The sequence below is a fragment of the Brevundimonas sp. EYE_349 genome (assembly GCF_023147505.1).
Classification (GTDB): domain Bacteria; phylum Pseudomonadota; class Alphaproteobacteria; order Caulobacterales; family Caulobacteraceae; genus Brevundimonas.
Window position 1 is genome coordinate 226,669 of record NZ_JAHXPB010000002.1, and the last position, 225,278, is coordinate 451,946.

The following is a 225,278-nucleotide window of genomic DNA, read 5'->3' on the forward strand; positions in this document are numbered from 1 at the left end:
GAACAACCATAAAGCGCACCCGTCACCATGACGGATACCGCCGCAATCTTCAGCCCGCGCATCTGCGCAATCTCCCTGTCGGAGGTAAATTCCTGTCGAGCGGACAGAGGCCAATGGGGAGTCGGCCTTGTCAACGCATGGTGACTTGATGGTCGGAGCCGTGGCGCTTGTCAACACGCGTTGACAAAGCCATATGGGAGCTACGGTTATTGTTCTGTGGAGTGTCACACCCTTGTTATGTCCCGGCCCACGCCCGAGAAACGCCGCCGCCACGCGCACGGCCATTCTCGATGCAGCGCGCGAAAGGTTCGCGGCCGAGAGCTATGACGACGTCGGCATGCGTGACATCGCCCGCGACGTCGGGGTCGACGCCGCCCTGATCAGCCGATATTTCGGCTCCAAGGACGATCTGTTTCTGGCCGCGCTGGACAGCTGCGGCGACGGCAGCAGCCTGATGTCGGGCGACAAGTCCGAGTTCGGCGCGCGCGCGGCCAACGAGATCGTGTTCGAGCCCAAGACCGCCGAAAAGCTCAAGGGCATGTCGATCATGCTGCGCTCCATCGGCTCGAACAAGGCGGCGGAGATGGTGCAGACGACCTGCACCGCGCGCTTCTTCGGCCCCCTGGAGGAGTGGCTGAGCGGACCGAACGCCACGGTGCGCGCGCGGCTGCTGGCCGGCTTCATCATGGGCATGTCCGTCAGTCGCGAGCTGGGCGGGGGCAGTTTCAACATCGAACCGGCCCAGTGCGAAGAGATGCGCGACCGGCTGGCCCCCATTCTTCAGGCGTTGATCGACGGCTGATCGTCGCGGCGGAATGACAGAAGGGCGCGGAGGTCTCCCTTCCGCGCCCTTTGTCTTGTCCGGCGTCTCGCTCCTTAGTGCGAAGCGGTCGTCGTCACCTCTGTCCTCGCCTTGGTGCGGATACAGGCGATGGCGAAGATGGTCAGGCCGACGTAGCCCAGCATCGGCACGATGAACGCCGGCTGCAAATTGCCCGCCGCGTCGGCGATGCGCGCCGCCACCTGCGGCAGCAGGGCGCCGCCGATGATGCCGAACACCAGCAGGCCCGACGTCGCCGAGGTCGGGGCGGTGGACCGCTCCAGCGTCAGGGTGAAGATGGTGGGGAACATGATGGAGTTGAACAGACCGATGGACAGGACGGCATAGGCCGCCGTCGGTCCGCCCAGCTGGCTTACGGTCAGGCACAGGATGGCGGCCGCGACCGTGCAGAAGGCCAGGACGATACCAGGGCGCACCTTGGTCAGGACGGCCGAGCCGATGAAGCGGCCGACCATGGCGCCGCCCCAGTACAGGGCGACCATCTTGCCCGCCGTCTCGATGGGGGCGTTCAGGATTTCAGGGCTTTCCAAGAAGTTGGTCAGCATCCCGCCGATGGCCACCTCTGACCCGACATAGAGGAAGATGGCCAGGGCGCCGAAGATCGCCCAGGGCGAAGACAGGGCCTTCAGCGGCGACACGGCCTCGGTCGTCGCCGGGGCGGCGGCGTTGATCTTCTTGCGCGCCGTGAAGATGAAGACGGCGACCAGGGCGAAGAAGGAACCCATGCCCAGGAAGGCCATGTCGATGCTGCGCAGCGACTGGGTGCGGGTTGCGGCGGTCACGACCGCGCCGGCGGCGAAGACCCCGCCGGTCAAGAGGACGTGCGACCCCAGCCAAGGCCCGATCGTCGTGCCCAGCGAGTTGAAGGCCTGCGACAGGTTCAGACGGCTGGAGGCGCCCTTGGGGCTGCCCAGCTCGGCGACCAGCGGATTGGCGGCGACCTGCAGCAGGGTGACGCCCGAGGCGATCACGAACAGGGCGATCAGCACGCCCGGATACCAGTCGGCGGCGGTCGCGGCCGGCACGATCAAGCAGCCCGCCACCATCACGATCAGGGCGCCGATGATCGAGCGGCTATAGCCCAGCTTGCTCAGCACCGAGGCGGCCGGCAGCGACATCAGCCCATAGGCGATGAACCAGGCGAAGGTGGTCAGGAAGGCTTCGGCGTTGTTCAGGTCGAACACCCGCTTCACGGCCGCGATCAGCGGATCGATCAGCGAGGTGGCGAAGCCCCAGGCGAAGAACAGGGTGGTGACATAGGCGAAGGCCAGGCCTGCGCCCTGGCGTTTTCCAGCGTCCGTCGTGGTCATGAAAGTCAGATCCCCCAGAGGCGTCATAGGCCGCGCTGCGCCGCGCGGTTCTTCAGATCGACGTGGTTCCGACATCGCAGGCCGTGCGTCCAGCCGAAAAGCGCGCCCTGTAACCAAACTTTTGCCGCCGCACGAAAAACGGGCCGCCCCGCGAACGGGACGGCCCTCAGTCTGCTCGGAGAGAAAAGGATCAGAACTTGTAGTTCAGACCGACCGCGAAGGTGCGGCCATAGTGCTGGTAGTCGATGGTCTGACGCTCATCACCGTTCTGGAAGGTCTTGAACGGTTCGTCGGTCAGGTTGTTGACCTGGGCCAGAACGGACAGACCCTCCAGCGCGCCAGACTGGAACTCGTAGCCGATCTGGGCGTCGACCACGGTTTCCGCCGCCACAGAACGCAGGGTGCGGCCGTTGCCGAAGCCGGCGACCTCGCCCAGGTAGTCCGAGCGATAGCGGGCCGAAATCCGCGACTGGAAGCCGTACCGCTCATAATACAGCGAGCCGTTGATGACATTCTCCGAAAGACCCGGCAGGGCGGTCGGCGCCTGGGTCGGATCGGGCTGGACCTCGCTGTCCGTCGTCGAGGCGCTGAACTGGGCGCCGAAACCTTCCAGCGCGGGATGGAAGATGTCGAACGGCGCCGAGATCGACAGCTCCAGACCCTTGATCCAACCGCCTTCGCCGTTGTCGGGGGCCGAGGACTTGCCGAAGTTGATGACGGGCGTCACGCCGCCGGTCGGATAGCCGGTGAAGTCGAAGATCTGATCGTGGTTATAAACGTAGCTTTCCAGATGCTTGTAGAAGGCCGCCAGCGAGATGTAGCCCTTGCGATTGGCGAAATACTTCTCGAACGAAATATCCGCCACGTCAGCGATATAGGGGGTCAGCGTCGGATTGCCTCCAGAGGCGCTCCAGGGAGAGTTCTGGTCGGCCGACGCATTGCCATTATTCTTACCGTTGTCGAACGAATAGTTCCGCGAGGCGCGCATGTCGTCCATGCGGGCGCGAGCCAGGGTGCGGGCGGCCGCAAAGCGCACGAAGGCATCGTCCGCAACCTGCAGGATGAAGTTCGAGCTGGGCAGGATCTCCAGATAATCCTTCCCGCCCGACACCGCGACCGTTTCCGATACCCCGAGTCCAGCCTGACGGGCCGAGAAGCCGGTGGAACTCTGGTCCGTATAGACGAACTGCATGCCCACATTGCCGGTCAACGGCAGGCCGAACAGGTTGTGGTCGATGTTGGCGCGGACATAGGCGGTGGAGACCTTCTCGGTCACCTCCCAGTTGCCCGAGATGACATCGGCGTTCGGGTTGCGAATGCGGTTCAGCGCGCCGCTGTTGAGCAGTCCCAGAGCGTCATAGCTCAGCACCTGCGAGATGCCGAGATAGCCCAGGTCGGTCGGGTCCAGCAGGAAGGCGGTCGGCACGGTCAGATCGCCGCCGCCGGGGACGCCCAGATAATACTGATCGTTGACGAAGGTCTTCTGACGTTCGGTGTAGTTGAAGCCGAAGTCGATCGACTTGAACGGGCTCTGGTGCAGTTGGCGCGTGACCGAGAAGCGGGCGGCCTTCAGCTCGTCCTCGATGGACGGGGTGTTCAGATAACCGGCCTGACCCTCGGGGATCACGTCGCCGCCCCAGCCCTGCGGGCTGGTGATCTTGATCAGCGTCGGATCGGCGTAGTTCAGACGACTGGTGAAGCGGGTCACGCCGTCGCCGGTCAGCTGGAAGCCCAGGGTGTCCAGGGCGCCGTTGATGTTGCGGCCGGTGCCGGCGTTGGTTTCCAGGATGATGTCGTTACGCTCGACCTTCGAATAGCTGAGGTCGAGGTTCGCCGACCAGTCGTCGCTGAGCGTGAACTCGGTGTTCCAGCCCAGGGCCGTGATGTTGCTGTCGCGCTTGTTCAGGTCGTTGCGGACCACACCCTTGATGTTGTCCCAGGTTCCCGCGACGATCAGGCCATCCTCGACCGTGTAACCGGGACGCAGCGACGGCGCCGGACGGCAGACGTTGGGGGTCGCGACGTTGTTGGTGATCTGACAACCGCCCAGAACGACAGGATTGGTGCTGCGGTTAGGATTTTCAGCCAGGCCGCCCCAGGCCAGCGGGAATTCGATGCCGCGCAGAACCTGGGTGTTCTTGAACTCGGAATAGAAGGCGTCGATCGTCGAGTGGATACGGTCATTCGGGCGCCATTCCAGCACGCCCATATAGCCGTCGCGCTCCAGCTCCGACGACATGACGTAGGGCTTGACCCCGCCCGTCAGCAGATTTCCGTCGCTGTAGTTGGGATAGCCCCAGGCGTTGAACCGCTCGGACTGATAGGGCGAGCTCATGTGGGCGTAGCCCAGGGCCACGCCCAGGGTGCCGTCCAGGAATTGATCGACGTAGGAGACGGTGTAGCGGTCGCCCTTGTCGGTGGTGCCCGAGTTCAGGGCGCCGATGTCGTTCCACTCGTGGCGATAGTTCAGGGCGATGGCCTGGCGGCCATAGGCCAGCGGGCGCACGGTGCGCAGGTCGACTGTGCCGCCCAGGCCCTGGCCGATCAGGGCCGAATCCGGGGTCTTGTAGACGACGACGCTGGACAGCAGTTCGGCGGGGAACTGGTCGAACTCGACGCCGCGGTTGTCGCCGGTGGTGACCAGCTCACGGCCGTTCAGCAGGGCGGTGGTGAAGTCGGGGCCCAGACCCCGGATCGAGATCGCCTGGCTGCGGCCGTCCAGCCGCTGCATCGTCACGCCCGGCAGACGCGCCAGGGATTCCGCGATGGACACGTCCGGCAGCTTGCCGATGTCCTCGGAGGAAATGACCTCGACGATCGAGGTGTTGTTGGCCTTGGCCGAGATCGAGGCTTCGATCGAGCGGCGAATGCCGGTGACGACGATTTCGCCGACTTCGGTCGGCTGGTCGCCCGCCTGAGCGGTGGTCGTCGCGGTGGTCTGGGCGTGGGCCGAGCCGACCGTCATGACGGCGGCGGCGCCGAAGGCGACACCGGACAGCAGACGCGCGCGTCGGTTGAGACGTTGGAACATGATCATCCTCCCTGGGGCTGATCGCATTTCTGAACGTCGCGACCCTAAGCCGTCGCAAAAATATGCAAATCTTCGCGGACCTTGCAAGCAGTTAATGTTGCCGCCGCCTTACGGCCTTCACAAGGGCGGGATTTTTGCAGCTGCAACACCTGATAGCGGCTTTAAGGCACGCATAGTGTTTGCATCGCAGCAAAAACAACCCGCGTTGACAGCCGGGGCCATTGCTGCAAAATCTTGCAAACTGATCTGGAAGGCTTTGCATCGGCCAGACGTGTGGGAGCGACGACCATGAACACCGCCAAGACACGAAACAGATGGCGCGCGGCTGCGGCCGCTGCCGCCCTGATGTCCGCCGGCTCGGCCCTGGCCCAGACCGCCCCGACGCCCGCCGGGCTGAAGGCGCTGCGCCAGCGCCCGCCCCAGGACGAGGTGATCTATTTCCTGCTGCCCGACCGGTTCGCCAACGGCGATCCGGCCAACGACCACGGCGGCTATGCCCCTCAGCGGCTGGTCAGCGGCTTCGATCCGACCGACACCGACTTCTATCACGGCGGCGATCTGGCGGGCGTGATCCAGCGGCTGGACTATATTCAGGGTCTAGGCGCGACGGCCGTGTGGCTGGCGCCCATCTTCAAGAACAAGCCGGTCCAGACGCATGGCGACTACACCGGCGCGGCGCACCACGGATACTGGATCACCGACTTCACCACGGTCGATCCCCATTTCGGCGACGAGGCGACGATGCGCGCCCTGGTCGATGCGGCCCATGCGCGCGGCATGAAGGTGTATCTGGACATTGTGGCCAACCACACCGCCGACGTCATCCGCTACCGCGAATGCCCGCAGAACGACTGCGCCTATCGCAGCCGCGCCGACTATCCCTATACGCGCAAGGGCGGGGTGGACGGCGCGCCGATCAACGACAGCTTCGACGGACGTGACTTTTCGCGCCTGATCCGGCCCGACTATGCTTACAGCCCTTACGTCCCGGCGGGCGAGGAGAACGCCAAGGTTCCGGCCTGGCTGAACGATCCGATCCGCTATCATAACCGCGGCGAGAGCACCTTTTCGGGCGAAAGCAGCCTGGACGGCGACTTCGCCGGTCTGGACGACCTGCTGACCGAGGATCCGGTGGTCGTGCAGGGCATGATCGACATCTTCGGCGGCTGGATCGATCGATACGGCATCGACGGCTATCGCATCGACACCGCCCGCCATGTGAACCCCGAGTTCTGGCAGGCCTTCATCCCCGCCATGACGGCCCGCGCCGCCGCCAAGGGCATTCCCAACTTCCACATCTTCGGTGAGGTCTATGACCCCGATCCGGCGGTGACGGCGCGGTTTACGCGGGTCGATGGGTATCCGGCGGTGCTGGATTTCCCGTTCCAGAAACAGGCGACCGACGTGGCGGCGGGCAAGGTCGGGACCGACGCCCTGGCCAAGCTTTTCGACGCCGATGCGATCTATGCGAACGGCGCCGAGACGGCCGCCATCCTGCCGACCTTCCTGGGCAATCACGATATGGGCCGGATCGGCTTCTTCGTGAAACAGGCGAACCCGAACGCAGACGACGCCGAACTGCTGGCCCGTATCAAACTGGCCCATGCGCTTATGATGTTCAGCCGAGGCGTGCCCACCCTCTATTACGGCGACGAGCAGGGCTTCGCCGGCGCGGGCGGATACGGAAACTCACGCCAGGACATGTGGCCCAGCCGCACGCCGATCTATGCGAACGAGACGCCCGTCGGCGGCCGCCGAGCGGCCTATTCGACCGAGGCGCCGCTGTATAAGGCCATAGCGGAAATGGCGCGTCTGCGCGCCGCCGAACCGGCGCTGCGTCGCGGTCGTCAGGTCGTTCGGGCCTATGGCGACAAGCCGGGTCTGTTCGCCCTGTCTCGCCTGACCGACGACGACGGCGAGGTGCTGGTTCTGTTCAACAGTTCGACCGCCCCCGTCAGCGCCCAGGTCGAGGTGGAGCCCGGCTCGCTTCGGTGGCAGGCTTTGCGCGGCGACTGCGCGGCCCGTTCGTCGGCGCCCGCCAGCGTCGCCGTTCGCGTTCCCCCTCTCGATTACCTTGTCTGCAAGAGCGTGCCGTGACCGCCCAGCCCATCGACTTTTCCCCGGCGGCCGTCGCCCCTGCACTCGGCCACGACTGGTGGCGGGGCGCGGTCCTGTACCAGATTTATCCGCGCAGCTTCGCCGATGCGAACGACGACGGCGTGGGCGACCTGCGGGGCATCACGGCGCATCTGGACCACGTCGCCAGCCTGGGCGTGGACGGAGTGTGGCTGTCGCCCTTCTTCAAGTCGCCGATGAAGGACTTCGGCTATGATGTGTCGGACTATTGCGACGTCGATCCGATCTTCGGGAGCCTGGCCGATTTCGACGCCCTGATGGCGCGCGCCCAGGCGCTGGGGCTGAAGGTCGTCATCGACCAGGTCTTCTCCCATACCTCGGACGAACACCCCTGGTTCACCGCCAGCCGCACCAGCCGCAATGGCGAATACGCCGACTGGTATGTCTGGGCGGACGCCAAGCCGGACGGCTCGCCCCCGTCGAACTGGCAGTCGGTGTTCGGCGGCCCGGCCTGGACCTGGGATGCGCGGCGCGGCCAGTATTACATGCACAACTTCCTGGCCTCTCAGCCTCAGCTGAACGTCAGGAACCCGGCGGTGCAGGACGCCCTTATCGCGGCGGCGCGGTTCTGGCTGGATCGGGGGGTGGACGGTTTCCGGCTGGACGCCATCAACTTCGCCATCCACGACCCGTCGCTGAAGGACAATCCGCCGATCCAGGACGGTAAGAAGCGGACACGGCCGTTCGACTTTCAGGACAAGATCTACAACCAGTCCCATCCCGACATCATCGGCTTCCTGAACCGCATCCGGGCCCTGACCGACAGCTATGACGCCCGGTTCACCGTGGCGGAGGTCGGCGGCGACCACGCCGACCGCGAGATGAAGGAATTCACCGCCGGGAACGACAGGCTGCACTCGGCCTACGGCTTTCTCTACCTCTACGCCGACACGCTGAAGGGCGAACTGATCGGCCAGGGCGACCAGATGTGGCCGGACCAGCAGGGCGAGGGCTGGCCGTCCTGGACCTTCTCGAACCACGACGCGCCACGCGCGGTGTCGCGCTGGGCCAAAGGGCGCGACGAGAAGGCGTTTTCGGAGATGGCGCTGCTGCTGCTGATGAGCCTGCGCGGCAATGTCTTCGTCTATCAGGGCGAGGAGTTGGGCCTGCCGCAGGCCGAGGTGCCGTTCGAACGGCTCGTCGACCCCGAGGCCATCGCCAACTGGCCCCAGACCTTGGGACGCGACGGCGCCCGCACCCCGATGCCCTGGGTCGAGACCGCACCCAACGCCGGATTTTCGACGGTGGAGCCGTGGCTGCCGGTCGATCCACGCCACCTGTCCCTGTCGGTCGATACGCAGGAGGCGGACCCGAACTCTGTCCTGCACGCTGCGCGCCGCATCATCGCTCTGCGTCATGCCCACCCGGCGCTGCGCACCGGCGGGCTGGAGATCGAAAGCGCCGGCGACCTCGTGGTCTTCCGCCGGTTCGAACGGACTGCGGGCGGCGAGCGCCTGCTGTGTGTGTTCAACCTGGGCTTCGAGGCCTTGGACTGGTCCCCGCCCGTCGGCGCGCGCCCGATCGCGGCGGTCAACTGGACGGAAGCGGACGGCGCGGCGCTGAAGCCGCTGGCCGGCCTGATCTTCGCCGAAGCCGGATGAGGGGTTCAGCCGCCGCAGGTCTCGCGAACGATCAGTTCGGTCGGAACGCGCTCGGACCGGCCCGCGCCCATGCCCGTCGACGCGCCGCCGTGATCCAGCAGTTTGGACACCATCAGCCGACCGGCCTTCATCGTGTCCTGGGCGATGGTGCTGAGCGCAGGGCGCGAATAGCGGCTGAAGGGCACATTGTCGAAGCCGATGACCGAGACCTGACCCGGCACATCGACGCCGGCGTGCAGCAGGGCGCGCACGGCCCCCAGCGCGATCTGGTCGGACGCCGCCACCACCCCGTCGAAGGCGACGCCGCGTCGAATCAGGGCGTCCACGGTCGCCTCTGCCGATTCGACCTCGAAATGGGCGGGCACGATCCGTTCGGCGTTCGCCTCCAGCCCGGCCTGGGTCAGGGCGTCCAGATAGCCGCGATGCCGCTGCATGGCCTCGGGCGGATCCAGGTCGCCCAGGAAGACGATGCGCTTTCGCCCCAGCCGCGCCAGATGCAGGGTCGCGCGGCGTCCGCCCGAGATATTGTCCGAGCCGATGGAGCAGTAATCCTGATCCGGCAGTTCGGCGCCCCAGACGACAAATCGGTGGTCGGCGTCCACCAGCCGGTTGAAGGCGGAATGCAGGCTGGACTGGCCCAGGAAGATCACCCCGTCCGCCCGGCTGGTGTTCAACGCCGCCGACAGTTCGTCATAGTTGGCGGGCGAGATATGGCTCATCAGCAGGTCGCAGCCGCGTTCGCGCGCCGCCTCGCCCACCCCGGCCAGCAGTTCCAGGAAGAAGGGGTCGCTGAGGCGCCCTTCCCGCCCCTGCGGGCGCGGCACGACCAGGGCGATGGTGCCCTGGGCGCCGATGGGGCCGGCCGGCATGTGACGGCGGAACGGATAGTCATGCTCCTTGGCCAGCTTCCAGATCGTCTGTTTGGTGCGGTCGTTGACGGCGGGGCTGTCGTTCAGGGCGCGCGAGGCGGTGGCGATAGACACCCCGGCCAGGCGGGCGATGTCTTCCAGACGGGTGGTCTTGCGGCTCAAGGTCGCGGGTCCTTACGGCAGCATGGTGAAGCTGCAAATTTTTCTGCAAATATTTCAGCCACCGTTCGCGGCGGTTGGCAAGAGGCGGCGTAACGGAGTTCCCATGATGCAGCGCAGATCCTTTCTGGCCCTTGGCGGCGTGTCGATCCTGGCGTTCGGGGCGACGGGTGTTCGGGCCCAGACAACGCCCGCCCATGCCCGCGCCTCGTCGCCGGGCGGGGTGCTGACGGTCGAGGCCTTCACCGACAATGACGGGCGGCCGATGTATTCGGTCCTGCGCCAGGGCCGGGTCGTGGTGGCGCCGTCCAAGCTGGGCTTCCTCTTGACCGACGCCCCCGCCATTGAGCGCGGTCTGGCGATCACCGCCGGTCAGCCGGTCACGGTGGATGACACCTGGGAGCAGCCGTGGGGCGAGCGCCGCTTCATCCGCAACCACTACAACGAATGGCGTGTCGTCTATGCCGAGACCGGGGGCCTGCAACGCCGTGTGGACGTGGTGTTCCGCCTGTATGACGACGGCCTGGGCTTCCGTTACGAATTCCCGGATCAGCCCGCGTTGAAGACCGTCCGCATCGGCTCGGAACTGACCGAGTTCAATCTGGCGGAAAATGGCGAGGCCCTGTGGTGCCCGGCCTGGGAATGGAATCGCGAGGAATACCTCTACGACCGCACCCCCATCGACGCGGTCGGCAGCGCCCAGACGCCGATGACGGTCAAGGGGCGGTCCGGCCTGCACGTCTCGATCCACGAGGCGGCCTGCATCGACTACGCCGGCATGAATCTGCGTCGCTCAGAGGCAACGAACTTCCGGGCCCAGTTGACGCCCGGCCTGACCAATGCGGCGGTGGTGCGCCAGGCGCCGTTCAACACCCCGTGGCGCACGCTGCAGATCGCCGACAATGGGGCGGGACTGATCGAATCCAGCCTGATCCTGAACCTGAACGAGCCGAACAAGCTGGGCGACGTGTCGTGGTTCAAGCCGATGAAATATTTCGGCGTATGGTGGGAGATGCACCTGGAGCTGAAGACCTGGAACGCTGGCCCCAAGCACGGCGCCACCACAGAAAATACGATCAAACACATCGACTTCGCCGCCAAACACGGCCTGGGCGGGGTGCTGGTCGAAGGCTGGAACAAGGGCTGGGACGGCCAGTGGTTCGCCAACGGCGCGGACTTCAGCTTCACCGAGGCCTATCCCGATTTCGACATCGAGGCGGTCTGCGCCCATGCGCGCTCCAAGGGCGTGCAGTTGATCGGCCACCACGAGACCGGCGGCAACGCCTTCCACTACGAGCAGCAGCTGGAGCCGGCGATGGCGCTGTACGAGCGGCTGGGCGTCCATTCGGTCAAGACCGGCTATGTCGCTGATGCGGGCGGGGCGCGCGTGGCGGGGCCGGACGGCCGGATGGTCATGGCCTGGCACGAAAGCCAGCCGATGGCCCAGCACCATATGCGCGTGATCGAGGCCGGCGCCCGGCACAAGGTCGCCGTCAACGCCCACGAGCCGTTCAAGGATACCGGCCTGCGCCGCACCTATCCCAATATGATCAGCCGCGAGGGCCAGCGCGGCATGGAATATTCGGCCTGGGGCAACCCCGGCAATCCGCCCGAGCATGAACCGAACCTGGTCTTCACCCGCCTGCTGGCCGGGCCGATGGACTATACGCCCGGCATCTTCGGCATGGAGACGCGCAGCCCAGGCGGTGTGCAGACGACCTGGGCGAAACAGCTGGCCCTGTATGTCGTCATCTACAGCCCGATCCAGATGGCGGCGGACCTCTTGGTCAACTACGAGGCCAATCCCGGCCCGTTCCAGTTCATCAAGGACGTGCCGTGCGACTGGGCCGAGACCCGCGTGCTGGCCGCCGAGATGGGCGACTATGTCGTGATCGCCAGAAAGGACCGCGCCTCCGACGTCTGGGCCCTGGGCGCCGTCACCGACGAGCATCCGCGCGTCCTGAACGCGCCGCTGGACTTCCTGGACGCGGGCCGCCGCTATCGCGCCGAAATCTACCGCGACGGCCCGGACGCCGACTATAGGGTCAAGCGCGAGGACATCGTGATCGAGCAGCGCGAGGTGACATCCGGCGACGTCCTGACACTGGCCCTGGCCCCCGGCGGCGGCCAGGCGATCCGGTTCGTGCCGATGGGCCGGGGGCGTCGGAGATGACCCTCCTCTCCCACCGCCCGCGCCTGTCCGGCCTGGCGATCTGGAACATGTGCGTCGGCTTCTTCGGCATCCAGATCGGCTTCGGCCTGCAGAACGCCAACACCAGCCGCATCTTCCAGACCCTGGGGGCCGAGGTCGATACGCTGGCCATCCTGTGGATCGCCGCGCCGCTGACGGGTCTGCTGGTCCAGCCGATCATCGGCCATTTCAGCGACAAGACCTGGACCCGGTTCGGGCGGCGGCGGCCCTATTTCCTGATCGGGGCCATCGCCACGACCCTGGCGCTGATCGCCATGCCCAACAGCCCCAGCCTGTGGTTCGCCGCCGCCATGCTGTGGATCATGGACGCCTCGATCAACATCACAATGGAGCCGTTCCGCGCCTTCGTCGGCGACAACCTGCCCGAGGAGCAGCGCACCGCCGGCTATGCGATGCAGAGCTTCTTCATCGGCGCGGGCGCGGTCTTCGCCTCGACCCTGCCGTGGTTGCTGTCCAACGTCTTCCACGTCGCCTCGACGGCCGAGGCGGGCGTCGTGCCCCTGTCGGTCAGGATCGCCTTCTATGTGGGCGCCGTGGGCCTGTTCGCAGCCGTTCTGTGGACTGTGCTGTCGACCAGGGAATACAGTCCCGAACAGATCGCCGCCTTCGAACGGGCCGGCACGCCGGTCGCCGATGACGCGCCTGAAGCGCCGGCCCGGTCGGTGCGCGGCTGGCTGGGATCGGGCCTGATCTGCCTGGTGCTGGGGGTTCTGGCGCTTGGCCTGATCGCGGCGCTGGGGCTTGAGAAGGAGTTGCTGATCCTGGGCGGTTTTGTCGCTGGATTTGGCCTTCTGATGATCGCCGTCGGCATGATGCAGCGGCGGGGCGTGGTCAACGCCGCGACCGAGATTCTGAACGACATCTTCCGTATGCCGCAGACGATGCGCGGCCTGGCGGTGGTTCAGTTCTTCAGCTGGTTCGCCCTGTTCGCCATGTGGATCTACACCACCGCCGCCGTGACCCGCGTCCATTACGGCGCGACCGACACGACATCCGCCGCCTATGCGGCCGGCGCGGACTGGGTGGGGGTGCTGTTCGGCGTCTATAACGGCGTGGCGGCCCTGGCGGCCTTCACCCTGCCGGTCATCGCCAAGCGGATCGGGCGCAGGGCGACCCATGCGCTGATGCTGCTGCTGGGCGCGGCCGGCCTGTTTGGCGTCTTCGCCATTCGTGAGCCGGGCCTGCTGTGGCTGCCGATGATCGGCGTCGGCTTCGCCTGGGCGTCGATCGTCTCCATGCCCTACGCCATCCTGTCGGCGGCGGTCCCGGACCGAAAGATGGGCGTCTATATGGGGGTGTTCAACATCTTCATCGTGGTGCCGCAGTTGCTGGCCGCCACGGTCCTGGGCCTGATCCTGAAGACCCTGTTCGACGGCCAGGCCATATGGGCCCTGGTGCTGGGCGCGGGCTCCTTCGTGCTTGCGGCAGCCAGCGCCCTGCTGGTCAAGGAGCATCGGGCATGAACCGGCGAAGCCTGCTGGCCCTGCTGGCCGCCCTGCCCTTCGCCGGCGCGGCCCGCGCCGAGGGCCCCATCGCGGGCGGGCGCCTGATCGTCCACCCAGACATGGCTTCAGCCCATGCGAAGGCGCGCAAGGTCTCCATCTGGCTGCCGCCGGGATACGAGGGGGCGGACGCCCGCCACCCGGTCCTCTATATGCATGACGGCCAGAACCTGTTCGATGCGGCCACGGCCAACTTCGGCGAATGGGGCGTGGACGAGCATCTGACACGCCTGATCGCGGGCGGTCAGGTGCGCGCGCCCATCGTCGTCGGCGTGTGGAACACCGATCTGCGCCTCAGGGAATATGTGCCGGCCGACCTGATCGCGGCCCTGCCCGTTGATATGCGCGAAGAGGTTCAGGCCATCTATGGCGGCCCGTCGCTGTCCGACGGCTATCTGCGGTTCCTGGCCGAGGAACTGAAGCCCTTCGTCGACCGGACCTATCGCACCCTGACCGGGCCTCAGGATACGATGATCGCCGGGTCCAGCATGGGTGGTCTGATCTCGATGGCTGCGGTGATGAAGCGGCCCGACGTCTTTTCCGCCGCCGCCTGTCTGTCCACCCACTGGCCGCTGAAGGTCGAGGGGCTGGAGGCGGGCGCGGCGCTGGACGCCTGGCGCGAGCGACTGGTCGCCGCCTGGACCGGCGTGATCGAACGCGGCCTGCCGGCGCCGGGCGCGCACCGCTTCTATTTCGACCGGGGCGACGAGACGCTGGATCAGTTCTACGCCGACTTCCAGACCCAGGTGGACCAGTCGTTCCGTCGTCGCGGCTATGCCCCCGGCGATTTCCAGAGCCTGGTCTTCCCCGGCGCCCAGCACACCGAGGCGTCGTGGAACCAGCGTCTGGACGCGCCTCTGACCTTCCTTCTTTCCCCCGCCCCCACGCGCAACCCGTGAGGACCACAATGCGTCACTTCCGTACCTTCTGCCTCGCTGGCGCCGCCGGCCTGGCCCTCGCTTCCGCAGCGACCGCCCAGTCGGGCGTCGCCCCCGGCGCCCCCGGCGCGCCGCCCGTCTGGTCCAGCGCGGCCAAGACCGGCGCCGGATCGTCCTACGAAGCCTATGTCGATGGCCAGTATCGCGACGGCGGCCCGACCGGCGCGGTGTCCAAGGTCTGGTATTCCATCGCTGACGGCGTCCTGACCGAGACGATGTACGGCCTGATCCATGAGGCCCAGATCAAGGCCCTGCGCTTCGCCGGCGTCACCCAAGACGGCCTGGTCGTCGAAGGCCCGGACACCACCAGCCGCACTGAATATCTGCACGTGGACGCGCAAGGCCGGCCGCTGTCGCCCGCCTATCGCATCACCACCCGCGACAAGAACGGCCGCTTCCAGATCGAGAAGCAGATCTTCAGCGACCCGGACCGCAACGCCCTGGTTCTGCGCGTCACGATCACGGCGCTGAAGGGCGAGGTGACGCCCTATCTGATGCTGGAGCCGCACATCGCAAACACCGGCGTCGATGACCGTGGCCAGGTCACGCGCGACGGCTTCCACGCCTGGGAAGGCGACACCCATCTGTTCCTGAAGCCCAGCCAGGCGTTCGAAAAGGCCAGCGTCGGCTTCGTCGGAACCTCAGACGGTCTGACCGATCTGAAGGACGGCAAGCTGGACTGGACATACGCCTCGACCGGCGACCAGGCGGGCAACACCATGATGACCGGCGCCCTGCCCCGGATGCGCGAAAGCACCCAGATCACGCGGGACTTCGTCATCGGCTTCGGTCAGAGCGAGGCCGAGGCGCGCGCGGCGGCGGACGGATCGTTCGCCACGGGACTGGACGAGGTGCTGGCGCGCTTCAACGGCGAGGGCGAGCGCGTGGGCTGGGAGGACTATGTCGCTTCCCTAACCGAACTGCCGCGCATCGCCGAACAGGCGACGGACGGCGGCAAGCTGGCCTACGCCTCGGCCCTGATGCTGAAGGTTCAGGAAGATCGCACCCATGCCGGCGCCCTGATCGCCAGCCTGTCCAACCCGTGGGGCGACACGGTGGACGCCTCGAAATCCTCGACCGGCTACAAGGCCGTCTGGCCGCGCGACTTCTATCAGGTGGCGATGGCTCTGGCGGCGCTGGGCGACAGGGAGACGCCGCTGGCGGCCTTCAACTATCTGCCCCAGGTCCAGGTGGGCGCAAATACGCCCGGCAACACCGGCGTCGGCGGCTGGTTCCTGCAGAAGACCCATGTGGACGGCGAACTGGAATGGGTCGCGGTCCAGCTGGACCAGACGGCCATGCCGATCATGCTGGGCTATCGTCTGTGGAAAATGGGCTGGCTGTCGGACGCCCAGATGACCGAACACTATCGATCCATGCTGAAGCCGGCGGCCGACTTCCTGGTCGATGGCGGCAAGGTCGGCCTGCTGTGGAACGATGCCGAGATCAAGCCGCCCTTCACCCAGCAGGAACGCTGGGAGGAGCAGCAGGGCTATTCGCCGTCATCGACCGCCGCCGTGGTCGCGGGCCTGACGGTCGCCGCAGAAATGGCCCGCGCCTCGGGCGACGCCGCCGGGGCGGCCCGCTATCAGGCGGCGGCCGACAACTACGCCTCCAAGATCGAAGAGCGGATGTTCACCACCAACGGCGACTTCGGCGACGGCCGCTACTTCATCCGCATCACCCAGAACGAGAACCCCAACGACAAGGCCCCGATCGGCGCCGCCAACGGCCAGGTCGCCCCGGCGGAGGACAAGGTGGTGGACGGCGGCTTCCTGGAGCTGGTCCGCTACGGCGTGCGCAAGGCCGACGATCCGCACATCGTCGCCACCCTGCCCGTCTATGACGACCAGGGGCTGGATGACCTGTATCGCGTCCGCTTCGATTTCGGCCCCGAGGGCGACAAGACGCCGGGCTGGCGCCGTTACGGCGTGGACGGCTATGGCGAGGATCATGTCACCGGCGCCAACTATGGCGTCGGCGGCGAGATGAGCCCCGGTCAGCGCGGCCGCGTCTGGCCCTTCTTCACCGGCGAACGCGGTCACTACGAACTGGCGCGCGCCAGCGTGAAGGGCGCGCCCTCGGCCGCCGACATCGCCGCCATCCGCCAGACCTATGTGCGCGGGATGGAGCGGTTCGCCAACGACGGCCTGATGCTGGCCGAACAGGTCTGGGACGGGGTCGGCAACCCCACGGCCCGCGACTACGCCTTGGGCCAGAACACCGACTCGGCCACCCCCCTGGCCTGGACCCACGCGGAATATCTGAAGCTGCTGCGGTCGCTGGCCGACGGCAAGGTCTGGGACAGCTACGATCCCGTCCACGACCGCTACGCCCGCTGAACGAAAAAGGCCCCGGAGAGCGATCTCCGGGGCCTTTCACCTCTGGGCTTTGGTGGATCAGAAGGTCAGCTTCAGGCCGCCCACGATCCGGTCGTCGGCGGCCGGAACGCCTTTGACGTTGGTGTCGTAGTAGCGCACGTCCAGCCCCAGATTGTCGGTCAGGGCGTAGCCGACGGCAAGGTTCCATGTGGTGTAGTCGCTGCTGACATTCAGCCACTGATGGCCGACGGCGCCGGAGACGGTCCATTTGGGCGCCGGGGCGAAGGCGCCGTTGATCTCGGCATAGGTCGCCTCCTTATCCACGCCGTAGAAGTCCGGCGAGTAATAGACGGCGGCGCCGACAGTGGCGGGACCCACGGCGCGCGACGCGGCGGCCTTGAACTCGGCGTAGTTATAGTCCGCGCCCTTGGGCTCGCCCGCATAGAGGTAGCCGATCACGCCGAAGTCCCAAGCGAAGCCCGCCGCCTCGGTGCGATAACCGCCATAGACGTCGATCTCCGCATCGGTGTCGTCGCCGAAATCGACGTTGGAGGCCCAGGCGCCGGCGTAGAAGCTGCCTGAGGTCAGATCGACACCGCCCTGGATGGCCGGGTCCTCGCCCGTCTGGCTGAAGCCCCGGAAGATGTAGTCGCTGACGACGCCCACGTTCCAGGCCACCTTGACGTCGCTCTGGGCCGAGGCCGGGCTGGACACGCCGATCAGGGCCGTGGCGAGGGCGCCGGCGGCGGCCGCACGAAACAGGTTCTTGATCATAGTTTTATCCCCTTGTTTTGATTGATGAACCGGCGGCGATGGCCGGGCGCGGGAATGGAGCCGCGCCCGGTCGCCGGATCAGTGTTCCAGCGCTTCGCCGTGCAGCGAGGTGTCCAGGCCGGCCGCCTCTTCCGCCTCGCTGACCCGCAGGCCCGTGGTGAACTTGCAGATCATCAGGATGATCAGCGTGCCCACGGCGCTGTAGACGATGGTCCACAGAAGACCCAGGGCCTGGGCGCCGACGTTGGCGCCTTCCGAAAGGCTGTTGATCGCGGTGGTGGCGAAGACGCCTGTGAGCAGGGCGCCGATCAGACCGCCGGCGCCGTGGATGCCGAAGGCGTCCAAGCTGTCGTCGTAACGCAGCAGTTTCTTGACCCACACCGAGGAGGCGTAGCAGGCCGGACCGGCGATCAGACCGATGATCACCGCGCCCTTGGGATCGACGAAGCCGGCCGCCGGGGTGATGGCGACCAAGCCCGCGACCACGCCCGACAACATGCCGATCAGCGAGACCTTCTTCTTCTCGATATATTCGACGATCTTCCAGGTCAGGGCGGCGGCGGCGGCGGCCAGCAGGGTATTCAGCAGCGCCACGCCCATCAGGTCGTTGGCCGCGCCCGCCGAGCCGGCGTTGAAGCCGATCCAGCCGACCAGCAGCAGGCTGGCGCCGATCATGGTCAGGACCGGATTGTGCGCCAGGATCGGCTCGATCCCATAACCCTTGCGACGGCCCAGGACGATGGCGCAGACCAGACCCGCGACGCCCGAGTTGACGTGAACCACCGCGCCGCCGGCGAAGTCCAGCACGCCGGCCGAACCCAGGAAGCCGCCGCCCCAGACCCAGTGGCAGATCGGCGCATAGACCAGCAGCGACCACAGGGCGGTGAACAGCAGAAGCGCCGAATATTTCATCCGCTCGGCGAAGGCGCCGGTGACCAGCGCCGGGGTGATGATGGCGAAGGTCATCTGGAAGGAGATGAACAGGAACTCGGGAATGCCCGGCAACAGGGCGTTGGCGGTTTGGAGCGACACGCCGTTCAGGAACAGCATGTCCAGGCTGCCGATGAAGGGTTGAAGGCCAGCGCTTCCGTTCTTGCCGAACGCCAGGCTGTAGCCGGCGATGAACCACACCAGCGACACCACCGCGAAAACGCCGACGGACTGGGTGATGGTGGCGATCACGTTCTTTTTGCGCACCATGCCGCCATAGAACAGCGCCAGACCGGGGAGGGTCATCAGCAGAACCAGGGCGGTGGAGGTGCCGAGCCAGGAGGCCCCGGCGCTGTCCAGCACCAGCGGAGCCTGGTGGCCTAGAAGCGTGGGCGCCGCCGCCTGCGCCTGGGCCGCGCCGGCGCCGATAAGACAGAGTGTGGGAAGGACGAGGCCCGCGGCCCCGATAAGTCGGTTTCCAAGCTGCGACATGAAATAGTACCCCCTATGCAATCTCGCAGTTGCGAAGGTTTTACCGCAATTGCGAAACGCGCAAGAGGCAAGCGCGCGAACAGCGCAACATTCTTGCAACGGTCTGGTCACAAAAAGTTAAAGACGAAAGATCATTCGATCTTTCGTCAGAAACATGGATTCATACCGCCGAAAAGGCCAAGCTTAACGCAAAGATTTTCAGCCCCTGCCGGCCGACTTCAGGCCCAGTGCATCTGCACCCGGTGCGCGGCCGCCCAGTGGATGGCGCGAATGGCGTCGATGACGGCTTCGGTCGCGGCGCGCGTGCCCAGTTCGCCGCCCAGATCGGCGGTTACGGCGCCGGCGGCCAGGACGGCGGCGACGGCGGCCTCGATGGAATCCGCCTCGTCCTCCATCTTCAGACTGTGGCGCAGCAGCAGGGCCGCCGACAGGATGGCCCCTACCGGATTGGCCAGGTCCTGACCGGCGATGTCGGGCGCCGAACCGTGGATCGGCTCGAACAGACCGGGCCCCTGGGTTCCCAATGAGGCGGAGGGCAGCAGGCCGATTGAGCCGCCCAGCACCGAAATCTCGTCCGACAGAATGTCGCCGAACATGTTCTCGGTCAGGATGACGTCATAGTCGCGCGGTTTGCGGATCAGGTGCATGGCCATGGAATCGACCAGGGCGTGCTCCAGTTGGATGTCCGGGAATTCCTCGGCATGGATGCGGCTCACCACCTCGCGCCACAGGCGGCTGGTCTCCATGACATTGGCCTTGTCGACCGACGTCACCTTGCCGCGACGCTGGCGCGCGGTCTGGAAGGCGGCGCGGGCGACGCGCTCGATCTCCACCACCGTATATTCGCACAGGTCGGTGGCGCCCTTCTCGTCGCGGGTCTTCTTGCCGAAATAGACGCCGCCGGTCAGTTCGCGGAAGACGATCAGATCGACGCCCTCGACGATCTCCTTCTTCAACGGCGAACGGTGCGCCATCACCGGCGAAACCTGCAGCGGGCGCAGATTGGCGAAAAGCCCCATGGCCTTGCGAATGGCCAGCAGCCCCTGTTCGGGTCTCACCTTGGCGCCGTCCCACTTGGGCCCGCCGACCGCGCCCAGCAGAACCGCGTCGGCCTCGATACAGGCGGCGCTGGTGACGTCGGGCAGAGCCTCGCCCGTGGCATCGATGGCCGCACCCCCGATCAGATGTTCGGTGAAGGCGAAGTGGTGGCCGTAGAAGTCGGCGATGACCGACAATACCTGGCGGGCGGCGCCCGCCACCTCGGGTCCGACGCCGTCGCCGGGCAGGACGACGATATTGTAGGTCTTGGGGGCGGCGGTGGTCATCAGGTGGTCTCTCTCGATCGCTCGTAGGCTTCGATCTCGGTCATGTTTGATTGCAGCCAGCCCAGGGTGTCCACCCCGTCCAGCAGGCATTGGCGGGCGAAGGATTCGACCCTGAACGGCACCGGTTCGGCATTGCCGCGCTGGATCTGATTGGCCTGAAGGTCGATCGTGACCGGCTGGTCCGGCTGGGACGCCAGATCGTCCCAAACGGCCTGGCTGACGACGATGGGCAAAAGGCCGTTTTTCAACGCATTCGATGTAAAAATGTCAGCGATTTCGGTCGAGATCACCGCCCGAAACCCATAGTCCAGCAAGGCCCAGGGCGCGTGTTCGCGCGACGACCCGCAGGCGAAATTCTTGCCCGCCAACAGGATGCGGTGCTCCGCCGGATCGATGCGGTTCAGAATGGCCTCGGGCTTTTCCGATCCGTCGTCTTCGTAACGCCAGTCATAGAAGGCGGCCTTGCCCAGCCCTTCGCGCGTGGTTGTGGTCAGGAAGCGCGCGGGGATGATCTGATCCGTGTCGATATTGGCCTGGCTGAGCGTGACCGTCTTCGACGTCAGGACCTTGAAGGGCTCAGACATAATCATCTCCGCTCATCCCCGCGAAAGCGGGGACCCAGTTCTGTGGGCGACGGGCGCCACCCGTCCAGCCCTGGCGTCTATCCAGCGCGCGGCGCTTGGCGAAAGCACTGGGTCCCCGCTTTCGCGGGGATGAGCGGAAGGATGCAGCGTTAGACATGCTCCGCCTCGTTCAGATAGACGCGCGGGTCGGTCAGAACGCCCGCCACCGCCGTCGCCGCCGCCGTGGCCGGGCTGGCCAGGATGGTGCGGGCGTCCTTGCCCTGACGGCCTTCGAAGTTGCGATTCGACGTGGATACGGCCAGTTGCCCCGGCGCGACGAAATCGCCGTTCATGGCGATGCACATCGAACAGCCGGGAATGCGCCATTCGGCCCCGGCGGCGATGAAGACTTCGTGCAGACCTTCCGCCTCGGCGTCGCGACGCACGGCCTCGGACCCCGGCACCACCAACATCCGCAGCCCCGGCTTCACCTTGCGGCCTCGCAACACATCGGCGGCGGCCCGCAGATCGGGCAGACGGCCGTTGGTGCAGGAGCCGATGAAGACCACATCCACCGGCTGGCTGGTCGTCGCCTCGCCTGCGGTGAAGCCCATGTAGGCGATGGCCTTGCGGTCGCTGTCCGACTGAGGCTGCGGCACCGGTGAACCGATAGGGGCGCCTGCGTCCGGCGTCGTGCCCCAGGTCGCCATAGGGCGGATTGCCGCGCCGTCCAGCACCACTTCGGCATCGAACACCGCGTCAGGATCAGACGCCAGCTTCAGCCAATCAGCCGCCGCCGCCTCATAGTCCGCTGGAACATTCTTGCGGCCGCGCAGCCAGTCGATGGTCGTCTGGTCGGGCGCGATCATGCCGGCGCGCGCACCGGCCTCGATGGACATATTGCACAGGGTCATGCGCCCTTCCATGTCCAGCGACCGCACCGCCTCGCCCGCATATTCGATGACATAGCCAGTGCCGCCGCCGAAGCCGATGGCGGCGATGACGGCCAGGGCGACATCCTTGCCCGACACGCCGGGCTGGAGTTGACCGTTCACGGTGACACGCATCGACCTGGCCTTGCGCTGCAACAGGCACTGGGTCGCCAACACATGGCCGACTTCCGAGGTGCCTATGCCGAAGGCCAGGGCGCCGAAGGCGCCATGCGTCGCCGTGTGGCTGTCGCCGCAAACCACCGTCATGCCCGGCTGGGTCAGGCCCAGCTCCGGCCCCATGACGTGAACCACGCCGCGATCATCCGAATCCCATCCCGCCAGCGGCACGCCGTGGGCGGCGCAGTTGCGCTCCAGCGTGTGCACCTGGGCCTCCGCTTGGGCCGTGACATAGGGTTTCAAGCCGTTCAGCCCCGCAGGCAGGGTCGGGGTCGAATGGTCCAGGGTCGCATAGGTGCGGTCGGGACGGCGAACCTTCAGTCCGCGCGCCTCGATCTCGCTGAAGGCCTGGGGGCTGGTGACTTCGTGCACCAGATGCAGGTCAATATACAGAACCCCCGGCGTCTCGGCCGTTTCCGACCGCACGACGTGAGCGTCCCAGACCTTGTCGAACAGGGTCTTAGGCATATTCAGGCGTCCGTTTCTCTGCGGGCGCGTCAATCGGCTCCAGCCAGCCGAACGTGTCCGGCGTCTCGCCCGTGAACAGGCCGCGGAAGGCGTGGTTGATCGCCTTGGTCACCGGGCCAGGTCCAGCGGCGCGGGTGGTTATGCCATCGACCGAACGCACCGGCGTGATCTCTGCGGCGGTGCCGGTCATGAAAATCTCGTCGGCCAGATACAAGGCCTCGCGCGGCATGGCCTGTTCGATGACCTCATACCCCTGCGCCCTGGCCAGCTTGATGACGCTGTCGCGGGTGATGCCCATAAGGATGGAGTTGGCGGCGGGCGGGGTCATGACCTTGCCGTCCTTGACCACGAACAGATTCTCCCCTGCCCCTTCGGACAGACGGCCATCGACACCCAGGGCGATGCCCTCGCCGAAACCCCCGACGCGCGCTTCGCGGCCGATCAGATAGGAAGACAGATAATTGCCGCCGGCCTTGGCCGCCGACGGGGTGGTGTTCGGCGCGATGCGGTTCCAGCTGGAGACACAGGCGTCCACGCCCTTTTCCAGCGCCTCTTCGCCCAGATAGGCGCCCCAGGTGAAGGCGGCGATGGCGATGTCGACCGTCATGTTTTGCGGCTGAGGCGTCACGCCCATGCCGCACTGACCCAGGAAGGCGATCGGGCGGATATAGGCCGAGCGCAGCCCCTCGGTCCGCACCACCAGATTGCAGGCCTCGACCAGCTCATCCTCGGTATAGGGCAACTGGATATGATAGATGCGCGCGCTGTCGAACAGGCGACGGACGTGCTCACGCAGACGGAAGCCGCGCGGGCCGTTGGGCGTGTCATAGACGCGAATGCCTTCGAACACCGAGGTGCCATAGTGGAGCGCATGGCTCATCACATGGATCTTGGCGTCGGCCCATGGCGTCAGTTGGCCATTGACCCAGATGTTCTCAGCCAGCGGCTGCATGCACGTCTTCCTTCTTACGTCTTGGCTTGGCGCTCGACCACTGAGCGCCGCGAGACCGCGATCAGGCGGCCTCGGACTGGATCATGTCGTTTGATATGCGACGCGCGCCGAACAGACGATCAATCTGGCGGCCCAGATTGTCCATGCAACGGGCGGCGTCCCGGCTGCGCAGCGTCAGGGCGATGCGGCGGAATGCGCCCTCATCGGCCATGCTGATGCCGTCAATGTGGAAGCCCCGGCGCTCCACCAGACCAATCAGACGCTGAAGCGAGCCATCGGCCCGGTCGATCTGGATGTGGATGGTGTCGGTCATCACAGTTCTCCTTCAGTAGTGGCAGCGTGCATCATCTGCGCGTTGTTCTTGCCCGGCGGCACCAGCGGCCAGACGTTTTCGGCCGGGTCGATGATGACGTGGGCCAGGATCGGCCCTTCGGTCTTCAGCAGGCGCTCCAGCCCGGCCGTGACCTGATCGCGGCGTTCGATGCGGAAGGCTTCGATGCCGAAGGCTTCGGCGACCTTCACGAAGTCGGGGTTGTCGGACAGGTCGACCTCGGAGAAGTTCCGCTCGAAGAAGAACTCCTGCCATTGGCGCACCATGCCCAGACGCGAGTTGTCGAGCAGCAGGATTTTCAACGGAATGCCGAAGCGGTTGACCGTCGCCAGTTCCTGAATGTTCATCATGATGCCGCCGTCGCCGCTGATGGTGACGACCACAGCATCCGGCTCGGCCAGCTTGGCGCCAATGCCTGCAGGCAGGCCAAAGCCCATCGAGCCCAGACCGCCCGAGGTGATGTGCGCCTCAGGGCGCGAAAACTCACAGTGTTGCGCGACCCACATCTGATGCTGGCCGACATCGCAGGCGGCGATGAAGCCGGGCCCAGCCAGACGCGACAGCTCGTTCAGCAGGGCGGGCGCATAGACCTTGTCGCCCGGCGCATCATAACGAACTTCTGTTTCGGCCGAACGCGCGCGCCATCGGTCGGCCCAGGCCGAAACATCGATAGCGGGACCATCGGCCAGACGCCGGTTCAGCGCCTCCAGATTGGGTTTCAGGTCGCCGACGACGCCCACGGCGACTGGACGTAGCTTGCCGATTTCGGACGGGTCGATGTCGAAATGGATGACGCCGGCCTTGGGCGCGAACTCGACCAGCTTTCCCGTGGCGCGGTCATCAAAACGGGCGCCGACGACAATCAGCAGGTCCGATTCCTGAACCGCCTCATTGGCGGCAGGCGTTCCGTGCATGCCCAGCATGCCCAGATAGTTGTCCTGACCCGTCGGGATCGTGCCCAAGGCATTCAGGGTCGAGACCTGCGGAATCCCGGTGGCCGCCGCGAAATCGCGAACAGCGTCCACGGCGCCCGAAATCTTGGCCCCTCCGCCGACGTACAGCACCGGACGGCGCGCAGCCCGGATCGCCGCCTCGGCCTCGGCGATGACCGAAGGCTCCGCGACAGCGATTTCGTTCGGCAGATGCAGGCCGCGCGGCTCGCTGGTCAGTTCGAACTGAACATCCTTGGGCAGGTCGATCAGGACCGGCCCCGGACGACCTGATCGCGCGATGTGGAAGGCCTCCTGGATGATGGCCGGAATGTCAGCAGCCTGACGAACCAGATAGGAGTGTTTCACCAAGGGCAGGGTGACCCCCAGGATGTCGACTTCCTGGAATGAGTCCGTGCCCATGACGCCCTGGGCGACATTGCCGGTGATGCAGACCATCGGCACGGAATCCAGCATGGCGTTGGCGATGCCCGTGACCAGATTGGTCGCACCGGGCCCCGAGGTCGCCATACAGACCCCGACCTTGCCGCTGACCCTTGCATAGGAATCAGCGGCGAAGGCGGCGCCCTGTTCATGGCGGCACAGATAGTGCCGCAGTTTCGAACCGGCCAAGGCGTCATAGATGGGCATGATCGCCCCGCCCGGATAACCGAACACCACCTCCACCCCCAGCCGCTCCAGAGTGGAGACCAGCAGGCGGGCGCCCGACTGGGCGACCTCGGCGGAGGGTTTCAAGGCGGCGGCGGTCATCAGGGTCATCCGGTCTTTTTTGGATCAGGCCGCTTCGGACTTGGGCGTATTCAGCCAGGCCATGCGCTCGCGCAGACGCGCGCCGACCTGCTCGATCTGGCTTTCGCGGTCGGCCTTCAGCCAGGCTTCGTACTGCGGCTTGCCGGCTTCGTTTTCGGCGATCCAGTTGCGCGCGAAGGCTCCGCTCTGGATCTCGTCCAGAATGGTCTTCATGCGGGCCTTTGTCTCTTCGGTGACGACGCGCGGGCCGCTGGCGACAGCGCCGTACTTGGCCGTTTCCGAGATGAAATGGTGCATCTTGGAGATGCCGCCTTCGTAGAACAGGTCCACGATCAGCTTCAACTCGTGCAGGCATTCGAAATAGGCGATCTCGGGCTGGTAACCGGCCTCGACCAGGGTGTTGAAGCCCTGCATGACCAGTTCCTTGGCGCCGCCGCACAGAACGGCCTGTTCGCCGAACAGATCGGTCTCGGTTTCTTCACGGAAGGTCGTTTCCAGCAGACCGCCGGTCGCGCCGCCATTGCCCTTGGCGTAACCCATGGCCCGGTCGCGCGCCTTGCCGGTCACGTCCTTCTCGATGGCGAACAGCGAAGGCACGCCGCGGCCGCGCTGGAACTCGCGACGGACCAGATCGCCCGGCCCCTTGGGCGCAACCAGGATGACATCCATATCAGGGCGCGGCGTGATGCGTTCATAGATGATCGAGAAGCCGTGGGCGAACAGCAGGGCCGAGCCTTCCTTGGCGTTGGGCTCGATGACCTCGCGATAGACGTCGCCCTGAACCATGTCCGGCGTCAGGATGGCGATGATGTCGGCGCCCTTGACGGCCTCGGCCGGCTCGGCGGTCGGGATGCCGTCCTCGGTGGCGTGTTTCCAGCCCGTGCCGCCGTGGCGGACGCCGGCGACCACGTCATGGCCGCTGTCGCGCAGATTCTGGGCGTGTGCGCGGCCTTGCGATCCATAGCCGATGATGGCGATGCGCTGACCGGCGATGGCGCCCGGCTTGATGTCTTCGTTGGTGTAGATGGTGATGGCCATGGGATCAGGCGTCCTGAGCAGCGTTGGTCTTATGGGATGCCGGAACTTGAGCCGGCGGCGGGTTGGGGATGGTGACGGCGCCCTGAGCGGCCGAGGCCACCGAAGCGCGGTATTTGGCGAAGACGCCTCGCGCCGGGCGGACTACGTGGGGCGTAAAGCCCGCCCGGCGCGTCGCCAGGTCGACGTTGACGTCGATCCGGCGGTTGGTGACGTCGATGGTGATGCGGTCACCATCGCGAATGAGAGCGATCGGTCCGCCGACGGCGGCTTCCGGCGAGACGTGTCCGGCGACGAAGCCGTAGCTGGCGCCCGAGAAACGGCCGTCGGTCAGCAGAGCGACGTTGTCGATCTTGCGGCCCTTCAGGGCGGCGGTGACCTGCAGCATCTCGCGCATGCCGGGACCGCCCTTGGGCCCTTCATAGCGGATGATGATGACGTCTCCTTCGCCCACCGTTCCGTCCTGAACGGCGTGGAAGGCGTCTTCCTCTGAGTCGAAGACGCAGGCCGGGCCTTCGAACGTATCGACCTTGTGACCCGTCAACTTGATGACCGCACCTTCGGGAGCGACATCGCCGTAGATGACGGCGAAGCTGCCGCGTTCCATCACCGGAGCCTCGAAGGACGTGACCACCACCTGGCCCGGCGTCTCCTCGGCCTCGGCCGCCTCGGCGAACAGGCTGCGGCCGCTGACGGTCGGGGTGTTCACGATCTTGCCGGCCTCGGCCATCCGCTGGGTGACCAGTCGCGTGCCGCCCGCGGCGAACAGGTGCGAGGCCAGGAAACGACCGCCCGGCTTAAGGTCGCAGATGACCGGCGCCTCGACGCAGGCCTGGTGGCAATCCTCGACGCCGAAATCGACGCCGGCTTCCGCCGCGATGGCCGTCAGATGCATGACCGCATTGGTGGAGCCGCCCGAGGCCGAGACCGCCACGGCGGCGTTCTTCAGGCTGGCGCGGGTGATGTATTTGCGGGCTGTATCGCCGGCGAAGACGCGCTCGACGATCAGGCGTCCACAGCGTTCGCCCTCGGCCCCCTTGTTCGGATCGACGGCCGGCACGTCGTTGGCGCCCATGGGGCTGATGCCCATGACCGACAGGGCCATGGCCATGGTGTTGGCCGTGAACTGCCCGCCGCAGGCGCCGGCTCCGGGGCAGACCGCGCTCTCGACCGCCTTCAGGCCCGCATCGTCCAGCGCGCCGGCCGAGTGGGCGCCGATGGCCTCGAACACCTCCTGGACCGAGACCTCCTTGGTCCCGATCACGCCCGGCATGATGGTGCCGCCGTAATAGACCAGACCGGGGATATCCATCCGCGCCAGGGCCATGGCGGCCGCCGGGATCGTCTTGTCGCAGCCGACGATGCAGACCACGCCGTCCAGTTGGTGGCCCTCGATGGCCAGTTCGATCGAGTCGGCGACAACCTCCCGGCTGATCAGCGAGGCCTTCATGCCCGCCGTGCCCATCGAGATGCCGTCGGTCACGACGATCGTGTTGAAATCGACCGGATAGCCGCCCGCCGCCACGATGCCCGCGCGCACGTCCTTGGCCAGGCGGTCCAGGTGCATGTTGCAGGGCGTGACCGTCGACCAGGTGTTGACGATGCCGATCATCGGCTTGTCGAAATCGGCGTCCTGCATGCCGGCGGCCCGCAGATACGAGCGGGCGGCGGCCCGGTTCGGGCCGGCCGTCACCGCCGCGCTGCGCGCATTGGGCTTCTTGGGCTGAGAGGTAGAATCTTGCGTCATCGGTCCGGTTCATTTCGAACCGCCGCGCACTAAAAACCCCGCTTCCTTTCGGAGGCGGGGTGGTGCGAGGCGATCCTGAGTGCGTTTAGGTCAGGTCACGTGCATCCACGCCGCTTGCGTAAGCAGGCCGAGAAGTACGAGGGTAATGAGGAATACGGGGCTTTGCAGGCCGACAGGCGCGCGAATGGCCGCGACCGCCTTGGCGGTGCTTCCCTTCATCATGTCGCGCATCATCGTGGCCACGGGCGGCTCCTTGTCTGACGCCAAGAAACCATACCGCCCGGACGGGCACAAGCCCTGTCGCAAAAATTTTGCTCAATGGGAGCCGCAAAGACCTTGAAGAGGTGTTTCTTGCCGCAACACGAGACAGAGAGCCGACAAAGCGTAACCGTTCATCACATCATGTTACAGGCTCAGGGTTGCAAGCCGCGCCCGAGCGCTCCATTGAGACGCCCACCTATATAAGCGTCACACCTATCCGTTCAGAGGAGCCTTCCATCATGACCGTCCGCGTCGCCATCAACGGCTTCGGCCGCATCGGCCGTCTCGTCCTTCGCTCGATCGTCGAGCATGGCCGCAAGGACATCGAAGTGGTGGCGATCAACGATCTGGGGCCGGTCGAGACCAACGCCCACCTGTTCCGCTACGATTCGGTCCACGGTCGCTTCCCCGGCACGGTGACGTCGGGCGAGGACTGGATCGACGTCGGCACGGGCAAGATCAAGGTGACGGCCGAGCGCGATCCCGCCAACCTGCCGCACGCCGAGCTGAAGGTGGACATCGCCTTCGAATGCACCGGCATCTTCACGTCCAAGGACAAGGCCAGCGCCCACCTGAAGGCCGGCGCCAAGCGCGTTCTGGTCTCGGCCCCCGCCGACGGCGCCGACAAGACCATCGTCTTCAAGGTCAACCACGAAACCCTGACCACCGACGACATCGTCGTGTCGAACGGGTCGTGCACCACCAACGCCCTGGCTCCGGTGGCCAAGGTGCTGAACGACCTGTTCGGCATCGAGCGCGGCTATATGACCACCATCCACTCCTACACCGGTGATCAGCCGACGCTGGATACGATGCACAAGGACCTGTATCGCGCCCGCGCCGCCGCCCTGTCGATGATCCCGACCTCGACCGGCGCCGCCAAGGCCTTGGGCCTGGTCCTGCCGGAACTGAAGGGCAAGCTGGACGGTTCTTCGATCCGCGTCCCGACCCCGAACGTCTCGGTCGTGGACCTGAAGGTCGTCGCCGCCCGCGACGTGACCGTCGAGGAAATCAACGCCGCGCTTCAGGCTGCCGCCGACGGCCCCATGAACGGCGTCCTGTTCACCACGACCGACCCGCTGGTGTCGCACGACTTGAACCACATCGCCGCCTCCTCCACCGCCGCCCTGCCCCAGACCCAGGTCGTCGACGGCAAACTGGCCCGCGTGCTGAGCTGGTACGATAACGAATGGGGCTTCGCGACGCGGATGAGCGACACCGCCCTGGTGATGGCGAAGTTCCTCTAAGACCAGGGTGCCCGCAGACGTTTTGAAACCAACGTTGCAAGACCTGGGCGATGACCGGATCGCGCTCGTAACGATCGCGATCCGACATTGCTTGATGCCTCACCCCGATGTGGTGTCAGCGTTCCCACACGCCGTTTTTCCTTCAGTCAGAGACGCTCGCAGACGTGGGCAGGTCGAAGATCGCGGTGGTCAAGCCGTGATGTTCGACGACAACACTACGCCGCGTTGGGCTCTACTGTGGTCACACGGGATCAAGAGCTTGCCCCGCGCGCACGGGTGGACTTTTGCCCACGTCTGGGATCGTTCAACCGCAGCTCTGCATCCCCACCACGCCTACACCCATTTGGCTAATCTCTGCATGATGCCGGAATTCTTCGGCAGCCTTTCAGACAAGAAGGGTCCGCTTGTAGGCTATCTGCAGTATCATGCGTGGAGTCGGTATGGATGGAGCCCCGACATGGCGCCGCCAGCCAAGCCTACCGATTTCGACAAGCTAGAGTGGCGATACCTGGATCCAGCGCTCGATCCGCAATCAGCTTTCCGTTCTATTTTTCTGGCCAGCAGAGATAAGCGGGCTATCGAACTTCGACGGCTAATGTCCGTAAGCTAGGATACTACAATGACCTTCCGCACTCTCGATGATGCAAAGAACCTCGCCGGAAAGACGGCCCTGGTCCGCGTGGACTTTAACGTCCCGATGGAGGGCGGCAAGGTCACGGACGACACCCGGCTGCGGGTCGCCCTGCCGACCATCCAACGCCTGCGCGACGCGGGCGCCAAGGTCGTGCTGCTGGCCCACTTCGACCGCCCCAAGGGCCAGCGCGTTCCGTCCATGAGCCTGAAGCCCGTCGTCGAGCCGCTGGAGACCGTGCTGGGCGCGCCTGTCCGCTTCGCCGACGACTGCATCGGCGGCCCCGCCGTGGCGGCCATTCGCGATCTGGATGCGGGCGGCGTCGTCCTGCTGGAAAACGTGCGTTTCCATGCGGCGGAAGAGGCCAATGATCCGGTCTTCGCCCAAAAGCTGGCCGACCTCGGCGACCTTTATGTCAACGACGCCTTCTCGGCGGCCCACCGCGCCCACGCCTCGACCGAAGGAATCGCGCACCACATTCCCGCCTATGCGGGCGAATCCATGCGTCGCGAACTGGACGCACTCGACGCCGCGCTCGGCAATCCGCAAAAGCCGGTCGTCGGCATCGTCGGCGGCTCCAAGGTCTCGACCAAGCTGGACCTGCTGAAGAACCTGGTCGGCAAGCTAGATACGCTGGCCATCGGCGGCGGCATGGCCAACACCTTCCTCTATGCACAAGGGATCGATATCGGCGGCTCTCTGGCCGAGAAGGATATGGCCGACACCGCGCGCGAGATCCTGGCGGAAGCCCAGGCCAAGGGCTGCGACATCCTGTTGCCCGTCGACGTCGTCGTGGCGACCGAGGTCAAGCCCGGCGCCGAGGCCCGCACGGTCAAGACCGGCGCAGCCCTGTCCGGCGAAGACAAGATCCTGGACGCCGGCCCTGACACCGTCGCCCGCCTGAACGCCGCCATCGACGCCTCCAAGACCCTGATCTGGAACGGTCCGCTGGGCGTGTTCGAGGTTCCGCCCTTCGACGCCGCCACCGTCGCCGCCGCCAAGCACGTCGCCGAACGCACCAAGGCCGGCGCCCTGATCGCGGTGGCGGGCGGCGGCGACACCGTCGCGGCTGTCGGTCATGCGGGCGTTGCGGCGGACCTGACCTTCGTCTCGACGGCCGGCGGCGCCTTCCTGGAATGGATGGAGGGCAAGCCCCTGCCGGGCGTCGAGGCTTTGCGCGCCTGATCGGCGGCGATGCAGGCGGATCACGCCTGCATCGTTCCCTGCGAAATGCCCGTGCGGCCGCTGTAACACGGCGTGACTTCGGCGCGTCTCACGGCTAGTCTCGCGCCCAATTAAAAAAGACTATTCGGCTCAGGAGACTATTATCATGGCGCGCATCACGCTGCGACAGCTGCTCGACCACGCGGCAGAGAACGACTACGGCCTGCCGGCCTATAATATCAACAACATGGAGCAGGGCCTGGCGATCATGGAGGCGGCCCATGATGTCAACGCCCCCGTCATCATTCAGGCCTCGCGCGGCGCCCGCAACTACGCCAACGACATCGTCCTGGCCAAGCTGATCGACGCCTTGGCCGAGCTTTATCCGCACATCCCGGTCTGCATGCACCAGGACCACGGCAACGGCCCGGCGACCTGCGCCACCGCCATCCAGTACGGCTTCACCAGCGTCATGATGGACGGTTCGCTGGAAGAGGACGCCAAGACCCCCGCCTCCTACGAATACAATGTCGACGTCACCCGTCGCGTCACCGAAATGGCCCACGCCTGCGGCGTCTCGGTCGAGGGTGAACTGGGCGTCCTGGGCTCGCTGGAGACCGGCATGGGCGAGGCCGAAGACGGCCACGGCTTCGAAGGCAAGCTGGATCACTCGCAACTGCTGACCGACCCGGATCAGGCCGTCGACTTCGTCGCCGCCACCAAGGTCGACGCCCTGGCCATCGCCATGGGCACCAGCCACGGCGCCTACAAGTTCACGCGCCAGCCGGACGGCGACGTCCTGGCCATGAATGTGATCGAGGAAATCCATCGCCGCCTGCCCAACACCCACCTGGTGATGCACGGCTCATCGTCCGTGCCGCAGGATCTGCAGGACATCATCAACGCCTATGGCGGCGAGATGCCCCAGACCTGGGGCGTGCCGGTCGAGGAGATCCAGCGCGGCATCAAGCACGGCGTGCGCAAGGTCAACATCGACACCGACAACCGCATGGCCATCACCGGCGCCATCCGTAAGGCGCTGATCGAGAAGCCGGGCGAGTTCGATCCCCGCTACTATCTGAAGCCTGCCAAGGAGGCGATGAAGAAGCTCTGCATGGAGCGTTATCAGCAGTTCGGCTGCGAGGGTCAGGCCGCCAAGATCCGCCCGCTCTCCACCGCTCAGATGGCCAAGCGCTACGCCGCGGGCGACCTTGATCCATCGTTCCGCGGCGCCGCCGTCAAGGCTGCCTGATAAGTCTCAGACCGGGTAGCGGCGCGACAGTTCGTACCGCACCCGGTCTTCTTCCCGCCGCGCCATGTCCAGGGCGTCGCTGGCGTCACGCGCATTGCGGCGTGCATCGCGGATTTCCCCGCGCACTTCCTGAATACGATTTCGGATTTTCTGGCGCTCCTCGTCGGATAAGCCGTTCTGGCGCAGTTCCGCCTGTTTGGCCTCCAGCTTGTCCTCGCGGTTCTCGATCCGCGAAATGGCGCTGTTCAGCGCGCTCTGGGCGGATTCAACCGCCGTCACCACCTCATACAGGCGTCGTCCGTCACGATAGGCGGGCAAGAACTCCGCTTCTTCTTCCGGGCGACAGACGCCGTAGTAGGTATTTCCCGCCCTGCCCTCGCTCCAGCCGCGCTGGAAGGTGCAATAGCTCCGCAATCCATCCTCGCGCGCGGACTGATAAGCGCCGGGATTGGGCGCAACCTGATATTTGGCGCAGGCCTTGGCGTGGTCTTCCAGCCGCGTCACGGGATAGCCTGACGCCCCATCGGCATAGCCCTTTTCACCCCAGGCGCCAGCCAGGCACTCGTCCTTGCTCATGGTCGTGCAGCTTGTCAGCAGGGCCGCCGCAGCCGCCCCGACGCTGACGATCAAAAAACGTCTCATCGGAAATCCCCTACGCCCCGGCCTACTATCAGACGACGCCGCACCGTCGCGCAAGCGCTTCGACGTGCTACATCCGCAGCTGGAGACCGCCTTGCCCGAACACCTGCCCGAACCCGATCTGCCCGACGACGAAGACGCCGCAGCCGCTGAAGTGCTGGAGGCGCGGATCGAGGTATCCGGCGTCCGTCTGGACAAGGCGCTGACCACGGCCTTTCCCACCCTGTCGCGCGCACGGCTTCAAGCGCTGCTGGCCGAAGGCGCCGTCAGCCGTGACGGCGTGGCCCTGACCACCGGGTCGGCCAAGGCCCAACCCGGCCTCTACGCCGTCGCCCTGCCGCCCGTCGCGCCCGCCACGCCCCAGCCGGAAGCCATTCCCCTGACCGTCCTCTACGAAGACGCCGACCTGATCGTCATCGACAAGCCTGCGGGCATGGCCGCCCATCCGGCGCCCGGCTGCGAGACCGGCACGCTGGTCAACGCCCTTCTGGCCCATTGCGGCGACAGCCTTTCGGGCATCGGCGGGGTCGCCCGCCCCGGCATTGTTCACCGTCTGGACAAGGACACCTCTGGCGTCATGGTCGCCGCCAAGACCGATCGCGCTCACCAGGGCCTGTCCGCCCTGTTCGCCGCCCATGACATCGAGCGCACCTACATCGCCCTGACGCGCGGCGCTCCCTCGCCCGTAAAAGGCCGGATCGAAACCCGCATCGGCCGTTCCAATGGCGATCGCAAGAAGATGGCCGTGCTGAAATCCGGGGGGCGTGAGGCGATCACCGACTATGTCGTCCAAGCCGTCTTCGGAGAACCGGCCAAGGCTGGCGGCGCGCCAATGGCCGCCCGCTTGGCCTGCACCCTGCACACCGGACGCACCCATCAGATCCGCGTTCACATGGCGTCCAAGGGTTCGCCCTTGCTCGGCGATCCGGTCTATGGCTCCGGCAGCCCCGCCGCCCCCGTCCGCGCAGCCATCGCCGAAGCTGGGCTGGCTCGTCAGGCTCTGCACGCCGCCGTGCTCGGCTTCGTCCACCCCGTCACCGGCCAACCGCTCCGCTTCGAAACCCCGCCCCCGGCTGATATGCAGATGCTCGAAACCCTTCTGACCACGCTCTGAAAGGCGCCGACCGATGGCCGACACAGAAATCCGCGACAACGCCGACCGTCATCAGTACGAACTGCCCGTCGAGGGCGAGATCGCCGTCGTCACCTACAATCTGTCGCCGCCCAATCTGATGATCACCGAGTCATTGGTGCCTCAGCCGCTCGAAGGTCGCGGCATCGCCAGCCGCCTTGCCAAGCACGTCATCGAGGACGCCCGCGCGCGCGAACTGCTGATCCTGCCCGTCTGCCCCTTCTTCGCCGCCTATTTCCAGAAACACCCTGAACTCGCGGAGGTGGTTCACCCCACCTATCGCACCATTCTGGGCCTCTGACCCGCCTATCCACATCGTGACTTGTCGCCAAGTAGGTCTTGAATAGAAACTTACCAACCCTATATGAGCCCGTTGATGGTCCCGGTGCGGCGCGGCGTGGCGGCGACTGTCACGCTTTCGTGTGACCATTCGCCTCTAAAAATAGGGGCAACTCATCACCATCTGGTTGGTTGAGGGGAGAGGCTTCGGCGCACATGCGGTGGTCGAGGACGAAGAGCCCGCTCGTTCAAGACGGTCGGAGGGACCATTATATGGCTGCCAATAGTACGCTCGCGGTGATGTCGCCTGAACAGGGCCTGTCGCGTTATCTGACGGAAATCCGCAAGTTTCCGATGCTGACCAAGGACGAGGAGTTCATGCTCGCCAAACGTTGGTCCGAGCATCAGGACCCCGAGGCCGCCCACCGCCTTGTAACCTCGCACCTTCGTCTCGTGGCCAAGATCGCCATGGGCTATCGCGGCTACGGCCTGCCGATCGGCGAAGTGATTTCCGAGGGCAACGTCGGTCTGATGCAGGCCGTCAAGAAGTTCGACCCCGACAAGGGTTTCCGCCTGGCCACCTACGCCATGTGGTGGATTCGCGCCTCGATCCAGGAATACATCCTACGCAGCTGGTCGCTCGTGAAGATGGGCACGACCGCCGCGCAGAAGAAGCTGTTCTTCAATCTGCGCAAGGCCAAGAGCCAGATTTCGGCCTTCGAGGAAGGCGACCTGCACCCCGAACACCTCTCCGCCATCGCCACCAAGCTAGGTGTGACCGAGGAAGAGGTGACCAACATGAACCGCCGTCTCGGCGGCGACGCCTCGCTCAATGCGCCGCTTCGCGCCGATGGCGAAAGCGAATGGCAGGATTGGCTGGCGGACGACACGGCCGTCTCTCAGGAGACCCAACTCGCCGACGACGAGGAGAAGGGCATCCGCATGAGCCTGCTTCAGGAGGCCATGGAAGAGCTGACTGACCGCGAGAAGCACATCCTGACCGAACGCCGCCTGAAGGACGATCCGGTCACTCTGGAAGAACTCGCCGGTCAGTATGGCGTGTCGCGTGAACGCGTGCGTCAGATCGAGGTCCGCGCCTTCGAGAAACTGCAAAAGGCCATGCGCGCCGCCGCCGAAGAGCGGAACCTGGTCGACGCCTGACCTTAAGCCTGTCGCCTGCGCCTCAGGACGCCTTGGCCATCGGCTGGGCGTCTGCGGCGCGGGCGGCGTTCACCACCGCATTCACCGGCTGCAGCAATCCGGCCTTGGTCACTTGCCCGGTCGCCAGATAGGCCTGCAGCGTGGCCACCACCATCACAAGCTTGGCGTCCGACGCCTTGATCGCCAGACTGTTCAACGTCTCGGCCTGCTGGCGAATGGCGCGCGTGGCCTGGGACGGATCCTGCTCGAACTGCGACAGGGCGGAGACGAGGATACGTGTCGCCTGATCGCGCATTTCCGCCGCCCCGCCAGCCGCGCCATCGCTACGGCGCTTTTTGGCCCCGGTGTATTCGCCCGAGTTGAAGCGTCTGCGATCCGGCCCGACATAGCCGACCGCCTCGATCCACGGGCGGGGCTTCAGGGCGACATTCTCGACCCGTTTGAACAGGTCGCCGGTCGTGAAGGGCTTTCTCAGAAACTCATGGACGCCGGCGTCGCGCGCGCCCTTGATGGCGGCGGCCGTCGCCTCGCCCGTCACCATGATGATGGGCGACATCCGGCACGACATGCTGGAGCGCCGCACGCGCCGCGTCAGGGTCTCGCCGTTCAGCGTCTCGCCCGACCTTTCGGTGAAGATCACGCCCGGCTCGACGTCGCGCAGCAGCTCCAGCGCCCGTTCCTCGTCGCTCTCGCTATAGACCTCGCGCGCGCCCATGCCCTTGATGATGTCGGTCAGCAACCGGACGGCCGACGCATTGGGATCGACGATCACCACCCGCCTTATCGCGGGCTCTATGCGGCTCAGGGTTCTGGCGTTGGTTGAGAACACGTCCGGCTCCGGGTTGGAGCCTTATGCTTACCGCCCCTGGGTTAAAGCCTGTTGAATCCGCCGTTACGCCCGATCAGCCCTGAAACGGATCGCGCATCAGTATGGTGTCGTCCCGCTCAGGGCTGGTCGACAACAACGCCACCGGCGCGCCGATCAGCTCTTCGATCCGACGCACATATTTGATGGCGTTGGCGTTGATGTCCTTGAAGCTGCGTACACCGGCCGTGCTTTCGCTCCAGCCTTCCAGTTCCTCGAACACCGGCTCGGCGGCGCCCTGGGCCTTCAGGCTGGAGGGCAGATAGTCCAGCACCTCGCCATCGACCTTGTAGCCGACGCAGATCTTCAGCGTCTTCAGCCCGTCCAGCACGTCCAGCTTGGTCAGGGCGATCCCGTCGATGCCATTGATCGCCACTGACTGACGCACCAGCACGGCGTCGAACCAGCCGCAGCGGCGCGCGCGCCCGGTGTTCACCCCGACCTCGCGGCCCACGGTCGCCAGATGCTCGCCGACCTCATCGTCCAGTTCGCAGGCGAACGGCCCCTCGCCCACCCGCGTCGTATAGGCCTTCACGATGCCCAGAACATAGCCGACGCCGCGTGGACCGACGCCCGACCCCGCCGCCGCCTGTCCCGCCACGGTGTTGGAGCTCGTGACATAGGGATAGGTGCCGTGATCCACGTCCAGAAATGCGCCCTGCGCCCCCTCGAACAGCACGCGCTTGCCGTCCTTCTGCGCCTGATCCAGCACGCGCCAGGCCGGCTTCACATAGGGCAGAATCTTGGGCGCGATCTCCAGCAGCTGGCCCAGCAGCGCCTCGGGATCGATGGGTTCCAGCCCCAGGCCCGCGCGCAGCGGATCGTGGTGTGAGCGCAAGCGGTCGATCTTGACCTTCAGATCGTCTTCGTTGGCCAGGTCGCAGACGCGGATGGCGCGACGGCCCACCTTGTCTTCATAGGCCGGGCCGATGCCGCGTCCGGTCGTGCCGATCTTGGCGCCCGGCGCGCTCGCCGCCGCCTCGCGCGCCACGTCCAATGCGGGGTGAACCGGCAGGATCAGACAGGCGTTGTCGGCGATGGTCAGGATGTCGGGCGTGATCGCCACCCCTTGCGCCTGAATCTTCTCGATTTCGCCGACCAGATGCCAGGGGTCCACCACCACGCCATTGCCGATGATCGATGGCTTTCCCTGCACCACGCCCGAAGGCAGCAGCGCCAGCTTATAGACCTTGCCGTCCACGACCAGCGTATGGCCCGCGTTATGCCCGCCCTGGAACCGCACCACCATGTCGGCGCGGTTGGACAGCCAGTCCACGATCTTGCCCTTGCCCTCGTCGCCCCACTGAGCGCCGACCACCGCCACGTTCGCCAAAGCACTTCTCCGCCCAAGCACTCTCCTTAAGAGAATGCGTCAAAATCATCGGGAACGCGGCAACGGCGCGGCGACCCGAACGCGGGCGCAGCCTATAGCCGGGGAATCGCCGAATGTCCCCTCAGGGTGCTGACTTTTTGGGCCGGTAGTCGCGCTTGTCGATACAGGCGTCGTATGTGGCCCGGTCGATCTTGATCCAGTCCGTCTTGTTGATACCCCGCCATCCCTTGGTCGCTGGACTGAACGGATAGGCGGACGCCATCTTGATCCAGCGATCCTGCTCGTCGGCGATTAACCTTATTTCCGACGCGACCTCAGCCAGGTCCTGATCGCGACAGAACAGCAGAGCCACATCATAGGCATTCCGATGCGCCATCTGGATCACGTCCAATGCAATCCGGACGTCTATACCCTTCTCGTCGCCGTCCAGAAACGTATGAATCGTGCCGTCAGGCAGCTTCACCTGCTTGTTTCGGTATCGTAGCGGTCTGGTGCAGATATAGGCGCCTTCACGTCCCATCTGCGCGCCTTTGGCCGTCCAGAAATGATGCCAAAAAGGGTTGTCTGCCGCATCCGGAACCCCGGTGTAAAACCTCATACCCTCCACCTGCCAACCTTGACCCGCACATACCGCTTTCGTTAGGGCGACGGGGTCGTAGTTTAGAAACGGATAGCCGAAGGCGGCTTTTGCGCTGTGAAACAGATTCTGACCGTCGAAAAATGCGACGGCGCGTTTTGTCTGTGGAAGCTGGGCCATATCGCAAGAGTTGCGAAACTTGCACCCAAAAATCAATAACCCCGCCAGAGGCCTCTTGCGAGGCGTGTCCGGCGGGGAAAAAGTGATAGCCGCTATATGGCAATCCAACGTCTGATAATCAACTTCAATTTAAACACCTATCGCCGTCTCGAACGCCCATTCCAGCCAGGGCGTCGCCGCGATCACATCGGCCGTCTCGACCGTGCATCCGCACCACAACCTCAGGCCCGGCGGCGCATTGCGGTGCGGCTCCATGTCGAACACGGCCGCCTCGTTTTCCAGCAGGGCCTTGAAGCGCGAGACGAAGGCTTTCTGCGCCTTGTCATCCAGGCGGGTCACGCGCGGATCGACGAACTTCAGGCACACCGAGGTCGTCGAGCGGATGTCGGGCCGTTCGGGCAGGAAGTCGATCCAGTCGGTCCTATCCACCCACGCCGCCAGCGCCGCATAGTTGGCGTCCGTCCGCCGGATCAGTTCGCTCAAGCCCCCGATGTCGCGCGCCCAGCCCAGGGCGTCGATCCAGTCTTCCAGCGTCAGAACCGAGAAGGTGTTGATCGCCACCCCATCCGCCAGCGCCCGGTCGAACCGGCCCTGACCATCGGTCAGACGCAGCAGCTTGGGAATCGGCCGATCCGGTCGATAGGTGTCCAGCCGCTCCACCGCGCGCGGCGACAGCGCCATCACCCCGATGCCCGCCTCGCCGCCCAACGCCTTCTGGAAGCTGAACGTCACCACATCCAGCTTGTCGTACGGCAGCGGCATGGCGAAGGCGGCCGAGGTGGCGTCGCAGATGGCCAGCCCCTCGCGGTCGTCCGCGATCCAGTCCGCGTCGGGCACCCGCACGCCCGACGTCGTGCCGTTCCAGGGGAAGATCACGTCCTTGGACCAGTCCGCCCGCGACAGGTCGGGCAGTTCGCCCCACGGCGCGGTCAGGGCCTCGGGCTCCAGCCCCAGATGATCCTTCACGTCCGCCAGCCAGGTCAGGCCGAAGTTCTCATAGGCCACCACCTGCACCGGCCGTGCGCCCAGCATCCCCCACAGCGCCGCCTCGACCGCGCCCGTGTCGGACCCCGGCGTATAGAGCATCACATGGCTGTCGGGGACCTCCAGCACCTCGCGCGTCAGGCGCAGACCATGGGCGAACCACTCGACCACCTCCGGCGCGCGGATGCCGCGCCCCAGCAGGTCGGAGGGCAGGCCGCCCAGCGCATAGCCCGCGCGTTTGGCCGTCGGTCCGGCCGAGAACCACGGCCGCGCCGGCTTCACATCGGGCTTCACAGTCATGATCGTCTCCTCGCCCGGCGCGCTCAACGCCCCGGCGTATAGGGCCGCTTGGCGCGCCAGTCCTCGGCGAATTGGGTCAGCGCGGCGTCAGGCTCGTCCGGCAGCGTGACCACCAGCTTGGCCAACAGATCCCCGCGCCGCCCCTGGGCGAAGGCGCCGCGCCCCTTCAGCCGCAGCACCTTGCCCGAGTTCGAGCCGGCCGGGACCGTCATCTGCACCGCCCCTTCCGGCGTCGGCACGCGCACCTTGGCGCCCAGCACCGCATCGGGCACCGAGATCGGCAGATCCATCGTCAGGTCCGCGCCTTCGCGGCGATAGATCGGGTGCGCCTCGATCTTGAGCTCGATCAGGGCGTCGCCGTTCTCGGCCCCGCGCCCCGGCGCTCCCTGCCCGCGCAGACGGATGGTCTGGCCGTCCGACGCCCCCTTGGGTATGGTCACGTCCAGCGTGCGCCCGTCCGAGAACTGAATCCGGCGCGTCGCCCCGGCGATGGCGTCTTCCAGGCTGATGTCCAGCGTCGCCTTGACGTCCTGGCCGCGCGCGGTGAAATCCCGCGCCCCGCGCTGACGCCCCCCGCCGCCGAACATGCCAAACAGATCGTCCAGATCGACGCCTTCGAAGTTGGCGCGCCCGCCCGGCCCGCCGCCCTGACCAAAGGGACCGCCCCCCTGACCGAACGGATTGCCTCCCGCGCGTCCCCCGCCGCTTCCGCCAAAGCCGCGATACTGTTCGTTGCCGTCGCCGTCGATCTGGCCCGCGTCGTATTTGGCGCGCTTGTCCTTGTCGCCCAGGATGTCGAAGGCGGCGGTCACGCGCTTGAACTTGTCCTCGGTGATCTTGTCGCCGGGGTTCTTGTCGGGGTGCAGTTCCTTGGCGAGCTTGCGGTACGCCTTCTTGACCTCGTCCGCGCTCGCGCCCTTCGAAACGCCCAGTTCCTTATAGGGGTCGCCTGCCACGTCCGTTGTCGCTCCAACTGAAAACCGATGGGCCGTCAGTTAAGCCATGCCCCCGCCTCCGCAAAGGGCCGGGTCCGTCATATTTCGTCAGAGGGGCCCGATTTCCAGCGCGACCGACGCCTCCACGCCCCAGCCAAAGCCACCGCCCCATTGCGCGACGGCGATCCGGGCCTCGCTCCCGGCCCCCTGCGGAAAGTCCGCCGCGAACGCCGCCGCCGGATACAGCAGGCTGCTCCCCTCCACCTCGAACCTCCTCACCACAACGTCGCCGTCCAGCACCCTGACCCGGAACCGCAGCGGATCGACCTCGGCCGGCTCCCCGTCCCAGCCGTCGCCATAAAGGCGCACGCGCGGCGTCCAGCGCACGATCCGCCCAGCCTCGGTCGCCTCGACCGCCGGAGCGCGCGGCGACCACGGCCGCGCATGGACGCCCCCCGGGGCGAAGTCGATCTCCCGAAACCCGCCGCCGCCCGGCGCCGCGCCCGCCGGTCCTGCGCGACAGACCAACGGCAGCCCCCGCTCGTTTCGCCCGATCTCGGCCCGCGCAAGCCGACCATCCAGAAAAACCGCCGTCGCCCCTTGCGGCGCTCCGGCTCGCATCTCGACCTCGGTTCCCTGCTGCGCCCGCAGCAGGTTCGTCAGCCTCCACGTTCCCGGCCCGACCAGGGCGGCGGATAGATACTGGATCACCTCCCACCCCGCCGCCGTCTCGACCGCCAGGGCGTTGGCCCCACCCAGCACCGCCGTCTCCACCGCGCTTTCCGGCTCCCCGCCTTCGATCCGCACGACCACCGCATTGGCCGCGTCCCAACGATGACGCACGCCAGGCGCCAGCGCCTGAGCCAGCGTCCCCACCATGGCCGACGCCTCCATGTCGGCGCGCGGCGTCAGGACATCGGCGTTTGCGCCGGCGTGCAGCCGCATCGCCCGCCAGGGGTCCGCCGCCGCCGCGACCAGGGGCCGCCCGTCGTCCTCCATCCCCATCAGCGGCGGCAGGTCCAGCAGTTTCAGGAAAGGCGCCCCGACCACCGTCGGCGCCTCGCCGCCGCGCCAGCCGCCATCGTCCTCCTGTTGGGCCCGGTCCGTCACCGGCTCCAACTCGGCAGAGGGCGTCTCGTCCGCCGTCGTCCGCACCACCCGCCAGTCGCCGGCCCGCCCCTCCAGCCGCAGCACGTCCCCCGGCTCCAATTGCATCGCCTCCAGCGGCCCCAGCGCCACGGTCACGGCCTCCAAGCCGCCCCCCGCCAGCACGTCCTGCGCCGCCGCCATGGCCAGGCCGCCGCCGCACGCCACCGGCAAATCCAGGTCCACCCCGCCCCCGGTTGCTTCCGCGTCGTCGGACCGCACCACCACCGCCCCGGTCTGATAGTCCGCCGTCTCGTCGATGTAGCGCACCCGCGCTGTCGAAGGCCGCGCCTCAAGCGTCCTGGTCGCGCTGACCGATGCGCCGCGCTCGGGCAGGGCCAGCGCATCGGCCGTCAGTTCGCCCTCTACCGGCCCCCGCCCCCTGACCGCGACCCGCCCGGCCCGTTCCGCCGCCACCGCATCGAAGGCGGCGAGCAGCGGCTCCAGCGCGTCGCGCGTCCGCATCGGCCGGTCGATGACATAGCCGGCCGCCGCCCCTTGGACGCCCTCGACCGACATTTCGTCCGGCCCCAGGCCGCCCCGCGCCAGCACCGCCGCGATCAGGTCGCAGCCATCGCCCGCCAGCCGTCCATTCAGCCAGTGTCCGGCCCGCCACGCCCCTGCGTCGGCCCAGACGTCGGCCCGCGCCGGAAACGCCGGATAGGGCCTGGCGTCCCAGCACCAGGCGTCCGCCGCCTCCAGCATCCGCCCGCCATAGACCGCCGATGTCGGATTGTTCAACGCCCGCCACATCCGGCGCCGTCTCCCCGCCCCCGCGCAACACCGCCGCCAAGACCACCATCAGATCGCGCGCCGACAGCGTCTTCATCCGCTCGGCGACGGCCCCAGCCGCAACCCGAACCTCAGGTTCGACAGCACCAGATCCGGCCGCCGCCAGGCGCAGAATTCATCGGCCCAGGCCGCGTGGAACTGCGGCCCTCTCAGACTGTCGGGGTCTTCGGCCGAAAACGCATAGGCGGCCGATTGATTGTCCCACACCAGCCGACGCCGCCCCGCCTCCCAGCGCGGCCGGTCACCCGGCTCCGCCAGCGCCTTGATCCCCGACGCCCCCTCCACCATCACCTCGCGCACATCGTGCAGGGCGGGGCCGACCAGCCCCAGCGTGATGCCGGGCAGTTCGCGCGCCATGATGTCGATCCAGACCGACCCGGCGAAGGTCTTGCCCGACCCTCGCCCGCCCAGCAGCAGCCAGGTCCGCAGGTCATCGTCCGTCGGCGGACACTGATGCTTGGCGATCCGACAGTGGCTGCGATGCAGCCTTAGCCCGTGCTCTTTCAGCAGCCTCGGCGTTCTTTTCTTCCAGAATCCGATCAAGCCGCGCGTGCTCGACCAGCAGTTCCTGTCGGATTCGCTCGTCGTCTGCGGGATCGTAGGTCCGTCCACCCATCTCGTCCTCTTCGTTGTCGCTCAGGCACAGCAGCCGCATCGCCTCGACCGCCTTGGCCGAGCGCGCGATCACGCCGATCTGGCGCGCGACCTTTTCGGCCGCTCCGGACTCTGTGACCTCCGTCTTGCAGACGCTCTCGGTCGCCTCTTCGATCTTGGCCTTCATCTTCAGGAACAGCGGCTCCATCCAGCCGGCGCAGGACGCAGCCGTTTTGCGAGCGCCGTCCCCGCCGCCCTCGTCGTCATCCCGATTTCCCGCCATGCCCAAACCATAGCGCACCAGCGTCCTCAGGCCGGAAGAACGCCTACATAATTCGCCAACGATTTGTTTTATATCGATTTCAACCAGCGACATTGCGCTGGCTAGGGGGTGCTTCCCTATCGCTCGCGCCCACGCTCGACCGCCCATTCCGGCGCCTCGAAGTCCAGCGCATCCTCCGGCTCGGCCAGCGACAGCTCCGAAATCGTCTGTCCCCGCACCGACACCCCGGCCGTATGCACCGTCTCACGACTGCCCGAGATCAGGTGATGCCATTTCGCCAGCGTCCGCCCCTCGTGCAGCCGGCGATAGGCGCAGGACTTGGGCATCCACGCCAGCGCCTCGATATTGCCGGGCGTCAGCTTGATGCAGTCCGGCACCTGGGCCTTGCGGTTCGCATAGTCCGAGCAGGAACAGGCCTTCGAATCGAACAGCTTGCAGTGCACCCGCGTCGGAATGACCTCGCCCGTATCCTCGTCCTCGAACCGGATCACGCAGCAAAGGCCGCACCCATCGCACAACGCCTCCCACTCGGAAGGCGACATCTCGTCCAGGGTCTTGGTTTCCCAGTAGGCCGCCATCAGCTCCTCCCCCGCTTGCGGGGGAGGGGGACCCCGAAGGGGTGGAGGGGGCGAAGGCCGAACGACGCGCGACGCATTCCCTTGCCAAAGGCGCAGCTTGTGATGGTGATGCACTCCATGAGAGCGCCGGTCCTTACCCAAAAACGCGCCAGAAGTCTCCGTCGGGCGATGTCTTTGCCGGAAGTCTTGATTTGGCAGCGTATCCGCGGCCACGGCTTTCGCCGTCAGCACGCTTTCGACGCCTTCATCCTGGACTTCTATCGCGCCAGGGATCGGCTGTGCATCGAGATCGACGGACAGCACCACGATCCTGCCTACGACAGCCGCCGCGACGCCTATCTCGCCGAACGCGGCGTCCGCACCGTCCGAATCGCCGCGACCGATGTCCTGCGCGGTCCCCCTCCCCCGCTTCGCAGGGGAGGATCGTTTCAATGCCCCACGGTTCTGGAGAACAGGTTGATCACCACCACCCCGCCGACGATCATCGCCAGGCCCGCGATGGCCGGCGGGTCCAGCCTCTGGCGAAAAACCACCGCCCCGATCACCGAGATCAGCACCACCCCCAGCCCGCTCCAGATCGCATAGGCGATCCCCACCGGCATCTGCCTCAACGCGATGGACAGCAGGTAGAAGGCCAGGCCGTAACAGACCGCCATTCCCGCCGTGGGCCAGGCCCGCGTGAACTGGTCAGAGGCCTGCAGCAAACTGGTCCCCGCCACCTCCAGCCCGATGGCGCCCAGCAGCGCGGCCCAGGTGACGGAGCTCATGCGTCATTGGCCGTGATCGGATGACCAGGCGTCAGCAGCGACAGCAGCGCCTGTCTCTGCTCGGGCGAAACCCGGTGCGTGCCGAACTGATCCGACATCCACAGCCCGTCCGCGATCAGCCTCAGCATCAGGGCGTCGTCGGCCCCGACCGGATCGCTGGGATCGTCGTTCTTCACCTGGTCGATCCAGCCGTTCCAGCGTTGCGACAAGGTTGGATCGATGGCGCAGGCCGCCAGGATCACCCGCCCGATGCTGATGTTCTGCGGCGTCACCGGCTCGTTCACCGTCGCCCTCAGATAGGCCCGCGCATTGCGGCCATAGGGTTCGGGATCGCGCGCGGCCTCGGCCAGGATCATGTCCCGGTGCATCTGTCCCAAATGATCGATCATTCCTTCCAGCAGCGCGATCTTGCTGGGAAAATGGTGCAGCAGGGCGCCCTTGCTGACCGTCGTGCGACCCGCCACCGCATCCAGGGTAAAGCCCGACGCCCCCAGTTCAGCCGCCACCTCCAGCGCCTTTTCGATGATTTCGGCCCGGGTGTCGTCGGGCGCGCGGCGGCGTGTGATCGTGTCCATTTCGACTACATACCAACCGGACGGTAACTGTCAAATCTCAAAGGTCGTGGCGGTTCGACTTCCCCTCCTCTATATGGCCGCCCATGGCAGCCAGACCCCCTCTCGTCGCACTCAAGGACGTCCGTCTTCAGGACGGCCAGCGCCCCCTGTTCGACGGCGTCGATCTGGCGGTCGAACCGCGCAGCCGCGCCGCCCTGGTAGGTCGCAACGGCGCGGGCAAGTCCACCCTGATGAAGGTCGTCATGGGCCTGATCGAACCGGACAGCGGCGACCGTTCGGTCCAGTCCGCCACCCGTTTCGCCTATGTGCCGCAGGAGCCGGTCATCACGGGCGAGACTCTGCTGGACTACGCCTCTTCCGGCGAGGCCGAGAGCTGGACCGCCGAGGCCTGGCTGGCCACCTTCGGCCTGGACCCCGCCAAGTCCACCCAAGGCCTGTCGGGCGGAGAAACCCGCCGCGCCGCCCTGGCCAAGGCCTTCGCCGAAGAGCCCGACCTGCTGCTGCTGGACGAGCCGACCAATCACCTGGACATCCTGGCCATCGAACTGCTGGAGAACGAGCTGCTGTCGGCCCGGTTCGCCCTTCTGGTCGTCAGCCACGACCGCGCCTTCCTGAACCGCGTCACCAACACCGTCCACTGGCTTGAGGGCCGTCGCGTCCGCACCCTCAGCAAGGGCTTCGTCGAGTTCGACGAATGGTCGACCAAGGTGCTGGAGGAAGAGGCCGAATCCCTGCGTCGTCTGACCAAGACCATCGAGCGCGAGACCGCCACCTTCTACTCCTCCATCACCGCCCGCCGCAGCCGCAACGAGGGCCGCGCCCGCTCGCTTCAGGCCCTGCGCGCCGAACGCGCCGAGAAGATGAAGGACGTGCCGCGCGAACTGTCGCTGGGCGTCGATTCCGGCGCCACGTCCGGCAAACTGGTCGCCGAAATCAAGGGCGTGTCCAAGGGCTACAACGGCCGCACCCTGTTCAAGGACCTGACCACCCGCATCATGCGCGGCGACCGTCTGGGCATCGTCGGTCCCAACGGCGCGGGCAAGACCACTCTGGTCAAGACCCTGCTGGGGGAACTGGCGCCCGACGAGGGCACGGTCCGCATGGGCGCCAATCTGGAGCCCGTCTATCTGGATCAGTCGCGCGAGGGGCTGAAGTCGGACATGACCCTGTGGGACGCCCTGACGCCGGGCGGCGGCGACAGCATCATCGTGCGCGGCTTTTCCAAACACGTCGCCGCCTACGCCAAGGAATTCCTCTTCTCCGAGGCCCAGTTGCGTCAGCCGATCTCGACCCTGTCGGGGGGCGAGCGAAACCGCCTGCTTCTGGCGAGGGCGTTGGCGAAACCCGCCAATCTGCTGATCCTCGACGAACCGACCAACGACCTGGACATGGACACGCTGGACAAGCTGGAGGAGCTGCTGGAGGGCTATGACGGCACCCTGATCCTGGTGTCGCACGACCGCGACTTCATCGACCGCCTGTCCACCTCGACCCTGGCCCTGAACGGGCGCGGCGACATCGTCGAGACGCCCGGCGGCTGGACCGATTTCATCCGCCAGAACCCCGGCTTCCTGCAACCCGGCGCCAATCCCCGCCCCCAGGACAAGGCCGCCGCCCAGCGCGCCGCCGCCAACCCCGCCCCTGCTGCGGTCAAGAAGACCGCCAAACTCTCCTTCAAGGACGCCCACCGCCTGAAGGAGCTCGAAACCCTGATCGATGCGCTGCCCGCGACCATCGCCAAACACGACGCGACCCTGGCCGACCCCGCCCTCTACACCCGCGACCCCAAGGCCTTCGACGCCGCCATGAAGGCCGCCGAAAAAGCCCGCGCCGACCTGGAATCCGCTGAAATGGAATGGCTGGAGCTTGAGGAGAAGAAGGCTAGTCTGGCGGGTTAGGTGCAGGAGACGACGTCACCCTAGGGTTCACGCGAAGGGTGAACGTCTGCCCTCTTGAAACCAAACCCGTCGGCGCACACTCAAGCTTCATGACCCTGCGTAGCCATCTCGTCGAATTCGCCCCGCCTCAGCAGGCGGCCGTCCGGCGCATCAACGACGTCCTCACCCGCGCGCCGCGTCTGCGCACCGACGGCTGGCGGATCGATGCGGGCCAGCGACTGTCGCTGTGGCTGGACGCGGCCGCCGGGCGGGTCACCACGCCTCGCCTCAGGAAGCGCGGCGTCACGGTCGAGATCGTCCAGACGGATGGCGACCACCCGGTCAATCTGCGCCTCCTGCATCCGCCGGGCGCGCCCCGCGCCGTCATCCTGGACATTCACGGCGGCGGCTGGGTGATGGGCAGCGCGGGGCTGAACGACCGGCTGAACGCCCATCTGGCGCATCACGGCTTCTGCATCGTTTCGGTCGACTATCGTCTGCTGTCCGAGCGTCGCCGGGTCTATGTCGACGCCGCCATCGCCGACTGTCTGGCCGCCGCCTTCTGGACCGTGACGAACGTGGATCGGCTGGGCGCCGCGACCCTGTTCATCGCGGGCGAATCCGCCGGCGGCCATCTGGCGGCCCTCACCGCCGTGGCCCTGCGCGACAAGGGGCTGATCGACCTGGTGAAGGGCTGCGTCTTCACCTACGGCGTCTTCGATCTGTCCGGTACCGAAAGCGTGCGGTCCGCCGGGCCTGAGACCCTGCTGTTCAACGGGCCGACGATGCAGGCCGATCTGGCGCGTCTGGCCCCCGACCGCGACGAGGCGGGCCTGCGCCAGCCCGACGTCTCGCCCCTCTACGCCGACCTGACCGGCCTGCCGCCCGCCCTGTTCCTGGCCGGGGAATATGATCCGCTGTTCGAGGACAGCCTGCTTATGGCGACGCGCTGGGGCGAGGCGTCGGACGCCGACCTGATCCGCGTGCCCGAGGTCCCGCACGGCTTCCTGCACTTCGGCGGCCCCGCCGCGCGTGGCGCGCGCAGAGCCATCCGCACATGGCTGGACGCCAGGCTTTAGCTTTCGATCAGTTCGCGGATGCGCGTGCCCAGGGCCTCCATGGCGAAGGGTTTGGTCATGACGTGCATTCCGGGGTCCAGCTGGCCGTTTCCGACCACGGCGTTCTCGGCGTAGCCGGTGATGAACAGCACCTTCAGATCCGGTCGGTCGATCCGCGCGGCGTCCGCCATCTGGCGCCCGTTCATCCCGCCCGGCAGCCCCACGTCCGACACCAGAAGGTCGATGCGCGCATCGGATTGCAGCAGTTTCAGCCCCGACGCCCCGTCCGCCGCCTCGATGCACTGATAGCCAAGTTCGTGCAGGATCTCGGCGACCAGCATCCGCACCGTTGGTTCGTCGTCCACCACCATCACCGTCTCGCCGGCCTGGGCGCGCGGGGCGTGGGCGATCTCGGGCGTCGGCTCGTCCTCCACCGCGCCCAGATGGCGCGGCAGATACAGGCACACCATCGTCCCCTCGTCCCGCTCGGAATAGATTCGCACCTGTCCGCCCGATTGACGCACGAAGCCATAGATCATGGATAGGCCCAGGCCCGTGCCTTCCCCCATCGGCTTGGTGGTGAAGAAGGGCTCGAACGCGCGGGCCGCCACGTCCGGCGACATCCCGCCGCCGGTGTCGCTGACGCAGATTGAGACATACTGCCCCGGCTCCAGGTCCTGCGTGCGGGCCACGCGCGGATCGATCCAGCGGTTGCCGGTCTCGATGGTCAGTCGACCGCCGTCGGGCATGGCGTCGCGGGCGTTGATGCACAGGTTCAGCACGGCGTTTCCCAGCTGGTTCGCATCGATCAGAACCGGCCACAGCCCCGTCCCGGCGACGACCTCCAGCTGAATCCCCGGCCCCGTCGTGCGGCGGATCAAATCCTCCATGCCCCGGATCAGGCGGTTGGGATCGGTCGGCTTGGGGTCCAGGGTCTGGCGTCGCGAGAAGGCCAGCAGCCGGTGCGTCAGGGCCGCCGCCCGCTTGGCCGCCCCTTGCGCCGCCGCCGAGAACCGCTCGACGTCGCCGAACCGGCCCTGGGCGATGCGCGAACCGATGATCTCCAGGCTGCCGGTTATCCCGGCCAGCAGATTGTTGAAGTCATGGGCGATGCCGCCGGTCAGTTGTCCGACCGCCTCCATCTTCTGGCTCTGGCGCAGGGCCTCCTCGGCCTGCATCAGGGCGCTGGTGCGTTCGGCGACCTGCTCCTCCAGCGTCTCGTTGAACCGGGCCAGTTCAGCCGACTGACTGCGCAGGTCCTCGATGTCGGTGTTGGAGCCGACCCAGCGCACGATCCGTCCTTCCTCGTCGTGAACGGGCTCAGCCCGCACCATGAAGGTGCGGTACACGCCGTCGTGCCGCCGCACGCGGAACTCGGTCTCATAGACCTGGCCGCTCGCTACGGCGCGCGCCCAGGTCTCGGCGGCGCGGTCGGCGTCCTCGGGATGCAGGTTCGCCAGCCAACCGTCCGAACCGTCCAGCTCGCCTTGCCTTTGGCCGGTATAGGCATAGACCTGGGGATTGAACCAATACAGCGCCCCGTCCGCCCAGCTGGCCCAGATCTGGATCGGCGTGGCCTGGGCGAAGACCCGGAACTGGGCTTCGCTTTCCCGCAGGGCCGCCTCGCTCCTGGCGCGCTGTGTCGCCATTCGCACCCGTTCGGCGACGTCGCGCATCAGTTGAAAATCGCCTTCGTTGTATTGGCGCGCCGTCGCATTGTTGACGAAGACCATGGCCACGACCCGACCCTGCTCCATCAGCGGCATGTTGACGAAGGAGCCGGCGCTGATCCGCTTCAGCACGTCCGCCGTCGCCGCAGTGCGCGGGTCCAGCGTGACATCGGCGATGGCCACCGTCTCGCCGCGCTTGATGTCCTCGATGTAGGAGCCGTGCTCGCGGAAGGACAGGGTGCCGACGATGCTGGTCACCCCGGGCTGGTTGAAGTCGCGCTCGATGGTGATGGTCTCGGCGACGGTGTCGACCGTCCCGTATCCGGCCCGGCTCACGCCCATGGCCTGGGCCAGCACCCGCGCCGACGCCTGGGCGATCTCGCCGGCGTCGGTCAGGTCGCGAATGGCGTCGTTCAGCTCCAACAGGGCCGCCTGACGCGCTTCGCTCTGTTTTCGCTCGGTGATGTTGTTGAACAGGATGGCGACCTGATAGGCGCCCGGACGTCCGATCCTCAACGCCTGCACGTCGTACCAGCGGCCGAAGATGTCGGCCGGGTTCTCGAACCGCACGGGCTCGCCCGTGCGCGCCACGCCGCCATACAGGTCGAACCAGTGCTGCTCCAGCCCCGGCGCGATCTCGCTCACCCATTTGCCATAGGGGTCGACCAGGCCGGTCATCTCCTCAAACGCCTGATTGCCCTCCACGATCTTGTAGTCGACCGGCCGGTCCTCGGCGTCGAACTTCATCTCGATGACGCAGAAACCGGTCGCCATGGCCGAGAACAGGGCGGCGTAGCGCGCTTCGCTCAGGGCCAGCGCCTGGTCGGCGCGCATCCGTTCGGTGACGTCCACACCCTGGATTGAAATGCCCCAGACCTGTCCGTCCTCGGTCTTCATCGGCTGGAAGACGAAATCGACGTAACGTTCCTCGATCGGACCGTCTGGAACGGCCTGCATGGCGTACAGGGCGCTTTCGGCGTGATGGGCCTCGCCGGTGCGATACACTTGGTCCAGCAGCGCCAGATAGCCCTGATCGACCGCATCCCTCAGGACCTCGGCCAGCGCACGTCCCGTTACCGACCGATGACCGATCAGGGTCCGATAGTTTGGATTGATCAGTTCGAAACGATGGTCGGGCCCGACCAACAGCGCCATGAACCCCGGCGCATGGGCGAACATCTGCACCAGTTGGGCGCGGTTAAAAGCGACGGAGGCGCCTTCGGAGACAGTGATGGACAAGCCTTTTCCTCAGAGTCTGACGTCTGCGACCACAGAACCCCCAGCCGGTGAAGTTGTTGCAGCCGATCTTGTGTTCGTCACCGGACATAAGTGTTTCTCGGCGCGTTCCTGTGGACAACGCAACGCGCTGATCCGCAAATGCGAATTCGATTCGTCCACCAATGTTCACAGGTTTGTCTACCGCCGCCGGGCCAGTCGTGCACATCAGGGCGGGATCGGGCGCTTGCCTCATAGCCGGTTTCGTCCGAACGTCAACAGGCCAAGGGACACGGCGGCGCGGAAATCCGGGGGAGACCCTGGAAGATCAAGCGAACCGGCCCGGCTCTCCGACCCGGCGTTTCGGGCGGTCTTCGGATCGTAACGTGCGGCAGGCGGGATCCAGGCTCCGATCCTCGACGGTCTTCGGATCGACGATGAAGGGGGAACCGGATCGGGATCGAGGGACGATGCGGTCGCAATGCCGCAGAACGCCCACGACCAGGAGCGCGACAGGATACAGCCGACCGTCCTTTCGGGTTCGCCCGCGACGACGCCCAGGCCAGGGCCCTGACCCGAAAGGCCAAGTCCAACCCGGACTTGGCGAGGGGACGAAGCACGCGGGTCCGCCCGCACGCTTCGTCCCCTCGCTCAGTTGGGGCTGATCCTATCCGCATCGTCACACGATCACGCTAGACAAACCGCGCCCGGCCTGCACCCATGAGATGCAGACGGAGACACCCATGCGCGCAGCCCTGATCGCCCTCGGCCTGACCCTGACCACGCCCCCCGCATTGGCGGCGGCCTCTGACCAGGCGCTGGAGCCTATTCAGGTGTCGCCTGTCCGGGAGGGGCGTATTTTCTCGGCTGCTTCGTCGCTGCTGCAGGTTCCCACGACCGAGATCGCCTGCGGCGGCCAGCCGATCCAACCTCTCTACGCCGACGATCTGGCCATAGGGGCCGCCCTCAGCGCCAGCCATGAAAGGCCAGCCGTCATTCTGGCCTTTTCGGTGGACGAACAGGGCCGCACCCGCGACATTCGGCCGGTCCGGGACACCCCCTCGACACCGTCAGGCCCGATCGTCATTTCGGCGCTCAGCCCCGCCCAGGAGGAGCAGGCCGCCCTGGCCGCCTGGCGCTTCCCGGCAGGACCGCGCGCCGATTGCCGGGCGACGATCCGCTATTCGGCCAAGCCGCTGGAGGCGGCGACCACCGACGATCTGCTGCGCTATTTCGCCGTCACCCGCACGCGCGGCGCGCTGCGCGACATCGTCGCCAGGCGCCTGGGCGGCCCCGATGCGAACTGTGGCGGCGACGGTCGCGGCGGACGCGCCGCGCGCACCATCAGCGTCCCCGACTTCATGATCGGCCGGCGCCCGCCGCCGGGCGGCCGGTCCTGGTCGGTGGTGCGCTGGAACGTGAACGCCCAGGGGCGGGCGACGGGCGTCCAGACTCTCGGCTCGTCCGGCGACGCCGATCTGGATCGTGAGGCCCGTCGCGCCATGGCCGAGACGGTCCTGCGGCCGGGCGCGCCCCTGACCGGCTGCGTCTTCAACTTCAACCGCGCGGGCGAGACGCTGACGCCGCCCGATCTACCCCGGCGCGAAGAGGACCCGCAGCAGTCCTGCCCGGCGGACATCTCGGACCGGCTGCGGCTGAATATCGCGCCCGAGCGTTTTCCGCCCGCCTTCGCCAAACGCCGGATCGAGGGTTGGGCCCTTGTGCGGTTCGATCTGGCGACCTGGGGCCAGACGGGCGCGATAGAGGTGATCGACGCCCAGCCGTCGGCCGTATTCGGCGAGGACGCCAGCCGCCTGGTCGCCTCCGCCCGCACCGAGCCGGCCCTGACCGGCGCGGTCCGCTGCGTACTGCCGATCCGCTACCGCCTGCCCGACGCCAGCGGGACGGCTGCCGATGGCGCCGCCGACTGACGCCGCGCCTTTCCAACGCCGCCATCCGCCCGTAAGTCAGGCGCATGAGCTTATCGGGGAATCGGTTCCTGACCCGTCGCCGCGCCCTGATCGCGGGGGCTGCGGCCGTGGGGGCGTCGGCGGTGGGATTGCGCGCCTGCGGCCGGTCCGAGGCGCCGGTGGACGAACAGGGCCGCGTGCGGTTGCGCTTCGCCCTGGACTGGCGGGCCCAGGCCGATCACGGCGGCTTCTATCAGGCCCTGGCCAGCGGCGCCTATGAGAAGCGCGGCCTGAACGTCCAGATCGTCCAGGGCGGGCCGGCGGTGAACGTGCCGCAACTGCTGGCCTCGGGGTCGGTCGAGCTGGGCATGGCCTCCAACAGCTTCACCCCGATGAACCTGGTCGCATCCGGCGCGCCGGTCCGGGCGGTCGCCGCCTTCTTCCAGAAGGATCCGCAGATCCTGATGGCCCACCCCGACGCCGCGCTTCGCGCCATCGCCGACCTGGCCGAGCGCCCGTTCCTGATCGCCCAGGCGGGGATCGAGACCTTCTGGGTCTGGCTGAAGGCGACCTATGGCTTCACCGACGCCCAGCTGCGGCCCTACGCCTATGACCCCGCCCCCTTCATCGCCAATGCGCGCGCGGTGCAGCAGGGGTTCCTGACCAGCGATCCCTATACGGTCGAGCAGGCGGCCGATTTCGATCCCGAGGTCTTCCTCCTGGCGGACGAGGGCTATCCATCCTACGGCGCCATCGTCCTGGCCCCCAACGCCTTCGCGCGCGACAATGCGGCGGCCCTGCGCAGCTTCATCGCCGGCTCGGCCGAGGGCTGGCGCGACTATATCCGGGGCGACGCCTCGGCTGGCGACGCCCTGATCCGTCGGGACAATCCCGACCTGAGCCAGGCCCAGCTGGACCAGGCGCGCGAGCGCTTGCGCGACAAGGCCGTGGTGGATGGTGGCGACGCCGCCCTCTATGGCCTGGGCGCCCTGACGGCCGAGCGCTGGCAGGCCTTCTTCGAGGTCACCTCTAAGGCGGGCGTCTATGAGCCCGGCCTGAACTGGCGCGACGCCTTCACCGACAACTATCTGCCTGGTCGGGGCTGACCTGCGCCGTTAGCGCGGGGTTAAGCGCTGACGCCTATCCTGATGGTTGGATAATCCAAGCCGGAGAGCCGCCTTGCGCCGCGCCCTCGTTCTCACGACCGTCCTGACAGCGGCCAGCGCCCTTGCCGGCGGCGCCGTCGCCCAGTCGGCGCCGACCAATGGCGCGGGGCTGCGCTATCTGTCCTGGCCCGGCAAGCCGCCGGTCGGCGCCCGCCTGGCGCCCGCCCCCGCGCCGATCCGCACGCCCGCCTCGCCCGAGGCCGCCCCGACCGTCGTCGCCGCCAGCCGCACCCTGCCCCTGGCGCGTCTGGCCCCGTCGCCCGCAGACACGCCGCCCTCCCCTGCGCTGTCGCCATCGCCCTCGCCTCGCCGAGGTCTGACGCCCGCCAGCGACTGGACCAACCCCCAGGCCGCCCGCAACGTCCCGCAAGCCTATCCGACCTTGGCCCCCGTTCGCCCCGCCGGGGCGCCCATCCCGCCTCCGGCCTCGACCGCCGCCGAAACGCCCGCCCCCGTTCCCTATCAGCCGGCCCCGCAGCCGGTCGCGGTCAGCCAGCCCCCGGCGCCTGGACCCACGCCTGCCGCCATGGCCGAAGCGCAACCCGTCCCGCCGCTCTCCCCCCAGCCCGCCCCCTCCCCCCAGCCCGCGCCCGCAGAGACGCCCGCCGTCCAGCCGACGCCCGACCAGACCCCGGCCGCCCAGGTCGCCGGACAGACCGCCGCCGACCCGATGGCCCCGCGCCGCGACGCCCCCATCTATCGTCTGATGCGACCCCAGAGCGGCGTCGCCCTGGACGGCGCGGCCGTCGCCGGCGCCCAGCAGGCGGCCCAGCTGCCGCCCGGCGAGCAGACCGCCCGCTACTATTCGGTCCACCGCCAGGCCGGCCGCCACCCGGACACCATCGTCACGCCCCAGCCGACCTATCTGGACGCCCTGCCCGTGCAGATGACCCAGACGCCCAAGTCCGACGACCTGGCCCAGCCCGACGGCCCGCCCGCCCTGATCCGCAACGCCAACGGCTCGCTGCGCGCCGTGCCGCAGACCCAGGCCGACGACCTTCCATGAGCGACACGTCCATGGTCGAGACCGCCGTCGTCTCGGCGTCGCGCCTGCCCGACCTGATCGCCCTGGCCGGCGAGGAATCCAGCGACAAGCGCCGCCTGCTGCTGCGCGAACTGACGAGCCACTTCTTCGGCGCCCCCGAGCACAGCCCGAGCGAGACCGCCCTGTACGGCGCCGTCCTGGCCAAGCTGTCCGCCGAAATGGAGCAGGCCGTGCGCGTCGAGCTGGCCGCCCGCTTCGCCCCCGCCGCCAATGCGCCGCACAGCCTGATCCGGCGCCTCGCCGATGACGAGCTGGAGGTGTCGGAGCCGGTCCTGCGCGCCTCTGCGGTCCTGACCGAGGACGACCTGATGCAGGTGGTGCGCCGGCGCAGCCAGGGTCATCTGCGCGCCGTGTCGGGCCGCGCCGTGGTGTCCGAGGCGGTGTCGGACATCATCGTCGAGCGCGGCGACGACGACACCCTGGGCGCCCTGTTGCGCAACGACGGCGCCCGCCTGTCGCGCGCGGCGTCCGAGACGGCCGTCGAACGGGCCAAGGCCAATCCCGCCCTGCACGCCGCCACCATCGAGCGCCAAAGCCTGCCGGTCGACCTGTTGAACGAGATGTATTTCGTCGTCGAGGCCCGGCTGCGTCACCAGATTCTGGAACAGAACGCGCGGATGGACCCCGAACTGCTGGAGGCGGCGCTGGCCGCCGGCCGCACCCGGGTCGCCACCGACGACGGCGCCCTGCCGGCCGACTACGCCGAGAACCTGGCCTATGTGAACGAACTGCACGCGGCCGGCCAACTGACGCCCCAGGTGCTGATCCGCTTCCTGCGCTCGAATGGTCGGACGCCCTTCCTGATCGCCCTGTCCAAGCTGGCGGACATCGACTTCCACACCGCGCGCGGCATCGTCGAGCGCAAGGATTTGGACGCCCTGTCCGTGGTCTGCAAGGCGGCCGACATGGACCGCGCCGTCTATCTGACCTACGCCGTCGCCGTGCTGGGGTCCGAGGACAATCCGATGGGCAAGGCCGCCGCCTATGGCCGGATGTACGGCGAACTGACCCGCGACGCCGCCCTGCGCACCCTGCGCTTCTGGCGGATGCGCCGCACGGCGCAGGCGGCGTAACGCACTACTGACTTCTCCCTCCCCCTGCGGGGGAGGGTGGCTGAGGCGCAGCCGAAGCGGGGTGGGGACGGCAGAGCGACGTCCCACGACACTTGGAGTTTCCGGCAAGCGCGCCCCTGCCGGGCCGCCCCCACCCGGTCGCTGCGCGACCACCCTCCCCGGAACGGGGAGGGAGAAGATTGTGCGCCCCCCCAAAACAAAAACGCCCGCCTCCTTTCGGAAGCGGGCGTCTCTATACCGAAAGGATCCGGCTTATTTCTTGACGCGCGGCGTGCGGGCCGGCTTGCGGCCGCCCTGGCCCAGGCCCATCGACTTGGCCAGTTCCGAACGCGCCTTGGCGTAGTTCGGAGCGACCATCGGGTAGTCTTTCGGCAGACCCCACTTGGCGCGGTATTCTTCGGGGCTCATGTCGTATTTGGTGCGCAGGTGGCGCTTCAGCGACTTGAACTTGCGGCCGTCTTCCAGGCAGATCAGGAAGTCGGGCGCGATCGACTTGCGGATCGGCACCGCCGGTTCCTTGGGTTCCGGCTCGGCCTCGACCGGGCCATTGGAAACGCCCGACAGGGCGGCGTGGATACTGGCGATAAGCGACGGCAGGGTCTCGGCCGAGACTGTATTGTTGCCCACATAGGCGGACACGATGTCTGCGGTCATCTCAAGCAGTTCGGGCTTATCTTCCATTCGCGTCTTCGCTTTCCTGATCTATTGCGTTCGACCGAACGTCCAGCCGAAACATCCTGCGTCGGGTAATAGAGTTATTCGGGTTCGAAAGCAAATCCGTACGTCATGACCGATCTATGCACGTTACTGCATATATCTGTAGTGGTGAAGCTCAGCGGCCGAAGTCTTCGGCCAGAACCATCATCGCCGCGCGTTCGGGCGCCGAATATTCGTCGACCACATCGTCCTCGCCGTCGCGTATGGCCCGTAACAGACTGGGCGTCAGCGCCGAGGACAGAGACCAGTTCCAGTAACGCAGAACCGTCTGCGCCCGGTCCACGGCCAGCATCTCATAGGTGATCTGCACCCGCTCCCAATCGGGATGCACGTGACCATCGGCCGTCGTCTCGGGCCGCCGCATCGAGCGCCACAGACTGGTCAGGTCGGCGCGCGACATACCCGTGGCCTTGCACAATATGGCCAGCGGCTCGCCGCCCGGATCGCCCAGCAGCTTGGCGCCCGTCAGCGGCTTGACCCCCGACAGGAAGGCGATCTCCGAAGCCGTCTCGCGCGTCAGCCCGTCGCGGCCGGCGACCATGACGGCCTGTTCCAGGCTGTCGAAGGGGCTCTTGGCGATGGCGCCGCGATTGCGCTGGCGCCGCTCGATGAACTGCAGGGCCTTGCGCGCCACCGGGTCGGACCAGTCCTCGGCCGCAGCCATGCCGAACACATCCTCGGACGCCTCCTGCATCACCTCGCGCGACACGGCGAACCGCTGCAGGATGGTGCGACGGTCGTCCGGCCCGCACCACCAGAACATGATATAGGCGCCCGACGGCCTCAGTTCGGGGCGTTTCAGCAAAAGGCCGCACAGGCCCGGCGACTGTCGGCTCAGGCCCACCACCGCCTCGATCCCCACCTGCGAGAGGCGGGCGGTCGGGTTTCGCAGCACCGCCTCCATCACCGCCATCTCGCCGAAGGAGAACAGGGTCTCGGTCACGATCTCGGACAGGCCGCGCCGGGCCGCGATCAGAAGGCGATGGTCGGCGCTGGCGTCGCGCGCGCAGCCGACGATGAGGGCGTCGCTCAGGGACGCGCATTGTTCGATCAGAAGCCCGGCGATCTCCACCTCGTCGCGCAGCAGGATGCGCGCCACGCTGTTGGGCAGTTCGGCCAGGGGCGCCAGGCGGGCGGCGACGCGCCGACGCTCCTCGCGCGAGGCCAGACGCAGCATCTCCACCAGCAGATCGCCCGTCACCGCGCGTTCGAAGGCGTTGATCCGGCTGGCGGGCAGCGACACCACATCGGCCAGACGCCTCAGCAGCGCCCGGCGCGCCCGCAGCGGCGTGTCGCCGCCCTGCTTATGCCCGATCATGGCTGTCAGTTCGCCCATTCGCCCAATCTAGGCGCGAGCGGTTAACCGGGCGTGAGGGCCTCAGCTCTTGTTGATCACCACCACGATGGCCAGGATGACGAACAGGATCAACGCCAGGATGCGCGCGATCCACGGCGCGGCGACGAAGACGCCCAGAACGGTGAAGCCGCTTTTCACCGCCTCGGGCCGGGTCAGGGCCTGTTTGAACGTGCCGCCTTGGCCGCCCGCGATCGGATGGCCGCAGTTGGGACAGGCTACGGCCGCCTCGGACACCTGACGCGCGCAGGCCGGACAGGGGATCAGCGCCATGATCAACCCCCCGCCTGCGGGGTGATGCGGATTTCGACGCGCCGGTTCTTCTGACGGCCCGCCGGGTCGTCTGCGCCGTCCGGCCTGACGTTGGGCGCAACGGGGCGACGTTCGCCGAAGCCCTCTGCTTTCAGCGACCGGCCGGCGGGGCCTTGCAGCCGATCCGCCACAGCCCGCGCGCGTCTCAGCGACAGACCCTCGTTATAGGCGTCATCGCCTTTGGCGTCGGTATGGCCGCCGATGCTGACCTGGGCGCGCGGATAGCTTTTCAGCAGCTCGGCCGCCCGCGCCAGAGCCGGTTCCGCATCGGGTCGGATCGTGGCCTTGTCGAAGTCGAAAAGGACGTCGGCCGGCAGGTCGATCACGATGACGCCGTCGCTGCGCCGCGCATTCAGTTCGCTCAGCAGGGTGCGGGTCGTCTCCACCCGCTCGGGCGCGACCTCGGACGAGACGAAGACGCTCTGCAACTCGCTGTCCGGTCCCGCCTTGTCGAAGGTGGAGCGCGGGGTCTCCACCTTTTCGAAGGTGGACTTCATGCCGATGGCGCTGCCGCTCATCAGCCGCACGGTCAGGGCCGAGGCCGTGCAGGGCGCCAGACCGGCGGCCAGCAGGGCGGCCGCCATGGCGGGCGCATGCCGGCCCGTCATCCGGCGGCTCCTGCGCTCGCCGCCTGGGCCGTCAGCGGAATGGTCATGCGCAGAAACGGGCCGATGATGCTGTCCGACGTCGAACCCTCGTTGAACACCAGCGAGATCTGCGGCGTCCCCGCCGGAACGGCGCCCATGAAAACCAGGCGGCCGTTCATGGTGTCGCCCTTGACGATGTTCATGTTCGGATTGCCCTCGGGCGGCTTCAGACGCAGCTTCTGACCGTTGGGCAGTTCGATATAGGTGGCGGCGGTGGCCATCTCGACATTGTTGGTCATGTCGCTGGCGAAGGAGATGCTGACGTCCAGGATGGTGGCGTCCTCGGCCAGATCGACGTTCTTGACCCGCACCGTGGCCCCGACCTCGGTCACGCCCTGCACATCGACCGGCACGGTGCGGGTCTGGCGCGGCTGAGCGGTGACGGGGGTGTTGGCGGCGGCGGCGGCCTGCTGTTCGGGGGACATGGCGGCGTCGGCCTTGTCCTCGTTGTTCGAACAGGCGGCCAGGGCCAGGGCGGACACCCCGGCGGCGGCGATCAGGCGAAGGGCGACAGGCATGGAACGCTCCGGCGTTGTTGATCCAACGCGCGTCCGCCCGCCTCCCAAGCGGAGCCGCACGCGCGTCCGCTATCGAACACGCGAACGGCGAAAAGGCTCCGCTTGGCGATCGGTCGCTTTCCGACAGCGCCACGCGGCGGCGGCGTCGTCGGAAAGCGGAAAACAAGCGCCGACTAAAGGCCCTCGAACAGCGCCGTCGAAAGATAGCGTTCGGCGAAGGACGGGATCACCACCACGATGGTCTTGCCCGCATTCTCGTCGCGCGCCGCCAGCCGGAAGGCCGCCGTCAGGGCCGCGCCGGAGCTGATGCCGACCGGAATCCCCTCGACGCGGGCGGCCTTGCGCGCCATGTCGAAACTGTCGTCGTTGGACACCTGCTCCACCCCGTCCACGACCGAGGGGTCATAGATGGCGGGCACGAAGCCGGCGCCGATTCCCTGGATCTTGTGCGGTCCCGGCTGGCCGCCCGACAGCACAGGCGACGCCTCGGGCTCCACCGCGATCATCTGGACGGACGACTTTTTGGCCTTCAACGCCTGGCCGACGCCCGAGATGGTGCCGCCGGTGCCGACGCCCGCCACGATGATGTCCACGGCGCCGTCGGTGTCGTTCCAGATTTCCTCGGCCGTCGTCACCCGGTGGATGGCGGGGTTGGCCAGGTTCTCGAACTGCGAGGGGCTGATGGCGTTCGGGGTCGAATCCAGCAGTTCCTGGGCGCGGGCGATGGCGCCCTTCATCCCCTTCTCGGCCGGCGTCAGCTCCAGCTGCGCGCCCAGAAGGGCCAGCATCTTGCGCCGTTCGATCGACATGCTCTCGGGCATGCACAGGATCAGCTTCAGCCCCTTGGCGGCGGCGACGAAGGCCAGGGCGATGCCGGTGTTGCCGCTGGTGGGTTCGATCAGCACGGTGTTCTGGTCGATCTCGCCCGCCTGCTCCAGCGCCTCGACCATGGCCACGCCGATCCTGTCCTTGACCGAGGCGATGGGATTGAAGAACTCCAGCTTGGCCAGCACCGTGGCCTTGGCGCCGTATTCGGCCGACAGGCGCGGCAGGCGCACGAGCGGGGTGTCGCCGATGGTGTCGATGATCGAATCATACACCTTGCCCCGACCCTTCTTCAGGTGGCGGGCGGCGTCATAGCTGAAGTCGGACATGAGGAAGGTCTCCGTGAAACTGCGGCCCGTAACAGATAAGGCCTGAGGGCCCAGCGCAAGGGGCCGCGCACGATCATTTCTGCGCGAGACCTTCAGAGCGGCTGCCTTTCGACCGTCCGCCTCTAGCGCCCCAGCACCGCGCGAGCGGGGTCGAAGGCGACCACTTCGCGGATCACGATCATGCTCTTGAAGCCGCGCACGCCTTTTTCGGGGACCAATTCGCGAATGCCGAACGCCTCGTAATCCTGCATGGAGCGGACGGCGACGGTCAGCAGATAGTCGGTCTCGCCGGTCACGTCCCAGCAGCCCTGAACCTCGGGGCTGGCCTTCATGGCGCGCTGGAAGGCGTCCATCATCTTGCGGTCCTGGGTGTTCATCTCGACCTGGACATGAAGGACGATGCGCGGCTCGATCCGGGCCGGATCGATCATGGCCACGTCGCGCACGATCACCCCCTCGGCTCGCAGCCGCCGCAATCGCCGCAGCACCGCCGATTCCGACAGACCCACCGCCTCGGCCGTCACCCGCGCCGGTTCCTGATTGTTGCGACGGACGCGATCCAGCAGCCTGTGGTCGAACGCATCCAGCGTGACGAAATTCGTCATTTGATACCCTTCTATGCCGGATTCAGCCGCATTCAGGCCGGAAATCGCCGGGAAGCGCAACCTTATTTGGGCTAGTCATCGGCCATGACCGCCGTGGCCCTGAAATCGCACCTGTCCTCGCCGCTGATGGCGCGGCTGATCCCCTATCTGGCGCTGTTCGGCGGCATGATGACGCTGGCGTGCGGCACCTCCTTCGCCAAGACCCTGTTCCCCGTGATCGGGGCGCAGGGAACGACCGCCTACCGGGTCGGTCTGTCGGCCGTCATTCTGGTCGCGGTGTTCCGGCCCTGGCGGTTCCGCCTGACGCGCGCCGATCTGGGCGCCGTGGCTATGTACGGCGTGGTGCTGGGGGCGATGAACCTCAGCTTCTACATGTCGCTGCGGACCATTCCGCTGGGGCTGGCCATCGCCATCGAGTTCATGGGACCGCTGACCCTGGCGCTGCTGCATTCGCGCAAGGCCGTGCACTTCGTCTGCATCGGCTTCGCCGTCCTGGGCCTGGGGCTGCTGCTGCCGCTGAAGACCGGCGTGGGCGCGCTGGATCCGGTGGGAATGGGTTTGGCCGCATTCGCCGGCCTGTGCTGGGCGCTGTATATCGTGTTCGGCAAGCGGCTGTCGCACCTGCACGCCGGACAGTCGGTGGCCCTGGGCATGAGCGTGGCGGCCCTGGTCGTCGTGCCGTTCGGCGTGGCCCACGCCGGTATGGCCCTGCTGAACCCGGCCATCGTGCTGGCGGGCGTGGCCGTGGCGATCTTCTCCAGCGCCCTGCCCTATTCGCTGGAGATGGTGGCCCTTCGCGCCATTCCCAAACGCACCTTCGGCGTGGTGTTGAGCGCCGAACCGGCCGTCGGCGCCCTGGCCGGCCTGATCATCCTGCACGAGCATCTGACGGGACAGCAATGGCTGGCCATCGCCGCCATCGTCGCCGCCTCCGTCGGCGCCATCGCCACGACGCGCGAGCCGCAGACAGGGCCGGAGCCGGTTTAGTTTCGTCCTAAGGGCGCCGCAAAATGACGGCTGAAAGCCGCCTCAGAACTCCTCCCATCCGTCGCTGACGGTCGCCGTCGCCGCGCTTCCGGTGGCGTAGGCGCGGATGCGGGCGCGTTCGCGAGCCAGGGGAATGGGGCCGGCGCCGCGCGACAGATCGTGGACGCGCGGCGGGGCCTCTCCTGTCTCGAACCGTTCGACCAGTTGCGCCAACTGGTCCGTCTCGGTCTTCAGGCTGATCGCCGCCGCCGTGGTCTGTTCCACCATCGCGGCGTTCTGCTGCGTGACCTGATCCATCTGGTTGACGGCGCTGTTGACCTGGCTGAGGCCGGTCGCCTGTTCCTGGGCCGAGGCGGCGATTTCGGAGACCAGGGCGTCCATCTCGGCCACCTTGACGGCGATGGCCGCCAGCGCCGCGCCGGTTTCATTCACCAGTCGAACCCCGTGCGAGACCTCCTGGCCCGAGGTGGTGATCAGGGTCTTGATCTCCTTGGCGGCGTCGGCCGAACGCTGCGCCAGGGCGCGGACCTCTGACGCCACCACGGCGAAGCCGCGGCCCGCCTCGCCTGCGCGGGCCGCCTCCACCCCGGCGTTCAGGGCCAGCAGATTGGTCTGGAAGGCGATCTCGTCGATCACTCCGATGATGTCGCTGATCTGGGTCGAGCTGCGCTTGATGCCGTCCATGGCCTCCACGGCCTGACGCACGACCTCGGACGAGCGATCCGCCTCGGCGCGGGCGCCGGCGGCGGCGGTCGAGGCCTGACGGGCGCCGTCCGCGCTGCGTTTGACGGTGGCGGTGATCTGATCCAGCGCCGCCGCCGTCTCCTCCAGACTGGCCGCCTGCTGTTCGGTGCGGCGCGACAGGTCGTCCGAGGCGCCGGAGATTTCGCCCACCCCGCCGCGCAAGGCCGTGATGGCCCCCAACGCCTGGCCCAGGGTCTGGCGCAGGCTTTCGACCGCCGCATTATAGTCGTCGCGCACCCGCAGATGCGCCCCCTCGACCGGCGCGTCGATCCGCGCGGTCAGGTCGCCCGCCGACAGGCGCGCCAGCACTCCGGCCAGGGCCTCGACCAGAACGGTCTGGGCCTGTTCGGCGGCGATCCGCGCCGTCTCGCGCCGGGCCGCCTCCTGCTCCTGTTCGGTGATGTCGATGGCCAGTTTGATCACCTTCACCGGCCGCCCATCGGGACCGAAGACCGGGTTGTAGGACGCCTGCAGCCAGACCTCGCGCCCGCCCTTGGCCAGCCTGCGAAACTTGCGCGCCAGGAACCGGCCGGCGTTCAGTTCGCGCCAGAAGGCGGCGTATTCCGGCGAGGCCGCCTCAACCGGATCCATGAACTGCCGGTGATGCGCGACCCGTATTTCATCCAGACTGTAGCCCATGGTGGTCAAAAGGTTCTGATTGGCGTCGATGATCACGCCGTCCAGACTGAACTCGATCACCGCCTGGGATCGGCCGATGGCGGCCATCTTCCCATCCAGATCGGCCAAGCGGTCCTGCATCTGCACACGGGCCCGATGCGGCTTTGCGAACATGGTTCCACCCCTTCGCGATCAGCGAGCCCCCGCCCGCCTCGGTTGCAAGGTTGACACCCAATTGGTTTCGGAAGTCTTTCGCCCTTGAGTTGCATACCGCACACAACTCGCGTTACTGCAAAGGTTGGAATGGAAACCGACTTCATCGGTCGTTAACCACGATGGCCCATCTGATCGAGGTCTGTTCCTGGGGCCGTCCGCTTGCGTAATCTCGTCGCCGCCGTCGAAGCGATCGACCCGCTGGTCGTCACCGGCAAGGTGGCGGGCGTGTCGGGCCTGCTGATCGAGTCGCGGGGCGGCCTGTCGCGTCTGGCGGTCGGGGCGCGGGCCGAGATCGGCCGGCGCGGCCATGACCCCCTCCCGGCCGAAGTCGTCGGCTTTCGCGATTCCAAGGCCCTGCTGATGCCCTTCGGCCCGGTCGAGGGCGTGCCCCCCGGCGCCGACATCAGGATCATCGAGACCGCAGCCAGCGTGCGCCCCACCACCGCCTGGCTGGGCCGGATCATCGACGCCTTCGGCCAGCCGATCGACGGCAAGGGCCCCCTGCCTCAGGGGCCGGCGCCCTATCCGTTGCGCGCACCCCCGCCGCCCGCCCATTCCCGCGGCCGGGTCGGAGAGCGTCTGGACCTGGGCGTGCGCGCGATGGATGTCTTCACCACCACCTGCCGGGGCCAGCGGCTGGGCATCTTCGCCGGGTCGGGCGTGGGCAAGTCGGTGCTTTTGTCCATGCTGGCCAAGGAGGCGACCTGCGACGCCGTCGTCGTCGGTCTGATCGGCGAACGCGGCCGCGAGGTGCGCGAGTTCGTGGAAGAGACCCTGGGCGAAGAGGGGCTGAAACGCGCCGTCGTGGTGGTCGCCACCAGTGACGAACCGGCCCTGAAACGGCGCCAGTCCGCCTATATGACCATGGCCATCGCCGAGTTCCTGCGCGATCAGGATCTGGAGGTGCTGTGCCTGATGGACAGCGTCACCCGATTTGCGATGGCCCAGCGCGAGATCGGTCTGGCGGCGGGCGAGCCCCCGACCACCAAGGGCTATACGCCCACCGTCTTCACCGAACTGCCCAAGCTGCTTGAACGCGCCGGGCCTGGGCCGATCCGGCCGGACGGCACGACGGCGGCGCCCATCACCGCCCTGTTCACCGTTCTGGTGGATGGCGGCGACCATGACGAGCCGATCGCGGACGCCGTGCGCGGTATTCTGGATGGCCACATCGTCATGGACCGCAAGATCGCCGAGCGCGGGCGGTTCCCCGCCATCGACGTGCTGAAATCCGTCAGCCGCACCCTGCCCGGCTGCCAGACCCCGCCCGAGCGCGAACTGAACAAGCGGGCGCGCCAATGTCTGTCGGCCTATGCGAACATGGAGGAGCTGATCAAGATCGGCGCCTACCGCACCGGCGCCGATCCCATCGTAGACCGCGCCATCGCCCTGAACCCCGCGCTGGAGGATTTCCTGGGTCAGGACAAGGACGACGCCACCCGTCTTTCCGATTCCTTTACCCGGCTGGAAGCAATCCTCAATCAAGGCATGATCAGAGAGTGACGACGAAATGACCGCTTGGGCTCAATCCCTGATCCGCATCTCCAACTACGAGGTCGAGACGCTGCAGAAGCGCCTGGCCGAGATCGCCGAACGCCGCGCCGGCGCCGAGGTGCGCATCGCCGTTCTGGACGCCGAGGCCGAGGCCGAACGGGACCGCGCCCGCCTGGACGCCGAAGCCGCCCTGATGCTGGGCGCCTATCTGAACGGCTGGAAGGCCAGGAAGACCCAGGCCGAGGGCGACCTGTCGGTGCTGGACGCCGAGGAAGCCGGCGCCCGCGACGCCCTGACCGGCGCCTTCGAAGAGCTGAAGAAGTTCGAACACGTCGCCGAAACCACCCGCCTGAACCAGCTGGTCGCCATCGCCAAGCGCGAAACCGCCGCCTTCGACGAATTGGGTCTGCGGAAACGTGCGGTCTGACTCCAAAGATCCTCCCTCGCATGGCGGGGGAAGGGGACCGCGCGTAGCGTGGTGGAGGGGGCGGACGTCGCACGAACCGTCGACATTAGAACATGCTCATCAGGCTGACAGTCTACCTGAGGCCGCCCCCTCCACCGCTTCGCGGTCCCCCTCCCCCGTTCCGCTGCGCTTCTCGGGGGAGGATCTTACCCGTCGCACCGTCCTCGCCGCCCCTCTGGCCCTCGCCGCCTGCGACCGCTTCGCCTCGGCCGAGGCGACGCCGCCGAACGTTCGGCCGCTGAAATCCGTCGCCCCCGCCCCCTTCGGCGCGGCGATCAAGGCCAGCCAGATCGACGACCCGGACTGGGTCGCGCTGGCCCGCGCCAATGCCTCCCAACTCACGCCCGAGTGGGAGATGAAGATGGAATATATCCTGGCCGACGGCCTGGATCGCCCCAACTTCGATCGCTCGGACCGCATCGCCGCCTTCGCCCAGGCCAACGCCATGGCCCTGCACGGCCACACCCTGATCTGGTACGCGCAAGGGAAAGAGGCGTTCGAGGGCCTGTCCGGCCCCGCCTTCGACCGGGCCTTCGACGGCTATATCGCAACCACGGCCGGTCGTTATCGCGGCAAGGTCCGCAGCTGGGACGTGGTCAACGAGCCGATCCTGGACGACGGGTCGGGGATGCGCGACTGCCACTGGAGCGCCCGTTACGGCCACGACGGCTATATCCTGCGCGCCTTCGAAAGGGCGCGCGCCGCCGATCCGAAAGCCCTGCTTTTCCTCAACGAGTACAATCAGGAAAGCGTGCCGGCGAAGGGCGCGCAGTTCCTGAAACTGGTCGAGCGGTTGCTGAAAGCGGGCTGCCCGCTGCAGGGACTGGGGCTGCAATCCCACCTGTGGATCGACATCAAGCCGGGCGTGATCGCCGCCTTCATGCGCGAGGCCGCCCAGTTCGGCCTGCCGATCCATGTGTCTGAGCTGGACTGCACCCTGCGCACCGAGGACCGGCTGGACTTCCGCAGTCAGGCCGAACGCCTGACCGCCCAGGGGGCGCGCGTGACCGAACTGGCCCACGCCTTCGCCGCCCTGCCCGAGGCCCAGCAGTTCGCCTTCACCACCTGGGGCCTGCGCGACACCGACAGCTGGTATCGCCAGGGCGAAAAGGACGACGGCAAGGACAAGCCCCTGCCCTTCGACAGCTTCGGCCGTCCCAACCCGATGGCGGCGGCCATCGCTGCGGGGTTCAGGACCCCAGCCTGATCGGAAGGCGGCCGGTCGTCCGACGACGGCCTGGCGTTTTTTCGACGGCGTGCATCCGCAAGGCCCCCTCGCCGCCTCTTGTTGAAAGCGTCAGCGTGGCGCGTTCAGGAGAGACCGCCTTGCCCCATTCGCCCGTCGCCCCACGCACCACCGCCCGCCTGCTGGTCGCCGTCGGCACGCTCGCCCTCGCCTTCGGTCCCTTGGCGGCAAATCAGGCCAAGGCCCAGGACGTCGGGCGCATGGATCAGGTCGTGCGCGCCTCCAGCGACGCCGACGCCTTTTCGGGCGCCGTCCTGGTCGCGCGCGACGGCCGCATCCTGCTGGATCAGGGCTACGGCCTGGCCAATCGCGAGTGGAACATCCCCAACGACGGGGATGTGAAGTTCCGCCTGGGGTCCCTGTCCAAACAGTTCACCGCCGTCGCCGTCATGCTGTTGAACCAACAGGGCAAGCTCGACCTGGACGCGCCGATCAAGACCTGGCTGCCCGACGCCCCGGCCGCCTGGGACGCGATCACCCCGCGCCATCTGCTCAGCCACACGGCGGGCGTGCCGAACTTCACCGCCTTTCCCGACTATCAGGATTTGAAGACGCGGCCGTCGACGCTGGAGCAGTTGATCGCCCGGTTCCGCGACCGCCCGCTGAACTTCGCGCCCGGCTCGCGCTTCGCCTATTCCAACTCGGGCTATGTGTTGCTCAGCGCCATCGTCGAGGCGGCTGGCGGCCAGACCTACGCCGACTTCGTGACCGCCAACCTGTTCCAGCCGCTGGGCATGAACGACAGCGGCTATGACCGCCATGAGGTCGTCCTGCCCCGCCGGGCCTCGGGCTATGCGCCGGGCGCCGACGGGGTCGTCAACGCCGACTATGTGGACATGAGCATCCCGACCGGCGCCGGCGCCCTGTATTCAACGACCCACGACCTGCTGAAGTGGGAACAGGGTCTGTTCGGCGGCCGGCTTCTGAACGCCCAGTCCCTGACCGCCCTGACGACGCCCGTTCGCGACGGCTACGCCATGGGCCTGATCGTCAGCGAGTCCGATGGCCGGCGCCTGGTCTGGCACAATGGCGCCATCGAGGGCTTCAACACCTATATGGCCTATGATCCGGGCGACCGGACTGCCGTGATCGTGTTGGGCAATCTGAACGGCGAGGCGCCGGACAAGCTGGGCGCGGCCCTGGTCGCCCTGGCCCGCGGCGGGACCGTCACCCTGGCCAGCGAGCGCCGCGCCGTCGCCGTGTCGCCCGAGGCGCTGAGGGCCTATGAGGGCGTCTACGCCCTGTCGCCCGCCTTCGCCCTGACCGTGTCGGTCGTGGACGGCAAGCTGACGGCCCAGGCCACGGGCCAGAAGGCGTTCGAACTGACGGCGGAGGCCGAGGACGCCTTCTACCTGACCGCCGTCGACGCCCAGATCACCTTCACCCGCGACGCGACCGGCGCCGTCCATGGACTGGTCCTGCACCAGGGCGGCCGCGACATGCCGGCCAGGCGGCAGTAGGCGAAACGCAAAAACGCCCGCCGTTTCCGGCGGGCGTTTCGAAATCGGCAGATCGAAAAACGATCAGGCGGCGACGGTGACGACGCTCTCGGACGGGTCGCGCAGGACGTAGCCGCGGCCCCAGACGGTTTCGATGTAATGCTTGCCGTCGGCGGCGGTGGCCAGCTTCTTGCGCAGCTTGCAGATGAAGACGTCGATGATCTTCAGCTCGGGCTCGTCCATGCCGCCGTACAGGTGGTTCAGGAACATTTCCTTGGTCAGGGTCGTGCCCTTGCGCAGGGAGAGCAGCTCCAGCATCTGGTATTCCTTGCCGGTCAGATGCACGCGGTGACCGTTCACCTCGACCGTCTTGGCGTCCAGGTTCACGGCGATCTCACCAGTGTGGATGATGGCCTGGGCGTGGCCCTTGGAGCGGCGGACCACGGCGTGGGTGCGCGCGATCAGCTCGTCCTTGTGGAAGGGCTTGGTCATGTAGTCGTCGGCGCCGCCGCCGAAGGTCTTGACCTTGGTTTCGATCTCGTGGCTGCCCGACAGGATCATGACGGGGGTGTTGACCTTGCCCACGCGCAGCTGGCGCAGGACCTCAAGGCCGCTCATGTCCGGCAGGTTCAGGTCAAGAAGAATGAGGTCGTAGTCATAGATCTTGCCCAGATCGATGCCTTCTTCGCCCAGGTCGGTCGTGTAGACGTTGAAGCCTTCCGACTTCAGCATCAGTTCGATGCTTTGGGCAGTTGCGTGATCGTCTTCAATCAACAGGACGCGCATTCGTGCCCCTCCAGGCCATAGCTTTGCGGTAACCACCCTGACGCACGGCCGGGGTAACCTTGTTCGCAGGTTAAGACGTGAAAACCTTAAGAAGGGTTAACGTCATTCGATTGAGTCGAATCTAGGCTGATTTGCGAATCGCCGTCGAGTAGCCGGAGTCAACGATTCGAAATTTATTAACCATGTTCCCAGCCAAGCCACGCGGGACGTGAACGACGCCCGCCGCTATCCAGCGCATCGCCCATCTCACAACCTCAAGGCGGTTAAGGCGCCACGACCGATTTTGACGTCGAATAGGTTTTTATTCCTACCACGATGTCGGGACGCCTTATGGTGTCGGCGTCGGAGTTCAGAAGAACAGGGAGGCGTTCGCCGTGGAGGAGTATATCGTGCCGGTCAGCGAGGAGGACCGGATCAAGGCCGGGCTGGCCGTGCATCTGGTCGCCGTGCGCACCGGGGCCCTGCCGTCGCAGATGATGGGAAAGGGCCGGATGAATCCGCGCATGGCCCGTCCGCGCTGGCTGGCCATGTATCTGTCGCACATCGCCTTCGGCTGGACGCTGGAGCGGGTCAGCCACGTCTTCGGCGTCAATCGGGCCAGCGCCGGGGCCGCCTGTCGCTGGGTCGAGGACGAACGCGAACGCCGGCCGGTCGACGATCTGCTGAGCGAGTTGGAGACCTGCATCCAGACCCTGTATCAGCCGCCCGTAATGGACCTGGCCCGATGAGCCGCATCGTGGAGCGGGCGCGCAGCCTGATGAACCGCCCCGACGCCTGGCTGGCCCCCAGCGGCGACGGCGACGGCTATGCGCTGCGGCTGTCGGCGGATCGGCGCAGTCGGATCAGCCTGACGCTGAACGAGGCCGAGTTCCGCGCCCTGATCGAAAGGCCCGGTCTGCGCGCGCGGCCCGGCGGCGGCTGGCAGGCCCGGCCCGAGGGAGAGACGGCGGCTTCGCCTCCGCCCGGCCGACCGGGCATGGTCCTGGGCGAACGGGACCTGATCCAGCCCGACGGTCGGGTGGCGCGACGGGCGGCCAATCTGGGCGAAAGCCCCATCGCCTGGCTGGCGCGGCGAAAGGACGTCTCGGGCCGCCCCTGGCTGACGCCGGCCGAGGCGGCGGCGGGGGAGCGTCTGCGGCGCGAAGCCGAGTTCGCCCTGCGCGGCCCGTCCCTGACCATGCGCTGGGACGCCCTGCCGACGTCCGGCGCCGGAACCGCCGCGCGGCTGGAGCCCAGCGACCGCGCCCTGTCGGCCGGGCGTCGGGTGGAGGCGGCGCTGGCGGCGGTCGGCCCGCGCCTGCGTCCGATGCTGAACCGCATCTGCATCCATGGCGACAGCCTGCAACTGGCCGAAACCGGGCTGGGCCTGCGTCGCCGCCAGGGCAAGACGGTGCTGAAACACGCACTCCAGGCCCTGGCCGAACATTATGGCATCGGGGTCTAGAGGTATTTCATCCAGGGCTGGCCGCTGGTCCGCTTGATCCGGCCGAACCAGCGGCAGGCGAACCAGCACGGGAGGGCGACGACGGCCGCCAGCGCCCAGAGCCAGCCCACGCCCGGCACCGCGAACCCATCGCCCTGATTGGCCCCGAACACCGCCAGCGCCGCCAGTTGCAGCATATGCAGGCCGTAGAGGTGGATCAGATAGAAGAACAGCGGGGCCGCGCCGAACACGGCCAATAGACCGACCAGCCGATCCGACGCCCGCTCCAGCCCCGCCAGCAGCAGGGCGCCACCACCCAGGGTCAGCAGGATGAAATCGGCCGACGGCGGATATTTGGTCAGGTTCAGCACGCTCATCGCCGTCTGCAAGGGCGTCGCCTGCACGGCCCAAGGCGTCGGATCGCCATACAGGTTGATCGCGCGAAGGACCGCGAACAGGGCCAGGGCCGAAAGGCCGGTCGCCGCCAGACGCTTCAGGCGCGCGGCTTGCGCCCCCGCGAACCAGGGACCGACCCCGTAGCCCAGGGCGATGACGCCGATCCACGGCAGCAACGGATAGGAGGTCCGGGCCTGTTCGACCCCCAGTCCCAACCCGGACAGGTCGATGAAGCCCCGGTCGTGCAGGATGGCCCAGATCGCATGGCCCGGCTGACCCGGCTGAACGCTGATCGCGTCAAGCAGATTGTGGCCCAGCACGATCGCCAGGCCCACCGCGATCAGGGCCGGGCGCGGCAGATGCGCCAGACCCGCCAGGGCGATCATCGACAGGCCGATGACCCAGATCACCTGCAGATAGATGGTCTGCGGCGTCAGGGAGAAGGTCCAGGCGAAACTGACCACCGTCAGCTCCAGCGCCACCAGGAACAGGCCGCGCTTCAGCAGAAAGCCCGAGGCGGCCCGCGCCCGGTTCCCGCCCGCCGCGGTCTTGTCCGCATAGAGCCAGGCCGCCAGTCCCGTCAGGGCGACGAAAACCGGAGCGCACAGGTGGGCCGACAGCCGGGTGAAGAACAGGCCGGGCGTCGTCGCCGACACGTCCATCGGGTCCAAGACCTGGGCGTGAATGAAGAAGAACTCCCGCGCATGATCGACCAGCATCAGCAGGATCACCAGTCCCCGCAGGGCGTCGATGGAGCGGATGCGCGCCCCGACGCCGGCGGCGGCGCGGGATCGGGCCACGGCGCGGCGCGGGGCGGAAGGCGAAAGCGTTGCGGCGGTTGACAGCGTCATGCCCGAGCGGATAGCCGATATAGTATAACGTTTCAAACGGAGCCTGACTTGTCCCTGCTTTCGAGCTGCGCCGGCGCCTGCCTGCTGGCCGCCGCCCAACCGCCTGTCGCCCCTGCGCCGGAGGCGGCTGTCGAACCGGCCGCCCTGGGCGAAATCGTCGTCCTGGGCCGTCGCACGGCGCCGCGCGACCGCACCCTGGGCGCCGGGCGCGACACCCAGACCATGTCCCCGTCCAGCCGCTCGATCGAGAACGACCTGATCCTGGCCGTCGGCGCCACCCGCCTGGTCGACGCCCTGGAGCTGGTCAGCGGCGTCAGTCAGCAGAACAACCGCGGCGGGGTGATGGACAATTTCGCCATCCGCGGCTTCCTCGGCACGCCGGACGGCGGGGCGGAATATTACGTTGACGGCTTCCTGGCCAATCGCGGCATGGCCCCGCCCCGCGACCCGGTCACGGCCGAACGGATCGAGGTGCTGAAGGGCCCGTCCGGCGCCCTGTTCGGCGACATCGATCCGGCGGGCCGCATCAATCTGGTGTCCAAGACGCCCAAGTTCGCGACCGCCGCCGTCTTCACCGGAACCGTCGGGTCCTTCGGTCTGAGACGCGGCGAACTGGACCTGACCGGCCCGATCACCGAGGAACTGGCCGGGCGGATCGTCCTGGCGGGCGAGACCAGCACGGGCTGGCGCGATCATGTCGGCCTGGACCGCACCGTGGTCGCGCCGTCCCTGACCTGGCGGCCCAACGCCGATCTGCGCCTGACCTATGTGGGAGAGTTCACCACTTTCACCACCTTGTTCGACCGGGGGATGCCCGCGATCAAAGGCGACGCCCTGGCCCTGCCGGAATCGAACTACTACGGCGAGCCGGGCGACGGCCAGACCCGGTTCCGCAACGAACGGCATCAAATCACGGGCGAATACGCCCTGAACGGCGCTTGGAGCCTGAACGGCGGGATCGCCTGGCGCGGCGGCTCGCTGCGTGGCCTGTCCAGCGATCAGTCGCGCCTGGTCGACGATCAGCTGTGGCGCCAGCGTCGGGGCCGCGACTTCAGCGTCGAGGACCTGTCGGCGCGGCTGGAGTTGAACGGCGCGGTCGCGACCGGCCTGGGCGTCCACAACCTCGCCTTCGGGCTCAAGGGCTACAAGCTGACCTATGGAGAGAAGTGGCTGCGGATCAATCCGACGGCGGCCAACCCCTATCCGATCAATGTCTTCAACCCGGTCTATGGCGCGGTTCCGGCGCCCGCGCCCCTGCCCTTCACCGACAATCTGGAGACGCGCGAGGTCGTGACCCTGTACGCCCAGGACCTGTGGGAGGTGAACGACCGCCTGAGCCTGTCGGCGGGCCTGCGGCTGGACGACTACAGCCAGAGCATCCGCAACAATCGCACCGGCGCGTTGGGTGAGGCGGCGGACACGCCGTTCGATTATCGCTTCGCCGCCCGATACCGCCTGACCGACACCATCACCGCCCACGCCAGCTATGGCCGGTCGTTCGTGCTGAACTCAGGCACGGGCCGCAACGGCGCGGGCTTCGCGCCCGAAAAGGGCCAGGGCTATGAGATCGGCCTGGCCGGCGCCTGGGAGGGACTGGACCTCGCCGCCACTGTCTTCGACATCGAGAAGTCGAACATCTTGACCACCGAACCCTATGACTCGACTGTTCTGGATCCCGGCAACTACCTGGCGCCAGTCGGCAAGCTGACCACGCGAGGGATCGAGCTGGACGGGTCGCTGAAGATCGACAACGCTTGGCAGGTGGTCGCCAACTACAGCTGGACCGACGCCAAGGCCGACGACAGCCGGTTCGCCAGCGACGCCGTGCTGAACGTGCCCGAACACTCGGGTTCGTTGTTCGTGATCGGCCGGTTCGCCACCCCGCACGGCACGGACTGGTCCTTCATGGCCGGCGCATCCTATGTCGGCGAGCGGGCCGGCGGTCTGGCGCTGGGCGCGCCCGAACTGCCCGCCTACTGGAAGGCCAAGGCGGCGCTGGACTATGGGCTGACCCGCCAGGTCACGGCGCGGGTCGAGGTCGACAACCTGTTCGACGAGCGATACGCCGCCAGCTCCTACAGCGCCCTGTGGATCTTCCCCGGCGCGCCGCGCAGCGTGCGCGCCTCGCTGAGGGTCGCGCTGTAACCTTCACCCCGCCGCCAGCGCCGCCTCCCTGATCCGCCCCACCATGCTGTTCAGGCCGTTGGCGCGCTGGCGGGTCAGGGCCGAGGGCAGGCCCAGGCGGTCCAGGGCGGCCCTGGAGTCGAAGGCCAGGATTTCGGACGGCGTGCGCCCGGAATACAGTTTCAGCAACAGGGCGATATTGCCCTTGGACAGGGCGCTGTCGCTGTCGGCGGCGAACCACAGGCGGCCGTCCGCAGCCATCACGGCCAGCCATACCTGGGCCGCGCAGCCCGGCACCTTGTTGGCCTCGACACGGTCGGCCTCGTCCAGCGGAGCCAGCCCCTTGCCCAGTTCGATCACATATTCGATCCGCTGCTCCCAATCGCCCAGCAGGTCGAAATCCTCGGCCAGTTCGGCCAGAGTCTGATCCAGGCTTTCGGTCGGGGGCGTGCGGGCGCTTGCGGTCATGGGCGCTGGATAGGCCGCCCGGCCGTTAACGACAACCGGCCGTTTTGTCCCCGGATATTCATGGTGAACGCCGCCATGGGGTTCGCCTGAGGGGGGAGCGGCCTCGCACCGACTCAAGGCGGGGACTAATCTGGGATCAGACAGAACACCGGCCCGACCGATTGACACCCTTCCCTCGCCACCGCTTCCAGGACGACCCGCGCCCGCCGCCGCAAGACGCCCAGACGGGCGCGCCGCTGGTGGCGCTGTGGCACGCCGTCTGGGCCGTGGCGGTCAGCCTGACGGCCTTGTCGGCCCAGATGGCGGGCAGCCTGCATAACGGGCCGCTGGCGGCGCTGCTGACCATGGCCCTGCCCGGAGTGCTGGGGGTGGCGCTGATGGTGCGCGACACCCTGGCGCTGCGCCTGACGATCATGGTCGCCTGGATGGTCGCGGCGACGGCGGCGGCGGGCCTGACCGGGGGCGTCACCGGCGCCCTGCCGGGCCTGGTCGTCCTGCCGCTGGCGGCCGGGGTGGCCCTGAATCACGAACGGAACGGCCGCGACGGCCTGACCTGGCTGGGGGTGGGCGGCCTGCTGCCGCCGCTGTTCAGCGGCCTGACGTCCAGTTGGCTGAACGGGCCGGAGGCGCAAGAACCGCTGCTGGCCGCCGCCTCGGCCTTCCTGGCCCTGGGCGCCGTGGGATCGGCCCTTCGCCTGACCTGGGGCCAGCGGCGGCTGCGGCTGATCGAGGCGCAGGACCAGGCCGACCGCATCGCCGCCCTGCTGCACGACCAGCCCGGCCTGACCCTTCTGCTGGAGCCGTCGGGCCATGCGGTCGCGACCTGGGGCGCCGCCCCGCCCGCCCTGTCGGTTCCGGCCCTGATCGACCAGGGGCTGGTGGCCAGCGCCCACGCGCCCGACCGGCCGGCCGTCGCCGCCGCCCTGTCGCGCGCCCTGTCGGGCCAGCCGGCCGAGGTGCAGTTCAGCCCGCGCAGCGCCCTGGACCGCCGCGTCATCCTGATCGTGGCGCCCTTCCATGATCCGGCCGCCAGCCGCCCCCGCCTGATCGCCCAGGCGTTCGACGGCACGGCCCAGTTCGCCCGCGAACTGGGGCTGGAGACCGCCCGCGTCGAGGCCGAGGCCCAGTCCGCCGGCAAGACCCGCTTCCTGGCCAATATGAGCCACGAACTGCGCACGCCGCTGAACGCCGTTCTGGGCTTCGCCGACATCATGCGCCAGCGCCTGTTCGGCCCCCTGCCCGACCGCTACGCCGGTTACGCCGACGCCATCCACCAGGCGGGCGGCCACCTGCTGGACCTGATCAACGACGTCTTGGACCTGTCCAAGATCGAGGCCGAACGCTATCAGCTGGCCGTCGCCGAGTTCGACGCGCGCGACGCCGTATCGGCCGCCGTCGCCCTGGTCCGGCTGCAGGCCGACGACAAGGGCGTGGATCTGGCCGCCGTCCTGTCGGCCGAACCGCTGAAGGTGCGCGCCGACGCCCGCGCCCTGAAGCAGATGGCGCTGAACCTGCTGTCCAATGCGGTCAAGTTCACCCCGGCCGGCGGCTCCGTCACCCTGACGCTGGACGCGGACGGCCCGGACCTGGAACTGGCGGTGTCGGACACCGGCGTCGGCATCGCCCCCGAAGACCTGAAACGCCTGGGCCGCCCCTTCGAACAGGCCGGCGGCGCCGACCAGAAGGCCCAAGGCACGGGCCTGGGCCTGTCCTTGGTCCGCAGCCTGACCGAACTGCACGGCGGCCGCATGACCATCGACAGCACCCTGGGCGAGGGCGCGGCGGTGCTGATCCGGTTGCCGGTGATGGTGGGCGCCGAACAGCCCAAGGCGACGCCCCCTCGCATCCTCGCCGAGACCTGACCGGCGGCTTTTATCCGGCCTCGCGCACCTTGTCGCAACGCTGCATGAACCGATGCGTCAGTTCGGCAGGCGGCGGCGGGTATCGGATGGCGCCGTCGCCATCCGCAAATCGCTCGCCGATCTCGAACCAGGCTCCACCCAGCAAGGCGGCCAGCTCGCTCCTGGACGGATGCAGCCGGTAGGAGGCGAACATGTCGAAGCCGCCGTACTCCCAGACGGGCTCGCCCAACAGCGAGACACCCGGGCTTCGAAGCCCGAACATCGGCAGCAGTTGCGGAGGACCGCCCAGGTCGGTCGCAAAACCGTAGGCGTCGCCCCGCACATGCAAACTTCCGTCGGCTTCGCAGGTCAGCAGCAGCTCGGCGTCGGGCACCGTCGGGTAAAGACTGTCTCTTTTAGCGATCACCAGGGTCGGCGCACTCGCCCACGTCGCGGGGGCCTGGTCCCAAAGGTATTCGCGGTCGAAGTCCGGCTTGGCGACAACTCTCACAGGCGGGGGCGGCCGATCCTCCTTGGAGCAGGCCGAGGCCAGGATGAAGACGGCGGCGACTGACAGCATCTGGCGCATGGTGCGAAAGACGCACGTCAGGCGAACGCCGACAAGCCGAACCTAAACCCGCCCCATCGCCAAGAAGGCGCGGCCCGCCGCGAAGTCGCCGGCTTCGAAGGTGGAGCGGGCGATGCTGCCGTCGCGGAAGACGAACTCGACGGTGAAGACCTCGCGCGGGTCCAGCCGCGACAGGGCGTCGGCGGCTTCGGCGGGGAACAGCCAGGCCTGACCGTCCGCGCGGCCCTCGGACAGCAGGGTGCGGTCGGCCGCCTGCGTGCCCGCGGCCCAGAAGGCGCGGCGCTGGACCGCGGGGGGCAGACCCTGCGCCAGCCACGGGCGCGGCGCCACGTCGGCGTCGCGCATCACGATCCGAACGCCGGTCGGGCGCGACCGCCCCTGCCAGGACACCACGGCGGCCAGTTGGTCGGGCCGGTCCATGCCGCCCACCATGCCGAACCGCACGGGCGAGGCGCCGGTCACGGTCGCCTGCATCAGCCGCCAGGTCGGGCGCGCATAGGCGGCGCGGTCGGCGCTCCAGCCCCTGCGGTCGCCGGGAAACTGCATCCGCATGGTGCGCGACCAGCCGGAGAAGGCGGTCTGCACCCGGCCCTGAACCGTCTTCAGATCAGCCGAGCCGCAGGGCGTGGTGACCGCCCGCGCCCGCGCCCGCTGGGCCGTCTCGGCCAGTTGCCGGTCGTTGGCGCCCGCCCGCAGGGCCGCGCCCCGCGCCTGATAGGCGGCGGCCGTCAGGGCGGCGGTCAGTTGCGGCTCGAACAGACCGCAGCGGTCGTTGGCGGCCAGCACGAAGCTGCGCTCATAATAGCGGTCCTGTGGCGCGGCCATAGCGGCGACGGGCGTCGCCGCGATCAGCAGCGCCGACATCAGGGCTTGGGTCCGCCGGGGGGAAAGGCCTATCCTCATGCCTCGACCCTAGCGGCTCAGCGTTGGGGTTCCGTGTTCGAGCAGGGTTAGCGAATTGCTTCTTTCCAGCGACCTTTGGGTCAGCGCCCTGATCCGCCGCGCCCAGATCGAGGGCGCCTATGCGACCGTGGTCAACAAGGGCGACGACCGCGCCGGCTCGGTCATCGTCAAGGCCTACGACACCTCCACCCGCACCGCCCGCCTCTACACCGAAGCCTTCGGAACCGACGGCGACCGCCTGTGGATCCAGCCCGTCACGTCCGACAGCGAAAACGAACTGGACGCCTATATCGCCCGCCAGCGCGGGTATGACCCCGACCTGTGGGTGGTGGAGATCGAGGACCGGCAAGGCCGGCATTTCATCACCGAGACGGTGCAGGCCTGAGCTCAGGCCCGGCCGCGCTGCGCGTCGCGCTCGGCCCGTGTCTTGATGATGGTGAGCACGTTGGCCTGAATGTCGCCCATCATCAGTTCGCCCCATAGTTTGGCGTAGGCGTTGACGTGGGTCTTGGCGATGTAGCGGGTCGTCAGGGTCACTTCGGTCAGGCCGGGCGAGATCGGGCGCAGGACGTAATCGCCGGACTCGATCTTCAGGAACTCGCCATCCGGCGAAATATGCTTGTCGGTATAGTCCTGCACCGAACTGTTGGTGAAGTTGAAGTCCCAACCCAGTTTGCGGCCCGGCGCCCAGGCGACGATGCGTTCCTGGAAGTTGACGTGATCACCCCAATAGGCCGTCCGCACCGCCCCCACGCCGGTCCCGACGACGGTGGATTCCTTCGGGCGAGGGATGCCCAGGATATTGTGGGTGATGGTCCAGCGCCCCTCCTGTTCGCCGATGTCGCGACTGGACACCGCATAGGGCCAGATGTCCTCGGGCGCGGCGCGGACCACGACGGTGCGGCTCAGCGAAACGGCTTCGTGCGGCATGGGCAGCTGCGCCTCCACCATCGCCGCCGCCAGGGGAATGATCAGGAAACTGGACTGCAGCGTCCCGCCACGGCGATGACGCTGCGAGCGCATGATGAGCGCGCCCGCCCAGCCGCTGAGCAGCCAGACCGGCGACAGCATGACGATGCAGATGACGCCTTCATGCAGGATGAAGGCCGAAGCCAGACAGACGATCACGCCCAAAATCACGGGCGCCAGCCAGTAGAAGCCGATCGACCGGGTCTTGTCCGGGTCGCCGATGTAGCAGATCAGCGCGCACAGGACGGCCGGCAACAGGGCCAGAAACCATACGCTGGCGAACCAGATCGAACCTGCCCGCGACGCCGAAAACAGGACAAAGGCGCTGAACGCGATGGCCAGGGCCAGGGCGAAGCCCGAAAGGAGGCGTCCGCGCAGACGTCTGCGGGCGATGGAAATCTGGGGGTCTTTCTGGGTCATGACGGCCCCGTCAGTTGTTTCTGCAGAGAAAGAAATTGCAGGGCAAATGAATCATCCGCCTCGGTCCTGCTTGCCGACGAACTTGAGCAGGCCGACGACCTTTGACCCCATGCGGATCAGCCGCATCAGGGTGTCGGGCGGCACGTCCAGCATCTGCTGGTACCAGCCGTCGACGGTGTTGACGAAGCCCTGCAGACGCTCCAGCCGGGCGCGAACCTCGGGGGTGACGCCGGAACCCTGGGCGTCGACGCCGGCGACGGCCTCGTTGATGGCGGCCACCATCGGGTCGATCTCGCGCGCCTTGCGGCCCTGGGCGACCTTGGTGGCCATCTGCCAGAGATCGGTTTCGGCCTGATAGTGATCGCGACGGTCGCCCAGCACCGGAACCCGATGGATCAGCTTCCAGCTCAGCAGTTCCTTCAGACTGTTGGAGACATTCGACCGGGCGAGCCCCAGGGTCGTGGCGATGTCCTCAGCCGTCAGCGGCTGCTCGCTGAGATACAACAGCGCCTGGATCTGCGCGACCGAACGATTGACGCCCCACTGGGCGCCCAGGTCGCCCCAGCGCAGCACGATCTGTTCGACGGCGAACGGCAAGGATCGGTCACTTGTTTCTGTCATGACAGAAATAGACGACAAACACTGGTCTTTGTCAAGGTGCGGAGGGCGCCGACCGTCCCTACCCCTTGCGCCCATCAAACTCCGCCCGAGCCGCCTCGATGCGGTCGATGTTCTTTTCGGCCCACATCCAGACGCCGCAGAAGGCTTCGGCCAGGGTGAAACCCAGGTCGGTCAGGCGGTATTCGACCCTGGGCGGGATGACGGGATGGACGGTGCGGACGACCAGGCCGTCGCGCTCCATCTGACGCAGGGTCTGGGTCAGCATCTTCTGGCTGATCCCGCCGACCAGACCGCCGAGGCGGGTGAAGCGCTGCTCGCCGTGTTCGGCAAGGACCTCCAGGATCAGCATGGTCCATTTGTCGGCGACGCGGCCGATCACGTCGTTGACCAGGGCCTCGACGCGCGGATCGGCGACCTCTCCGGTCTCGGGATGAGCGATTCTGGCGGGCGGAAGCGTTGTCATAGCCATTTCTTTCCAGACGGTAAGTAGGGCGGTTTCAAGTGCCTACTTTCGATTGGAGAGTGACGGTCATACCTCATCGTCATCGCTGACGCATCCCCGAGGAGACGATCGTGAACATCACCGACAACACCCTGCTGATCACCGGCGGCGGCACGGGCATCGGCCGCGCCCTGGCCGAGGCGCTGCACGCGCGCGGCAATCGGATCATCATCACCGGCCGTCGCGAAGACGTGCTGAAGGCGACGGCGGCCGCCAATCCCGGCATGGCCTGGGCGACGCTGGACATGGAGGACGCCGCCGCCGTCGCCGCCTTCGGCGCCCAGGTGGTCAAGGATCACCCCGCCCTGAACGGCGTCATCCTGAACGCCGGGATCATGAAGGCCGAGGACCTGAAGGCCCAGCCGTTCGACTTCGCCTCGGTCGAGGCGACCATCGCCACCAACCTGCTGGGGCCGATCCGCCTGACGGCCGCGCTGCTGCCGCATCTGATGGCCCAGCCGACGGCGACGGTGATGACGGTGACCTCGGGCCTGGCCTTCATCCCCCTGACGGCGACGCCGACCTATAACGCCACCAAGGCGGCGATCCATTCCTGGACCCAGTCGCTGCGGCATCAGTTGGCCGACACCTCGGTCGAGGTGCTGGAGCTGGCCCCGCCCGCCGTGGCCACCGACATCGTGCCAGGCCATGCGGAGAACCCCAACTCCATGCCGCTGGCCGACTATACGGCCGAGGTGATCGGCCTGATCGAGCGGGGGGATACGCCGCGCGGCGAAATCCTGGTCGAACGGGTCAAGCCCCTGCGGTTCGCCGAGGTGAACGGCTATGAGGCGGTGTTCGAGCGGCTGAACGGGGCGCATTGAGCTGCGGGCCGCTCATCCCTGCGAAAGCCGGAACCAAGCGCTTCGGGTGAAGAGTGCGTGGGCCGAAGGCCGGTGGTCATTCGCCCCCCATTCGACGCCAAAGACCAGGGTCCCGGCGTTCGCCGGGATGAGCGGAAGTTAAAACCTCAATCCTCGTCCATCTTCAGGGCGGCGATGAAGGCTTCCTGCGGGATTTCGACCTTGCCGAACTGGCGCATCCGCTTCTTGCCGGCCTTCTGCTTTTCCAGCAGCTTCTTCTTGCGGGTGGCGTCGCCGCCGTAACACTTGGATGTCACGTCCTTGCGGAGCGCCCGCACGGTCTCGCGGGCGATGATCTTGCCGCCGATGGCCGCCTGGATCGGGATCTGGAACAGGTGCGGCGGGATCAGTTCCTTCATCTTCTCGACCATGCCCCGGCCGCGCGTCTCGGCGCGGGCGCGGTGGACCAGCATGGACAGGGCGTCGACCGGCTCGGCGTTGACCAGGATCGACATCTTCACCAGGTCGCCGACCTTGTATTCGGTGATCTCATAGTCGAACGAGGCATAGCCCTTGGAGATCGACTTCAGCCGGTCGTAGAAGTCGAACACCACCTCGTTCAGCGGCAGCTCATAGACCACCATGGCGCGGTTGCCGACGTAGGACAGTTCGATCTGCTGGCCGCGACGGTCCTGGCACAGCTTGATGACGCCGCCGAGGTATTCGTCCGGCGTCAGGATGGTGGCCTTGATCCAGGGTTCGGCGATGGTCTCGATCTGCATCACGTCGGGCAGGTCGGCCGGGTTGTGCAGGTCCATCTCGGTCCCGTCGCGCAGGCCGATCTTGTACACGACCGACGGCGCCGTCGCGATCAGGTCGAGGTTGAACTCGCGGCTGAGGCGTTCCTGAATGATCTCCAGGTGCAGCAAACCCAGGAAGCCGCAGCGGAAGCCGAAGCCCAGCGCCGCGCTGGATTCCATCTCATAGGTGAAGGAGGCGTCGTTCAGGCGCAGCTTGCCGATGGCGGCTCGCAGGTCCTCGAAGTCGGCGGCGTCCACCGGGAACAGGCCGCAGAAGACCACCGACTGGACTTCCTTGAACCCCTTCAGCGGCTCGGCCGTCGGCTTCTTCTCGTCGGTGATAGTGTCGCCGACGGCGGCGTGGGCGACTTCCTTGATCTGGGCGGTGATGAAGCCGACCTCGCCGGGGCCGAGTTGGTCGACCGGCGTGTTCTTGGGCAGAAAGACGCCGACCCGGTCGATCAGGTGGGTCGAGCCGTTGCGCATCATCTTGACCCGCATCCCGGTCTTCAGCACGCCGTCGAACACCCGCACCAGCACGACGACGCCCAGATAGGGGTCGTACCAGGCGTCCACCAGCATGGCCTTCAGCGGCGCATTGATATCCCCCTTGGGCGCCGGCAGCTTGGTGACGATGGCCTCCAGCACCTCCTCGATGCCGATGCCTGACTTGGCGCTGGCGAGGACGGCTTCGGAGGCGTCGATGCCGATGACGTCCTCGATCTGGGCGCGCACCCGGTCCGGCTCGGCGGCGGGCAGGTCCACCTTGTTCAGGACCGGCACGATCTCATGGTTGTTGTCGATGGCCTGATAGACATTGGCCAGCGTCTGGGCCTCGACCCCTTGGGAGGCGTCCACGACCAGCAGCGAGCCCTCGCAGGCGGCCAGCGAACGCGACACCTCATAGGCGAAGTCCACGTGGCCCGGCGTGTCCATCAGGTTCAGGATGTAGTCCTGCCCGTCCCTGGCCCGATAGGTCAGGCGCACCGTCTGGGCCTTGATGGTGATGCCCCGTTCCTTCTCGATCTCCATGTTGTCGAGAACCTGTTCGGACATCTCGCGCGCGGTCAGGCCGCCGGTGTGCTGGATCAGCCGGTCGGACAGGGTCGACTTGCCGTGGTCGATATGCGCGACCACGCTGAAGTTGCGAATGTTCGAAATAGGAGGAGTCGTCATCCGCGCGCCCCTATCATGCGTAAGCATGCGGGGCCAGACGCACGGCCGATCTGTCGCGCGTCGGGTCACATTACAGCTTCGCAATAAACCGCTTCCGCGTTTGAGAACACTGTCCTGACGCGGTATGCATCAGCCCTTCCCCAGAACCGGCGCGAGCCGGCGATCCGCTTCGCCTGCAACCGAGGAAATCCCCCGTGTCCAAGACGACCCGAACCGCTCTCAACGTCGGCGCCATGGCCCTGTCGGCCTTCCTGCTGGCGAGTTGCGGCGGGCATGGTGAGGAAAAGACCGAAGAAAAGGCCGGCGGTTCGCGCCAGACCGTCAGCGTCGCCACCGTGTCCCAGACCAGCCTCAACCGCACCGTGACCGCGTCCGGCACCGTGTCGGCCTGGGAAGAGGTGCCGGTGGCGGCCGAGACCGGCGGCCTGACCGCCGTCGCCGTCTATGTGGACGAAGGAACCTACGTCCGGCAGGGTCAGCCGCTGGTGCAGATGAACGACGTCCTGCTGCGCGCCCAACTTCAGCAGCAGCAGGCCCAGGTCCAGCTGGCCCAGGCCAATGTGTCGCGCGACGACGCCGCGCTTGATCGCGCCCAGCAGTTGAAGGCGCGCGGCTTCCTGAGCCAGGCGTCGCTGGACACCGCACTGGCCAATCAGCGGTCCTCGACGGCCAATCTGGCCGCCGCCCGCGCGGCCCTGTCGGAAACCCAGACGCGGCTGAGCCAATCCACCATCCGCGCGCCGGTCGGCGGGCTGATCATCAGCCGCAGCGTGACCAAGGGCCAGATCATCGCGGCCGGAACCGAACTGTTCCGCATGGTCCGCGACGGGCGGCTGGAGCTGGACGCCCAGGTGCCCGAGACGGAGCTGGGCCTGGTGCGCGCCGGCCAGTCGGCGACCGTGACCTCCAGCGAGGCCGGCCAGACCACCGGCTCCGTCCGCATCGTGACGCCAGAGGTCAACGCTTCCACCCGACTGGGCCTGGCCCGCATCTCCCTGGCGCCCGGCACCCAGCTGCGGCCCGGCATGTTTGCGCGCGCCGACATCGCCGTGGGCGACCAGCCGGCGACCACCGTTCCGACCGGGGCGGTGCTGTACCGGGAGAACAAGCCCGGCGTCTTCGTCCTGAACGGCGACAGGGTTCATTTCCACCCGATCACGGTCCTGTCGCGCACCGACGCCCAGACGGCGGTGTCGGGCGTCAACACCGGCGTGCGCGTGGTGGTGGACGGCGCGGGCTTCCTGAACGAAGGCGACCACGTCAACGTCGCACCGGCCGTGGGCGCCCCTGCGCCGGCTGCCGCCGCGCCCGCCGCGACCAAGTAGGACCGACGCCATGAACCAGATGTCGTCCTGGGCGATCAAGAATCCCATTCCGATCATCCTGCTGTTCCTGCTGCTGACGCTCGGCGGCGTGGTCGGCTTCATGGGGATGCGGATCAATCAGAACCCCGACGTCGACTTCCCCCTGGTCGCCGTCACCGCCGCCCGTCCCGGCTCCGCCCCGGCGGAGATGGAGGTGCAGGTCACGCGCCTGATCGAGGATTCGCTGGCCGGCCTGTCGGGCGTGCGCCACATCAACTCAAACATCACCGACGGCGTCTCGACCACGACCATCGAGTTCGAACTGGGCACCGACACCGACCGGGCCACCAACGACGTGCGCAACGCCATGACCGGCCTGCGCGCCAGCCTGCCCCAGGACATGCAGGAACCGGCGGTCCAGCGCATCGACATCACCGGCGACGCCCTGATCACCTATGTCGTGCGCTCGCCCACCATGACGCCGGAAGAAATCAGCTGGTTCATCGACAATGACGTCAGCCGCGCCCTGCTGGCGCTGGGCGGCGTGGGTCAGGTCAACCGCTCCGGCGGCGTCGATCGCGAGATGCGGGTCGAACTGGATCCCCAGCGCCTGGCCGCCTATGGCGTCACGGCGGCTCAGGTCAGCCAGGCCCTGAACAACGTCAACAACAACCTGCCGGGCGGGCGCGTCACCATCGCCGGGTCCGAACGGTCCGTCCGCACCCTGGGTTCGGCCACCTCGGTCGAACAGCTGCGCGACACCCTGGTGCCGCTGGGCGATGGCAAGACGGTGCGACTGGCCGATCTGGGCAAGGTCGAGGACAAGTGGAGCGAGCCGCGCCGCCTGGCCCGCTACAACGGCCAAGAGGCCGTGACCTTCAACTTCCTGCGCTCGCGCACCGCCTCCGAGGTCAAGGTCGCCGACAAGGTCCGCGAAGAGGTCAAACGCCTGAACGAGGCCCATCCCGAACTGACCATCCGCCAGGTCACCGCCAGCGTCGAACAGATTGAGGAATCCTATCTGGCCTCGCTGGAGGCCCTGCTGCTGGGCGCCGTTCTGGCGGTCATCATCGTCTTCATCTTCCTGCGCGACTGGCGGGCGACCTTCATCGCGGCGACGGCCATGCCGATGTCGCTGATCCCGACCTTCGCCATCCTGGGGCCGATGGACCAGTCGCTGAACGTGGTCACGCTCCTGGCCCTGTCGCTGACCATCGGCATCCTGGTCGACGACGCCATCGTGGAGATCGAGAACATCGTCCGCCACATGCGCGACGGCAAACCGCCCTATGACGCCTCTCTGGAGGCGGCCGACGAAATCGGCCTGGCGGTCGTGGCCACCACCGCCACCATCGTCGCCGTGTTCGCCCCCGTGGGCTTCATGCCCGGCATCATCGGACAGTTCTTCAAGGCCTTCGCCCTAGCGGCCTGCGTGTCGGTGGTCTTCTCCCTGCTGGTGGCGCGCACCCTGACGCCGCTGATGGCCGCCTATATCCTCAAACACACCCACCATGAGGACAAGGACCCCTTCTGGATGGGCGGCTATCTGAAGGCGCTGCGCTGGTCGCTGGGCAATCGCTGGAAGGTGTTCGTCCTGGGCATCCTGTTCCTGGTCGGCTCCATCGTCACGGCGGGCGTGGCCAAGATGTCGTTCGAGTTCCTGTCGCCGGGCGACACCGCCCGCGCCGCCTTCCAGGTCGAACTGCCGCCCGGCGCGACCCTGCGCCAGACCGATGCGGTGGTGCAGCAGGTGACCCGCACCCTCGAGGCCCGGCCCGAGGTGACGTCGGTCTATGCCGCCATCGGGGGTCAGGACGTGACCCAGGCCAATGTCTATGCCGACATGGTGCCCAAGGGCGACCGCGATCTGAGCCAGCAGGCCTTCGCCCGCGCCATGGTGGATGAGCTGAAGAAGATCCCCGGCGCCCGCATCCGCGCCGGCATCGCCCAGCAGGGCGGCGGTCCCGGCGACGGCACGACCTACACCTTCTCGATTCTGAGCGACAATCCCGACGCCCTGAACGCGGCGGCGCGCAAGGTCGAGGCCGAGATGCGGACCGTTCCGGGCCTGGCGAACGTGGTCAACTCGGCCGCCATCGCGCGACCGGAAATCCTGGTCACACCGCGGCCCGACGAGGCGGCCCTGGCGGGCGTTTCAGCCGGCGCCATTTCGCAGGCGGTTCGGGTCGCCACCATCGGCGACGTCGATCAGAACCTGCCCAAATACAATCTGGGCGACCGTCAGATTCCCATCCGCCTGCAACTGACCGAGGCGGCGCGCGAGGACCTAACGGTGCTGGAGAACCTGCGGGTTCCGGCCAACAACGGCGCCTCGGTGCCGCTGAGCGCCGTCGCCGACATCCGCTTCGGCGCCGGCCCCGCCACGGTCACGCGCCAGGACCGGTCGCGGATCGCCTCCATCAGCGCCGAACTGGACGGCGCCACGACCGGCGCCGCCAGCGCGGCGGTCAATCGCCTGCCCTCGGTCAAGAACCTGCCCGCCGGGGTGCGTCAGGTGCCAGCCGGCGACGCCGAGTTCATTCAGGAAATGGTGACCGGCTTCGCCATCGCCTTCGCCGCGGGCCTGCTGCTGATGTATGCGGTGCTGACCTTGCTGTTCAAAAGCTTCGCCTATCCGATCACCATCATGGCGGCCCTGCCCCTGGCCATTGGGGGCGCCTTCATCGCCCTGGCCATCGGGGGCGCCAACTTCTCCATGTCGGCCCTGATCGGGGTGCTGATGCTGATGGGCATCGCGGCCAAGAACTCCATCCTGCTGGTCGATTACGTCATCATGGCCGAACGGGAGGGAATGCCCCGTCGCGAAGCCATACTGGACGCGGCGCACAAGCGCGCCCGCCCCATTCTGATGACCACCTTCGCCATGGGGGCGGGCATGGTGCCCATCGCCATGGGCGTGGGCGCCGACGTCCAGTTCCGCGCGCCCATGGCCATCGCCGTGCTGGGCGGATTGATCTCCTCGACCTTCCTCAGCCTGCTCTACATCCCGGCCATCTTCACCATCGTCGACGACTTCGCCCAAGGCGCTCGCCGCATCCTGCGCCGCAGGACGGCCGGCCAGCGCGAACTGGCCAAGCCGAAGCGTGCGACGGAATAAGGGACGCTCTTCAGGAGAGGTCGGCCGGCGGCGGACCTCTCCTGGCCTCTTCAGACGGCGCCTAGGCAGAGGGATCGGCGGGGACGCTCTGTCCGATCTGCGTCCGCAACCATCTCAGGCCCTGGTCGTGATCCCGCCGGACATGCCAGGCCTGCACCAGCGGAATGGTCGGCAGCGCCATCGGGGGGCGTGCGATCACCAACCCGTCGTCTGGCCTTGGCGTCAAACTCCGGCGTGCGGCCGTCAGGATCAGGTCGGAGCCGCGCACAAGCTGCGGCGCGACCGACCAATGCGGCAAGGTGATCGCCACGCGCCTGGTCAGGCCCTGCGCGGCCAAGGCCGCGTCCACCTCTCCATTGTCCTCGGGCGAAGCGGAGACGGCGATGTGCGGTCGCGACAGATAGGCCTGTAGCGAAGCCGGCGCCCCCGATGTCGCATCGGCGAGGCAGGCGAACGCATCGTCGAACAGCGGTGATGTGCGAAGGTCTTCGGCTCGCCCCTCTGGATAAACCCCGATCGCCAGATCGATCTCGCCCGCCCGGATCGCGGCGCGTGCGCCGTCCCGACCGAGAGAGACCAGAGCCAGGGTCACATCGGGCGCCGCATGAGCGATCCGCAGCGTCAGAGCGGGCAACAGGACTTCGGCGGCGTAGTCCGACATCGACAACCGGAACTCTCGCTTCGCGCGCCCAGGATCGAAGACGCGATCGTCAACCAGGCCGCCGAGGGTCGACAGGGCGTCCCGCAACGGAGCCGCCAGTTCCAAGGCGCGCGGCGTCGGCTGCAGTCCGCCCTGTCGCCGCACCAGGATCGGATCGTCGAACAGAACCCGAAGACGGGCCAAAGCATGGCTGACGGCAGGCTGTGTCTTGTTCAGCCTAAGGGCGGCGCGGGTGACGTGCCGTTCGGCGAGCAGGGCGTCCAGCACCACGAGAAGGTTGAGATCGACGCCGTTCAGGTCATTCACAGATCGCATGACAGACATACTGCATCTTCATTTCCATTCGCTCAACGCATGGAAAAGGATGCGGGCGTCAAGCAAGGAAAGCGAGAAATGTCCGACACACCCACGCCCGACCGGGGCCTGACCCACATCGCGCTTGTCGTGCGCGACCTGGATCGGAGCCGGGCCTTCTATGAAACCTTCGCCGGGCTTTCCGCGACCCACGAACGCGGGGGAGCGGGCCCCATAAATCGCGTCGTCTGGATGGCGGACCCGCATACGACGTTCGCCGTCGTGCTTGTGGAATCCGACGACCTGCGCGACACGCCCTTGGGGCCGTTCGGCCATCTGGGCATGGCCTGCGCCAGTCGCGCGGACGTGGATCGTCTGGCGGACCTCGCCAAGGCGCACGGCATTCTTCGCTCGCCGCCAAGGCAAAGCCCAGAACCGGTGGGGTACTGGACCTATATCGCCGACCCCGACGGCAACACCCTGGAGCTGTCCTACGGCCAGACCGTTCGCCATTCGGCCCGACAGGCGGCCGGATAGCGGCCGGTCGAACGCCCAGGAAAAAGGGCCGGCCGGTCGCCCGGTCGGCCCCTCATCGTTCAGCCCTGCGGGCTGACGATCAGTATTTGACCTTCAGCGTCACCCCGTAGGTGCGCGGGGCGCCCAGGTAGGCGTTGTAGGTCGCCGTGTCGGTGGCAATGTTGTAGTAGGTGCCGTCCGCCTGAGGCGTGGTGGTGTTGGTGAAGGCCGTGCCCTGCAGCGGGGCGGCGAAGCCGACCTGGGTGTATTCTTCCTGCAGCAGGTTCTGGCCCCAGACCTCCACGGTCCAGCGTTCGTCTTCCGACCCGATCGACACCCGGCCGTTGACCACGGTGAAGGCGTCCTGATGCTTGTAGGGCAGCAGGTCCGAGCCGGTGTTGTATTCGGTCGAATATTTGGCCGACAGGTTGAACCCGCCGCGCAGGCCGCCGCCCAGCGAACGGTCGAAGGCCAGGGCGCCGGTCAGCGACCATTCCGGGGCGAACGAGGCGCGCGCGCCTGGCAGCAGCGACAGCTGCGGGAAGCGGCCCGGGCTGGACAGGTCGCCGGCGCCGAACACGCCGTATTTGGCGTCGGTATAGGTCACGCCGCCCTGGAAGGTCAGGCCCTCGACCGGGGTGAACCAGACCATGTCGGCGTCCACGCCGCGCGACTTCAGCTCGGGGATGGATTCCACCACGAAGGCGGTGCCCAGGAAGGTGTTGAGTTGGAAGTTCTCGAACTTCTGGTCGAAGTAGCTCAGGTTCAGCAGCATGGTGCGGTTGAACAGGGTCGTCTTGACCCCCGCCTCATAGCTGTCGACCGTCTCGGCCTTGAAGAACAGCGAGGCGTCCGGCGTCACGCCGGTCTGCACCCGGTCCATGTTGTAGCCCGCGCCCTTGTAGCCGCGCGCATAGGACCCATAGACCATGATCGAGGGGTTGAAGCGGTAGGACGCCTTGATCGTGCCCGACAGGTCGGTGTCGCTGAACTTCTCCTGGATGCGGCGACCGTCATAGAGCGGGTTCGACCAGGGCAGGCACAGCAGGCCCAGCGCGGCCGCCGGCGTGCGGACGTTGGCGGTTCCGGGGATGGGCGAAGCCGGCAAAGCAGGCGCAAGGTTGTTCGCCAGAGCGCCGCCGCAGGCCGCGCCGTTGGTCCCCAGATTGTCCTGCAGGCCCAGCAGACGCTTGCTGTCGTAGGTGTAGCGCAGACCCAGATTGATGTCGAAGGCCTCGCTCACCTTCCAGGTGTTGTTGGTGAACAGGGCGACCGATTCCGACTTCTGGGAATAGTGGTCCTCATAGGCCTTGCCCACGCCGAAGGTGGGAGCCGCGGCGCTGGCCGGGGCCAGCCCCAGCACGCATAGCGGTTGTCCGGCCAGGGCGCCGGTCGTGCCGACCAGGAAGCCGTTCGGATTGGTGAAGCAGCCGATCCGCGACGGGCTGGGGCCGCCGAAGGCCGCCGGAACCGAGGCCGTCAGCAGGAAGGAGGCGAAGGCGTTGTAGTCCGAGCCATAGACGTAGCTGTCGTCGCGATAGACCGTCTCGCGCGTGGCGAACATGCCGACCAGCCAGTCGAACCTGTCCGTCGTGCCCGCCAGACGCAGTTCCTGGGTCAGGTTGCCGACGCCATAGCCGTTGGAGCCGTCGTTGGCGCGGTACAGGAGGTCGGCGCCGGTGTAGTCCAGGTCCATCCCCTGCTGGAACGACCAGTCGCGCCACGAGGTCAGCGACGTCAGGGTGGCGTTGATGCTGGGGAAGTCGATGTTGACTTCCGCCGACAGCCCCATGTCCTCGATCTCTTGCGGCGTCTCGCGGTTCGAATAGGCCAGACGCGAGAAGGGCACCGTGCCGAACCCTGCGGCAGGCGGCGTTTGGCCAGGGCCGTTCGGCGCGGCCAGGGCGGCGATGAAGGCCTGGGACGGGCCGACGCGCGTCTGCACGGCGACGCAGCAGTATTCCTCGCGCTTGGTGTAGTCGGCGATCAGGCGGATCGAGGTGTTGTCGTTGGGCAGGATCAGCAGCTGGCCGCGCGTGGTCCAGTAGTCCTGGTTCTGGTCGTCCTTGCGGCTGTTGGGGCCGTCGCCGTTGTTGACGTCGTAGAAGCCGTCACGCTCGCGGTGGGCGACGAACAGGCGACCGGCGATCTGATCGGTCAGGCCGCCCGTGGCCGAAACCGATCCGCCGATGGCGCCGAAGTTGCCGCCGGTCAGTTCGGCCGAGATCGATGGATCGAACGACGGCCGTTCGGTGATGATGTTGATGACCCCGGCCGAGGTGTTCTTGCCGAACAGGGTGCCCTGCGGCCCCTTCAGGACTTCGATGCGGCTCAGTTCGCCCAGGTCGCCGAATCCGACCGAGTTGCGCGAACGATAGACGCCGTCGATCACCACGCCGACCGAGCTTTCCAGGCCGGGGTTGTCGCCCACGGTGCCGGCGCCGCGGATGCGGACGGTGGTGGAGGCTTCCGACTGGGTCGAGGTGACGGTCATGCCGGGCGTCAGGATCTGCAGGTCCTTGATGTCCTGCACGCCCGCGCCCTGCAGCAGTTCCTGCGACAGGGTGGTGACCACGATCGGCACGTCTTGCAGGCTCTGTTCGCGCTTCTGGGCGGTGACGATGATGTCGTCCACGGTCGCCGGCGCTTCCTGCGCGGCGGCGGCGCCGGCGAAGCCGAAGGCCACGGCGCCGATGACGGCGGCGGCGGACACGGTGGTCCTGAGTTGAAGATTGCGGCGCATTGGCGTCCTCCCGGCTGAAGTCGCGTCGCCTTGGGCGATCGCGGCGTTTCCTGTTCCCATCGACGTCCCCTTCGTGGGGGAGCGTTCGTTATCGCTAGGCTAAGCGCGCTTCGACGCCACCGACAAGCGAGCGTTCTCGCCCGCGACGATTTTTCGCCGCAGATCCGCCTTTGTGTGTCGGGGAAGCGACAGAAAACCCTGACGCTAGGTCAGTTTTTGCCCGGTTTTCGGCCCTAACGGCTCTACGTCCGGTCGCAGAGCAGCGGGGTCGAAGCGGCGCGTCCGGCCCGCCAGACCCAGCACCACGGCCGCCGCGACCGCCGACAGAATCGAGCCGCCGATAACCCCCAGCTTGACCTCGACCTGTTCGGGGCTGTCGACCGCGCCAGGGAAGGCCAGCACGCCGATGAACAGGCTCATGGTGAAGCCGACGCCGCACAACAGCGACACCCCATAGACCTGCACCCAGCTGGCGTCCGTCGGACGCGCGCCGATCCGCAGCGTCGAGGCCAGCCAGGCGGCGCCGAACACGCCGATCTGCTTGCCGAGGAACAGGCCTAAAGCGATGGCGACGACCAGGGGCGCGAACGCCTGATCCATCGACAGGCCGGCGAAGGAGACGCCCGCCTTGGCGAAGGCGAACAGGGGCAGGACCAGAAAGGCGTTCCACGGATGCAGGTCGTGGATGGCCTCTTTGAGCGGGCTCCGGCCGTCCTCGGCGCGGGCCCTGATCGGCACGATCATGGCGAAGGCCACGGCGGTCAGGGAGGTGCTGAGGCCAGACAGCACCGTCAGATACCAGACCAGGGCGAACCCCACGCCCCAGAAGGGCGCGGGTAGTCGCATGCTGTGCGCGGCGACGGCGCCCGCGATCAGGGCGGCGGCGGCCCATAGCAACGGAATCCAGTTCGTCCCCTCGCTGAACAGCACCGCGATCAGGGCGATGGCGCCCAGGTCGTCGACGATGGCCAGGGTCAACAGGAAGACGCGCAGCGACGCCGGCAATCCCTTGCCCACCAAGCCGAAGACAGCCAGGGCGAAGGCGATGTCGGTGGCCAGAGGGATGGGCCAGCCCGCGTGGGGCGCGCCGATCAGGCCGGACAGCAGCAGATAGACCGCCGCCGGCCCCGCCATGCCGCCCAGGGCCGCCAGCACCGGCGTCGCCAGCTTCTTGGGATCGCTGAGCTCGCCGCGCACGATCTCGTATTTGATCTCCAGCCCCACCACGAGGAAGAAGATCGCCATCAGACCTTCCTTGATCCAGTCGGAGAGCGTCTCCTCCAACCGGACCGGTCCGATCTGCAGGACGTGATAAGTCTTCAGCCAGGCGAAATACTCCCCGCCCCAGGGCGAGTTGGCGACCATCAAGGCAGCGAGGGCCGCCAGCGCCAGGGCCAGGCCGGACGCCGCCTCGGTCTTGAGGAAATCCAGTGTCAGTCTGCGCGCCACGGCGGCCTCCAAAAGGAAGTTTCGTCGTGACGCCAGGTTATCGACGGGCGTCGGACCGGATTCGCCGCCCGCGAGGGCGCGCCGGCCTGGCCGCGCGAGGCGACCTGATGGCTGGAGGCATTATAGATGAATCTGGCTGCGGGACCAATCGCCGGCTTCCTTCGTCATTCCGGGCGAAGCGCAGCGAAGACCCGGAACCCAGCGGCGCCGAAGGCGAAACCTATCCGCCCCAAGCGCTTCACAGATCGAATCCGCGACAGGTTCGCGCTCACGCGCGCCGCTGGGTCCCCGATCTGCGCCGCAAGCGGCTTGCCGGAGGATGACGATATAATAGATCGGCAGGAAGCGGTTGCGCTCCTGCCTTGCGACACGCACCTAGCTCTCCATGCCCGTCTCCTGCGCCTATCGCCCCGAACCACGTTTCATCGACCTTGGCCCCGACTATTCCGACGCCGTGCGATCGGCGGACTTTCCGCAGACGATCCTGCGGTTCCGCAACGACCGCGCCGCCGCAGAGGTCGGGCTGGAGGGGCTGAGCGACGCCGAGTGGATCGCCGCCTTCGGCCGGTTCGACCCCCTGCCCGGCCAGCCCGGCCCCATCGCCATGCGCTATCACGGGCATCAGTTCCGCCACTACAATCCCGACCTGGGCGACGGGCGCGGCTTCCTGGCGGCGCAGATGAGGGAAACGCCTCAAACAGCCGCGCTCCGCGAGCGCGGCGATAGGCCAAGATTGATGGACCTGGGGACCAAGGGTTCGGGCCGCACGCCCTGGTCGCGCGACGGAGACGGCCGGCTGACGCTGAAGGGTGGAGTGCGCGAGGTGCTGGCGGCGGCGATGCTGGAGGCGCTGGGCGCGCCCACCAGCCGCGCCCTGTCGCTGATCGAGACCGGCGAGCCGCTGGAGCGGGGGGACGAGCCGTCGCCCACGCGATCCGCCGTCCTGGTGCGCCTGTCGCACAGCCATGTGCGGTTCGGCACATTCCAGCGCGCCGCCTATCTGAACCGGCCCGACCAGATCGAGGGGCTGATCGAACACGTCCGCAGCCTTTATCACCCGCATGTCGCGCCGGGCGACGTTCACGGCCTGATGCGCGCCATCGTCGACGCCTCGGCCCGGCTGACGGCGCGCTGGATCGCGGCCGGGTTCGTGCATGGGGTGTTGAACACCGACAATCTGAACGTCACGGGCGAAAGCTTCGACTATGGCCCCTGGCGGTTCCTGCCCGCGTATCAGCCCAGCTTCACCGCCGCCTATTTCGACCATGGCGGCCTCTACGCCTTCGCCCGCCAGCCCGAGGCCGTGTTCTGGAACCTGACGCAGTTGGCCAGCTGCCTCGCGGTCGTTTCCGATCCCAAGATCCTGGCCGACGCCCTGAACGGCTTCGGCCCGGCCTATATCCGCGAACTGCGCGCCGCCTTCCTGATGCGGCTCGGGGTCCAGAGTTTGGGCGAGGCGGCGGATCAGCGTCTGGTGGACGCGACCCTGGCCCTTCTGCGCGAAGGCGGCGAGGCGATGCGGTGGGAGCCGCTGTTCTTTGACTGGTTCGGCGGCTTCGCCTCCTCGGCCCGCGCCCTGTCCGGTCCCCGCGCGAAACTGTATCAGGGCGAGGCCTTCGACGCCTTCCGCTTCGCCTTGATGGAGCACGAGCCCGACCGGATCGAGCGGCTGGAGCATCCGATGTTCGCCGCGCGCGAACCGGAGGAGATGCTGATCGACGAGGTTGAAACCCTGTGGGCCGCCATCGCCGCCGACGACGACTGGGCGCCGTTCCAGGCCAAACTGGCCCGGCTGGAGGCGGCCCGCGTCGCTTGGGGCTTCACCTCCTGACGCCGAACCTTACGAAAGCTTCATCTCGTTTATCGATAATTTTCTTGCCCGTTTATCGATAAATCCATATCGATAGTCACCAAGGCGGTCGCGGAGGGCGACCCGATGGGAAGGCTTTCGCAATGAAATTGATCGGCAAATACTCCATCGCCAGCGCGCTGCGTTGGCTCCTCGGCGTCGCAAACGTCTTCGTCGTGATCGGCGGCGTTCTGACGCTGATCCTGTTCGCCTTCGCCCTGGCGGACCCTAGCCTGGGCGCCGGCCTGCTGGACGGGATGGAGGGCCGACCGGCGGATCCGAGCCACATCCTGCACTGGAGCGGCGCCTTGGTCTTTCTCGGCGGCGCCCTGGCGTGCGGCTTCACCTGGTGGATCATAAATCGACTGCGGCGCATCCTGTTGTCGGTGAACCAGGGCGACGCCTTCGAGTTCGCCAACGTCAAACGGCTTCAGGCGGTCGGTCTGGGATTGATCGGTCTTCAGCTGGTCAATCTGGCCCTCGTCGTGGCCGCCACCCTGGGCGAAGGCGCGCTGAACCGCAGCCTGAACCTGGGCGCCTGGCTGGGCATTCTGGTGGTCTTCATCCTCGCCGAGGTGTTTCGCCAGGGCGCGGCCATGCGCGACGAACAGCTGACCACGGTCTGAGGGCGCGCCATGATCATGATCCAACTGGACCGGCTGTTGCTGGACCGCCGGATGTCGCTGACCGAACTGTCCGACCGGGTGGGGGTGACGATGGCCAATCTGTCCATCCTGAAGACTGGCAAGGCCCGCGCCGTCCGATTCTCCACCCTGGACGCCCTGTGCCGCGAACTGGATTGCCAGCCGGGCGACCTGATCGTCCAGACGCCGGGGCCGCAGCCGGAATAGGCCCGATCCGTAATCCGAATGATCGACGAGGCGCGGAAACATCTTTCCGCGCCTCAACGGTTTGGGGGGCTGTAACACAAAGTCATCAGCTGATGTCATCAGCTGATGTCATCGCCGGATGACAAATATCGAAAGCGCCGCTATATCCCTCTTGCGAACGGCGCCGACCAATCCGATATCGCGGCTGTTACGAATTAGGCCTTGCCCCATGACCACGACGACATTCCCCGCCCCTCAGTCCCGCAACCGCGCCGCCTATCGCAACATCGCCCTTTAGACGCTGCAGGGCTGGATCGCGATGTTCTTCATCGCGGCAGGCTACGCCAAGCTGACCGAGCCGATGACCAATCTGATCAATCTGATGGGCTGGCCCGCCGTCGCGCCCGAGAACATGGTGCGCGGCCTGGGCGTGGTCGAGATCGTTCTGGCCATGGGCGTGCTGAGCCCCCTGATCTCCTGGCGCGTCGGCCGCCCGCTGCTGCTGACCGCCGCGACCGGCCTGGTCGTGTTGGAGACGGCCATGCTGGCCGTCCACGCCGTCAATCAAGACATCGCCCTGGCGGCGGTCAACGCCGTCCTTCTGGCCTTTACGGTTCCGGTGCTGCTGGGTCGCCGCCGAGCCTGACGCGCCGACCAGTTCGAGCGCCGGACGTTCTCCCCCCTCCATCCGGCGTCTCGCGCCCGGAACCGTTCCCCCGGTTCCGGGCTTTTTCTTTGCCGAAAGCGCGCCGTCGAAAAAGCTTACCCTTACGTGCGCGTAAACTCTTCCCTTTACGTGCGGGTAAAGTTATGGTCGGCCCATGGCCACAGCCGACGACCACAGAACCTATTCCATTCGCCAGCTGTGTCGCGAGTTCGGCGCCACGGCCCGGGCCCTTCGTTTCTATGAGGACAAGGGCCTTCTGACCCCTGCGCGCAAGGGTCAGACGCGGGTCTATGATTCCCGCGACCGCGCACGGCTGAAACTGATCCTGAGGGGACGCCGCATCGGCTTCACCCTGCAGGAGATCCAGGACATGATGGATCTCTATGATCAGAAGGACCACAACGTCCATCAGATGGCGGTGGCCCTGGTGCGGCACCGCGCCCAGATCGCCGCGCTGAAACAGCAGCTTGAAGACATCGAAGGCGCGATCGAGACGGCGGAAACCGCCTGCGCCTGGATGGAATCCAAGCTTTCAGAACACCGCCCGGACCTGCTGCCGGGCGCCGAGGACTACGAGAAACTGCTCCAGTCCCGCCTCAACCACGACCATCACCCCTTCAAAGCAAGAGCTTGATCCATGGCCTATAAGTCGCCCGTCCGTGACTTCACCTTCATCCTCAACGAAGTGCTGGAGATCGACCGCTACACCAATCAGCCGGGGTTCCAGGACGTGTCGTCGGATCTGGTCGGCCAGATCCTGGAGGAAGGCGCCAAGTTCGCCGACGAGGTGATCGCCCCGATCAACAATCCCGGCGACAAGGAAGGCTGTCACTGGGCCGAGGGCGGCGTGGTCACCGGACCCAAGGGCTGGAAGGAAGCCTACAAGGCGATGTCGGAAGCCGGCTGGATGGCCCTGGCCGCCGACCCGGCGTATGGCGGCCAGGGCATGCCCAGCGTAGTGGCCTCGGCCTTCGGCCAGATGACAGCGGGCGCATCGGCCGCCTTCTCGATGTATCCGGGCCTGACGTCTTCCGCCTATGCCGGCATTCACGCCAGCGCCTCGGACGAGATCAAGACCAAATATCTGCCCAATATGGTGTCCGGCGAATGGTCCGGCACCATGAACCTGACCGAGCCGCAGTGCGGCACCGACCTGGGCATGGTCCGCACCAAGGCCGTCCGCAACGACGACGGCAGTTTCTCGATCACCGGCCAGAAAATCTGGATTTCGGCGGGCGAGCACGACTTCTCGGACAATATCATCCACACGGTGCTGGCGCGCATCGAGGGCGCGGCTCCGGGCATCAAGGGTCTGTCGCTGTTCGTGGTGCCGAAATATCTGGTCAACGAGGACGGCTCGCTGGGCGAACGCAACACGCTGCAATGCGTGGGGCTGGAAGAGAAGATGGGCATCCACGGCAACGCCACCTGCGTCATGCAGTATGAGGGCGCCAAGGGCTGGCTGCTGGGTGAAGAAGGCCGCGGCATGAACAATATGTTCGTGGTCATGAACGAGGCCCGCCTGGGCACCGGCCTGCAGGGCCTGGCCATCGGCACGGCCGCCTATCAGGCCGCCGTCGAGTTCGCCAAGGACCGCCTGCAGGGCCGTTCGCTGACCGGACCGAAGAACCCGGACGGGCCAGCCGACCCCATCATCGTCCATCCCGACGTGCGCCGGATGCTGCTGGAGGCACGGGCCTTCGTCGAGGGCGGCCAGGCCTTCATCCTGTGGACCGCGCTTCACGCCGACCTGGAGAAGTCCGAGGACGAGGCCGTGGCGACCAAGGCCAAGGACTACATGGGTCTGCTGACGCCGGTGCTGAAGGCCTATCTGACCGACAAGGGCTTCCATGTCGCCTCGCTGGCGATGCAGGTCCACGGCGGTTCGGGCTATACCGAACACTTCCCCGCCTCGCAGTATCTGCGCGACGCCCGCATCACCATGATCTATGAAGGCGCCAACGGCATTCAGGCCCTGGACCTGGTGGGCCGCAAGCTGCCCGCCAACGGCGGCCGCGCCATCATGACCTGGTTCGGCGAGATCGACGCCTTCGTCGCCGAGAACAGCGGCAATGAAGCCATCAAACCCTTCGTCGACGGCCTGGCCGACGCCAAGGCCAAGCTGCAGGAGGGGACCATGTGGCTGATGCAGAACGGCATGGCCAACCCGGACAACGCCGGCGCCGCCTCGACCGACTATCTGAACGTCTTCGGCCTGACGGCCCTGGCCTATATGTGGGCGCAGATGGCCAAGGTCGCGCAAGCCCAGGTCGAGGCCGGTTCGACCGACCCCTACTATGCGACCAAGCTGCAAACCGGCCGCTACTTCGTCGAGCGCATCCTGCCCGACGCGGAAAGCCACCTGAAGAAGCTGAAGACGGGCGCCGACGTGCTGATGGCCATGCCGGCCGAGGCGTTCTGAGAACGGTGACGGCCTGTCCTGTTTGCAAATGGGAGCTGGATTTCGAACCGATGCAATCGTTCGAAATCTGCCCCTGTTGCGGGACGCACTTTGGTTATGACGACGCAAAGGCGACACACGCCGAGCTTCGTCGGAAATGGATTGCGACCGGCCTTCGCTGGTGGTCGAAATCCATACCAAGACCTAACGGTTGGGACGCAGAAGCCCAACTGAAATCATAGCGACAAGGGACGAAACGATGAACGTGCTGGGCAGCCCCGAACCCGATTTCATGAAGGAAGAGGAGATCACCCTCTTCTCCGACAGCGTCGGCAAATGGATCGACGAGCACGCGCCGCCCGAGAAGGTGCAGGACTGGATCGCCGCCTCCTCGGTGCCGCGCCAGCTGTGGAACGAGGCTGGGGCGGCGGGCCTGCTTGGCCTGTCCATGCCCGAGCAGGAAGGCGGCTTCGGCGGCGACTATCGCCATGAGGTCGTGCTGATGCGCCAGCTGGGCTGGAAGGGCGCGGATCACTTCGGCATCAGCCTGCACAATGCGATCGTCATGCCCTACATCTGGCATTACGGCACCGAGGAGCAGAAGCAGCGCTGGCTGCCGCGCCTGCAATCGGGCGAACTGGTCGGCGCCATCGCCATGACCGAGCCGGGCGCCGGATCGGACCTGCAAGGCGTCAAGACGACCGCCATCAGGTCGGGCGACAGCTATGTCGTCAACGGCTCCAAGACCTTCATCACCAACGGCCAACTGGCCAATCTGATCATCGTGGCGGTCAAGACCGACCCGGCGGAAGGCGCCAAGGGCGTGTCCCTGATCGTGGTCGAGACCGACGGCGCCGACGGCTTCGAACGCGGCCGCAATCTGCACAAGATCGGCATGGAGGCCAACGACACCTCCGAACTGTTCTTCAACGACGTGAAGGTGTCCGGCGACAACATCATCGGCGGCGGCGAGGGCCAGGGCTTCGTCCAGTTGATGCAGCAACTGCCGCAGGAACGGCTGAACATCGCCGTCCAGGGCGTCGCCGCCGCCGAGCGGGGACTTGAGGCGACGCTGGCCTACGTCAAGGAGCGCAGGGCCTTCGGCAAGCGAATCCTGGACTTCCAGAACACCCAGTTCAAACTGGCCGAGGTCAAGACCAAGCTGACCGTGGCCAAGGTCTTCGTCGACCACTGCATCGGCCTGCATCTGCAGGGCAAGCTGGACGCCGCCACCGCCTCGATGGCCAAATACTGGGTCACCGACATCCAGGGAGAGACCCTGGACGAGATGCTGCAACTGCACGGCGGCTATGGCTATATGAACGAATACGCCATCGCCCAGCTGTACAAGGACGCCCGCGTCCAGCGCATCTATGGCGGCACCAACGAAATCATGAAGCTGCTGATCGCGCGGACGCTGTGAGTCCCTTGCGAGAATGTACGTGAATGCGTACATTCTCGCCATGAACGCCATGTCCGTCACCGAACTGCGCAAGACCCTGGCCGCCACCATCGACCGGGTTACGTCGGACCATGACTACACCATCATCACACGTGAAGGGGGCAAGCCGGCGGCGGTTCTGATGTCGCTGGAGGACTTCGCCTCGTGGCAGGAGACCGATTATCTGCTGCGCAGCCCGGCTAATCGCGAGGCGCTGCGCGCCTCCATCGCCGAACTTGAAGCGGGCGGTGGTCAGGCGCGCGCACTGATCGAGGAATGAACCTCATATTCTCGGCCCGCGCCTGGGCCCAATATGTCGAGTGGCCGAACACCGATCGCAAAGCCCTGAAGAAGTTAAACGCCCTGATCAAGGAATGTCAGCGCACGCCCCTCACCGGCTCCGGCAAGCCCGAACCCTTGAAGGGCGAACTGTCGGGATGGTGGTCCCGGCGTATCGATCAGGAACACCGGCTGGTCTATCGCGCGTCTCAGGCGGGATTGGAGATCGTTCAGTGTCGCTATCACTATCGAGCGCCTCAGCCGCCCAGCAACGCCCCCACGACCAGACCGAGCGCGATCAGGCCGCCCGCGCAAAGGATGGAAAATCCGATCCATCGCCCGGCCTGCATCACGGCCTTGGCTGTCTCACGATCAGACGCGGCGGCCTGCCTGCCCGGATCATCCAGCAAACGCCGCGACGCCGCGCGGATAAGGCGCGGCAGGTCGCCGCCTGACGCCGACAGGTCCAGCAGGGCGCCGACCAACTGGTTCTGCACGGTTCCCAGACGACGCCGCGAAAAGACCACCCGTTTCCAGGCGCCGCTCATGGCGCGCACCAGATCGAAGTCGGGATCGACACGCGACAGCACACCCTCGATGGTGACCAGGGCCTTGAGGATCAGCATCAGGTCGGGCGGCGCGGCGACCCGCTCTTGGCGCATCAAGGCCATCATGTCGGCGACGATCGCGGGCAGGTCCACCTGACCCTGGCCATGGCGGGCGATAAGCCGTTCGGCGCCCGCCGTCAGGCTCTGGGACGGCACGTCCGCGCCCTCGGTCCAGTCGGCCAGAACCTCGGCCATCCGCTGGGCGTCGCCGCCCGCCAGCGCCTGGACGAAGCTGATCAGTTCGGCCCGGCGGCGCGGCGTGACCACGCCCACCATGCCGAAGTCCAGCAGGCCCACCCGGTCGCCCGCCATGCCCCTGAGATTGCCGGGGTGGGGATCGGCGTGGAACCGGCCGTTGACCAGAACCATGTCCAAGACCGCATCCGCCCCGATGCGGGCCAGCCGCTGGGGATCGACGCCTCCCGCCCGCAGCCGCTCGGCGTCGGTGGGCGCGATCCCGTCCAGATAGTCCTGAACCAACACCCCGTCGGTGGTATAGTCCCAATAGACGGCCGGGATGACCACGTCGGGATTGGCGGCGAAGTCGGCGCCGAACCGGTCCGTGTTGCGCCCCTCCTTGGTGAAATCTAGCTCGTCCAGCATAGCCTCGGACAACTGGGCGACCAGGGCGCGGGGACGATAGCGGGCGATTTCGCCGCTGGCCTGTTCCGCCTTTCGCGCCAGTTCGGCGATCAGGCGCAGGTCGGCCTCGACACGCGGCCGCACGCCGGGACGGCGAATCTTGACCACGACCTCGGTTCCGTCGATCAGGGCGGCGCGGTGCACCTGGGCGATGGAGGCGGCGGCCAGGGGCGCGGCGTCGAACCGGGCGAAGATCTGTTCCGGCGGGCCGCCCAAAGCGGCCTCCACGTCCGGGCGCAGGATGTTGAAATCCAACGTCGCGCCGCCGCTTTGCAGCCGTTCGAATTCTTCGATCCAGTCGGGCGGCAGCAGGTCGGACCGGGTCGATAGAATCTGGCCCAGCTTGATGAAGGTCGGCCCCAGCGCCTGGAGCGCCAGACGGGTGCGCCGCGACAGAGGCTCCACCCCCGCGTCCTCGACACCGCCCGCCTCGCGCCCCAGCCCCAGCCCCAGTCCCAGCCGGGCCAGAACCGCGCCCAGGCCGAAACGAGCCGCTATGCCCGAGATTTCCGTCAGACGCTTCCGGTCGCGTGCGGCAACAGCCAAGGTTGTGAACATGGCCAGACAAACGCCGGGTGGAGGGCGACGTTCCACCCCGCCCCCTCGAGCCGTCAGGGATTGGTCCGGGGGCCTGAACCACGATATGCAGGGGCCATGATCCGTCTGCATGTTCAGGGCGCCCTAACGCCCGCCGCCGCCGTCGCCCCCACGTTGGACCAGTCCCGCTATCTGACCCAGGTCATGCGGTTGAAGGCGGGGGACGAACTGCTGGCCTTCAACGGCCGCGACGGCGAATGGCGGTGTTCGGTCGCGGAGGTGCTGAAGAAGGGCGTGATCCTGCGCGCCGAAGACCAGGTCCGCCCCCAGACCTTCGGCCCCGATCTGGAGTTGATCGTGGCGGTGGTGAAGAAGGCCAGGGTCGAGACGATCGTGGAGAAGGCGGCGGAACTGGGCGCGCGGCGGGTGCGGCTGGTGCTGACCAAACGCACCAACGCCGACCGCATCCGCCTGGACCGGCTGGACGCCATCGCCGAGGAGGCCGCCGAACAGACCGGCCGGATGGACGTGCCGGTCGTCGAGGACCCCATCAAGCTGGACGCCCTGCTTGACGGCTGGGGGGCGGGACGGCGCCTGATGTTCTGCGACGAGACCGGCGGCGCGCCGCCGATGTCGGCCCTGGCGGCCGCGGGCGCCGGCTCCCAAGAGCAAAAATGGTCCATCCTGATCGGACCAGAAGGCGGGTTCGCGCCGGAAGAGGGCGAACGGCTGCGGTCCCTGGCCTTCACCACCGCTGTTTCTCTGGGTCCGCGCATCCTGCGCGCCGACACCGCCGCCATCGCCGCCATGACCTTGTGGCAGGCGGCGGTCGGCGATTGGGAACGATAAGTGTAACGGATGCTCTTGAGCCACGCCGCAATCTTGCCCATCTAGCCGCGACAGACGGTCGCGTACGGCGCGCCGCAGGGGACTGACGCATGACCGAAGACGCGCCGCTGAGCCGCAACGCCCTGATCGAGGCCATGTCCAAGGGCGCCAAGCCCAAGGATCAATGGCGCATCGGCGCCGAGCACGAGAAGTTCGGCTTCGACAAGATCACCCTGGCGCGCCCCGCCTATGACGGCCCGAATGGCATCAAGGCCATGCTGGAGGGGCTTGAGCGGTTCGGATGGTCGCGCGTCGAGGAGAACGGCTTCCTGATCGGTCTGGAACGCAAGAACGCCGAGGGATTCACCGCATCCGTCAGCCTGGAGCCCGGCGGCCAGCTGGAGCTGTCGGGCGCGCCGCTTCTGACCATCCACGACATCTGCAACGAGACGGGCCAGCACCTGATGGAGGTCAAGCAGGTGGCCGACCAGATCGGCGTCGGCTTCCTGGGCGCCGGGTTCGACCCGCTGTGGACCCGCGAACAGGTCCCGATCATGCCCAAGGGCCGCTACGACATCATGCGCGCCTATATGCCCAAGGTCGGGACCCTGGGCCTGGACATGATGCTGCGAACCTGCACCATCCAGGCCAACCTCGATTTCGACTCGGAAGCCGACATGGTGCTGAAGTTCCGCACCTCGCTGGCGCTGCAGCCCATCGCCACCGCCCTGTTCGCCTGCTCCCCCTTCACCGAAGGCCGCCCCAACGGCTTCCTGTCGGCCCGCGCCAATGTCTGGACCGACACCGACGCCGACCGCACCGGTATGCTGGGCTTTGTGTACGAGGACGGTTTCGGCTTCGAGCGCTACGCAGACTACGCCCTGGACACGCCGATGTATTTCGCCAAGCGCGGCGGCAAATACGTCGACGCCTCGGGCCAGTCGTTCCGGGATTTCCAGGCCGGGAAACTGCCCGCCCTGCCCGGCGAATATCCGACCCTGAAGGACTGGAACGACCACCTGACCACCCTCTTCCCCGAGGTCCGGCTGAAGTCCTATCTGGAGATGCGCGGCGCTGACGGCGGGCCTTGGAGCCGCATCTGCGCCCTGCCCGCCCTGTGGGCTGGGGTTCTGTACGACGCGCCGTCGCTGGCCGCCGCCTGGGACCTGGTCAAGGACTGGGACATCGCCGACCACGAGCGCCTGCGCCGCGACGTGACGCGCCTGGGCCTGAAGGCCGAGGTCGCGGGCCGGTCGGTGCGCGACATCGCCGTCGATCTGGTCGCCATCGCCAAACAGGGTCTGAAGAACCGCGCCAAATTCTCGGGCGGCATGGTGGACGAGCGCGGCTATCTGTCGGAACTGGAAGACATCGCCGACAGCGGGATCACCCCGGCCGAACGCCTGCTGGACCTGTATCACGGGGCCTGGCAGGGCGACGTCAAGCGCATCTACGCCGACTTCGCCTATTAAGGCGTGGTGTAGTCCGAACAGTCGGGCATTTTGCGATCCGGTCGGTATTCGCCCGCCGCCGCGTCAAACGTGAACCGGCGCGTGAAACTGCATTTCGGATCGCGCACCGTGATCAGGTCGGCGGGCTTCAGCGGCGGCTTCTCCAGCGAATCCTCGGACCGCGAGGCGCCGCGCGGATAGGCGGTCGCGGTGGTCGCATAGGTCAGCACGGGCAGGGCCTCGCTCGCCTCCGCCTCGACGGTCAGCACGCCCTCGAAGCCGTATTCATCGTGGCAGGCGCCCGCCCTCTGCGTCATGTCCTCCTCGCTGAAACAGGCCCGGATCATCAGCGAACCCTGGATTGGCACGGACAGGACCGGCGTCGACGCGGCGTCGCCCCGCGCATCCAGCCGATAGAGCCGCAGCTCCGTCGCCTGGCCGCCGCCGCCCGAATACATGCTGCGGGTCTCCACCTGCACCCCGGCCAAGGCGCCGCCGTTGCTCAGGCGGATTAGGTGGGTCCACGGCTGAAAGCTCTCGACCGCGCTGTTCTCGGGCTTGGCTATGGCGGTCGCGTCGTCGGCCCGGCGCAGGACGGGCCGCACCACCGGCTCGCCATCCTGTTCGCCCCCCACCAAGGCCACGCACCAGCCCCCGTCGCCGGTGCAGGCGCGATCATCGACGCGCGTCAGGGTCTGCAGGCCGCCTAGGTCGGATTGAAGGGCGGCGATCAGGAGAAGGGTGGCGATCATGCCGTCATCCTAAGCCTACCCGATCCCGACGCCAGCCGATATCGCCAGACCAAACTTGACAAGGATTGCCAAAGCGCCGCCTCTTGTCGCCAGGAGGCCGATCATGGCGACGATGAACATCTCCCTGCCCGATCCGATGAAGGCCTGGGTCGAGGACCAGGCGAAATCCGGCCGCTACGCCAACACGTCCGACGTGGTGCGCGACCTGATCCGCCGCGAGCAAGTCAAGGCCGAGAAGATCGCCCATTGGCAGAGGCTGATTGCAGAGGCGGACGCTTCGGGCGTTTCAGATCAGTCTCCTCGGGAAGTGATCGAGGAACTGCGGGCTCAGTTGCGCCGCGCCTCCTGATGCTTCGCCTCAGCCGCGAAGCGCGATCGGACCTGCAACACGTCTATCTGCAGGGTCTCGAACTGTTCGGCAGCCGTCAGGCCGACGACTATATCGAGGGCCTTTTCGCGAAGTTGGACCTGCTGGCGCAGTTTCCACGGCTCGGCGCCGCTCGGCCGGAGTTGAGCCCGGACGCCCTGGTGATCTTCTACAGGAGCCACGCCATCCTCTATCGGATCGACGGTGCGGACGTGTTCGTCCGACGCATTCGACATGGGCTGGAGGATTGGCAGTCCGATGCATCGGACATCGGATCGAGCGACGAATGGAGCGAACCATGACCCATCCCATCCATGTCGGCGTCGGCGGTTGGACGTTCGAGCCGTGGCGGGGCGTCTTCTATCCCGAAGGGTTGGTGCAGAAGCGGGAGCTGGAGTATGCGGCGTCCAAGCTGACCTCCATCGAGATCAACGGCACCTATTATTCGACCTTCAAGTCCGACAGCTGGAAGAAATGGCGTGACGAGACGCCGGACGGTTTCGTGTTCTCGGTCAAGGCCAGCCGCTACTGCACCAATCGCAAGGTGCTGTCCGACGGAGCCGAGAGCTTCGACCGATTCCTCTCCCAGGGCCTGACCGAACTGGGCGACAAACTGGGGCCGATCAACTGGCAGTTCATGGGGACCAAGAAATTCGACCCCGAGGATTTCGAAGGCTTCCTGCAACTGTTGCCCAAGGACAAGAACGGCGTGCGGCTGCGCCACGCGCTGGAGGTTCGCAACCCGACCTTCGCCACGGAACAGTTCTATGATCTGGCCCGAAAATACGGCGCAGCCATCGTCTACGCTGTTGATGACGAGGAGCCGACCTGGCCCCAGATCGACGAGGCGACCGCCGATTTCAGCTACGCCCGGCTGATGTCCAGCCGCGAGGACGAGCCGACCGGCATGACCCCGCGCGAACTGGACGCCGTGGCCGATCAGGCCAGGGCCTGGGCGAAACGCGGCGACGTCTTCGCCTATTTCATCTCGGGGGCCAAGGTGCGGAACCCGGCGGCGGCTCAGGCGCTGATCGCCAAGCTGAAATAGGCCGAGCCGTCTTGCGACCGTTCGGCCGCGGCCGCTTCTAGGCCAGCCCTGCAAAGTCTGAAGGACTTCCCCATGCCGATCGCCACACGCGCCTTCGCCGCGACCGCCGCCGACAAGCCACTGACGCCCTATAGTTTCCAGCGGCGCGATCCCGGCCCGGACGATGTGCTGATCGACGTCAAATACTGCGGCGTCTGCCATTCCGACCTGCACGCGGCGCGCAGCGAAACTGGCCGATCCACCTATCCGCTGGTGCCGGGTCACGAGATCGCCGGGGTGGTCAAGGCGGTGGGCGCCGACGTCACCCGCTTCAAGGCCGGCGACCGCGTCGGGGTCGGCTGCATGGTCGACAGCTGCCGCGAATGCGTGTCGTGCCAGGAAGGGGTGGAGCAGTACTGCGTCCCCGGCTTCACCGGCACATACGGCGGCAAGGACAGGAAGGGCGGGACCCGCGAGACCATCACCCAGGGCGGCTATTCCGACCACATCACGGTCGATCAGCATTTCGTCCTGTCCATCCCGGACAGCCTGCCGCTGGACGTGGCGGCGCCTCTGCTGTGCGCCGGCATCACCACCTATTCGCCGCTGAAGGAGTGGGGCGTCGGACCCGGCTCGAACGTGGCGGTGATCGGCCTGGGCGGGCTGGGTCACATGGCGGTCAAGCTGGCGGCGGCCATGGGGGCGGAGGTCACCGTCCTGTCCACCTCGGACCGCAAGAAGGCCGACGCCGAACGGATGGGCGCCAAACATTTCCTGATCAATTCCGACAAGGACGCGATGAAGGCGGCGGCGGAAAAGTTCGATCTGATCATCAATACGGTGTCCGCCACCCACGAGATCGCCAGCCACATCCATCTGCTGGCCCGCGACGGGACCATGATCATGTTGGGCCTGACGACCGAGGGCCTGCCTGTGTTCGCCCTGCCGCTGCTTTGGCGTCGTCGTCGCATCGCCGGCTCGCTGATCGGCGGGATCAAGGAGACGCAGGAGATGCTGGACTTCTGCGCCCAGCACGGGATCGCCTGCGACATCGAGACCATCGCCCCGGATCAGATCAACGAGGCCTATGAGCGGATGGAGAAGTCGGACGTCCGCTATCGCTTCGTCATCGACATGGCGAAGGTGGCCGCCTGACGGATCGAAACGCGACGGAGGCGTGAAACTTCCGTTGCGTCAGATTCACGCCTTGCGCGCGCGGCCTTGGGCGTTAATCCTGAAATCCGACAAGGCCTTCCCAAGGGCCGGCAAGGGACAGGAGACGACATGGCGCGCGTGGCTTTCGTAACGGGCGGGACCCGGGGCATCGGCAAGGCGATCGTTCAGCGCCTGCATGAGGACGGGTTCAAGGTCGCCGCCGGCTATTCCGGAAACGACGAGGCGGCCAAGGCCATCGCCGATGCGCTGGACGTGATGGTGGTCAAGGGCAATGTCGGCAGCTTCGACGACTGCGCCCGCGCGGTGAAGGAGGTCGAGGATCAGCTCGGCCCCATCGACATCCTGGTCAACAACGCCGGCATCACCCGCGACGGCTTCTTCCACAAGATGAGCCACGACCAGTGGTCCGACGTGATCCGCGTCAACATGGACAGCGTCTTCAACATGACCCGGCAGGTCATCAACGGGATGCGCGACCGGGGCCACGGCCGCATCGTCAACATCTCCTCGATCAATGGCCAGAAAGGCCAGATCGGCCAGACCAACTATTCCGCCGCCAAGGCCGGGATGATCGGCTTCACCAAGGCCCTGGCGCTGGAGAATGCGAGGAAGGGCGTCACCGTGAACTGCATCGCGCCGGGCTATATCGACACCGAAATGGTCGGCGCCATGGACCCCAAGGTGCTGGAAGGCATCATCAGCCACATCCCCGTTGGCCGCCTGGGCAAGGGCGAGGAGATCGCCGACATGGTGTCCTGGCTGGTGGGCGAGCGTGCCGGATATGTCACAGGCTGCACCCTGTCGCTGAACGGCGGTCAATACCTGGTGGGTTGAGACGGCCTTCGCCCAAAATCCGCCGCGCGTCGCTTTCATCAAGTCTGTCATGAAGTTGTTGGGAACGGTCAGGGCGAAAAAATCGCCGCGCGTGACCGCGATGGCGGTCGTCGCCCTCGCGGCCATGGGCGTCAGCCTCGCCGCGCCCGCTGTCCTGCCCGCCGACTGTCACGCCCAGACGCGCCGCAGCGTGCCGCCCACCGCCCGCTATGTCAGCGGCAACGGCCAGGCCTTCGTCCTGGACACCTCCGGCTCTCGCGCCCTGATGCGGTTCGAGCGGTCGACCGAGGTCTGGGTGCTGCGCCCCACGCCCGCCCCGCGCGGCGACATCATCTATCGCAACGACAATGGCGATCAGGTGCTGCGCGTGACGCCGGACGGGGGCGTGACCCTTTACACCACAGCCACGCCGCAGGGCTCGCCGGTGTCGCGCGTCGGGGACGCGCAAGGTCTGGCCAGCGCCACCCTGACCGGGGCCCAGTTGGTCGACTATTTCATGCGTCAGAGCTATCGCGCCAGTACGGCCATGGGTCGGCTGATCGTGATCGACGTGGACATCCAGCCGGGTTCCGAACAGGTGGCGGCCGAAACCGTCTCGGCCGCCAGCGACGCCATCGTACGCATGGCCCGCGCCTCCAACCTGCGGGGCCAGGTCGAGCGGGTGCGCCGCGTGGTGGTCTCGGACCAGGGCCGGCCCGGCGTCACCCTGGTTCAGGGCACGCTGCGGATCGTCATCGACGCCGACGCCGGCATGGCGGGCCGGCCGTCGTCGGCCCGGATCGTGCGGGTCGTCGCCGGCGATGCGCTGAACCGCTGAAGCCTAGAAGGCGTCCTTCGCCGCCCGCCGCGCGGCGAACTGTTCGGCGTCCGCCGCAGTCAGGAAGGGGTTGAACCGCTTCTCCACCCCCATCGTCGTCAGCACGGTGGGTTCGCCGCGCTCGCGGGCGGCGAAGATCGCCTGGGCGTGGGCCGCCGTTTCGGGCCGGTCGTCCAGGCTCAGAGTGAAGCGGGCGTTCGACGCCGTATATTCATGGGCGCACCAGATGACCGTGGCGTCGGGCCAGGCCTTCAGCCGTTGCAGGCTGGCGAACATCTGCTCGGCTGTGCCTTCGAACAGCCGGCCGCAGCCCAGGGCGAACAGGGTGTCGCCCACAAAGGCCAGACCGGCGTCGGGCGCGCGGAAGACCACATGGCCCAGGGTGTGGCCGGGCGTGGCCGTGACTTCGAACCGCGTCTCGCCGACCATCACCACATCGCCATCCGCCGCCACACGGTCCAGCGGGGCGACGCGACGCACCTCTTCCGGCCCCACGATCTCGCAACCCCATTCGGCCTTCAGCCGCTCGTTGCCTTCGGTGTGATCGGGGTGCCAGTGGGTATTGAGGATCATATCCAGCCGGCCCCAGCCCAGCCGCTCCAACTCTTCCAGAATGCGTGCGGCGTCAGGCGTATCGACCGCCGCGACCACGCCGGTCGCCGCATCGCGGATCAGAAAGCCGTAGTTGTCGCTGCGGCAAGGGAACAGATGAACGTCCAGGGTCATGCCGCCATCCTAGCAGGAAGGCGGTCGTCGGGCCTATAGTGGCCCGATGCGGCGCAGCATCGACGAGCTTCGAACCTTCTACGGCGAACCGACCGGCGCCTTGGCGCGGCGTCTGGTGGCGCGCCGGCTGGAGGACGCCTGGGGCGAGGCGGCGGATTGCGACGTGTTGGGCGTTGGGTATGCGACGCCGTGGCTGGACGCTTTCGTCGGCGCGCGGCGGGTGGTCGCGGCCATGCCGGGCGGCCAGGGGGTGGAGCAATGGCCCGCCGTCGGGCGAAACCGCACCCTGCTGGTGGACGACCGGCGCCTGCCCTTCCCCGCCGGATCGTTCGACCGCATCCTGCTGGTCCATGCGCTGGAGGAGGCGGACGATCCCGCCGCCCTGCTGCTCGAAGCCGTCAGGGCGCTGGCCCCCACCGGGCGGATCATCCTGGCGGCGGCGGCGCGCGGGGGCCTGTGGGCGCGGGCGGACAACACCCCGTTCGGCCACGGACGCCCCTTCACCCGACGCCAACTGGAGCGGCTGGTGCGTGACGTGGGACTGGAGCCGGCGGCCTGGTCCCAGACCCTGTATGTGCCGCCTTGGGGGCCGCTGCTGCCCTTGGCCGAAGGGTTCGAACAGGTGGGCCGCCATGTCTTTCCGGGAACCGCCGGCCTGATCCTGCTCGAGGCGTCGCGCCAGGGCTACGCCCGCATCCGGCCCAGCGGCCATGCCCAGCGCGTCGCCGCACCCGTCCTGGCGCCCCAGCCCGTCACCTCCGTCCCTTCGCAACGTGAACAGCGCGACTGACAGGGAGTTGACCGGCGCGGCATCTGGTCGGCGAGCGGAAACCGCCTTATGGCGAAGATCATGCACCGACTGATCCTGATGCGGCACGCCCAGGCCGAAACCTCCGCTCCGTCCGGCGGCGACGAGGGTCGCCCCCTGTCCGCCGCCGGCCGCGCCGAGGCGGTGCTGATGGGCCGCGCCCTGGCCGAACGGGGCCTGAAGCCCGACCTGGCTCTGGTTTCCACCGCCGTACGCACCCGTCAGACCTGGGAGCAGATGCACGACGCCCTGGGCGACGTGGAGGTGCGCGACGAGGCTTGCCTGTACAACGCCTCCGCCGACGTCATCCGCCGGTTTGTCGAGGCCAGCGAGGACGAGGCCGGCTGCCTGCTGGTCCTGGCGCACAATCCGGGCGTCCATGTGCTGGCGGCCGAGTATCTGGTTGAAAGCGCGGCCTCGCCGACGGTGGTGGACAAGCTGTCGGGCGGTTTTCCAACCGGCGCGGCCGCCCTGTTCACCGTCGATGCAGCGGGGCGATGCGCCTACGAAGGGTTTCTGACGCCACGGTCGCTGGGCGCGCCCTCGCTGTGACCGACATCGCCTACAAGATCGTGGACGCCGCCGAATGGCGCGCGGCCGTCGCCGAGGGCCGCTATGACGGCGCGCCGGTCGATCTGGCCGACGGCTATATCCATATGTCGACCCAGGACCAGTTGGCCGAGACGGCGCGACGGCATTTCGCCGGTCGCCAAGAGTTGCTGCTGCTGTACGTGGACCTGACGCGACTGGGCGACGACGTGGTCTGGGAGCCGTCGCGGGGCGGCGCCCTGTTCCCGCACCTCTATGCGCCCCTGCCCGTCTCGGCCGTGGCCGCCACGCGCACCCTGAACGTCACCGACGAGGGCGAGATGCAGGTCGGGGACCCGGCATGAGCCTGATGGCGCGCATCAGCGACGCGGGCGCCGCCGCCCTGCGGCGCCTTGATCCCGAACAGGCGCACCAGTTGGCGATCAAGAGCCTGGCGCTCGCCCCCCTGCCCCGGCCGCCGGTCGACGATCCGATCCTGGGGACGACGTTGGCGGGTCTGGCCCTGCCGAATCCGGTCGGTCTGGCCGCCGGGCTGGACAAGAACGGCGAGGCCCTGCGCGGCCTGTCGCGTCTTGGATTCGGCTTCGTGGAGTGCGGCTCGGTCACGCCGCGCGCCCAGGCCGGCAACCCCCAGCCGCGCCTGTTCCGCCTGACCGAGGATCGGGCCGTCATCAACCGGATGGCGTTCAACAACGCCGGGCTGGACGCCTTCGCCGCCCGGCTGGACCATCGACCGAAAGGGGTGGCGGTCGGGGCCAATCTGGGCGCCAACAAGGATACGCAGGACAAGGCCGCCGACTATGTGGAGGGCCTGGAGCGTCTGGCCGGTCGCGCCAGCTATTTCACCGTCAACATCTCCTCGCCCAATACGCCCGGTCTGCGCGCCTTGCAGGGCCGCGATCAGCTGGACGACCTGTTGGGCCGCATCGACGCCGCCCGTCCGGCGACAGGCACCGCGCGCGCGCCTGTCTTCCTGAAGATCGCGCCTGACCTGATCGCCGACGAGATCAGCATGATCGTGGAGGCGTCGCTGGCGCACCGGATCGACGGACTGATCGTGTCCAACACCACGCTTGAACGGCCAGAGACCCTGCGTTCGCCCCAGGCGCGCGAGACCGGCGGCCTGTCGGGCGCGCCGATCCGGCCCTTCGCCGAAAAGGCCCTGCGCGCGGCGGCCGAGGCGGCGGGCGGACGTCTGCCCCTGATCGCGGTCGGCGGGATCGACAGCGGCGCCGAAGCCTATGCCCGCATCCGCCTGGGCGCCTCGGCGGTCCAGCTCTATTCCGCCTTGATCTACGAAGGTCCCGGTCTGGTCGCCCGGATCAAGCGCGACCTTGCCGCCCGGCTGCGCGCCGACGGCTTTTCCACACTGGCCGAGGCGATCGGCGCGGGTCGTTGACGGAGCGTTAGGCTCGACCGGGGCAAAGTCGTCTCAAAGCGTCTGATGGCGCCAACGGGGAAATGCATGTCGCACACCACGGGCGCCGATACGGTCAGCGGCTGGGCCTATGCGGTCCGGCAACGCCGGGGCGCGATGATGCAGCGCATCGCCGTGGGCATGGCCAGCAGCCTGGCCGCGACCTCCCTGGTGGGCTGGCCGATCGCCGTGGGCTGGGGTCTGGCCTATATCGCCATCCAGGCGTGGGAAGCCTTCGTCTTCGCGCCCCTGAACCTGCCGATCCCGCGCCCGATGTCCAAGGCGCGCAACATCCTGGGCGGGGCGACCATGTTCGCCAACACGGGCCTGTATGGCGCCCTGTCGATGATGCTGTGGGTGTTCGGCGGGGCGGCGGGCGGCGTATCGGCGGCGATCATGCTTCCGGCCGCCATGGTCTATTCCATGGTCAATGCGCCCCGGTCCCTGACCGTTCTGGCCTGCACCACCACGCCGCAGATCCTTTATATGGCGGCCTTCCCCTTCCTGCTGATGGGGCTGGGCGCGCCGCTGGGCGCCGCGATCACGGCGGCGGCGGCGGTGATCATCTTCACCATCTACTGTCTGAACGTCTGGCGCAGCCTGGCCGACCGGCTGAAGCGCGAACAGCACGACCGCCTGCGGGCCGAGGCGCATGTCGAGCGGATGAGCCGCGAACTGAGCGAGCAGCGCGCCTTTCTCGCCGCCATCGGTCATGACCTGCGCACCCCCATCGGCGCCATCCTGAGCGGGGCGGCAGAGGTGCGCGGCGCGGACGCGGGATCGCGCCAGAACGCCGAACTGATCACCGACGCCGGCCTGATGATGAAGTCCCTGCTGGACGATCTGCTGGACCATTCCCGCATAGGGGCGGGTCGGATGGCCATAGAGGTCAAGGATTTCGACCTGCGCCAGATGCTGGCCCAGACGCTGCAGCTGTGGCGCGCGCCGGCCGAGGCCAAGGGGCTGAAACTGCGGATCGAGGGGGCGGCGACCATGCCGCGGTCGGTCAAGGGCGACGTGATCCGCATTCGCCAGGTGCTGAACAATCTGTTGTCCAACGCCATGAAGTTCACCGCCAGCGGGACCATCACCCTGCGGGTTCAGGGCTGGCTGGAAGAGCCGGCGTCCTACGCCCTGACGTTCGAGATCGCCGACACCGGCCCCGGCATGACGCCCGACCAGCTGGACCGACTGTTCACCCCGTTCGACCAGACGGCCGAAGGGGTCACCGCCCGCTATGGCGGTTCGGGTCTGGGGCTGGCGATCAGCCGCAATCTGGTGGACCTGATGGGCGGACGGCTGACGGTGCGCAGCACGCCGGGCCAGGGGTCGCGCTTCACCGTCTCGCTGGTCCTGCCGCGCGGCGAGGCGGCGGCACCGTCGGTCGAGCCTGCGGATCAGAGCCGTCTGGACATCGCCCGGACCTTGCGCCCCACGGCGCCCGTCCCCTCCGCGCCCGCACCCGCGCCCGTTGCAGCGCCTGAGCCGGTCGCCGCTCCAAGCCCCGAACCTGTCGCGGCCATCGCGATGGAGGCCGAGGCGGAAGCGGAAGACGAAACCGACCAGCCGCTGCGCCTGCTGGTGGTGGACGATCACGACATCAATCGCCGGGCGGTGCAGCTGATCCTTCAGCCCCTGGGGTGCGAAATCACCACGGCCGCCGACGGGCTGATCGCGCTGGAACGCTGCGAGGAGACGGTCTTCGACGTCATCTTCATGGATGTTCGGATGCCCGAACTGGATGGTCGCGAGACCACGCGCCGTCTGCGGGCCGGCCATGGCCCCAACGCCCTGACGCCCGTGGTCGCCGTCACCGCCGATACGGCGCCCGAGGATGTCGCCGCCTGTCAGGCGGCGGGCATGGCCTATTTCGTGTCCAAGCCCCTGACGCCCACGGCCCTGATCGGCGCCCTGCAGCACGTGCTGGAAGAAACCGCTCAGGCCAGATCCGAGGCCGCCTGACCCGTCAATTCGACGATCAGGGCCGCGGGAAAGTCGGGCCGGCGCAGGTCGCATTCCCAGACCACGACCACCCGCCAGCCGGCCGACAGCAGCGCCTGCACGGCCGCCTCGTCGCGGGCGCGGTTGCGGGCGATCTTGGCGATCCAGTAGTCGGCGTTGGTCTTGGGCTGGCGCGCGCCCCGGGGGCAGTCGTGGCCGTGCCAGAAACAGCCGTGGACGAACAGGGCGATGCGGCGGCCCTTCATCACGACATCCGGCCGACCGGGGAGGCCGCAGCCGCCTAGCCGGTAACCGACGCCGGCCGCGCGCAGAACCTTGCGCACGGCCAGTTCGGGCGACGTGTCCCGCCCCTTCACGCGGCGCATCACGGCGCTGCGCTGCTCGGGACTGAAGACATCAGTGGTCATGGTCGTCGGGCCGCAGAACGACGCCGCGGCCCGGCTTCCATCAGAGCTGGGCGATCAGATGCTCGGCCGACGACACCTTGAACTCGCCGCCCTCCTCGATGTTCAGCTGGGTCACGACGCCGTCCTTGACCAGCATGGAATAGCGCTGCGAGCGCTCGCCCAGGCCGAAGCCCGAACCGTCCAGCACCAGGCCCAGGGCCTTGGTCAGTTCGCCGTTGCCGTCAGCCAGCATGACGATGCTGTCGTCGGTGACGCCCTGGCTCTCGCCCCAGGCCTTCATGACGAAGGCGTCGTTGACCGAGACGCAGGCGACGGTGTCGACGCCCTTGCCCTTGATGTCCGACAGATGGTCCTTGAAGCCCGGCAGGTGGCGGGCCGAGCAGGTCGGGGTGAAGGCGCCGGGCACGGCGAACAGGGCAACGGTCTTGCCGGCGAAGATATCGGCCGTGCTGACGGGCTTGGGCCCTTCGGACGTGGCCTGGGCCAGGGTCGCGTCGGGGATGCGATCGCCGATCTGGATGGTCATGAGGGTCTCCGCGGACAGGGAAGGATGAAGGGAAAGGACGTGGCGTCGAATGGATGAAAAACGCCGCCTGCGACACATAGAGGCCGACGGGCCAACCGCAAGCGCCTGCGTCTTGCGCCCGACGCTTTCGCGGCGGATGATGGGCGGATCATGAGCGAAGCCTCCCCCCTGACCGGCCGCCTGCTGGTGGCCATGCCCGGCATCGACGATCCCCGGTTCGAACATGCGGTCATCCTGATCTGCGCCCATGGCCCGGACCATGCGATGGGCCTCAGGCTGGATCGACCCGCGCCGGGCGTGGACCTGAAGACGGTGCTGGACAAGCTGGACGCCCCCGCGCCGGACCAGTCGATCGGTCGGGCGGTGCTGATGGGCGGGCCGGTGGAGCGCGAGCGGGGCTTCGTCCTGCACACCGACGACTGGATGATCGGCGAGGACAGCCTTCCGTTTGGCGACGGCCTGGCGATGACGGGCACGCGCGAGGCGCTGACGGCCATGACCGACGATGTCGGCGGCCCGCGCCGCTCTGCCCTTCTGCTGGGCTATGCTGGCTGGGGCGAAGGGCAGTTGGAGGAGGAGTTGGCCGACAACGTCTGGCTGACCGCCGAGGCGGACCTGGATCTGATCTTCGACAGCGAACACACGTCGAAATGGACTCGCGCCCTCGCCCTGCTGGGCGTGGACGCAGCCATGCTGTCCAGCCAGGGCGGCCGGGCCTGAACCCGACCCGACCGCCCCGCTTCGGGACTTAGAAGCGGTAGTTCATGCCCACGCGGAACATATGCGTGCCGAACTTGCCGTTGCCGCGCGTGATGTCCGTGCCCGTGGTGTTGGGCGCCAGAACGAACGGGTTGGTCGCCGGCGCCGTGCCTTGGCCCACGCGGACGACGGGGCTGTCCACGTCCAGCGAGGTGTAGAGGTATTCGCCGGTGAAGGTCAGGCCGCGACCCAGGGCGTATTCCACGCCGCCGCCGGCCTGCCAACCGTCGCCGTCGTCGCCTTCGCTGTTCTGGCTGAAGCTGTTGGCCTGGTTCGAGGTGCGGAACTTGTTGTCGAACTTGCCATAGGCGTAGCCGCCGGTGCCGTAGATCAGGGCGTTGCCGGCCGCATAGCCGAGACGCAGACGGGCGGCCGCCGTGCTCTCCAGCTCGCGCGTGAAGGTGTAGGAGGCCGGGGTGGTCGAGAAGCCGGTCACCGAATCCTGGGCGTTGTTGACGGTGTATTCGGCCAGGGCGCCGACGACGATATTGCCGAACTGCCAGTCATATCCGGCGCGCACGCCCGCCTCGACGCCGTTGTTGTCGCCCTTGCACCCGGTGGTCGGGGCGGTGCTGGTGGCCGCGCCGCCGCAGAAGCCGGGGCTGAAGGCGTTGGCGCCGGCCGCCGTATTGACGGGATCGCCATAGGCGCCGTCCAGATTACGGTCGAAGCGCAGGATTTCGTCGCCGTCGTCGTTGGTCTGGTTGTAGCCGCCGAAGATGCCGACGTAAGGGCCGGACCAGTTCTGCACGGTCGATTGGGCCAGGGCCGGGGTGGAGACGAGGGCCAGCGCCAGGGCGCTGCAGGCGAGGGTCTTGATCATTGGGGGAGGCTTACGTGCTGGCTGCGGGCGCGAAGTCCCCGCTCGCGGTCGGAAAAGCGAAACCGCACGAGACGTTCCCGAAAAAGGTGCGCCGCCAAATGTCGCACATCCGATGGCTGCGCTTTGGCGTAGGCGCCTAGCGCGTGGCCATGGAGATCAGGAAGGCCAGCAGAAGGATCAGGCTGACCCCCTGCCAGAACCGCACCGGATCGCGTTCGATCAGCGACAGCTGGCGCGGCGGCGGGGCGGCGACGGCGCTGCCCGTCTCCAGCACGTGGATCAGTTCCTCCACATCCTCGAACCGATCGTTGGGATCGACCGCCGAGGCGCGCAGGATGGCGGCTTCCAGCCAGGCGGGCATGTCCGGCCGGTGGCGGGTCGGGGGCGCCGGCGCGCGGTCGAACCGGGGCGCGTCCGCCGGATCGACCTCGCCCCACGGATAGGTTCGGGTGAACAGCCGATACAGGGTCACGCCCAGGGCGAACTGGTCGGTCAGGGCGTCGCCCGCCTCGCCCGCATACATCTCCGGCGCCTTGTAGCCGGCCGTGCCGGGCGCCTCGGCCTCGGCGAACTCCTCGGCCAGCCTCAGGCGCGCCACGCCCAGATCGACCAGTTTCAACCCGCCGTTCGCCTCCAGGATCACATTGTCCGGCTTGATGTCGCGGTGCGTCACCCCCGCCCGGTGCAGGGCCGAGACGGCGCGCGCCAGCGGCAGGGCGACCGCGATCCCCTCGGCGATCGGATAGGGCCCCTCCTCGGCCAGATGCGCGTGCAGGGTCCGGCCGGCGTGGAAGGGCTGGGCGATGTAGAGGCGGCTCTGACGCCCGGCGTCCAGCGTCAGCACCTTGCCGACATAGGGGCTGTCGATGCGACGGCCGATGAAGGCTTCGCGCAGGAAGGCGGTGCGGGCGCCGCGCTCGGACACCACGGCGGGCTTGGGGAATTTCAGCACCACCACGCCTGCGTCGCCCAGCGTGTCCCGGGCCAGGAACAGCCGGGTATAGCGCCCGTCCGCCACCAACCGCTGCAGCACAAAGCCGTCCACCGTCTGACCCACCTCGGGCGGGGAAGCGATGGCCAGCCCTTCCGCCTCGGCCGTGATCGCCTCCCAGTCGGGCGCCCCGGTGCGGACCACGTCGATGACGATGGCCGTGGCGTTGTCGCGCGCGCCCGCCGTCTCGACCTCGGCCAGGATGGCGCGGGCGTCCGCATCGGGCGATCCGCGCCGCGCCAGCAGCCCGGCGATGGCCGCGTCCGTCAGCACCCCATGCACCCCGTCGGTGGTCAGCAGCAGCCGGTCGTGCGGCTCCAGCCGCACCTGGCGCACATCCAGCTTGACGTCCGCCTCGATGCCCACGGCGCGATAGAGCACATGGCTCAGCCCCTGCTGGGCGCGGGTGTGGTCCTCGGTCAGCCGCGTCAGAACCCCGTCGCGGAAATGCCAGGCGCGGCTGTCGCCGACGTGCAGGGCCGTGGCCTCGCGCCCGCGCAGCACCAGGGCGGTGAAGGTGGTCGCCGCCCCCTCCATCGCCGGGTCGCTGCGCCCCTTGGCGTGGAGCCAGCGATTGAAACCCCGCAGCGCCTTGATCCCGTTGGCGGCGATGCCGTTCAGCGGGTTCTGGTCCAGATAGCCGTCTATGAAGCTGCGCGTGGTCAGTTCCGCCGCCACCCGCCCGGCCTTGGACCCCGACACCCCGTCGGCGATCACCGCCACCACCCCGTGCTCGCGCTGTTCCGCCGCGGTGCCGATATGGACCCCGCCGAAATCCTGATTGTCCGCCTTGGGGCCCTGCGCGGTAGCGAAGCCTGCGGCGATCTCCAGTCTGGCGTCGGTCATGGCGACCACTGTCCGTCAAACTGAGCCGTATGGCTAGCTGTCCAAAACTTAACGGGTGCAGCGGCCACGCTTGGGCCAGACTGCCTTTGGCGTCGGGGTTGGCGGCGTCGTTTCAAGGTCAAATCTCATGGCGCGTCCCCATCACCGCATCCTGTCGTCCGTCGTCGCCATGGCCGCTGCGGCGGTCGCCGGCCTGGCCTCAGCTCAGGATTATCGCCCGGACTTTCATCCCGAACAGCTGAAGGGACCGCCCTCCGGCGCGCCCAACACGGTGCTGGTTCTGGGCACCGTCCATCTGTCCGGCCTGCCGGAAAGCTTCGACTGGGTCCTGTTGGCGCCGCTGATGGATAAGCTGGCCGCCTGGGCGCCGACCGCCATCGCCACCGAGGATTTGTCGGGCCTGCAATGCGACAGCCTGCGCCGCTATCCACAACGCTACGCCGAAACGATCGAATCCTATTGTTCCGACCCTTCAGCGGCCGGCGCAGCCTTGGGCCTAGACGTGCCCGCCGCCAACGCCGAGGCGGAACGACTGCTGGCCGCTTGGCCCGCGTCGCCCACGGCCGCCCAGCGCCGATATTTGACGGCGGTCTTCCTGGCGGCGGGCGAGCAAGGCTCGGCCCTGGTTCAATGGCTGCGTCTGCCGACCCAGGAGCGCCGCGCCGGCGACGGCCTGACCGACGATCTGGCCGCCCGGATGGAGCGGATCAGGGTCCGCCGCAACGAGACCGATCAGATCTCCGCCCCCCTGGCCGCACGCCTGGGACTGGAGCGACTATGGAGCGTCGACGATCACTCCGCCGACACCCCCGACAGCCCCGATCCGGCGGTCAAGAAGGCCTATGCCGACGCCGTCATGGGCGCCTGGAACAATCCCTACAGCCGTGAGCGCCGCGCTGAATCCGACCGATTGCAGGCGGACCTGAACGCGCCGGGCGGCGTCCTGGCCCTGTATCGCGCCTACAACGAACCGCGTCAGTCGCTGCTGACCTACCAATCCGATTTCGGCGCCGCGCTCAGGGAGCCGTCGCCGCAGGGGTTCGGCCGCAACTACGTCGGCTATTGGGAGACGCGGAACCTGCGCATGGTCGCCAATATGCGCGATGTCCTGGGTCGCTATCCGGGCACGCGGATGCTGACCATCGTCGGCGCCTCGCACAAACCCTATTACGAAGCCTATCTGAACATGATGCACGACGTAGTGCTGGCCGACCCCGAGGCGGTGCTGCGCTGAGGCGGCCAGGCGTCGATCAAGCCGACCGCTGCTTGATCGGCGCTGATCCGTCAGCCAGGCTTTCGGCCAGATAGACTTCGGCCTCCTGGGCCGGCAGGGCGGGGGCGTAGCCGAAGCCCTGGCCGTAGTGGCATTGGGCGTCCAGCAGCAGGCGGGCCAGTTCGGCGTTCTCGACCCCCTCGGCGACGACCTCCAGCGACAGGTCGCGACCCAGGTTGACGACCGACTTGACGATCTTGGCCGAGCCCTCGTCCTTGTTCATCGTCAGCACGAAGTAGCGGTCGATCTTCAGCGTATCGAACGGCAGGCGCGCCAGATACGACAGGGACGAGAAGCCGGTGCCGAAGTCGTCCAGCGCCAGCGACGCCCCGACATCCTTAAGCGACTGCAGCACCTCGGCGGCGTGCGCGGTGTCGCGCATGATGTCGCCCTCGGTGACTTCCAGCTTCAGCGCGCCCTTGGGCAGGCCGCTTTCCTTGATCACGCGCGCCACGTCCTCGCACAGGTGCGGACGCTCGATCTCACCCACCGAAAGATTGACGCTGCAGAACAGCTTGCCGGCCAGCGGATGGCGTTCGATCCATTCGGCCAGCTGCCGCGCCGACTGGGTCATCATCAGAAGACCCAGTTCGTTCATCATGCCCAGGTCGGCGGTCAGGCCCAGGAATTCGTCCGGCGGCACCAGGCCGCGACGGGGGTGCCGCCAGCGGGCCAGGGCCTCGAACCCCGCCACCGCCCCGGTGTTCAGGTTCACGATGGGCTGGAAGAAGGGCACGATCTCGCCGCGCACGAAGGCGTTGCGGAGGTCCGCCTCCAGCGCCAGCCGGCTGAGACTGTCGCTTTCCAGCGCCCGGCCATAGGCGGCCGATCCGCCGCGCCCGGCGCTCTTGGCCGATTCCACCGCCAGCTCGACCCGCCGCAGCAGTTCGGCGGCGTCCGGCGCGTCCGGCCCGCCCTCCACCATCACCGCTCCGATGGAGACGGTCGGATAGATATCGAAGCCTGCGACCCGCAGCGGCTGTTCCAGCGCGTCGCGCATCCGGTAGCTGGTGTGCGAGGCGCTGCGCGGCACGATGATGGCGAACTCGTCCTCTCCGATCCGGGCGGGCGAAGCGTCCTTGGGGAAGGCGGCGGCCAGGCGCGAGCCCAGGGCCGACAGGACCAGATCCGTGCGTTCGTGGCCCAGCGCCTCATTCAGGCGACGCAGGCGATCGACGTCCCCGACCACCATCTCGTATTCGCCCGCCTGGGTCAGGACCTCGGTGACGCGGGCCAGGAAGGCGCGACGGTCCAGAAGGCCGGTCAAAGTGTCCTGATCCGATCCGGCGAACTTGGTCTCCAGCGCGACGACGCCGGCGGCGCGCAGGCCGTCCTCCAGCCAGACGCCGCGCCACAGACAGGTTTCGGACCCGCGCATCCGCAGACGCACGGCGACCTCGGTCCCCTCTTCCTGGGGTTTCAGCATCCGTTCGGCCAGGCTGCGGTCTTGGGGCATGGCCAGGGCGACGAAGCCGGCGGCGGTGCATTCCGGGGCCAGCGGCCCCAGGCCCAGGGCGCGGGTGGCCCCGGTGAAACGCAGCTCGTTCTCGGCCGGGGTCCAGATCCACAGGGCCGTGTCGGCGGCGGCCAGCGCCTCGATGGCGGTCGTGGCGTCCCAGGCCAGCGATCGGGATCGTGTCGTCACGCTATCCGCCCTTCCAGACGGCCCGCGACCGTCAACGCTCGTCCTCGACCAGGCCGAACAGAAGATGGTCTGCCCAAGCGCCGTTAATTTTCAAATAAGCCCGCGCCCGGCCCTCGTTGCGGAAGCCCGATTTCTCCAGCACCCGGCGCGAACCGTGATTGGTCGGCAGGCAGGCCGCCTCCAGCCGATGCAGCTTCAGCACGTCGAACGCATAGCCGACCACCGCCTGGACGGCCGCCGTCGCCACGCCCTGGCCCGAGTAAGGCTGGCCGATCCAGTAGCCCAGGGTGCCGGTCTCGGCGACGCCGCGCCGCACGTTCGACAGGGTCACGGCGCCGGCCAGCGTCTTTCCTCCATCGACCAGGACGAAGAAGGGCCAGGCGTGGCCCAGCTCCATCTCGCGCGCATAGATCGACAGCCGCCGCCGGAACGCCGCCTTGGTCAGGTCGTCCTCGGGCCAGGCCGGCTCCCACGGTTGCAGATAGTCGCGCGACCCGTCCCGCAGCGTGGACCAGGCGGCGTGGTCGCCGGCGCGCGGCGGGCGCAGCAGCACGCCCTTCCCGCGCACCACGGGTCCGCCGACATCGCTCATCCAGTCCAGAAGGGCCATGGGTGGGGACTATAGCACCAAGATCCTGGCCTGAACCTTACGGTTCGGCCAAAAGCGTCGCCGTCAGTTTCAGCGCCAGATCGCGCCCCAGTCCGTCGGGCGCGCCCAGCATCGGGGTCAGTATGTCGCCGATCAGACCCTCGGCGAAGGCCATATAGGCCGCCGTGACCACCAGGGCCTTGGCCCGTTCCGCCGCGCGCGGATCTTCGGGCGCCATGGCCGCCAGCCGGTCGGCCAGATCGCGCACCACCTGGGCGAAACTTTCGGCCCGCGCCTGTTCGCGCGCCAGCGCCAGCCAGGCCGCCATCTGCGAGGCGCCGCCCTGGCCGAAGGCGTCGAACACGGCCGTCATCAGACGGTCGGGCTCCACATCGTCCCGTCCCGCGCCCAGGCCCGCCTCGATCCAGTCGGCCAGGTCTCGCACCATCCGGTCCATCAGCGCGCCCTGCAGTCCCGCCGCCGAGCCGAAGTGGTGGATCAGATTGGCGTGGCCCACCCCCATGCGCTCGCCCACGGCCTTCAGCGTCACCGCCGCCGGGCCGCCGGACAGCAACAGATCGCGCGCCGCCTCCAGCGCCTCTTCGCGCGCCGCAGCCCCTCGACGCCGCCTTGCCGGGCCATTAGTTGACATAGATGTCAGTTATCTCCATATTGATCTCGAAATCGATGGGCAGACCCTTAAGGAGCCTTATCATGGCGAAATCCGCCACACCCGCCGACCTCCAGATCACGCCGCGCGACCTGCATATCGACCGCGAGGCCGCCACGCCACGCTGGTGGTTCAATGGCGACCCCTTCGGCACGGCGGTGATGAACGCCCTCAGCCTGACCTTCCCCGACGGCGAGCGGTTCTTCATCCAGTCGGTCAAACGCTTCGCCAAGGACGCGCCGCCCAATCTGGCCGCCGACATCCGCGCCTTCACGGTGCAGGAAGGGGCGCACACGCGCGAGCACATGGCCTTCAACGCCATCACCGAACGCGCAGGCTATCGGACCGCCGAGATCGAGGCCTATGTCACCGAACGGCTGAACATCGCCCGCGCCCGCCCGCCGCTGGCGCAACTGGCCGCGACCATGGCGCTGGAGCATTTCACCGCCGCCTTCGCCCACCGGCTTCTGGCCGACCCGGACCTGCTGAAAGGATCGCCCCACGATCTGGCGCGGCTCTGGCGCTGGCACTCCATCGAGGAGATCGAGCACAAGGGCGTGGCCTATGACGTCTTCCTGCATGCGACGCGCGACATGTCGCCGCTGCAGCGTTGGCGGCTGCGTCGCTGGGCCATGCTGCTGACGACCCTTCTGTTCACCAAGACGGTGCGCCAGACCAGTCTGATGCTGCTGAAACAGGACGGCATCGTCGGCTGGCGCGCCCGGTTCGGCCTGTTCCGTTGGCTGTGGTTCAAGCCGGGCCTGTATCGCCGGATGATCGGCGACTATTTCGCCTTCTACCGCCCCGACTTCCACCCCTGGCAGGTTGACGACCGCGACCTGATCGCCGAGGCCGAAATGGGCCTGGCCCAGCCGGCGTAAAGCCCTCCATTCCGGGGCGTCCTTCGCGCGCCCCGGAGCCTGCGCTTGCTTTCCGCACGCGCCTGACGCATCAGGACGTCATCACCTTGGACCCGGCCCTGTTCGCAGGCGACGGGTGGCTATCCCCGCCGCCGATCCGCTGGGAAACCGAACCGCCAGAAACCGCATCGTCGGGCGCGGCTCATCCAGATGAAATCCTGACATGACCCTGATTGCATCCGCGCGCCAGCAATGGCTCGCCAGTCCACGCCGCGACCTGCTGGCCGGAACCGTCGTGGCCCTGGCCCTGATCCCGGAGGCCATCGCCTTCTCCCTGATCGCCGGCGTCGATCCGGCGGTGGGCCTGTACGCCAGCGTCGTGATCGCGATCACCATCGCCTTCGTCGGCGGGCGGCCGGCCATGATCTCGGCGGCGACCGGGGCCATGGCGCTGCTGATGGTCACCCTGGTTCGCGATCATGGCATCGAATATCTGTTCGCCGCCTCCATCCTGTGCGGCGTGTTTCAGATCGTCATCGGCCTGCTGAAGCTGGGCCGCTACATCAAGTTCGTCAGCCGCAGCGTGATGACCGGCTTCGTCAATGCGCTGGCGATCCTGATCTTCCTGGCCCAGATGCCGGAACTGATCGGCGCCGGGCCGACCACCTATGTTCTCGTCGCGGCGGCCCTGGCCATCATCTATGGCGCCCCGCGCCTGACCAAGGCCGTCCCCTCGCCCCTGATCGCCATCGTGGTCGTCAGCGCCGCGGTGATGGTGATGAAGCTGGACGTGCGGACGGTCGGCGACATGGGTCAGATGCCCACCGCCCTGCCGGCGTTCCACCTGCCCGCCGTGCCGCTGACGTGGCGGACGCTGGCCATCATCGCCCCGATCTCGGCCACCCTGGCCTTCGTCGGCCTGCTGGAGAGCCTGCTGACCGCCAATCTGATCGACGACGTGACCGACACCGCCTCGGACAAGGATCGCGAGACGCGCGGTCAGGGGATCGCCAACATCCTGTCGCCCCTGTTCGGCGGCATGGCGGGTTGCGCCATGATCGGCCAGTCGATGATCAATGTCGGATCGGGCGCGCGCGGGCGGCTGTCGACCCTGTGGGCTGGACTGTTCCTGCTGTTCCTGATGCTGGCGCTTCAGGACTGGGTGGCGCGCATTCCGATGGCGGCCCTGGTTGCGGTCATGATCATGGTGTCGGTCGGGACCTTCGACTGGAACTCGGTGTTGAAGCTGCGCACCCTGCCCATCCAGTCCTCGATCGTCATGGTCGCCACCACGGCGACCGTCGTCGTCACCCACGACCTGTCCAAGGGCGTGGTGCTTGGCGTGCTGCTGTCCGCCGTCTTCTTCATGCGTAAGGTCAGCAAGACCTTGAGCGTGACCGAAGTTCAGACATCCGAACCCGGCGCGCTGCGATATCGCGTGTCAGGCCAGTTGTTCTTCGGCTCGGCCGATCTGTTCGCCGCCAGTTTCGAACATCATGGCGGGCCGACGCACGTCGAGATCGACCTGACCGACGCCCATCTGTGGGACCTGACCGGCGTCGCCGCCGTGGACAAGGTGGTGTTCCGCTATCGCCGACAGGGCGCCCAGGTTCAGGTGGTCGGCATGAACGACGCCGCCCGCACCCTAGTCGCGCGGGTGGGGCGGTTCGAGAAGATGCATCTGCCAGCCGACGCCGGCGCGCATTAAGCGGCCAGGTTCACGCTCTCAAGCTCTCAGGCCCTCAGGCCGCGTCCGGCGTGGCCTCGACCTCGGCCTTGGGCATCTTGCAGATGCGGTTCAGATCCGCGCGGATCGAACTGCCCTGGAAGTGCGAAATCTCGGCGCCGGAATAGCCCTCGCCCGACAGCGCCTTCACGACGTCGCCGGTGTTGAGACAGTTTTGCGTGCGGGCCAGTTGATAGGCGCGCTCCACGACATGGGTGCGGTTCATGGAAATGCCTTTCGTTCGCCACATCAACGCCTTGCAAGCTAAACCGTTCCAGGCGCTGGATTTTATCCTCCGACGCGGCGCGCTTGCATTTGTCACGAAGACCTGCGCACATAAGCCTCGTCGATCTCTCTGCGTAACGCCCACTCTCTCTGCGAACGCACGAGTCCAGGCCGCTCCATTCAGACCCGACAGGCCGCAGGGACGTTCCCTCGGTCAACTTCTAACGGAGGTCTACTAATGGCTACCGGCACTGTTAAGTGGTTCAACGCAACCAAGGGCTACGGCTTCATCCAACCCGACGACGGCGGCAAGGACGTCTTCGTGCACATTTCGGCTGTTGAAGCCGCCGGCCTGCGCGGCCTGGACGAAAACCAGAAGGTTTCCTACGAGCTGGAACGCGACAAGCGTTCGGGCAAGGAATCGGCTGGCCAGCTCCAGACCCAAGGCTGATTTCAGCACCTGCTGATACGACGACGGCGGCTCCTCTCGGAGCCGCCGTTTTCAATTGGGGCTCAGCCTATCGCCCGAAGCAGGTCCGTTCGATGAAGCCCTGCGCTGCGGCCGAGGCTTCGGAGGGATTGTGTCCGCCGTCGAACTCGAGAGCCGCGAACGGCGCCTTGGCCACGCGCAGGGCCTCGACCAAAGGCGCATAGTGATCTGCAAACGGCGCGGCCGGATCCTTTCGTCCGCCGGCGACGAAGATCGGACGATCCGCCAGGTCGGGCGCGCGCTGGGCCAAGCGGGACGCGGCGGCGTCCCGCGTGATCGCATTCATGAACCCGTCCACGCCTTCAGGACCAAACCGGGCCGTCTCGGGCTCGGCGGCGAAGCTGTCCAGATCCGCCTTCCAGGCTGCACGATAGTCCGCGTCCGTTCCCCAGCGCGCGCCGATCACGCCCATGTCGGCCGGAACCAGGGCCACGGCGCAACGCACGCCATGATCCGCCGCCGCCGTCTGCAACGCCACCTAGCCGCCATAACTGACGCCGATCACGCCGATGTTCGAGGCGTCCGCTCCGCTGGCCGGATCGGTCTTCAGCCATCCCATCCCCTGTTCGGCCTGATGCCGCAAATGCGGAACGGAAGCCGTCACGGACCTGGTGACAGGGAAACGTGGACAGCACAGCTTAACTTTAGCTCATGACGTGGATTTCATGGACCGGCGCGCTGGCCGCCGACTGCCCGATCATCGCTCCCCGCGACAAGGCGCGCCTGCGGCTCAGCTTGTGCTTTTCGGACCGGCTTCATCCCGTTAGTATCGGCGTTCTTTGGGGAGGTTGTCGCGATGACGACAATGGTCGCTCCAGTGCTGGCGCTGGTGACATGGTCGCTGATCATCTGGGCGTGGATGTATGTCAAACGCATCCCGGCCATGCAGAAGGCGGGCATCGCGCCCCAGGACGCGGCCATGCCCGGCAGTCTGAACGTCCTGCCCGCTCCGGCCCGCCAGGCCGCCGACAACTACAACCACCTGATGGAGCAGCCGACCATCTTCTACGCGGCGGCCCTGGCCATCCAGGTGGCGGGTCATGGCGACGCCTGGATGGCGGGTCTGGCCTGGGCCTATGTGGCGCTAAGGGTGCTGCACAGCCTGGTTCAGATCAGCATCAACCGGGTGATGGCGCGCTTTTCGCTGTTTGTCCTGGCCACGATGGTTCTGGCCGTCATGGTCGGACGCGCGTTGATCCTGATCTGGTGAGGGGCCCGCCGCGGATCAGGCGGCGTTCTTCTCGATCCAGTCGGCGAAGGCGTCCATGAAATCCCTCAGGAACTTGCGGGTGTCGTCCTTCTTCAGCTTGCCGTCGTCGTCCAGCAGGTCGGCGACATTGCCGATATAGGCTTCCGGCTGCTGCATCGTGGGCATCCCCAGGAAGACCAGGGGCTGGCGCAGGTGATGGTTGGCGCCGAAGGCCGCCAGGGCGCCGGGCGAGACGCTGACGATGGCGGCGGGCTTCTTGGCCCAGATGCTGTGGCCGTAGGGACGCGAGCCGACGTCCAGGGCGTTCTTCAGCGCGCCGGGGATGGAGCGATTGTATTCCGGCGTGACGAACAACACGGCCTGGGTCGTCGCCACCTCCTCGCGGAAGCGGGTCCAGGCGGGCGGCGGCGCATCGGTCTCCAGATCGGGGTTGTAGAGCGGCAGGTCGCCGATCTCGACAAACTCCAGCTCCAGCGCCGGTGCGGCGAGCGCCTTCAGTTCCAGGCCGATGGCCCGCGAATAGGCGCCTTCGCGCAGGCTGCCGACGATCAGGGCGACGCGGACGGACATGGGACACTCCGGGGCTGGGGTATTGAAGCGCCAGCATAACCGATACGCCCGGCCGATGTTCCCTACAAACCGGCCGGATCAGGTCGCGAACAGGGCGGCGGAAAAGGCCTCGCCCGCCGGGGCGGCGCTCTTTGGCCCCAGCACCGCACTGGCCGCCTTGCCCGTGGCCAGCAAACGTCCGCCGACAGCCCGCACATCCTCCACCGACTGGGCCTCCAACTGTTCGGTCATCCAGGCGCTGGCGCGCGGCGCGCCGAAGATCAGGGTCTGGGCGGCGTTGCGCCCCGCCCGGCTCATGGGATTCTCGTCCGACATCCACAGACCCGCCTTCATCACCGCCTTGGCGCGTGACAGTTCCCGGTCAGTGGGGCCGTGCTCGGCCAGCGCCCGCACCTCGGCCGCCGAGACCTCGGCCAGTTCTTTCGCCCGATCCGCCGCCGCCCCGGCGTAGATGCCCAGCACGCCCGCGTCCTCGTACGGCTCCTGATAGGCGTCTATGGCGTAGGCCAGGCCCCGCTCCTCGCGCGCGCTCTGGAACAGGCGCGAGGCCATGCCCCCGCCCAGGATCTCGCCGAACAGCCGCATGGCCGACAGGGCGGGGTCGGTCGCCGACAGGGCCGGAAGTTGGAACACCAGATTGGCCTGTTCGATCTTGCGCGTCAGCTTGGCGTGGCCGCCCACGAAGACGGCCGGGGCCGGGGCGTCGGCCGGCGTGGCGACCGCATCGCCGAACCAGCGCTCGGCCAGGGCCAGCAGTTCGGTCTCGTCCACCGCGCCAGACACCGACACCACCATCCGGTCGGGCGAATACAGCCGCGCGCGCCAGGCCTCGACCGCGGCCTTGTCGGCGGGCTTCAGGCTGGCGACCGAGCCCAGGATGGGGCGGCCCAGCGGCTGTTTGGCGAAGGCGCGGGTCTGGACCATTTCGAACACATGGTCATCGGGCGTGTCGAAGGCCTCGGCGATCTCCTGGGCCACAACATCTTTTTCGCGCACGATCTCGGCGGGGTCCAGCGTGGGGCGAAACACCAGGTCCGACAGCACCTGCATGGCCAGCGGCAGAGAGCCGTCCAGGCCGCGCACCTCGAAACTGGTCCGCTCGTATCCAGTGGAGGCGTTGATCGTGCCGCCCTCGGCCTCGATCCGCTCGACGATCTCGCGCGCGGCCATGTCGCCGGCGCCCTTGAACACCAGATGCTCCAGCAGGTGCGACCAGCCAGAGCGGTCTTCGGCCTCCCAGCGCGCGCCGCCCTTGACGGTGACGACGACGGCCAGGGTCTTCAGCCCCGGCATGGGGTCGCAGACGACGCGGACGCCGTTGGACAGGGTGTGGAGAGAAGTCAGGACTTTAGTCTTTCCTATCGCCGCGCACGCGGTGCGCGGCTGCTTGATGACCGTCTTTCTTTGGTTCGACGGCGAAGCAGGGCCACATAGAAGCCCGCCAGGGCGATCGCCAGTCCGAACCACGTCAGGGCGTATCCGAAATGGTTGTTGGAGAAGGCGGCAGGGGGCGCAGAGGGCCTCAGCGCCGGAAACTCGGGATTGACGGCGGTGACCGCGAAAACGGCCTCGGGCCGCACAGGCCCCGTGACGTTCAGCGCCCTGGCCATGGCGGCGGTGTCGCGCGCGTAGAAGCGGCCGTCCCTCGGCGCGGGACTCATTCCCCCCGGTTTGGGAAAGGTGCGGAACTCGCCCACCAGCACCAGCGGCAAGGTGGTCTCGATCACGCGCGGCCGGGCCGTCACGCCGTCGCCGACGAAGCCCCGGTCGATCAGCACGGTGAAGTCATGACCTGACGGCCGACACGCCGAGATCAGCCGCACCCCGGCCTCGCCGTCATGGATGGACTGCAACTCCACGAAGGGCGCGCTGGCCAGGCCGGGACAGACGATCAGAGCCTTGCGGAACTCCATTTCGCCCTTGGCCAGCACCTGGTCCAGCGGCGCGGGCGGTTTCGCCGCCGCCGCATCGGCCGCCGCGATCAGCCCTTCCTTCCACTTCAGCCGCTCGACCTGCCACACGCCAAGGCCGACCAGCAACACGATGGCCGCCGCCGTCAGAACGGTCAGAATCCAGGGAAAACGCTTCATCGCTGATTCCTGTACTGCAGGCCGATCATCAGCCCCCGCCCCGGCCGGATCAGCGCCAGAGACAGGCCCGCCACCATCGGCAGCCAGACGATCAGATGCAGCCACATGGGCGGGTGAAACTTGATCTCGACGAACAGGGCCGAGAACACCACCACGAAGCCGGCGATCTGCATGATGAAGGTCGCCGGGCCGTCGCCGGTCTGGATGGTCGAGAGGTCCAGATCGCAGACCGCGCAGGCCGGCCGAACCTTCAGGAAACCATCGAACAGCCGCCCCTGGCCGCAGCGCGGGCAGCGCCCCTTCAACGCCGCGCGAACCGGGTGATCGCAAACGACGACGGCGCGGGACGATCCCTCGTCCCGCGCCGTTTCGACAGTCTCAGGCCCGTCTTGGATCAACCGAAGACGACATAGACGAAGGCGAACAGGAACAGCCAGACCACGTCCACGAAGTGCCAGTACCAGGCCGCCGCCTCGAAGCCGAAATGCTTCTGCGGGGTGAAGTCGCCCTTCAGCAGCCGGATCAGGCAGACCGCCAGGAAGATGGTGCCGATCAGGACGTGGAAGCCGTGGAAGCCCGTGGCCATGAAGAAGATCGAACCATACAGGCCCGAGTTGATCGCCTCTTCGTTGAAGAACAGCTTCTCATGCAGGATGTGGTGGTATTCATAGGCCTGGACGCAGGTGAACAGCACGCCCAGCGCCACGGTGATGGCCAGGGCGATCTTGGCGCCCTTTCGGTCCCCGACCTGAATGGCGTGGTGCGCCCAGGTGACGGTGCAGCCGCTGAGCAGCAGGGTCACGGTGTTCAACAGCGGCAGTTGCCACGGCGACAGCACCTCCACGCCCTTCGGCGGCCAGGTCGACCAGGCCTTGGCGGTGTCGGCCCAGGTGCCCACTTCCGGCGTCAGCGCCCGCGATTCGTGGAACAGGGCCATGTCGAAGAACATCCAGAAGAAGGCGACGAAGAACATCACCTCCGACGCGATGAACAGGATCATGCCGTAGCGCAGCCCGATGGAGACGACCGGCGTATGGTCGCCCGCCTTGGATTCCTTGATCACGTCCGACCACCAGCAGAAGGCCGAGATCAGCACGCCCGCCAGGCCGGCGAAGAAGATCCCAGGCTTGCCCTGGGCCAGGAAGTTGGCGGCGATCGGACCGCTGTCGGCCGGGGCCAGACCCTTCATCCAGATCACCGCGCCGATGAACATGATGGTGGCGCCGATGGACGACACCAGCGGCCATGGGCTGGGCGGAACCAGGTGATAGTCGTGCTGCGGAGCGGCGTGCGCGTCGGCCATGCGGTCTCTTCCCCTCAAATCCATCCTCGGCCGAGCCTTTTGTCAGGCCTCGATCCTGTGATGAAGTCGTCTTTTCTTCCGACATAACGGCGTCGAGCGCAACAGGCCAGACGCCGCGTCGCCCCTAATCAAGCCTCGCCGTCAGGCCGCCGGCGCATCCACCGAGGGATAGAAGGTGTAGCTGAGGGTGATCTCGCGCGCGCCCCGCGCCTCGCGGTCGGTGGCCAGTTCGGGGGCGATGAAATACTGCACCGGGAACTGGCGCGTTTCGCCGGCCTTCAGCGTCTGATCGGTGAAGCAGAAGCATTGCAGCTTCTGGAAATACGGCCCCGTATATTCCGGCACGACATTATAGCCGGCCCGCACCTGGATCGGCCGGTCCGAGGTGTTGGTCACGTCGAAATAGGCCAGGCCCGTCTCGCCGATCCGCACGCGCTGGGTCGCCTGTTCGGACCGGAACGTCATGGGCAGGCCCCGGACATTGGTGTCGAACCGCACCAGGACGGTCTGATCCAACACCTGGTCGGGCGCCTTTTCCGCGCGCCGCACCGTGCCGTCGAAGCCCGTGACCTGACAGAACATCCGATAGAGCGGCACCGCCGCGAAGGCCGCGCCCGTCATCCCCATCACGCCCAGCACGCAGACGATGGCGATCAGATTCTTGCGGTCGCTCCTCACGGCTGGGACGTCGCGACGGCGCGCTCCAGCGCGCGTTCGGCCGCCTGGTTCTGCTGCAGCCGCAGGACGGTCGTGGCGAAGACCAGGACGATGAAGGCGACCAGGGCGCTGGCGATCCAGATGTTGCGGCGTTTGCGCGCGCGCATCTCTTCGGGGGTCAGACGCATGGCTTACGCTCCCAGGCCGGCCAGGGCCTCGACCAACAGGGCCGAGAACAGGGCCATCAGATACAGGATGGAAAAGGCGAACAGGTCCCGCGCCGGTTTGGCCTGGGCCTTGACGTCATACAATGCGGCCTCGCGTCCCACGGTGTCGGCCTTGTCCGGCTCGTCGCCCGCGCGCGAGCGGAACAGCCGCCAGGCCAGGCCCAGGAAGCCCAGACCGCCGACGACCGACACGACCAGATAGATCACGCCGCCCAGGCCGACCAGGGCGGGGGCGATGGCGGTCGGCACGAAGATCAGGCTGTAGATCAGGATCTGCAGCCGGGTTGACCGGGCGCCGCGCGCCACCGGCATCATCGGAATGCCCGCCTTGGCGTAATCGCCGGCCGAATACAGCGCCAGGGCCCAGCTGTGCGGCGGGGTCCACAGGAAGATGATGGCGAACAGCAGCCACGCCTGCCACGGCGCATGGCCCGTCGCCGCCGCCCAGCCGATCACCGGGGGAAAGGCGCCCGCCGCCCCGCCGATGACGATGTTCTGCGGCGTCCGGCGCTTCAGCAGCAGGGTGTAGAAGCCGGCGTAGTAGACGATGGTCAGGCCCAGCAGCCCGGCCGCCAGCCAGTTGGCGTTCATGCCCAAGAGCATGACCGAAAACAGGCTCAGGATCACGCCGAACGCCATGGCGTCGTTCTTCCTGACCCGCCCCGCCGCCACCGGCCGGCCGCGCGTGCGGCGCATCAGGGCGTCGGTCTCGCCCTCCAGCGCCATGTTCAGCGCGCCGGCTGCGCCCGCGCCCACGGCGATGCACAGGATGGCGATGGCGGCGACCAGCGGATTGACCGACCCCGGCGCCACGACCAGCCCGGTCGCGGCGGTGAACACCACCAGCGACATCACGCGCGGCTTCAACAGCTGGAAGAAGTCTTCCGGCTGGGCGGTCGAGAGGGCGGGGGGTGTCTGGGCTTGGGTCATCGGTGCGGGCCGCAATAGCACACTGATCAGCAGAAGGCCGCCCTTTCCGATGGAAAGCGCGGCCCGCTGGTCTCAGCTTCGCCGGATGGCGATCAGTGCTCGTCGCCCTTGACCACCGGCAGTTCGTTGAACTGGTGCGTCGGCGGCGGAGAGGACAGGGTCCACTCCAGGGTCGTGGCGCCCTCGCCCCACGGATTGGCCACGCCGGGCCGGCGACGGATCGCCGCCTCGGCCAGCATGATCAGGAACACCACCACGCCGACGGCCGTGATCGCATAGCCGATGGACGAGACGTGGTTCCACAGGGTGAAGGCGTCGGGATAGTCGATGTAGCGGCGCGGCATCCCCTGCAGACCCAGGAAGTGCTGCGGGAAGAAGACCAGGTTGACGCCCACGAACATGATCCAGAAGTGCAGCGCGCCCAGGAACTCGTTGTACTTCACGCCGAACATCTTCTCGAACCAGTAGTAGAAGCCCGCGAAGATGGCGAAGACGGCGCCCAGCGACAGCACATAGTGGAAGTGGGCCACCACATAATAGGTGTCGTGCAGGCTGTAATCGATGCCGGCGTTGGACAGGACCACGCCGGTCACGCCGCCGACGGTGAACAGGAAGATGAAGCCGATCGCCCACAGCATGGGCGTCTTGAAGCTGATCGAGCCGCCCCACATTGTGGCGATCCAGCTGAAGATCTTCACGCCCGTCGGCACCGCGATGATCATGGTGGCGGCGATGAAATAGGCGCGCAGATTGATGCTCATGCCGACGGTGTACATGTGGTGCGCCCACACGATGAAGCCGACGAAGCCGATGGCCACCATGGCGTAGGCCATGGCCAGATAGCCGAACACGGGCTTGCGGCTGAAGGTCGAGACGATGTGGCTGATGATGCCGAAGCCCGGCAGGATCAGGATGTACACTTCCGGGTGGCCGAAGAACCAGAACAGGTGCTGGTACATGATCGGATCGCCGCCGCCGGCGGGATCGAAGAAGTGGGTGTGGAAGTTGCGGTCCGTCAGCAGCATGGTGATGGCGCCGGCCAGGACGGGCAGCGACAGCAGCAGCAGGAAGGCGGTGATCAGCACCGACCAGGCGAACAGCGGCATCCGGTGCAGGGTCATGCCCGGCGCGCGCATGTTCAGGATGGTGGTGATGAAGTTGATCGCGCCCAGGATCGAGCTGGCGCCCGCGACGTGCAGGGCGAAGATGGCTAGGTCGAAGGCGGGACCGACGTGGCCTGAGGTCGACAGCGGCGGATAGGCCGTCCAGCCCCCGCCGAAGCCCTTGCCCGGCCCGCCGTCGACGAACATCGACAGGATCAGCAGGCACCAGGCGGCGACCAGCAGCCAGAAGGAGATGTTGTTCATGCGCGGGAAGGCCATGTCCGGCGCCCCGATCATGATGGGCACGAACCAGTTGCCGAAACCGCCGATCATCGCCGGCATGACCATGAAGAAGATCATGATCAGGGCGTGGGCCGTGACCACGGCGTTGTAGCCGTGCTTGGACTGCTCCACGAGCCCCAAGAGCTGGATCGACGAACCCTCCTTGAAGATCTGGATGCCCGGCTCGGCGAGTTCCCAGCGGATCAGGCCCGACAGGGCGCCGCCCACGATGCCCGCCATGATGGCGAACATCAGATAGAGCGTGCCGATGTCCTTGTGATTGGTCGACAGGAACCAGCGGGTGAAGAAGCCCACCTTGTGGTCGTCGTGATGATGGTGGTCGTGGGCGTGACCGATCTGGGTCGCGTCACGGGTTACGGTAGCGTCAGCCATATGTCTTTTCGCCTCTTACTGGGCGGCCGGCGCGGCGGGCGCCGCGGCGGGAACGGGTTGGGCGCCGGGAGCGCCGGCGGGAGCGGCGGCGGCCGCTTCCGGGGTCGCGGCGGCGGGCGTCTCGGCGGGCGCGGCAGGCGCGGCGGCGGTCGGCGCGGGCTCGGCGGCCTTGGGCGTCATCGACCCGCCCTTGGAGGCCAGCCACTGTTCGAACTGGGCCTGGGTCACGACCCGGATCTCGATGGGCATGAAGGCGTGGTCGACGCCGCACAGCTCGGAGCACTGGCCGTAGAAGACGCCGGTGCGCTCGGCCTTGAACCAGGTGGTGTTGATCCGGCCGGGCACCGCGTCGGTCTTCAGACCGAAGGCCGGCAGGGCCACGGCGTGGATCACGTCCGAGGCGGTGATGACCAGCTGGACCGTCTTGCCGACCGGCACGACCATCGGCTCGGTCGCCGCCAGGCGATAGGGCACGCCCCGCGCCTTGGCCTCGTCCTCTGGCAGCATGTTGGAGATGTATTCCGCCACGCCCTGGTCGGGATATTCATAGGCCCAGTTCCACTGGTTGCCGGTCACCTTCACCGTCAGGTCCGGCGTGGGCATGTCGTGATAGGCGAACAGCAGCCGGAACGAGAACAGCGAAATGCCCGCCAGGATCAGGACCGGCATGACCGTCCAGATGATCTCGATGGTGGTGTTGTGGCTCCAGCGCGCCGGCGTCGGATTGGCCTTCTTGTTGTAGCGGAAGACGATCCAGGCCAGCAGCCCCAGCACCAGGAGGGTGATGGCGGTGATGACGACCAGCAGCCCGTTATGGAAGGCGATGGCGTCATGCTTCAGCGGCGAGGCCGCGGGTTGCAGGTCGATGCCCCCCGGCGTCGGCTGTCCCATCAGATCCTGCGCCCAGGTCGGCGCGGCGGCGAACACCGCCAATCCGGCGCCTAGAACGATGGAGGCCGCAGTCTCCCCCAGCGTCCTCCGGGCTCGCTTGCCCATCCCCATCGGAGTCTTCCCCATAAAACCGTTCTACAGCAGACACTTGCGAATGGCTCGCAAGTAATCACACTGGCGCGATTCCCACGCCCGGCGATCTTTTTGACCTATCGGATCGCCTTCGGCTTGCCAAGCGATCAACGCAGGCGCCGCCGCAAAGCCGCCAAAGATCGGCCATTCGGCGCACTCGATTAAATCGGTGTCATGTTTCGACAGCTACCTTGCACCGCCAGATACCTTGCCGTAATCAATCCCCACACACAGGAGAGATCGCGGTGCCTGAAACCATCGAGATACAGTTGAAGAAGGGAGTGCTGGGCCTATGCGTCCTGGCGCTTCTAAGCCGGGCGGACAGCTACGCCTATGAGATCGCCAGCCGTCTGTCGGACGCGATCGACATGGGCGAAGGCACCATCTACCCCTTGATGCGGCGGATGCAGTCGGAGGGCCAGGTCGAGACCTATCTGGTCGAATCCTCCGCCGGTCCCTCGCGCAAATACTATCGCCTGACCGAGGCGGGTCGCGCGGCTTTGGCCGCCCAGACCGCTGAATGGTCCGCCTTCACCAAGGCCGTCGACGCCATCGTGGCGAACGACGCCGATCAGGGAGCCGCCCAATGACGCGCGCCGATTTCATCAACCGCCTGAAGGACGGGCTGGTCGGCCTGCCGACCACCACGGCCAACGACATCGTCGCCGACTACCAGGCGCATTTCGACGACGGCGTCGCCGCCGGCCGCACCGAGGCCGAGGTCGCCGCCGCCCTGGGCGATCCGGTCCGCCTGGCCCGCGAGCTGAAGGCCGAGGCCGGCATCCAGCGCTGGCATCAGGAAAAGAACCCGTCCGCCGCCGCCGGCGCCGTCTTCGCGGTGCTGGGCCTGGGCGCCCTGGACATCCTGATCCTTCTGCCCCTTCTGATGGGTGTGGTCGGGACGGTGTTCGGCTTCTTCATCGCCGCCATCGGCCTGTTCGTCGCGGGCGGGGTGATCATGGTCGCCGGCCCTTTCGCCGGCTTCCCCGGCGGGCCGTTCGCGGCCATCCTGATGGGCCTTGGCTTCATGGCCGGGTCGGTCTTCATCGGCGCCCTGCTGGCCATATTCACCATCTGGCTGGTCAACGGCGTCGTCTGGTTCGCCCGCCTGCACTATCGCCTGCTCAAGCCCGCGCTTGAGCCCACCCCCGCTCAATCCACGCCTGTTTCGGGAGCTTCGGCATGATCCGCACCCTGTTCATCATCGCCGGCGCCGCCCTGGTGCTGTGCCTGGTCACCGTGGGCGGCGCCCTCGCCATCGGCGGCCACGACCTGCAGCGCCACGGCTGGGCCTGGACTTTCAAGGACGACAACGGCGAGACCGTCCGCTTCGAGCGGGTCAAGGGCGGCGGCGCCGACGATCTGGGTCCCTTCACCACCCGCACCCTGGCCTGGACCGGCGGCGAGACCCTGACCGTCGATTCAAGCGTCGACGTCGAATACATCCAGGGCGACGCCAACTCCGTCGTCGTCACCGGCCCCAAGGCCCTGGCCGACCGGGTGCAGATCGAGGACGGCCGCATTCGCCTGAGCGACGGCGACGAACGGATCGTCTTCGGCTGGAACAGCGGAAACTTCTCGGCCCGTTCGGAACGCGACGAGCTGAAGGTGGTCGTCACCGCCCCCACTGTGCGCCGCTTCGTCTCCAACGGCTCGGGCGACCTGACCATCGCCGGTTTCAACCAGCCGTCCCTGGCGCTGGACGTCTCGGGTTCGGCGGACGTCACGGCGTCCGGCCGGATCCAGACCCTGGACCTGAGCATCAAGGGATCGGGCGACGCCGATCTCAGCGGCCTGTCGACCACGGACGCCAAGGTGGACATCTCGGGCTCAGGCGGCGCCAACATCGCCGCCACGGGCAAGGTGGACGTCGAGATCAACGGCTCGGGCGACGTCACCCTGTCCGGCCGCCCCGCCAAGCTGAACAGCAGCGTGTCCGGCTCCGGCCAGGTCACCCAGGAGTGATCGACCCAAAAGCTCGAACGGTCAGGGGGCTGGTCCAACCAGCCCCCTTTTCTTTTGACGCCCGACCGACCCTTGCGCCTTCACCCCCCGGCCCAGAACCGCTAAGTCGTCGCCATGACCTCCGCCCCCCTTCCCGACGCCGGCGCCAACTGGGTGGACCGCCATGCGCCGGAGGGGCTGAAACCCTGGCTGAAGCTGGGGCGGTTCGACCGGCCCATCGGCATCTGGCTGCTGCTGCTGCCCGGCTGGCAGGGGATCGCCCTGGCCCTGGCGCAGTATCGGCAGCCGCTGGGTCTCTATGATCTGTGGCTGTTCGTCGGCTTCGCTGTCGGCGCCTGTCTGATGCGGGCGGCGGGTTGCGCCTTCAACGACATCGTGGATCGCGACTTCGACGCCAAGGTCGCCCGCACCGCCCAGCGGCCCATTCCGTCCGGCCGGATCAGCGTCAAACAGGCCTGGGCCTTCGTGGTGGCGTGCAGCCTGATCAGTCTGACGATCCTTTTGACCCTGCCGACCGTCGCCATCCTGCTGGGCGTCGGCTCGCTGGCCCTGGTCGCGGCCTATCCCTTCATGAAGCGGATCACCTGGTGGCCCCAGGCCTGGCTTGGCCTGACGTTCAACTGGGGCGCGCTGATGGGGTTCGCCGCCGCCCTGCCGCTGGCGGCGGCCGCGCTGCTTCTGCCCGCCGACATGGCCGGCGAGTTCCGCCCCTTCCTGTGGTCCCCCGCCAGCGACAGCGGCCATGCCGTCGCCTTGGTCTGGGAGGCCTATGCCCCCGCCGTGCTGCTGTGGCTGGGCGGCGTCTTCTGGACCCTGGGCTACGACACGATTTACGCCCTGCAGGACATAGAGGACGACGCCATGATCGGGGTGAAGTCCTCGGCGCGGCGCCTGGCCTCGGCCGTGCGGCCCGGCGTCGCCGTCTTCTATGGCCTGGCGGTCGTTCTGGCCGGCGCGGCCGGGGCGGCGGGCGGGCTGGGGGCCGTCTTCTGGATCGGCCTGGTCGCCTACGCCGGGCAGCTAGCGCGCCAGGTCGTCCGCCTGAACCCCAATGATGGCGCGCATGCGCTGAAACTGTTCAAGTCGAACCGCGAGGCCGGCCTGATCCTGCTGGCCGCCATCGCCCTCGGATTCATCACGCTGTGAAGGAAACCCCCATGACCTCCGCCCCCCGCATCCTGCTGCTGTCCGTCGCCGTCGCCGCGACCCTGGCCGCCTGCCAGCGCCGCGAGGAAAAGGCCCCTGCCCCAAAGGCCGCGCCGGCCCAGGCCGTCGTCGCCGACACCACCCCGGTCGGCTATGAAAGCAAGACACCCTACGCCGACGTCAAACTGACCCTGCCCCAGACGGTCAAGGCGACGCCGGCCCTGCACGCCGCCCTCTACGCCGACATGGTGCGCGACCTGAAGCAGTTCGAGGAGGGCGCCCAGGCCGACCTGACCGAAGCCGGCGGCGGCTCCAACCCCTATGAGAAGTCCATCGCCTTCGCCCCCGGCGCCGAGACCGCGAAACTGGTCAGCCTGGCCCGCACCGATTTCGAGTTCACGGGCGGCGCCCACCCCAACACCAGCTTCGCCTCGGTGATCTGGGACAAGACGACCAACAAGCGGGTGGGCTTCGCCGACCTGTTCCGCCCCGGCGCCGACCTGGCCGTGCTGGACAAGGCCCTGTGCGCCGCCGCCAATGCCGCCAAACAGGCCCGCTCTCCAGGGTCGGAGGCCGCGACCTTGGACGGCAAGATGTGGACCTGCCCCAAGGCCGTCTCCACCCCCTTCTTCCTGACCCCCGGCTCCACGCCCGGCAAGGCGGGAGGCGTGACCTTCCTGGTGGGGCCGTATCAGATCGGCCCCTATTCGGACGGCCCCTACTGGATCGCCCTGCCCCAGAGCGCCTTCCGCGCCCTACTGAACCCCGCCTACGCCGACCAGTTCGACGGCGCCCCGGTCAAGGCCGGCGACGTGACCCCGAAGAACGGCTGACGTCTAAGATCCTCCCCCGCATGCGGGGGAGGATCTGAAGGTTCACTTCGCCAAGAACGCATTCACCAGTTCGGCGAACCGCGCCGGCTGGTCGGCCATGATGAAATGCCGCGATCCATCCACCCGGATCAGCGTCGCGCCGGGCAGGGCCGCATACTCCCGCCCCCACATCGCATCCGCACCGGCCGCCGGGGCCCCGCCGTCCGCGTCGGCGGCGTAAAGCGCCGTCACCGGCGTCGTCATGGCGGCCAGGCCCGACCGGGCGTCGGTGGTCATCACATCCCTCATGGCCGAGGCGACGGCGCGCCGGTCGCTGGCCATCGACCAGGCGACGATGCGCGTCTGTTCTTCAAGTGTCCGCGACAGGGCCTTCGCCGTCGCCTCCTGCTGCGTGCGGAAGCCGGCGTCGTCGGCGCCCAGGATCATGGCGGCCGCCCGGTCCGCGAACGGCCTGACGCTTTCAGCTGTCGCGGTCGGGCCGAACAGGGCGCTGTAGAAGGGCAGGGAATCCACCGTCATCACGCGGCCCACAAGTTCCGGCTGCTGCTGCGCCAGCAACAGGCCGCTCAAGCCGCCTATCGAATGGCCGATCACCGCCGGCCGGTTCAGCCCGGCTTCACGGATATATCGAGCCAGTTCCTCCACTTCCGGCTGGACGAAGGGGCCGTCGCCATGCGTCCAAGCCTCGCCCGCAAACCCGGCCAACTGCACCAGATGCACCCGGTGCGTCGCCTTCAGCCTATCCGCCGTCGCCCGCCACACCTCGCGCGAGGAGGCCAGGCCGGGGATCAGGATCACGTCCGCCCCCTGACCCACGACCTCGACTGACAATCGGTCCGAGACGAATGGCGCGGCGACGACCGCTGGCGTTAGGGATTGGGCGCGCGCCGGTTCGTTGGCGACGCAGCAGGCGATCACGACGCCGATCACAGCGGCGAGGCGCGCAGGCGCGCGCACGCCCCTGCAAGCGCGAGGGAGCTTCAACATGGCAGTCTCCGATTGTAAGGTTATTCTGACTTTTCGGTCAGGCTGAGTGGGGATTTTCGAATATCTCTTCGACCGGCCGCTCGAACGTCGCGGCGATGCGGTAAGCCAGGTCCAGCGACGGGTCGTGCCGCTCGGTCTCCAGCGCGATCACCGCCTGGCGCGAGACGCCCAGCGCCTGGCCCAACTGCTCCTGGGTCCAGCCGCGCTCGACGCGCAACAGCTTCAGACGGTTCTTCATCGACTGGTCTTTATGAAGGGCGAGACGACGCCGAACATCGCCCAGAACACCGGCACGATCAGCCAGGTCTGAAGGTGCGGCGCCCCCGCGAAGCTTTCGCCAAAGCCCCAAAAGGCGGCGGCGGCCAGCGTCAGGCCCGAGGCGACGATGAACCGTTTGGCGGTCACGCCGCGCACGAACTCGTCGCTTTCCCGCATCAGGGCCAAGGTCGCCCAGATCTGGCCGATCACCGGCGCGGACACCGCCGCCGCCAGCCCCCAGGCCGCCGGCTTGCCCATCAGGTCGTCGAAGGCGTCGGTGGTCATCATCGCGACGCAGATCGCGACATAGGGCGCGGTGAACGCCATCGTTCGGATCACATAGCGCCGATGCGCCGAGGTTCCGGTCTTCCATGCGGTGAACATCGCCATCTCCTCCTGTAAGGCCAACCTGACACCGACTCAATGTCATGTCAACCTGACTTTTTGTCAGGACATCTCAACATTCATCCACCGCTTCTCCGCACCCGCCGATGGCGATAGTATGCGCCATGCCCGCCGCCCCGCGCATCGCCCCATCGGTTCTGTTCACGCCCCAGGAATGGGCGCCGTTTCAGAGGCGCGCGGCCTGGGCCGGGCCGCTGCTAGTCGTGCATTGCTGGGTGGTGATCGTCCTGGCCGTGACGGCGGGCGTCGTCCTGCCCTGGCTGACCCCGCTGTGCGTCATGATCGTCGGGACCCGCCAACTGGGCCTGGCCATCTTGATGCACGAGGCGGCGCACGGCGGTCTGTCCAGATCGCCCCGCCTGAACGATTTCCAGGGCCACTGGCTGTGCGCCGTGCCCATCGGCGCCTCCTTGGCGGCCTATCGCCCCTATCACCTGACCCATCACCGTTTCGCCCAGCAGGCCGAGGATCCCGACCTGATGCTGTCGGCGCCCTTCCCCGTCAGCCCGGCCTCCTTGCGGCGAAAGCTGATCCGCGACCTGACGGGCCAGACCTTCTTCAAACAGCGGGTGCTGCTGCCGCTGGCGCAGCGTCGTTCGACACCGCCCGGCGAAGCGACCCACGACTATGAATCCATCGTGACCGGCCGGTCCGTCCTAGCCTTCCTGATCTTCAACGCCGTCCTGCTGGCGGGCTTCGTCGCAGGCGGAATCTGGTGGGCCTTCTTCGCCCTGTGGCTTTTGCCGATGGCGACGTGGTTTCCGATGGTGACGCGACTGAGGAACATCGCCGAACACGCCTGCGTCGAGGGTTCGGCCGTCGACCCTTTTCGCGCCGCCCGCACCACCCGCGCCGCCTGGTGGGAGCGCGCCTTCATCGCCCCCTACTGGGTCAACTTCCACGCCGAACACCACCTGTTCATGCATGTGCCCTGCTGGAAGCTGCCCCGTCTTCACCGCGCCATCCACGCCCGACCGCAGGCCGAGGCCATGGAGGTGTCGCAGGGCTATCTGGACGTGATCCGAACCGCGACCCGCCGCCCTGCATGACGATCACGGACCCCGCCGCCTTCATCCGCGACAATACGCGGCTGCAAACCGTGCCGCACGCGCCAGAGATATCTCTATGGCTGGCGGACGAGATCACACCGATCTGGCGGCTGACGGAGGAGGAGCTGGGCGAGATGGGCCTGCCGCCGCCCTTCTGGGCCTTCGCCTGGGCGGGCGGGCAGGCGCTCAGCCGCTACATCCTGGATCACCCGCATGAGGTCGCGGGCAAGCGTGTGCTGGACTTCGCCGCCGGTTCGGGCCTGGTCGGCGTGGCGGCCATGAAGGCGGGCGCGGCCTCGGTCCTGTGCGCCGACATCGATCCCTTCTGCCAGGCCGCCGTCGCCGCCAATGCCACGGCCAACGATGTGACGCTGGCGTTCACCCAGACCAATCTGCTGGACGCCCCGCCGCCGGAGGTCGAGGTGATCTGCGCCGGCGACATCTGCTACGAACGCCCGATGACCGACGCCGTCCTGGCCTGGCTGGCCTTGGCCCGCGAAAAGGGGACGCGCGTCCTGATCGGCGATCCGGGCCGCACCTATTTCCCGCGCACCGGCCTGGATTTCCTGGCCGAATACCGCGTTCCCACTTCGCGAGAACTGGAGGACCAGGAGATCAAACGGTCCTCCGTCTGGGCCATGCCCTAAGCGGCCCCGCTTTAAGCGGATTGCCCCTGGTGCCGCCCCTCGCCGAATTCCTCGATCATCCTGGCGTTGAAGGCCGGGATGTCGTCGGGGCAGCGGCTGGTGACCAGGCCCTGGTCCACCACCACCTCTTCATTGACCACATCAGCCCCCGCGTTCTTCAGGTCGGTGCGGATGCTCTCGAACGCGGTCATCGTACGCCCCTCGACCACGCCCGCCTCGATCAGCAGCCACGGCGCGTGACAGATGGCGGCGACCGGCTTTCCCGCATCGAAGAAGGCCCGCACGAAGGCCACGGCGTCCGCATCGGCGCGCAGCAGGTCCGGGTTGGCCACCCCGCCCGGCAGCAGCAGGGCCGAATAGGCCGCGGCGTCCGCCGCCGCCACCGCCTTGTCGGCCGTCACCTTGTCCCCCGGCGTCAGATGGTCGAAGCCCTGGAACTCTCCGGCCTTCAGCGACACGATCTCGACCACCGCCCCCGCATCCTTCAGCGCCTTCATCGGTTCATTCAGTTCGATCAGCTCGACGCCGTCGGTCGCCAGGATGGCGACGGTCTTGCCGGAAAGGGTCTGGGCCATGGGACATGCTCCGTTTTGGAAAGGGGTTCGGCGCCATGAACCCACGGCAAGTCAAAGGGTTGCGGCTCCGCTTGGCGCTAACGACCGTCCGCCCCACATATCCCCCATGCGAATGCTCCTGACCCTGACGACACTATTGGCGGCCTCCGCGACGCCCGTTCTGGCCCAGATTTATCCCGCACCCGGCCGCCCCTACGGCGCCTATCCGGGCGGCGTCCCGGCCGCCATCGCGGACCAGCATCGCTATGAGAACGACCGCCTGCGCGCCCAGTCTCAGGCCAACGCCGACCAGGCCCATCAGCAGCAGATCGAGACCCAGCTTCGCCTGCGCGCCATCGAATCCGCGCGCGAACCGACGGCGCCGTCCGCCCTGCCGCCCCGGCCCCTCTACAGCCCCGAACAGGAACGGGCGCTGCGCCAGTCCGCCGCCAAACGCCGCCAGGAAACCGCGCAAGGGGTCAGTCAGATCGACGCCTGGCTGGACCGTCCGCATTAAGGCGACGCATCCCTTCCCTCTCCCCCGCGTTCCGGCCTAGCTTAAGGCAGGGATCAGGCGGAGAACGACATATGCGCTGGCAGGGCGGACGGACGGGCGGCGGGGTCGAGGACCGGCGCGGCATGGGCGGCGGCGCCATTGCAGGCGGCGGCATCGGCGTGGGCGTCCTGGCCCTGATCGGCTATTTCGTCTTCGGCATAGACCCATCCACCACGACCCAGTTGGCCAGCCAGCTGGGCGGGGTCGGCGCCTCGGAACAGCAGGGACAGGTCGGCACGCCCAAGGATCAGGCCGGACGCTTTGTCGATGTGATCGGCAGCAACATCGACGATGTCTGGTCCCAGAAGCTGAAAGGCTATCAACCGCCGAAGGTCGTGATCTACGAACAGGGCACCCAGACCGGCTGCGGCTATGGCCAGTCGGCCATGGGCCCCTTTTACTGCCCCACTGACAAGACCGTCTATCTGGACCTGGGCTTCTGGCAGGAGATGGAGACCCAGCTGGGCGCATCCGGCGCCGACTTCGCCCGCGCCTATGTCATAGCCCATGAGTTCGGCCACCACGTCCAGACCCTGACGGGAACCTCGGATCAGGTTCGCCAGGCCCAACAACGTGCGCGCGGCCAGGGCGAGGCCAATCGGTATTCCGTCGCGCTGGAGCTCCAGGCCGACTGCTACGCCGGTGTCTGGGCCAAGAACGCCGCGGCCGTCTCGAACGGTCAGGTCGCGCTGGAGCCCGGCGACATCGAGGAAGGCATGAAAACCGCCCAGGCCATCGGCGACGACACCCTGCAACGGCGCGGCGGCGGACGTGTCTCGCCCGAAAGCTTCACCCACGGTTCCTCGGCCCAGCGGGTCGAATGGCTGCAGCGCGGCTATCAGTCGGGCGACCCCGCGTCCTGCGACACCTTCGGCGGCGCCTGATCGCCGCCTGTTTCCCACAAAGATTGATTGACTGACGATGCATGACCGCGCCGGAAAGACCGCACGCCCCGAAGACCTGATCGACCTGGACGCCCTGCTCGACGCCTATGAGAGCGTGCGGCCAGACTTGGCCGATCCGACGCAGCGGGTCGTCTTCGGAACCTCGGGCCACAGAGGCTCCAGCCTGGACGGCGCCTTCAACCAGGCCCACATCCTGGCCATCGCGCAATCCATCGCCGAATACCGCTCAGCGCAAGGCGTCGATGGCCCGCTGTTTCTGGCCCGCGACACCCACGGCCTGTCCGAGCCGGCCTTCCGCACCACGCTGGAGGTGCTGGTCGCCAACGGCGTCGAGGTGCTGATCGACGCCCGCGACGGCTTCACCCCGACGCCCGCCGTGTCGCACGCCATCCTGACCCATAACCGCGCGGATGCGCGCCGAAACCCGTCAAGATTGGCGGACGGCGTTCTGATCACCCCGTCGCACAATCCGCCCCGCGACGGCGGCATCAAATACAATCCCCCCTCGGGCGGCCCGGCCGGGGGCGAGGCCACATCCGCCATCGCGGCCCGCGCCAACCAGCTTATCGAGGGCGGCCTGACCGAGGTGCGCCGCGTTCCGTTCGCTCAGGCCCATGCGACGGCCGGCCGGTTCGACTATCTGTCCGCCTATATCGACGACCTGCCCAACGTTCTGAATCTGGACGCCATTCGAAACGCCGGGGTGCGTATCGGCGCCGATCCGCTGGGCGGGGCGGCCGTGGCCTATTGGGGCGAGATCGCAACGCGCCATCGGCTGAACCTGACCGTGGTCAATGACGCCGTCGATCCGCGCTGGGCCTTCATGCCGTTGGACGCCGACGGCAAGATCCGCATGGACTGTTCGTCGCCTTCGGCCATGGCCGGTCTGATCGGCATGATGCAGGGCGGCTCGGCCTACGACGTGGCCTTCGGCAATGACGCCGACGCGGATCGCCACGGCATCGTCACCCCCGACGCCGGCCTGATGAACCCCAACCATTTCCTGGCCGCCGCCATCGCCTATCTGTTCGCCCATCGCCCTGGCTGGGGCGCGGAGGTGGCGGTGGGCAAGACCCTGGTCTCGTCGTCCATGATCGACCGGGTCGTCGCCGGTCTGGGCCGGCAGCTCTTGGAAGTCCCCGTCGGCTTCAAACATTTCGTGCCTGGCCTGTTGGATGGAACGGTCGGCTTCGGCGGCGAGGAATCGGCCGGCGCGTCCTTCCTGCGCCACGATGGAACGGTCTGGACCACCGACAAGGACGGCATCCTGTTGTGCCTGCTCGCCGCCGAGATTCAGGCCCGCACGGGCGAGAGCGCCAGCCAACTTTACGCCGGCCTGACCGACCAGTACGGCGCCCCCGCCTACGCCCGCGTCGACGCTCCCGCCTCCCGCGCGGAAAAGGCGCGCCTGGCCGCGCTCAGCCCCTCTGACGTTTCGGCGACCACCCTGGCCGGGCAGCCCATCGCCGACATCCTGACCAAGGCGCCCGGTAATGGCGAGGCCATCGGCGGCCTGAAGGTCGTCACCGCCGACGCCTGGTTCGCCGCCCGCCCCTCGGGCACCGAGGATGTCTATAAGATCTACGCCGAATCCTTCCTCGGCCCCGATCATCTGACCCAGGTTCAGGACGAGGCCAAGGCCGTGGTGTCCGCCGCTTTGGCGAGTTGAAACCTGCCTAGCCGACCGTGATCTGCATCGGCCGCTCGACGAACAGGCGCGGGCCGCGCAGGTCCAGGATGACGCGGCGATCCTCAAACGCCGCCATCCCCACCAGGGCCTTGGGAAAGCCCGGCACGGCCACGTCGTCATAGATGGCCACGGCCGCCTGCCGATAAAGTTCGTCGCCGATGGTCAGGGTGCGGACGATCACCGTCTCGGCGCCCACCACGCCGCCCAGCACGATGCTCTGGCCCGGCGTCCGCGCGCGCCCGTCCAGCAGGCCCGCAGCCTGCGCCGTCTCGCGCGTGAGGGCCAGCACGGCCGAGGCGCCCGTGTCGATCACCGCATCGACCGCCGCCCCCTCCACCGTGATCGCCGCCTGCAGCGCCTTGCCCGCCCGCGTCACCGCGATGGATGCGGCTCCCGGCGGCGGCGCCCAGCCGTCTCGCGACATCAGCCTGATCCGACGCCGGCGGGTATCCAGTTCCAGGATCAGTTCGCGCAGCACGTCCTGGCCCAGGATCAGAGGCGCGCCCAGTCCCTTGTCGCTGGCCAGCGGCCCCAGACCCAGTATGGCGGCGCGCAAACCGTCCAGCCGCACCGCCTGGGCGCCGCCGATCTGGACGTCCAATGTCGCGCCGCGCCCGACCTGGGCCTGACCGCCGACGCCATAGGCCACCATGGGGATGTCGAACACCTGGGTCAGGCCCAGGGTCGCGACCAGCGAACGGTCGATCACCGAATACTGCGCGCCGGAATCGATCAGCGCCCGCACAGGCCGCCCATTCACCGAGACCTCCACCGTGGGGGTGCTGGCGCGCGGCTCGGCGTAGCCTAGCCAGTCGCTCGCCCCGGCGGCGGGAAAGACCACCGTCGGCGCCTTCCACAGCACATGGTCGCGCAGCCACCAGGCCCCGCCCACGCCCCCGGCGATCAGCCCCAGCCGGATCAGAAGATCGCGTCGTCTCATGCGTCTGACATGGACTGTCGCGGCGGCGGGCGCCAGCGGGGCGATGTCGCAACGCCCGTTCTCTCACCACTTACGCTCCGTCATCCTCACCCCTGTGGCGAGGTTCCATAATCCCGGCATGTCCACAAGATGCGCGAGCGGCAGGACCCCGAGGGTACGGCTCCCAATCAGCGACACAGGCGGCATGAAATTGCCGCGACGCCCCGATTTTGCGCTGTGGATGCGGCCGCACCGTCACAGCACCTGGCAAGCCGACAAAATCATACCTGTATTGGCCAGAAACCGGATGACGCCGCGCCGTTCGCTGGTTACGACCAAGCCGCCATGACGACTTCCAGCGCCCGCTACGTCTCGACCCGAGGCCAATCGCCCGAAACCGATTTCTCCGACGCCCTGCTGCGGGGCATCGCGCCCGACGGCGGCCTCTATATGCCGACCGCCTGGCCCGCCCTGTCGCCCGACGCATGGACCGGCGAGGCGGACTACAAACGCATCGCCCTTCAGGTCCTGACGCCCTTCGTCGGCGACGCCCTGCCGACCGGCGCCCTGGAACGGGCGCTGGATCGGCTGGCGGCCGGCTTCGACCATCCGATGGTCACGCCCCTGGTGGAGCTGGAGCCGGGTCTGTTCGTGCTGGAGCTTTTCCACGGTCCGACCGCGGCCTTCAAGGACCTGGCCATGCAGCTGGTCGCCAGTCTGACGGACGAGGCCTTGGCCGCCTCGGGCGAGCGGCTGACCATTCTGACCGCCACGTCGGGCGACACGGGCGCGGCCGCCGTGCGCGCCTTCGCCGGGGCGAAATCCGTCGATCTGGTCGTGCTGCACCCGCTGGATCGCGTCTCGCCGATCCAGCGCAAACAGATGACGACGGTCCAGGCGGACAATGTGCTGAACCTGGCCGTGCGTGGCGATTTCGACGACTGCCAGCGGTTGGTGAAGGGGCTTCTGGCCGACGACGCCCTGCGCGCGCGGGGCCGCCTGTCGTCGGTCAACTCCATCAACTGGGCGCGGCTGGCGGGTCAGATTCCCTATTATGTCTCCGCCACCGCCCAGTTGGGTCAGGCCGCGACCTTCGTCGTCCCGACCGGCAATTTCGGCGACGCCTTCGCCGGCATCGCCGCGACCCGGATGGGACTGCCGTCTAACGGCTTCGTCGCGGCGGTGAACCAGAACGACGCCCTGGCCCGCGCGCTCAACGACGGCCTCTATTCGCGCCGTCCGGCGGTGGAGAGCGGCAGCGTCTCCATGGATGTTCAGGCGCCGTCCAACTTCGAACGGCTGGTGTTCGAGGCGACCGGCCGCGATGCCGACGCCACCCGCACGGTGTTCGAAAGCTTCGCCCGCGACGGCGCAGCAGCCTTCGATCCGGCCCTGCTGGCGGCCCTCCGCGCCGAGGTTTCGGCCGTCTCGATCGACGAGGACGAGACTCGCGCCGAAATCGCCTACGCCTATGAGGCCTGGGGCCGCGTCATCTGTCCGCACACGGCCGTCGCCCTCGCCGCCGCCCGGCGGCAGGATCGCGCCAAGGGGCCGGTCGTCGCCCTGTCCACCGCCCATCCGTCCAAGTTCGGCGCCTTCGTCTCGAACGTGCTGGGCTTCGAACCCGAGCCCGCAAACGTCGTCGCCGCCCTGGGCGACAAGCCCGAGCGGTTAACGGTCGTCGATGGAACAATGGCGGCGGCGCGGGATGCGGTGGCGGCCTTTTCAGGCCGCCACTGAACCCGAGCTTAGCGTCGACCGCCGCCGGTCAGGGCGCGCAGGAGCAGCAGGCCGACGCCGGCGACCGACAGGGTGGTGACCAGCGGACGCTTGCGCGCCTCGGCCGCGACGGTGCGGGCCTTGTCGCGATAGTCGGCGGGCGCCTTCTCGACCAGGCGATCCACGGCGTCCATGGCCTTGCCGAAGGTCTCCAGCGACTTGCCCTTGGCGTCGTTATAGGCGCCTTCGACCTGCATCTTCTGGTCGCCGACCAGATTGCCGAAAGCCTTCTGCGCCTTGCCCTGCACCTGCGAAGCGGCGCCGTTGATCTGTTCGTCAGTCATGATGTCATCCTCGGGGAGAGCGGCGGTTTTCGCCGTTGATCACAGAAATCCCGGCTGTCGCTTTCGGTTCCCGCAATGGCGCCGCTTCAGGCCATTTCCACCGCCCGCCAGTGGTCCAGGCGGCGCAGGAACACGGCCGGGTCCTTGGGCGTGACCAGGTTGGCCGGGTCGTGAAAGATGCGGTCGTGCAGCCGCGTGACCGTGAAGCGCAGGGCGGCGGCCTCGCCCAGGCGCGGCAGAGCCACGCGCTCGGCGGGGCTCAGGGGCCGCACGGCCTCGTAGCCGCGCTGGAAGGCCGCCAGGGCCTCGGGCATGGGCCGTCCCTCGGCGTCGAAGCCCCAGGCCGACAGGGCGATGGCCAGGTCATAGGCGAAGGCGCCGTCGCAGCCGAAATAGAAGTCGATGACCGCCGACACCGCCCCATCCGCGAACAGCACATTATCGGGGAAGTAGTCGGCGTGGATCGCCCCGCCCGGCAGGTCGTCCGTGAACGGATCGCCCAGCCGCGTCAACGCCGCCTGGACCTGTTTCAACAGCGCCCGGTCCGTATCCGAGGCGCGCGTGAGCCCCCCGGCGCACCGATCCGCCAGTTTCCGCCAGACCGCCGGCCCCACCGGATTGGCGCGACGCAGGGGAAAATCGGCCGCCGTCTGGTGCAGGCGCGCCAGGACCGCGCCCGCCGCCGCCTGATCCGCCGCGTCAGGATGGCGCAGCCAGGCGCCGGTCTTCCATTCGATCACCGCCGCCGCCCGATCGTTCAGCCGCCCCAGCCAGCCGCCCGACCGATCCGAAATCGGCATCGGGCAGGAAAAGCCCCGCCCCGCCAGATGGGCCGTCAGCCCCAGGCAGAACGGCAGGGAGGCGGCGTCGGTCCGCCCCTCGAACAGGGTCAGGACGAACCGTCGCGTCACGCCGTCCTGCTGCGTCTCCAGCCGGTAGTTGGTGTTCTCCACCCCCTCGGCGATGGCGGTCAGCGACACCGCCTCGCCGATGTCATAGCCGGTCAGAAAGGCGCGCGCCTGGTCCAGGGAAACGGAGGTGAAGACGGCCATGGACCTAATTCAGCCCCACATCGGCGCGGCGCGCACGGACGATCTCGGCCAGGTCCGCCATGATGCTCTCGGTCGTGGCCCAGCGCCCGGCGCCGCGCCCGCGACAGCGCCACACCCGGCCGTCAGCGCCATAGACTTTCAGCGCATTGCCCTCGCCGCACAGGTTGGAGAACAGGGGGTCGCCATGGTCGGCGTTCAGCGACACGGACGGGCTGATCACCCCATCCTTCAGATGGGCGGCGCCGATCTGGCGAACCCCGCCCTCGGCGGAGGTTTCCTCGGTCAGGTGGTCGCGCGGCACGTCGCCATCGGGCGACCGGCCGAACGCCTCGTGGCACAGCAGGCGCACCTTGGCCGCCGCATCCAGACCTTCGAGGTCCGACGACGGATCTTCCTCCGCGAAGCCCGCCGCGCGGGCGTCGGCCAGGGCCTCGCTGAAGGCCGCGCCGTCGCCCAGCCGCTCCAGCATGAAGTTGACCGTGCCGTTCAGCACCGCCTCGAACCCGACCACCTCGCCGGCCGCGCGGGCGGCGCGCACCGTTTCGACCATGGGCGCCCCGCCGCCGACCGAGGCCGACCAGAAGACGCGACGGCCGTGCTGTCGGGCCAGGTCCTGCAAGCCGCCGGGATCGCGGCTGACCGCCTGCTTGTTGGCGCTGGCCACGTCGCAGCCCGCCTCCAGCGCGGCGCGGATCACCGCATGACCCGCCTCGCCCTCCGACAGGGCCTCCAACACGATGTCAGGTTTGCGCGACAGCAGGTCGTCGGCGCTGGCCGTGAACAGAGAGGGCGGGCAGGCCACGTCGCGGGCCTTGTTCGGATTGCGCACCAGCACCCCGACGACGTCGTATCGTGGATCGGCCAGCAGCCGGCCCAGCACCCCGCCGCCCACCACGCCGCACCCGGCGACCGCCACCCTCAGCGGCGGCAGGGCCGGGGCCGGCCCGGGGGGCGCCGACTTGTCGCCGATCACCGTGCCGTCCGCCCGGTCCAGCGCCGCCACCTCGATCTCGACCCCACGGCTTTCGCCCAGGTCGATGGCGTCGTGCTGCACCAGGGCCCCGCCCAGCTTGCGCGCCACGTCCCAGGACGCGCGGCGATAGCGCAGGGCCGGGGCCGTCTTGTCGTTGGGATCGTGGTCGTAGAGACCGTCCACATCCTTGACCAGCCGCACCTTCTTCAACCCCAGTTCGGCCGCCAGGAAAACCGCCGTCAGGTCCGATCCGCCGCGTCCCAGCAAGGCCACCCGCCCGTCCGGCCGCACGGCGCCGAAACCGGGCACCACCACAACCTCATGCCGGTCCAGCGCCTGTTTCAGATGATCGGCGCGCAGGCCGCAGGGTCGCGAATGTTCCGGCTCGCCTTCCGCCACAATGCCCAGTTCGCGCACCGACAGGGCGCAGGCGTCCAGGCCGATCCGGTCGCAGGCGATGGCGACCAGGGCCGCCGACTTTTCCTCGCCCAGGGCCACATAGCCGGGCAGCAGGTCGTTGGAATGGGTTAAGCCCAACGCCCGCGCCTCGCTCAGCAGCCGATCCGTCGCCCCGCCGAAGGCCGAGACCACCGCCACCACCTTTCGCCCCGCCCGGACATGACCATAGACGGCCGAGGCCACCAGCGGCGCCTCTGCCGGGCTTCGCAGGATGGACGAGCCGAACTTCAGCACCACGACTTCGGGGGCGGGATCGGCGGCGAGCCGACAATCGGGATTGAGCGGTTCGGATGTCTCTACGACGGCGAGGGAGGCGGACATGGGGTTCTCGGATTTCTGCGTGGAGCGTGGGGTGAAAAGAAAAACCCCGCCTGGCGGACCGGGCGGGGTTCGGGTTCTGCGTTCGCCTGTGTTCGGCGTGCTAAACTCGTCCCGCCCGACTGGGCATGGTGGTGGCGCCGGTCGTGCCGCCGATAATGGTTCCGCCGAGGGTCGCGCCCATGCCGAAGACCGTCGCGGCGAGGCCGGCGACGGTGGTGACTTCGGCGATGAACGAGCGCTGCGGCACGGGACAGGTCCGGTTGAAATCTTGGCCTAGGGTGATTGGCGCACCCCCGGTCTGTCAAGCGGCCGTGGATGATTTTTTCACGACAGCGCCATTTGCGTTCTTTTTGCACCTCGCGTCATCGCCCGAGCCCTGCATTGAGGTCGAATTTTCCGCTTGACCGGTGCCGCCTGTTTGATCAACGTAAAGTCACTCATCAAGACCGGCTGAGGGATTAGGCCCTTTGACGCCGGGGCAACCATCGGGTTCCGCCCGAAACGGTGCCAACTCCTGCGGGGTCCTTCGGGGTCGCGAGAGATGAGTGGAGCATCGACGAGGCGACGCTCCACGATCTGTCACCGCATCGAGCCTTGCTGAGGCGAGAACGATGCGGACGACGATTGATGACCCTGGCTGAAACATCCCTGCTTGAAGAGCCCTTCTGTCGGCCCCAGCCGATCGACGCGCCGGCCGTGCGCGAACCGACGCGCGAACGCGGCGGGGCCCGTGACGTCATCGTCTCCATCCCCGCCGACTTCCGCCTGACTTCGGGCGAAAAACTGAACCAACCCAATATCGTGGGCCGCCTTCATGGCCGGGCGGGCGCGCCCGTCGTCGTCGTCGCGGGCGGCATTTCCGCGGGGCGTTTCGTCCACCGCACCGAGACCAACGGCCTGGGCTGGTGGTCGGGCGCCGTGTCGGTGCGCGGCCCTATCGACCTGAGCCGCTTCCAGGTTCTGGCCGTGGATTTCGCCCCCGGCGCCGAGTTTCTGGACACGCCCGTCACCATCACCACCCAGGATCAGGCGCGCCTGCTTGCCTTGGTGCTGACCCATCTGAAGATCGAGCGGATCGCCGCCTTCGTCGGCTGCTCCTACGGCGGCATGGTCGCCCTGGCCTTCGCGGAACTGTTTCCCGACTGGGCCGAGCAGCTGATCGTCGTGTCCGCCGCCCACCGCGCCCACCCCCAGGCCACGGCCTGGCGCGGCATCCAGCGCCGCATCCTGCAGTTCGCCGTCGCCGCCGGTCGCCCGGAGGAAGGCGTCGCCCTGGCCCGCGAACTGGCCATGACCACCTATCGCACGGCCGAGGAGTTCCACGACCGTTTCGATACGACCGCGCCTGCGGCCGTCGGCGGCGCCTATCCTGTGTGCGACTATCTGACGGCGCGGGGCCGGGCCTACCGCACCCACACCACCCCGGCCCGCTGGCTGTCGATGTCCGATTCCCTGGATCGCCACAGCGTGACGCCCGAGGCCATTTCAACCCCCGTCACCCTGATCGGCTTCACTTCCGACCGGCTGGTGCCGATCGACGACATCCGCGAACTGGCCGCGCGGCTGCCGACCCTGTGGCGCTTCGTCGAGGCGCCCTCCCTCTATGGCCACGACGCCTTTCTGAAGGAGGACGCCTTCGTGGGCGACATCCTCCGCGCCGCCTTCAAGGACATCAAAGCATGACTTCCCGTCCCGCCAATCCGCACACCATCGCCGCCCGCACGGGCGTGGATTCGGACACGGCACATGGCGCGGTCATGCCCCCGCTCTATCTGTCATCCAACTATTCCTTCGCGGGCTTCGAGCAGAAGCGGAAGTATGACTACAGCCGCTCGGGCAATCCGACGCGCGACGTCCTGGCCGAGACCCTGACCGAGCTGGAAGGCGGCGCGGGCGCCGTGATCACCGCCACCGGCATGGCCGCGGTCGACCTGCCCCTTGCCCTGCTGGAGCCGGGCGATCTTCTGATCGCGCCGCACGACTGTTACGGCGGCACCTGTCGCCTGCTGAACGCCCGCGCCAAGAAGGGCCATTTCGAGCTGCTGCTGGTCGACCAAGGCGATCCCGTCGCCCTGGAGGCGGCCCTGGCGTTGAAGCCCAGGCTGGTGCTGGTCGAAACCCCGTCCAACCCCCTGCTGCGCCTGGTCGACGTCGCCGACATCTGCACCCGCGCCCATGCGGCGGGCGCCAAGGTCGTCTGCGACAACACCTTCCTGTCGCCCGCGCTGCAGAACCCGATCAAGCTGGGCGCCGACTTCGTGGTTCACTCCACGACCAAGTTCATCAACGGCCATTCCGACGTGGTGGGCGGCGCCGTCATCTCGGCCGACGCCGAGGATCATCAGACCCTGGCCTGGTGGGCCAACTGCACCGGCGTGACCGGATCGCCGTTCGACGCCTATCTGACCCTGCGCGGCGTACGCACACTGTTCGCCCGCATCGAGCGCCAGCAGGCCACGGCGGGCAAGATCGCCGAGTTGTTGAACGCCCATCCGGCGGTCAAGGTCGTCCACTATCCCGGCCTGAAGTCCCACCCCAGCCATGCCCTGGTCGCCGCCCAGCAGGCCGGCCCCGGCGCCATGCTCAGCTTCGAGCTGGAAGGCGGGACCGGCGCCGTGCGCGACCTGGTCGAAGCGCTGGAGATTTTCACCCTGGCGGAATCGCTGGGCGGGGTCGAAAGCCTGATCGCCCACCCCGCCACCATGACCCACGCCGCCATGACGCCGGAGCAGCGCGCCACCGCCGGGATCGGCGACGGCCTGGTGCGCCTGTCTGTCGGGCTGGAGCATGTCGAGGATCTGATCGGCGACCTGTTCCCGGCCTTGGACGCCCTGGCGCCCGTCAAGGCGGAAGCCGCATAAGTTTTCGCTTGCAGAGGGGACCGAACCGGGGCACATGCGCCGCCCCGGCCGCGGTCCCTTCGTCTATCGGTTAGGACGTCAGGTTTTCAACCTGAAAAGAGGGGTTCGACTCCCCTAGGGACTGCCACCGGCGACGCCTCCACGACCGTTCCGATCCGCCGCGTCGAGCGAACGCTCCGCCCCCGGATTAACCTTCTGGTAATCACTATGTTCGGATCGCGGCGGTAAGCCTTTCGATTCACAGACTTTTTTCGGCCGCACTCAGGAACTATCCACAGGGACTGTGGTTAATCCACCGTGAACGCGGCGCAGAAGCGCCCTCCCCTCCCGCACCGAGATCGTCATGTTTATCGCCATCGCCCGCCCGGCGGTGGAGCCCCAAGGCCCCGACGCCGTCGCCGTCCCCGGCTCTCCCGCCATCGCTGAACTGTCGCCCCGCGCCCTCCATGCGCGCCTTCTCGAAAACGCCGCCTTGCGCCGCCTGCGCGGGCTGGAACGCCGTCGCGAGCATCGGCTCGACGATGCCGAATACTGGCTTCACGCCGCCCCCATCGCCGTTCGGAAAGCCAGCGCCCTGCGCGAGGAACGCAGCTTCTCGCCCCTGCCGTGACGGACTTCACCTACCTCAGATAACTTTGTTTGGCATCAGGGGTTGTCCAAACGGCCTTTGATGTCGACAAGGAGGGGCATGGCCGCTCGCGTCGCGACACTCTCCGTCGGAAAGGCGATCCTGGTCACGGGGGGCGCCGGCTATGTCGGCGCCCATGTGTGTGAAGGCCTGGCCGCCGCAGGATACCGCCCCGTCGTCCTGGACAATCTGTCAACGGGCCGTCGCGCCTTCGCGCGTTGGGGGCCGCTGATCGAGGGGGATGTCTGGGACGCCGAACTGGTGCGTCGGACCCTGGTCGAGCATGACATCCGCGCCGTCCTGCATTTCGCCGCCTCCTCCGTCGTGCCGGAATCGGTGCGCGCGCCGCTCGACTGTTATCGCAACAATTTGGGCGGGCTGTTCGGCCTGTTGGGCGGGATGCGGGCGGCGGGCGTGAACACCCTCGTCTTCTCCAGCACCTGCGCCGTCTATGGCGATCCCGGCGCCGGGCCGATCATCGAGGAGCAGGCGCCGGCGCCCGTCACCCCCTATGGCCGCTCCAAACTGGGGTGCGAACAGATTCTGGCCGACGCCGCCGCCGCCCACGGCCTGAACGCCGTCGCCCTGCGCTATTTCAACGCCAGCGGGGCCTCGGCGTGCGGCCTGATCGGCGAGGACCGGCCGGTCGAGACCCACCTGATCCCGCGCGCCATGATGGCCCTGAAGGGCGGCGTCGACGACTTCGCCGTCTATGGAACCGACTATCCCACGCCGGACGGCACGGCGATCCGCGACTATGTCCATGTGTCGGACCTGGCCCAGGGACATCTGTCGGCCCTGGCGCAACTGCTGGATGGACGCCGCGGCTTTGCGGCCTACAATCTCGGCGCCGGCCAGGGCCATTCGGTGCGTCAGGTTCTGGCGGCGATCATGCGCCATAGCGGCCTGCGGCTGCCCGACGTATCGGGCGAACGCCGCGCTGGCGATCCGGCGCATCTGGTCGCCGACATCGCCCTGGCCCGCCGGGACCTGGGCTTTGCGCCGCGCCAGTCCGACCTGTCCGCCATCGTCGCCAGCGCCTGGGCCTGGCACAACCGCCTCAGCGCAGTTCGGGCATCCGGCGGCGCAGCGAGGCTTTCAGTTTTTCCAGCTTCTGGCCTGCGGATTTCGGCCGCACCCGCTTGCGATGCTCCAGCCCCGCGCCCCAGCGGGCATGGACCGGCGCGTCCAGATGCGGATGGCGGTCGTGCTGATGGACGATGGGGCTGATCCCGCCGTCGGGATTGACCACATGCCCGTCTGCGAACCTCAGCCGCTCGCCGGGCGTCAGGCCCAGCGTCGCCACCCGGCCATAGTTGGCCCGCACCGTCGCCCCGACCAGCCCCCGATGGATGGCCAGGTTGAAGGCCGCCTGATCGGCGCCGAACGCGCCGCCGATCTCCGAACGCGGCGCGGACGCCAGGGCCAGGATCAGCCGCGACAGACGCGAAACCTCTGCACGCGGCCCGACCAGCGTCCCCACGCACAGACAGGCCCTGTCCGCCATCCGATCCGCCTGAGCCTGGCCAAACAGGGCGCGCAGATATTTCATGTTGAAGGCGTGGTCCGCCAGCGGCCCGTCCGCCTCCACGAAGGCCTCTAGTCCTTGCGGCGCGGGATCGAAGGGCGGGGCCTGGAAGATCACGTCGCGTACGTCGCAGGCCAGGGCTGCGCCCGGCCGGTCGCCTAGCAGGCCCGCAAAGGCGACGAACCGCTGCATCACCGGATGGGGCGTCCAGCCGCGCCAAACCGGCGCATCCACGGCCATCACCTCATGACGGGCCAGAAAGGCGCGCAGGTCCGCGTCCTGGTCCACCACCAGAGCGACCGCCCCGTCGAACACGGCCCGCAGCGAGGTCACGAAGGGGGCGATGTCGGCGGCGTCGTATCCCGTGGCAAAGCCAACCACCGCATCGCCATCGGGCAGGGGCGCGAACGCTTCCGTCGCCGCCAGCGCCTGGGCCAGCCAGTCCAGATAGTCCGACCGCGCCGCCCCCTGTTTCATGGCCTCAGCGGTCGCCCATCAGTTCGGCGAACCGGTCGAACAGATACAGGCTGTCGGTCGGTCCGGGCGAAGCCTCGGGGTGGTGCTGGACGCTGAAGATCGGCTTGTCTTTCACCGCGATGCCGCAATTGGTGCCGTCGAACAGGCTGACGTGGGTTTCGGTCACGGCCTGGGGCAGGCTGTCGCGGTCCACGGTGAAGCCGTGGTTCATCGACACAATCTCGACCTTGCCGGTGGTCAGATCCTTGACCGGATGGTTGGCGCCGTGGTGGCCCTGCTCCATCTTCACCGTCTTGGCGCCCAGGGCCAGGGCCAGCATCTGGTGGCCCAGGCAGATGCCCATCAGGGGCTTGCCGCTGGCGACCAGCTTCTGGATTTCCGGCACGGCGTATTCGCCGGTCGCGGCCGGATCGCCCGGACCGTTCGACAGGACCACGCCGTCGGGATTGCGGGCCAGAACCTCTTCCGCCGTCGTCGTGGCGGGAACCACGGTGATCCTGGCGCCGGTCGAGGCGAGAGCGCGCAGGATGTTGCGCTTCACCCCATAGTCGATGACAACGACAGTCTTGCCGCCGGCGACGGTGGGATAGCCTTCCGGCCAGTCCCAGACGCCCTCGTTCCACTCGAAGGCTTGCAGGGTCGAAGCAGGCTTGGCCAGATCCAGACCGACCAGGCCGGTCCAGGCCTTGGCCTGGGCGACCAGGGCGTCCAGGTCGAACTCGCCGTTCGGGTCATGGGCGATCACCGCGTGGGGCGCGCCCTTGTCGCGGATGATCTTGGTCAGGGCGCGGGTGTCGACGCCGGCCAGGCCGACGACGCCGCGCCGCTTCATCCAGTCGTCGAAACTGGCGTCCGAGCGATAGTTGGCCGGATCGGTCGGGAGGTCGCGGAAGATCGCGCCGCGCGCAGAGGTGTCGGACCCGCCGCCCATCTGTTCGATGTCTTCGACGTTCGTGCCGACATTGCCGACGTGCGGGAAGGTGAAGGCCAGGATCTGGCTCATGTAGGACGGGTCGGTCAGGATTTCCTGATAGCCGGTCATGGCGGTGTTGAAGACCACCTCGCCCAGGACCGAACCCACGGCGCCGACGCCGATCCCCTGCAGGATGGTGCCGTCGGCCAGTGCGAGGACGCCCGTCGCGCCCGGAAGAATCTTGGTCGTCATGGGCGCGCTCCTAAAACCGAATCCCGCCCGAACCGGGGCGGGACGCAAACGGCCGGGTCGTTAGGCCCTGCCGCTCGCGCCGTCAACCACGGCTCAACGCCCATCGCTGATGGAGGCCGGTCCGACCAGTTGGAAGGTCGCCGTCACTCCGCCCTGCGCGTGGGGCGCCAGCCAGATGTCGAACAGACCCGGCTCGATCCGATAGGTCTCGTCCGCCCCGATGAAGCCCAGCTGGCGGGCGTTCAGGGTGAAGCTGACCTTGCGGCTCTCGCCGGGGCGCAAGGCCACCCGCTTGAAGTCCTTCAGCAGCCGCCCCGGCTGGGTCAGGCTGGCCACCCGGTCATGGATATAGAGTTGCACCAGCTCCTCGGCCGCGTGTCGGCCGGTATTGGTCACGGCAACCGCCACCTCGAGCGTCCCGGCCCAGGGCAACTGATCCGTCGCCATCTCGATCGGCCCGTATGTGATCGCCCCATAGGTCAGGCCGTAGCCGAACGGATAAAGCGCCGTATTGGGGGTCTCGCGATAGCGGGACTTGTACTCCTCGGTCGCCAGATCGGGATTGGCCGGGCGGCCGGTCGTCTTGCGGTCGTAGGAATAGGGCTGCTGGCCCGACTTGTGCGGGAAGCTGACAGGCAGGCGGGCGGACGGGCCGTGATCGCCGAAGATCACATCGGCGACCGCATGGCCCATCTGTTCGCCCAGGAACCAGGTCACGACGATGGCCTGGGCGTTCTTGACATTGCCTTCCAGCGCCAGGCCCCGGCCGTTTCTCAGCAGGACGACCATGGGCTTGCCCAGGGCCGCCATGGCGTCGACCAGCGCCATCTGCGGGGCCGGCACCACGATCTCGGTGCGCGACTGGGCCTCGCCCGACATATTGGTCGCCTCGCCGATAGCCAGAACGATGACCTCGGCGTCGCGGGCGGCGGCGACAGCCTGTTCGATCCCGCCGTCCAGCGGCGTCTCCACGCCCGAACCGCGCGCGATGGTCAGGTTCTGCGGATCGCGCATGGCGGCGCGGAAGCCGGTCTCCAGCGAGACCCGCCGCTCGGGCGCGCCCCAGATGGTCCACGGCCCCCACACATTGTCCACGTCGTCTGCGAACGGGCCGACCAGGGCGATCTTGCGGCCCTTGTCCAGCGGCAGCAGGTCCTGCTCGTTCTTCAGCAGAACCACCGACTTGCGTCCCGCCTCGCGCGACAGTTCGATGTGTTCGCGCGATCCCACCACGGCCTTTTCGCGCGCAGCGTCGGTGCCGCGATAGGGATCGTCGAACAGGCCCAGCGCCGCCTTGGCGGTCAGGACGCGACGCACCGCCTCGTCCAGCCGCGCCATCGACACCTCGCCCGAGGCCACCAGGCCGGGCAGATGCTCCATATACAGGCCCGACACCATCGACACGTCGACCCCGGCGTTGAAGGCCAGGCGCGTGGCGTCGCGGCCGTCCTCGGCAAAGCCGTGGGCCACCAGTTCCTGCTCGGAGGTGTAGTCCGAGACCACGAAGCCTTCGAAGCCCCACTCTCCGCGCAGGATGTCGGTCAGCAACTTGCGGCTGCCCGAGGCCGGCACGCCGTTCACATCGTTGAAGGCGCTCATGATCGACAGGGCGCCGGCGTCCACCGACGCCTTGAACGGCGGCAGGAACACCCCGCGCAGCGTCTGTTCGCTCATGTCGGTGGTGTTGTATTCGACGCCGCCCACGGCGGCGGAATAGGCGGCCATGTGTTTGGCGGTGGCCAGGACCGCGTCACGGTCGTCCAGGCCCTTTTCGCCTTGGAAGCCGCGCACCCGGGCGGCGGCCAGCAGGTTGTTCAGCAGCACGTCCTCGCCCGCGCCCTCGACGTTGCGGCCCCAGCGCTGGTCTCGCGCCACGTCCACCATCGGCGCATAGGTCTGGTGCACGGCCGAGGCCGCCGTCTCCACCGCCGCCGCGCGTGCGGTCCGATAGGCCAGTTCGGTGTCGAACGCCGCCGCCTCGGCCAGGGGCACGGGGAAGATGGTCGACAGGCCGTGGATCACGTCGGCGGCGAACAGCAGCGGGATCTTCAGCCGGCTTTCCTCCATCGCCACCTGCTGGATGCGACGGCCCGCCTCGGCGCCGATGCCGTTGAACAGCGACCCGACCTTGCCCTCGCGGATCAGGGCGGTGACGCGCGCGGGATCGCCCGTGCCGTCCAGCGGATTCACGGCCGTCGGCATCCAGCGGAACGGATCGGCCAGCAGATTCAACTGCCCGGCCTTCTCCTCGACCGTCATGGCCGCGATCAGATCCTCGATCCTCTGGCGGTGGCGGGCGATGGTGCGGGACGCTTGGGCGGAAACAGGCATGGGGAAGACTCCGGCGCCCATCAGGGCCAAAAGCCCCAGGCCAGACAAGAAATTTCTACGGGAAGCCGCAGGCTTGAGAGGTCGCGTCAACAGTGGCGCTCCTTCAGGGACGAGATCGAGCAGCGAAGCTCAGACGCCTAGCCTCTGGCGACCGACCGCTTCAACCCCCGCCGACGATGTAAATGATGTAACGGCCGCCCGCCCGATCAAGGTCCGTTTCAGCGCCGTGATCGACATGGCCGCCGTCGCTCTGTCGGGGATGCGCCCCGTTCGGCCCCCGCCTATCCCAGGGCGATGTCCAGGAACATCATCCCCACCAGACCGATCATCAGCCCGATCATCGAGCCCTCGCCCTTGGACTTCTCGCGCGTTTCGGGAATGATCTCGGCGGTCACGACATAGATCATGGCGCCGGCCGCCAGACCCAGGCCCCACGGCAGCGCGCCGGGAACCAGATCGACCACGCTGGCCCCGATCAGTCCGCCGACCGGTTCGACCAGGCCGGACGCCAGCGCCGCCAGGAAGGCCGGCCAGCGTCCATAGCCCAGGGTCGCCATCGCGGCCGACACGGCCAGACCCTCCGGCATGTTCTGGATGCCGATGCCGACAGCCGTGGACAGGCCCTGGTGCAGGTCGCCGCCGCCGAAGCTGACTCCCACCGCCGCCCCTTCGGGAAAGTTGTGCAAGGTGATGGCGATGATGAACAGCCAGATGCGCCGCGACAGGTCGCGCGATCCCGCCGGGCCGATGGCCAGCATGTCGACCGGCGCGAACCGGTTCATCAGGCCGATCACCGCCGCCCCGATCAGCACCGCCGTCGCCATGACCCCGGCGGCCATCGCCTGTCCGGCGCCCCCCGCCTGCAGCACGTCCACGCCGGGAATGATCAGCGAAAAGAACGACGCCGCCAGCATGACGCCGGCGGCGAAGCCCAGCAGGGCGCTCTGGGTCTGAACCCCCGCCTTGCGGAAGAACAGCAGCGGCACAGCCCCCACCGCCGTCATCATGCCCGCCGCCAGGCTGCCGAGACCGCCCGCGGCAATCGGGGAAAGGGATTCCATCATCCGTCTGCATTGAGGCGCGACGCGGCAAGAGACAAGCCCGAACCGTGGCGTTAGAGAAAGCTTCATGTCCCAGCGCGCCGCCCTCCCCGCCGGCCCGAACGCTGCGTCGGCGCTTGGCGTCGCGCGGCGGGTCGTGGTCAAGATCGGATCCTCGCTTCTGATCGACGCCGCCACGCGCCGGCCGACGCGCGACTGGCTGGCCGCCATCGCCTCGGACCTGGCCGCGCTGCGCGCCGAAGGGCGCGAGGTCATCGTCGTCTCGTCCGGCTCCATCGCCCTGGGGCGCGGGCGGCTGCCGGCGCTGGGCGTTCGGCTGGAGGACAAGCAGGCGGCGGCCTCGGTCGGGCAGTCCCTGTTGATGGCGGCCTGGTCTGCGGCGCTGGAGCCGCATGGTCTGGTGGCGGGCCAGGTTCTGCTGACGCGCGACGACACCGAACGCCGCCGCCGCTGGCTGAACGGTCGCGCCACCGTCCACGCGCTTCTGGCCCACGGCGTCATTCCCATCGTCAACGAGAACGACACGGTGGCGACCGAGGAAATCCGTTATGGCGACAACGACCGGCTGGCCGCGCGCGCGGCCCAACTGGCGCGAGCGGACCTGCTGATCCTGCTGTCGGACGTGGACGGCCTGTACACCGCCGATCCGCGCCGCGATCCGAACGCCGCCCACCTGCCGCTGATCGAGACCCTTTCGCCCGAGGTCCTGGCCATGGGCGGAGGCGCCAACGCCGCTGCAGGCGTCGGCACGGGCGGCATGGCCACCAAGCTGGCGGCGGCCCAGATCGCACGCTCCGCTGGCTGCGCCACTATCATCGCCTCGGGCCAGGCCCTGTGGCCCCTGACCGCCATCCGCGAGGGCGCGCGGGCCACCCTGATAGTCGCGCCCAATGGCCCGATGGCTGCCTACAAACAGTGGATTGCGGGCAGTCTGTCGCCGGCCGGCGAACTGCGGCTGGACGCCGGGGCCGTCGCCGCCTTGCAGGCGGGCAAGAGCCTGCTGCCCGCAGGCGTCATCGCCATATCGGGCGATTTCGAGAAGGGCGACTGCGTACGCCTGACCGATCCCTCCGGCCTGCCGGTCGGGGTGGGTCTGGCCGCCTACGCCGCCGAAGACGCCGCCCGTATTCGTGGACGCCGCAGCGATGAGATCGAGGCCATCCTCGGCTATCGCGGGGCCTCCGTCCTTATCCACCGAGACGACATGGTTCTGGCTGACCGATGACCGACCTGACCGCACGAATGCTCGACCTGGGCCGCCGCGCCCGCGCCGCCGCCGCAGCCTTGCGCGAGGCGCCCGCCGCCGCCCGCACACGCGCGCTGGCGCTGTTGGCCGAAAAGCTGAAGGCGGCCGAGCCCGCGCTCCTCGACGCCAACGCCCGCGACGTGGAGGCCGCGCGCGCCAGCGGCATGGCCGAGGCCCAGATCGACCGGCTGCTGCTGACGCCCGCCCGCGTGGAGGGCATGGCCCAGGCGGTGGCGACCATCGCCGCCGTGCCTGATCCTCTGGGGGTCGAGACCGAACGCTGGACTCCCGCCAACGGCCTGGATATCGCCCGCGTCCGCACCCCCATCGGCGTGCTGGGCGTCATCTACGAGAGCCGGCCCAACGTCACCGCCGACGCCGCCGCCCTGTGCATCCGCTCGGGCAACGCAGCCATCCTGCGCTGCGGCTCGGACTGTCTGCAGTCGTCCCTGGCCATCGCCGCCCTGATCGCCGAAGCCCTGGCCGAGGCCAGCCTGCCCGCCGACGCGATCCAGCTGGTCGACACCCCCGACCGCCACGCCGTGGGCCTGATGCTGACCGGGCTGGACGGCGCCATCGACGTGATCGTGCCGCGCGGCGGCAAGAGCCTGGTCGCCCGCGTCCAGGCCGAGGCTCGAACGGCGGTGCTGAGCCATCTGGAGGGGCTGAACCACACATATCTGCACCGGTCGGCCGATCTGGAGACCGCCCGCGCCATCGTGCTGAACGCCAAGATGCGCCGCGTCTCGGTCTGCGGCGCGACAGAGACCCTTCTGGTGGACCGGGCGGCGGCCCAGCACCTGTTGCCCCCCATCGCCGCCGACCTGATCGCGGCCGGCTGCGAACTGCGCGGCGACGCCGAGGCGCAAGCGCTGGTCCCCGGCATGGTCCCGGCGGTCGAGAGCGACTGGCTGACGGAATATCTGGCGCCCATGCTGGCCGTCCGCATAGTCGAGGATATGGACGCCGCCGTCGATCACATCGCCCGCTACGGCTCGGGCCATACAGAGGCCATCGTCGCGACCGACCAAGCTGCCGCCGAACGGTTCGCGTCAAAGATCGACAGCGCCATCGTCCTGATCAACGCCTCGACCCAGTTCGCCGACGGCGGAGAGTTCGGCTTCGGCGGCGAAATCGGCATCTCCACCAGCCGCCTTCACGCGCGAGGCCCAGTCGGGGCGGAGCAGCTGACCACCTACAAATACGTCGTGCGCGGCCAGGGGCAGATCAGGCCCTGAAGCCCGGCTTGCCGTCAGTAAGGAAATTCCTTACCTTCATTGCATGATCAAGAGCCGCCTGACATCGAAGGCCCAGACGACCATCCCCCAGGCCGTGCGCGCCGCGCTCAGTCTGCAGGACGGCGACGAACTGCAATATGATCTGGACGGCGACCGGGTGATCCTGCGCAAGGCCCGCCGTGCGCCGGCGGAAGATCCATTCGCGGCGTTCGATGAATGGGACGGCGAGGCGGACCGCAAGGCCTATGCCGGACTTTGAGCGCGGCGACGTCGTCCGCGTCCCCTTCCCCTATACCGACCGCAGCACCCGCCAGCATCGCCCGGCCCTGATCGTCTCCGACGGGCCGCTGGGCGACGGCGACCGGCTTTTGTGGGTCGTGATGATCACCAGCGCCGACAATCGGCCATGGGCCGACGATGTGCCGTTCGGCGATACCTATGCCGACGCCGGCCTGCCCGCGCCGTCTGTCATCCGGCCAGCCAAGATCGCGACCATTGATGTCGCCGTTGCGACCCATCTTGGACGCATCGACGACGATCGGCTGGCGCGGACGATGCAAGCCGTCCGCGCCAGCCTTTGACATTCATCCCACCACTCGGCCTCAAGCAGCGCGAAGCGCGATAGGCCCAGCAAGAGAGCTTATGCTCTGCCCTTGGGCAGAGCATAGGCGATCACGTAATCGCCCTCCGGCGTCTCCATGAAGTGATGGCCCGCCGCCACGATAACCAGATACTGGCGGCCGTTCTGCTCATAGATCATCGGGTTGGCCTGGCCGCCTGCGGGCAGGACGTCGGACCAGACGGTCTTGCCCGTCTCGATGTCGATGGCGCGGATCAGATCGTCGGTCGCCGCGGCGATGAAGATCAGCCCGCCCGCCGTGACGACCGAACCGCCGTTGTTCGGCGTGCCGATCTCAAGCGGCAGCATCGAGGGGATGCCGAAAGGCCCGTTCTTGCGCGCCGTGCCGAACGGACGGTCCCACAGGGTCTTGCCGCTCTGCACGTCGATGGCGCGGATGCCGCCATAGGGAGGCTCCTTGCACAGCAGGCCGGTGAAGGGCATCCGCCAGCCGGCGTTCACGTCGATGGCGTAGGGCACGCCCATCTGCGGGTCGCCCGCGCCTTCGGCCTTGGACAGGTTGCCGCCCCGATTGGCCAGCTCCTTCTCGCGGGCGATGTAGCGGGGGTCGTCGCGCGGGAACCAGCCCAGCCTGTCGGCCTCGGCGCGCGGCACCAGACGGTTGTAGTTGGGCATGTCGTTGTAGTTGGCGATGATCACGCCGCGACGCGGATCCAGCGCCACGCTGCCCCAGTCCGAACCGCCGTTGTAGCCGGGATATTCGATGAAGCGACGATCCACGGTCGGGGGCGTGAACTGGCCCTGATACGACGCCTTCTTGAACTGGATGCGGCAGATCATCTGGTCGATCGGCGACATGCCCCACATATCGGCTTCGCGCAGATCGGGCTTGGCCAGGGTGTTGAACAGCGAATAGGGCTGGGTCGCCGCCCGTTGCGCGGGTTCGACGCCGCCGCGCGGGGCCGGACGATCCTGCACGCCATGCAGGGGTTGGCCGGTGCGGCGGTCCAGCACGAATATCTCGCCGCGCTTGGACGGCAGGATCACGGCAGGCACGACGCCCGACGCCGTGGGCATATCCACCAGCGTGACCTGCGAGCCGAGGTCATAGTCCCAGACGTCCATGCGGACAGTCTGATAATGCCAGCGCGGCTTGCCGGTCGTGACGTCCAGCGCGACCAGGGCGCTGGAGTACTGGTTTTCCTCAGGCCGACGCAGCGACGAATAATAGTCGGCGGCCGAGTTGCCCATCGGCAGATAGACCAGGCCCAGGGCCTCGTCGCCTGTGGCCGTGGTCCACATGTTCGGCGTGCCGGGGGTATAGGTCTGACCGGGCGGCGGGGTGGTGGCGGTCTCGGGACGCATCATGTCCCAGGCGAAGCGCATCTGCCCCGTCACGGCGTCATAGCCCTGGATCACGCCGGATGCGTTCCAGCGCTTTTGGCCGTCCAGAACCTGGTGGCCGGTGACGATGATCCCCCGCACGATGACGGGGGGCGAGGTGATCGACACCATGCCGGGGTAGGGGTCGCCCATCCCTTCCTTGATGCTGACCGCTCCATTGGTCCCGAAGGCGGGGCAAGGCACGCCCGTCCTGGCGTCCAAGGCGATGATGCGGCCGTCCAGCGTGCCTTCGATGATGCGGGTGGCGCAGGGCTGGGCCTGGTCCGCGTTCGGCACGGCGTAATAGGTCACACCCCGGCACGCGGCCGTATAGGGGATCTGCTCGTCCGGCACCTGGGGATCATAGGCCCACTTCTGCTTGCCGGTGTTGGCGTCCAGAGCGAACATCTTGTTGCGCGCCGAGCACAGATAGATGGTGTCGGCGATCTTCAGGGGCGTGGTCTCGGCCCCGAACCGCTGGCCCGGCAGGTCGCCGGTGCGGAAGGTCCAGGCGCGTTCCAGCTGGCCCACATTGTCCTTGTTGATCTGGTTCAGCGGCGAGTAGCGCTGGGCGGCCTCCGATCCGCCATAGGCGGGCCAGTCCACGCCGGCCTTGATCAGCGCCGGATCGCCGAAGGGACCGCGCGCGCCGGGCACAGGGCTATCGACGCCGGGCTGATTGATCTGACCGACCACCAGGCCGAACACCACCGTCAGCACCGCCAGGCCAAGCGCCCCGACGCCGGCCGTGCGACCGCCGCCCCGCCCGGGACGCAGCACCGGCAGGGTCGCCAGAACCAAGAACATCAAGACCAGCGGCCCGACCAGACGCGGGATCATGGCCCAGCCGTTCAGACCCTTCTCCCACAGCGCCCAGACCAGGGTCAGGATGAAGGTCGCGCCATAGATCCAGGCGCCGCGAACGTCGCGATAGACAAGGAAAAAGCCCGACGCGATCAGCGCCAGGCCCGCCAGGAGATAGTACCAGGAGCCGCCCAGCGCGGCGAGCTGAACCCCGCCCACGGTCAGCACCACGCCGATCACGGCCAGAAGCAGGCCGAGAAGCAGGGTCAGCCAGCCTCCCAGACCTGCGGGGGTTGTCCATCGCGGCATGATCGGCCTCTCCTGCTGGGATTGCAGTTGCTGCAACGGTTCAGCTCCCGTCTGGTTCCTAATGTCGCAGGCTCGGAACCAAACAGCGTTGCATCGCAACCAGGGAAATCGGCATCATTTGACGACATAACGTCCGATAGTGGACGATTTATTCTTTTTCGAACGCTGATAATGGCTCGCGGCAATAATATTTGCCTAGACGCCCAGCTTTGCGGCATATGCGAGATATGCATAAGACCCTGAAGCAAGGCGGGACTTTCGTCGTCGAGCCCCGCCGCCTGTCCAAGGCCTCGGCCGAACTGCGCGCGCGCGGTTTCGGTGAGATTACGATTCCGCCTTCGACCGAGACGGCCGAGAAACAGGCGTCGCGCTGCACCGACTGCGGCGTGCCCTTCTGCCAGAACGCCTGCCCGCTTCAGAACAACATCCCCGACTGGCTGCGCCTGTCGGCCGAGAACGAGGCGCGCGAGGCCTGGCGCGTGTCGTCCCAGACCTCGACCATGCCCGAAATCTGCGGCCGCATCTGCCCGCAGGATCGGCTGTGCGAGGGATCGTGCACCCTGAACCAGTCCGGCTGGGACGCCGTGACCATCGGCTCGGTCGAGGCCTGGCTGGGCGATCAGGCGTGGGAAAAGGGCTGGGTCGAGCCGATCCGCCCCGCCGCCGAACGCGGCGAGACCGTGGGCATCGTGGGCGCGGGGCCTGCGGGTCTGGCCGCCGCCGACCGTCTGCGTTCGGAGGGTTATCAGGTCACGGTCTATGACCGGCACGACCGCGCGGGCGGCCTGCTGATCTATGGCATCCCCGGTTTCAAGCTGGAGAAGCACGTGGTCCAGCGCCGCGTGGATCGCCTGGCCGAGGGCGGGGTCCGGTTCGTGCTGGGCTGCGAGGTCGGCAAGGACGTGACCCTGACCGAACTGCGCGACCGCCACGATGTCGTCCTGCTGGCCATGGGCGTCTATCAGCCCCGCATCCTGTCGGCGCCCGGTCGTGGCCCGGATTCGACCGTCGAGGCCCTGTCCTATCTGACGCACCAGAACCGCCGCGACCTGGGCGACGCCGAACAGGCGGGCTGGTACGAGGCCAGCGGCAAGCGCGTCGTCGTCATCGGCGGCGGCGACACCGCCATGGACTGCGTCCGCACCGCCATCCGTCAGGGCGCGGCCAGCGTGACCTGCCTCTATCGTCGCGACCGCGAGAACATGCCGGGTTCCGCCCGCGAGGTTCAGAACGCCGAGGAGGAAGGCGTCGTCTTCGAATGGCTGGGCGCGCCCAAGGCTCTGCTGTCGCAAGGCGACGCCGTGACCGGCGTCCGCGCCGCACGGATGCAGTTGACCGAAGCCGCCCCCGGCGAGCGCCGCGACATCGTGCCCGTTCCCGGCGCCGACTTCGACATTCCCGCCGACATCGTCATCGAGGCCCTGGGCTTCTCGCCCGAGCCGTTCGCGGCGCACGAACCTGACCTTCGCCTGCGCGACGACGGCACGATCAAGGTCGGCGCCGTCAGCTTCGTCACCAGCCTGCCCGGCGTCTTCGCCGCCGGCGACGCCGTGCGCGGCGCGTCGCTTGTGGTTTGGGCCGTCCGTGAAGGCCAGGACGCCGCCGCCGAAATCGATCGCTACCTTAAGACCCGCACCGAGGAGGTCGCGGCATGACCCAGTGGCTTGATAAGTACGAAGCAACACGCGACCGGCTGGAAGCCGGAAACGCCTATGATCGCAGCTCCGAGCGCGACGCCTGCGGCGTGGGCCTAGTCTGCTCCATCGACGGCACGCCGCGCCGCGACGTGGTCGAATATGCGATCCGCAGCCTGAAGGCCGTGGCCCACCGGGGCGCGGTCGATCCCGACGGCCTGTCGGGCGACGGCGCGGGCATCATGGCCGAACTGCCGCAAGGCTTCTTCGCCGAACAGGTCGCCTCCATCGGCCAGTCCCTGCGTCCCGGCCCCATCTGCGTGGGTCAGGTCTTCCTGCCGCGCACCGACCTGGGCGCCCAGGACCGCGCCCGCGCCATCGTCGAGACCGAGGCCCTGCGCGGCGGCTTCTGGATCTATGGCTGGCGCCAGACGCCCATCGACCTGTCAGTGGTGGGAACCAAGGCCGGGGCGACCCGGCCCGAGATCGAGCAGATCATGCTGGCCCCGCCGCTGGACGACGCGGGCCAGCCGCTGGACGGCGAGGCGCTGGAGCGCGAACTGTATCTGTGCCGCCGCCGCATCGAGAAGACGGTCAAGACCGAGAACCTGGCGGGCGTCTATATCTGCACCCTGTCCGCCCGCTCCATCGCCTACAAGGGGATGGTCCGCGCCGAACTGCTGGGCGACCTGTATCCCGACCTGGAGGACCCGCGTTTCGTCTCGGCCTACGCCGTCTTCCACCAGCGCTATTCGACCAACACCTTCCCGGAATGGAAGCTGGCCCAGCCCTTCCGCATGATGGCCCACAACGGCGAGATCAACACGCTGAAGGGCAATCTGAACTGGATGAAGTCGCACGAGATCCGCATGGCGGCCGGCGCCTTCGGCGACCGCGACCGCGAGGTCAAGCCGGTGGTCCAGCCGGGCGGATCGGACTCGGCCGCGCTCGATAACGTCATGGAGGTGCTGGTCCACGCCGGTCGCCCCGCGCCGATGGCCAAGGCCCTGCTGATCCCCGAGGCCTGGGCCAAGGACGATGTGGTCATGCCCGCCGAACACCGGGCCTTCTACGCCTATTGCAATGCGGTGATGGAGCCTTGGGACGGCCCGGCCGCCATCTGCGCCGCCGACGGCCGCTGGATCGTGGCGGGCAAGGACCGGAACGGCCTGCGCCCCCTGCGCGCCGTCGAAACCGTCGACGGCCTGCTGATGGCGGGCTCGGAAGCCGGTCTGGTGCCGATCCCCGAGAGCCGGGTGAAGCGCCGCCTGCACATCGGCCCCGGCAAGCTGATCGCCGTCGATCTGAAGCATGGCCGCGTCTATGACGAGCATGAGGCCATCGACGCCCTGTCGGCCGCCCACCCCTATGAGGCGTGGCTGGACAATATGGTCGATCTGGAGCCGATCATCGGCCCCGGACCCGAGCCGCGCTCGGTCTCGGGCGAGGCCCTGACGCGGCGCCAGATCGCCGCCGGCTATAGCCGCGAAGACCTGGACCTGCTGCTGGACGCCCTGGTGCGCGACGGCAAGGAGGCGGTCGGCTCGATGGGCGACGACGCTCCGCCCGCAGTCCTGTCGGCCCTGCCGCGCCCGCTGTCGCACTACTTCCGCCAGAACTTCAGCCAGGTCACCAACCCGCCCATCGACCCGCTGCGCGAAGCGGGGGCCATGAGCCTGAAGACTCGGTTCAAGAACCTGGGCAACATCCTGGCCGAGGAGGAGGCCCAGACCGACGTCTTCGTGCTGGACAGCCCGGTCCTGACCAACGGCATGTACGAGCGGATGATCGAGACGGTCGGCGCCGGTTCGACCGTGGTCATCGACTGCAGCTATGACGTGCCGTCCGACGACGCCCGCCCTGGCGCCGCCCTGCGCGCGGCGCTGGACCGGATCATGGACGAGGCCGAGGCCGCCGCCCGCGACGGCGCCGCCCTGATCGTGCTGACGGATCAGGCCGGATCGGCGGACCGTCTGGCCGCGCCGATGATCCTGGCCACCGCCGGGGTTCACGGCCGCCTGACCAAGGCGGGCCTGCGCACCTATTGCTCCATCGTCGTTCGCACGGCCGAGACGCTGGACCCGCATGGGTTCGCGGTCCTGGTCGGTGTCGGCGCCACCACCGTCAACGCCTGGCTGGCCCAGGACCTGTTCCAGGAGCGTCTGGACCGGGGCCTGTATCCCGGCCTGACGCTGCGCGACGCCTGTCTGAACTATAAGGCCGGAATCGAGGCGGGGCTGCTGAAGACCCTGGCCCGCAAGGGGATCAGCGTCATCTCGGCCTATCGCGGCGGCTGTGAGTTCGAGGTTCTGGGCCTGTCGCGCGCCCTGACGGCCGAGTTCTTCCCCGGCGCCCCGTCGCGCATCTCCGGCATCGGTTTAGCCGGTCTGGAGCAGGCGGCGATGAAGCGGCACAAGGTGGCCTGGGGCGAAGCCGTCCCGTCGCCCGCCATCGGCGGCTTCTTCAAGATCCGCGCGGGCGGCGAGGCCCACGCCCATGAGGCCAGGACCATCCACCTGCTGCAGGACGCCTGCAACCGGGGCGACTATCGCCGCTTCAAGCAGTTCTCCGAGGTCGTCCGCGCCCAGGCCGACCTGTCCCTGCGCGATCTCTTGGACTTCCGCGAAGGCACGGCCATCCCGCTGGACCAGGTCGAGAGCGTGTCGGACATCCGCCGCCGCTTCCTGACCCAGGCCATGTCGCTGGGCGCCCTGGGGCCAGAGGCGCACGAGACGCTGAACATCGCCATGAACCGCATCGGCGCCCGCTCGGTGTCCGGCGAGGGCGGCGAGGATCCCGAACGCTATCACCCGCGCCCGAACGGCGACGACGCCAACTCTGCGGTCAAGCAGGTGGCGTCGGGCCGGTTCGGCGTCACCGCCGAATATCTGAACCAGTGTCGCGAGATCGAGATCAAGGTCGCCCAAGGCGCCAAGCCCGGCGAGGGCGGCCAGTTGCCCGGCTTCAAGGTCACCGAGTTCATCGCCCGGATGCGCCACGCCGTGCCCGGCACGACCCTGATCTCGCCGCCGCCGCACCACGACATCTATTCAATCGAGGACCTGGCCCAGCTCATCTATGACCTGAAGGCCATCAACCCCGATGCGCGGGTGACGGTGAAACTGGTGTCCGCCTCGGGCATCGGCGCCATTGCGTCCGGTGTGGCCAAGGCCAACGCCGACGCCATCCTGATCGCCGGCCACAACGGCGGCACCGGCGCCTCGCCCCAGACCTCGATCAAGCACGCGGGCCTGCCATGGGAGATCGGCCTGGCCGAGGCCCATCAGGTGCTGACGCTGAACAATCTGCGCGGCTCGGTCACGCTAAGGACCGACGGCGGGGTCCGCACGGGCCGCGACGTGGTCATCGCCGCCATGCTGGGCGCCGAGGAATACGGCGTCGGCACCGCCGCCCTGATCGCCATGGGCTGTCTGATGGTGCGCCAGTGCCATTCCAACACCTGCCCGGTCGGCGTCTGCTCTCAGGACGACCGCCTGCGCGAGAAGTTCACCGGCACCCCGGACAAGGTGGTCAATCTGTTCACCTTCATCGCCGAGGAGACGCGCGAAATCCTGGCCTCCATCGGCGCGCGCACGATGGACGAGATCATCGGCCGCACCGACCTTCTGCGTCAGGTGCGTCGCGGCGGCTCGCATCTGGACGACCTGGACCTTAACCCGCTGCTGGTTCAGGTGGACGAGGGCGCGGCCGGCAAATGGGCCGACAAGGCGGCGAGGAAGCCCATCGCTGAAAGTCTGGACGCGCGCGTGCTGAAGGACGCCGTGCGCTTCCTGGATCGCGGCCAGACGCTGGAGCTCTCCTATCCGCTGAACAACACCCAGCGCACGGTCGGCGCCGCCGTCTCATCGGCCATCGTGCGCCGCTTCGGCGCGCAGGGGCCCGCCGGTCGTCTGAAGCTGCGGCTGGAAGGCATTGCGGGCCAGAGCTTCGGCGCCTTCGCCGCCAAGGGTCTGGAACTGCACCTGACGGGCGAGGCCAACGACTATGTCGGCAAGGGGCTGTCGGGCGCCGAGATTTCGGTCCGCACGCCCGAATGGCGCGAGGATCAGCTGATCTGCGGCAACACCACCCTGTATGGCGCGACCTCCGGCCGGCTGTTCGTGGCCGGCGCGGCGGGCGAGCGTTTCGCGGTCAGGAACTCGGGCGCCGAGGCCGTGGTCGAGGGCCTGGGCGCGCACGGCTGCGAATATATGACCGGCGGCCGCGTGGTCGTTCTGGGTCCGGTCGGCTGGAACCTGGCGGCGGGCATGAGCGGCGGCGAGCTGTTCGTGCTGGACCAGCCGGGCCATGCCGAGCGCGCCCTGAACGGCGACCTGGCGGGCGTGACCGACATCGACGCGGCGGCGGCCGAACGTCTGCACGACCTGATCGAGGCGCACCTGGCGGCGACCGGCTCTCCGCTGGCCCGCCGTCTGCTGAACGACTGGGAGCACAGCCTGAAAAGGTTCGTCCGCATCGTCCCGCTGACGCACATCGTCGCCAAGACGGAACGGCTGAAGACCAGCGCCTGACCTCCAACCCCTCCTCTCCTCCCCGAGACGAACAAATGAAACGCTACGCCGCCTTCGCCGCCACTCTTGCAGCGGGGGCGGCGTCAGCGGCGTCGCCCGCCTTTGCGGCCCCCGCCCTTCTGGCCCATCAGGCGCCGCTGGTGCTGGATGCGGCGGCCACCGCCTGGATCCTGACGTCCACCGCCCTGGTCCTGCTGATGACCCTGCCGGGCCTGGCGCTCTTCTACGGCGGCATGGTCAGGAAGAAGAACATCATCAGCGTGGTCGCCCAGTCGGCGGCGGCCTTCGCCATCGTCTCGGTGCTGTGGTTCCTGGTCGGCTACAGCCTGTCGTTCGGCAAGGGACCGGACCCGGTCAACGGCTTCATCGGCGGGGTTCAGGCCGCCTTCCTGAACGGCGTGACGACCCAAACGGCCCACAGCCTGCTGCCCGGCCTGCCGGAACTGCTTTTCGTCAGCTTCCAGATGACCTTCGCCATCATCGCCCCGGCCCTGATCGCCGGCGCCTTCGCCGAGCGGATGAAGTTCTCGGCCAGCCTGCTGTTCTTCGGCCTGTGGCACCTGATCGTCTATGCGCCGATCTGTCACCAGGTCTGGGGCGGCGGCTGGCTGGGCGGACTGGGCGTGCTGGACTTCGCCGGCGGGGCGGTGGTCCACGTCAATGCGGGCGTCGCCGGCCTGGTCTGCGCCCTGGTGGTGGGACCGCGCCACGGCTTCGGGCGCGACAACATGGCCCCCGCCAATCTGGTCTATAGCGCCATCGGCACGGGCCTGCTGCTGGTCGGCTGGCTCGGCTTCAACGCCGGTTCGGCCGGCGCGGCGGACGCCTTGGCCGCCACCGCCGCCTTCAACACCATCCTGGCCGCCGGAGCCGCCGCCCTGGGCTGGATGACCATCGAATGGTTCGACCGCAAGCGTCCGACCCTGCTTGGCCTGTTGTCGGGGATCGTCGGCGGGCTGGTCGCCATCACCCCCGCCGCCGGCTTCGTCGATCCCAAGGGCGCCTTCTTCATCGGCCTGATCGGCGGCCCCGCCTGCTATGCCGGCGCGGTCTGGCTGAAGCACGCGCTGAAATACGACGACAGCCTGGATGCGTTCGGCGTGCACGGCGTCGGCGGCATCGTCGGCGCCTTGCTGACCGGCCTGTTCGCCACCACGACCGTCAACGCCCTGTCCGATGGCGCCACGGTGTGGAAACAGGCCGTCGGCCTGGTTGGCGTCATCGCCTGGAGCGCGGCCGGCACCTTCGTCGTCCTGATGATCTGCAAGTTCACCACGGGCCTGCGCGTCACCAGGGACCAGGAGGTCGAGGGGCTGGACTACACCCAGCACGGCGAAGCCATCCATTAGAGCCTTCCGCGCTGGAGTTGGTGCGGCTCGAAAAGGCTTTCGTCCCAACGGGCACGGCGAGGTCATACGGACCACGACGAGGCCGAACGCGCGTCGGCTCAAGGTTTCTGCCAGCAGCCGTCAATCCGGGCTTCGCCGCCGCAGGTCCGCAGGACTTGCCGGAACGGAGCCAGTCTTCGTTGTGTCCGCCGTGACCTCGCCGTCGCGCGGACGGCGGTCAGACCTTGGACGGCAGGAAGGGCGAGAAGGTGATGACGGTGAAGGTGTCGCGTACGTGCGGGCGCGTCTGGACCTGCTTCGTGACGAAGGTGCCGATGTCGGCCTCGCGCGGCAGGTTGAACTTGGCCAACAGGTCGTGCTGGCCCGAGGTGGAATAGACCTCGGACACATTCTCCACATTGTCCACGATGTCGGCCGCCACGTCGTTGGCGTAACCCAGCTCGCATTTGATGAAGACGAAGATGGCGGTCATCATGGGCTTGGCCTTCCTGAAGTTTGGACGCCTTCTAGCCCATGGCGACCGCCGCCGAAACGCCCCAGGACGCCGATCAGCGCAGCCGCTTGCTGACCCAGACCAGGGTGGGGTCGTCCTCGACCGGAGCAACGTCGAAGCCCATGTCGTTCTCGACCTGCAGGGCGGCGTGGTTGGCCCGGTCCTCCAGCGATTCCACGACCGCATAGCCGCGCGCCCGGGCCTCGGCCACCAGACGTTCCAGCAGGGTCCAGCCGATCCCCCGCCCCTTCAGATCGCCGCGCAACAGGATGGCGGCCTCGGCCCGTTCGCCCGCCGCGTCGCCGGCCAGAACGGCGGTCGCCGCCACAGCCCCGTCCTCGCCCCATGCGATCAAGCTCTCGCCGTCCGACGCAGGCTTTTCTATCAGGGCCAGCAGCTGGTCGTGACCGGGCGTTCCCAGGGTGGACAGGAAGCGGAACCGCATATCCTCCGGCGTCACCCTGGCGAAGAAGGCGGCCAGGGCGCGTTCGTCCTCGCCGCGCGCCGCGCGGACTTCCAGACGCAGGCCAGTACGGGTGACGAGCCGTTCGTGATCGAGCAGGGTCATGGGCTTCTCCTTTGACCCCGACCCTCGCCCCTTCGTCGCCGCCGCGCCTTGACCTCGATCAAGGCCGGGGGATGAAACAATATGTTCCGTCGCCTCCAGGGCGAAGCTGGCGCCCCGGGCTTTGGTCTGGGACGGGCGTGGGATAAGCAGAACGCCTAACGGCCCACCCGATCCCGCCGCACGGGCCCCTCAGGAGACAGACCATGGCCCATGATCGCGTCAGCGTGCTTCAGGCGCTGGAAACCCAGGGCGTCTGCCCCGTCTTCTATCATCCCGATCCCGAGGTCAGCCTGAATGTGATCCGCGCCTGCGCGCGCGGCGGCGCGCCGGTGGTGGAGTTCACCAACCGCGGCGACTTCGCCTGCGACCTGTTCGGCGAGATCAATCGCGAACTGATCAAGACCGATCCGCACATCGTGCTGGGCATCGGTTCGGTGGTCGATAGCGGCACGGCGGCGCTCTATCTGAACCGGGGCGCGCGCTTCGTGGTCAGCCCCTGCCTCGTTCCCGACGTGGCCAAGGTGTGCAACCGGCGCATGGTCGCCTATTTCCCCGGCTGCGGTTCGGTGACGGACATCGGCGAGGCCCACGAACTGGGCTGCGACATCGTCAAACTGTTTCCCGGTTCGTCGGTCGGCGGCCCGGACTTCGTCAAGGCGGTCAAGGGGCCGATGCCCTGGGTCAAGATCATGCCGACCGGCGGCGTCGATCCCGACGAAGCCTCCATCGCCAAATGGTTCGGCGCCGGCATCGTGGCGGCGGGCATGGGCTCCAAACTGGTGACGGACGCGGCGGTCAAGGCCGGAGACTGGGCCGCCATAGAGACCTCCGTGCGCGCGGCGGTGGACGCCGTCGCGGCCTTCCGCGCCTCGAAGGCCGCCTAGGACGTTCAGCGGCCGGGACGGTCCTGGCCTGCGCCGCCCGGCCCTTTTGTTTCCGGCCTTTGCGTCGCGGGGCCGTCGTGACGCGCTGCGTTGCGACGGGCGGCGCCCTTGCGCTGCAGCAGGGGCGTCATGGCCTTGCGCTCTTCGGGGGTCAGGGTGGCCAGCAGCGCCACGGCCCCGGTCTCCAGCCGCTGACGACCGCGCATCTCCGCCGCGCGCGACTGTTCCAGCAGGGCCTGGACACGCGGGGCGTCCAGCGTCGGCTGACCCGCGACGGCGATGGCCTCGCGCCGCGCCGCCCGCGCCGCCTCGAAATCGGGACGGGCCGACAGGGCGGTTTCGCGCAAGGAAACGCGCACCCGCTGGCGCACGGCGGGATCCAGCCCGGCCAGCACCTCGGCCAGCGGCCCTTCGCGGCCGCCACGGCGCTGTTCCTCGATCCGCCGTTCGATCTTGTCGCGACCGACGACATAGGTCACGCCCCCCGCCACGGCGAACAGGTTCAGCGCCACCGATACGGCCAGGGCGAGCTTCAGCGTCTTGGTCGTCATCCCAGAACCTCGGTGTCGTCCACCCCGGTCAGGGCTGATTGATAGAGCACCGCATCCGCACGCGCGTCGGCGGTCAGATGGCTGGTCAGGCCGACGCCCGCCACCACGCCGGCGCAGGTCGCCGCCGCCCAGCCTGCGCCCAGATACCAGACCGCTTGACGCCACCCCGCCCTCGCCTTCGGTCGAGGCGCCGCCGCCAGGACGCGCGCCGTCAGGGCCGCCGATGGCGCCGGCGCCGGCGCCGTGTCCAGCAGGGCGTCCAGCGCCGCCGCCTGATCCAGCACCTCCCGCAATGACGGATCGGCGGCCAGCAGGCTTTCGGCGAAGGCGCGCTGGTCCGCAGGCCAGCGACGCAGGTCCGCGCCATAGGCGTCCGCCAGGGCCTGCAACCGTTCCTCCTTCATCGTCCATCTCCCTTAGAGGCTGCGATCGGAGCCCCAAACGGGGCAATATCCGACAGCGCCTGACGCAATGCGCGACGACCGCGCGACAATAAACTCTCCAGCGCCTCGACGCTGATCGCCATCAGGGCGGCCGCCTCGATATTGGAGAGCTCCTGATAATGGCACAGCACGATGGCCTCGCGCTGGCGGTCGGGCAGCCGCTTCAAGGCCGCCGTCACCCGTGCGCCGGTCTCTGCGGCCAGAAGCCCCCGATCCGGTCCCGGTCCCTCGTCCGGCCGATCCGGCGGCGCGTCGGTCGGGATTTCGCGCCGACGCCTCAGCCGGTCGTAACAGAGATTCAGCGCCACCCGGTGCAGCCAGGTGTCGAACCGCGCCTGGCCCGTCCGCCACTTCGGGGCCTGTCGCCAGGCCCTGAGCATGGCCTCCTGCGCCACGTCCTCGGCCTCGGCCGCGTCGCCCAGCATCCGTTGCGCCAGGGCCAGGATGCGCGGCAGCTTTCTGGCGACTAACGCCTGCGACGCCGCCGGGTCGCCCTGACCCACGCGGCGCACCAGATCCTCGTCGGGGTCGACGATGGCGACCAAGCCTGCCTCTTCCGCTGCGGACGAAAGGGACCGATTCGTCCACGACGGCCGACCCCGACACCGTTCTTACTCCGAAGCCGGAGCCGGGGAAGCGGCTTGTGGCGCCGGACGCGCGGCCTGGCGCTCCGCCCGACGGGCTTGACGGTCGGCGCGGTGGGCGGTCATGGCGGCGCGACGCTCGTCGGTCGAAATCACGCCGTCGCGGTTGGCGTCCATCTTGTCGAACCGTTCGCCCAGTTTGGCGGCGACTTCCGAAATCACCACCGGACCGCGTTCGCGACCCTCGCGGCCCGGACCGCGCGGGGCGTGACGCGGACCGCCGCGACGACCCTCATGGGCGCCGCGTTCGGGACGGGCGGCGTGAGCGGCGTCAAGCTCGGCGCGGCTGATGGAGCCGTCGCCGTTGGCGTCCAGCTTGGCGAAGCGGGCGTCGGCGTGTTCGGCGCGTCGGGCCTGCACGGCCGCCTGCCGCTCGTCGACGCTGATCACGCCGTCGCGGTTCGCATCCATCGCCGTCAGGCGGGCGATAGGCGCATCGACGAACTCCGCGCGGGTGATCTGGCGGTTCGGCTCGCCGCGCGCATGATGCGGCGCGGGCGGGGTCTGGGCGGTCGCAACGCCAGCGCTGGCCGCCAGGGCGACGGCGCCCAGGCCGGTCAGAAGGGTCATTCTCATCTCGATCATCTCCTTGGGCCGCACACGGCGGCCGGACATAGCCCTGTCAGGAGATTGAACGCGACGTCCCCGAATCTCCGTCGCGACCCGCCGGAAACGCCCGTTCGAAGGCCTTGCGGGCGCGCACGCGCAGGTCCGTCAATTCGGTCTTCAGCGTGTCGAAATCGGGCGCCCCCGCCGCCTCGGCCAGACGCAGCTGGAACACCGACGGCTCGGCCTCTGGGTCGACCCGACCCTCGAAGGCGGCGGCCAGCAGATGAGCCAGCCGCTGCTGAACCCGCCACGCCTCTGCCAGGACCGGATCATCGTGCAGGGCCTCCAACGTGGAAAGGGTCAGCGGTGCGCCGATGGCGGCGGCTTGAAGCTGGCGGAACTGGGCCGCGAACTCGGCGTCCACCTGTCCGCCGGGCGACAGTTTCAAATCCCAGAATCCATGCGGACGGCGCTCGCGGTCCATAAGACCCCGCATCTTGCGCACATCGGCGGCGACATCGACGCCGGGGCGCGGACGGCGCAAGGCTCCCTCGATGGCCGCCGCGACACGGTCGCCAAAGACCGGGTCGCTGGCCCAGACCACCCGAGCGCGGGTCAGGACCATGAACTCCCATGTCTCCGCCTCCTTCGCGTAATAGGCGTCGAAGGCCGACAGGCGCACCGAAACCGGCCCCTTCGACCCCGTGGGCCGCAGACGCATGTCGACCTCATACAGCCCCCCTTCCGCCGTATGCGCCGACAAGGCCGCGATCAGCCGCTGGGTGAAGCGGGCGTAGAAGACGTCGGCCGTCCAGTCCTTGAGGGTCGAGGCCGCCTCGGGCGGCGCCTCGTAAAGCGTCATCAGGTCCAGGTCGGACCCGGCCGTCATCTCGCGAGAGCCGGCCTTGCCCAGCGCCACCACCGCGACCGCGCCCGGAAACGCCCCGCCCAACCGCACCGTCTCGGCCAAAGCCGCCGGCGACAGGGTCCGCATCGCCGCGTCGGCCAGGGCGGCGTAGGCCCGGCCCGCCGCCTCGGCGCCCGCCCGCCCGGTCAGGGCGTGGATGCCGATGCGGAACATCTGCTCGCGGTGCAGGCGGCGCACCGCATTCATGGCCCCCTCGAAATCCTCGGTCTCGCCCGCCTCGCGCAGGATTTGTTCGGTCAGGCCGGTGTCGTCGGCCAGGTCGGCCAGGAACCGCGCATCCAGCACCCCGTCCAACGCCGCCGGCTGACGCCCCAGGGTGCGGGCAAGGCGCGGGGCGAAGGCCATGACGCCGACCACCATCTCGAACAGCTTCGGCTGGTTCAGGAACAGGGCCTGAACCTGAACCCCGGCCGTCAGACCGGAGAAGAAGACGGCGAACCGGCGAAAGGCGTCGTCGGGCGCGCCGGACCGCGCCACCGCCTCCAGCAGGCGCGGCGCCAGGCGGGTGAACAGTTCGCGCCCCCGTTCGGTGCGGGTCGCAGGAATGCGGCCGTGGTGCCAGGCGCGGATGGTGTCGGCGACCGAGGCCGCCTCCGAAAACCCCATCCGCTTCAGGGTCTCCAGCGTCTCGGGATCGTTTTCAACGCCGGTGAAGACCAGGCTGCCGTAGCTGGAATCCAGATCCTCCCCGCCCTCGAACAGTTCGCCATACCGCGCGTTGACCCTCGCCAGCAGCGCCTCGACATGGGCCTCGAAGACCGACAGGTCCGAGCCGCCGGCCAGGGCGGCCACGGCGGCGCGGCGTTCGGCGTCCTCGGGCAGACGGTGGGTTTGTTCGTCGTCCAGCATCTGCACCCGATGCTCCAGACCACGCAGTTCGACATAGGCGGTCGACAGTTCGTCGGCGACGGCGCGGGGAATATGGCCGGCGTCGGCCAGGGCGAAGAGCGCCTCGATAGTGCGCGGCGTCCTGAGCGCTGGATCGCGGCCGGCCAGGATCAGCTGCTGCGTCTGGGCGTAGAATTCGATCTCGCGGATGCCGCCCCGCCCAAGTTTCAGATTGGCGCCCGCCGCGGCCAGCCCCTCGCCGGTCTTGTGGACGTGGATCTGGCGCTTGATCGCCTGGATGTCGAGGACGGCGGCATAGTCCAGGCTGCGCCGCCAGACGAAGGGCGTCAGCGCCTTCAGGAAGCGCCCCGCCGCGCGCAGGTCGCCCAGAACCGGCCGCGCCTTGATGAAGGCCGCCCGCTCCCAGTTCTGGCCGACGCTCTCGTAATAGGCCAGGGCCATGGGCGCGGCGACCACCGGCGGCGTCGATGACGGATCGGGCCGCAGCCGCAGATCGACCCGGAAGACATAGCCATCGGCCGTCCGCTCGCTGAGCAGGGTGGCGATCCCCTTGCCGAGGCGATTGGCGAAGTCCTGCATCTCCACCCCCTCGGCCAGAGCCAGGGTGGTCAGGCGCGGTTCGAAGAAGAGCGAGATGTCGATGTCGGAGGAGTAGTTCAGCTCATTGGCGCCGTGCTTGCCCATGGCTACGCCGAACAGGCCGGGCACCGGACCGCGCGAATCGTCGGGCGGGGAGATCAGCCGACCCCGCGCCCGTTGCTCGGCGGCGACGGCGCACAGGGCCGCGCGGCAGGCGGCGTCCGCGAATCTCGACAGGGCGTCCGTGACCTGATCCAGATTCCACACGCCCCCCAGATCGGCCAGCGCCGTCAGCAGATGCAGATCGGCCTTCAACACCCGCAACGGCGCGCGCACATCGTCGGGTTCGCCGTCCAAAGCGTCGGCCTCGGCGAGGATCCGGGCCAGGCTCTCGGCCGGATCGCCCTCCAGCAGGCGGCGGAGATGGGCAGGGCGGCGGCGCATCAGGCCCGTCAGATAAGGCGAGGCGCCCGAGACGGGAGCTAGGGCGGGCCAGGCGGCGGTCAGGGTGTCGGACCAGCCGTCTGCTGCGGCCGCCTCGGTCAGGGCTTCCTGCAAGCGGTCGGCGGCGGCGGGGTTGGCGACGGGGCCGGCGGGGGCGAGGGATTGAAACAGGGGTTTGGACTTGAGTTCAGGCATTCAAATCCTCCGCTCATCCCCGCGAAAGCGGGGACCCAGTGCTGTCGCTCGGCAGGGTGTTGGACCACGATCCCGACACGGCCCACAAGTCCGCATGCCCAAAGAACTGGGTCCCCGCTTTCGCGGGGATGAGCGGATTTACTGGGTGGCCAAGGCGGCCGGCAACACCAGCGCCACGCGCAGGCCCGGGCCGAAGTCGCCATAGGCGCCGGGGCCTTCGTCCAGCACGACCCGACCGCCATGGGCCTCGGCCACCGCCGTCACCAGCGACAGGCCCAAGCCCGAGCCCGGCTCGGTGCGGCTGTTGTCCAGGCGCACGAACCGCTGGACCACCCGCTCGCGGTCCTCCTGCGGCACGCCCGGCCCGGTGTCGGTGACGGAGTATTCGATCTCGCCCGACGAGCGCCGCCGCACCCTCAGCTTCACCGCCCCGCCGGCCGGGGTGTATTTGATGGCGTTGTCGATCAGATTGGCCAGGGCCTGGGCCAGGAAGGGTTGGTTGCCCTCGATCATCAGCCCTCGGTCGATCTCAGCGGAGAAGTCGATGGACTTGTCCTCGGCCGCCGGTTCGTAAAGCTCGGCCATGTCGGCGGCCAGCTCGGCGGCGTCCATCACTTTCGGATCAGGCGCGCCGCCCGCCTGCAGACGGGCGATGGCCAGCACGGTGTTGAAGGTTTTCAGCAGGTGATCCGCCTCGTCCAGGGCGATGCCCAGGGCGTCCACCCCGTCGATCTTGCCCGCCTCTGCGTCGATCAGGGCCACCTCCAGCTTGGCCCGCATCCGCGTCAGGGGCGAGCGCAGGTCGTGGGCGATGGCGTCGCCCGCGTGCCGGATCGAGGCCATTGACGCCTCCAGCCGATCCAGCATGGTGTTCAGCCCCTGGCCCAGTTCGTCCAGTTCGTCACCGGTGTGGCGCACGGGCGCGCGGACCTTCAGGTCGCCTTCCTGCACCGCCTGCACGACCTGGTTCAGCCCGGCCATCGACCGCTCCACCCGCCGGCTGATGTAGAGCCCGCCCGCCAGGCCCAGCAGCATGACCAGGGCCATGGCGCCCCACAGCGCCTGGGTCAGGCGCGCCAAATAGGCCTCGATCCCGCCGATGTCCTCGCCCACGAACAGGGTGTCGCCCCCCGCCAAAGGCATCACCACGCCGATGGAGCGCCGGTTCTGCACCCGTCCCTCGGCGTCGGCGCTGGTCAGGCGAAAGGTGCTCCATTCGCCCTGACCGACCTGCGGCGGCCCCTTCAGGTCGAAGGGCATGACCGACAGATTGCCGGTGACGATCCTTCCGTCCGGTCCGGTTAGCAGATACAGGTACGGCCCGCCGCGAATGGTGCGTTCGACCAAGGCTTGGTTCAGGGCGTCGATCCCGCGCGTGCGGTGAATGGCGGTCAGGGCGCCCAGTTCGCCCTCTACATCCGCCCTCGCCCGCCCCTGCGCCTCCGACGCCGAGGCGAAATAGACATAGGCCAGGATCGCCCCCGCCGCCGCCACGAACAGCGCCAGGAACAGCAGCGTCAGCCGAAACGGCGTGCGACGAAGGACGGAAGGGAGGCGCATGGGATGAGGGGGTGGTGGGCGGCGGCTCGGGTTCAGTGAAAAGTGCCAGTGAGCAAGAGGTGAGCCGAAGCGTCGCCGTATTGAGATTTCTCGCTCACCCCCTCGCTCACTAGCACTTTTCACCCGTCCCTGCTCACGCCTCCAACCGATACCCCGCGCCGCGCACGGTCTGAAGCATGGCCTTGTCGAACCCCTTGTCGATCTTGGAGCGCAGGCGGCTGATGTGGACGTCGATGACGTTGGTCTGGGGGTCGAAATGGTATTCCCACACCTTCTCCAGCAGCATGGTGCGCGTCACCGACTGGCCGGCGTGGCGCATCAGGAACTCCAGCAACTGGAACTCGCGCGGCTGCAGGTCGATCTCGGTGGTTCCGCGATGCACGGTGCGGCCGATCAGGTTCATCTCCAGGTCGCCGACCTTCAGAACGGTCTGCACCCCGCCCGTCTCGCGGCGCCGCGCCAGGGCCTCGACCCGCGCGATCAGTTCGGCGAAGGCGTAGGGTTTGACCAGATAGTCGTCGGCGCCGGCCTTCAGCCCCGTGACCCGATCCTCGACCTCGCCCAGGGCCGAAAGGAACAAAACCGGCGTCTGGTCGCCGCCCTTCCTGACCGTCTCGACCATGCCGACGCCGTCCAGGCGCGGCATCATCCGGTCCACGACATAGACGTCGTAGCCGCCTTTCTGCGATTCCAGCAGGCCGAAGGCGCCGTCCACCGCATGGGTCACCTCGTGCCCCGCCTCGGACAGGCCCCGCACCATGGCGGTCGCCGCCTCGGCGTCATCCTCGACCACCAGAATCCGCATGAACCCCTCCCGGAATCAAAATCGCCGCCGATGTTAGCGCATCGGCGGCGATTGACGAGTTAAGGCTTGGTCAGAATGAAGATCAGTTTTTGTCTTGCAGCGGCAGAACGATGGGGCTGTTCCCACGCGGAGTGCGGACCAGCAACAGGATGCCGGGACGTCCCGCGCCCTTCACCGCTTCAACGGCGCCCTTCAGGTCGGCCGTCGATCCAACGCTGCGCCCATTGGCTTGGATGATGACCATGCCAGGCTGGAAGCCCAGCCGACCGGCGCGCGATTGCGGATTCACGTTCGTCACCACCAGCCCCTGAACGCCGTCGGGAATGTCGAAACGGCCTCGCAGCGCACCCGTGACGGGCGCGACGGTCATTCCTTCGACGACCTCGCCTGTGGCGGCGCCGGGGTTAGATGGCGCTTTGGAGCCGTCGCCTGGTTCCGTTCCGGCAACTTCGAGGTTGGCAGGACGAGTGCCGGCACGGACGTTGACCGTCTGGCGGCGCCCCTCTCGCAACAGTTCGAGACGCAAGGTATCGCCCGGCTTGGCCGATCCGACGGCACGGGTCAGTTCGCTGGAGCCTTCGATCGCGCGACCGTTCAGGTTCACCACGACGTCGCCCGGCTGAAGTCCTGCGCGCGCCGCCGGGGCGTCGGGGGTGACTTCGACGACGTAGGCCCCCTTCGTGGTCGCCGGCAGTCCCAGGCTTTCCTTGTACTCGTCAGTCAGGTTGCCGATCTGGACACCCAGATAGCCCCGCTCGATCGACTCACCGCGCATCAGCCGCTCGGTGATCGCCTTGGCCGTCTCGGCCGGGATGGCGAAGCCGATGCCGACCGATCCGCCGGTGGGGGAATAGATGGCCGAGTTCACGCCGATGACGCGGCCATAGATGTCGAAGGTGGGGCCGCCCGAGTTGCCCCGGTTGATGGCTGCGTCGATCTGGATGTAGTCGTTGTAGCCCGACGGATCGATGTCGCGCGCCTTGGCCGAGACGATGCCCGCCGTGGCGGTGCCGCCCAGACCGAACGGGTTGCCGATGGCGATGACCCAGTCACCCACGCGGGGTTGGGCCGTCTCTTCGAAGCTGACGTATTTGAAGTCGGCGCCCTCGACCTTGATCACCGCCAGGTCCGTGCCGGGGTCGCGGCCGATCAGGCGGGCCGGCAGTTCGCGGCCGTCCGACATCTTGACCTTGATCTCGGTCGCGTCGGCGACGACGTGGTTGTTGGTGACGATGAAGCCGTCCTGCGAGATGAAGAAGCCCGAGCCGGCGCCCTGGGTCGTCTGCGGCTCGTCGCCGCCCTGGCCGCCGCGCCCTTGCGGGGGCACGAACTGGAACGGCAGACCCGGAATGGTGAAGGCGCCGCCTTGGGGCTGGTCGACCTTGACCGTCACGTCGATCTGAACGACGGCCGGGGCCACCTGTTCGAAGATGGTCGCGAAACTGTTAGGCGCGCCCGGCGGCGGGGTGAAGCTGTCGCCGTTGGCCGGGACCGGGGTGATGCGGTTGACCGCCTGGGGTTCGGCGTGCGCGCCGGGCCAGTTAATCACGCCGCCGGCGGTCGCCGCCGCCGCCAGGGTCAGGCCGGCCGCGGCCCCGAGAATGAACTCCTTGCGCTTCAGCATCGTGGTCCTTGCGATCCTCTGTCCGGCGCCAGACGGGCGCCGGTTTCGCGATTGATATAGGCCGGAAGGCGTTTGCGCCAATCCTGACGTTCGATGGTTGATCTCGACTAAAGCCCGTCGTGAGGCGAGGTTGCGTCAGGATCGCGGCGAAGCTTCTCATTTCGTAGAACTTCGTCCAGCCGCCGTTCCTCTTCGGGCGTCAGGCCGGGGGTCTCGGCGGGCTTGCGACGGGCCCGCAGCAGCAGGGCGGCCCCGGCCAGCATCACCAGCACGAACGGCCCGAACCACAACAGCCAGGTTCCCGCCCTCATCGGCGGGGTGAACAGCACATAGTCGCCGAACCGGCGCACCAGATCGTCGCGCACCGCCTGGTCTGTCGCGCCGGCCGCGATCTCTTCGCGGATCAGACGGCGCATGTCGCCGGCGACGCCCGCCGGGCTGTCGGCGATGGCCTCGTGCTGGCAGACGACGCAGCGCACATCCTTGAACAGGGCCTGGGCGCGCGCCTCCAGCGCCGCGTCGGCCAGGGGGCTGTCAGGCGCAGCGGGCGGCTCGGCCGCCGTCAGCATCAGCGCCAAGACGGGCGCGGCCAGGAGGACGGCCAGCCGCCTCACGCCGCCCTCCGCCGTCTTTGGCCCACGCCCAGGCGCAGGCGTCGATCCATCAGCGACAGCACGCCGCCCAGGGCCATGATCGCCGGCCCCAGGAAGATCAGCCGCGCCCACGGGTTCCAATACAGGCGCACGACCCAGGCCGGTTGCTGGGGACTGCCCGCCCGTTCGCCGATCACCACATAGACGTCGTCCAGCCCCCGGAAATCCAGGCCCACCTCGGTGGTGGTCTGGCCGCCGGCGGGGAAGAAGCGGCGTTCGGCCGTGACGGTCGTGGCCCGCCCCCGGTCATCGGCGGATCGCACGGTCAGCCGCCCCTGTTCGGCCAGGTAGTTCGGCCCCTCGACCACCCGCACGTCGTCCAGCGTCACCGTCCATGGGCCGGCCGACACGCTTTGGCCCAGGGCCAGCAACCGCGCCGCCTCGGCCTTGAACCCCGTCTCGACCACTGCGCCCAGGATGAAGACCCCCACCCCCAGATGCGCCAGGGTCATGCCCCAGGCGCCCAGCGGCAGGCCCCTCATCCGGCGCCAGGTCTCGGCGCCGGCTGCGCGGAACAGGCGGATGCGCTCGGCGACCTCGGCCAGCGATCCGGCGATCAACCAGGCCCCGACGCCGATGCCGACGGCGGCCAAAGCCTTTCTGGGCTCCCACAGGGCGTATGCCGCCAGGCCCGATAGAATGGCGATCCCTCCCGCCACGGCCAGCCGTTGCAGGGCGCCGGGCAGATCGCCGCGCTTCCAGGCCAGCAGCGGACCGGCCGGCAGGATCAGGAAGGCGACCATCATCAGCGGCGTGAAGGTGGCGGCGAAATAGGGCGGGCCGACCGAGATGGTCGCCCCGGACGCCGCCTCAAGGATCAGAGGATACAGGGTGCCCATGAGCACAGTCGCCGCCGCCGCCGTCAGGAATAGATTGTTCAACACCAGCGCGCCCTCGCGACTGATCGGCGCGAACAGGCCCCCGCCCTTCAGCTGTGGCGCGCGCCAGGCGAACAGGGCGAAGGCGGCGCCCGCCGTGATCCCCAATATGGCCAGCAGCATCATGCCGCGCTGAGGATCGACGGCGAAGGCGTGTACCGAGGTCAGCACGCCTGAGCGCACCAGGAAGGCGCCCAGCATGGAGAAGGTGAAGGCCAGAAGCGCCAGAAACACCGTCCAGCCCGCCAGCGCCCCGCGCCGCTCGGTCACGACCGCGCTGTGCAACAGAGCCGCGCCCGCCAGCCATGGCATGAAGGAGGCGTTCTCCACCGGGTCCCAGAACCACCAGCCGCCCCAGCCCAGTTCGTAATAGGCCCAGAACGACCCCAGGGTGATCCCGACGGTCAGAAAGGCCCAGCTGGCCAGCGCCCACGGCCGGACCCAGCGCCCCCATGCCGGCCAGAAGGCCGTCTGCGCCCGCCCCTCGATCAAGGCCGCGACGGCCAGGGAGAAACAGACCGAAAACCCGACATAGCCCGCGTAGAGCAGCGGTGGATGCACGGCCAGAGCCGGGTCCTGCAGCAGGGGGTTCAGCGACGCGCCCTGGAACGGCGCGGGGTCCAGACGGGTGAAGGGGCTGGAGGTGAAGACGGCGAAGGCCAGGAACAGCGCCCCCAGCGCGCCCTGCACCGCCACGGCCGAGGCCTTAAGCCCGAACGGCAGGCCGCGCGCCCGCGCCAAGGCCCCGCCGAAGACGGTCAGCACCAGGCACCACAGCAGCAGCGAGCCTTCGTGGCTGCCCCAGGCGCCCGCCACCTTGTACAGCATCGGCTTGTCGGTGTGGCTGTTGGCCGCCACGTTCGAGACCGAGAAGTCCGACACGACGAAGGCGTAGACCAGGGCGGCGAAACTGAGCGCGACCGCCGCCGCCGCCGCCAGGGCCGCCCCTTGCGCCGCTCCGGCCAGCACCGGGCTGCGTTGCACGCGCCCCGCCGCCGACAGGCCCGTCTGAAGGATCGACAGCGCCAAGGCCAGCGCCAGGGCGAAGGCCCCGAACTCAGCGATCATAGGGGAACGGTCTTCGTCTCGGCGCCCGTCTCGAGGCCCGCCGTGGGCGTCGCATCAGGTCGCCATTCGCCCTTTTCCTTCAGGCGGTCCGCGACCTCGCGCGGCATGTAGTTCTCGTCGTGCTTGGCCAGAACCTGGCTGGCGTGGAAGGTGCGGTCGGCCCCGAACGATCCCTGGGCCACGATGCCCTGTCCTTCGCGGAACAGGTCGGGCAGGTCGCCGTGATAGACGACGCGGGTCACCCCCACATTGTCGGTGACGGAAAAGGCAACCACGCCGTCGCCGGACGTCTTCACGCTGCCGACCTCGACCAGGCCGCCCAGGCGGATGTTGCGCCCTTCCGGCGCCTTGTCGGCGGTGGCTTCGGACGGGGAGTAGAAGAAGGTCACGCTGTCCTGCATGGCCCACAGCGACAGGCCGACCGCCAGCGCCAGGATCGGCGCCACGGCGGCGACGACCCACAGACGACGACGGGCCTTTGGCGATCTGGGCAGCCAGCTCATGCAACGGACCTTTTCGATTCGACGCCGTATAGCCCCGGCGCCGGGCGCGACCAATGTGTCATTGCGGCCTTGCCTCGGGCAGGCGGCGCTCCAGATCCTGGCGACGGGGATCGGCCGGATCGAGGGCTGCGATCAGGGGCGCCCACAGGTCGCGCGCCGCCGTCCGGTCACCCCGCCTGAGCGCCGCCTCGCCCAGGAAGAAACGCGCGCCCGGCTGATCGGCGTCGAGGTTCAGCGACTGGCGGAAGGCCGCCTCGGCGTCGCCGCCGATCTGATTGTCATTGGCCATCACCAGGCTTTCGCCCAACCGCGCCCAGGCCTGGGCGTCCTTGGGGTCCAGGTCGATCAGCCGGCGAAAGGCCGAGGCCGCCCCCAGCGGATCGTCGGCGGCGAAACGCGCGGCGCCCAGCATGGCCAGGGCCTGGCGATCACCCGGCCTTTCCCTGGCGACGCGGGCGGTCACGGCCGCCAGTTGCGCCGGCTCCAGCCCATTCAGATCGGCCGACCAGGCGTCCACCCGCCGCTCATAGCCCTGGTCGGGCAGGCCAGGCGCGCCGGTGACGACATAGAGGCCCAACGCCCCCGCCACCATCACGCCGATCCCGACCAGCACCCACAATCTGTCCTTGGCGCCCGCGACCGGGGCCGTCGTCGCCGTCATGGCCAGAAGCCGACGTCCCGCCTCGGCCCGCGCCGCTGAATGGGCGGTCTCGTCCAGAAGGCCGCGCGCCTTCAGCCGGTCCAGTTCCTCGATCTCACGTGATCCGAACTGCGTCTCGACGTCCGCCGCCGGTTCGGCGCCGCGCCGCGCGCCTGCCAGCACCAACAGGGCGGCCAGGGCCGCCGCCAGTCCCGTCATCATCCAGAAGGCGATCATGGTTCAAGGGTCTAGACGAACAATGGCCGTCGGGCGAGCCGCCTTTCACGCGCCCTGGGGCAGACGCGCGGTCTCCGCCGTCGCCGCGCGTCGTCGCACCGCGCGCGCCGCCTCCAGCGCCTCGATCAGCGTCAGGAACCGCGCGGCGATCCCGATCAGTCGCAGCGCCTGGTCAGGGTTGTCGACCTCGCCGTCCGCCACCCCGTCCAGCGCCTCATTGGCCCAGGCGGACAGATAGTCGGTCATCTCGGTCTTCAGCGCCGCTCGGTCGGCCTCGCAGCCGAAGGTGACGGCCGCCCCACGGAGCGCCGCCACCGCCGTAAGCAGCGCCGCCGCCGCCTCGATCGGCTCGCCGTCCGCCGGGGCCTCCAGCCAGGGAGACATCCGGGTCATGCGTCCGGCGATGGGGCGGCGCTTCATCGGCAGGGCGGCGTGCACCGCCGCCGCCGTCGACTTCATCAGCCCCGACAATTGGCCCGACACCTGCACCCGCGCCATCCGCGCCGTCTTGCCCCAGCTGGAATCAGGGCGGATCTGCAGGGAGATGTCCATCTCGGCCAGGACGCCGGCGCACCAGCCGACCTGATCCACCACGGCTTGCATGGCGTCGGCGGTCAAGGCGGATCGCAGCGCCGCCACACCCTGGACCCGGGCCTGGACCGAAGCCAGCAGCCGCTCGACGAAGACGCCCATGTCCGAATGGCTCAGCGTCACCTCGCGGTCGGCTAGGCGGCTGGTGCGCGTCACCACCCGCAGCATCCGCTCCGCGTCCGCCACATGGGCGAACAGGATGTCGATCATCCTTCGCCCGCCATCGGGGGCCACGGCCAGGCAATCCTGGATCAGCAGACGCAGCCCCGCCAACTGGTTGTCGTCGGGCCGCTCCAGCCAGACCGACAGGCGCGGCAGGGCCGTTCGGACCAGCGGGGTCAGGTCGAAACAGCCCGCCAGTTCGGACGGGGTGGACGGCGGCGCCCCGGCCGCCGGGCGCTGAAAATCCGGCCAGACCTCGCTCGACCGGTCGCGCAGCACCGCCGCCGCCCGCGCGCACAGCCGATCCGCCGCCAGGGTCCATTCCCCATCGACGGTCGCCGCTCCGTCCAGCAAGGGCAGAAAGGCTTCTTCGCCCACCACCGCCGCACGCCAGACCCGCGCCAGGACTGCGGGGGGAAAGATCAGGGCCGGCACGCCGTCGGCGCGGGCCTGGAACAGGGGCAGCAGCGGCGCGAAGGCGGTGGCGCGCCGGGCGCGGTCGCGCGCCTCTTCGCCCACGATGACGGCCAGTTCCGCCGCCCTGTCGCCGGGCATGGCCGCGACCGCCACGCCCAGTTGCGCCAGCGACGCATCGGGACAGGCCTCGACGACCGCCGTCAGGGCGGCGCGGTGGGCGGGGGACAGGGACGACACGCAAGCTCCCGTCGAGACCATGGCACGGCCGCCAAGGTAGGCCAATCGGGTTAACAACGACTTGGCGGGCGCCCCCCTCTTGAGTGCGGGCGACGGCACGCCATATTGCCGCCACATCCGGCGATGCGCCCCTGCGCCCGCCGCGCCAGGAGGCTGCATGCCCGTTATCCAGATCGACAGCCTGACCAAGACCTACAAGTCGGGGCTTCAGGCGTTGAAACGTATCGACCTGAGCATCAAAAAGGGGGAGATATTCGCGCTTCTGGGGCCGAACGGGGCGGGCAAGACCACCCTGATCTCCATCATCTGCGGCATCGTCACACCATCGACGGGCAAGGTGGTCGCGGACGGTCACGACATCCAGACCGATTTTCGCGCCGCCCGCACCAAGATCGGCCTGGTGCCGCAGGAGTTGACCACCGACGCCTTCGAGACGGTCTTGGCCACGGTCACCTTCAGCCGGGGTCTGTTCGGCAAGGCGCCGAACCCGGGCTTCATCGAACGGCTGCTGCGCGACCTGTCGCTGTGGGACAAGCGCGACGCCAAGTTGCGAACCCTGTCGGGCGGCATGAAGCGGCGCGTCATGATCGCCAAGGCCCTCAGCCACGAACCGGACATCCTGTTCCTGGACGAACCGACGGCGGGGGTGGACGTGGAGCTGCGCCGCGACATGTGGGCCATGGTCCGACGCCTGCGCGAACGCGGCGTCACCATCATCCTGACCACCCACTATATCGAGGAAGCCGAGGAGATGGCCGACCGGATCGGGGTGATCCTGAAGGGCGAGTTGATCCTGGTCGAGGAAAAGTCGGCCCTGATGAAGAAGCTGGGCAAGAAGACCCTGACGCTGAACCTGGTCGATGCGCTGGACGCCCTGCCCGCCGAACTGTCCGACTGGGACCTGACGCTGAAGAACGACGGCGGCGAGCTGGAATACAGTTTCGACGCCAACGCCGACGACACCGGCGTTCCCTCGCTGATCCGCCGGCTGGAAGGGCTGAACATCGGCTTCAAGGACCTGAACACCCGCCAGAGCTCGCTGGAAGACATCTTCGTCAGCCTGGTCCACACGAACGGAGCCGCCGCATGACCTTCAATGGATACGGTGTGTGGGCCATCTATCGCTTCGAGATGGCGCGCGCGCTTCGCACCCTGTGGCAGAGCGTGGTCACGCCGGTCATCACCACGGCGCTGTATTTCGTCGTCTTCGGGGGCGCCATCGGCAGCCGGATGCAGGAGGTCGGCGGCGTGCCCTACGGCGCCTTCATCGTGCCGGGCCTGATCATGCTCAGCCTGTTCACCCAGTCGATCTTCAACGCCTCGTTCGGCATCTATTTCCCGAAGTTCACCGGGACGATCTATGAAATCCTGTCCGCGCCGGTGTCGTCGCTGGAGATCGTGCTGGCCTATGTCGGGGCGGCGGCGACCAAGTCGGCGGTGCTGGGCCTGATCATCCTGGCCACGGCGGCCTTCTTCGTGCCGCTGCAGATCCTGCACCCGGTCTGGATGATGACCTTCCTGATTCTGATCTCGGTGACCTTCAGCCTGTTCGGCTTCATCATCGGGGTGTGGGCCGACGGGTTCGAGCAGTTGCAGATGATCCCCATGCTGATCGTGACGCCCCTGACCTTCCTGGGCGGCGCCTTCTATTCCATCGACATGCTGCCGGAGGGGTGGCGCACCGTGACCCTGTTCAATCCGGTGGTCTATCTGATCTCGGGATTCCGCTGGGCCTTCTACGGTCAGGGGGACGTGGCGGTCGGGATCAGCGTGGCGGCGACCCTGGGTTTCTTCGCCGTCTGCCTGGCCATCGTCATGTGGATGTTCCAGACCGGCTACCGGCTCAAGAACTGACCCGTCACGAAACGGGCCAGATCGCCAGCGATTGAGAGACCATGTCCGACGACCAGAAGACCCCGCCCGAGCCCTTCGCCCGCAAGCCGGCGCAGTGGGGACGCATGCCCGCGACGACATTCCACGTCGGGCCGGTGCCGGTCGCGCCCAATCCGCTGGACCGAATCCCCGATCCGCCGCGAAAGGCCGCGCCGCCGCAGCCGCGCGACATTCGCGATCAGAGCCTGGCCTCGGGCCTCGCGCCCACGCCGCCCCGCCAGGCGCAATCCCCCGCCGCGCCCCGCCCGCAAGCCCCCCGTCAGGCGCCGGCGCGCGGCAGCATCCTGGGCGGGTCGCTGATCCCGACCGCCCGGCCGGCTGGCCCGACGCCGGAGCGTCTGGCCCAGCCCGAGCCAGCGCCTGAACAAGGGGCGGCGCCGGCCGATCTGACGGTGCGCCCCCTGCCGACGCCCGTCGCCGCGCCCCTGCCGGTCTTGGAGCCTGCGGCTGAACCGACGCCGGTGATGGCGCCCCGCGCAATGTCCCCAGCGCCCCAGGCGGCGCCCAGCTACGCGCTCACGCCCGCCAAGGCCTCTCGCCTGCCGCTCTATGTCGGGGCCGGGGTCGTCGCCGTGTTGGCCCTGGGCGGCGGCCTGTGGTTCGCCCAGCGCCCGGCTGCGACGCCGGCCCAGCCCGCGCCTGCGTCCGTGAACACGCCCCTGACCGCGCCGCCCGCCGAGACCCTGCCGGCCGCCACGCCGTCGGCGGCTACGCCGGTCGTGACCGCACCCGCCCCGACCGCGCCCCCGACGACGGCGACCAGCACCCCGGCGCCGGCGTCGACCGCCGCCGCCCGACCAGCGACCACGCCGTCCTCCACGGCATCCACCCGCCCGACGCCCCCGACGACGCCCCAGGTCCCCGCCGCGTCCCGCCCGGCGCCCGCCGCCGCCTCGACCCCGGCGCCGACCGTGCAGACCGAACCGCTCGTCGTCGTGCCTTCGACGCCCGCGCCGACGGCCGCGCGCCCGACCGCCACAGATCCCGACGGTCCGGTCGTCACGCGGCCCCAGCCGCTGGACTGACCCCAGGTTTCGCGATCCGGGACAGGTGACGAAGCGGCCCCGAGCCCCTACCTAGGGGCCATGACCGTTCCTGCCTCCCCGCCGCCCATCCTCGACGCCGCCGGCGTCCACGCCGACGAAGCCCTGTCCATCCTGAAGGCGGCCCTGACGGGGGCGGACGACGGCGAACTGTTTCTGGAACGGTCCGAGAGCGAGAGCCTGGTCTTCGACGACGGGCGGCTGAAGTCCGCCGCCTATGACGCCACCGAGGGCTTCGGCCTGCGGGTCGTGGCGGGCGAGACGGCGGGATACGCCCACGCCAACGAGATTTCCGCCGCCGCCCTGCGCCGCGCGGCCGATAGCGCCGCCCTGGCGAAACAGGGTCATGAAGCCCGCGTCGCCGAGGCCCCGCGCGCCACCAATCAGAAACTGTATGGCGAGGTCGATCCCCTCGCCTCTCCCGCCTTTTCCGACAAGATCGCGCTTCTCGCCGAGATCGACGCCTGGGCGCGGGCGCGTGATCCGCGCGTGGTGCAGGTGTCCGCCTCCTTGGTCGGAGAGCGTCGCGCCATCGAGATCCTGCGGGCCGACGACCGGGCGGTGCGTGACATACGTCCGCTGGTGCGCCTGAACGTCTCCGTCACCGTAGAGCAGAACGGCAAGCGCGAAAGCGCCTCGTCCGGCGCGGGCGGCCGCGCGGGCTTCGAGGAATGGGTCGCCCCCCAACGCTGGCAGGCCCAGGTGGACGAGGCCCTGCGTCAGGCCCTGGTCAATCTGGACGCCATCGACTGTCCGGCGGGCGAGATGGACGTGGTGCTGGGCGCGGGTTGGCCCGGCGTCCTGCTGCACGAAGCCATCGGCCACGGTTTCGAGGGCGACTTCCACCGCAAAGGCTCGTCCGTCTTCAACGGCATGATGGGGCAGCGCGTCGCCGCCCCCGGCGTGACCGTGGTGGACGACGGCTCCATCGCGGGACGACGCGGTTCCCTGTCGGTGGACGACGAAGGCACCCCCACCTCGCGCACCGTCCTGATCGAGGACGGCATCATGGTCGGGCTAATGCATGACCGGCTGTCGGCGCGTCAGCTGGGCGTGGCCGCCACAGGCAACGGACGCCGCCAGTCCTTCGCCCATATGCCGATGCCGCGCATGACCAACACCTTCATGGAGGCGGGCAAGGATTCCAAGGCCGACATGATCGCCAGTACGAAGCGCGGCCTCTACGCCGCCAACTTCTCGGGCGGCCAGGTGGACATCACCAACGGCAAGTTCGTCTTCCAGTGCAACGAGGCCTATCTGATCGAGGACGGGGTCATCACCGCCCCGGTGCGCGGGGCCACCCTGATCGGGGATGGGGCGACAGCCCTGACGAAGATTCAGATGATCGGCGACGACTTCGCCTTCGACCCAGGCGTCGGCGTCTGCGGCAAGGCGGGTCAGGGCGTGCCGGTCGGCATCGGCCAGCCTTCGCTCAAGATCGGCGGCCTGACGGTCGGCGGCACGGCGGTCTGAGCCAGCGGAACCCTAATGCGCGACCGTGTGTTTCCCCGCCATACTGGAGAGGAGCACAACCATGCCTACCGAACGCACCGTCGAACATCCTGATGGCCGGATCGAACGCATCACCGAGACCAACGCCGCCCCCACCACCGTCGTCGAACGTCGCGGCGGCAGCGGCATGGGCGCCATCGTCGCCCTGATCATCGGCCTCCTGGCCATTCTGGTGATCGGCTACTTCCTGATGAACATGAACCGCAGCGACGCGGTGAAGGACAACGCCATCGCCGGTGCGGCCGAGAGCGTCGGCAATGCGGCCGACAACATCGGCAACGCCGCCCGCGACGCGGTTCCTGAACGCGCGCCGGCCAACTGATCGCCTGACCTCAAGGAATCAGGGCTGGAGCGGGCGCCACTCGGGGCCCAAAGGCTCCAGCCCGTCCGCCGCCAGCCGATCCAGCACCCCGTTCGGCTCGGCCAGCAATCTCAGCGGCGCGATGGCGACGGTGACGCCCGGCTCGGACAGGGCCTTGTCGGCGGCTGTGTTCCAGATTGCGCGCAGCCGCTGCCCCTCCCCCATCACCGTCCAAAGAGAACAGGCGTTCGACGCCTGTTCGAGCGGCGAGGCCAGCACGGCCGGTATGCGGCGCAGCCGCCAGTTCTCCGCCCGCTGGGCGCCGCTTTCAGGCCCGGCCTCGGCCGCCGTCGCCGCCGCCTCCATACAGGTCAGATAGGCTTCAGGCGGCGTTGTCAGCACATTGTCGATCAGCTCGTCTCCGCGATAGACGCCCACCGGCTCGGCCGGCGTCTTATTGGCGCGCGCCGCGCGACGGACGACCTCGGACACGGAGCGCGCGCGCTGTGCAGAGCCGCCGCGCGCCATCAGGTCCGCCGACAGCATCAGAAAGCTCTTGCGGCTGGGGCCCTCGCCCGTGATCCGTTCGACCCGCGCCTCCAGATCAGGGGACAAATAGTCGGCGCTGGTGCGATCATTGGGCAATCGGGTCAGGGTGCGGATCCGCCAGATCACCCGCCCCAAGTCCGCCAGCGACGCCTGGCCCTGGACCGGGAACAGCACCCGATCCGCCCGCTCGACCGCCGAGACCAGGGCGTCGGTTCGCCATTCCATGTCGCGCGACAGCCCCTCGATGGCGCCGACCAGGATCAGCACGCTGTCGCCGCGCCGCACCTCCCAGATCGGGGCCTCGACACGCCGGGCGGTCACCACGATATCTTCCACCACGTCGGACGCCGACGGCTCCTGCGCCGCCGCCGCACCCGCAGACAGGGCGATCGCTGCGAGAATAGACAATAACAAGGAAGAAGATCGCGAGTTCATTACGGCGATATAGGCCCATCTACTGTCAATATTGTAATGAAATCCCTGTAATGATGTCGTCGATTTAATCCACCTTGCCGCCTTGTAACTGGAGATGAAGCAGGCGGACCGGCACACCTCTCGCCAACAAACCGAGGGGAAAAACGATGACAAAGACCCTGCTGCTGGCCAGCACCGCCCTGCTTCTGACCGCCACCTCCGCCTTCGCCGGCGACGCGCCGCAGGTGGCCGAGGCGCCGGCGCCCACCGGCCCGACCAGCCAGGCGCCGCTGACCGACGGCGCCCAGCGCGGCGTGCTGGTCTTCACGCCCGACTTCTTCGCGGCCCAGCGCCCGAACACCGCGCTGGACATGGTGAACCGGGTGCCCGGCTTCTCCATCGATAACGGCTCGGGCGCGCGCGGCTTCGAAGGCGCGGTCGGCAATGTCCTGATCAACAACAACCGCCCGGCGTCCAAGAACGATTCCGGCTCGAACGTCCTGGGTCGAACCCTGGCCGATCAGGTCGAGCGTATCGAGCTGATACGGGGCGGCGCCGCCGGCGTGGACATGCAGGGCTATGCCGTCGTCGTGAACGTCATCCTGAAATCCACAGCCAGCCGCCAGTCTATCCTGACCTGGAACGCCATGCTGTTCGAAGGGGGCCATGACATCTACGGCGGCAGCTACCAGTTCACGGCGCGCAAAGGCGACCGCAGCTGGGGCGTCACCCTGTCCGACGGCATGGGGTCCAGCGATTCCAACGGCGTCGGACGTTCGGTTCGCACGAATGCGGCGGGTGTGGTCATCCGCGACGAACGGTTCGAGAACGACGGCTGGGGCGGCGGAAACTCGATCCGCGGCAACTATTCCGGTCCCCTCTTCGGCGGCAAGGTGGAGAGCACCGCCCGGTTCGGCGTCAACGACTGGCAAAGCTGGTCCGAGCTGAGTTCGGACACATCGCTTCGTCGCAACGACTACGAGGAAAGCAGCCATTCCGGCGAACTGGGCGTGACCTGGACTCGCCAATTGCGGCCCCGCTGGCAGGTCGAGACCCGCTTCATCCACGAGTTCAGCTCTTTCGAAAACGCCTCCAACAGCAATGAGCGGCTGGACGGCGTGACCGCGCCGGAGCAGCAGTTCACCTCTGACGGCGATTCATCCGAGACCATCCTGCGCGGCCTGATCCGTCACGAGCGCTCGCCCGCCCTAACGCTCGAAGCGGGCGGCGAGGTCGCCTACAATATGCTGGACGTCCATCAGGGCTTCACAATCGGGGGCGCGGCCATCGACCTGCCCAGCGCCTCGGTCAAGGTCGAGGAGACGCGCGGCGAGGCCTTCTCCAAGGCCACATGGCGGCTGAACCCCAAGCTGACGCTGGAAGGCGGTGTGCGGCTGGAGGCCTCCACGATCAAACAATCTGGCGATGCGGACCAGGAGAAGAGCTTCTTCTTCGCCAAGCCGCGCTTCCTGGCGACCTGGACGCCCATGGCGGACAATCAGGTGCGGCTGCGGTTCGAACGCGAGTTGGGCCAGCTGGACTTCGGCGACTTCGCGGCCTCGGCCGACCTGGGCGACAACAACGTCTATGGCGGCAACGTCAATCTGGAGCCGGAGCAGCGCTGGATTTCGGAACTCAGCTACGAGCGTCGCTTCTGGGGTCAGGGCGTGGTCTCCATCGGTCTGCGCCATGACGAAATCATCGACGTCATCGACCGCCTGCCCCTTCCCGAAGGCCTGTCGGCCGTGGGCAATATCGGCGACGGCACGCTGGATCGGCTGTCGCTGAACGTCACCCTGCCGCTGGACAAGTTCGGCATCTCGGGCGCCCGCTTCACCTTCAGGAACGACTGGAACAAGACCCGGGTCACCGACCCGACCACGGGCGAGGAGCGGCCCATCTCCGGCGTGCGCGCCAGTCAGGCCAATGTCGGCTTCGAGCAGGACATCGCCAGCTGGAAGACGCAGTGGGGGGTCAACTGGCTGCCGCGTCTGGGCCAAGGCACCTATGGCCCGGACCAGATCAGCGTCTGGCGCGGGTCGGACTACATCGAGGCCTTCGCCGAATACAAGCCGACCCCGACCCTGGCGATACGCGCCCAGCTGAACCTGTGGGACGATTTCACCACCCGCCGCACGGTGTTCGAGTCGCGCAATCCTCGCACCGTCGCCTTCATTGAGGACCGCACCGTCGACCCGCGCACCTTCGTCTCGATCCGGGTCCGCAAGACCTTCTGATTCCGCCCGCCGGGCGAAAAAAGGGCGGCGTCCGCATGGACGCCGCCCTTCTCCTTTGGTGATCCGCTTAAGGGATCAGCCGACGGTGGAGGCGCGCGGGGCGGCGACGTTGCCGTCTTCCTGACCGCGGTCGCTCAGCGCCGGACCCGGATGGTCGCCGCCGCTGTTGGCCCCATGCGACCAGCCCTTGATGAAGAAGCTGATCACGATGAAGGCGACGCCGATGCCCATGCCCCACATCCCCAGCATGCCGAAGACGTCAAGCGAGGTCTGAAGCGCCAGACCGGGGTTCAGCACCTGACCGCCCACCGTCTCGGTCCCCGCCAGTCCGGCGATCCAGCCGCCGACGTACTGGGCGATTGAGCTGGCCAGGAACCAGACCGCCATCATGAAGCTGACCACCTTGGCCATCGACAGTTTGGTGATCTCCGACAGGCCCACAGGCGACAGGAACAGCTCGCCCGTCGTGTGGAACAGATAGAGCAGGCCCAGCAGCAGCAACGGCATCTGGAAGGCCGAGTTGGCCATGCCGGCGCCCCACACCACCACCATGAAGCCCAGACCGACCTGCAGCAGGCCGAGGCCGAACTTCATCGTAGGATTGGGGTCCAGGTTGCGCTTGGCCAGGAAGGCCCACAGCGCCGCCATGATCGGCGCGAAGATCAGGATGAAGCCGGCGTTGAACGACTGGGTCTGGGCGGCCGTGATGGTCGCGTCGATCCACATGCCGCTGGGCGTGATGCCGGCCGCGGCCAGTTGCGCCGGCGTGCCGACGGTGATGCCCAGGAACTGGAAGGCCTGGGGCGTAATGCTGAGGTCCACGTTACGGTCGGCGAACAGGTTCAGCGAGGTGCCGGCCTGTTCGAACAGGGTGAAGAAGACCACCGAACCAAAGATCAGCACGAGGGCCAACATCATCCGCTCGCGCTGCGCCTTGCTCTCGCACACCTTGACGATGACGTAGAGGATGAACAGCAGCGAGGCGACGGTCGCGGCGCCCAGCACCCAGCCCACCAGGGCGTTGCGCTGGACCATGAACCAGACGACGCCGACACCCAGGATGCTGGCCAGATAGATCGACCATTCGCGGTTGATCGGACCCAGCACGGGCTTTTTCAGATTGGCCTCCGCCGGCGGCTCGCCCTTGCCTTGCAGCAACGGCTTGCCCAGCATGAAGACGACCCAACCCAGCGCCATGCCGACGCCCGCCAGGCCGAAGCCCGCCCACCAGCCGACTGTCTGACCCAGCAGGCCGCACAGGACGGCGGCCCAGAAGGCGCCCAGGTTGATGCCGTAGTAATAAAGGGTGAAGCCGGAATCGCGTCGCGGATCGCCCTGCGGATACAGTTGGCCGACGATGGTGGAGATGTTGGGCTTCAGGAAGCCGACCCCCATGATGATCAGCGACACCGCCAGATAGAAGACATTCACACCCGCCATGTCGCGGGTCGTCTCGATCTTGTAGTCGGCGGTCGGGATGACGGCCGGCAGGGTCGAGGTCGCGGGCAGGCCCTGGATGGCCAGGCCGTTCTCGGCGGGCTCGAACTTGTACTTCTGGCCGTCGACGACGATGGCGACGTCACGCGCCGCCCCGCGCCCTTCGGCGTCGATCTGATAGGTCTGGCCCGCATAGGTCAGGGTTTCCGTCGCCGGACGTCCCTCGAAGGCCATCATGCCGTGACCGGCGACCAGCAACAGGGCGCCGAAGGCCACGGCCTTGCGCGTGCCGATGAAGCGGTCGGCCATGATGCCGCCCAGCAGCGGCAGCAGATAGACCAGCGAGGTGTAGGAGCCGTAGGTCGACCCCGCCATGGCGTCGTCGAACAGGAAGTGTTGCGTCAGGAAGAAGATCAGAATCCCGCGCATGCCGTAGTAGGAGAAGCGCTCCCACATCTCGGCGAAGAACAGGATGATCAGTCCGCGCGGGTGGTTCTTGAAGATCTGCATCATGACCGGCACCCCGGTCGCGAAGGTGATGATCAGCCCGAGGGCGACGACGATATTCATACCGCCACCCCGCATCGAAGACCGTTAACGCAGCGCGTAAGTCGCGCGCCCCCCATGTCCGTTTGTGTCAACGGCTTACTCCTGACTGCTGCGCCCTCACCGACGCACGAAAGGCGCATAAGCAGCACGGCCGGGAAATCCGAACAAGTGTTAAGGCCGTTATGGGACAGCGTGCCGCGAGCCGTCTTCCAGGCGCACAACCCAAAGTGACGTCTTCTGGCGCCGTGTCTGCATTGGACGGAGGCGAAGAAGACCACGGTTTCATTTTGGGAAGGACCGTCCCATGGCTGTGCGGCCGATCATGAGATCCGATCACGAGGCCCTGAACCGGCTGCACCGCGAGGTGGGCTGGCCCGAGCGGTCGCCTGCGGGCTGGCGCTGGCTGGAAAGCAATCCGGCGCGCCAAGACCTCGACGCGCCTGCAGGTTGGGTGGTGGCGGACGACGACGACCAGCCGGCGGCCATGCTGGGGAACTTCATCCAGCGGTTCCAGCATGGAGCGCGCAGCCTTTACGGCGCGACGGGCTTTTCGATCATCGTGCCGCCCAGCCGCAAGGGCGCCAGCCGGCCGCTGATCCGGGCGTTCCTGAAACAGCCGGGCCTGTTCGCTCGCTACACCTTCAACGCCAATGCGCGTTCGGCGCCGCTGTATGGACTGTTCGGCCTCAAGCCCTGGCCCGAACAGACCCACGCCCTGAAGCTGTCGTGGACCACCGACCGACCGGCTTGCGTCCAGGGACGTGTGTTGCGGGCGCTCCTCGGCCGCGTCTCGGCCGAGACGGCGGCTCGGCTGGGCGAGCGGCTGATGAACCCCCGGGTGTTCGGTCGCCGTATTCTGGACCTGCCGGCGGGCGTCACGGTGCTGCGCGACCTGTCCGACGCCTCGGCCTACGGCGACTTCTGGTCACGGCTGGCCAAAGAGGATCGCCTTCTGGCGGATCGCAGCCCGGAGACCTTGCGCTGGCGTCTTTCGGATCCCGACCTGACCCTGCCGCCGATCATGCTGACCTGCGTGCGTGGCGGCGCCGTGGTCGCCCTGGCCATGGCGCAGATCACCAAGACCAGTCTGATCGAACCGCCGTGTCTGGACATCGTCGATCTGATCGCGCTGGAGACGGACCAGGACGCTCTGCCGCTTCTGACGCGAGCCCTGATCGTCAATGCGCGCGGCCTGGGGGCGGCGAAGGTGCGCTTGCCGATGACGACGCCGCGCCTGCTGACGGCCTTGGGCGATCTGGCGCAGACCGGGCGCCGCGAGGGCGGCTGGGGTCATTGTCACGCCATTGTGGACGATCCGGCGCTGGCCGACGCCTGGGCTCCGACGCCGTTCGACGGGGACTACGGCATCTGTTCGCGCAATCCGCCGTCGCCGGTCGTGCGTCGACGTTCAGCCGTCACGGCCGCGTCACGCGGCCGGGCGGCCAAGGCCTGATCAGCCGTTCGGCCGGGCCTTCAACTCGTCGCGGATCTCGGTCAGCAGGGCCTCGGTCGCCGTCGGGGCGGCAGGCGCCGGATCGGGCTTGGCCGCTTCCTGACGACGCAGGGCGTTGATGCCCTTGACCACCAGGAACACCACCCAGGCCACGATCAGGAACTGGATCACGGTGTTCAGGAAGGCGCCATACTGGATGGAGACCTTTTCGACCGCCTCGGTCGCCGGGTTCTCGGCCCGCAGCACCCATTCCAGCTCGGAAAAGTCGATCCCCCCCGTCAGCAGGCCGATGGGCGGCATGACGACCTGATCGACCAGGCTCTTGACGATGCCGTTGAAGGCCGCGCCGATGATCACGCCGACGGCCAGATCGACGACATTGCCCTTGACCGCAAACTCGCGGAACTCAGACAGAAGGCTCATGGACGCTCCTCGCGCTTGGGATGGGACGGGTTCAGGCGTCGCCCGAGGCGTTCAAACGCTCGCGCAGCTCCTTGCCGCTCTTGAAGAAGGGCACAGCCTTGGCGGGCACCTCGACGGCCTCCCCAGTGCGGGGATTGCGGCCCGCGCGCGCCGGTCGCGAGCGCACCGACAGGGCGCCGAAACCGCGCAATTCGACCCGCCCGCCGTCGGACAGGGCCGTGGTCATGGTGTTCAGGATGGCGTTGACCAGCCGCTCCACCTCCGCATGGGTCAGGTGGGTGTTCTCCATGGCCAGCTTTTCGATCAGCTCGGACTTGATCATCGGCGTCCCCGGTCAGGTCGTGAGGACGGGCCGTCTCGCCCGCCTCGGTCCAGATGAAGCACCCTAACGCCCGACTGACGTTCGAAAAAGCCCTTATCGGACAAGGATGGGGCGTCGGGGTCAGAAATACGTCCGCTATCGCACACAAACCAGGGCCGGAAAGAAAAAGGGCGGCGGGATCGCGCCCGCCGCCCTTCAGTCTTTGTCGCTGCCGGCAAGCGCGCGGCGCTTCGCGACTGTGGCGAAGCGCCTGACGCTCTTGGGACGAACGTTTACTCCTTGGAGCCGGCGTTCTTCAGCGCGGCACCCAGGATGTCGCCCAGCGAAGCGCCCGAATCGGACGATCCGAACTGTTCGATGGCTTCCTGTTCGTCCTTCATTTCCAGCGCCTTGATCGACACCGAGATGCGGCGCGAGGCCTTGTCCACGGCGGTGATCATGGCGTCCACGCGGTCGCCGACCGAGAAACGCTCGGGGCGCTGCTCGTTGCGGTCGCGCGACAGGTCGGACTTGCGCACGAACGAGGTGACCGGCGCGTCGTCTTCACCGAACTTGACCTCGATGCCGCCCGACTCGATCGCCGTCACGGTGACGGTGACCTGCTGGCCGCGACGATAGGTGTCGCCCTCGCCGATCGGATCGCCGCCCAGCTGCTTGATGCCCAGCGAGACGCGTTCCTTCTCGACGTCGACGTCCAGGACCTTGGCCTTGACCATTTCGCCCTTGCGGTAACGCTGGATAGCTTCTTCGCCCGACACCGACCAGTCCAGGTCGGACAGGTGCACCATGCCGTCGATGTCGTTGTCCAGGCCGATGAACAGACCGAACTCGGTGGCGTTCTTGACTTCGCCCTCGACGGTCGAGCCGATCGGGTGGTTGGCGACGAAGGCGTCCCACGGATTGTCCTGAGCCTGCTTCAGGCCCAGCGAGATGCGGCGCTTGGAGGCGTCGACATCCAGAACCACGACGTCGACTTCCTGCGAGGTCGAGACGATCTTGCCGGGGTGGACGTTCTTCTTGGTCCAGGACATTTCCGAGACGTGCACCAGGCCCTCGACACCGGCTTCCAGCTCCACGAAGGCGCCGTAATCGGTGATGTTGGTGATGCGGCCCGTGTACTTGGCGCCGACCGGATACTTGGCTTCCACGCCGTCCCAGGGGTCCGACTGCAGTTGCTTCATGCCCAGCGAGATACGCTGGGTGTCCGGGTTGATCTTGACGATCTGGACCTTGACGGTGTCGCCGACGGCCAGGACCTGCGATGGATGCGAGACGCGCTTCCACGACATGTCGGTGACGTGCAGCAGGCCGTCGATGCCGCCCAGGTCGACGAAGGCGCCGTAGTCGGTGATGTTCTTGACCACGCCTTCGCGGATTTCACCCTCTTGCAGCTGGCCGACCAGCTCGGTGCGCTGTTCGGCGCGGGCTTCTTCCAGGATGGCGCGACGCGAGACGACGATGTTGCCGCGCGGACGATCCATCTTCAGGATGGCGAAGGGCTGTTCCTTGCCCATCAGCGGACCGACGTCGCGGACAGGACGGATGTCGACTTGCGAACCAGGCAGGAAGGCCGAGGCGCCGCCCAGGTCGACGGTGAAGCCGCCCTTGACGCGGCCGACGATGGCGCCGTTGACCGGCTGGCCTTCGGCGAACACGACTTCCAGACGGGTCCAGGCTTCTTCGCGACGGGCCTTGTCACGGCTGATGACGGCTTCGCCCAGGGCGTTCTCGACGCGCTCCAGGTAAACCTCGACGTTGTCGCCGACCTTGGGCAGCTTGCCGTCTTCGCCCTGGCCGAATTCGCGCATGGCGATACGGCCTTCGGTCTTCAGACCGACGTCGATGATGACGATGTCTTTTTCGATGCCGACGACGCGGCCGTGAACGACCTGGCCTTCGCCGAAGTCGCGGCCCGACAGTTGTTCGTCGAGCAGGGCGGCGAAGTCGTCGCGGGTGGGGGTAAGGGTGTCAGTCATGGAGCTGAAAAGCATCCTGGGGGCTGAAGGCGCGCGACCGGAGGGCCTCACGCAGGTGAACGCTTCTCGAACGGCGAAGCGCCGCGCGTGAAACGATGGGAAAAGGATTTAGTCAGGTCGTCAGGATGCGAGGCCGTTCAGAAACGATCAGGACGCCCGCGGAAGCCGAGGGTGGCGCGTTGGATTTGCAAACCCGGCCTAAAGGCCATGTTTCGCGCGCGCCGCCTCGACGATACGGCGGGCCGCATCGAAGGCGGCCTCTATACCCATGTCGGTCGTGTCCAGCAAGACCGCGTCTTCGGCCTGCACCATCGGCGCCGCGCCACGCCCGGCGTCGCGTTCGTCGCGGCGCTGAATATCGGCCAGCATGGCCTCGAAACCGATGTCCGATCCGCGCGCGGCCAGCTGTTTCCAGCGGCGGGTCGCGCGCACCTGCGGCGTGGCCGTGACGAACAGCTTGGCCTGAGCATCGGGGGCGATCACCGTGCCGATGTCGCGCCCGTCCAGCACCGCCCCGCCCGCCTGGGCCGAAAACGCCCGCTGCAGCTCCAGTAGGGCCGCTCGCACGCCGGGGAAGCTGGCGACGCGGCTGGCCGCCTCTCCCGCCTCGCCGGTCGTCAGCCTGTCGTCTTCCGACAGACCGGACGCATCCAGCCCGCGCGCCGCTTCGGTCGCCGCCGCCTCGTCGTCCAGCGACCTGCACTCAGCCAGCAGACGCGCCCCCACGGCCCGGTAAAGCAAGCCCGTGTCCAGGTGCGGCAGGCCATAGGTCTGGGCCAGACGGGCGGCGATGGTGCCCTTGCCCGAGGCGGCCGGGCCGTCGACGGCGATGATCAGGGTCAAACAGGTCTCCGCAGCGCGTGGCGCAATCAAACTTCATCCCGAACGCACGAGAGGGCGCACCAGATAGCGAGGATCAGGCCCGCAATCCAGCCGCCCGGCCCAACAGACCTTCAGGCGCGCCGCTTAAACAGACTGCGCAGGGCGATGGCCGCCAGCAGAACCGCCATGCCCGCACTGACCACGATGGCCGTCGTGTAGAAAACGATCAGGGCCCAGAAGATCATGGGGTGCTCGACCAGATAGACGTCTGGCCCCTTGCGGTTGTTCAGCATGCCCACATCGAGGCCATGCAGAACCTCGCGCGCGCCGATCACGCAGCCCCAGCCGATCAGCCCCGCGATCGCCAGGGTCACGAGGGGACTGAGCCAGCCAGGTTTGCTCACGTCCAATCCTTCCAGCGCGCCAAGACCAGCACCGCAAACGCCACAAGGCCCAGCCAGATGACGGACGCCGCCACATTCAGGATCGCGGTCGAGTAATAGAAGACATCGCCATCCGCCCGCAGATGAACGACGCCATGCCTGCCACGGACCACGCCGGTTGAAGCCGCCCGCCAGGCTGTCCAGCCCGTCCATGCCGCCCCGCCAAGGCAGGTCAGAAGCCCCAGAACCGCAAGGCCGCGATGGAAGGCCTCGCGCAACCGCATCAGTCGATCCGGCCGCCCAGCCCGTTCATCATCTCGACGAAGCCGGGGAAGCTGGTGGCGATCATTTCGGGGTCCAGCACCGACACCGGCTGTTCGGCGGCCAGGCCCAGGATCAGATGGCTCATGGCGATGCGGTGATCGTGGGCGGTGGCGACCGTGGCGCCGCCGCGCACATCGCCGCCTGTGACCAGGAAGCCTTCCGGCTCTTCCTCGACCTGAACGCCACAGGCACGCAGGCCCTCGACCATCAGCGAGATCCGGTCGCTTTCCTTGACCCGCATCTCGCCGACGCCGCGCATGACGGTGACGCCATCCGCAAAGGCCGCCGTCGCCGCCAGGATCGGATACTCGTCAATCATCGAGGCCGCGCGCTCTTGCGGCACGACGACGCCCTTCAACTGGGAATAGCGGGCGGTGATGTCGCCGACGTCCTCGCCCCCGGCCTGACGTCGGTTAGCGATGGTCAGGTCCGCGCCCATTTCGATCCAGGTGTCGAACAGGCCGGTGCGCAGGGGATTCAGCATCACGCCTTCGACCGTCACCTCCGAACCCGGCACGATCAGCCCGGCCGCCAGGGGGAAGGCGGCGGACGACGGATCGCCCGGCACCGCCACATGGGCGGCCTTCAGCGGCTGCCCGCCCTTCAGCGTGATCTTCCAGCCCTCGCCCTGCTCTTCGACCATCACCTCGGCGCCGAAGGCCCGCAGCATACGCTCGGTGTGGTCGCGGCTCTTTTCCGGCTCGGTGACCGTGGTGACGCCCTGAGCGTTCAGTCCCGCCAGCAGGATGGCCGACTTGATCTGGGCCGAGGCCACCGTCTGCACATAGTCGACGCCCGTCAGCGTCCCGCCGGTCAGGGCGACCGGAACCCGATCCTCAGCCGCCAGCCAGTCGAACCCCGCGCCCATCTCGGCCAGCGGTCCCGTCACCCGCTTCATCGGCCGCTTGCGCAGGGACGCATCGCCATCGAAGGTCGCCGTCAGCGGATAGCCCGCCGCCGCCCCCATCAGCAGACGCACGCCCGTTCCGGCGTTGCCGCAGTCGATCACCGAAGACGGCGTGGTGAACCCGCCCGCGCCCTCGATGCGCCATTCGCCCTCGCCGGTCCGCTCGACCTTCGCGCCGAAGGCTTCGACGGCGCGGCCGGTCGCCAGAACGTCATCGCCCTCCAGCAGGCCCTCGACTGTGGTCACGCCCGCGGCCATTCCGCCGAAGATCATCGCCCGGTGCGACATGGACTTGTCGCCCGGCGCACGGACCTTTCCAGCCAGTGCGGCGGCGCGTCTTGCGGTCAGTTGAGAAGGCATGGTCACCCGCTTCAGGCTGCGATGTCGGAAGGGTCGCGCGGGCGGCGCGAAAAGACAGCTTTTGACAGCGGCCTTAAGGGGTGGCAAGGGACCGCCCCGAATTCAACCCGTTGAAAGTGTCCCCCGTGGCCAATCCCGAACTGGGCGCCAAACAGGTCTGCCCCAACTGTCAGGCGAAATTCTACGACCTGAACCGCCGCCCCGCCCACTGCCCCAAGTGCGGAACGGACTTCGATCCCGAAGAGGCGATGAAGCTGCGCAGCCGTCGCGCCCGTCCCGGCTATCCGGCCGACGACGAGGACACGGAAGATCAGGTCAAGACCAAGTCGGCCGACGGCGATGACGACGAGGATGACAACGAAACCTCCACGCCGGAAATCGACGAGGAAGGTCATGAGCCGATCCTGACGCCCGACGACGACGACGATTCCCCCGCCGACGCCTCGGAAGAGCCCGGCATGGGTTCGACGGACGGCGACGACGACGACCTGATGGCCGACGACGATGACGATTCCGTCCCCTTCATCGAGGACGAGGACGACGACTCCATCGACGACGAAATCGCCAAGCCGTCGCGCGACGACGACTAGGTTCGGCTGGGCCGGTCGCGCTCGGCGACCGGGACCAGATTCTTGTTGCGCCCGCCGCATTTGTCGCTAGAGAAGCGCGGCGGGACAGCAGGACTTTCGAGCCTTTTGGTTTGAAAAACCTGCGCATTTTCACCTTTGGGAACGCGGTGAAAATAAATCTCGAAACGGGCTTGATCGCAGAAAAAGCCTGACATAGTTTCCGCCGCCTCGCCGGGGGCCATCGCAAGATGAACCGGGCGAACCAGACCGCAAGGTCCGGGGCTTTAGCTCAGTTGGTAGAGCGCTTGCATGGCATGCAAGAGGTCAGCGGTTCGACTCCGCTAAGCTCCACCATCAGTCTCCCTCTTTCCTCGGTTCGCCAGGGAAGAGGGAGACTGGCCATCCTCCATGACACTTTAATCTTTGCCTTGTCCGCCGGTGTTCACCACGGGAACCTCGGCTTTGCCGCCGCGCTCCTCTGCTGCAATCCGCTTCAGCCAGGAGAACGACGATGAGCGAGATCAAGGAAGGCATGGACGTCATCGGCGCCGACGGCGTCCATGTCGGCACGGTGGACCGCCTGGACGGCGACCGCATCAAGCTGACCCGGCGCGAGAACACCGGCGCCCACAGCGACCATCACCACTATATCGAAAAGGGCTTCGTCGCCGGCGTGGAGGGCGACAAGGTGCGCCTGTCGGCCAACGCCGATGTCGCCGTCACCCTGGAAGAAGAGAAATCCGGCAAGCCGGTCGATCTCTGAACCGCTTCGGCGGCGGCGTTCAGAACAGCGCCGCCGCCAGATTGACCGTCAGCGCCAGGATCACGGCGTTGAAGAACCAGGCGATCAGGCAGTGCAGCGTCGCCAGCCGGCGCAGGTCGCGGCTTGAAATCTGAACGTCGGCGGTCTGGTTCGCCACCCCGATGATCAGGCTGAAGTGCAGAAAATCCCAATAGTCGGCGTCGTCCTCGCCCGGGAACATCAGGCCGCCCTGATCGCCCTTGCCCTTGTCCTTGGGCGAATAGAACTCGTGGGCGTAGTGCAGGGCGAAGATGACGTGGACATAGAGCCACGACAGCCCCACCGTCAGAACTGAAAAGCCGGCCTGCGCCAGCGACGGCTTGCCGCCATGCAACAGGGACAACACCAGCACGACCAAACTGGCCGCCGCCGCCGTCAGGCTGAGCGGCAGGACCAGCGCCCCGGCCTGATCCAGTTCCGCCGCCCTGCGTCGGATGGCCGCCTGAGAGCTTGAGCGCAGGATGTGAACCAGCGTCAGGAGCAGAAAGGCCGCCACCCCGGCGTCCCATCCCGCCGCCAGCCGCACAGCCAAACCGGCCGAAGCGGGCGTCGCCGCGACCACGACCGCCAGCACGGCCAGCCCCAGCCAAAGGGAGAAATGCAGACGGAACAGGCGCGTGACGAACCCCATGGCCCGAGATCGCGCATTTGCCCATCGCCGTCCATCGGCAAACCCGAGACGTGAGCGGAAAGCCGCAGTTGTCACCCGACGGTTACGAGAGTATTGCGACGCATTCTTATAATCAAAAGCGATCCTCCCCCGATGCGTGCTTCCCTGTTCGGCCTTCTGGCGTCCGCCTCCGTCGCGACGCTGCTTGGCGCCGCCCCCGCCCTGGCCCAGCAGCAGGATGCGCCCACCACCCTGTCGGACATCGTCGTGACGGGATCGCAGGTGGCCCTGCCGCCGGCCTATGCAGGGGGTCAGGTGGCGCGTGGCGGAAGGGTCGGCCTGTTCGGCGCCCTGAACGCCATGGACACCCCCTTCTCCTCCACCAACTTCACCGAAAAGCTGGCGCGCGATCAGCAGGCCCGCAGCGTCGGCGACGTGCTGCAGAACGATCCGGCCGTGCGGCTGACCAAGGGGTTCGGCAACTTCCAGGAACTGTATGTGATCCGGGGCTTCCCGGTCTATTCGGACGACATGACCTATAACGGTCTCTACGGCGTGCTGCCGCGCCAGTATGTGGCGGCCGAACTGCTGGAACGGGTCGAGGTCTTCCGAGGCGCCACAGCCTTTCTGAACGGCGCGGCGCCGGGCGGCAGCGGCGTGGGCGGCGCGGTCAATCTGGTGCCCAAGCGCGCGGGCGACGCGCCCCTGAACCGGCTGACGGCCGGCTGGGAAGGCGGCGATCAGATCTACGCCGCCGCCGACCTGTCGCGCCGCTTCGGCTCCGATGGCGACTGGGGCCTGCGTCTGAACCTGGCCAGCCGCGCCGGCGAGGGCGGCGTCGAGGGCGAGGGCCGCGACATGAAGGTGCTCGGCCTGGGTCTGGACCACCGCGGCGACCGCGCGCGCTTTTCCGCCGACCTGGGCTGGCAGGACAACCGTATCGACGCGCCGCGTCCCCAGGTGACGCCGAACGGCGCCATTCCCCGCGCGCCGGACGCCGACAAGAACTTCGCCCAGCCCTGGACCTATACCGACGAGACCCAGTTGTTCGGCGCCGCGCGCGGCGAGTTCGACGTCACCGACGCCGTGACCGTCTGGGCCGCCGTGGGCGGTCGCGACGGCAAGGAGCGCAACAGCCTGGCCAATCCCCGCGCCAACGCCGACGGGTCGCTGAACGCCTACCGCTTCGACAACGGCCGTCGCGATCAGGTCTTCTCGGCCGACGTGGGCGTGCGCGCCGACTTCGACACCGGCCCGGTGCGACACCGCCTGGTCGCCTCGGCCGCCCAGGTGCAGTCGCGCGAGAAGAACTCCTACGCCTTCTCCAACTTCGGCGGCTTCGCCAGCAACCTGTACGATCCGGTGTTCGCGCCCGCTCCGGCCCCGACCGCCTTGGCCGCCGGCTCCCTGACCGACCCGACCGTGGTGGGCCGGGTCAGGACCAACAGCGTCGCCATCGCCGACATGGCGTCCTTCCTGGACGACCGTCTGATGATCACCCTGGGCGCCCGCTATCAGGAGATCGACACCCGGTCCTATGACTACAACACCACCGCCCGCAACGGCGGCTACGCCAGCGATGCCGTGACCCCGGTCTTCGCCGTGGTCTACCGCCCGATCGACCGGGTCTCGCTCTACGCCAACTATTCGGAGGCGCTGGTGCCTGGAAAGACCGCGCCCGGCGCGGTCAACGGGGCGCCCGTCGCCAACGCCGGCGAGGTTCTGGAGCCGTTCCGCGCCGAGCAGAACGAGATCGGGGTGAAATATGACGCCGGGTTGTTCGGCGCCACGCTCAGCGCCTTCCGCACCACCCTGCCCAGCGAATATTTCGACACGGCGACCCGCACCTATTCCGCCGGCGGCGAGCAGGAGAACCGGGGCGTCGAACTGACCGTCTTCGGCGAACCGCTGGAGGGCCTGCGCGTCCTCGGCGGCGCGACCTGGCTGGACGCCGAGATCAAGCGCGCCCTGAACCCCGCCCTCAACGGCAAGTCCGCCATCGGCGTGCCGGACTTCCAGGCCAATCTGAACGTGGAATGGGACGTGCGGGCCATCGACGGCCTGACGCTGGAGGGTCGGGTCGTACATACCGGCGCCCAACCGGCCAGCGCGGACAACGCCGTCGAACTGGACAGCTGGACACGCTACGACGCCGGCGTCCGCTACGCCTTCGAGGCGGGCGGCAAGCCGCTGACGCTGCGGGCGCGGGTCGAGAACCTGGCGGACAAGAACCAGTGGGTCGCGGTCGGCGGCTATCCGGGGTCCAACTATCTTACGCTGGGCGGGCCGCGCACCCTGCGCCTGTCGGTCTCGGCCGAGTTCTGAGCCCGCTCAATCGCGATACGATGACGCCCCCGGACGGAGCCAGGAGCTGGTTCCGTCCGGAGGCCGCCCGTTCTAGAGGCTACCGATGAAAGCCCGAACCATCCGCGCCTGGTCCTGGGTCCACAAATGGTCGAGCCTGGTCTCGACGGTGTTCCTGTTGATGCTGTGCGTCACCGGCCTGCCGCTGGTGTTCACCCACGAGTTGGACGAGGTGCTGCTGCATGAGCCCTGGCAGCCCAAGAACCCGGACGGGCCCCTTCTGGATCTGGACCAGGTGTTGAGCGCGGCCCTGGCCCTGCATCCGGGCGAGGTTCCGGCCTTCATGAGCTTTGACGAGGATCGGCCGGTGGTGAACGTCACCAGCCGCGCGCCCGACGCCCCCGCCGGCCAATACAGTTTCGAACCCATCGACCAGACCAGCGGCGAGGTCGCCCCCCTGGTCGCCGGCCATCCGGTGATGGAGTTCTGCTGCAACTGCATACCGACATGTTCCTGGGCCTGGCCGGAATGCTGTTCCTGGGCGCCATGGGGCTGATGTTGGTGGCGGCCCTGGTGTCGGGGGTGGTCCTGTATGCGCCCTTCATGCGCCGTCTGCCGTTCGGCACGGTTCGGGCGTCCAAGGCGGCGCGGACCCGCTGGCTGGACTATCACAACCTGTTGGGCGTCGTGACCCTGGCCTGGGTGCTGGTGGTGGGGACGACCGGGGTGGTCAACACCCTGGCGACGCCGATCATCGCCTTTTGGAAGGATACGGCGCTGAAGGAGCTGACCGTCGCCTATGACGCCCCCGCGCCGGCCGGCCGGCGCGCCTCGCTGGATGCGGCGGTCAAGCGCGCCCAGGCCGCCCTGCCCGGCATGACGCTGCAGTTCGTGGCCTTTCCGGGATCGACCTATTCGACCGACCATCACTATGCCGTCTTCTTCCACGGGGACACGCCGCTGACCAAGCACATGACCACGCCCGCCCTGATCGACGCGCGCACGGGCGAACTGGCGGCGGTCGCCTCCATGCCCTGGTATGTGAAGACCCTGTCCCTGTCCCAGCCGCTGCACTTCGGCGACTATGGCGGGCTGGGGCTGAAGATCGTCTGGGCGCTGCTGGACATCGCCACCATCGTTATCCTGATCTCCGGCCTCTATCTGTGGCTGGCCAAGCGCAGGAAGCCGGCATGAGCCGCAAGGACCTCGGCCTGCGCGCCATCTTCGGCATACCCGCCATCCTGTTCGCCCTGACTCTCACGGGCCTGATCGGCGCCCTGTTGGAAGACGGTCTCTGGGACTTCTTGGGCGCCGCCCTGCTGACCGCATGGCTGATCGTCCTGGCGTGGGCGCTGATCCGGCGGCGCCGATAGGCGAGGCCGATCAAGGGCGCGGCGTCCGACTTCGCAAAAACGGACTTTAACAAAACGGATCACAACCCCTATAGTGATACAAAGTCCCAATAAGTGGACATTTGATAGGGAAACTGTCGTGGTCCAGTCTGTGACGTGGATGACAACCGCCGTCGCCTTGGCGGGCGTCCTTTCGCTTGCGCCACAGGCGGCGAAGGCGGAGCCGCAGGCCATCCGGCTGGAAACCTTGGATCGATCCGTTGTCGCCACGCCGATGGCGGACGGAGGCGTGTTCGTTCAATGGCGACTGAGCGCCTCCGACCCTGCGCGGGCGCGCTTCGAGGTGTTTAGGGACGGCGTTCGCCTTGGGCGGACGACATCGACCGATCCGACTGGATGGCGCGATCCGTCCGGCGATCTCAGCGCCCGCTACGCCGTGCGTCTGACGGGCGAAAGGCAGGACGCCGTCGCGCAGAACCTGGCTGACGGCTATCTGACCATTCCGTTGGACCGCCCCGCTGGCGGCGTTACGCCCGACGGCGTCGCCTATGACTACGAGGCCAATGACGGGACGGTCGGCGATCTGGATGGCGACGGGCGCTATGAGATCATCCTGAAATGGCAACCGACAAACGCCAAGGACAACGCCTTCGCCGGCTTCACCGGCCCCACGCTGATCGACGCCTATACGTTGGACGGCCGGCGGCTTTGGCGCATCGACCTGGGTCGCAACATCCGTTCGGGCGCCCACTACACCCAGATGGTCGTGCAGGACTTCGACGGCGACGGACGGGCCGAGGTCGTGCTGAAGACCGCGGATGGCACGATCGACGGCGCCGGTCGGATGATTGGCGACGCCGAAGCCGACTGGCGCGAAGACGGCGGCGAAATCCCCAGCCATGATCGCACGGGCGCCGAGCGCAAGGCGGACGGAAGCCTGGCGGCCGGTCTGGTCGGCCGCATCCTTTCGGGGCCGGAGTTCATCACCGTCTTCGACGGCCGCACCGGCGCGGCCCTGGCCAGCGCGCCCTATGTCCCGTCGCGCGGTCGGGCGGGCGATTCGGCGACCGCTGAAGAGATGGCGGCCATCTGGGGGGACGGCTATGGCAATCGGTCCGAGCGGTATCTGGGCGGCGCGGCCTATCTGGACGGGCGTCTGCCCAGCATCGTCATGGCCCGCGGCTATTACGCACGCACCGTGGTCGCCGCATGGGACTGGCGCGACGGGCGGCTGAGCCAGCGCTGGGTCTTCGACAGCGACACGGCGCCCGAAGGCTACGCCGGTCAGGGCAATCACCAGTTCAGCGTCGCCGACGTGGACGGCGACGGCCGTCAGGAGATCATTTACGGCGCCATGGCGCTGGATGACGACGGAACGCCGCTGTGGACCACGCGGCTGGGCCACGGCGACGCCATGCACGTCGGCGACCTGGACCCGACCCGTCCGGGGCTTGAGAAGTTCGGGGTGCATGAAAACGTCGTCGGCAATGGCGGCGTCGGTTCGGCCATGGTCGACGCCCGCACCGGCGAAGTCCTGTGGCGCACAGCCGGACAGCAGGATGTCGGGCGCGGCGTCGCCATCGACATCGATCCGCGCTATCCGGGCGCCGAGATCTGGGCGTCGAACAGCAACGATCTGTATTCGGCGGACGGCCGGGTCATCTCCCACACCCGCCCGCAGCAGATGAATTTCGGCATCTGGTGGGACGGCGACGGCTTGCGCGAACTGCTGGACGGCACGCGCATCTTCAAATGGGACTGGGAGAACCAGCGATCCATCCCCCTGCTGAGCGCCGAGGGCGCAGCCTCCAACAACGGCACCAAGGCCAATCCGGTTCTGGTCGCCGACATCCTGGGCGACTGGCGTGAAGAGGTGATCTGGCGCACGGCCGACAGTTCGGCGCTGCGCATCTATGTGACCCCGCACCCGACCCCCTTGCGTCATGCCACCCTGATGCACGACGCCCAGTATCGCTCGCAGGTGTCTGGTCAGAACTCGGCCTATAATCAGCCGTCGCACCCCAGCTTCGCCTTCGACGCGCCCCTGGGTCAGGGCCGGTGAGCCTGAGCCGACGCCTCGCCCTGCTGGGCGCCGCCGGTCTGGCGGCGGGATGCGCCACCGCACCCCGTATCGGCTCCAAGACCGGGCCCCGGCGGCTCTACGCCGACGACTTCCGACGCGGGCTAGACCAGTGGCTGATCGAGCTGGAGCAGGGGCGCGGTACGGTCAGCGCGGCGGACGGGGTCATGACCTTCGACGTGCCGCTGGGCGCCAGCGCCTGGTTCAGGCGAGAACTGACCTCGCCGGTCGAGATCCGCTTCACCGCGATGGCCGTGTCGGCGGACGGCGCCCATGATCGCGTCAGCGACCTGAACTGCTTCTGGATGGCCGACGATCCACGCAGTCCCGGCGATCTGCTGGCCCGCCCGCGCTCGGGCGCCTTCGCCGATTATGACGTGATGCGGACCTATTATGTCGGGCTCGGCGGCAACTCGAACACCTCCTCGCGTTTCCGTCGCTATGTCGGGAACGGAGAACGGCCGCTGCTGCCCCAGCACGATCTGTCGGCGCCGGACGATCTGATCGTCGCCAACCGCCCCTACCGCATCCGCCTGATCGCCGATGGCGGCCGTATCGAATACTGGCGCGACGATCGGCGCCTGTTCGCCCTGGACGACCCCGCCCCCTATCGCCGCGGCTGGTTCGCCCTGAGGACCACCTGGAATCACATGACCGTCCGGGACTTCTCCGTCTGGACCGTCGCCTGATCGCCCGCCTGAGGAACCCATGAAGAAGCAAGCTCTGATCCTGGCGCTGGCCCTTTCGGCCCTCGCCCCCGGCGCCCAGGCGCAGAACCATTGGGCGCGAAGCTGGAACGCCTCGCCCCTGGCCGCCGCGCCCGACCGCCGCCCGCCGACGCTGAAGGATGTCACGGTCCGCCAGGTGGTCCGCGTCAGCGCGGGCGGCGAACGGTTCCGACTGCGGCTGACAAACGAATACGGCCTGACCGCCGCGCGGATCGGACGGGTGCGGATCGTGCAGTTAGCCGATGACGGCGCCCCCGTCCCCGGCGCGGCGCGCGACCTGACCTTCGACGGCGCGGCGGGCGCCCTGCTGGCCCCGGAGGCGCCCCTGCTCAGCGATCCGGTCGATCTTGCCCTGCCTGCGCTAAGCCGTCTGTCGATCAGCCTCTATCTGCCTGATGAGGTCGCCGATCCCACCATACATCTGCTGGGCCTGTCGTCCGCCTGGATCGCGCCGGGCGATCAGACGGCGGCCGCCGAATTGACCGACCCGACCCTGGTGACGCAGCGGCTGCTGATCTCGGGCGTCGATGTCGAGCGGGCCGAAGCGGGCCGGGTGATCGTGACCCTGGGCGATTCCATCACCGACGGCGCCAACGGCACGCGCGACGCCGACCGGCGCTGGCCCGACCTGCTGGCGCGCCGTTTGCAGGCGGCGGGCCTGACCTCGGTGGCTGTCGCCAACGCAGGCATTTCGGGCAACCGCATCCTGAAGCCAAAGCCCGGTCTGGGGGTGGCGGCGTTGGCGCGATTCGACCGCGATGTTCTGGCCCTGCCGGGCGCGACGGATGTGATCGTGCTGGAGGGCGTCAACGACTTCGGCATGGCCTGGCGCGATCATGATCCGCAGCCGCCGACCCCGGCCGATCTGATCGCGGGCTACCGCCAGATGATCGCCCGCGCCCATGCCGCCGGCCTGAAGATCAGGCTGGCGACCATCCTGCCGTTCAAGGACGCCAACTACTGGTCCGAACAGGGCGAGGCGACCCGCCAGGCCGTCAATACCTGGATACGTGCAAACACAGAGGCGGACGGCCTCATCGACTTCGACGCCGTGATGCGCGACCCCGCCCAGCCGCTGAAACTGGCCGCCGCCTATGACAGCGGCGACCATCTGCACCCCAATGACGCGGGCTTCCGCGCCATGGCCGACGCCATCGACCTGACGCCCTATCGATGAGAAGCGGCTGGCGGTCTGACGCGGGTCAGATCGCCAGCATCTCGCGAGTCATGCCCGCGACCGACTTCGCCCCGGTCAGGGTCATGGCCACGCGCATTTCCTTTTCGAACAGGTCCAGCAGGTTTTCGACGCCCGCCTGACCGTTCGCCGCCAGCGCATAGATGAAGGCCCGGCCCAGCAGGACCGCGTCAGCGCCCAGCGAGATCGCCCGCACCACGTCCAGCCCGTTGCGGACGCCCGAATCCACCAGGATCTTCAGGTCGCCCTTCACCGCATCGGCTATGGCGGGCAGAGCGCGGGCAGACGACAAGACCCCGTCCAGCTGCCGTCCGCCGTGGTTCGACACCACGATGCCGTCGGCGCCGAAACTGACGGCGTCGCGGGCGTCCTGCGGATCAAGCACGCCCTTGATGATCATCGGCCCGTCCCAGAAGTCGCGGATCCATTGCAGGTCCTTCCATGAAATCGACGGATCGAAATTGTTGGCCAGCCAGCCGATATAGTCGGCCAATCCCGTCGGCTTGCCCAGATAGGCAGACACATTGCCCAGGTCGTGCGGGCGGCCATTCAACCCTACGTCCCAGGCCCAGGCGGGATGGGTCATGGCCTGGACCATCCGGCGCATCTCGGCGTTGGGGCCGCTCATGCCCGAATGGGCGTCGCGGTAGCGGGCGCCGGGGGTGGGCATGTCGACCGTGAAGACCAGGGTCTTCACCCCCGCCGCCCTGGCGCGCTCCAAAGCATTCTTCATGAAACCCCGGTCGCCCAGCACATAGAGTTGGAACCACATGGGCCGGTCGATGGCGGGCGTCACCTCCTCGATCGGGCAGACCGAAACGGTGGACAGGATGAAGGGAACCCCGCGCGACGCCGCCGCCCTGGCCGCCTGCACCTCGCCACGCCGGGCGTACATGCCGGTCAGGCCGACCGGCGCCAGGATGATGGGCAGGCGCAGGGTTTCGTCGAACAGTTTCGTCTCAAGGCTGAGGCTGGTCATGTCCTGCAGCACACGCTGGCGCAGGGCGATGGCCTGCCAGTCCTCGACGTTGCGCCTCAGCGTCTGTTCGGCGTAGGCGCCGCCGTCGATGTAGTGGAACAGGAAAGGCGGCAGCTTGCGCCGCGCGGCCTCGCGATAATCGCCGGGCGAGGAGATGATCACGCGCCTGTCCTACTGGAAGTTGGCGAAGGCGCCGCCGTCGACCAGCAGGGCCGCGCCGGACATGTAGGACGCCATGTCCGAGGCCAGGAAGGCGACGACGGAGGCGATGTCCTCGGGTCGCCCCAGGCGGCCCAGCGGAATGCGACCCTCCATATATTCGCGCTTCTTCGGATCGGCGAGGTCGTCCTTGTTGATGTCGGTGGCGATGGTGCCGGGCAGGACAGAGTTGCAGCGAACGCCGTAACGACCCATGGCGACGGCGCAGGACTGCATCAGGCTGTGCACCCCCGCCTTGGTCGGGGTGTAGTGGGTCTGCATCTCGCCGCCGACCAGGGCCGAGATCGAGCTGATCGCCACGATGGCGCCGCCGTCCCCCTGCTTCACCATCTGATTGGCCGCCGCCTGCACCATGTAATAGGCGCCGTGCAGATTAACCTCCATCGTGCGGCGCAGGGTCTCGACCGGCATGTCGAGGAAGGCGTGGAACGGGCAGATGCCGGCGTTGGAGACGAAGACGTCCACCCGGCCGAGCGCCTGCACCGCCGCGGCGACGAAGACTGCGGCGCTTTCCGGCTGGGCCACGTCGCCGTCGATGGCGATGGCGTGGCGGCCCAGCGCCTCGATCTCGGCGACCACCTCGGCGGCGGCGGCATCGTCCCGGAAGGTGTTGATGGCGACGTCGGCGCCTTGGCGCGCGGCCTCGATCGCCGTCGCCCGCCCGATGCCCCGCGATGCGCCCGTGATCAGGACGACCTTGTTCTCAAGCAGCATGGGGGCTCCGGCGATGGTTCGGTTTCAGGGTTTGGGCGACCAGCCCAGGTCGGCGCTGATCGCGTCGGCGGCCTCGGTCACCGTCTTGGTCAGTTCGGTCATCCGGGCGTCGGACATATATTGGGCGGCCGAGGAGACGCTGAGGGCGGCGACGATCTGGCCGTTCACCGAACGGATCGGAGCGGCGACGCAGCGAATCTGGTCCTCGTTCTCTTCAAGGTCGAAGGCGTAGCCCTTCTGGGCATAGCCATGCATCCGCTCCAGCCAGACGGCGCGGGCCGACGAGTCAAAGGCGGCGCCCGGCTCGGCGTAGAAGTCGATCCACTCCGGCTCGGTCTTGTCCAGGATCAGCGCCTTGCCCAGGCCGGTAGAGGCGATGGGGTGACGTTCGCCCAGGCGCGAGCCGATGTTGATGCGCCGGCGCCCCGCCACCTTGTCCAGATAAAGCGCATGACGCCCGTCCAGCACGCCCAGATGCACTGTGTCGTCGGTCTGGGCCGACAGTTGCTCCAGCCACGGGCGGGCCACGCGCGGCAGATGCATCTGCTGGCTGGCGGCATGGCCCAGCTCAAGCAGTTTGGGACCGAGGGAATAGCCCTCGCGCGGGCGGAACGACAGCAGCCGCCGCTCGACCAGGGCCGAGGCCAGACGGTGGGTCGTGCTGCGCGTCAGCTCCAGCTTTTCGGACAGTTCGGCCAGGGGCAGGGAGCCGTCGATCAGGGCGTCGATGACGTCCAGACCCCGCAGCAGGGTCTGGCTGCCGGACGCCTTGGCGCCGATCTCTTCATCTCCATCGACCTGTGCGGTCTTCATTGACGGCGTTCGTCCCATTTCGTAATCCTCATTCTCAGAATGTAGCAAAACGCGCAAGTCGCTCCGTCACACGAGCCTGACTTTGACGCCATGCACGGAGGAACGCCAGTGAAATCCCGCATTATGGGAGCGAATCGCCAATCACTGGTGATGACGCGATGAGCCGCCTGCCCCGCATCAAACACGTCCGCGCCTTCGTCGTGAAGAACGATGGCGCAGGTGGCGGCGCCGACTATCACGATCAGGGCGACGGTCACTGGATCGACGATCATATCACCACCCCCATGGCGAAATACCCCGAGTACCGCCAGAGCCGCCGCAGCTTCGGCATCAATGTGCTGGGCACCTTGGTTGTCGAGATCGAGGCCGAGAACGGCGTGGTCGGGTTTGCGGTCACGACCGGCGGCGAACCGGCGGCCTATATCGTCGAGAAGCATCTGGCCCGCTTCCTGGAGGGCCGCGATCCGTCCGAGGTCGAGAAGATCTGGGACCAGATGTATTTCTCCACCCAGTATTACGGCCGCAAGGGTCTGGTGGTGAACGCCATCTCCGGCGTCGATCTGGCGCTGTGGGACTTGCTGGGCCGCCTGCGGCAGGAGCCGGTCTTCGCCATGCTGGGCGGTCCGGTTCGTGACGAACTGACCTTCTACGCCACCGGCGCCCGTCCCGACAAAGCCAAGGAGCTGGGCTTCATCGGCGGCAAGATGCCGCTGCACCACGGCCCGGCCGAGGGCGAGGAAGGCCTGCGCAAGAACCTCGCCGAGCTGGAGGCCATGCGCAACGCCTGCGGCGACGACTTCTGGCTGATGTTCGACTGCTGGATGGCGCTGGACCTGAACTACGCCACCCGCCTGGCGCACGAGGCCCACAAGCTGGGTCTGAAGTGGATCGAGGAGGCGCTCAGCCCCGACGACTACTGGGGCTATCAGGCGCTGAAGAAGAACGCCCCCAAGGGGATGCTGGTCACGACCGGCGAGCATGAGGCCACCCGCTGGGGCTTCCGCATGCTGCTGGAGATGGAATGCTGCGACATCATCCAGCCCGACGTGGGCTGGTGCGGCGGGGTCACCGAACTGATCAAGATCTCCGCCATGGCCGACGCCAAGGGCGTGCTGATGATCCCGCACGGCTCATCGGTCTATTCCTACCACTTCGTGGTGACGCGCCATAACAGCCCGTTCGCGGAGTTCCTGATGATGGCCCCCGGCGCCGACGAGGTCGTGCCCATGTTCCATCCGCAACTGATCGGCGAACCCGTTCCGGTGAATGGCCGCCTGAAGGTGCCGGATGCGCCCGGTTTCGGCGTCGAGTTGAACCGCGACATCGCCCTGCAGCGCCCCTACGCGCGTTAAGACGAAAGCCCTTCCCCCACCATGAAACTGCTGCGTTACGGCCCCAGGGGCCAGGAAAAGCCGGGCACGCTGGATACTGAGGGGCGCATCCGCGACCTGTCGGGCCACATCGCCGACATCACCCCGGACCAACTGCATGGCCCTGCGCTCGAGGCGCTGAAGGCCATCGACCCGACCACCCTGCCCCTGGTCGAGGGCCGGCCCCGCTATGGCGTGCCGATAAACGGCGTGCGCAAATTCCTGGCCATCGGCCTGAACTTCGCCGACCACGCGGCCGAATCCAACCTGCCGATCCCGGCCGAGCCGGTGCTGTTCACCAAGGCCGTCACCTGCCTGAACGGGCCGAACGAC

The 225,278-nt window shown here is 67.8% G+C and carries 213 protein-coding genes, 2 tRNA genes, 4 pseudogenes, 1 riboswitch and 1 other annotated feature (2 of these 221 only partly in view); of the genes and pseudogenes, 106 read left to right on the forward strand and 113 right to left on the reverse strand.

Annotated features, from left to right (window positions below):
• A protein-coding gene (locus KZX42_RS04850; RefSeq protein ID WP_248117621.1) for an efflux RND transporter periplasmic adaptor subunit crosses the window boundary here: on the reverse strand, window positions 1-62 show its start. Its footprint begins 1,141 nt before the window's first position; the window shows 62 of its 1,203 coding nt (coding positions 1-62); its start codon is at window positions 60-62; the stop codon falls past the left edge of the window.
• Between the two features lie 131 nt (window positions 63-193).
• Here KZX42_RS04850 and KZX42_RS04855 point away from each other — a divergent pair, with 131 nt between their 5' ends.
• Window positions 194-802, forward strand: a complete 609-nt coding sequence (locus KZX42_RS04855) for a TetR/AcrR family transcriptional regulator (RefSeq protein ID WP_282438801.1) — start codon at window positions 194-196, stop codon at window positions 800-802.
• 74 nt (window positions 803-876) lie between these two features.
• Here the strand turns inward: KZX42_RS04855 and KZX42_RS04860 are convergent, their stop codons facing one another.
• Both KZX42_RS04860 and KZX42_RS04865 read right to left on the reverse strand, forming a co-directional pair.
• Entirely contained in the window at window positions 877-2,151 is a 1,275-nt protein-coding gene (locus KZX42_RS04860) for a sugar MFS transporter (protein ID WP_248117625.1), read from the reverse strand.
• Window positions 2,152-2,341: 190 nt separating this feature from the next.
• Entirely contained in the window at window positions 2,342-5,182 is a 2,841-nt protein-coding gene (locus tag KZX42_RS04865; protein WP_248117627.1) for a TonB-dependent receptor, read from the reverse strand.
• Between KZX42_RS04865 and KZX42_RS04870 the strand changes: the two genes are divergently transcribed.
• Genes KZX42_RS04870 through KZX42_RS04880 form a run of 3 tightly spaced genes read left to right on the forward strand, consistent with a single transcriptional unit; the run spans window position 5,181 to window position 8,919 of the window.
• On the forward strand, window positions 5,181-5,474 hold the full coding sequence (locus KZX42_RS04870) for a hypothetical protein (RefSeq protein WP_248117629.1): 294 nt from the start codon (window positions 5,181-5,183) through the stop codon (window positions 5,472-5,474). The two genes, KZX42_RS04865 and KZX42_RS04870, sit on opposite strands and share 2 nt — an antisense overlap.
• The gene (locus KZX42_RS04875) at window positions 5,471-7,279 is read left to right on the forward strand and encodes an alpha-amylase family glycosyl hydrolase (RefSeq protein WP_248117632.1); all 1,809 of its coding nucleotides are present in this window, start codon (window positions 5,471-5,473) and stop codon (window positions 7,277-7,279) included. The genes KZX42_RS04870 and KZX42_RS04875 overlap by 4 nt, the downstream gene beginning before the upstream one ends.
• Window positions 7,276-8,919 carry an alpha-amylase family glycosyl hydrolase gene (locus tag KZX42_RS04880; RefSeq protein ID WP_248117633.1) on the forward strand — a complete coding sequence of 548 codons (1,644 nt, stop codon included), beginning with the start codon at window positions 7,276-7,278 and terminating at the stop codon, window positions 8,917-8,919. The genes KZX42_RS04875 and KZX42_RS04880 overlap by 4 nt, the downstream gene beginning before the upstream one ends.
• Window positions 8,920-8,924: 5 nt before the next feature.
• On the opposite strand, the gene KZX42_RS04885 is transcribed toward KZX42_RS04880, so the two are convergent.
• Complete coding sequence (locus KZX42_RS04885) at window positions 8,925-9,950, reverse strand: LacI family DNA-binding transcriptional regulator (RefSeq protein ID WP_248117635.1); 1,026 nt, start codon at window positions 9,948-9,950, stop codon at window positions 8,925-8,927.
• Between the two features lie 103 nt (window positions 9,951-10,053).
• Between KZX42_RS04885 and KZX42_RS04890 the strand changes: the two genes are divergently transcribed.
• From KZX42_RS04890 to KZX42_RS04905, 4 genes are read left to right on the forward strand one after another with little or no spacing between them, the layout of a single operon-like run.
• Entirely contained in the window at window positions 10,054-12,120 is a 2,067-nt protein-coding gene (locus KZX42_RS04890) for a glycoside hydrolase family 97 protein (protein ID WP_248117637.1), read from the forward strand.
• Complete coding sequence (locus KZX42_RS04895) at window positions 12,117-13,622, forward strand: MFS transporter (protein ID WP_248117639.1); 1,506 nt, start codon at window positions 12,117-12,119, stop codon at window positions 13,620-13,622. The genes KZX42_RS04890 and KZX42_RS04895 overlap by 4 nt, the downstream gene beginning before the upstream one ends.
• The gene (locus tag KZX42_RS04900) at window positions 13,619-14,560 is read left to right on the forward strand and encodes an alpha/beta hydrolase-fold protein (protein ID WP_248117641.1); all 942 of its coding nucleotides are present in this window, start codon (window positions 13,619-13,621) and stop codon (window positions 14,558-14,560) included. The genes KZX42_RS04895 and KZX42_RS04900 overlap by 4 nt, the downstream gene beginning before the upstream one ends.
• Window positions 14,561-14,568: 8 nt before the next feature.
• The gene (locus KZX42_RS04905) at window positions 14,569-16,941 is read left to right on the forward strand and encodes a glucan 1,4-alpha-glucosidase (RefSeq protein ID WP_248117643.1); all 2,373 of its coding nucleotides are present in this window, start codon (window positions 14,569-14,571) and stop codon (window positions 16,939-16,941) included.
• A 57-nt stretch (window positions 16,942-16,998) separates the two neighbouring features.
• On the opposite strand, the gene KZX42_RS04910 is transcribed toward KZX42_RS04905, so the two are convergent.
• From KZX42_RS04910 to KZX42_RS04960, 11 genes are all read right to left on the reverse strand, one after another.
• On the reverse strand, window positions 16,999-17,694 hold the full coding sequence (locus KZX42_RS04910; protein WP_248117645.1) for a TorF family putative porin: 696 nt from the start codon (window positions 17,692-17,694) through the stop codon (window positions 16,999-17,001).
• 78 nt (window positions 17,695-17,772) lie between these two features.
• Window positions 17,773-19,116 carry an ammonium transporter gene (locus KZX42_RS04915; protein WP_282438802.1) on the reverse strand — a complete coding sequence of 448 codons (1,344 nt, stop codon included), beginning with the start codon at window positions 19,114-19,116 and terminating at the stop codon, window positions 17,773-17,775.
• A gap of 218 nt (window positions 19,117-19,334) precedes the next feature.
• Window positions 19,335-20,441 (reverse strand): 3-isopropylmalate dehydrogenase, encoded by a 1,107-nt coding sequence (leuB, locus tag KZX42_RS04920; RefSeq protein ID WP_248117647.1) that lies wholly within the window; start codon window positions 20,439-20,441, stop codon window positions 19,335-19,337.
• On the reverse strand, window positions 20,441-21,025 hold the full coding sequence (gene leuD, locus KZX42_RS04925) for a 3-isopropylmalate dehydratase small subunit (protein ID WP_248117649.1): 585 nt from the start codon (window positions 21,023-21,025) through the stop codon (window positions 20,441-20,443). The genes leuB and leuD overlap by 1 nt, the downstream gene beginning before the upstream one ends.
• Window positions 21,026-21,174: 149 nt before the next feature.
• Window positions 21,175-22,587: a 3-isopropylmalate dehydratase large subunit gene (gene leuC / locus KZX42_RS04930; RefSeq protein ID WP_248118056.1), complete on the reverse strand. Its 1,413-nt coding sequence runs from the start codon at window positions 22,585-22,587 to the stop codon at window positions 21,175-21,177.
• Window positions 22,574-23,533: a branched-chain amino acid transaminase gene (locus KZX42_RS04935; protein WP_248117651.1), complete on the reverse strand. Its 960-nt coding sequence runs from the start codon at window positions 23,531-23,533 to the stop codon at window positions 22,574-22,576. Before KZX42_RS04935 ends, leuC begins: the two co-directional genes overlap by 14 nt.
• Window positions 23,534-23,594: 61 nt before the next feature.
• Window positions 23,595-23,846 carry an ACT domain-containing protein gene (locus tag KZX42_RS04940; protein WP_248117653.1) on the reverse strand — a complete coding sequence of 84 codons (252 nt, stop codon included), beginning with the start codon at window positions 23,844-23,846 and terminating at the stop codon, window positions 23,595-23,597.
• A complete protein-coding gene (gene ilvG / locus KZX42_RS04945; RefSeq protein WP_313432028.1) occupies window positions 23,846-25,573 on the reverse strand; it encodes an acetolactate synthase 2 catalytic subunit in 1,728 nt (575 codons plus the stop codon). The genes KZX42_RS04940 and ilvG overlap by 1 nt, the downstream gene beginning before the upstream one ends.
• A gap of 15 nt (window positions 25,574-25,588) precedes the next feature.
• Window positions 25,589-26,602, reverse strand: coding sequence for a ketol-acid reductoisomerase (ilvC, locus tag KZX42_RS04950; protein WP_248117655.1), 1,014 nt, complete (start codon window positions 26,600-26,602; stop codon window positions 25,589-25,591).
• A 4-nt stretch (window positions 26,603-26,606) separates the two neighbouring features.
• Window positions 26,607-28,346 (reverse strand): dihydroxy-acid dehydratase, encoded by a 1,740-nt coding sequence (locus KZX42_RS04955; RefSeq protein ID WP_248117657.1) that lies wholly within the window; start codon window positions 28,344-28,346, stop codon window positions 26,607-26,609.
• 90 nt (window positions 28,347-28,436) lie between these two features.
• Window positions 28,437-28,589, reverse strand: coding sequence for a hypothetical protein (locus KZX42_RS04960; protein WP_248117658.1), 153 nt, complete (start codon window positions 28,587-28,589; stop codon window positions 28,437-28,439).
• A gap of 257 nt (window positions 28,590-28,846) precedes the next feature.
• On the opposite strand from KZX42_RS04960, the gene gap reads away from it, so the two are divergent.
• From gap to fba, 3 genes are all read left to right on the forward strand, one after another.
• A complete protein-coding gene (gap, locus tag KZX42_RS04965) occupies window positions 28,847-29,854 on the forward strand; it encodes a type I glyceraldehyde-3-phosphate dehydrogenase (protein ID WP_248117659.1) in 1,008 nt (335 codons plus the stop codon).
• A gap of 619 nt (window positions 29,855-30,473) precedes the next feature.
• The gene (locus KZX42_RS04970) at window positions 30,474-31,670 is read left to right on the forward strand and encodes a phosphoglycerate kinase (protein ID WP_248117660.1); all 1,197 of its coding nucleotides are present in this window, start codon (window positions 30,474-30,476) and stop codon (window positions 31,668-31,670) included.
• A gap of 145 nt (window positions 31,671-31,815) precedes the next feature.
• Window positions 31,816-32,901, forward strand: coding sequence for a class II fructose-bisphosphate aldolase (gene fba / locus KZX42_RS04975; RefSeq protein WP_248117661.1), 1,086 nt, complete (start codon window positions 31,816-31,818; stop codon window positions 32,899-32,901).
• A gap of 6 nt (window positions 32,902-32,907) precedes the next feature.
• Here the strand turns inward: fba and KZX42_RS04980 are convergent, their stop codons facing one another.
• Window positions 32,908-33,543 (reverse strand): DUF2799 domain-containing protein, encoded by a 636-nt coding sequence (locus tag KZX42_RS04980; RefSeq protein ID WP_248117662.1) that lies wholly within the window; start codon window positions 33,541-33,543, stop codon window positions 32,908-32,910.
• Window positions 33,544-33,694: 151 nt separating this feature from the next.
• On the opposite strand from KZX42_RS04980, the gene KZX42_RS04985 reads away from it, so the two are divergent.
• From KZX42_RS04985 to rpoH, 3 genes are all read left to right on the forward strand, one after another.
• Window positions 33,695-34,654 (forward strand): RluA family pseudouridine synthase, encoded by a 960-nt coding sequence (locus KZX42_RS04985; protein ID WP_248118059.1) that lies wholly within the window; start codon window positions 33,695-33,697, stop codon window positions 34,652-34,654.
• 13 nt (window positions 34,655-34,667) lie between these two features.
• Entirely contained in the window at window positions 34,668-34,973 is a 306-nt protein-coding gene (locus KZX42_RS04990) for a GNAT family N-acetyltransferase (RefSeq protein WP_248117663.1), read from the forward strand.
• 251 nt (window positions 34,974-35,224) lie between these two features.
• Complete coding sequence (gene rpoH, locus KZX42_RS04995; RefSeq protein WP_087120666.1) at window positions 35,225-36,112, forward strand: RNA polymerase sigma factor RpoH; 888 nt, start codon at window positions 35,225-35,227, stop codon at window positions 36,110-36,112.
• A 22-nt stretch (window positions 36,113-36,134) separates the two neighbouring features.
• Here rpoH and KZX42_RS05000 read toward each other — a convergent pair whose 3' ends face one another.
• The 9 genes from KZX42_RS05000 to KZX42_RS05045 form a co-directional block, all read right to left on the reverse strand.
• Complete coding sequence (locus tag KZX42_RS05000; RefSeq protein ID WP_248117664.1) at window positions 36,135-36,941, reverse strand: response regulator; 807 nt, start codon at window positions 36,939-36,941, stop codon at window positions 36,135-36,137.
• Window positions 36,942-37,014: 73 nt separating this feature from the next.
• Window positions 37,015-38,310, reverse strand: coding sequence for an adenylosuccinate synthase (locus tag KZX42_RS05005; protein WP_248117666.1), 1,296 nt, complete (start codon window positions 38,308-38,310; stop codon window positions 37,015-37,017).
• A 121-nt stretch (window positions 38,311-38,431) separates the two neighbouring features.
• Window positions 38,432-39,067, reverse strand: coding sequence for an NYN domain-containing protein (locus KZX42_RS05010; protein WP_248117668.1), 636 nt, complete (start codon window positions 39,065-39,067; stop codon window positions 38,432-38,434).
• A 129-nt stretch (window positions 39,068-39,196) separates the two neighbouring features.
• Entirely contained in the window at window positions 39,197-40,351 is a 1,155-nt protein-coding gene (locus KZX42_RS05015; protein ID WP_248117669.1) for a phosphoserine transaminase, read from the reverse strand.
• 23 nt (window positions 40,352-40,374) lie between these two features.
• Window positions 40,375-41,307, reverse strand: a complete 933-nt coding sequence (locus KZX42_RS05020; protein WP_248117671.1) for a DnaJ C-terminal domain-containing protein — start codon at window positions 41,305-41,307, stop codon at window positions 40,375-40,377.
• 87 nt (window positions 41,308-41,394) lie between these two features.
• A complete protein-coding gene (locus KZX42_RS17210; RefSeq protein ID WP_282438803.1) occupies window positions 41,395-43,173 on the reverse strand; it encodes a phage tail protein in 1,779 nt (592 codons plus the stop codon).
• Between the two features lie 84 nt (window positions 43,174-43,257).
• Window positions 43,258-43,581: a terminase family protein gene (locus tag KZX42_RS17300; protein ID WP_248117672.1), complete on the reverse strand. Its 324-nt coding sequence runs from the start codon at window positions 43,579-43,581 to the stop codon at window positions 43,258-43,260.
• 73 nt (window positions 43,582-43,654) lie between these two features.
• Entirely contained in the window at window positions 43,655-44,194 is a 540-nt protein-coding gene (locus tag KZX42_RS05040) for a hypothetical protein (RefSeq protein ID WP_248117674.1), read from the reverse strand.
• 23 nt (window positions 44,195-44,217) lie between these two features.
• Window positions 44,218-44,679, reverse strand: coding sequence for a YcgN family cysteine cluster protein (locus KZX42_RS05045; protein ID WP_248117676.1), 462 nt, complete (start codon window positions 44,677-44,679; stop codon window positions 44,218-44,220).
• A gap of 117 nt (window positions 44,680-44,796) precedes the next feature.
• On the opposite strand from KZX42_RS05045, the pseudogene KZX42_RS17220 reads away from it, so the two are divergent.
• Window positions 44,797-45,060, forward strand: a pseudogene (locus KZX42_RS17220) (DUF559 domain-containing protein); the annotation flags it as partial.
• 47 nt (window positions 45,061-45,107) lie between these two features.
• On the opposite strand, the gene KZX42_RS05055 reads toward KZX42_RS17220, so the two are convergent.
• Both KZX42_RS05055 and KZX42_RS05060 read right to left on the reverse strand, forming a co-directional pair.
• Window positions 45,108-45,446, reverse strand: a complete 339-nt coding sequence (locus tag KZX42_RS05055) for a multidrug efflux SMR transporter (protein WP_045810457.1) — start codon at window positions 45,444-45,446, stop codon at window positions 45,108-45,110.
• Window positions 45,443-46,021 carry a TetR/AcrR family transcriptional regulator gene (locus KZX42_RS05060; protein WP_045810458.1) on the reverse strand — a complete coding sequence of 193 codons (579 nt, stop codon included), beginning with the start codon at window positions 46,019-46,021 and terminating at the stop codon, window positions 45,443-45,445. The genes KZX42_RS05055 and KZX42_RS05060 overlap by 4 nt, the downstream gene beginning before the upstream one ends.
• Before the next feature lie 83 nt (window positions 46,022-46,104).
• Here KZX42_RS05060 and KZX42_RS05065 point away from each other — a divergent pair, with 83 nt between their 5' ends.
• Together KZX42_RS05065 and KZX42_RS05070 are read left to right on the forward strand one after the other, a co-directional pair.
• Window positions 46,105-47,919: an ABC-F family ATP-binding cassette domain-containing protein gene (locus tag KZX42_RS05065; RefSeq protein ID WP_248117678.1), complete on the forward strand. Its 1,815-nt coding sequence runs from the start codon at window positions 46,105-46,107 to the stop codon at window positions 47,917-47,919.
• An 89-nt stretch (window positions 47,920-48,008) separates the two neighbouring features.
• Window positions 48,009-48,977: an alpha/beta hydrolase fold domain-containing protein gene (locus tag KZX42_RS05070; RefSeq protein ID WP_248117680.1), complete on the forward strand. Its 969-nt coding sequence runs from the start codon at window positions 48,009-48,011 to the stop codon at window positions 48,975-48,977.
• On the opposite strand, the gene KZX42_RS05075 is transcribed toward KZX42_RS05070, so the two are convergent.
• The gene (locus KZX42_RS05075) at window positions 48,974-51,865 is read right to left on the reverse strand and encodes a PAS domain S-box protein (protein ID WP_248117682.1); all 2,892 of its coding nucleotides are present in this window, start codon (window positions 51,863-51,865) and stop codon (window positions 48,974-48,976) included. The two genes, KZX42_RS05070 and KZX42_RS05075, sit on opposite strands and share 4 nt — an antisense overlap.
• Window positions 51,866-52,584: 719 nt before the next feature.
• Between KZX42_RS05075 and KZX42_RS05080 the strand changes: the two genes are divergently transcribed.
• The 4 genes from KZX42_RS05080 (at window position 52,585) to KZX42_RS05095 (ending at window position 57,035) form a co-directional block, all read left to right on the forward strand.
• Window positions 52,585-53,772 (forward strand): TonB family protein, encoded by a 1,188-nt coding sequence (locus KZX42_RS05080; protein ID WP_248117684.1) that lies wholly within the window; start codon window positions 52,585-52,587, stop codon window positions 53,770-53,772.
• 44 nt (window positions 53,773-53,816) lie between these two features.
• On the forward strand, window positions 53,817-54,857 hold the full coding sequence (locus KZX42_RS05085) for an ABC transporter substrate-binding protein (protein WP_248117686.1): 1,041 nt from the start codon (window positions 53,817-53,819) through the stop codon (window positions 54,855-54,857).
• A 73-nt stretch (window positions 54,858-54,930) separates the two neighbouring features.
• A complete protein-coding gene (locus KZX42_RS05090; RefSeq protein ID WP_248117688.1) occupies window positions 54,931-55,923 on the forward strand; it encodes a hypothetical protein in 993 nt (330 codons plus the stop codon).
• A complete protein-coding gene (locus KZX42_RS05095) occupies window positions 55,920-57,035 on the forward strand; it encodes a DUF2336 domain-containing protein (protein ID WP_248117690.1) in 1,116 nt (371 codons plus the stop codon). The genes KZX42_RS05090 and KZX42_RS05095 overlap by 4 nt, the downstream gene beginning before the upstream one ends.
• Before the next feature lie 252 nt (window positions 57,036-57,287).
• On the opposite strand, the gene KZX42_RS05100 is transcribed toward KZX42_RS05095, so the two are convergent.
• From KZX42_RS05100 to KZX42_RS05130, 7 genes are all read right to left on the reverse strand, one after another.
• Window positions 57,288-57,716, reverse strand: coding sequence for a MucR family transcriptional regulator (locus KZX42_RS05100; RefSeq protein WP_248117692.1), 429 nt, complete (start codon window positions 57,714-57,716; stop codon window positions 57,288-57,290).
• A gap of 151 nt (window positions 57,717-57,867) precedes the next feature.
• Window positions 57,868-59,088 (reverse strand): DUF2336 domain-containing protein, encoded by a 1,221-nt coding sequence (locus tag KZX42_RS05105; protein ID WP_248117694.1) that lies wholly within the window; start codon window positions 59,086-59,088, stop codon window positions 57,868-57,870.
• 42 nt (window positions 59,089-59,130) lie between these two features.
• Complete coding sequence (locus KZX42_RS05110; protein WP_248117696.1) at window positions 59,131-59,379, reverse strand: hypothetical protein; 249 nt, start codon at window positions 59,377-59,379, stop codon at window positions 59,131-59,133.
• Window positions 59,380-59,381: 2 nt separating this feature from the next.
• A complete protein-coding gene (locus KZX42_RS05115) occupies window positions 59,382-60,026 on the reverse strand; it encodes an OmpA family protein (RefSeq protein WP_248117698.1) in 645 nt (214 codons plus the stop codon).
• A complete protein-coding gene (locus tag KZX42_RS05120; protein ID WP_248117700.1) occupies window positions 60,023-60,583 on the reverse strand; it encodes a hypothetical protein in 561 nt (186 codons plus the stop codon). Before KZX42_RS05120 ends, KZX42_RS05115 begins: the two co-directional genes overlap by 4 nt.
• Window positions 60,584-60,756: 173 nt before the next feature.
• Window positions 60,757-61,737 (reverse strand): cysteine synthase A, encoded by a 981-nt coding sequence (gene cysK / locus KZX42_RS05125; RefSeq protein WP_248117702.1) that lies wholly within the window; start codon window positions 61,735-61,737, stop codon window positions 60,757-60,759.
• Window positions 61,738-61,859: 122 nt separating this feature from the next.
• Window positions 61,860-62,342 (reverse strand): Lrp/AsnC family transcriptional regulator, encoded by a 483-nt coding sequence (locus tag KZX42_RS05130; RefSeq protein ID WP_248117704.1) that lies wholly within the window; start codon window positions 62,340-62,342, stop codon window positions 61,860-61,862.
• An 84-nt stretch (window positions 62,343-62,426) separates the two neighbouring features.
• Between KZX42_RS05130 and KZX42_RS05135 the strand changes: the two genes are divergently transcribed.
• A complete protein-coding gene (locus tag KZX42_RS05135; RefSeq protein WP_248117706.1) occupies window positions 62,427-63,329 on the forward strand; it encodes a DMT family transporter in 903 nt (300 codons plus the stop codon).
• 42 nt (window positions 63,330-63,371) lie between these two features.
• On the opposite strand, the gene KZX42_RS05140 is transcribed toward KZX42_RS05135, so the two are convergent.
• Window positions 63,372-64,865, reverse strand: a complete 1,494-nt coding sequence (locus tag KZX42_RS05140; protein WP_248117708.1) for a PAS domain-containing methyl-accepting chemotaxis protein — start codon at window positions 64,863-64,865, stop codon at window positions 63,372-63,374.
• A 201-nt stretch (window positions 64,866-65,066) separates the two neighbouring features.
• Between KZX42_RS05140 and fliI the strand changes: the two genes are divergently transcribed.
• The 4 genes from fliI to KZX42_RS05160 all read left to right on the forward strand — a co-directional run bounded on the left by fliI (window position 65,067) and on the right by KZX42_RS05160 (window position 69,573).
• The gene (gene fliI, locus KZX42_RS05145) at window positions 65,067-66,410 is read left to right on the forward strand and encodes a flagellar protein export ATPase FliI (RefSeq protein ID WP_248117710.1); all 1,344 of its coding nucleotides are present in this window, start codon (window positions 65,067-65,069) and stop codon (window positions 66,408-66,410) included.
• A 7-nt stretch (window positions 66,411-66,417) separates the two neighbouring features.
• The gene (locus KZX42_RS05150) at window positions 66,418-66,828 is read left to right on the forward strand and encodes a flagellar export protein FliJ (RefSeq protein ID WP_248117712.1); all 411 of its coding nucleotides are present in this window, start codon (window positions 66,418-66,420) and stop codon (window positions 66,826-66,828) included.
• A complete protein-coding gene (locus KZX42_RS05155) occupies window positions 66,818-68,074 on the forward strand; it encodes an endo-1,4-beta-xylanase (RefSeq protein WP_248117713.1) in 1,257 nt (418 codons plus the stop codon). The genes KZX42_RS05150 and KZX42_RS05155 overlap by 11 nt, the downstream gene beginning before the upstream one ends.
• A gap of 95 nt (window positions 68,075-68,169) precedes the next feature.
• Complete coding sequence (locus KZX42_RS05160; protein WP_248117715.1) at window positions 68,170-69,573, forward strand: serine hydrolase; 1,404 nt, start codon at window positions 68,170-68,172, stop codon at window positions 69,571-69,573.
• A gap of 63 nt (window positions 69,574-69,636) precedes the next feature.
• Here the strand turns inward: KZX42_RS05160 and ctrA are convergent, their stop codons facing one another.
• The gene (gene ctrA / locus KZX42_RS05165; RefSeq protein ID WP_135193504.1) at window positions 69,637-70,338 is read right to left on the reverse strand and encodes a response regulator transcription factor CtrA; all 702 of its coding nucleotides are present in this window, start codon (window positions 70,336-70,338) and stop codon (window positions 69,637-69,639) included.
• Window positions 70,339-70,712: 374 nt separating this feature from the next.
• On the opposite strand from ctrA, the gene KZX42_RS05170 reads away from it, so the two are divergent.
• Window positions 70,713-71,066 carry a chromosomal replication initiator DnaA gene (locus KZX42_RS05170; RefSeq protein WP_248117717.1) on the forward strand — a complete coding sequence of 118 codons (354 nt, stop codon included), beginning with the start codon at window positions 70,713-70,715 and terminating at the stop codon, window positions 71,064-71,066.
• Window positions 71,063-71,782, forward strand: coding sequence for a DUF6456 domain-containing protein (locus tag KZX42_RS05175; protein ID WP_248117719.1), 720 nt, complete (start codon window positions 71,063-71,065; stop codon window positions 71,780-71,782). The genes KZX42_RS05170 and KZX42_RS05175 overlap by 4 nt, the downstream gene beginning before the upstream one ends.
• On the opposite strand, the gene KZX42_RS05180 is transcribed toward KZX42_RS05175, so the two are convergent.
• Window positions 71,779-73,008 carry a heparan-alpha-glucosaminide N-acetyltransferase domain-containing protein gene (locus tag KZX42_RS05180; protein ID WP_248117721.1) on the reverse strand — a complete coding sequence of 410 codons (1,230 nt, stop codon included), beginning with the start codon at window positions 73,006-73,008 and terminating at the stop codon, window positions 71,779-71,781. The two genes, KZX42_RS05175 and KZX42_RS05180, sit on opposite strands and share 4 nt — an antisense overlap.
• A 48-nt stretch (window positions 73,009-73,056) precedes the next feature.
• Between KZX42_RS05180 and KZX42_RS05185 the strand changes: the two genes are divergently transcribed.
• Window positions 73,057-75,153, forward strand: a complete 2,097-nt coding sequence (locus KZX42_RS05185; RefSeq protein WP_248117722.1) for a TonB-dependent siderophore receptor — start codon at window positions 73,057-73,059, stop codon at window positions 75,151-75,153.
• A 3-nt stretch (window positions 75,154-75,156) separates the two neighbouring features.
• Here KZX42_RS05185 and KZX42_RS05190 read toward each other — a convergent pair whose 3' ends face one another.
• Window positions 75,157-75,600, reverse strand: a complete 444-nt coding sequence (locus KZX42_RS05190) for a SufE family protein (RefSeq protein WP_248117723.1) — start codon at window positions 75,598-75,600, stop codon at window positions 75,157-75,159.
• 161 nt (window positions 75,601-75,761) lie between these two features.
• On the opposite strand from KZX42_RS05190, the gene KZX42_RS05195 reads away from it, so the two are divergent.
• On the forward strand, window positions 75,762-77,462 hold the full coding sequence (locus KZX42_RS05195) for a HAMP domain-containing sensor histidine kinase (RefSeq protein WP_248117724.1): 1,701 nt from the start codon (window positions 75,762-75,764) through the stop codon (window positions 77,460-77,462).
• 10 nt (window positions 77,463-77,472) lie between these two features.
• On the opposite strand, the gene KZX42_RS05200 is transcribed toward KZX42_RS05195, so the two are convergent.
• The gene (locus KZX42_RS05200) at window positions 77,473-78,030 is read right to left on the reverse strand and encodes a hypothetical protein (protein WP_248117725.1); all 558 of its coding nucleotides are present in this window, start codon (window positions 78,028-78,030) and stop codon (window positions 77,473-77,475) included.
• Window positions 78,031-78,072: 42 nt separating this feature from the next.
• Window positions 78,073-78,894, reverse strand: coding sequence for a hypothetical protein (locus KZX42_RS05205; RefSeq protein WP_248117726.1), 822 nt, complete (start codon window positions 78,892-78,894; stop codon window positions 78,073-78,075).
• Between the two features lie 94 nt (window positions 78,895-78,988).
• Between KZX42_RS05205 and KZX42_RS05210 the strand changes: the two genes are divergently transcribed.
• Entirely contained in the window at window positions 78,989-79,318 is a 330-nt protein-coding gene (locus KZX42_RS05210) for a DUF1491 family protein (RefSeq protein ID WP_248117727.1), read from the forward strand.
• A 2-nt stretch (window positions 79,319-79,320) separates the two neighbouring features.
• On the opposite strand, the gene KZX42_RS05215 is transcribed toward KZX42_RS05210, so the two are convergent.
• The 3 genes from KZX42_RS05215 to KZX42_RS05225 all read right to left on the reverse strand — a co-directional run bounded on the left by KZX42_RS05215 (window position 79,321) and on the right by KZX42_RS05225 (window position 81,406).
• The gene (locus KZX42_RS05215; protein WP_248117732.1) at window positions 79,321-80,322 is read right to left on the reverse strand and encodes an SRPBCC family protein; all 1,002 of its coding nucleotides are present in this window, start codon (window positions 80,320-80,322) and stop codon (window positions 79,321-79,323) included.
• Between the two features lie 51 nt (window positions 80,323-80,373).
• Window positions 80,374-80,919: a MarR family transcriptional regulator gene (locus KZX42_RS05220; protein WP_248117734.1), complete on the reverse strand. Its 546-nt coding sequence runs from the start codon at window positions 80,917-80,919 to the stop codon at window positions 80,374-80,376.
• Between the two features lie 82 nt (window positions 80,920-81,001).
• Window positions 81,002-81,406: a helix-turn-helix domain-containing protein gene (locus KZX42_RS05225; RefSeq protein WP_248117735.1), complete on the reverse strand. Its 405-nt coding sequence runs from the start codon at window positions 81,404-81,406 to the stop codon at window positions 81,002-81,004.
• Window positions 81,407-81,516: 110 nt separating this feature from the next.
• Here KZX42_RS05225 and KZX42_RS05230 point away from each other — a divergent pair, with 110 nt between their 5' ends.
• Entirely contained in the window at window positions 81,517-82,269 is a 753-nt protein-coding gene (locus KZX42_RS05230; RefSeq protein ID WP_248117738.1) for an SDR family NAD(P)-dependent oxidoreductase, read from the forward strand.
• Window positions 82,270-82,415: 146 nt separating this feature from the next.
• Here the strand turns inward: KZX42_RS05230 and lepA are convergent, their stop codons facing one another.
• Window positions 82,416-84,224: a translation elongation factor 4 gene (gene lepA, locus KZX42_RS05235; RefSeq protein ID WP_087120456.1), complete on the reverse strand. Its 1,809-nt coding sequence runs from the start codon at window positions 84,222-84,224 to the stop codon at window positions 82,416-82,418.
• Between the two features lie 194 nt (window positions 84,225-84,418).
• Between lepA and KZX42_RS05240 the strand changes: the two genes are divergently transcribed.
• Entirely contained in the window at window positions 84,419-85,549 is a 1,131-nt protein-coding gene (locus tag KZX42_RS05240) for an efflux RND transporter periplasmic adaptor subunit (RefSeq protein ID WP_248117740.1), read from the forward strand.
• Window positions 85,550-85,559: 10 nt separating this feature from the next.
• Window positions 85,560-88,646, forward strand: a complete 3,087-nt coding sequence (locus KZX42_RS05245) for an efflux RND transporter permease subunit (RefSeq protein ID WP_248117742.1) — start codon at window positions 85,560-85,562, stop codon at window positions 88,644-88,646.
• A gap of 61 nt (window positions 88,647-88,707) precedes the next feature.
• Here the strand turns inward: KZX42_RS05245 and KZX42_RS05250 are convergent, their stop codons facing one another.
• Window positions 88,708-89,622 carry a LysR family transcriptional regulator gene (locus tag KZX42_RS05250; RefSeq protein ID WP_248117744.1) on the reverse strand — a complete coding sequence of 305 codons (915 nt, stop codon included), beginning with the start codon at window positions 89,620-89,622 and terminating at the stop codon, window positions 88,708-88,710.
• 78 nt (window positions 89,623-89,700) lie between these two features.
• Here KZX42_RS05250 and KZX42_RS05255 point away from each other — a divergent pair, with 78 nt between their 5' ends.
• Window positions 89,701-90,138 (forward strand): VOC family protein, encoded by a 438-nt coding sequence (locus KZX42_RS05255; RefSeq protein WP_248117746.1) that lies wholly within the window; start codon window positions 89,701-89,703, stop codon window positions 90,136-90,138.
• A 79-nt stretch (window positions 90,139-90,217) separates the two neighbouring features.
• On the opposite strand, the gene KZX42_RS05260 is transcribed toward KZX42_RS05255, so the two are convergent.
• Window positions 90,218-92,860, reverse strand: a complete 2,643-nt coding sequence (locus tag KZX42_RS05260) for a TonB-dependent receptor (RefSeq protein WP_248117748.1) — start codon at window positions 92,858-92,860, stop codon at window positions 90,218-90,220.
• Between the two features lie 204 nt (window positions 92,861-93,064).
• Complete coding sequence (nhaA, locus tag KZX42_RS05265; protein WP_248117750.1) at window positions 93,065-94,309, reverse strand: Na+/H+ antiporter NhaA; 1,245 nt, start codon at window positions 94,307-94,309, stop codon at window positions 93,065-93,067.
• Between the two features lie 385 nt (window positions 94,310-94,694).
• On the opposite strand from nhaA, the gene KZX42_RS05270 reads away from it, so the two are divergent.
• The 9 genes and pseudogenes from KZX42_RS05270 to KZX42_RS05310 all read left to right on the forward strand — a co-directional run.
• Window positions 94,695-96,140: a protein adenylyltransferase SelO family protein gene (locus tag KZX42_RS05270; RefSeq protein ID WP_248117751.1), complete on the forward strand. Its 1,446-nt coding sequence runs from the start codon at window positions 94,695-94,697 to the stop codon at window positions 96,138-96,140.
• Window positions 96,141-96,262: 122 nt separating this feature from the next.
• Window positions 96,263-96,784, forward strand: a complete 522-nt coding sequence (locus tag KZX42_RS05275) for a DUF2975 domain-containing protein (protein WP_248117752.1) — start codon at window positions 96,263-96,265, stop codon at window positions 96,782-96,784.
• Window positions 96,785-96,793: 9 nt separating this feature from the next.
• Window positions 96,794-97,009 carry a helix-turn-helix transcriptional regulator gene (locus KZX42_RS05280; RefSeq protein ID WP_248117753.1) on the forward strand — a complete coding sequence of 72 codons (216 nt, stop codon included), beginning with the start codon at window positions 96,794-96,796 and terminating at the stop codon, window positions 97,007-97,009.
• A 280-nt stretch (window positions 97,010-97,289) separates the two neighbouring features.
• Window positions 97,290-97,634: a DoxX family protein gene (locus KZX42_RS05285; RefSeq protein ID WP_282438832.1), complete on the forward strand. Its 345-nt coding sequence runs from the start codon at window positions 97,290-97,292 to the stop codon at window positions 97,632-97,634.
• Between the two features lie 175 nt (window positions 97,635-97,809).
• Window positions 97,810-98,289: a MerR family DNA-binding transcriptional regulator gene (locus tag KZX42_RS05290; protein ID WP_201096571.1), complete on the forward strand. Its 480-nt coding sequence runs from the start codon at window positions 97,810-97,812 to the stop codon at window positions 98,287-98,289.
• A 3-nt stretch (window positions 98,290-98,292) separates the two neighbouring features.
• Window positions 98,293-100,077: an acyl-CoA dehydrogenase C-terminal domain-containing protein gene (locus KZX42_RS05295; protein ID WP_248117755.1), complete on the forward strand. Its 1,785-nt coding sequence runs from the start codon at window positions 98,293-98,295 to the stop codon at window positions 100,075-100,077.
• Window positions 100,078-100,315: 238 nt separating this feature from the next.
• Window positions 100,316-101,479, forward strand: coding sequence for an acyl-CoA dehydrogenase family protein (locus KZX42_RS05300; protein ID WP_248117756.1), 1,164 nt, complete (start codon window positions 100,316-100,318; stop codon window positions 101,477-101,479).
• Between the two features lie 19 nt (window positions 101,480-101,498).
• Window positions 101,499-101,777 (forward strand): type II toxin-antitoxin system prevent-host-death family antitoxin, encoded by a 279-nt coding sequence (locus tag KZX42_RS05305; protein WP_248117757.1) that lies wholly within the window; start codon window positions 101,499-101,501, stop codon window positions 101,775-101,777.
• Window positions 101,774-102,025: pseudogene (locus tag KZX42_RS05310) on the forward strand (Txe/YoeB family addiction module toxin); the annotation flags it as partial. The gene KZX42_RS05305 and the pseudogene KZX42_RS05310, both read left to right, overlap by 4 nt.
• An 8-nt stretch (window positions 102,026-102,033) precedes the next feature.
• On the opposite strand, the gene KZX42_RS05315 reads toward KZX42_RS05310, so the two are convergent.
• Entirely contained in the window at window positions 102,034-103,572 is a 1,539-nt protein-coding gene (locus KZX42_RS05315) for an AarF/UbiB family protein (RefSeq protein ID WP_248117758.1), read from the reverse strand.
• A 108-nt stretch (window positions 103,573-103,680) separates the two neighbouring features.
• On the opposite strand from KZX42_RS05315, the gene KZX42_RS05320 reads away from it, so the two are divergent.
• On the forward strand, window positions 103,681-104,412 hold the full coding sequence (locus KZX42_RS05320) for a 16S rRNA (uracil(1498)-N(3))-methyltransferase (RefSeq protein WP_248117760.1): 732 nt from the start codon (window positions 103,681-103,683) through the stop codon (window positions 104,410-104,412).
• Window positions 104,413-104,501: 89 nt separating this feature from the next.
• Window positions 104,502-105,863 carry a glutamate--cysteine ligase gene (locus KZX42_RS05325; RefSeq protein WP_248117763.1) on the forward strand — a complete coding sequence of 454 codons (1,362 nt, stop codon included), beginning with the start codon at window positions 104,502-104,504 and terminating at the stop codon, window positions 105,861-105,863.
• Here KZX42_RS05325 and KZX42_RS05330 read toward each other — a convergent pair.
• Window positions 105,860-106,594 carry a hypothetical protein gene (locus KZX42_RS05330; RefSeq protein ID WP_248117764.1) on the reverse strand — a complete coding sequence of 245 codons (735 nt, stop codon included), beginning with the start codon at window positions 106,592-106,594 and terminating at the stop codon, window positions 105,860-105,862. The two genes, KZX42_RS05325 and KZX42_RS05330, sit on opposite strands and share 4 nt — an antisense overlap.
• 103 nt (window positions 106,595-106,697) lie before the next feature.
• On the opposite strand from KZX42_RS05330, the gene KZX42_RS05335 reads away from it, so the two are divergent.
• The 6 genes from KZX42_RS05335 to KZX42_RS05360 all read left to right on the forward strand — a co-directional run bounded on the left by KZX42_RS05335 (window position 106,698) and on the right by KZX42_RS05360 (window position 110,815).
• On the forward strand, window positions 106,698-106,943 hold the full coding sequence (locus KZX42_RS05335; protein WP_248117766.1) for a type II toxin-antitoxin system ParD family antitoxin: 246 nt from the start codon (window positions 106,698-106,700) through the stop codon (window positions 106,941-106,943).
• Complete coding sequence (locus tag KZX42_RS05340; RefSeq protein ID WP_248117768.1) at window positions 106,943-107,263, forward strand: type II toxin-antitoxin system RelE/ParE family toxin; 321 nt, start codon at window positions 106,943-106,945, stop codon at window positions 107,261-107,263. Before KZX42_RS05335 ends, KZX42_RS05340 begins: the two co-directional genes overlap by 1 nt.
• Complete coding sequence (locus KZX42_RS05345) at window positions 107,248-108,009, forward strand: DUF72 domain-containing protein (protein ID WP_248117770.1); 762 nt, start codon at window positions 107,248-107,250, stop codon at window positions 108,007-108,009. Before KZX42_RS05340 ends, KZX42_RS05345 begins: the two co-directional genes overlap by 16 nt.
• Window positions 108,010-108,081: 72 nt before the next feature.
• Entirely contained in the window at window positions 108,082-109,143 is a 1,062-nt protein-coding gene (locus tag KZX42_RS05350) for an NAD(P)-dependent alcohol dehydrogenase (RefSeq protein ID WP_248117772.1), read from the forward strand.
• Window positions 109,144-109,272: 129 nt separating this feature from the next.
• Complete coding sequence (gene phbB, locus KZX42_RS05355) at window positions 109,273-109,998, forward strand: acetoacetyl-CoA reductase (protein WP_017505756.1); 726 nt, start codon at window positions 109,273-109,275, stop codon at window positions 109,996-109,998.
• 100 nt (window positions 109,999-110,098) lie between these two features.
• Window positions 110,099-110,815 (forward strand): DUF4908 domain-containing protein, encoded by a 717-nt coding sequence (locus KZX42_RS05360; protein ID WP_248118061.1) that lies wholly within the window; start codon window positions 110,099-110,101, stop codon window positions 110,813-110,815.
• A gap of 3 nt (window positions 110,816-110,818) precedes the next feature.
• On the opposite strand, the gene gloB is transcribed toward KZX42_RS05360, so the two are convergent.
• Entirely contained in the window at window positions 110,819-111,541 is a 723-nt protein-coding gene (gene gloB, locus KZX42_RS05365; protein ID WP_248117774.1) for a hydroxyacylglutathione hydrolase, read from the reverse strand.
• A 46-nt stretch (window positions 111,542-111,587) separates the two neighbouring features.
• Between gloB and KZX42_RS05370 the strand changes: the two genes are divergently transcribed.
• The 5 genes from KZX42_RS05370 to KZX42_RS05390 all read left to right on the forward strand — a co-directional run bounded on the left by KZX42_RS05370 (window position 111,588) and on the right by KZX42_RS05390 (window position 116,277).
• The gene (locus KZX42_RS05370) at window positions 111,588-112,331 is read left to right on the forward strand and encodes a methyltransferase domain-containing protein (RefSeq protein ID WP_248117776.1); all 744 of its coding nucleotides are present in this window, start codon (window positions 111,588-111,590) and stop codon (window positions 112,329-112,331) included.
• Window positions 112,332-112,391: 60 nt separating this feature from the next.
• The gene (locus KZX42_RS05375; protein WP_248117778.1) at window positions 112,392-112,901 is read left to right on the forward strand and encodes a histidine phosphatase family protein; all 510 of its coding nucleotides are present in this window, start codon (window positions 112,392-112,394) and stop codon (window positions 112,899-112,901) included.
• Window positions 112,898-113,242, forward strand: a complete 345-nt coding sequence (locus KZX42_RS05380; protein WP_248117779.1) for a DUF952 domain-containing protein — start codon at window positions 112,898-112,900, stop codon at window positions 113,240-113,242. Before KZX42_RS05375 ends, KZX42_RS05380 begins: the two co-directional genes overlap by 4 nt.
• 5 nt (window positions 113,243-113,247) lie before the next feature.
• Window positions 113,248-114,297: a quinone-dependent dihydroorotate dehydrogenase gene (locus KZX42_RS05385; RefSeq protein ID WP_248118063.1), complete on the forward strand. Its 1,050-nt coding sequence runs from the start codon at window positions 113,248-113,250 to the stop codon at window positions 114,295-114,297.
• Between the two features lie 66 nt (window positions 114,298-114,363).
• The gene (locus KZX42_RS05390) at window positions 114,364-116,277 is read left to right on the forward strand and encodes an ATP-binding protein (RefSeq protein WP_248117780.1); all 1,914 of its coding nucleotides are present in this window, start codon (window positions 114,364-114,366) and stop codon (window positions 116,275-116,277) included.
• On the opposite strand, the gene KZX42_RS05395 is transcribed toward KZX42_RS05390, so the two are convergent.
• Window positions 116,253-116,684, reverse strand: a complete 432-nt coding sequence (locus KZX42_RS05395; RefSeq protein ID WP_248117781.1) for a very short patch repair endonuclease — start codon at window positions 116,682-116,684, stop codon at window positions 116,253-116,255. The genes KZX42_RS05390 and KZX42_RS05395 overlap by 25 nt on opposite strands.
• Window positions 116,685-116,724: 40 nt before the next feature.
• Window positions 116,725-117,210, reverse strand: coding sequence for a peroxiredoxin (locus tag KZX42_RS05400; protein ID WP_248117782.1), 486 nt, complete (start codon window positions 117,208-117,210; stop codon window positions 116,725-116,727).
• A gap of 150 nt (window positions 117,211-117,360) precedes the next feature.
• On the opposite strand from KZX42_RS05400, the gene KZX42_RS05405 reads away from it, so the two are divergent.
• Window positions 117,361-117,930 carry a YqgE/AlgH family protein gene (locus tag KZX42_RS05405; protein ID WP_248117783.1) on the forward strand — a complete coding sequence of 190 codons (570 nt, stop codon included), beginning with the start codon at window positions 117,361-117,363 and terminating at the stop codon, window positions 117,928-117,930.
• 28 nt (window positions 117,931-117,958) lie between these two features.
• Here the strand turns inward: KZX42_RS05405 and KZX42_RS05410 are convergent, their stop codons facing one another.
• Together KZX42_RS05410 and KZX42_RS05415 are read right to left on the reverse strand one after the other, a co-directional pair.
• Window positions 117,959-118,792, reverse strand: coding sequence for an outer membrane beta-barrel protein (locus tag KZX42_RS05410; RefSeq protein WP_248117784.1), 834 nt, complete (start codon window positions 118,790-118,792; stop codon window positions 117,959-117,961).
• Window positions 118,793-118,928: 136 nt separating this feature from the next.
• Window positions 118,929-120,629 carry a bifunctional protein-serine/threonine kinase/phosphatase gene (locus KZX42_RS05415; protein ID WP_248117785.1) on the reverse strand — a complete coding sequence of 567 codons (1,701 nt, stop codon included), beginning with the start codon at window positions 120,627-120,629 and terminating at the stop codon, window positions 118,929-118,931.
• 127 nt (window positions 120,630-120,756) lie between these two features.
• On the opposite strand from KZX42_RS05415, the gene KZX42_RS05420 reads away from it, so the two are divergent.
• A complete protein-coding gene (locus tag KZX42_RS05420) occupies window positions 120,757-121,863 on the forward strand; it encodes a DUF5694 domain-containing protein (RefSeq protein ID WP_248117787.1) in 1,107 nt (368 codons plus the stop codon).
• A gap of 16 nt (window positions 121,864-121,879) precedes the next feature.
• Here KZX42_RS05420 and KZX42_RS05425 read toward each other — a convergent pair whose 3' ends face one another.
• The 3 genes from KZX42_RS05425 to KZX42_RS05435 are packed head-to-tail and all read right to left on the reverse strand — an operon-like array spanning window position 121,880 to window position 124,788.
• Window positions 121,880-123,547, reverse strand: a complete 1,668-nt coding sequence (locus KZX42_RS05425) for a bifunctional diguanylate cyclase/phosphodiesterase (protein ID WP_248117789.1) — start codon at window positions 123,545-123,547, stop codon at window positions 121,880-121,882.
• A gap of 31 nt (window positions 123,548-123,578) precedes the next feature.
• Window positions 123,579-124,157 (reverse strand): GNAT family protein, encoded by a 579-nt coding sequence (locus tag KZX42_RS05430; RefSeq protein ID WP_248117791.1) that lies wholly within the window; start codon window positions 124,155-124,157, stop codon window positions 123,579-123,581.
• 37 nt (window positions 124,158-124,194) lie between these two features.
• Window positions 124,195-124,788, reverse strand: coding sequence for a TetR family transcriptional regulator (locus tag KZX42_RS05435; RefSeq protein ID WP_248117792.1), 594 nt, complete (start codon window positions 124,786-124,788; stop codon window positions 124,195-124,197).
• A 62-nt stretch (window positions 124,789-124,850) separates the two neighbouring features.
• Between KZX42_RS05435 and KZX42_RS05440 the strand changes: the two genes are divergently transcribed.
• Both KZX42_RS05440 and KZX42_RS05445 read left to right on the forward strand, forming a co-directional pair.
• Window positions 124,851-125,687, forward strand: coding sequence for a metal-dependent hydrolase (locus KZX42_RS05440; RefSeq protein ID WP_248117794.1), 837 nt, complete (start codon window positions 124,851-124,853; stop codon window positions 125,685-125,687).
• Between the two features lie 85 nt (window positions 125,688-125,772).
• Window positions 125,773-125,836: a sequence feature (sul1 is cis-regulatory element that is thought to sense ions involved in sulfur or methionine metabolism; They are found in Alphaproteobacteria), on the forward strand.
• 59 nt (window positions 125,837-125,895) lie between these two features.
• Window positions 125,896-127,374: a SulP family inorganic anion transporter gene (locus KZX42_RS05445; RefSeq protein WP_312572296.1), complete on the forward strand. Its 1,479-nt coding sequence runs from the start codon at window positions 125,896-125,898 to the stop codon at window positions 127,372-127,374.
• A 34-nt stretch (window positions 127,375-127,408) separates the two neighbouring features.
• On the opposite strand, the gene KZX42_RS05450 is transcribed toward KZX42_RS05445, so the two are convergent.
• Window positions 127,409-127,618 (reverse strand): hypothetical protein, encoded by a 210-nt coding sequence (locus KZX42_RS05450; protein ID WP_248117798.1) that lies wholly within the window; start codon window positions 127,616-127,618, stop codon window positions 127,409-127,411.
• 237 nt (window positions 127,619-127,855) lie between these two features.
• On the opposite strand from KZX42_RS05450, the gene KZX42_RS05455 reads away from it, so the two are divergent.
• Window positions 127,856-128,068: a cold-shock protein gene (locus tag KZX42_RS05455; RefSeq protein WP_248117799.1), complete on the forward strand. Its 213-nt coding sequence runs from the start codon at window positions 127,856-127,858 to the stop codon at window positions 128,066-128,068.
• Between the two features lie 67 nt (window positions 128,069-128,135).
• On the opposite strand, the gene KZX42_RS05460 is transcribed toward KZX42_RS05455, so the two are convergent.
• Window positions 128,136-128,585, reverse strand: a complete 450-nt coding sequence (locus KZX42_RS05460) for a hypothetical protein (RefSeq protein WP_248117801.1) — start codon at window positions 128,583-128,585, stop codon at window positions 128,136-128,138.
• Complete coding sequence (locus tag KZX42_RS17225; protein WP_282438806.1) at window positions 128,586-128,711, reverse strand: hypothetical protein; 126 nt, start codon at window positions 128,709-128,711, stop codon at window positions 128,586-128,588. It lies immediately after the preceding gene.
• Between the two features lie 192 nt (window positions 128,712-128,903).
• On the opposite strand from KZX42_RS17225, the gene KZX42_RS05465 reads away from it, so the two are divergent.
• Entirely contained in the window at window positions 128,904-129,317 is a 414-nt protein-coding gene (locus KZX42_RS05465; protein ID WP_248117803.1) for an MAPEG family protein, read from the forward strand.
• Between the two features lie 15 nt (window positions 129,318-129,332).
• Here the strand turns inward: KZX42_RS05465 and KZX42_RS05470 are convergent, their stop codons facing one another.
• The 10 genes from KZX42_RS05470 to coxB form a co-directional block, all read right to left on the reverse strand.
• Window positions 129,333-129,887, reverse strand: coding sequence for an NAD(P)H-dependent oxidoreductase (locus KZX42_RS05470; RefSeq protein ID WP_248117804.1), 555 nt, complete (start codon window positions 129,885-129,887; stop codon window positions 129,333-129,335).
• 78 nt (window positions 129,888-129,965) lie between these two features.
• Window positions 129,966-131,180: a pitrilysin family protein gene (locus KZX42_RS05475; protein WP_248117806.1), complete on the reverse strand. Its 1,215-nt coding sequence runs from the start codon at window positions 131,178-131,180 to the stop codon at window positions 129,966-129,968.
• A 65-nt stretch (window positions 131,181-131,245) separates the two neighbouring features.
• Entirely contained in the window at window positions 131,246-131,977 is a 732-nt protein-coding gene (locus tag KZX42_RS05480; protein WP_248117808.1) for an SURF1 family protein, read from the reverse strand.
• Window positions 131,974-132,375 carry a DUF983 domain-containing protein gene (locus KZX42_RS05485; protein WP_282438807.1) on the reverse strand — a complete coding sequence of 134 codons (402 nt, stop codon included), beginning with the start codon at window positions 132,373-132,375 and terminating at the stop codon, window positions 131,974-131,976. The genes KZX42_RS05480 and KZX42_RS05485 overlap by 4 nt, the downstream gene beginning before the upstream one ends.
• On the reverse strand, window positions 132,372-133,280 hold the full coding sequence (locus tag KZX42_RS05490; protein WP_248117810.1) for a cytochrome c oxidase subunit 3: 909 nt from the start codon (window positions 133,278-133,280) through the stop codon (window positions 132,372-132,374). Before KZX42_RS05490 ends, KZX42_RS05485 begins: the two co-directional genes overlap by 4 nt.
• Before the next feature lie 141 nt (window positions 133,281-133,421).
• Window positions 133,422-133,958 (reverse strand): cytochrome c oxidase assembly protein, encoded by a 537-nt coding sequence (locus KZX42_RS05495; RefSeq protein ID WP_292046956.1) that lies wholly within the window; start codon window positions 133,956-133,958, stop codon window positions 133,422-133,424.
• Complete coding sequence (locus KZX42_RS05500; protein WP_248117811.1) at window positions 133,955-134,125, reverse strand: hypothetical protein; 171 nt, start codon at window positions 134,123-134,125, stop codon at window positions 133,955-133,957. Before KZX42_RS05500 ends, KZX42_RS05495 begins: the two co-directional genes overlap by 4 nt.
• A gap of 3 nt (window positions 134,126-134,128) precedes the next feature.
• Window positions 134,129-135,094 (reverse strand): heme o synthase, encoded by a 966-nt coding sequence (gene cyoE, locus KZX42_RS05505; protein WP_248117813.1) that lies wholly within the window; start codon window positions 135,092-135,094, stop codon window positions 134,129-134,131.
• A gap of 92 nt (window positions 135,095-135,186) precedes the next feature.
• Window positions 135,187-136,872 (reverse strand): cytochrome c oxidase subunit I, encoded by a 1,686-nt coding sequence (gene ctaD / locus KZX42_RS05510; RefSeq protein WP_248117815.1) that lies wholly within the window; start codon window positions 136,870-136,872, stop codon window positions 135,187-135,189.
• Window positions 136,873-136,887: 15 nt separating this feature from the next.
• A complete protein-coding gene (gene coxB / locus KZX42_RS05515; protein ID WP_248118069.1) occupies window positions 136,888-137,874 on the reverse strand; it encodes a cytochrome c oxidase subunit II in 987 nt (328 codons plus the stop codon).
• A 266-nt stretch (window positions 137,875-138,140) separates the two neighbouring features.
• Here coxB and KZX42_RS05520 point away from each other — a divergent pair, with 266 nt between their 5' ends.
• The 5 genes from KZX42_RS05520 (at window position 138,141) to KZX42_RS05540 (ending at window position 141,839) form a co-directional block, all read left to right on the forward strand.
• Complete coding sequence (locus KZX42_RS05520) at window positions 138,141-138,485, forward strand: PadR family transcriptional regulator (protein WP_087120506.1); 345 nt, start codon at window positions 138,141-138,143, stop codon at window positions 138,483-138,485.
• Window positions 138,482-139,081 carry a DUF1700 domain-containing protein gene (locus tag KZX42_RS05525; protein ID WP_248117817.1) on the forward strand — a complete coding sequence of 200 codons (600 nt, stop codon included), beginning with the start codon at window positions 138,482-138,484 and terminating at the stop codon, window positions 139,079-139,081. The genes KZX42_RS05520 and KZX42_RS05525 overlap by 4 nt, the downstream gene beginning before the upstream one ends.
• On the forward strand, window positions 139,078-139,860 hold the full coding sequence (locus KZX42_RS05530) for a DUF2807 domain-containing protein (RefSeq protein ID WP_248117819.1): 783 nt from the start codon (window positions 139,078-139,080) through the stop codon (window positions 139,858-139,860). The genes KZX42_RS05525 and KZX42_RS05530 overlap by 4 nt, the downstream gene beginning before the upstream one ends.
• 114 nt (window positions 139,861-139,974) lie before the next feature.
• On the forward strand, window positions 139,975-141,006 hold the full coding sequence (locus KZX42_RS05535) for a UbiA family prenyltransferase (RefSeq protein WP_248117821.1): 1,032 nt from the start codon (window positions 139,975-139,977) through the stop codon (window positions 141,004-141,006).
• Window positions 141,007-141,017: 11 nt separating this feature from the next.
• Window positions 141,018-141,839 (forward strand): DUF3298 and DUF4163 domain-containing protein, encoded by an 822-nt coding sequence (locus KZX42_RS05540; RefSeq protein WP_248117823.1) that lies wholly within the window; start codon window positions 141,018-141,020, stop codon window positions 141,837-141,839.
• Window positions 141,840-141,881: 42 nt separating this feature from the next.
• Here KZX42_RS05540 and KZX42_RS05545 read toward each other — a convergent pair whose 3' ends face one another.
• The 3 genes from KZX42_RS05545 to KZX42_RS05555 are packed head-to-tail and all read right to left on the reverse strand — an operon-like array spanning window position 141,882 to window position 143,468.
• Window positions 141,882-142,826, reverse strand: a complete 945-nt coding sequence (locus KZX42_RS05545; protein WP_248117825.1) for an alpha/beta hydrolase — start codon at window positions 142,824-142,826, stop codon at window positions 141,882-141,884.
• A 37-nt stretch (window positions 142,827-142,863) separates the two neighbouring features.
• Window positions 142,864-143,064 carry a helix-turn-helix transcriptional regulator gene (locus tag KZX42_RS05550; protein WP_248117827.1) on the reverse strand — a complete coding sequence of 67 codons (201 nt, stop codon included), beginning with the start codon at window positions 143,062-143,064 and terminating at the stop codon, window positions 142,864-142,866.
• On the reverse strand, window positions 143,061-143,468 hold the full coding sequence (locus KZX42_RS05555) for a DUF677 domain-containing protein (RefSeq protein ID WP_248117829.1): 408 nt from the start codon (window positions 143,466-143,468) through the stop codon (window positions 143,061-143,063). Before KZX42_RS05555 ends, KZX42_RS05550 begins: the two co-directional genes overlap by 4 nt.
• A gap of 125 nt (window positions 143,469-143,593) precedes the next feature.
• Here KZX42_RS05555 and KZX42_RS05560 point away from each other — a divergent pair, with 125 nt between their 5' ends.
• A complete protein-coding gene (locus tag KZX42_RS05560) occupies window positions 143,594-144,538 on the forward strand; it encodes a fatty acid desaturase family protein (RefSeq protein ID WP_248117831.1) in 945 nt (314 codons plus the stop codon).
• Window positions 144,535-145,185, forward strand: coding sequence for a methyltransferase (locus tag KZX42_RS05565; RefSeq protein ID WP_248117833.1), 651 nt, complete (start codon window positions 144,535-144,537; stop codon window positions 145,183-145,185). The genes KZX42_RS05560 and KZX42_RS05565 overlap by 4 nt, the downstream gene beginning before the upstream one ends.
• An 11-nt stretch (window positions 145,186-145,196) precedes the next feature.
• Here the strand turns inward: KZX42_RS05565 and KZX42_RS05570 are convergent, their stop codons facing one another.
• Entirely contained in the window at window positions 145,197-145,760 is a 564-nt protein-coding gene (locus tag KZX42_RS05570; RefSeq protein WP_248117835.1) for a type 1 glutamine amidotransferase domain-containing protein, read from the reverse strand.
• 106 nt (window positions 145,761-145,866) lie between these two features.
• Between KZX42_RS05570 and KZX42_RS05575 the strand changes: the two genes are divergently transcribed.
• From KZX42_RS05575 to pgm, 3 genes are all read left to right on the forward strand, one after another.
• On the forward strand, window positions 145,867-146,256 hold the full coding sequence (locus tag KZX42_RS05575) for a hypothetical protein (RefSeq protein WP_248117837.1): 390 nt from the start codon (window positions 145,867-145,869) through the stop codon (window positions 146,254-146,256).
• Window positions 146,257-146,327: 71 nt separating this feature from the next.
• Window positions 146,328-147,179, forward strand: coding sequence for a neutral zinc metallopeptidase (locus KZX42_RS05580; RefSeq protein ID WP_248117839.1), 852 nt, complete (start codon window positions 146,328-146,330; stop codon window positions 147,177-147,179).
• A 37-nt stretch (window positions 147,180-147,216) separates the two neighbouring features.
• Window positions 147,217-148,869 carry a phosphoglucomutase (alpha-D-glucose-1,6-bisphosphate-dependent) gene (gene pgm, locus KZX42_RS05585; protein WP_248117841.1) on the forward strand — a complete coding sequence of 551 codons (1,653 nt, stop codon included), beginning with the start codon at window positions 147,217-147,219 and terminating at the stop codon, window positions 148,867-148,869.
• A 7-nt stretch (window positions 148,870-148,876) separates the two neighbouring features.
• Here the strand turns inward: pgm and KZX42_RS05590 are convergent, their stop codons facing one another.
• Window positions 148,877-149,830, reverse strand: coding sequence for a retropepsin-like aspartic protease (locus KZX42_RS05590; protein WP_248117843.1), 954 nt, complete (start codon window positions 149,828-149,830; stop codon window positions 148,877-148,879).
• Window positions 149,831-150,154: 324 nt separating this feature from the next.
• On the opposite strand from KZX42_RS05590, the gene thrC reads away from it, so the two are divergent.
• Window positions 150,155-151,549, forward strand: a complete 1,395-nt coding sequence (gene thrC / locus KZX42_RS05595; protein ID WP_248117845.1) for a threonine synthase — start codon at window positions 150,155-150,157, stop codon at window positions 151,547-151,549.
• Between the two features lie 8 nt (window positions 151,550-151,557).
• Here thrC and KZX42_RS05600 read toward each other — a convergent pair whose 3' ends face one another.
• From KZX42_RS05600 to KZX42_RS05615, 4 genes are all read right to left on the reverse strand, one after another.
• Window positions 151,558-151,872, reverse strand: coding sequence for a CsbD family protein (locus tag KZX42_RS05600; RefSeq protein WP_248117847.1), 315 nt, complete (start codon window positions 151,870-151,872; stop codon window positions 151,558-151,560).
• An 86-nt stretch (window positions 151,873-151,958) separates the two neighbouring features.
• Window positions 151,959-152,924 carry a homoserine kinase gene (thrB, locus tag KZX42_RS05605; protein WP_248117849.1) on the reverse strand — a complete coding sequence of 322 codons (966 nt, stop codon included), beginning with the start codon at window positions 152,922-152,924 and terminating at the stop codon, window positions 151,959-151,961.
• A 4-nt stretch (window positions 152,925-152,928) separates the two neighbouring features.
• Window positions 152,929-154,677, reverse strand: coding sequence for a Gfo/Idh/MocA family oxidoreductase (locus KZX42_RS05610; protein ID WP_248117851.1), 1,749 nt, complete (start codon window positions 154,675-154,677; stop codon window positions 152,929-152,931).
• A 100-nt stretch (window positions 154,678-154,777) separates the two neighbouring features.
• Window positions 154,778-154,924 (reverse strand): hypothetical protein, encoded by a 147-nt coding sequence (locus tag KZX42_RS05615; protein ID WP_248117853.1) that lies wholly within the window; start codon window positions 154,922-154,924, stop codon window positions 154,778-154,780.
• Window positions 154,925-155,111: 187 nt separating this feature from the next.
• Window positions 155,112-155,225: riboswitch (SAM riboswitch) on the forward strand.
• Window positions 155,226-155,304: 79 nt separating this feature from the next.
• On the opposite strand from KZX42_RS05615, the gene KZX42_RS05620 reads away from it, so the two are divergent.
• The 5 genes and pseudogenes from KZX42_RS05620 to galE all read left to right on the forward strand — a co-directional run.
• Window positions 155,305-156,360 (forward strand): homoserine O-succinyltransferase, encoded by a 1,056-nt coding sequence (locus KZX42_RS05620; RefSeq protein WP_248117855.1) that lies wholly within the window; start codon window positions 155,305-155,307, stop codon window positions 156,358-156,360.
• Window positions 156,357-157,538, forward strand: coding sequence for a cystathionine gamma-synthase (metB, locus tag KZX42_RS05625; RefSeq protein ID WP_248117857.1), 1,182 nt, complete (start codon window positions 156,357-156,359; stop codon window positions 157,536-157,538). Before KZX42_RS05620 ends, metB begins: the two co-directional genes overlap by 4 nt.
• Window positions 157,539-157,590: 52 nt before the next feature.
• Window positions 157,591-157,665 (forward strand) — tRNA-Glu (locus KZX42_RS05630).
• Window positions 157,666-157,881: 216 nt separating this feature from the next.
• The gene (locus KZX42_RS05635) at window positions 157,882-158,148 is read left to right on the forward strand and encodes a hypothetical protein (protein ID WP_248117859.1); all 267 of its coding nucleotides are present in this window, start codon (window positions 157,882-157,884) and stop codon (window positions 158,146-158,148) included.
• A gap of 78 nt (window positions 158,149-158,226) precedes the next feature.
• Window positions 158,227-159,216, forward strand: a pseudogene (galE, locus tag KZX42_RS05640) (UDP-glucose 4-epimerase GalE); the annotation flags it as partial.
• 10 nt (window positions 159,217-159,226) lie between these two features.
• On the opposite strand, the gene KZX42_RS05645 reads toward galE, so the two are convergent.
• The 4 genes from KZX42_RS05645 to KZX42_RS05660 all read right to left on the reverse strand — a co-directional run bounded on the left by KZX42_RS05645 (window position 159,227) and on the right by KZX42_RS05660 (window position 164,728).
• A complete protein-coding gene (locus KZX42_RS05645; protein WP_248117861.1) occupies window positions 159,227-160,171 on the reverse strand; it encodes a hypothetical protein in 945 nt (314 codons plus the stop codon).
• Window positions 160,172-160,175: 4 nt separating this feature from the next.
• Window positions 160,176-161,336, reverse strand: coding sequence for a glutamine-hydrolyzing carbamoyl-phosphate synthase small subunit (carA, locus tag KZX42_RS05650; protein ID WP_248117863.1), 1,161 nt, complete (start codon window positions 161,334-161,336; stop codon window positions 160,176-160,178).
• A gap of 93 nt (window positions 161,337-161,429) precedes the next feature.
• Complete coding sequence (locus tag KZX42_RS05655; RefSeq protein ID WP_248117865.1) at window positions 161,430-163,667, reverse strand: glycoside hydrolase family 3 N-terminal domain-containing protein; 2,238 nt, start codon at window positions 163,665-163,667, stop codon at window positions 161,430-161,432.
• A gap of 281 nt (window positions 163,668-163,948) precedes the next feature.
• Window positions 163,949-164,728 carry a ZIP family metal transporter gene (locus KZX42_RS05660; RefSeq protein WP_248117867.1) on the reverse strand — a complete coding sequence of 260 codons (780 nt, stop codon included), beginning with the start codon at window positions 164,726-164,728 and terminating at the stop codon, window positions 163,949-163,951.
• Window positions 164,729-164,795: 67 nt separating this feature from the next.
• On the opposite strand from KZX42_RS05660, the gene proB reads away from it, so the two are divergent.
• Genes proB through KZX42_RS05680 form a run of 4 tightly spaced genes read left to right on the forward strand, consistent with a single transcriptional unit; the run spans window position 164,796 to window position 167,793 of the window.
• Window positions 164,796-165,953, forward strand: a complete 1,158-nt coding sequence (gene proB / locus KZX42_RS05665; protein ID WP_248117869.1) for a glutamate 5-kinase — start codon at window positions 164,796-164,798, stop codon at window positions 165,951-165,953.
• Window positions 165,950-167,212, forward strand: coding sequence for a glutamate-5-semialdehyde dehydrogenase (locus tag KZX42_RS05670; protein WP_248117871.1), 1,263 nt, complete (start codon window positions 165,950-165,952; stop codon window positions 167,210-167,212). Before proB ends, KZX42_RS05670 begins: the two co-directional genes overlap by 4 nt.
• 43 nt (window positions 167,213-167,255) lie before the next feature.
• Window positions 167,256-167,471: an AbrB/MazE/SpoVT family DNA-binding domain-containing protein gene (locus tag KZX42_RS05675; protein WP_248117873.1), complete on the forward strand. Its 216-nt coding sequence runs from the start codon at window positions 167,256-167,258 to the stop codon at window positions 167,469-167,471.
• Window positions 167,458-167,793, forward strand: coding sequence for a type II toxin-antitoxin system PemK/MazF family toxin (locus tag KZX42_RS05680; RefSeq protein ID WP_248117874.1), 336 nt, complete (start codon window positions 167,458-167,460; stop codon window positions 167,791-167,793). The genes KZX42_RS05675 and KZX42_RS05680 overlap by 14 nt, the downstream gene beginning before the upstream one ends.
• Before the next feature lie 59 nt (window positions 167,794-167,852).
• Here KZX42_RS05680 and KZX42_RS05685 read toward each other — a convergent pair whose 3' ends face one another.
• Entirely contained in the window at window positions 167,853-170,288 is a 2,436-nt protein-coding gene (locus KZX42_RS05685) for a membrane-bound PQQ-dependent dehydrogenase, glucose/quinate/shikimate family (protein ID WP_248117876.1), read from the reverse strand.
• Between the two features lie 227 nt (window positions 170,289-170,515).
• Between KZX42_RS05685 and KZX42_RS05690 the strand changes: the two genes are divergently transcribed.
• The 3 genes from KZX42_RS05690 to KZX42_RS05700 are packed head-to-tail and all read left to right on the forward strand — an operon-like array spanning window position 170,516 to window position 177,803.
• Window positions 170,516-171,943, forward strand: coding sequence for an NAD(P)-dependent oxidoreductase (locus KZX42_RS05690; RefSeq protein WP_248117878.1), 1,428 nt, complete (start codon window positions 170,516-170,518; stop codon window positions 171,941-171,943).
• Complete coding sequence (gltB, locus tag KZX42_RS05695) at window positions 171,940-176,454, forward strand: glutamate synthase large subunit (protein ID WP_248117880.1); 4,515 nt, start codon at window positions 171,940-171,942, stop codon at window positions 176,452-176,454. The genes KZX42_RS05690 and gltB overlap by 4 nt, the downstream gene beginning before the upstream one ends.
• Window positions 176,455-176,489: 35 nt before the next feature.
• Window positions 176,490-177,803: an ammonium transporter gene (locus KZX42_RS05700; RefSeq protein ID WP_282438809.1), complete on the forward strand. Its 1,314-nt coding sequence runs from the start codon at window positions 176,490-176,492 to the stop codon at window positions 177,801-177,803.
• A gap of 217 nt (window positions 177,804-178,020) precedes the next feature.
• On the opposite strand, the gene KZX42_RS05705 is transcribed toward KZX42_RS05700, so the two are convergent.
• Window positions 178,021-178,278, reverse strand: coding sequence for an Lrp/AsnC ligand binding domain-containing protein (locus tag KZX42_RS05705; protein ID WP_248117882.1), 258 nt, complete (start codon window positions 178,276-178,278; stop codon window positions 178,021-178,023).
• Window positions 178,279-178,351: 73 nt separating this feature from the next.
• Entirely contained in the window at window positions 178,352-178,864 is a 513-nt protein-coding gene (locus KZX42_RS05710; protein ID WP_248117884.1) for a GNAT family N-acetyltransferase, read from the reverse strand.
• Between the two features lie 203 nt (window positions 178,865-179,067).
• Between KZX42_RS05710 and KZX42_RS05715 the strand changes: the two genes are divergently transcribed.
• Window positions 179,068-179,748: a bifunctional 4-hydroxy-2-oxoglutarate aldolase/2-dehydro-3-deoxy-phosphogluconate aldolase gene (locus KZX42_RS05715; RefSeq protein ID WP_248117886.1), complete on the forward strand. Its 681-nt coding sequence runs from the start codon at window positions 179,068-179,070 to the stop codon at window positions 179,746-179,748.
• A 5-nt stretch (window positions 179,749-179,753) separates the two neighbouring features.
• On the opposite strand, the gene KZX42_RS05720 is transcribed toward KZX42_RS05715, so the two are convergent.
• From KZX42_RS05720 to KZX42_RS05780, 13 genes are all read right to left on the reverse strand, one after another.
• Window positions 179,754-180,299 (reverse strand): periplasmic heavy metal sensor, encoded by a 546-nt coding sequence (locus tag KZX42_RS05720; protein ID WP_248117888.1) that lies wholly within the window; start codon window positions 180,297-180,299, stop codon window positions 179,754-179,756.
• Complete coding sequence (locus KZX42_RS05725; RefSeq protein ID WP_248117890.1) at window positions 180,296-180,703, reverse strand: hypothetical protein; 408 nt, start codon at window positions 180,701-180,703, stop codon at window positions 180,296-180,298. Before KZX42_RS05725 ends, KZX42_RS05720 begins: the two co-directional genes overlap by 4 nt.
• Window positions 180,700-181,287 carry an RNA polymerase sigma factor gene (locus KZX42_RS05730; protein WP_248117893.1) on the reverse strand — a complete coding sequence of 196 codons (588 nt, stop codon included), beginning with the start codon at window positions 181,285-181,287 and terminating at the stop codon, window positions 180,700-180,702. The genes KZX42_RS05725 and KZX42_RS05730 overlap by 4 nt, the downstream gene beginning before the upstream one ends.
• 66 nt (window positions 181,288-181,353) lie before the next feature.
• On the reverse strand, window positions 181,354-181,962 hold the full coding sequence (locus KZX42_RS05735; RefSeq protein ID WP_248117895.1) for an EF-hand domain-containing protein: 609 nt from the start codon (window positions 181,960-181,962) through the stop codon (window positions 181,354-181,356).
• Between the two features lie 46 nt (window positions 181,963-182,008).
• Complete coding sequence (locus KZX42_RS05740) at window positions 182,009-184,930, reverse strand: bifunctional [glutamine synthetase] adenylyltransferase/[glutamine synthetase]-adenylyl-L-tyrosine phosphorylase (RefSeq protein WP_248117898.1); 2,922 nt, start codon at window positions 184,928-184,930, stop codon at window positions 182,009-182,011.
• A gap of 138 nt (window positions 184,931-185,068) precedes the next feature.
• Window positions 185,069-186,490 carry an ATP-binding protein gene (locus KZX42_RS05745; protein ID WP_248117901.1) on the reverse strand — a complete coding sequence of 474 codons (1,422 nt, stop codon included), beginning with the start codon at window positions 186,488-186,490 and terminating at the stop codon, window positions 185,069-185,071.
• Window positions 186,491-186,623: 133 nt separating this feature from the next.
• Window positions 186,624-187,295: a response regulator transcription factor gene (locus tag KZX42_RS05750; protein WP_248117903.1), complete on the reverse strand. Its 672-nt coding sequence runs from the start codon at window positions 187,293-187,295 to the stop codon at window positions 186,624-186,626.
• Window positions 187,296-187,377: 82 nt separating this feature from the next.
• Window positions 187,378-188,919: a Do family serine endopeptidase gene (locus tag KZX42_RS05755; protein ID WP_248117905.1), complete on the reverse strand. Its 1,542-nt coding sequence runs from the start codon at window positions 188,917-188,919 to the stop codon at window positions 187,378-187,380.
• A 107-nt stretch (window positions 188,920-189,026) separates the two neighbouring features.
• The gene (locus KZX42_RS05760; RefSeq protein WP_248117907.1) at window positions 189,027-189,533 is read right to left on the reverse strand and encodes a cytochrome c-type biogenesis protein; all 507 of its coding nucleotides are present in this window, start codon (window positions 189,531-189,533) and stop codon (window positions 189,027-189,029) included.
• A complete protein-coding gene (locus KZX42_RS05765; protein WP_248117909.1) occupies window positions 189,530-191,518 on the reverse strand; it encodes a heme lyase CcmF/NrfE family subunit in 1,989 nt (662 codons plus the stop codon). The genes KZX42_RS05760 and KZX42_RS05765 overlap by 4 nt, the downstream gene beginning before the upstream one ends.
• Window positions 191,515-192,021 carry a cytochrome c maturation protein CcmE gene (gene ccmE, locus KZX42_RS05770; RefSeq protein ID WP_248117911.1) on the reverse strand — a complete coding sequence of 169 codons (507 nt, stop codon included), beginning with the start codon at window positions 192,019-192,021 and terminating at the stop codon, window positions 191,515-191,517. The genes KZX42_RS05765 and ccmE overlap by 4 nt, the downstream gene beginning before the upstream one ends.
• 58 nt (window positions 192,022-192,079) lie before the next feature.
• Complete coding sequence (ccmI, locus tag KZX42_RS05775; RefSeq protein ID WP_248117913.1) at window positions 192,080-192,898, reverse strand: c-type cytochrome biogenesis protein CcmI; 819 nt, start codon at window positions 192,896-192,898, stop codon at window positions 192,080-192,082.
• A 45-nt stretch (window positions 192,899-192,943) separates the two neighbouring features.
• Window positions 192,944-194,305 (reverse strand): hypothetical protein, encoded by a 1,362-nt coding sequence (locus KZX42_RS05780; protein ID WP_248117915.1) that lies wholly within the window; start codon window positions 194,303-194,305, stop codon window positions 192,944-192,946.
• A 157-nt stretch (window positions 194,306-194,462) separates the two neighbouring features.
• Between KZX42_RS05780 and KZX42_RS05785 the strand changes: the two genes are divergently transcribed.
• The 5 genes from KZX42_RS05785 (at window position 194,463) to KZX42_RS05805 (ending at window position 199,075) form a co-directional block, all read left to right on the forward strand.
• Window positions 194,463-195,395, forward strand: a complete 933-nt coding sequence (locus tag KZX42_RS05785) for an ABC transporter ATP-binding protein (protein WP_248117917.1) — start codon at window positions 194,463-194,465, stop codon at window positions 195,393-195,395.
• On the forward strand, window positions 195,392-196,159 hold the full coding sequence (locus KZX42_RS05790) for an ABC transporter permease (RefSeq protein WP_248117919.1): 768 nt from the start codon (window positions 195,392-195,394) through the stop codon (window positions 196,157-196,159). The genes KZX42_RS05785 and KZX42_RS05790 overlap by 4 nt, the downstream gene beginning before the upstream one ends.
• Window positions 196,160-196,200: 41 nt before the next feature.
• Window positions 196,201-197,223, forward strand: coding sequence for a hypothetical protein (locus KZX42_RS05795; protein WP_248118079.1), 1,023 nt, complete (start codon window positions 196,201-196,203; stop codon window positions 197,221-197,223).
• A 60-nt stretch (window positions 197,224-197,283) separates the two neighbouring features.
• Window positions 197,284-198,714 carry a metalloprotease TldD gene (gene tldD, locus KZX42_RS05800; protein ID WP_248117920.1) on the forward strand — a complete coding sequence of 477 codons (1,431 nt, stop codon included), beginning with the start codon at window positions 197,284-197,286 and terminating at the stop codon, window positions 198,712-198,714.
• A 61-nt stretch (window positions 198,715-198,775) separates the two neighbouring features.
• On the forward strand, window positions 198,776-199,075 hold the full coding sequence (locus tag KZX42_RS05805) for a hypothetical protein (protein WP_248117922.1): 300 nt from the start codon (window positions 198,776-198,778) through the stop codon (window positions 199,073-199,075).
• A gap of 18 nt (window positions 199,076-199,093) precedes the next feature.
• Here the strand turns inward: KZX42_RS05805 and KZX42_RS05810 are convergent, their stop codons facing one another.
• Window positions 199,094-200,017 (reverse strand): TraB/GumN family protein, encoded by a 924-nt coding sequence (locus tag KZX42_RS05810; protein WP_248117924.1) that lies wholly within the window; start codon window positions 200,015-200,017, stop codon window positions 199,094-199,096.
• A 167-nt stretch (window positions 200,018-200,184) separates the two neighbouring features.
• Here KZX42_RS05810 and KZX42_RS05815 point away from each other — a divergent pair, with 167 nt between their 5' ends.
• Window positions 200,185-202,254 (forward strand): TonB-dependent receptor, encoded by a 2,070-nt coding sequence (locus KZX42_RS05815; RefSeq protein ID WP_248117926.1) that lies wholly within the window; start codon window positions 200,185-200,187, stop codon window positions 202,252-202,254.
• Window positions 202,255-202,329: 75 nt separating this feature from the next.
• Here the strand turns inward: KZX42_RS05815 and KZX42_RS05820 are convergent, their stop codons facing one another.
• Entirely contained in the window at window positions 202,330-204,261 is a 1,932-nt protein-coding gene (locus KZX42_RS05820) for an oligopeptide:H+ symporter (RefSeq protein WP_248117928.1), read from the reverse strand.
• A 283-nt stretch (window positions 204,262-204,544) separates the two neighbouring features.
• Between KZX42_RS05820 and KZX42_RS05825 the strand changes: the two genes are divergently transcribed.
• Window positions 204,545-205,693 (forward strand): N-acetyltransferase, encoded by a 1,149-nt coding sequence (locus KZX42_RS05825; protein ID WP_248117930.1) that lies wholly within the window; start codon window positions 204,545-204,547, stop codon window positions 205,691-205,693.
• On the opposite strand, the gene mscL is transcribed toward KZX42_RS05825, so the two are convergent.
• The 7 genes from mscL to aroA form a co-directional block, all read right to left on the reverse strand.
• A complete protein-coding gene (gene mscL, locus KZX42_RS05830; RefSeq protein WP_248117933.1) occupies window positions 205,694-206,116 on the reverse strand; it encodes a large-conductance mechanosensitive channel protein MscL in 423 nt (140 codons plus the stop codon).
• 31 nt (window positions 206,117-206,147) lie between these two features.
• Window positions 206,148-206,438 (reverse strand): integration host factor subunit beta, encoded by a 291-nt coding sequence (locus tag KZX42_RS05835; protein WP_248117935.1) that lies wholly within the window; start codon window positions 206,436-206,438, stop codon window positions 206,148-206,150.
• 272 nt (window positions 206,439-206,710) lie between these two features.
• Entirely contained in the window at window positions 206,711-208,414 is a 1,704-nt protein-coding gene (rpsA, locus tag KZX42_RS05840; RefSeq protein WP_248117937.1) for a 30S ribosomal protein S1, read from the reverse strand.
• Window positions 208,415-208,612: 198 nt separating this feature from the next.
• A complete protein-coding gene (gene cmk, locus KZX42_RS05845; RefSeq protein ID WP_248117939.1) occupies window positions 208,613-209,257 on the reverse strand; it encodes a (d)CMP kinase in 645 nt (214 codons plus the stop codon).
• A gap of 110 nt (window positions 209,258-209,367) precedes the next feature.
• Entirely contained in the window at window positions 209,368-209,640 is a 273-nt protein-coding gene (locus KZX42_RS05850) for a hypothetical protein (RefSeq protein ID WP_248117942.1), read from the reverse strand.
• Window positions 209,637-209,903 (reverse strand): hypothetical protein, encoded by a 267-nt coding sequence (locus KZX42_RS05855; RefSeq protein WP_248117943.1) that lies wholly within the window; start codon window positions 209,901-209,903, stop codon window positions 209,637-209,639. The genes KZX42_RS05850 and KZX42_RS05855 overlap by 4 nt, the downstream gene beginning before the upstream one ends.
• Window positions 209,903-211,210 carry a 3-phosphoshikimate 1-carboxyvinyltransferase gene (gene aroA / locus KZX42_RS05860; RefSeq protein WP_248117944.1) on the reverse strand — a complete coding sequence of 436 codons (1,308 nt, stop codon included), beginning with the start codon at window positions 211,208-211,210 and terminating at the stop codon, window positions 209,903-209,905. Before aroA ends, KZX42_RS05855 begins: the two co-directional genes overlap by 1 nt.
• Window positions 211,211-211,335: 125 nt before the next feature.
• Between aroA and KZX42_RS05865 the strand changes: the two genes are divergently transcribed.
• The 3 genes from KZX42_RS05865 (at window position 211,336) to KZX42_RS05875 (ending at window position 212,542) form a co-directional block, all read left to right on the forward strand.
• Window positions 211,336-211,800 carry a TIGR02300 family protein gene (locus KZX42_RS05865; protein ID WP_248117945.1) on the forward strand — a complete coding sequence of 155 codons (465 nt, stop codon included), beginning with the start codon at window positions 211,336-211,338 and terminating at the stop codon, window positions 211,798-211,800.
• A 257-nt stretch (window positions 211,801-212,057) separates the two neighbouring features.
• Window positions 212,058-212,133, forward strand: a tRNA-Ala gene (locus KZX42_RS05870).
• 157 nt (window positions 212,134-212,290) lie between these two features.
• Window positions 212,291-212,542 carry a DUF2171 domain-containing protein gene (locus KZX42_RS05875; RefSeq protein ID WP_248117946.1) on the forward strand — a complete coding sequence of 84 codons (252 nt, stop codon included), beginning with the start codon at window positions 212,291-212,293 and terminating at the stop codon, window positions 212,540-212,542.
• A 19-nt stretch (window positions 212,543-212,561) separates the two neighbouring features.
• On the opposite strand, the gene KZX42_RS05880 is transcribed toward KZX42_RS05875, so the two are convergent.
• The gene (locus tag KZX42_RS05880) at window positions 212,562-213,212 is read right to left on the reverse strand and encodes a DUF1345 domain-containing protein (RefSeq protein ID WP_248117947.1); all 651 of its coding nucleotides are present in this window, start codon (window positions 213,210-213,212) and stop codon (window positions 212,562-212,564) included.
• 132 nt (window positions 213,213-213,344) lie between these two features.
• Here KZX42_RS05880 and KZX42_RS05885 point away from each other — a divergent pair, with 132 nt between their 5' ends.
• The 7 genes and pseudogenes from KZX42_RS05885 to KZX42_RS05910 all read left to right on the forward strand — a co-directional run bounded on the left by KZX42_RS05885 (window position 213,345) and on the right by KZX42_RS05910 (window position 220,832).
• Window positions 213,345-215,516 carry a TonB-dependent receptor gene (locus KZX42_RS05885; RefSeq protein ID WP_248117948.1) on the forward strand — a complete coding sequence of 724 codons (2,172 nt, stop codon included), beginning with the start codon at window positions 213,345-213,347 and terminating at the stop codon, window positions 215,514-215,516.
• Window positions 215,517-215,676: 160 nt separating this feature from the next.
• Window positions 215,677-215,841: pseudogene (locus KZX42_RS17305) on the forward strand (PepSY domain-containing protein); the annotation flags it as partial.
• 65 nt (window positions 215,842-215,906) lie between these two features.
• Window positions 215,907-216,689 carry a PepSY domain-containing protein gene (locus KZX42_RS05890; RefSeq protein ID WP_348983614.1) on the forward strand — a complete coding sequence of 261 codons (783 nt, stop codon included), beginning with the start codon at window positions 215,907-215,909 and terminating at the stop codon, window positions 216,687-216,689.
• Window positions 216,686-216,868, forward strand: coding sequence for a hypothetical protein (locus KZX42_RS05895; protein WP_248117950.1), 183 nt, complete (start codon window positions 216,686-216,688; stop codon window positions 216,866-216,868). Before KZX42_RS05890 ends, KZX42_RS05895 begins: the two co-directional genes overlap by 4 nt.
• 139 nt (window positions 216,869-217,007) lie before the next feature.
• Window positions 217,008-218,909 carry a rhamnogalacturonan lyase gene (locus KZX42_RS05900; protein ID WP_248117952.1) on the forward strand — a complete coding sequence of 634 codons (1,902 nt, stop codon included), beginning with the start codon at window positions 217,008-217,010 and terminating at the stop codon, window positions 218,907-218,909.
• Window positions 218,906-219,616, forward strand: a complete 711-nt coding sequence (locus KZX42_RS05905) for a DUF6250 domain-containing protein (RefSeq protein ID WP_248117954.1) — start codon at window positions 218,906-218,908, stop codon at window positions 219,614-219,616. Before KZX42_RS05900 ends, KZX42_RS05905 begins: the two co-directional genes overlap by 4 nt.
• 19 nt (window positions 219,617-219,635) lie before the next feature.
• The gene (locus KZX42_RS05910; RefSeq protein WP_248117956.1) at window positions 219,636-220,832 is read left to right on the forward strand and encodes an SGNH/GDSL hydrolase family protein; all 1,197 of its coding nucleotides are present in this window, start codon (window positions 219,636-219,638) and stop codon (window positions 220,830-220,832) included.
• A 25-nt stretch (window positions 220,833-220,857) separates the two neighbouring features.
• Here the strand turns inward: KZX42_RS05910 and lldD are convergent, their stop codons facing one another.
• Genes lldD through KZX42_RS05925 form a run of 3 tightly spaced genes read right to left on the reverse strand, consistent with a single transcriptional unit; the run spans window position 220,858 to window position 223,575 of the window.
• Window positions 220,858-221,991 (reverse strand): FMN-dependent L-lactate dehydrogenase LldD, encoded by a 1,134-nt coding sequence (lldD, locus tag KZX42_RS05915; protein ID WP_248117958.1) that lies wholly within the window; start codon window positions 221,989-221,991, stop codon window positions 220,858-220,860.
• Between the two features lie 9 nt (window positions 221,992-222,000).
• Window positions 222,001-222,762, reverse strand: a complete 762-nt coding sequence (locus KZX42_RS05920) for an SDR family NAD(P)-dependent oxidoreductase (protein ID WP_248117959.1) — start codon at window positions 222,760-222,762, stop codon at window positions 222,001-222,003.
• Window positions 222,763-222,786: 24 nt separating this feature from the next.
• Complete coding sequence (locus KZX42_RS05925) at window positions 222,787-223,575, reverse strand: IclR family transcriptional regulator (protein ID WP_248117961.1); 789 nt, start codon at window positions 223,573-223,575, stop codon at window positions 222,787-222,789.
• 158 nt (window positions 223,576-223,733) lie between these two features.
• Between KZX42_RS05925 and rhmD the strand changes: the two genes are divergently transcribed.
• Window positions 223,734-224,927 (forward strand): L-rhamnonate dehydratase, encoded by a 1,194-nt coding sequence (gene rhmD / locus KZX42_RS05930; RefSeq protein WP_248117963.1) that lies wholly within the window; start codon window positions 223,734-223,736, stop codon window positions 224,925-224,927.
• 21 nt (window positions 224,928-224,948) lie between these two features.
• Window positions 224,949-225,278, forward strand: partial view of a fumarylacetoacetate hydrolase family protein gene (locus KZX42_RS05935; protein WP_248117965.1) — the 5' portion only. Its footprint extends 519 nt past the window's final position; only the first 330 of its 849 coding nucleotides appear in the window; it begins with the start codon at window positions 224,949-224,951; its stop codon lies off the right edge, out of view.

Bases quoted from the DNA above. Each gene is read 5' to 3' on its own strand.
- KZX42_RS04855 (WP_282438801.1), top strand. From the start codon at position 194: ATGGGAGCTACGGTTATTGTTCTGTGGAGTGTCACACCCTTGTTATGT.
- KZX42_RS04860 (WP_248117625.1), bottom strand. From the start codon at position 2,151: ATGACCACGACGGACGCTGGAAAACGCCAGGGCGCAGGCCTGGCCTTC.
- KZX42_RS04870 (WP_248117629.1), top strand. From the start codon at position 5,181: ATGATCATCCTCCCTGGGGCTGATCGCATTTCTGAACGTCGCGACCCT.
- KZX42_RS04865 (WP_248117627.1), bottom strand. From the start codon at position 5,182: ATGTTCCAACGTCTCAACCGACGCGCGCGTCTGCTGTCCGGTGTCGCC.
- KZX42_RS04875 (WP_248117632.1), top strand. From the start codon at position 5,471: ATGAACACCGCCAAGACACGAAACAGATGGCGCGCGGCTGCGGCCGCT.
- KZX42_RS04890 (WP_248117637.1), top strand. From the start codon at position 10,054: ATGATGCAGCGCAGATCCTTTCTGGCCCTTGGCGGCGTGTCGATCCTG.
- KZX42_RS04895 (WP_248117639.1), top strand. From the start codon at position 12,117: ATGACCCTCCTCTCCCACCGCCCGCGCCTGTCCGGCCTGGCGATCTGG.
- KZX42_RS04900 (WP_248117641.1), top strand. From the start codon at position 13,619: ATGAACCGGCGAAGCCTGCTGGCCCTGCTGGCCGCCCTGCCCTTCGCC.
- KZX42_RS04905 (WP_248117643.1), top strand. From the start codon at position 14,569: ATGCGTCACTTCCGTACCTTCTGCCTCGCTGGCGCCGCCGGCCTGGCC.
- KZX42_RS04910 (WP_248117645.1), bottom strand. From the start codon at position 17,694: ATGATCAAGAACCTGTTTCGTGCGGCCGCCGCCGGCGCCCTCGCCACG.
- KZX42_RS04915 (WP_282438802.1), bottom strand. From the start codon at position 19,116: ATGTCGCAGCTTGGAAACCGACTTATCGGGGCCGCGGGCCTCGTCCTT.
- leuB (WP_248117647.1), bottom strand. From the start codon at position 20,441: ATGACCACCGCCGCCCCCAAGACCTACAATATCGTCGTCCTGCCCGGC.
- leuD (WP_248117649.1), bottom strand. From the start codon at position 21,025: ATGTCTGAGCCCTTCAAGGTCCTGACGTCGAAGACGGTCACGCTCAGC.
- KZX42_RS04935 (WP_248117651.1), bottom strand. From the start codon at position 23,533: ATGCAGCCGCTGGCTGAGAACATCTGGGTCAATGGCCAACTGACGCCA.
- KZX42_RS04940 (WP_248117653.1), bottom strand. From the start codon at position 23,846: ATGACCGACACCATCCACATCCAGATCGACCGGGCCGATGGCTCGCTT.
- ilvG (WP_313432028.1), bottom strand. From the start codon at position 25,573: ATGACCCTGATGACCGCCGCCGCCTTGAAACCCTCCGCCGAGGTCGCC.
- ilvC (WP_248117655.1), bottom strand. From the start codon at position 26,602: ATGGCCATCACCATCTACACCAACGAAGACATCAAGCCGGGCGCCATC.
- KZX42_RS04955 (WP_248117657.1), bottom strand. From the start codon at position 28,346: ATGACGCAAGATTCTACCTCTCAGCCCAAGAAGCCCAATGCGCGCAGC.
- gap (WP_248117659.1), top strand. From the start codon at position 28,847: ATGACCGTCCGCGTCGCCATCAACGGCTTCGGCCGCATCGGCCGTCTC.
- KZX42_RS04970 (WP_248117660.1), top strand. From the start codon at position 30,474: ATGACCTTCCGCACTCTCGATGATGCAAAGAACCTCGCCGGAAAGACG.
- fba (WP_248117661.1), top strand. From the start codon at position 31,816: ATGGCGCGCATCACGCTGCGACAGCTGCTCGACCACGCGGCAGAGAAC.
- KZX42_RS04980 (WP_248117662.1), bottom strand. From the start codon at position 33,543: ATGAGACGTTTTTTGATCGTCAGCGTCGGGGCGGCTGCGGCGGCCCTG.
- KZX42_RS04990 (WP_248117663.1), top strand. From the start codon at position 34,668: ATGGCCGACACAGAAATCCGCGACAACGCCGACCGTCATCAGTACGAA.
- rpoH (WP_087120666.1), top strand. From the start codon at position 35,225: ATGGCTGCCAATAGTACGCTCGCGGTGATGTCGCCTGAACAGGGCCTG.
- KZX42_RS05010 (WP_248117668.1), bottom strand. From the start codon at position 39,067: ATGGCCCAGCTTCCACAGACAAAACGCGCCGTCGCATTTTTCGACGGT.
- KZX42_RS05015 (WP_248117669.1), bottom strand. From the start codon at position 40,351: ATGACTGTGAAGCCCGATGTGAAGCCGGCGCGGCCGTGGTTCTCGGCC.
- KZX42_RS17300 (WP_248117672.1), bottom strand. From the start codon at position 43,581: ATGGCGCGCGAACTGCCCGGCATCACGCTGGGGCTGGTCGGCCCCGCC.
- KZX42_RS05040 (WP_248117674.1), bottom strand. From the start codon at position 44,194: ATGTCGCTGGTTGAAATCGATATAAAACAAATCGTTGGCGAATTATGT.
- KZX42_RS05045 (WP_248117676.1), bottom strand. From the start codon at position 44,679: ATGGCGGCCTACTGGGAAACCAAGACCCTGGACGAGATGTCGCCTTCC.
- KZX42_RS05055 (WP_045810457.1), bottom strand. From the start codon at position 45,446: ATGAGCTCCGTCACCTGGGCCGCGCTGCTGGGCGCCATCGGGCTGGAG.
- KZX42_RS05060 (WP_045810458.1), bottom strand. From the start codon at position 46,021: ATGGACACGATCACACGCCGCCGCGCGCCCGACGACACCCGGGCCGAA.
- KZX42_RS05065 (WP_248117678.1), top strand. From the start codon at position 46,105: ATGGCAGCCAGACCCCCTCTCGTCGCACTCAAGGACGTCCGTCTTCAG.
- KZX42_RS05070 (WP_248117680.1), top strand. From the start codon at position 48,009: ATGACCCTGCGTAGCCATCTCGTCGAATTCGCCCCGCCTCAGCAGGCG.
- KZX42_RS05080 (WP_248117684.1), top strand. From the start codon at position 52,585: ATGCGCGCAGCCCTGATCGCCCTCGGCCTGACCCTGACCACGCCCCCC.
- KZX42_RS05085 (WP_248117686.1), top strand. From the start codon at position 53,817: ATGAGCTTATCGGGGAATCGGTTCCTGACCCGTCGCCGCGCCCTGATC.
- KZX42_RS05095 (WP_248117690.1), top strand. From the start codon at position 55,920: ATGAGCGACACGTCCATGGTCGAGACCGCCGTCGTCTCGGCGTCGCGC.
- KZX42_RS05100 (WP_248117692.1), bottom strand. From the start codon at position 57,716: ATGGAAGATAAGCCCGAACTGCTTGAGATGACCGCAGACATCGTGTCC.
- KZX42_RS05105 (WP_248117694.1), bottom strand. From the start codon at position 59,088: ATGGGCGAACTGACAGCCATGATCGGGCATAAGCAGGGCGGCGACACG.
- KZX42_RS05110 (WP_248117696.1), bottom strand. From the start codon at position 59,379: ATGGCGCTGATCCCCTGTCCGGCCTGCGCGCGTCAGGTGTCCGAGGCG.
- KZX42_RS05115 (WP_248117698.1), bottom strand. From the start codon at position 60,026: ATGACGGGCCGGCATGCGCCCGCCATGGCGGCCGCCCTGCTGGCCGCC.
- KZX42_RS05120 (WP_248117700.1), bottom strand. From the start codon at position 60,583: ATGCCTGTCGCCCTTCGCCTGATCGCCGCCGCCGGGGTGTCCGCCCTG.
- cysK (WP_248117702.1), bottom strand. From the start codon at position 61,737: ATGTCCGACTTCAGCTATGACGCCGCCCGCCACCTGAAGAAGGGTCGG.
- KZX42_RS05130 (WP_248117704.1), bottom strand. From the start codon at position 62,342: ATGACGAATTTCGTCACGCTGGATGCGTTCGACCACAGGCTGCTGGAT.
- KZX42_RS05135 (WP_248117706.1), top strand. From the start codon at position 62,427: ATGACCGCCGTGGCCCTGAAATCGCACCTGTCCTCGCCGCTGATGGCG.
- KZX42_RS05140 (WP_248117708.1), bottom strand. From the start codon at position 64,865: ATGTTCGCAAAGCCGCATCGGGCCCGTGTGCAGATGCAGGACCGCTTG.
- KZX42_RS05150 (WP_248117712.1), top strand. From the start codon at position 66,418: ATGACCGCTTGGGCTCAATCCCTGATCCGCATCTCCAACTACGAGGTC.
- ctrA (WP_135193504.1), bottom strand. From the start codon at position 70,338: ATGCGCGTCCTGTTGATTGAAGACGATCACGCAACTGCCCAAAGCATC.
- KZX42_RS05175 (WP_248117719.1), top strand. From the start codon at position 71,063: ATGAGCCGCATCGTGGAGCGGGCGCGCAGCCTGATGAACCGCCCCGAC.
- KZX42_RS05180 (WP_248117721.1), bottom strand. From the start codon at position 73,008: ATGACGCTGTCAACCGCCGCAACGCTTTCGCCTTCCGCCCCGCGCCGC.
- KZX42_RS05190 (WP_248117723.1), bottom strand. From the start codon at position 75,600: ATGACCGCAAGCGCCCGCACGCCCCCGACCGAAAGCCTGGATCAGACT.
- KZX42_RS05200 (WP_248117725.1), bottom strand. From the start codon at position 78,030: ATGCGCCAGATGCTGTCAGTCGCCGCCGTCTTCATCCTGGCCTCGGCC.
- KZX42_RS05205 (WP_248117726.1), bottom strand. From the start codon at position 78,894: ATGTCGGCGCTGCTGATCGCGGCGACGCCCGTCGCCGCTATGGCCGCG.
- KZX42_RS05215 (WP_248117732.1), bottom strand. From the start codon at position 80,322: ATGACCCAGAAAGACCCCCAGATTTCCATCGCCCGCAGACGTCTGCGC.
- KZX42_RS05225 (WP_248117735.1), bottom strand. From the start codon at position 81,406: ATGACAACGCTTCCGCCCGCCAGAATCGCTCATCCCGAGACCGGAGAG.
- lepA (WP_087120456.1), bottom strand. From the start codon at position 84,224: ATGACGACTCCTCCTATTTCGAACATTCGCAACTTCAGCGTGGTCGCG.
- KZX42_RS05245 (WP_248117742.1), top strand. From the start codon at position 85,560: ATGAACCAGATGTCGTCCTGGGCGATCAAGAATCCCATTCCGATCATC.
- KZX42_RS05250 (WP_248117744.1), bottom strand. From the start codon at position 89,622: ATGCGATCTGTGAATGACCTGAACGGCGTCGATCTCAACCTTCTCGTG.
- KZX42_RS05255 (WP_248117746.1), top strand. From the start codon at position 89,701: ATGTCCGACACACCCACGCCCGACCGGGGCCTGACCCACATCGCGCTT.
- KZX42_RS05260 (WP_248117748.1), bottom strand. From the start codon at position 92,860: ATGCGCCGCAATCTTCAACTCAGGACCACCGTGTCCGCCGCCGCCGTC.
- KZX42_RS05270 (WP_248117751.1), top strand. From the start codon at position 94,695: ATGCCCGTCTCCTGCGCCTATCGCCCCGAACCACGTTTCATCGACCTT.
- KZX42_RS05275 (WP_248117752.1), top strand. From the start codon at position 96,263: ATGAAATTGATCGGCAAATACTCCATCGCCAGCGCGCTGCGTTGGCTC.
- KZX42_RS05280 (WP_248117753.1), top strand. From the start codon at position 96,794: ATGATCATGATCCAACTGGACCGGCTGTTGCTGGACCGCCGGATGTCG.
- KZX42_RS05290 (WP_201096571.1), top strand. From the start codon at position 97,810: ATGGCCACAGCCGACGACCACAGAACCTATTCCATTCGCCAGCTGTGT.
- KZX42_RS05295 (WP_248117755.1), top strand. From the start codon at position 98,293: ATGGCCTATAAGTCGCCCGTCCGTGACTTCACCTTCATCCTCAACGAA.
- KZX42_RS05300 (WP_248117756.1), top strand. From the start codon at position 100,316: ATGAACGTGCTGGGCAGCCCCGAACCCGATTTCATGAAGGAAGAGGAG.
- KZX42_RS05320 (WP_248117760.1), top strand. From the start codon at position 103,681: ATGATCCGTCTGCATGTTCAGGGCGCCCTAACGCCCGCCGCCGCCGTC.
- KZX42_RS05325 (WP_248117763.1), top strand. From the start codon at position 104,502: ATGACCGAAGACGCGCCGCTGAGCCGCAACGCCCTGATCGAGGCCATG.
- KZX42_RS05330 (WP_248117764.1), bottom strand. From the start codon at position 106,594: ATGATCGCCACCCTTCTCCTGATCGCCGCCCTTCAATCCGACCTAGGC.
- KZX42_RS05335 (WP_248117766.1), top strand. From the start codon at position 106,698: ATGGCGACGATGAACATCTCCCTGCCCGATCCGATGAAGGCCTGGGTC.
- KZX42_RS05340 (WP_248117768.1), top strand. From the start codon at position 106,943: ATGCTTCGCCTCAGCCGCGAAGCGCGATCGGACCTGCAACACGTCTAT.
- KZX42_RS05345 (WP_248117770.1), top strand. From the start codon at position 107,248: ATGGAGCGAACCATGACCCATCCCATCCATGTCGGCGTCGGCGGTTGG.
- KZX42_RS05350 (WP_248117772.1), top strand. From the start codon at position 108,082: ATGCCGATCGCCACACGCGCCTTCGCCGCGACCGCCGCCGACAAGCCA.
- phbB (WP_017505756.1), top strand. From the start codon at position 109,273: ATGGCGCGCGTGGCTTTCGTAACGGGCGGGACCCGGGGCATCGGCAAG.
- KZX42_RS05360 (WP_248118061.1), top strand. From the start codon at position 110,099: ATGGCGGTCGTCGCCCTCGCGGCCATGGGCGTCAGCCTCGCCGCGCCC.
- gloB (WP_248117774.1), bottom strand. From the start codon at position 111,541: ATGACCCTGGACGTTCATCTGTTCCCTTGCCGCAGCGACAACTACGGC.
- KZX42_RS05370 (WP_248117776.1), top strand. From the start codon at position 111,588: ATGCGGCGCAGCATCGACGAGCTTCGAACCTTCTACGGCGAACCGACC.
- KZX42_RS05375 (WP_248117778.1), top strand. From the start codon at position 112,392: ATGCACCGACTGATCCTGATGCGGCACGCCCAGGCCGAAACCTCCGCT.
- KZX42_RS05385 (WP_248118063.1), top strand. From the start codon at position 113,248: ATGGCGCGCATCAGCGACGCGGGCGCCGCCGCCCTGCGGCGCCTTGAT.
- KZX42_RS05390 (WP_248117780.1), top strand. From the start codon at position 114,364: ATGTCGCACACCACGGGCGCCGATACGGTCAGCGGCTGGGCCTATGCG.
- KZX42_RS05395 (WP_248117781.1), bottom strand. From the start codon at position 116,684: ATGACCACTGATGTCTTCAGTCCCGAGCAGCGCAGCGCCGTGATGCGC.
- KZX42_RS05400 (WP_248117782.1), bottom strand. From the start codon at position 117,210: ATGACCATCCAGATCGGCGATCGCATCCCCGACGCGACCCTGGCCCAG.
- KZX42_RS05405 (WP_248117783.1), top strand. From the start codon at position 117,361: ATGAGCGAAGCCTCCCCCCTGACCGGCCGCCTGCTGGTGGCCATGCCC.
- KZX42_RS05410 (WP_248117784.1), bottom strand. From the start codon at position 118,792: ATGATCAAGACCCTCGCCTGCAGCGCCCTGGCGCTGGCCCTCGTCTCC.
- KZX42_RS05415 (WP_248117785.1), bottom strand. From the start codon at position 120,629: ATGACCGACGCCAGACTGGAGATCGCCGCAGGCTTCGCTACCGCGCAG.
- KZX42_RS05420 (WP_248117787.1), top strand. From the start codon at position 120,757: ATGGCGCGTCCCCATCACCGCATCCTGTCGTCCGTCGTCGCCATGGCC.
- KZX42_RS05430 (WP_248117791.1), bottom strand. From the start codon at position 124,157: ATGGCCCTTCTGGACTGGATGAGCGATGTCGGCGGACCCGTGGTGCGC.
- KZX42_RS05435 (WP_248117792.1), bottom strand. From the start codon at position 124,788: ATGTCAACTAATGGCCCGGCAAGGCGGCGTCGAGGGGCTGCGGCGCGC.
- KZX42_RS05440 (WP_248117794.1), top strand. From the start codon at position 124,851: ATGGCGAAATCCGCCACACCCGCCGACCTCCAGATCACGCCGCGCGAC.
- KZX42_RS05450 (WP_248117798.1), bottom strand. From the start codon at position 127,618: ATGAACCGCACCCATGTCGTGGAGCGCGCCTATCAACTGGCCCGCACG.
- KZX42_RS05455 (WP_248117799.1), top strand. From the start codon at position 127,856: ATGGCTACCGGCACTGTTAAGTGGTTCAACGCAACCAAGGGCTACGGC.
- KZX42_RS05465 (WP_248117803.1), top strand. From the start codon at position 128,904: ATGACGACAATGGTCGCTCCAGTGCTGGCGCTGGTGACATGGTCGCTG.
- KZX42_RS05470 (WP_248117804.1), bottom strand. From the start codon at position 129,887: ATGTCCGTCCGCGTCGCCCTGATCGTCGGCAGCCTGCGCGAAGGCGCC.
- KZX42_RS05475 (WP_248117806.1), bottom strand. From the start codon at position 131,180: ATGCCGGGGCTGAAGACCCTGGCCGTCGTCGTCACCGTCAAGGGCGGC.
- KZX42_RS05480 (WP_248117808.1), bottom strand. From the start codon at position 131,977: ATGAAGCGTTTTCCCTGGATTCTGACCGTTCTGACGGCGGCGGCCATC.
- KZX42_RS05490 (WP_248117810.1), bottom strand. From the start codon at position 133,280: ATGGCCGACGCGCACGCCGCTCCGCAGCACGACTATCACCTGGTTCCG.
- KZX42_RS05500 (WP_248117811.1), bottom strand. From the start codon at position 134,125: ATGCGTCTGACCCCCGAAGAGATGCGCGCGCGCAAACGCCGCAACATC.
- cyoE (WP_248117813.1), bottom strand. From the start codon at position 135,094: ATGACCCAAGCCCAGACACCCCCCGCCCTCTCGACCGCCCAGCCGGAA.
- ctaD (WP_248117815.1), bottom strand. From the start codon at position 136,872: ATGGCTGACGCTACCGTAACCCGTGACGCGACCCAGATCGGTCACGCC.
- coxB (WP_248118069.1), bottom strand. From the start codon at position 137,874: ATGGGGATGGGCAAGCGAGCCCGGAGGACGCTGGGGGAGACTGCGGCC.
- KZX42_RS05525 (WP_248117817.1), top strand. From the start codon at position 138,482: ATGACGCGCGCCGATTTCATCAACCGCCTGAAGGACGGGCTGGTCGGC.
- KZX42_RS05530 (WP_248117819.1), top strand. From the start codon at position 139,078: ATGATCCGCACCCTGTTCATCATCGCCGGCGCCGCCCTGGTGCTGTGC.
- KZX42_RS05535 (WP_248117821.1), top strand. From the start codon at position 139,975: ATGACCTCCGCCCCCCTTCCCGACGCCGGCGCCAACTGGGTGGACCGC.
- KZX42_RS05540 (WP_248117823.1), top strand. From the start codon at position 141,018: ATGACCTCCGCCCCCCGCATCCTGCTGCTGTCCGTCGCCGTCGCCGCG.
- KZX42_RS05545 (WP_248117825.1), bottom strand. From the start codon at position 142,826: ATGTTGAAGCTCCCTCGCGCTTGCAGGGGCGTGCGCGCGCCTGCGCGC.
- KZX42_RS05550 (WP_248117827.1), bottom strand. From the start codon at position 143,064: ATGAAGAACCGTCTGAAGCTGTTGCGCGTCGAGCGCGGCTGGACCCAG.
- KZX42_RS05555 (WP_248117829.1), bottom strand. From the start codon at position 143,468: ATGTTCACCGCATGGAAGACCGGAACCTCGGCGCATCGGCGCTATGTG.
- KZX42_RS05560 (WP_248117831.1), top strand. From the start codon at position 143,594: ATGCCCGCCGCCCCGCGCATCGCCCCATCGGTTCTGTTCACGCCCCAG.
- KZX42_RS05565 (WP_248117833.1), top strand. From the start codon at position 144,535: ATGACGATCACGGACCCCGCCGCCTTCATCCGCGACAATACGCGGCTG.
- KZX42_RS05570 (WP_248117835.1), bottom strand. From the start codon at position 145,760: ATGGCCCAGACCCTTTCCGGCAAGACCGTCGCCATCCTGGCGACCGAC.
- KZX42_RS05575 (WP_248117837.1), top strand. From the start codon at position 145,867: ATGCGAATGCTCCTGACCCTGACGACACTATTGGCGGCCTCCGCGACG.
- KZX42_RS05580 (WP_248117839.1), top strand. From the start codon at position 146,328: ATGCGCTGGCAGGGCGGACGGACGGGCGGCGGGGTCGAGGACCGGCGC.
- pgm (WP_248117841.1), top strand. From the start codon at position 147,217: ATGCATGACCGCGCCGGAAAGACCGCACGCCCCGAAGACCTGATCGAC.
- KZX42_RS05590 (WP_248117843.1), bottom strand. From the start codon at position 149,830: ATGAGACGACGCGATCTTCTGATCCGGCTGGGGCTGATCGCCGGGGGC.
- thrC (WP_248117845.1), top strand. From the start codon at position 150,155: ATGACGACTTCCAGCGCCCGCTACGTCTCGACCCGAGGCCAATCGCCC.
- KZX42_RS05600 (WP_248117847.1), bottom strand. From the start codon at position 151,872: ATGACTGACGAACAGATCAACGGCGCCGCTTCGCAGGTGCAGGGCAAG.
- thrB (WP_248117849.1), bottom strand. From the start codon at position 152,924: ATGGCCGTCTTCACCTCCGTTTCCCTGGACCAGGCGCGCGCCTTTCTG.
- KZX42_RS05610 (WP_248117851.1), bottom strand. From the start codon at position 154,677: ATGTCCGCCTCCCTCGCCGTCGTAGAGACATCCGAACCGCTCAATCCC.
- KZX42_RS05620 (WP_248117855.1), top strand. From the start codon at position 155,305: ATGACCCTGGCTGAAACATCCCTGCTTGAAGAGCCCTTCTGTCGGCCC.
- metB (WP_248117857.1), top strand. From the start codon at position 156,357: ATGACTTCCCGTCCCGCCAATCCGCACACCATCGCCGCCCGCACGGGC.
- KZX42_RS05635 (WP_248117859.1), top strand. From the start codon at position 157,882: ATGTTTATCGCCATCGCCCGCCCGGCGGTGGAGCCCCAAGGCCCCGAC.
- KZX42_RS05645 (WP_248117861.1), bottom strand. From the start codon at position 160,171: ATGAAACAGGGGGCGGCGCGGTCGGACTATCTGGACTGGCTGGCCCAG.
- carA (WP_248117863.1), bottom strand. From the start codon at position 161,336: ATGACGACCAAGATTCTTCCGGGCGCGACGGGCGTCCTCGCACTGGCC.
- KZX42_RS05655 (WP_248117865.1), bottom strand. From the start codon at position 163,667: ATGCCTGTTTCCGCCCAAGCGTCCCGCACCATCGCCCGCCACCGCCAG.
- KZX42_RS05660 (WP_248117867.1), bottom strand. From the start codon at position 164,728: ATGGAATCCCTTTCCCCGATTGCCGCGGGCGGTCTCGGCAGCCTGGCG.
- proB (WP_248117869.1), top strand. From the start codon at position 164,796: ATGTCCCAGCGCGCCGCCCTCCCCGCCGGCCCGAACGCTGCGTCGGCG.
- KZX42_RS05670 (WP_248117871.1), top strand. From the start codon at position 165,950: ATGACCGACCTGACCGCACGAATGCTCGACCTGGGCCGCCGCGCCCGC.
- KZX42_RS05675 (WP_248117873.1), top strand. From the start codon at position 167,256: ATGATCAAGAGCCGCCTGACATCGAAGGCCCAGACGACCATCCCCCAG.
- KZX42_RS05680 (WP_248117874.1), top strand. From the start codon at position 167,458: ATGCCGGACTTTGAGCGCGGCGACGTCGTCCGCGTCCCCTTCCCCTAT.
- KZX42_RS05685 (WP_248117876.1), bottom strand. From the start codon at position 170,288: ATGCCGCGATGGACAACCCCCGCAGGTCTGGGAGGCTGGCTGACCCTG.
- KZX42_RS05690 (WP_248117878.1), top strand. From the start codon at position 170,516: ATGCATAAGACCCTGAAGCAAGGCGGGACTTTCGTCGTCGAGCCCCGC.
- gltB (WP_248117880.1), top strand. From the start codon at position 171,940: ATGACCCAGTGGCTTGATAAGTACGAAGCAACACGCGACCGGCTGGAA.
- KZX42_RS05700 (WP_282438809.1), top strand. From the start codon at position 176,490: ATGAAACGCTACGCCGCCTTCGCCGCCACTCTTGCAGCGGGGGCGGCG.
- KZX42_RS05705 (WP_248117882.1), bottom strand. From the start codon at position 178,278: ATGATGACCGCCATCTTCGTCTTCATCAAATGCGAGCTGGGTTACGCC.
- KZX42_RS05710 (WP_248117884.1), bottom strand. From the start codon at position 178,864: ATGACCCTGCTCGATCACGAACGGCTCGTCACCCGTACTGGCCTGCGT.
- KZX42_RS05715 (WP_248117886.1), top strand. From the start codon at position 179,068: ATGGCCCATGATCGCGTCAGCGTGCTTCAGGCGCTGGAAACCCAGGGC.
- KZX42_RS05720 (WP_248117888.1), bottom strand. From the start codon at position 180,299: ATGACGACCAAGACGCTGAAGCTCGCCCTGGCCGTATCGGTGGCGCTG.
- KZX42_RS05725 (WP_248117890.1), bottom strand. From the start codon at position 180,703: ATGAAGGAGGAACGGTTGCAGGCCCTGGCGGACGCCTATGGCGCGGAC.
- KZX42_RS05735 (WP_248117895.1), bottom strand. From the start codon at position 181,962: ATGAGAATGACCCTTCTGACCGGCCTGGGCGCCGTCGCCCTGGCGGCC.
- KZX42_RS05740 (WP_248117898.1), bottom strand. From the start codon at position 184,930: ATGCCTGAACTCAAGTCCAAACCCCTGTTTCAATCCCTCGCCCCCGCC.
- KZX42_RS05745 (WP_248117901.1), bottom strand. From the start codon at position 186,490: ATGCGCCTCCCTTCCGTCCTTCGTCGCACGCCGTTTCGGCTGACGCTG.
- KZX42_RS05750 (WP_248117903.1), bottom strand. From the start codon at position 187,295: ATGCGGATTCTGGTGGTCGAGGATGACGCCGAGGCGGCGACCGCCATG.
- KZX42_RS05755 (WP_248117905.1), bottom strand. From the start codon at position 188,919: ATGCTGAAGCGCAAGGAGTTCATTCTCGGGGCCGCGGCCGGCCTGACC.
- KZX42_RS05765 (WP_248117909.1), bottom strand. From the start codon at position 191,518: ATGATCGCTGAGTTCGGGGCCTTCGCCCTGGCGCTGGCCTTGGCGCTG.
- ccmE (WP_248117911.1), bottom strand. From the start codon at position 192,021: ATGAGCTGGCTGCCCAGATCGCCAAAGGCCCGTCGTCGTCTGTGGGTC.
- ccmI (WP_248117913.1), bottom strand. From the start codon at position 192,898: ATGATCGCCTTCTGGATGATGACGGGACTGGCGGCGGCCCTGGCCGCC.
- KZX42_RS05785 (WP_248117917.1), top strand. From the start codon at position 194,463: ATGCCCGTTATCCAGATCGACAGCCTGACCAAGACCTACAAGTCGGGG.
- KZX42_RS05790 (WP_248117919.1), top strand. From the start codon at position 195,392: ATGACCTTCAATGGATACGGTGTGTGGGCCATCTATCGCTTCGAGATG.
- KZX42_RS05795 (WP_248118079.1), top strand. From the start codon at position 196,201: ATGTCCGACGACCAGAAGACCCCGCCCGAGCCCTTCGCCCGCAAGCCG.
- tldD (WP_248117920.1), top strand. From the start codon at position 197,284: ATGACCGTTCCTGCCTCCCCGCCGCCCATCCTCGACGCCGCCGGCGTC.
- KZX42_RS05805 (WP_248117922.1), top strand. From the start codon at position 198,776: ATGCCTACCGAACGCACCGTCGAACATCCTGATGGCCGGATCGAACGC.
- KZX42_RS05815 (WP_248117926.1), top strand. From the start codon at position 200,185: ATGACAAAGACCCTGCTGCTGGCCAGCACCGCCCTGCTTCTGACCGCC.
- KZX42_RS05820 (WP_248117928.1), bottom strand. From the start codon at position 204,261: ATGAATATCGTCGTCGCCCTCGGGCTGATCATCACCTTCGCGACCGGG.
- KZX42_RS05825 (WP_248117930.1), top strand. From the start codon at position 204,545: ATGGCTGTGCGGCCGATCATGAGATCCGATCACGAGGCCCTGAACCGG.
- mscL (WP_248117933.1), bottom strand. From the start codon at position 206,116: ATGAGCCTTCTGTCTGAGTTCCGCGAGTTTGCGGTCAAGGGCAATGTC.
- KZX42_RS05835 (WP_248117935.1), bottom strand. From the start codon at position 206,438: ATGATCAAGTCCGAGCTGATCGAAAAGCTGGCCATGGAGAACACCCAC.
- rpsA (WP_248117937.1), bottom strand. From the start codon at position 208,414: ATGACTGACACCCTTACCCCCACCCGCGACGACTTCGCCGCCCTGCTC.
- KZX42_RS05855 (WP_248117943.1), bottom strand. From the start codon at position 209,903: ATGCGGTTGCGCGAGGCCTTCCATCGCGGCCTTGCGGTTCTGGGGCTT.
- aroA (WP_248117944.1), bottom strand. From the start codon at position 211,210: ATGCCTTCTCAACTGACCGCAAGACGCGCCGCCGCACTGGCTGGAAAG.
- KZX42_RS05875 (WP_248117946.1), top strand. From the start codon at position 212,291: ATGAGCGAGATCAAGGAAGGCATGGACGTCATCGGCGCCGACGGCGTC.
- KZX42_RS05880 (WP_248117947.1), bottom strand. From the start codon at position 213,212: ATGGGGTTCGTCACGCGCCTGTTCCGTCTGCATTTCTCCCTTTGGCTG.
- KZX42_RS05885 (WP_248117948.1), top strand. From the start codon at position 213,345: ATGCGTGCTTCCCTGTTCGGCCTTCTGGCGTCCGCCTCCGTCGCGACG.
- KZX42_RS05895 (WP_248117950.1), top strand. From the start codon at position 216,686: ATGAGCCGCAAGGACCTCGGCCTGCGCGCCATCTTCGGCATACCCGCC.
- KZX42_RS05900 (WP_248117952.1), top strand. From the start codon at position 217,008: ATGACAACCGCCGTCGCCTTGGCGGGCGTCCTTTCGCTTGCGCCACAG.
- KZX42_RS05910 (WP_248117956.1), top strand. From the start codon at position 219,636: ATGAAGAAGCAAGCTCTGATCCTGGCGCTGGCCCTTTCGGCCCTCGCC.
- KZX42_RS05920 (WP_248117959.1), bottom strand. From the start codon at position 222,762: ATGCTGCTTGAGAACAAGGTCGTCCTGATCACGGGCGCATCGCGGGGC.
- KZX42_RS05925 (WP_248117961.1), bottom strand. From the start codon at position 223,575: ATGAAGACCGCACAGGTCGATGGAGATGAAGAGATCGGCGCCAAGGCG.
- rhmD (WP_248117963.1), top strand. From the start codon at position 223,734: ATGAGCCGCCTGCCCCGCATCAAACACGTCCGCGCCTTCGTCGTGAAG.